We start from the raw sequence: 230,686 nt of genomic DNA, 5'->3' as shown, positions 1-230,686 counted from the left end.
TGGAATGGTGATTAATTAAATAAACCTAACCTTTGTCACCCTCGGACTTGTTCCGAGGGTCTCATAGCTTGGACAAGAGATACTCGGGACAAGCCCGAGTATGACGGTGAGGGGGAATGCTTAAAGCATCTCAACCTGCTCATATTCAGGAATGATCAAATCTTTCGCGTTCCAGCCCAGCTCATCAATAATCGCTTTTCTAAGCGCCGCGCTTGATGATGGTTCACCGTGGGTGATGAATGTTTTTGCGGGGGCTTTACGGAAATTTTTAAGCCAGGTTATAATTTCATCTTTATCGGCATGGGCCGACAGATTTTCCACCAGTTCCACATCGGCACGTACCTTATGCATATGGCCGTGGATTTTAATCATGTCTTCACCGTCCAGCATGGCTTCGCCGCGGGTGCCGCCCGCTTGAAATCCGGTGAATAGGACCGTATTTTTCGGATCACCCATTAAATCTTTTAAATGATGAAGCACACGGCCACCCGTTAACATGCCGCTTGCGGATATGATGACCTTTGGCATTGAATTGGCGTTTAATGCTTTTGAATCCTCACGCGTGCGGGTATAGGCGGCAATGTTACACACATCCGCACAATAACTTTCGGAAAGCCTGTGTTCCGATTTATGGCGGCACATCAAATTGGTGGCGTTTAATGCCATTGGGCTATCCATAAAAATTGGGATGGCGGGAATTTTCTTTGCCTCGGTTAATTTTTTTAAATGATAAAGTATGGTTTGCGCACGCCCCACGGCAAAGGTGGGAATTAACACCGTTCCACCACGGGCCGCGGTTTTGCGGATGACCTCACCGAATTTTTCCGCCGGGTCCGTTTCCGCGTGAAGCCTGTCGCCATATGTGCTTTCGATTAAAAGATAATCCGTATTATTCAGCGCCGCCGGATCATGCATTAACGCGTCGCCCGCGCGCCCAAGATCACCGGAAAATGTAATGGTTTTATTGCCCGCCTTTAATGAAATAAAACTGGCGCCCAATATATGCCCGGCGCGGGACAGGGTAAAATGTAAATCGTCCTGAATATAAACGGGACTGCCAAAATCTACGGGTTTGAAATTTTCAAGCGAAATTTCCGCGTCTTCCTGTGTGTATAATGGCATGGCGGGGCTGTGGCGGGTGTATCCGTATCGGTTTGCGCGTCTCGCGTCTTCCTCCTGCAGGTAGCCGCTATCGGGCAGCAATATTTTACACAGGTCCATGGTTGCCGCACTGGCGTAAATGGGGCCGGTAAAGCCGTTTTTAACAAGTAATGGCACATAACCCGAATGATCAATATGGGCATGGGTCAGTATCACAGCGTCAATATCCGCCGGATCAATCGGCAACCCCGCACGGTTGCGCAGGCGCAGTTCCTTGAACCCCTGAAAAAGCCCGCAATCAATCAGCAGCTTTTTACCACCATATTCCAGTAAATATTTCGACCCAGTAACCGTGCCCGTCGCACCAAGAAAGGTAAGCTTCATCGTCATTCTTTTTATTGTTTGTTTTGATTAGTTTAAACAGAAAAGAACGGGGATGTCACGCGGGTATTTTAAACAAATTCTGGAACAACCATACCAACACACGGTCATTCCGGACTTGATCCGGAATCCATTTCTAATCAAAATAGATTTTTCAGTTATCAAGATGGATTCCGGATCAATTCCTTCGCTGCGCTACGGGTCCGGAATGACGGGTAAGAGTTGGTATAACCCACCCTCCCACAAATGTTGTCATTACCCGACTTGATCGGGTAATCCATTTCAAAACAAAATAAATCTATCCATTGATAGGATTCCGTGGATTCCGGATCAAGTCCGGAATGACGACTGTGGAGGAAACTACTGTCCGCTACCAAGTTCCGCGAACTGTACGGCTTCTTCAGCTGCTCTCACGAGTGCTCTCGCTTTATGTTGGCATTCTTGGTATTCGCTTTCCCAGTTGCTATCGGCGACGACGCCGGCGCCGGCTTGGACGTACATGGTGCCGTCTTTAACGATGGCGGTTCTTAGGACGATACAGGTGTCCATGCTGCCGTCGGCGGAAAAATAGCCCACGGCGCCCGCGTAAATGCCACGCTTTTCTTTTTCCAGTTCATCGATGATTTCCATGGCGCGGACCTTTGGTGCGCCGGACACGGTTCCGGCGGGGAACCCAGCGGCGAGGGCCTTAAGCGCATCATATTCGGGTGCAATTTCACCCGTGACGTTTGAAACGATATGCATCACATGGGAATAATATTCGATGATCATTTTATCGGTGACATTCACCGTGCCAACTTTACTGACGCGCCCCACATCATTACGGCCAAGGTCCAGCAGCATTAAATGTTCTGCGATTTCCTTTGGATCGGCAAGCAGGTCTTTTGCATTGGCGCGGTCACCGGCGGCGTCCTTACCACGGGGGCGGGTTCCGGCAATTGGTCTGATGGTCACTTCGTCATCACGCAAGCGCACAAGGATTTCCGGGCTTGAGCCGACAATGGAAAAATCACCGAATTTTAGATAATATAAAAATGGTGACGGGTTGGTGCGGCGTAACGCGCGGTATAATGAAAAGGGCGGCAAATCAAACGGCATGCTGAAACGCTGGCTTAACACCACCTGGAAAATATCCCCTGCGGCGATATATTCTTTGGCGCGTGCCACCATTTTTTCAAATTCAGCGTGGCTTGTGTTTGATGTTGGCTCTTCAAAATGAATGTCTTGATTATCTGTTCGCTGTCCGGCCAGTGGTTGGCCCAGTCTCGCGATAATGTCGTTCAGGCGTTCTTCCGCACGCATATAGGCGGTCTCACCGTCAACGCTATCATCCGGGCGAACTGGCGTCACAATGGTGATCAGGTCCGTCACGCTATCAAACACGACCATAATGGTCGGGCGCATAAACATGCTGTCGGGTGTGCCGATCACGTCTGGTTTGCTTTCCGGTAATGATTCCATCAGACGCACACAATCATAACCCATATAACCGATCAGACCAGCGGCACTTGGTGGCATTCCTTCGGGTAAGTCAATCAGGCTTTCCGCGAACAGGTCACGCAGGCTATCCAGCGCCCCTTTTTCACAAGGGGTAAAATCCTCATCCCGAACACCGGAAAGGGCACGGCGGTTAATTTCGGCCTTATTGGCTTCTGCGCGCCACATAATGTCCGGCTTAAGGCCGATAAAGGTATAACGGCCACGAATGGCGCCGCCTTCAACCGATTCAAGCAGGCTTGCGTATTCTTCGCCTTCCGCGAGTTTTAAATACGCGCTGACCGATGTTTCAAGATCGGCGACCATGGTTGTCCATACCACGGCCGCTTTTCCCGCGTTATAGGATTTCAGGAAATCGGACTTTTCGGGAAAAGTGGTCATGACGTTTATATTTACTGCGCTGTTTGTGAAACAAGTTGATCAAGGATCAATTGTAAATTGTTCTCATACGTTGTGACGGGAAGCTCTTCATATAAATGAAGGGTATATGCCGCCATCAAATCATTAAGCATTGTATTTTTGATCTGTTCTTTTGTGCCTTCAAGGGCCGCTTCTTCCACATCGGCGGAAAGCATTCTGTCCTTCACACGCACAATCACGAAACCGTCGCCATTTGCGGCTGCGATTTTTTGAATGCCGCCAATGTCCTGGCCGAAAATGCTTGAATGAATGTCTGCAGCAACGGTGTTTTCCGCATTCGGTCTGTCAACGGTCACGCTGCTTAGGTCAAATTCACCGCTATCAACATTTTGATATTCGGCCAGTTCTTTTGCTTCTGCACCTTCCGCGCTTAATTCTTCAATGATACGGTCGGATAGCTCCGTTGCCAGTGTCACGCGGCGGTTTTGTGCCCAGTCTGCGGTGACCTGGTCTTTTACCTCGTCAAATGGTTTAAGGGTTGAATCAACAATGTTATCAACATCAAGCATATAAAACTTGTTTGAAATTCCTTCGTATAATTCAAGTTCGTCACCAACTTGGCGGCTAAATGCTACATCAAGGAAATCAACAATCAGCGGCAGATCGCTTGATGCGTTGCCGTCTGGCATGATGCCTTCGATAGATACGTTTGTCACTGTTTTAACTTCTGCGTTAATGACGGATGCAATATCGGCTAACGGTGCACCAGCGGCCAGTTCGTCATCAATTGTGTTACGCACATCAAAAAGCTGGTCAATGGCGCGTTCATTTTTAATATCGGCAAGCAGACCGTCTTTTACATCTTCGAATGATGAAACGGCGCCTTCTTTTACTTCACCGAGTTTGAAAATATAAACACCGAACCCTGTTTCAACCGGGCTTGTGTATTCACCGGAATTTAGGGCATAAAGCTCATTTGCGGCATCTTCGCCGTAAAGACCAACAAAATCATCACGTGATTGTGGTTCGAACGTTGCGTCTTCTGCGGTGTCGCCAGTGCGGTCGGATAGAACGTCTTCAAATGATTTGCCGCCCTGAAGTTCCGCAATCGCTGCATTCGCCGCATCCATATCATCCAGAAGCATCTGCATAAAACCACGCTCTTCTTCTGTGGTGTAGCTCATAATACGGCTTTCATACATTTCACGAACCGCTTCATCGGTCACTTCGATGGTTGCGGCAAGATCGGATGCTGAAATTTCGAAATAGCTGATGTCACGATATTCCGGCGCCATATAAAGCGGGTTATTATCGTTATAAAATGTTGTCAGCGTTTCATCGTCTGCTTCGCCGATTGCTGTCATTTTACTTGCCGGGATGGTTAGCACTTCTGCGGTGCGTTCCTCGGTTGTATATTTTGTCAGTGTTTCAGCGGCGATTGCCGGTGTCACAAGGTTGCTTGTTAAGCTATCAACGAATTTACCGCGAACAAGGTCACCGCGCATTAAATCTTCGAACTGGCTTTCTGAATATCCTTGCGAACGGGCAGTTTGCTGGAAAAAGCTGCGGTTGAATGCGCCTGTGCCATCCTGAAATGCAGGAATGGAAAGAATGTAATTACGTAGTTCTTCATCCGTAACACGAATACCAAGCTGTTTTGCCGCCACATCAAATGATTTACGGTCAACCATTTGCGATAGCACCTGATTGCCGAAACCGAATTGTACCGCAAGATCCATGGTAAAGGTTTCACCGAAGCGGGCCTGTGTCTGACGGAAATCCATATCGAAGGTACGCGAAAATTCATTCATTGTGATTTTCTCGTCGCCGACTTCCGCAACGTCAGAACCACCAAGGGTGGATAGCGGGTCACCAATTCCAAATAATGCGAAACTGGCGATCAGGATAGCAAGTAGTGCACCGGCAAAAATAGAGCCCATGCCTTTTCTGAAAAATTCAAACATTCAATTAACCTGTATTCTTTTAATTTTTCTGTCGCGTGATGTTATATTTTAAACGCGTATAAATAATTGCGGCATAATAGTGAGCGTTGCCCCTAATCGCAACCATAAAAGCAGCGTTTTTTCAATAAACCATGTGGAAATCGAAATAAATATCTGCTAGTCAGTGCGTAATGGAAATTAACATAAGGGAAATGACCGATATGACTGCCCCAAAAGCACTGGTTGCCGGCAACTGGAAAATGAACGGCCTTAAGGCCGCAAGCGCAGAAATCAGCAAGTTAAACGATCTTGTGAATGAAAATGGTGCAAAATGCGACGTGCTTATTTGCCCGCCTTATACATTGATCGGCACTTTGGCGGATTTGGGTGCTGAAAATGTTGCGATTGGTGCACAGGATTGCCACATGAACATATCTGGCGCCCATACTGGTGATATTTCAGCTGAAATGATCCGTGAATTTGGTTGCGAACATATCATCGTCGGCCATTCAGAACGCCGCGCAGACCACGGTGAAAGCAATGAAACCGTTAAGGCAAAGGCATCAGCCGCACAAGCAACAGGTGCGACAGCAATTATTTGTGTTGGTGAAACCATTGATGAACGCGAAGCAGGGGACGCGGTAAGCGTTGTAACAAGTCAGGTTAAAGCATCCATTCCGGATGACGCAACAGCGGACAATACAACAATTGCATATGAACCGGTTTGGGCGATTGGAACAGGTAAAGTACCAACAGCAGGTGACGTTGAAGAAATTCACGCTGAAATCCGCGCGGTTCTTGAGACCCGCTTTGGTGCAGATGGCGCCAAAATCCGTATTCTTTATGGTGGTTCCGTTAAGGCATCCAACGCAAATGAACTGATGAGCGTTCCGAATGTAAACGGTGCGCTTGTGGGTGGTGCAAGCCTTAAAGCGGATGACTTTTACGGAATTATTTCTGCATATGATGAAATTGGCTAAAATAACACTAGCCAAGCGGATAAGTTTCAAGTAAAAGCCACTTGTAAAGACCTGTGGGATCATTATATTACCACAAGGTGATAACTATTAATTTAAGAGAGTAAGAAAATGCAAGAAGTCGTTCTTGTTATACATTTGATGCTAGCGGTAGCGCTTGTTGTGACTGTTCTTTTACAACAGTCCGAAGGTGGCGCACTGGGTATCGGTGGTGGACAGGGCAGCATGATGACAGGCCGTTCAGCGGCGAATCTGCTCACGAAACTTACAACTATTTTTGTGGCTTGTTTCTTTGTAACGAGCTTGGTTCTGGCATGGCTTGCCAAACAGGACTCTGCGACATCATCCGTTCTGGATGAAGCGGCACCGGCTGCTGTAACACAGCCAGCGGTTCCTGAGCTGCCTGCACCGACTGAGCCTCAAGTACCACAATCAAACTAATTCGCAGACGGCACCACTGGTGCCGTTTGTTTTTATATAGACTAATATTTAAATTCATTTTCTGGATTGTTAGCAACCAATGACACGTTATATTTTTATTACTGGTGGTGTGGTTTCCTCTTTAGGGAAGGGCCTCCTCTCCGCCGCTCTTGGCGCGTTATTACAATCGCGTGGTTATTCCGTCAGACTTAGAAAACTTGATCCGTATCTTAATGTGGATCCAGGTACAATGTCGCCTTATCAGCATGGTGAAGTGTTTGTAACCGATGACGGTGCCGAAACCGATCTGGATCTTGGACATTATGAACGCTTTACGGGTGTGCCGGCACGTCAATCCGATAACGTGACAACGGGCCGTATTTATTCCGACATCATCGCCAAGGAACGCCGTGGTGATTATCTTGGTGCGACGGTTCAGGTGATCCCGCATGTAACCAACGCCATTAAAGAGTTTGCCACATCCGACGTGGACGAGGGCACAGATTTCGTGCTTTGTGAAGTTGGCGGAACAATCGGTGATATCGAAAGTTTACCGTTCCTTGAATCATTGCGTCAGCTTGGTAATGATCTGCGTGGTCAATGTATTTACGTTCATTTGACGCTTGTGCCATATATCAGCGCGGCGGGTGAACTTAAAACAAAACCGACACAGCATTCCGTGAAAGAATTGCTTTCCATCGGTATTCAGCCGGATGTGCTTGTTTGTCGCTGTGAACATGAAATTCCGGATAATGAACGCCGTAAAATCGGTCTGTTCTGTAATGTGCCGGAAAGCGCGGTTATTCAGGCGCTTGACGCCAACAGCATTTACGAAGTGCCGCTTAATTACCACGCCGAAGGGCTTGATGTTGAAGTGCTGCGTGCCTTTAACATTGATCCAAAGGAACATGAACCTGATCTAACACGCTGGCTTGATGTATCAGAACGCGTGAATGAGCCGGAAGGCAAGGTCACCATCGGTATCGTTGGTAAATATGTGGAATTAAAAGACGCGTATAAATCATTATCAGAAGCACTAACGCACGGCGGTTTCGCCAATAATGTTAAAGTGGAACTGGAATGGATCGACGCAGAAGAATTTGAAAAGAACGAAGACGCGATCAAGGTTCTTGAAACTGTTGACGGTATTCTTGTGCCGGGTGGCTTCGGTGAACGCGGTTCAGAAGGTAAAATCAAGGCGGCGAAATTTGCCCGCGAACGCGGTGTGCCGTATTTTGGTATTTGTTTCGGAATGCAGATGGCCTGTATCGAAGCTGCGCGCAATATGGCGGGTATCAAGGACGCGAGCTCAACCGAATTTGGCGCAACAGAATCACCGATCGTTGGTCTTATGACCGAATGGGAACTTGACGGCGTTATTCACCAACGCGGCGAAGATGATGATAAGGGCGGTACAATGCGCCTTGGTTCATATGAAGCAAGCCTTGTAGAAGGCAGCCATGTTGCCGACATTTACGGCAGCAATACAATTCATGAACGCCATCGTCACCGTTATGAAGTTAACATTAATTACCGCGAAATCCTTGAAAATGCGGGGCTTACATTCTCTGGTCTTTCACCGGATGAGACGCTCCCTGAAATCGTGGAAATTAAAGATCATCCGTGGTACATCGGCGTACAGTTCCACCCGGAACTTAAATCCAAGCCGTTTGATCCACATCCGTTATTTGCTTCCTATATCGAAGCAGCACTTAATCAATCACGCTTAGTTTAAAGATTTAAGAGACAACACATGACAGCAATTATTGATATTAAAGGCCGCGAAATCATTGATAGTCGCGGTAATCCTACCGTTGAAGTTGACGTTACCCTGGAAACAGGTGCCTTTGGCCGTGCGGCCGTGCCAAGTGGCGCATCAACCGGCGCGCATGAAGCCGTTGAGCTTCGTGATGGTGGCAAACGTTACATGGGTAAGGGCGTTGAACAAGCCGTTGAAGCGGTGAACACAGAACTTTATGACGCGCTAACCGGTATGGACGCAGAAGAACAGATCATCCTTGATCAGGCGATGTGTGAACTGGACGGTACGGAAAATAAATCACGTCTGGGTGCCAATGCGATCCTTGGTGTTTCACTTGCAACGGCAAAGGCCGCCGCAGACGAGGCAGCAATGCCACTTTACGCATACCTTGGTGGTCCACACGCACATGTGCTTCCGGTTCCAATGATGAACATCATCAATGGCGGTGAACATGCGGATAACCCGATTGATATTCAGGAATTCATGATTATGCCAGTATCTGCGGGCAACATTCGTGAAAGCATTCAAATGGGTGCGGAAATTTTCCACACGCTAAAGAAAAACCTTTCTGATGCGGGTCATAACACGGGCGTTGGCGACGAGGGCGGCTTCGCACCGAACCTTAACGGAACGACGGATGCCCTTGATTTCATTATGAAATCCATCGAAGATGCTGGCTATAAACCGGAAGAAGACATCATGCTTGCACTGGATGCGGCATCATCAGAATTTTATAAAGACGGCAAATACGTACTGGCTGGCGAGGGCAAGACACTCGACGCGGGCGGTATGGTTGATTACTACGTTGATCTTTGTAACCGTTACCCGATCCTTTCTATTGAAGACGGCATGGACGAAGATGACTGGGAAGGCTGGAAAGCATTAACAGACGCCATCGGCAACAAAGTACAGTTAGTGGGTGACGATTTATTTGTGACAAATCCGAAACGCCTTTCTGACGGTATTGATCAGGGCGTTGGTAACTCAATCCTTGTGAAGGTTAACCAAATCGGCACGCTGACGGAAACATTTGACGCTGTAAACATGGCGCACCGCGCGCAATATACATCCGTTATGTCACACCGTAGCGGTGAAACAGAAGACGCAACAATCGCTGACCTTGCGGTTGCGCTGAACTGTGGCCAAATCAAAACAGGCTCACTTGCCCGTTCCGACAGATTAGCAAAATACAATCAGCTAATCCGCATCGAAGAAATGCTTGGCTCAGCCGCACATTACGCAGGTAAAAGCATCCTGCGTTAATGGCAATATGAATTAAAATGAAAAAGCCTCTATACGAAAGTGTAGAGGCTTTTTTTATTACTACTTTCCGTCATACTCGGGCTTGTCCCGAGTATCTCAAGACCCACGGGACAAGCCCGAGGGTGACGAGTTTATGATTAACGAAAATTTAGAGATTTCATCTATTCTAAAGATGCTGCATGGATACGTTGTGGGTCAATTTTTGACATTGGTATTGCCGCTTCCATGGCGATTTTTGCTGCTAATGAAGGGTCAATAGCATTCTTTCCTTGAAGGATAATCTGTTGAGTAGATATTCCGAGTATAAAAGGCCAGAACATTGGGTCCTGATCATTGACCATCAGTATGTTTCTCGTAATATTCCAATACTTCCATAGCAATTCTTCACTTGGAAAATGAGGTTGATTTTTATCAGCAACTTCAAATTTTGCAAATTCATCGCCGCCGATCGTTGCGCTTGTTCGAGCAAATATTGGTTCCAGTTCAGGTAATGGTTTTTCAAGACTTTGTACAGCACCACCGATGAAGCCCCATACCGAATGCTGTCCTTGTTTATTCGATACAATGCACTCATTTAATAGTGGGCCCATATAAAATTTTTCGTTGCTGTTGGTTTCAACAACGACAAAGGCATCGTCTAGCGAAATTTTACCAGATTTTACGAATGCCTCTCTAATGGCCATCTGACAGGAAAAACCAGATAAAGCCCCTAATGTTGCAAGGGCGGTTTCAATATGTACGCCTTTTTCACTGCTTAGCTCTGCTAAGATCAATTGTGTGATTTTTGCAGAAGCTTCCTGTGGTGTGGAAATTTCATTTTTACTAGATGTATTACTAGCAGCTTCAAGAAGCTTATCGTTAAAAATAGGGTCATCAAGAAATTTTGCACGTTCAGTTTTCCAAAAGCCATCTGCCTTGCGGTCATGGCTAATGATTGCCCGTTCCGCATTTGCGTGATTTACGCCTAACAATAGAATGATTGTTGACGTCAGTAATTTAAAAGATTTTGCAAGATAATTCATTATTGTCCCCCAATGATGGAATGAGTAAAGCTAACTTGAATTATTATTACTGGCAAGCTTGTTTTATATAAAGATCACCGCTCACTCAACGCCAACCGTACCCCAAGGAACCCGAATGTCGCAGCAAAGGACCGTTTTAACCATTTTAATACTCTCGGGCGGCGGACGACATATTCATGGGCGAGGGACGCGCATAATCCATATCCGGTAAACACAATGAACGTCAGCAGCATAAAGACACCCGCAAGCATCACCATTGCTTGTGTGGCCTGTTCGTGACCCGCATCAACAAATTGCGGTAAAAAGGCGAGGAAAAATAACGAAAGCTTCGGATTTAAAATATTGATCAGCGTACCGCGAATGGCAATACGGATCATGCTGTCTTTGTTTTTTTCTTCCTTAATATCCAGCGCGCCGCCATCACGAACGATGTTCCACGCCATATAAAGCATATATAAAACACCCAGATATTTAACCACCTGAAACGCGAGTGCGCTTGTATGGAAAATCGCCGCAAGGCCAATGATACTGGCAATCGCCGCCGGAACAATCCCAAGCGTACAACCAATCGCCGCCATCAGGCTCGCGTTAAACCCGCGCCCAAGACCGATCGCAATACAATATAAAACCCCAATCCCCGGAAGCAATATCACCGCAATGGAGGTGGCCAAAAATTCAATACCCATGTCACATTTTCCTTAATTTTAATTATATGCTTTATTCATTTTCAGGAAGTCTACCGACGGAAATAAAGAAGCGCAAATTAAATCACGCTAAAGACTATGACTTAGCAATATTAAAGCCGAAATTGTTGCCATGCCGAGTGCCCAAGGGCGAATTGCACCGCGTTCAAACCGAATGGCAAGCGGGCGCGATATCCATAAAGCAAGTGGAACCAAAGGGGCGAGGGATGCAGCAAAGGCAAGTTGCGACAATGTAAGAACACCACCAATGCCAAGTGCAGCTATCGCGGTCAATGACCCGAAACTATAAAATGCATTCTGCGTCGCGGCTGACCTTCTGGTTTCAACATTGGAATAAAGGATCGCCATGGGCGGCGCGCCAATCCCGGTAAGCGTACCCATGATGCCACCAATACCACCAGCAATGAATAAAGATTTACGCGTGATTGAAATGTTAAGACCAATCAAATTAAGTGCCACTGCAAATAATACAATGAACCCGACAATGATTGATAATAAATCCGTCCCCACGACGGCGGCGGCGATGTATGCTGCAATGCCTGCGCCCAATATGCGACCGGCGAAACCCGGTGGTAAATCCTTCCACTGAACGGCGTCACGGGCATTTAACATTGAACCTGCCCCAATGAAGAAACCAACCAAAACGATGGTTCCCGGTAACCATTCGGGGGCAACCAATGCCATCATCGGGGCCGCGAGCATTCCGTATCCAGCGCCAGATAATCGTTGAACAAGGGTTCCTATGAATACCGCGATGGCGCAGATCATCCATGGCCCAAATTCAGGTAGTAAACTTAAAGACATAATTTTAGTTTTACTTTAAATACCCATCTAAAAATTCAAGATATTTATTCGATGCTTCGATGCGGTTGTCGCGTTTGCTAAAGCCGTGCCCTTCGTCATCAAAGATCAGATAATCCACATATGTGCCGCCTTCGCGGATGGCAGCGACCATGTCGTCGCTTTCGATTTGCAAGACGCGCGGGTCATTTGATCCTTGCACCACAAGTACAGGTGATTTTACCTGATGACCAAAGAAAACAGGCGAAATGTTATGTAGCCGTTCTTCATCGGTTTCCGGATCGCCAAGTTCGTCATAAAGTCCTTTACGGGCGGCTTCCCAATGGGCAGGGATGCTTTTTAATGTTCTAACCCAGTTGGTTACACCAAAAATATTTACACCAACATTAAATTCATCGGTAAAGGCCATGGCCGCCATAACCATATAACCACCATAACTGCCGCCCATGACGCCGATTTTATCCGCATCAACCCAATCAAGGGATTGAAGGTAATATTTATTATAAACCACGTCTTTTAAATCCACGTCGCCGTGTTTCTTATCATCCATATGATAGAATGTTTTTCCATAACCACTTGAACCACGGTTATTAATACGCATGACCGCGTAACCATTATTCACAAGATGCTGAACCGTTGGGTTATACCCTTTTCGGCTTTGGCCACCGGGGCCACCATGGACATAAACAATCGCCGGAACTTTATTCGTTGCGCTTGCCTGTTTCGGCTTATAAAGAAGCCCCGGAATTTCAAGCCCGTCATAGCTTTTGAATCTGACGACCTCGCTTGGGACAAGGATGTTTTCATCGATATCCGGGTTCCCTGAATTGGTAAGGCGTGTTGCCGTGTCCGTGCCAATTTCATGGACATAAAGGTTCGATGGTGACGTATCCGAATTGATGTAAAACACCATTTTGCGGCTATCGTCAGTGAAATTAACACTACGAAGATCACCCGCCGGAAGCGGGGGCATAATAACGTCAGCACCGCTTTCTGTATCGGTAATGGTTACTTTGGTTGACGCATCCTCGTTTACGCCGGCAACTTGATATTTGCCGTCATCCGAAAAATAAAGGAAGCTCACATCCCAATTATCATTTTTAAAATGAAGTGCGCGTTCGCCACTTTCCAGATCATAGGACCATGCCTGATTATATTCACCGAATTCGTTGGTGGCGTATATCAGTTTGCTATTGTCCGCGGTAAAATCATAGATGGAATGATCAACTTCGCCCTCATGCGCAGTGGCATTGATCGGCGCTTGATCTTCGGATGCGAGATCAATAAGAAAAACATCACTGTCCGTGTTGTTATATTCAAGACGCAGAGCAATCCAACGGCCATCACCGGTTATGCCTTGCGGTGAATATCCATCGTTATTTTCAAAAATCAGTTCACGGGAATAATCGCTCACCTGATATTTATAAATGTCATAATAACGAGGGTCGCGTTCATTGGTCATGATGTAAAAGGATTGGTCATCGTCGCTCCATTCAGCGAAAATTGCTTTCACATTTTCACCGGGGGTAAGATCTTTTGACGATCCATTAAGTTCACGCACATAAACATGATCATTTTCATTACCGCCCTGGTCTGCGAAATAAAGAATGCGGTCATCACCGGGGAACCATGAAATTGCATATGTGCTTTCAACTGTGCTGTTGGTGAGCTGCTCTGCCGGGGATCCATCAAGCGGCATACGGTATGCGTTATAAATCCCCGTTTCATCGGAACTTATGAGAACCGCCGTGCCGTCATGATTAATTGACGATCCGCCGATGCTGATGGTTTTATAAAAATCTTCTGCTGTGTAGGTCTGATGATCAGTATCAGCCGTCATGGGCGCGACATCAGATTGTTCGCTACAGGCTTGAAGCAATAACACGATTGAAATTAGTTTAATGAATTTCATGTTTAATCCCCTGTTATTATGATTGTGCCAAGTGAGGATAACGACAAAATGGTATTGTGTAAATTGATGATTACGCCATTATAAAAAGTTCTCTTATTAGTTTCTAATGCGGCCACCGGGAACAATGAATTCCAGTCTAATACCGCTTGGTTCATTTATCATCATATGTGTGGTTGGCCCATTGCCCATATGTTCTGGTGCAAATTCAATATGGATATTGTCCATATTTTTAATTTTGTCATATAGCGCATGTAATTTTTCAAGGCTTTCAACGGTGATCGCAAGGTGATGTAGGCCGATATTTTTGCGTCTATGAAATGGTGTAGCTGTTGCTGGGTCTTCCACTTGCCACAATGTAATCATCATTTTACCATTTGCAACAAATACAGCGGGGTAATCCGGATCACCGCCCACTTTTTCCCAACCAAGTGTATCAACGAAAAAACTTACGCTTTCATCAAGCTTACTAACCGCTAGGCCAATATGATTAACCGTTTCCGTACCAAAGGGGTTATCCTGCGCGTGGGCAGATCGGTTGATGAATGTGCAGAACATCATAAGCATTAGGGCAAATTTGAAAATATTATTCATTTTTTTAAATCCGTTTAAATTTAAGATAAATTCACTATGAATAATTCTGCATTCAAGTCAAAACACATAACTGTGAAGACGGTGTTAATGGGTATTTACATCACTGGATTGGCAAACCATGCGTCAAACATTTCTGACATCATCGGTGCATAAAAAACCACTTCCGTTTTTTCTTTGATCAAGGCCGCGTTTTTCGCGCTAAAGGCTGTGAATTCTGCTGAAACGTGGCTAGGTTCGCCTAATAATTTTATCATTTTTACTTCCATGTCATCCATAACGCTTTCATCAAGCAATACCCAGACAAGCGCCAGTTTTCCGTCACGAAATACAAATTCAGCCAATCTTTTTTGCCCTTCAAACATAAAGCCCTGACAATCCAGTTGAACATGGCTTTCTTTGGTGCCTGGAATTTCTGGTGGGTTAAATTCTCGTTCATCAATGCTTTCACATATTTGCTTTAATGATAAACGTGATGCATTTAGGTCTTGATCAAAATCTATCGTGGATGGCTTAAAGTCGTTTGCAGTCGCATACGTAATACCGAATAAATTCAAGACCACTATGGCGATTGTGATTTTATATAAATTTTTCATAACGGTTCCTGTTTAATTGTCATTTATTTTTATCAGCAAGTCTTCTGCTTCTTTAAATTCGGGGTCAAGGTCAATGGCTCTTTCTAATAAATTGACGGCTTCATCGTGCATTTGCCCCTCGTATCCCAGCGCTTGAATGAAGAGGGAGTATGCCTCAATATTTTCGGTTGGGAAGATTTTAAGATGTTCTGCGGTACTTCGGTCAAAATCTTGATTTAAAACCAGCGCTATATGAAATGTAATATCCCGTTGAATTTCAAATATATCGGGCATTGATTTTTCGTAAATGCTGGACCAAATTACCTCTTCGCTTTCCCCATCGGTCATTTGAACATTAACTTTTAAATATCCTTCTTGGCGTAAAACGCTTCCTTCAATAATGGCATCGGCATTAAATTCTTTCGCCACATCACGCGCTCTCTTATCTGCATAAAGGCCAGCACTGGTAAGATTGACTGTGGATAAAACGGGCATCGAATTAATTCTGGAAATTAATTCATAGGTTAGCCCTCTGGTAAATAAGAGAGATTGTTGATCAACATCTTCTGTTTCAAAGGGCATCACAACAAGTCTTATTGATTTTTTATCTTCCCAGAAAAAACTTGAAAATATTATGGCGATAACAATAAATGATAAGGCCAGACCCTTGATGAGGATAGGATTACTTGTATTTAATGGCTTAGGGGATATTAAAAGCTTATAACCTTTATGGCGTTCAGCGCCGATTATTTTTGGCGTTTCTCCGTCGTCACCCAATGCCTTTCGTAAAATCCGTACTCTTTGTTTTAAGCCATCGTCCGTGACAGCAATCCCTTGCCAGACTTTTTCTTTTAATAATTCTGATGAAACTGCCTCGCCATCATGCTCAATCAAACACGCAAGAAGTTTAAATGAAAGCGGCGACAGATTGAGGCGGGCGCCGTTTTTTGTGCAAGTTTCGGCTTCAAGGTCAACTTGAATGTCTCCTAATGATATCATCTTGGATTTATCATAACTCATTGAATAACCATCACTTTCACCACTTATTCACCAAATTTCACCAAAAATTTAATGACAGGCTCTATCTCCATTTTATTAAATTACGACCGAGAACCGAATTTAAAAACCATAAGGAATAACCAATTATGAACAAGAGTTTCGTATACTTGTCAATAGTTAGCTTATTTTGCCTGACGTTCATGAATGACGTTATGGCGAATGATGACATTGCGCCCGTGTTTAGTGATGATGGCAATTATATTTACTTTTATTCTTACCGGGGAATAACGCCGGGTAAAGCATATGATGTTCCGGCGCAAAGTTATAAAATGAATGTGGACGGCAGCAATCAAACCAAAATTACAAGTAGCGATCATCGCAATTGGTGGGTGCTGCCGTTTCATCAAGAAGGCCTTATTGTGGTGTCTGATCGGGACGCAACGGAACCATTCGGCGGGGCGAATATTTATCACCATAATTTAAAAGATGGCAGTTACGAACCACTTACAAACGTAAATCCAAAGGCAGGTGAATGGGCGCTTTGGTTCAGCAAAACCGAGGATAACAAATCCTTGGTGTATCTGACACAAAATGCTTTTCGTGATTATAAGGAAACCAAACTTTATAAATATGATTTTGTGACGCGCAAAGCTAAGCAAATATTGAAAGAATTTAAATCAATCAAATTTCCATATATTTCCAGAGACGGCAGCCACATTGCATTTGTATCGGACCATAAAATTTATATCGCCGATGGCGACGGTCAAAACACAATAGAAGTCATTTCAATGAATAAAGAGGAAAACAGTTCATTCTATGGCATATCCCTTACAAATGGCGGCAACAAAATTTCATTCAGTTTCGCGAAGGATGGCATCACAAGTGCCGAGCTTTATACCATAAATTCAGATGGCACAAATTTACGGCAACTGACGGATAATAATGTCAGGGATACAAATCCCAATTGGTCACCAGATAATAAATTTATTGCCTTTAATAGCGTCAGACATAATAACCTTAACCATAATGATATATTCATCATTCCTGCAGCAGGCGGCAGTGAAACCAACCTAACCCAAACATCAATTTATGATAAAAATATTGAGTGACATTACAGGATCAATTTTACTGTAATCTTTTTCGCGAATGTGACAATAATAAAGACACATATAGGGTCTTTATCCATAGCATAATGTCTGCTTTCGACCCGAAGCGGACATTAGAATAATTGTCCTTGTTTAAAAGTAATTATCTAAAACAACATTGAGATTATTTAATCCCTGGGGTGTTAAAAGCCATAAAAAGCTGTGCAGTTTATAATTACGGTTATCCAGAATAAGATTAAAAATGATTGCTTTTTATTTTTGTGTCGAAATTTCTGTTGTGCGAATAATGCACCAGGCCATCCACCTAAACAAGAGAGAAAGTGCAGTGTATTTTCTGGGGTTCGTTGTTGTCCATTTCGTGCAGAAATTTTATCTGAGCGGTATAAAATAAAGGTCAATAACCTCCTTTAATTGCTCTAAAAATTAGATAATTTTCTGGTACATTATATCGAATATTCCGCACCAACCAAGTATTACAAACTATCTACTTATGAATAAGCACATTAAATACAATATGTTAATAATTATTTGACAATAATGTTGTCGAATATTTTGACAAGTATATTGTCGTATTATATATTTAGCCAGTGACTAGCAACTTGAAAGACCATTTATGAGTACTGATACAATTAATATAAAGTTAGTAATAGACGAAATTCGACATTGTTTTAACGTGCTTAAATTTACTGCGGATGAATTACATAGCGATATTGGCGTAAATGCATCGGCACGGGCGGTTATGGAAACTCTTTATCCAGATAACGCAATAACGGTTCCCGACATTGCAAGAAGCAAGAGCGTTTCGCGTCAACACATCCAGGTAATCGTAAATAACCTGTCTCAACATGGTCTGGTCAACAGTGACAACAATCCAAAAGACAAACGTACGTTCCTAATTTCACTTTCTAAATTGGGAAGGTGCAAATTTGAAGTGGTTCTCCGTCGTGAAAAAGATTTCATGAAGGAAATTTCTACTAAATTCACCGAACGGGAAATTGCGACAGCGTCCAGTGTGATCAATAAATTAACCTCACTACTTGAAGGAGTTGAAAATGAATAGTGAAAACGAATTGAGTAAAAATAAAATGGTAAAGTGTGCCTTTTTAGCAGTGATTGCACTCTTAATGTGGAGTGTATTACTACTCTGGTCATGGAACAGTACACTTACAGAATTATTTGGCTTGCAATCCATCCAATTCAAGCATGCTTTTATGTTTGCGACAAACATTGCGTTTTTGGTTTTTGTTCTAAATATTGGGCGACGTAGACCCAATAACCGACCTCATTAATTTGCAAACAGTTTGATTTTAGAATGTCGCTTAGAAAGTACATTGTGGGCCAATTTAGACATCCAACTGGCAGTATTGGTAAACTTGCCGGTTGGATTATGGCTAATCGTGGATCTAACATTAGAAGAAACCTTTTTACAGTGGATGCTTTAAGTATAAATCCAGAAGATTATGTACTGGAAATTGGATGTGGTCCGGGTGTAGCGCTGACCGAGGTTCTTAAGAAAATCAACGGCGGGAAGCTTGTAGGTCTTGATCATTCTAAAGAGATGATAGTCCAATCGAGGAAATCGTGCTTGCCAGCCGTTTCTGATGGAACCCTTGAGTTGTGGATTGAACAATTTGAAACATGCCAGATTGAAGATCAATACTTCGATAAGGTTTTTTGTGTGAACGTTATCCAGTTTTTTAGAGATCAAAAAGAAGCTATTGAAAAAATTTATCGAATACTAGCACGCAACGGAGCGGCAGCTGTTACTTATATGCCACGGACCAAACGACCGAGCCGTTTACAAGCTCTGGAAATGGCAGAGAAAGTACGCAAGTTAATGGTTGATGTCGGGTTTTTAGAAATTGAGATTTTAGAGTATTCCTGTACTCCTGTGCCATCGGTTACGGTAATTGGTAAAAAATTGACACAGCCTCAATGAATTTTGGCAGAAATATTAAAAATAAAATGAGCGAGTGTCCGCTGGGTGGTCACTCAAGAAAACGTGTTTGTTAATGTACTCAGCACTGAGAAACTTAGATATAGGGTTATTTTTGATTGCAATATTGCCGTTTGTGGGGTGTGTAATAGTTTACCGAACCGTTCGAAAATAAAGTCTAAAAGAGTATAGCACAAAAAACTTCAACAATTATTGTAACCGTTAACATTCGAATGTCTGCTAACGGCCAGAAGCGGATGTTAAATTGATCAAAAAAAGGCACGGAAGATAAAATCTACCGTGCCTTTAGGAAACATCTTATTAAGAGCTACTTATGCAGTTTCTTGTAAATTATAAGCAGATTTTTTACCATCTTTATCCTGAATTTCAAATCTGATTGATTGACCTTCATTTAAAGTCGATAGGTCTGATTGTTCTACAGCACTGATATGTACAAAAACATCAGAACCTCTATCTTCTGTTTCGATAAATCCATACCCTTTAGTATGGTTAAACCATTTTACTTTTCCTGTTGCCACAATATTTCTCCTTGTGCACTTAATTATTAAATTGCTTATCCACGATATCGCGGACAAGCTTGTCCGCCTGATTTAGACTTACGTCAATCGACCGAGACTAAATCAAATAATTTGGAAAAAGAAATGGAAGCGTTAGTAAATGTATAATTCAAACTTGTTTCGCTTAGATACTATATTGGATGTTATGTCAACCAAATTAATGTTTTTCTTAAAATAGCTTAATATTATGAATACATAGGTTGCGTAAAGATGAATACCAACAAAGATCATTAAAAAATAAAGCGTGGACAATTACTCATCAAGGTCTACTATCATCATGAACAGAATTTGTTTTTCCACATGTCTAAGTTTTTATTCGATTTAGGTCACCTTTTATCTTACTAGGAAATATTATGAATATCAGTCCTCTTAGGCATCTATTGTTTAACTTTATTTTGCTATTTATATATTCCTGCAGTGTTCATGTAGATAAACAATCAGAGTTACCGGGTACAGTAACATTGATTAAAAATGCATTTATTTATAATGGTACTGGCGACAAAAGTTACTTTGCGGATGTAAGAATAGAAGGCGGTTTGATTAAGAAAATTGGGGATATTACTGCCAATGAAAATGACATTATATGGGATGCGAACGGCTTAGCACTTGCACCTGGGTTTATTGATCCGCATAGCCACCATGATACTAAACTTATGAATAAACCAGCACCTGAAAGCGCACTTGCGCAAGGCATTACAACTATTGTAAGTGGTCTGGACGGTGGTGCATCAACATTTGGAAGTCCTTTTATATCAATTGACCACAGTTTTTCAGTATTTGAAAAAACACCTGCAGCGATAAATTTAGCCTATTTTGCCCCTCATGATACCTACCGTGAAATTGTTATGGGAAATGATTTTAAACGTTTAGCGACAGCGGATGAGCTTGACCAGATGAAAATAATGTTGCGGCGCGATATGGAAGCGGGTGCACTGGGCTTGTCAACAGGACTTGAATATGAGCCTTCTTTATATTCAAATAGCCATGAAGTAATCGAACTCGCTAAAGTAGCGGCAGAATATGGTGGCAAATATTCAAGCCATATCAGAAGCGAAGATATTAAAGTCACAGAGGCCATAGACGAAGTCATTACAATTGCCCGAGAGGCCGATATTTCCGCGAATATTAGTCATATTAAACTTGCTATGTACGAAATACATGGAAACGCACCAACTGTAATCGATAAACTGGATAATGCTCGCAAATCAGGATTGAACATCACAGCGGATATATACCCGTATGATGGCTGGAAGGCCCCCATGGCCATATTAATGCCTGCTCGAAATTATGAGGACCGAGAAGCAGCGGAATATGCTTTAAACTCAATCGCGTCTCCCTCCAGCATTACAATTTCAGATTATGAGGGTGAACCAACATATATCGGCAAGACATTATCAGAACTTGCAATTGAAAAGAACAAAGATCCTGTTGATCTAATGATGGAGCTGCTTCAACGCGCAGAGCGAGAAAACCTTCATGAACGCGTTATTGGCCGCAACATTGGCGACGCGGACATTGAAGCATTTATGAAATGGCCCTTCACAGCTATCACCACTGATGGCGGCATTGATGATAGCCATCCACGGGGTCAAGGGGCATTTGCTCGTGTTCTAGCACGGTATGTCAGGGATAAAAAAGTTATTTCTTTAAGTGAAGCGATTAGAAAAATGACAAGTTTACCCGCAAGTAATCTTGGAATTACGGATCGAGGTTTAATTAAAAAAGGCTATGCGGCAGATTTGGTCCTTTTTAATCCAGCTACTATTCAGGACAATGCCTCTTTTGAAAATTCATTACAATATTCAAGCGGTATTGCTGCTGTGTGGGTCAATGGGGAACTTGTCTGGAATAAGGATGTTGTAACTGATGCGAGGCCAGGAAAAATTATTCGCAGACAAAATATAAATAATTAGCAGTTCATGCAGTTATTAATATGCCTTCCCTTGTATTAATAATAACTAGCCCCATATATAGCATAGCTGCATATTCCTGTAGCTTTTATGAAAGGCATTATAATGTCCTACAAAGATCTCTTCAGAACAAAAATACCTCAAAGCAACGATAATACAAAAGACCATAACAACGATCTCAAAAAAAATGGTCCCATACAGCCTAAAGCTAAACCCAAAGAAGATACTAAAACAGATTAAAGTTTAATTGTTAGAAGTGAAATACGGCAGCAATTAGCTTTCGACATTAGCACCTCTTTTTAAAAATCTATTTGTCGTTCGGTGTAACATTTTCTTATTACATCGGGCGACGATTGTTGCACAAAAGGTAATCATATGAATATAGAAATAATTACGAATATAAATAATAATTTAAAAGAAACTGGATTTGGTCCATTCCATGCCTGTAATAATGTCAAACACTCTTTATTAAGAATGAATCATTCTGCAATTGTTACAGTTTGCTATGGTCCGTCCGACCTTGAAGCTGTTGTTAAAAGAAAACCAGACATTGTCGTTCTTGCGGTAAAATATTTGATAATTCAGGGCGGGGAATTTATTTGGCTCAGCGATTTTTTTGATAAACACGGGATTAGTTACACAGGATCGGCTAGGAATACCTTGCAATATGATTCAAATAAGATTCTTGGAAAAGAAAGAGTTTCTGCAGAGGAAATACCAACGGGCAAATATTTTACATCCCTGCCTGATCAATATAAAAACGCTGAAGACCTGCCACTTCCTTTCCCGTTATTCTTAAAACCATCGGGTTCAGCAAATGGTAATGGCGTTGATAGACAATCTCTAGTCTATAATTTTAGTGAATTTAAAGCAAAAGTAGAGGCTTTATACGAAGAATATATGGAGCCAATATTGGTCGAGGAGTATCTCGATGGATTGGAGTTTACCGTTTCTATAATTGCATCCGGTGGCCGATTAATGGCAATTCCCATTGAAATAACTCCTCCAAAAGAAGGTGGTATAAGAATTTTAGGCTCGAAAGTTAAAACAGAAAATTCAGAAATACTTTCAAGGATTATTGATGGCAGAACCCTGAAAATGGTTAAGGAAATTGCCAAAAACTCATTTAAAGCCCTAGGTATAAGGGATTTTGGTCGTATCGATATAAAAATGGATAAACATGGTAATTGTCATTTTATGGAAGCAAACCTTGTTCCCGGTCTAAAACAGGCATCAAGTTATTTCCCTCGTGCCTGTAAAATTGCAGCGGATTTAGAATATGATGATCTCATTTGCCTCATGATCCAAGGCGCGATTGAAAGATCGCATAACATTGATATAAATATTATTGGAAAAAATCATGAAGATAAAATCAAACTTAGCTAGCTTGCAGCTAGAAACAAATGCTTATGCTAGAATTTTTCATGCATTAGTTTTTATGACTTTAATTGCTATAAGCAACACTACTTTTGCTCAATCTGCCTTAGATGTCGTTCCCGAAAATTCTGAGAAATTAAGCTATGGCGATGGCTGGCGTTGCAATCCGGGTTTCATTAAAAAAGATAATGCATGTGCAGAAATAATAGCGCCAGATAACGCCTATCTAACAGGTTCATCTTTTAGATTAGGGTGGGCTTGTAACCATGGATATAGAGAAATGAACGGTAGTTGCAATGCAATAGTTCTTCCTAACAATGCTTACCTTACTGCTTCAGAATACGGTTCAGGATGGGAATGTAGTCGTGGTTATTTGGAAAACAATGGCACTTGTGAAAAAATAGAATTACCGGAAAATGCTTATCTTGATAATAACTCTTTTGGGGGGAAATGGAGTTGTGAGCATGGATATAAGTCCGTTGATAACGAATGCAGGAAGATCATTGTTCCTGAAAATGGCTATTATCAAAAATCCGCTTTTGGTCAAGGTTGGGAATGTAAACATGGTTATAGGCAAATTAGCGAACGATGTATCGCAATAGAAGTACCTGAAAACGCATACCTTGAAGATGATGGCAGGGGAAATGGTTGGAAGTGTAAGAGAGGTTATTCTGAAGTAGGAAAAACCTGTGAAGTGATTAATTTACCTGAAAATTCTCATATTGATTATAGTGGGAATGATTGGGAATGTAATAAGCCATTTAGAAAAGTAAAAGACCTATGTTCGATAATGTGATTTATAAATTCTGATTTAAAGAGTTTTATTGCAATCAAGAACTTTAACTAAATTCCTACTCACAATGTTTATTAATGAGTGCCTATCAAATTCACGGATATATCAAAGAAAATATATTAAATTTCCGTGTCGCAAACCCCTTTAATAGAAAAGCGCCCAATGTCAGAAAAACAAATACCAAATTCAAAAGATTTAACAGGTAATAATCCAACATCAAGTTTAAGTTTTACAACTAAAGAATTAAATTCCTATAAGGAAATGGAAAAATACGGTATTAACCGTGTTCTCGTTACTACATATCAGTACAAAACTTTACGTTTCACAAATCTCGAGGATGCTATTTCACAAGCTAAACGAGATGAAAAGTTGAATGAAATATTTTAAAATTAGAGTTTGAATAATAACCCATTTTGTTAAGACGATTGAAGTTAAACATTTTTAAAGGTGACAGGTTATGTTCTAAGGGGGGACTTAAGCTGCCGAAACAACGAGATTACCGTCTCATTATAAAAAGTAATCCATCAGCAACAAAAAGGCGCGACAAATTTAAAATCAAACAATTGACCATAAACTGAATGTCCGCTTTGGGTCGAAAGCCGTTATTTGAAATCAGCTATCTAATGCTCCTCGCTTCCTTGTAATTCATTCAGTAAGTTTTTCGCCAATTCTGATTCCGGGTAATAATGAAGTACGACGCGAAGTGCTGTTATTCCCGCCTCAACATCTCCCATTCGCCTGCTAACGAATTGTGCAAATCCCGCCATATGCCTTTCGCGTGGCTTGATTGGGTAATTCAATCGGTTCGATAGGGCAGTATAATGGGCGATATAATCTTCGTAACTATAGCTTCGGGCTATTTCTGATTGGATCGTATAATCTGCATAAAGCCACGCAAGTGCATTATAGGTTCCTTGAAACGCAGCAAGCAGATGATCTGTATGTTCAATAAATCCAATATAATACTGCACATCTTGTGAGGCATTATCAGCAAATACCTGACGAATTTGATTATATCCTTCTTGGATTCCTTCGTGCTCTAGCTTTCCTAAAGCCATATAAATCTGGCTCGAAACTTTTTCGTTTTTATTGAAGAAATTTTGGAAATGCTCTGCCATCTGAGGCGCATGTTGGAAGGAAGGACTTAACGCAACGAAGGTTGAAAATGAGTCAGGATATTCTGTATATAAGTGGGAAACAAATAAACCTGCTAATGAATGGCCAATAATTACTCTGCCCTGATTTACATTATAATTACTTTCGATATATGGAATTACCTCTTCTCTGATATAAGATGAATGTTTCGCTGCGCTTGGGCTGGAAATTAAACTGTCTTCTTCTGCGAACGGGTAATGGTCATCGTAATAATTACCTATATGCGGCAATCCTACTATCACCATATCTTTTATTGCATTTTTAGAAGCTTGCAATTCAACGATATAGGAAGACCAGTCAAAATTGTCCTTACTGTTTAAAACATAAAGCGTTGGATATTTTTCATCAGAATCTTTGTCATAGCCATCTGGCAAGCGGACATAAATTGGCCGAACTTCCTCTAAATTACTCGAAGAAAAATCAATCTTTATTTCGTTGTTCGCACTAGCAGCCGCAATTAAAAGAAATGAAAAATAAATAGTAATTACTGTTTTTCTAATCAACTGTTCTAACCTTTATGTAATTAATGAAGTTATTCCAATATGATACGAAATAAAATCAGAATGCCTGCGATATGCCGTAGTTATTTATTGCTATATTGCTTAATAATTATGCGAGCATCATCCGCGAATGGGTAATTGGGGTCTATCTCCAAGGCTTTTTTATAGGCAATTAACCCTTCTTGTATTCTGTTCATCTTGATCAACGTTTCACCGTAACTATCAAATACGTTCGCAGAATTTGGATGCAATTGGGTGTTGAGCTCAAAGACCTTCAACGCTTCATCCGTTTTATCTTGACGTATAAGGCGATAACCCAAGCGATTAATTGACCTTTCATCAATAATAAAATCGGAAGGAACATTTAACGATTTTTCTGATTTGATAAAATCTATAATTCGCTCAATAGACCAATCTGTTTCCAGTAGTTCAGATAAAAATTTATATCCATGCTTTTCATCAGGTTGAAAGGAAGGGTCAAAGATAATGCCTGCCAGCTGCTTTGCCATTTTAAGGGCATATTGATCATAGTTATTTGAGAAAATAATAATCGTCACCCCCTTTTCAATATAACGGTGAAAGTCCGCAAATATGATCCCATTACCGCCATTATGATTAATTAATTGACCTCCAAGTGGGGTTTGCTCAATAAACCAACCATAGGCGTAATGGATAGGTGAATTTTCTCCCTCGGCAAACACATGGGGGTGGTAAAATTTTGCTTTTGCTTTCTTTGATAATATTGCCTCTTCATTTAATGCTTTGTGCCATTTATACATATCTTCAGCGGTTGAGAGTAAACCACCATTCCCTTTTAGATGCCAATAAGGTGCGTCTTTATCCCAGCCCATTTCATTTGGCTTACCCCATATTTCATTGCCCCTATATCCGACTGCCATGTTTTGAGGGTCAAAGTCAGGCTTAGTGTATCCAGTATTAAGCATACCAGCAGGCTTAAATATATTTTCAGCTAAATAGTTCTCATAAGATGTCCCGGAAACCTGTTCAATGATTATGGCTAGCAAGCTATAGCCCACATTGGAGTATTCAAATGTTGAACCAGGTTTAAAAAGCAATTTTTCGTTAAAGGCTATGTTGATAAATTCTTCTTCAGTCACTGCTTCAAAATCATCTCCTGAATATAGTGCGAGACCTGCTGAATGGGTAAGTAATTGGTGTAGATTAATGTTTTTCTTATCGTCAGGTACTGTTGAAAAATATTTCGACAATGTGTCTGTTGTTGAAAGTTTACCCTGCATTTCCAACTTTAAAATTGCCGCGGCTGTAAAATGTTTGGTTATAGAACCCATATCCGAAATAGTATCGGGAGTATAATTAATTTTTTGCTCTCTGTTACTAAGCCCATATCCTTGCGATAATATTTTTTCTCCGTCATATTCAACCAAGACCGAACCCGAAAAACGCTTTTTTTCAAGGCCATTAAGATAAGTTTTTAATTTCTGTTCAGTCATCTGGGCTTGCATAGAAGCTTCGGCTTGACCGGCGCGAACAATGTTTGGAATAAGCAATGCACACAAAATGGTGAATAAAAAGGCACTTAACTTTATTTGATATTTGCTTCTGCGTTTCGTTGTTGAAGCCATTACATTATTCCTTCGTTGATGACATAATTATTGAGCATTATATACTTTTTTCGGATAGACACCGTCATTAAATCCTTAAACTTAATCGCAGCGCAGGACAATGGCGGGATGGGTTCGTGCGGTTTTTAGGACGTGATAACAGGATGTCACCGCAACCAATGACACCGTTGTAATTGCCGTCATGCCAAGTAGCGTACCGCCAAGTTCAATGCGGGATGGGAATAGTTCCAGATATTTTGTGGTAAGCAGATACCAACTGATCGGTAAACCCGCGATTAATGACAAGATAACCGGTCGCGTGAATTGCCATAATAATAAGCGAACGATTTGTGCGCTGCTCGCCCCTAATACCTTACGGACGCCAATTTCACGGCGACGAGAGGCAGATAAAAATGCCGTCAGTGAATATAGCCCCGCGAGTGCCAGTATGATCGCAACAAGTGCGACACCGAATATGGCGGATGTTGTGCGGCTTAATGTTTCAAAGGCTTGCTCGCGTACAATATCCAACGCCAACACGCCCACACGGCGCCCCGGAAATATTTGGCCCGCGATATTTTCCACAGATTTTAAATCCATCGCTTCCGCGGAATTAAAGGCAATAACCAATGCTTCGAAATTCCGTGGTGATATATAGAATACAGAAGGCATCACCGCCTGCATTGGGCCACCCAGTCTTAAATCCGGAACCACGCCCGCCACTGTCATCACGATATTGCGGTTTTGCCCTTGGTAAAAGCTTTTGCCAATGGCGTCCTCTACGGACCCTAACCCCAATAGGGCGACGGCGCTTTCATTGATGACCACATTAACGTTAATTTCAGTATCACTTTCGAAATTCGCTGGCATAACGAGCTCGTCACCGCTCTGGGTTTTCGAAAGATATCGCCCCGCCAGCAAATCAATGCCGATTTGTTTCATATAATTGCCATCAACAATAATCCTCTGCATTTGAAGATCATCATCGGCAACCTGATTTCGGAAGATGCTGATGCTGAGTTCAGTGGAGAAGGGCGGTAAATTAGTGCGGGAAACGCTTTTAACCCCATCCAGCCGTTCAATTTGTTCTGCGATCAGGTTCGATCTTTCCACATCGATTCCTTCGACCACAGCAAGATGCGATGTTTCCGGTTCAAAACTTGTTTCAAGAAGGTGCCTGTTTTGAAAAATAACCACGACAACCGCCAGCAATAGGGCGGAAACAACAGTAAATTGAAGCGTGACCAAACTTTTACGCAGCCACGTGGCAGAATGGCTTAGCTCAATTGACCTATGAAGCGTAATGCCACGAATTAAGCCATTAAACAGGAACACGGGATAGGCGCTGGATAATAACCCTACAAAAAGCGCGACCATAATTAATTCAATAACCAGTGAAAGACTTATTAAATCATTAAAGATAAAATTTTTCCCCAATAAATCAGCAACCCACGGCGTTAAATCAATCAGCAGCATCATCGCAAACATAAGCGCCAGCAATGCATAAAGGATGTTTTCCATAATAAATTGTGTTGAAAGCTGGGTTGGTGTTGCACCAAAAATGCGGCGCAGGCCGATTTCGCGGCTACGGTCCAACATGCGTGCGCTTGATAAACTGATGCTGTTTAAAACGGCGATGCCAAGGATCAAAATACCGACTGATTTTGCGATTAATAACGCCGGAACACCGGTTCGTTCCCATGCCAAGATATTCATATCCTGTAATGGCCTAAGGATCACATTGGTGAATATTTCCCTTTTTTCCTGATCAAGGTTTGCGCTAAGAACATCATTCATTTTATTTTGAAGCAATGTTTTGGAAACGCCGGGTACTAATTGAATATAAGTCTGGATAGAATTGGAAAGATTATCCCATTCGCCTTTGGCGCGCCTGTTGGTTAGGGGCTCATAAAGGTCAATTGGTAATATGGCATCTAGCCCGTTATTTTTAAAATGGCTATTGTCCGGTAAATCTTGGAATATGGCGACGATTTTGACCATTCTGTCATCGCTAAGGCGTAAATCTTGTCCGATCGCGGCATCGACCGAACCAAACCAACGCGTTGCCTCGCTTTTGGAAAGGGCCACTATATTTTGATCTGCCCCATAACGTGACACATCACCCGCCAGAATGTTCAAATCAAACATATCAAAAAATGATGCGTCAACAAATCTGTAATCAACGGGTAAATGTTTGTCCAAATGGTGCGTGGCCAATGTATAGGTCGCGACGCGTGTTGCGGCACTTATTTCCGGAATGCTGTCCTGGATCATATCCACCATGCCGGGGAAGGTGGTGTAAACGACCGTGAGGCCAAAATAATTTCCGGGTTTTAATTCCGTGTTCACGACCTCGATATTGTCGGCATTTTTGAAGAAACCATCATAATTTGCTTCATAAGATGAAAAGGCAGTGGCAAATGCAAAAAGAGTAAACCCGGTCACCAACCCGATAACATTCACAAGGAAAGATATCTTGTCCTTTAACACGCCGCGCCATGCAAATATAAAATAATTCTTCAGCATTCTTACTTTTCCTATGTGTAGCTCTTTGTCCTAATTTATTAGGATTTTAACTCCTAATAAATTAGTAGTTAGCATGTGTCAAGTGTGGATTTTGTTGTTTGTGGGGAAGATGAAGGAAGGGGGCGAGAACTAATGTGTATTAACACCAGTTGAAAACTCTGGATCTATATTTGAGTATTTTTTGGCAAGTGAAGTCAATTTTGCTCTTGTATCTTCATCAAAAAAGAGTGATGTATCATCTGAATTAAATTTTTTTCCGTCTTCAAATTCTAATACTAGACTTGGAATTTCAATAATGTTTCCGTTAGGCGCATATGCTTTAGAATATAAGGTTATTTTGTTCACTGTCGATAGATCAAAGACTTGATAATTGAAACTTAGGTAAGGAAGGTAATAAAGTATATTATCAATTATTCTTACATGAATTAACGAGCCTAGCAGTAAAAAAGTTAATGAAAGTAATTGCAGCGGACGGAGCAGCCTTTTTTGGAGTTTTATTGGATCGATTTTATATTGAATTGCTTTGTAAGCGGCATATTTTTTATAACTCATTCCCCCTTTAGATAAGCCAATTAATCTCAATAATCTTAAACCGGTGTATGTAGATAGCCCTAATATAGGAAATATCACTGGTACCACAGACATCCAGATTAATTTGATTTCATTATCATTAATCATTGAGCCTATCAGGATGTTGTTGCCCCACCAAAATCCAAAAACAAGAAGCACAAACAGTCCAATAAAGGTACCGATAATTATTAAAAATCCTAGTATATCCCAATTAACTGTGTTTAAGGTTTGTTTGTTTCCAATTAACTTGGAAAGTGTAGGTCTATTAAATCTACAAGTATATGCGACCGCGGCTGTCGCGGGTGCTGCTAATAGTCCCCCGACTACGCCAGAGTTGATGTCGCTAAAGTACTGCCAAAAAAACTCCAAAAAACAGCCCCATGTATGCAAAAATATTGTTTAATTAAAATAACTAACAAAGAATATCGCGGATAGATAATTGTTCAACTATTATTTCATACGCATATAATCATATATGATAACGTGCTTTAAACTTTGGTCATTTATGTGCATAATGTTTATAAATAGGATAATGTTTTTTGGGGGTGTTTTTTAAATGAAATATATTCTGATCATTGCAATTTCTTATTTTTATACGATAGGTGCGCACGCGTTATCTTTAGCGACCCCGGATTTTAAAAAGATAGCGGCAAGCGCGGAAAAAATTGCAATAGTCAATATCTTGAAACGTACGTCATTTGAAAATGAACAAGGTGAGTTTTGCGGTTGGTTGCTTGATTTAGAAGTCGATGTAGAAATCAGGGGTGGTAAAGAAAACATAAGCATATTTATATCAGGTTTTGAAAATTTGATGAAAAACACAGATCGTTTATTTGTGATGTTAGATGAACGCGACAGCAGAAAACCTAAGTTCAATCAAAGCTGTATAGAACGACATGTTAATGCAAAAGTAGCGGATTATTTTGTAGGACAAAATGACTTGTCTGTTAGTCCAATTGATAAATATCTTCAAGAGCAAACGGGGGGTGATTGGTTGATGTATTATAGGAACCCTATGCATAATGAATATACCTATTTTGTCGATTATTATTCCCATTTTGTCGATTATAACGAAAACCCATATTATCCACATGCATCTATGGGTGTTTATTTATTGGATATCTTAAAGGATAATTGGGAACTCTTTAAAGCGCCAAAGATAGTAGGAAATGAATAAAAAAAATTATGATCCAGTAGGATTATTTACTTCATACTTAGTAATCTTTTTTATATTTAAAATATGGATAGGTTTATACGCAAATAATATTTGTTTGTTCAAAAGTATTAATCAACAGTGCAACACATTGGGGTTACAATGAAATTCATCATAAAAATCGTCTTTTTTTACTTTATCTTGAATAGTTTTGTATTCTCACAGGACGAACGTGTGGTTGCATCAAATGATTTTTCTTTATCTGGTTCAATCACTCAAGTCATTAATGCCGAAGATGTCAGAAATGTAATAATTAGATGTTATTGCCCTAACCAAACAATTAAAAAGAATAATGATGATAAGAGCTTAAAGCTTATCATTCAAGCAACCCATGACAGCGTCGGTTATAATAGCTATCAAGATATACCAAGTGAGATAAATTCAAATATGTTGCGTTTTCACGAACGTATAATCGAAGACAAAATCGTGCTTGAAAGCCAGGAATTTACATATATTCATCATGCTTTTAAAATCGATGATCTTATTATTAATGCACCTTCTGATTTGATAATCAAAATAGAACCTATTTCAGAATTAGAACTGGAAGGGCGAAAAATTAACGAGTAAAAATACGCCTGAACACCCTAACGTTGAACTCTCTACAATTATGGGTTACACTTTGCCCATGGGGAATTCAATTTTTGATATAGATATATTTTCAATATATTCTGTCTGGGAACTCATGGGCTTATTTGTCGGGGTTCCTTTCGCGCTTTTCGGATTATATCATTTTCTGAAAATGGAATTTAAAACTTATAGTGCACTGAACCTATTTACGGTTATTTCGGTGATATCGGCGGTGTTGCTCGTCAATGAAGTACGCGTTCGCCATTTCCTGGGCACATCAAGTGCCGACCAAATGGTGAAACAGGCCGATGATTTATGGCAGGTGAGTAAGGTACGCCAGTCATATGAAACCCTTGAAAATGCCATCGAAGTCGCCAATTTTCAGCGTGATGAAAAAGCATTGATCGACGGGTATATGCGCATCACCGACCGATATTTCGTTCAGGAAAATTATAAAAGGCCCGTGCGGTTCAGCGCGTTAGAGCGCGAATATTTAAAGCGCACCCATGAACATTTAAGTCGTTATAAAAAGGGCGTTTTTTCCGACGAGGCCGTTTATTACCGCGATATTGATTTTGACGTGTTTGACGAAGAACGTGATGAAACAGAAAGACTTTTCTATCAAAATCTGCATGCGTTAAACCGTGACCGCAATAACCGTTTTCGCGATAACCTGTTTTATTCAACGGTGCCGATTACCGGATCGATAAAAGAAGACATGGACGCCACCCGCGAGGCATATATGCGCGCGGTCAATGTCATCACCCTCGCGATGCAGGTGGAAGACAACATCATCCCAAGTTCCCTGCTTGGAAAATATTACCATGCCATGTCCACGTTAGAGGAAAACATGGGTAACGACAGGCGTGCCTTTGATTATATTCAGAAATCAAAATATTACTGGAATGATTTTAGGCCAAAAATACAAGCCGTGCGCCTTGCGTTTAAAGTCGGGTATGATGACGATGCACACGCCATGGTGAATGAAATCGTCACCGCGCACCTTGACAGCGGCATCGCGGAAAACGAGATTTTCGTGCTTGAGGCCGCAGCCCTGGAATACGCCCATGATCATCTGCATCATGCACGCGGTGTTTATGAAAGCCTGCAAAGCCATCTTGCGGGGGATCTGCGCGGGTTTGATAATGAACTGCATCAGGTTAATCAGGACCTTGGCCGCGCGCAGCAATCCCGCGCGTATCTTTATCCATTTTTAAATGATGTCAAAAGCATCCGGAACCGCATGGTGAATGTTGACAAAGAACTTGATCATATCAATTACCGATTTGCCGAACTTTCTACCGCAAAGGAAATCGAAAGTAAAACGGTGGAAATGCGTGGACGCATGGACCTTGCCATTGATTATATGTTCGAAGCCGTGGGCCATGCCGAGGACGCAGGGCACAAAGTGTTACAATTTAAACATCATTTAAGGCTCGCAAAACTTTATAATAAATTGGGTTTATTTAGTGAAGCGAGAGACCACGCGTTACTGGCGCGCGGTATTCATAACGGCGATAATTTCTTGCTTGTCAGGGATGAGCCGGAAAATGACCTCGCCCGTCATTACCCCGTGTTGCTTGAGGCGCAGTTAGGGTTAGGGGACCTTGAGGGCGCAGAAGAAACATTGATGATCTTACAAGACCTTGGCCGCAGCCGCGTATATGAATTACGCCAGCCCAACACCGAAATGATCGAATATTTAAAGGGTAAAGTGTATTACCACGTTAAAACCGGGGAAATGATGCGTGCGCAGCTTTATCATGATGACGCGGTAAAATATTTGCTCGATTTCACCGCCGCCAACGGTATCCCGTTAAAGGCGGACATATACCCGGACCTTATGTTCGCGAGCAATAAATACGAACGCCACCTGATTGAATTGATCCTGCTTGGGGATCAATTATTCAAGAACGGCGACGTTCCCGGTTTTCTAATAACAAAAACGCAGCGACATTAAAGACGAGAATACACCCGAGCGGGATAAAAATTTGTTTCCCGTTCGGGGTCGTCATAAAGCCGGTGATGATGGATGCGTGGATTAACAAGACGATAATGCGAAAATGGGCGCGGTAATCATGTTGTGATCTGGCATCATTTTTAAACATATAAAATGCGATCAACTGCACGGGCAGGTAAAATGATTTTATATACCAAATAAAAAACACCGACCCCGTCGCCGACATTAACGTCATAAAATCCGGCATAATGCGATGCGCCATATCATATTCAAACGGATAATAATTATACCCGTAAATCATCAAGCCCACGAAAAGCCCCAAATAATCCGCCGTCGTGAAATAAACCCAATACCGCGTCCAGAAATTTTTCTGTACGGTAATGCCGCGTTTATAAGAATAACCCTGTGATACCGATTGCCCCATATTCATCATAAAACCCCCTTGAATTGAATGGATGGCACAAATGATCGCTTAAAAGGGGGGATGTGTCAAGTTTGGGGGAAATCATAGAAAATTTTAGCATTTGATGAATCGTAGATATTGGGAACATTGAATTTATTGATAAGGATAAAATTGAAATTCTTAAAATAGGCGTTTTCAGAAGTCTTAAGTCTAGTGGTTCTGGGGTTTCTTTTGAAATTTAAAAATTGGCTTGCGTATAAGTTATTCTTATGTAAGAAATAATGCGTATTTTTAACATAACTAATTGGGGGATAACGATGAAAACTCGTCTCAAAATTTTTTCTACTATTATAATGTTAGCAGCTTTGTCTGCTTGTGGTCCTAAGGATATTCAGCCTATTCAATCTCTTTCAGGTGTTGATACACAGCAATTCAATTTGGTCAATGTCAACGTTGGTCTTAGCCCTGAATTTGTAGCCAGAGTTGAAAATGATATTGCAGAAGAAGAAGAGTATATCGCTACTCAACAAAAGCGTATTGATACCCCAACAGGTAGTACAAGTTTTAGAAAAAGAGAAAACGCTAAAGTGGCTCAAAAAAATATCGAAAAGTCACAAAAGAAAATTGTATCTTTGAAAGAAGAAATGACAGCTGTCGAAGTTGATATTAGAGCCGGAATTAAAGAAGAATTAGCGGGTAAATTTTCTGGCAATAGAGACATCGATCTTGATGTGTCGATTAATTCATTTGCTTTAACAAATGGTGCGTCGGTTGTCTTAATCGGCGGTAGTGACAGCATGACAGGCCTTGTTAAAATCAAAGATAATCAATCAGGCGATTTATTGGGACAATATCATATTACTGATATGGATACGAATGCGGCTGGTGGCCTTCTTGGTTTAATGGTTCGTGGCAGTGATCCTCGAGGCGATATGATCAAGCAATTCTCTGAAAAAATCGTTGATGTTCTTTCTGGAAAATATAGTGACTAATAAAAGTAAACTGGTTTTCCGTGCAACATCAATCATTGGCATATTAGCAGCTCTTAGTGGCTGTTCATATAACCAAAGCACAGAAGAAGTGAGAAGTTATCTTAACTATCAATCACTGGCAGAACAGAACAAACAGGGCGATTATAAAGCTTTAATTCATAAAGAAGCAAAACTATCTGGTGATGCGCAAATAATTGGCCAGTTTTGTAGTGCCCATAGTTATCCTTATGATATTGAAACATTCTTTGATGAAGCCGTTTCTACCGTTCTTGATAAAGCATATCAAAATGTTGACCTGGAAACTGTGGAAAATTCAATTGAAAATGTCGGAGATAACAATAATCAAGTTGCTATCAACGTTGATCCTGCTTCGGTACGCATAATGTGTTACGCGGCAAAAGAATATAGTTGGGAATGTATTGCAACAACAAAATTATCCGCTACCGTTGTTAAAAATGTGAATGAAAAGTTTGACATTGATATTGAAACAAGAGAAATGCGATCCGCAGGTGGCGGCTGTGGCGGCGGCGCTGATGCTGTTTCAGTATCAATTGGTAAAACGGTTAATAGCTTTAGCACGCAGCTCTATGATATTTTAAAAAACGGTAATAGCGTTGGGGATTAATATATTTTCTTAATCCTCTAATGCCCTCGTTTGATCAGGGTTTTATGGAATAAATTAAAGGGCGGTGCAGTGCATCGCCCTTTTGTTTTTACGGTAACGTTGCCGTAAAAAAAACAGAACCACACCCCTCATACTCTGGCTCGTCCCGAGTATCTCTTTAAAAGCATGAGACCCACGGGTGGGGCCCGAGGGTGACGAGGCGAGGGATAAAAAACATATCCCATATCCGTCATTACCCGACTTGATCGGGTAATCCAGTGAAACAAAAAAGCACGCGCCCTCGCGTTCCATTTTCTATAAGGTGTGACTACGTCACGCTTTGTTTGCTGGTACTGGATACCCGCCTTCGCGGGTATGACGGTGAGGAGCTTGTAAGGTTTCTTTGTTTGATGGGGGCGTTGCCCCCGCGCTCGCGCGCTTCCCCCTACGCGAAAACGTTCGCGCGGGCCACTATAATTATTATTAATGGCGGCCCGTTCTCAGACCTCAAAGGAATGAGGTCTTCGGGGATCATAATTGGATGGTGCGGTGTAACAAAAAAGGGCGATGCAATGCACCGCCCTTTGTTTTTTTTGTTGTGACGTTACCGTCTATTCTCTCTCATACACCACTTTACCGCCAAGGATGGTTTTCATTACTTTGGTGTCCATCAGTGCGTTATCTGGGACCGCGGTAATATCCTGTGACAGGATTGCGATGTCGGCTAGTTTGCCCACTTTGATCGATCCTTTGATGTCTTCTTCGAACGCGGCGATGGCGTTGCCCATGGTGTAGCTGTAAAGGGCCACATCGCGGGTATAGACCTCGCCACCTTGGAAGATGGTACCGTCCGACAGTTCGCGTGTAACAGAACATTTGAAACTTGCGATCGGGTCGATCTCGTCTACGGGTGGATCAGTGCCGTTTGTTGGTGTCAGGCCTGCTTCATAAAGCGTGTTAAACAGGTAACTGCGCTCTAATGTGCGGTCTTTACCAAGGCGGTCTTCGACCCAGCCACCATCGGAACAGGCGAAAATGCCCTGCGCCGCGGGGATCACGTCATATTTCGCGAAACGCGGAATGTCATCCGGGTGGATCACTTGCGGGTGTTCGATACGCCATCTTAAGTCCGCATCCGGGTTGGCTTCTTTAATCGCGCCGTAAATATCCAATAGTTCACGCGTGGCGCGGTCACCGATCCCCTGAATGGCCATTTGATAACCATATTCAAGGGCAAGATCAGCGGATTTCTTAATGTCATCCACCGGAACCACGTTAAGGCCGTAACTTTCCGGCATGTCTGTATATGGCTCCAAGAGCCAGCCGCCATGGGTACCAAGGGCACCGTCAAGCACCTTTTCACCAATGCCGCGCACGGTCAGGAAGTTATTACCATAACCAACCATGCGGTATTCTTCGAGCTTTCCGGGCAGGGCGAGCTCTTCATACGGAATGTCAAACGCCATCCAGAGACGTACTGGAATGGTGCCTTCGTCGGCCATTTTCTTTAATAAATCAACCTCGGCATATGTGGTGCCAAGGTCCTGAAACGATGTAATGCCGTATTTAAGGCTTTCTTCACCGGCGGTAATGATGGCGCGGCGTAATTCTGCCTCTGCCTGTTCCGGTGTGCGTAGGGCTTCATAATCCGCAAGCGCCGCGCGGATGGCGTCCTGTGCCGCTTCGCGCATCATGCCGGATGGTGTGCCGTCCGCCTTAAGAACGATTTCGCCGCCCTCTGGTGGAACGGTGCTGCCGTCGGTGTTGGCTGCATCCATGGCCGCCTGATTGGCGAAAACCGCATGACCGGATGTGTGAATTAACATCACCGGGTTATTCGGGCTTACCGCGGAAAGTTTATCATGAACGGGAATACCGTCCACAAGGATGTCTTCCTTAACGGTCCATTTGTCCTGATGCCAGCCACGACCGACAATCCATTCGCCGGGTTCTGCGCCCGCTACTGCGCGTTCGACCTTATCAACGATGGCTTGCCAGCTTGTATCATAACGAAGTTCTAGGCGGTAAAAGCTGTCACCATAACTGGTGTAATGGCCGTGCCCTTCGATGAAGCCGGGAATGGCGGTTTGACCGGACAGGTCGATGACTTCTGTATCGTCACCAATCCATGCGGCGATTTCGGCGCTTGTGCCAACGGCGGCGATTTTATCCCCGACAATGGCGATGGCTTCTGCCTTGGGCATGTCTTCTTCAACGGTTAAGACATTACCATTGGTTAAAACCATATCGGCCTTGGGTTCAGTGTCGTTTGCTGCTGGCGGGGCAGAGGTTTGCTCCGACCCACAGGCGGCAAGCACCATGGCACCCATTAGAATGATCAGTTTTTTCATATTTCCTCCCTTCGAATATGAATTTAAATATCAAGATCGGCTGCCTTGGCGGCGTTCTCCTGAATGAATTGGAACCTAAGTTCCGGTTTTTTACCCATCAGACGGTCCACTTGTTCCGCGGTTTCCAGTCTGGTGCCTTCTTCGATGACCACTTTCAACAATGTGCGCTTGCCCATTGTCATTGTGGTTTCCTTAAGCTGTGCGGCCGGCATTTCACCAAGACCTTTAAAGCGGCTGACCTCAATCTTACCGCGGCCGGTAAACTCGGATGCCATTAATTCGTCCTTATGGTCATCATCACGGGCGTAACGCACGTGGCCCCCTTGGGCGATACGGTAAAGTGGCGGTTGCGCCAGATATAAATGACCGTTTTTAATCAGTTCCGGCATTTCCTGATAGAACATGGTAATCAGCAGCGTGGCGATATGGGCACCGTCCACGTCCGCATCGGTCATGATGATGACTTTTTCGTATCTTAAATCATCATCTTTATATTTATCGCCGTTGCCGCATCCAAGCGCCTGATTAATATCGGAAATTTCTTGATTGGCGCGAATTTTATCGCGGGTGGCCGATGCCACATTCAGGATTTTACCACGGATCGGCAGAATGGCCTGCGTTTTACGGTCGCGTGCTTGCTTGGCACTGCCGCCCGCACTGTCACCCTCCACGATGTAAATTTCTGTGCCTTCTGCGTCACCGTTACTACAATCGGCGAGCTTTCCTGGCAGGCGTAATTTACGTTTTGATGTGGCGGTTTTACGTTTGACGTCCTTTTCCGCGCGGCGGCGCAGACGTTCTTCAAGACGTTCTAACGCCCAGCCCAGCAAATCATTGGCCATGGCGGGTGAACCGGATAACCAATGGTCAAAATGATCACGCAGCGCATTTTCCGTTAGACGCTGTGCTTCCGGATTGGTCAGCTTGTCCTTGGTTTGGCCCTGGAATTGCGGGTTTTTAATGAATAATGAAATTAATACGCAGGCGCCGTTGAAAATGTCTTCGCCAGTTAGGCTGGCTGCTTTTTTATTACCGACCAGTTCGCCATATGCCTTGATGCCCTTAAGAAGGGCGGAACGTACACCGCTTTCGTGGGTGCCGCCTTGTGGGGTTGGGACGGTGTTGGTGTATGATGAAATGCTGCCTTCGCCGTACTCGGGCCATGTGATGGCCCATTCGATTTGGCCTGCTTCTTCGGCCAGTGGCACTTTACCGTGGAAATTTTCCTCGGTCACGGTGCTGCGTTTTTCGGTCAGCACATTCAGATAATCATTAAGACCACCCGGGAAATGAAGTGTTTCTTTTTCCGGAATGGTTTCTTTATCTTTTTCCGCGATCAGGCTTGGGTCACAGGACCAGCGAATTTCAACACCCTTAAACAGATATGCTTTTGACCTGGCCATTTTGAAAAGCGTGGCGGGTTTAAACTTGGTTTTTCCCTCGCCAAAGATTTCATGGTCAGGCAGGAATGTGACCTTTGTGCCACGGCGGTTTGGCGTCGGACCCTGATTTGCAATCGGGCCAAGGGCTTTACCGCGGGCGAATTCCTGCGTCCAGATTTGTTTATCACGGGCGACTTCGACTTTCGTCCATTCGGAAAGGGCGTTTACAACCGAAATACCCACACCATGAAGACCGCCGGATGTTTCATAAACCTTGCTGTTAAATTTACCACCGGAATGGAGGGTCGTGAAAATCACCTCTAGCGCGGATTTATCCTTATGTTTTGGATGGGGGTCGGTTGGAATACCGCGGCCATTATCGGTGATGGTTACCGAACCGTCGGCGTTTAATGTGATGCCGATGCGGCTGGCGTGTCCGGCGACGGCCTCATCCATACTGTTATCAAGGACTTCTGCAACCAAATGATGGAGAGCGCGTTCATCGGTACCACCGATATACATCCCCGGGCGCATACGAACAGGTTCAAGGCCCTCTAATACTTCAATGTCTTTAGCGGAATAATCGGCGGTCGCGGCCGATGTTTCAAATAAGTCAGTCATGTGTTGTTTTGTGAACTCGGATAAAAATTATTTAATCTGTTTTGTTACCCTATAGAGTATGATAAAAAATCTCAACACCCAGATATTGAAATTGGATGTTTTTTTGGCATATTGATCGGAATTACAGTTTCAGGATATAATAATACAACATGGACGAGATAGAGCCCATAAAACCGAAACGCAGAAAACCAACGCTCAAATATGCGATGGGGGCCTTTTATTTCCTTTTTATCGGCTTTTGTGCCGTGGGGATTTTATTAAAATGGAACGAATTGACGCGTAAAGAACAATATCGTTACGCATACCACGAGGGCACCATTTCAACGGCAACCCTGCCGTATGAGGGGCCAAGCTTTCTTGAACGCCTAACCAACCGTTATACCCGTAAAGCACCACCGATAAAATTACCAGAACGTAATGATCGCGCCGGACAGCGATGGCAAAAATTTGCCGCAGCCCCTGTACCCGTGCCAGCGGGGCATGATACGGTGGTTATCGTGATTGATGATCTGGGTATTGTAAAGGACATGACCGCGGAAATGATCGACATGGATGTGCCAATGACGCTGGCGTTTTTACCATACGCAAGCGACGTCAGCCCACAAGCAAACCGTGCTTATAATAAAGGGCATGATATTTTGGTGCATATTCCAATGGAACCTAAAAGCCGCCTTGATCCCGGGCCAAATGCACTTCTTTCATCGACGCCCGTTAATGTGCAGATGGACAGCATTCATTATAACTTAAGCCAGTTTGAAAATTACATCGGTATCAATAACCATATGGGCAGCCGTTTCACCGAAGATAGTAGCGCGGTCAATAGGTTACTGGGCGTTGTTAAAGATAGTGAACTTTTGGTTTTAGACAGTAAAACGACCCCAAACAGCGTTCTTGAAAGCCTTGCGGATCAAAATGAAATTCCGGTGATCAACCGTGATGTGTTTCTGGATAACACAGAAGACGAGCAATATATCATGGGCCAGCTGGCGCGACTGGAACGTATCGCAAAACAAACCGGAAATGGGGTTGCCATCGGCCATCCATATCCGGAAACCGTGGCGGCACTTAAAAAATGGTTACCAACCCTTGCGGATAAGGGCATTACGGTTGTGCCGATTTCACAAAAGGTAAGGGAAAAATACGCAGCCACACTGCTCGCGAAGAATCAATAAAAACAAGAAGTTATTAAAACAATCAAGGAATAAAACATGAATCCAATCGAAGCCATAACAAGTGTTTTTTCAAATTATACGAATTTTAGGGACCGTGCCTCAAGATCAGAATTTTGGTGGTGGTGGCTTGCCAATATAATTTTTTGTTCTATCGCGTACACAATAGCAGGTGATATTGGAAGCGGAATTTATGTGCTTGCGATCTTTATACCTAATTTGGCCGTTACCGTACGCCGTCATCATGACGGAAACCGCAGTGGATGGTGGATTTTATTAGGTATTATACCGTTTATCGGGCCACTTGTACTATTGTTCTGGTACGTTTCAAAAGGAACAGAGGGACCAAATCAATATGGGCCGGACCCGCTTCGTCCGGAATATGGTGACGAATACCGTTATTAAAATGTGATCACCCATTTGACAGTTTAGATTTTCTCGCATAGGGTTTCGTCACAAAAACTTATAGAGGGAGATTTTTAATGGAACTGGTATCACTGGTTATTTTAATTGCATTACTCGAATATATTTATTTCGCTGTTCTTGTGGGTAAGGCGCGCGGCACATATGGCGTTGACGCACCGGCAACCACAGGCGATGAAACATTTGAACGTTATTACCGCGTGCAAATGAACACAATGGAACTGCTTGTCGCGATGATTCCAGCGATGTGGGTGTTTGCGACACATGTACGTGCCGATGTGGCCGCTTACGCTGGTATTGTGTTTATCGTTGGCCGCTTTATTTATTTAAAAACATATGTGGCAGATCCGAAAAAACGCAGCCTTGGTTTCGCGTTAAGCATCCTGCCGCTGCTTGTTCTGATCATCTGGGGCCTTGTTTCCCTTGGTATGGGTATGGCGTAAGTTTTTATTCAATAAATATATTGTCATATCCCAGTGATGGGGTATGACAAATCAAATCATTTTGCCTCATTCATTACCGCTCGGGGAGGGCGGCATACGCAAGATCAAGATAATGACCAATCAAATTCGGTAACGGATGTTAAGCAGCTTGGGTTGTGGGCATCGATTGCCAGCCTTTCTTATGTTTTCTGGATATGCGGTGGCATGGAAATGGTTGAGCGGCTTGCCTATTATGGGGCGCGGATGGTCAGCGGGCTTTATGCGACCGATGCCGCATCAAACGGTGGCGTTGGCATGACCGAAACCGAACTGGGGACAATATTTCTCGTTTGGGCGGTGATACAAACCTGGACACCGGTTTTTACCGGCGGGTTATCGGATCGTTACGGATATAAAGAAACGATTTTCTTTTCCACTGTGTTTAAAATTCTTGGTTATTTGCTGATGGCGATGCTGCCCACATATTGGGGTTTTATGGCGGGGGCGGCGACGGTTGCATTTGGTACCGGTATATTCAAACCCGGCATTCAAGGCACCATCGTTAAGGCCACATCACGTAAAAACAGTTCAATGGCGTGGGGCATATTCTATCAAACGGTGAATATTGGTGGCTGGATCGGCCCGCTTATCGCCGTCCGGCTTCAGGTTTTAGCATGGGATCAGGTATTTTATGCCTGCGCAGGGATTATCAGTTTAAATTTCTTGTTGCTTCTTACTTATAAAGAACCGGATAAGCAAGCCCGTCTTGAACGACTTGCACAGGCAAAGGACGAAAAACCGTTATGGCGGGAAAGCCTTGATGAACTTAAAAATCCGGTACTGATTTGGTATATCGTACTATTCAGTGGCTTTTGGGCGATGCTGATGTTTTTCTGGGACATTGCGCCGCTTTATTTCCGTGATTGGGTTGATACCGTGCCGTTGGTGACCGCATGGTTTGGTGCGGATGGTACAAGCAATGAAACGGCGATTTTTCTGCTTGGAATGAGTGAAGATGGCAAGGTGATCACGCCCGTGGGGCTTGTCAGTTTTAATTCAATGTTGATTATGACATGCTGTTTTATTGTTGCTGGCCTTTCCGGAAGACTAAAGGCCGCAAACAGCATGGCCATTGGTACATTCCTCGCGAGCAGCGCTTTTATCATCATGGGATCGTTAAATGCGGCCTGGATTATCGTGCTTGCGATATTCTGTTTTTCCATTGGGGAAATGCTGTCATCCCCGAAATCAAGCGAATTTATGGGCAATATCGCCCCACCAGATAAAAAAGCAATGTATCTTGGCTTTTCACAAATGCCGATTGGCATCGGCTGGACGGCGGAAAGCTTTTTTGGCCCTTATCTATACGGCAAATGGTCATCCAAGGAACAAATCAGCCGCGAAGTATTATCGGAGCATGGCTTAAGCATATCCGACATTGACGCTATCCCCGTCGGTGAAGCCTTTGATCATTTGGTGATGGTCAGCGGTGAAAGCGCCCGTGTCATCACAGAACAGCTTTACATGACCCATAACGTCGGCGGGATTTGGTACCTCATGGCCGCCATCGGCATCATATCCGCACTGGGTATGTATCAATACGGCCGCTGGATGTACCGGATTGCCATAGTTGATGCATAAAAGCGTAACGTCATACTCGGGCTTGTCCCGAGTATCTCAAGACCCTCGGATCAAGTCCGAGGGTGATGGAAGAGGGGGTTACTCATACCTTAATGCCTTAATCGGGTTTTCTTTGGCGACTGAATATGAATTGCCGGCAACCGTTGCCCATGCGATCAGTAGGGCGGTGAGGCCGGCGAATAGGCATAGTGCGATGATGATCATATCATCGATGCGGTATACGAAGCTCTCAAGCCATCTGGACATGGCAAGATAGGCAACCGGCCACGCGATGATGTTTGCAATGATCACTGGTTTTGAAAATTGGAAGATCAGCATTTTGACAATTTGAATGTCACTTGCGCCCATGACTTTACGGATGCCGATTTCTTTTGTGCGGCGTTCTGCGGTGAATGAAGCCAAGCCAAACAAGCCAAGACAGGCAATGAAGATAGCAAGGCCACTGAATGTGGCGAACATGGTCATTTCGCCTTCTTCTTTTTCGTATTGCCCCGCAAGGCTATCGATCACATGTTCATATTCAAATTCAACCGTTTGTAACTCTTGGTTCCAGATGTTGCGAACATCATCAACGATTGAAACAGGATCGCCTGTAAAACGAATGGAAAAGGTGCCAAATCGTTCCACGCTTAATTGGAATACTTCGGGTTTGATTTCATATTTAAGGCTATCAAAATAAACATTTGGAATGACGCCGATGATTTCAAATTCTCTTTGGAAATTTCCGTCGTCGCCAATGTCTTGGTATAGATATTCGCCCACTGCCTCTTCAGGGGAACTAAAACCATAACGTCCAAGCCCGGCTTCGTTGATCATGACCGCGCCATGTGCGCTTGCGCCATTTTTGATGTCATCGTCATCTGCGATGGCGTCCGGCCTGTCTTGGTTATATTCGCGCCCCGCCAGAAGTTTTACGCCATATGTTTCAAAAAAACCGTATCCTATCATCGTGTTGTTGATTACGGTGCTGTCGTTAACATCCATATCAGCGGTTCTGTATCCGGTGATGTTTGCGCCCTCTCTGCCGGGTCTAAGGAAAGACGTTGTGACGGATGTCACATTGGGTAAGCGTTCAAATTCAGTGATCAGTAGCTCTCTTTTTTGGCTAACCTCATCACGCCATCCGCCATATACCATCAACATGTTTTCTTCATCGTAGCCGAATTCAATGTTTTTGGCATATTGCATCTGTCCGTAAACAACGGCGGTTGAAACAAAGAGAGTGATTGAAATGGTGAACTGGAATATGACCAGTATCGACCTTAATGAACTGGATGCCTTGCTTTCTGATGATTTATTGGCCCTAAGAATGTGTGCGGGTCTAAAATTGGATAAGAAGAAAGCAGGGTAAACACCCGCCGTTAATCCAATTAAAACGGCAAATCCCAATAATTCCAGAATATCCACAGAGATATAATTAATATCAAGGGATTTGTTAATGATTTCATTGTAAGTGGGTAATGAAACTTCGACGACCAAAAGCGCAATGAATAACGCAATAAAGGTGATCATCAGGGATTCACCAAGAAACTGAATGATCAGGTTTTTTCGTGATGCACCCAGAACTTTACGCAAACTAACTTCTTTTGCACGAAGGCTCGCGCGTGCGGTCGACAGGTTCATAAAATTAATCGCAGCAATGATTAAGATTAGAACGGAAACAGACGCAAATATGATCACCATCGTCATATTGCCTTTTGGTTTCCACTCGCCAACGCCGGTGGCTTTTAAATGAATGTCCTTAATATTCACTGCTTCTAAGAATATCATTTCCGAAATCTTTTTGTCTTTTACGTTTTGCAGGGCAATGAAATTTCGTTCGACAAAGGCAGGTAATTGATCATTAATAACGGAAATATCCGTTCCGTCTGTCACAGAAAAATAAAATTGGTTGGATAAAGAAATCCAATTTGTAAAGGTTTGCGTCTCGGTCCAGTCGTCTGGATTGACTAAGCCGATCATTTGAAAATCAACCATGCTGTTTTCTGGTGTGTCTTCGATGACGGCGACGACCTCGTAATCGCGTTCATAAAGTTCAAAATCCGCCGGGATGATTTTGCCAATTGGGTTGTCGTTGCCGAAATATTTTTCGGCAAGGGTCTCATTAATGATGACATCAGTCGTTTTGGTGAGCGCATTATCAAGGCTTCCTGCGACTACATTAAAGTCAAAAATATCAATAATTTCTTTATCAGTAAGAATAAAATTATCCTGAAAATAAGTGTTTCCAAACTTGATGTTAGGGGTGCGGCGCATAAGTCTGGCGGCATGGGTGACTTGCGGGAAATCTTTCATGAAACTATCGCGCATAATGGCGGGCATCATGACAAAATTTACCGTTTCCATACCAGGGACGGTGGCTTCGAATTGCGGGCGGTAGATATTATCTGCGTTTGCCCAGAATGTGTCATAGGATAGCTCATCCCGAACGAACAGGGTAATAAGCATCACCGCCGCAAGCCCGATGGCAAGCCCCATAATGTTGATTAAACTGAATAATTTATGGCCAAGTAGATTTCTATATGCAGATTTGAAATAATTCGTAAGTAACATGTTTCCCCCATACCCCATTATTTATGACTGATGATAATGATGAATAGTAAATTGCTGTGTGGTTTATATTTACTCATACCGTAACGCCTTGATTGGGTTTTCTTTGGCGACCGCATATGAATTGCCCGCAACCGTTGCCCATGCAATCAGTAGGGCGGTAAGCCCTGCGATTAGGCATAGTGCAATAATGATCATACCATCAATGCGGTAAACGAAGCTGTCCAGCCACTTACTCATCGCGAGATAGGCAACAGGCCATGCAATGATGTTGGCTACGATGACGGGTTTTGAAAATTCGAAAACCAGCAATTTAATGATTTTCCATATGCTTGCGCCCATGACTTTGCGGATGCCGATTTCTTTTGTGCGGCGTTCAGCGGTAAAGCTAGCCAGTCCAAATAACCCAAGACAGGCAATGAAGATCGCAAGAGTAGAAAAGGCAGCAAACATGGTCATTTCGCCGCGTTCACGGGCATATTGTTCTGCCAGTGCATCTTTGGAAAAACGATATTCAAATGATGCCCCTGGAAGTTCCGAATTCCACACATTGCGCACTCTATCAAGAACTGCCATCGGATCCCCGGCCCAGCGGATAATGACGAAATAAGCACGTTTGTGAAACAATTGGTAAAATTCCGGTTGTACTTCGGTTTTAAGGTCATTGAAATGCACGTCATCAATGACGCCGATGACTTCAAATTCGGCTTCAAGGATTTCTTGTGACCCTTCGTTATCGATGCGGCCAACATTCATATACATCAAACGGCCCAATGCCTCTTCTGGTGTGCCAAAGCCTAATTTCCGTACGGCAGATTTGTTTAAAACAAGGCTGGCTGTGTATCCTTCACCAGCGGCGAGCATGTCATTGGTTGGCCGTTCATCATTGGTGCCGCGTTCATAATCACGCCCTGCGATAAGCGGTATATCGTGGGTTTTCATGAAATCATAGCCAACTTGTCTAAAGCTAAGCATGATGGGTTCATAATCACTGGTTTTTTCAATGCGGATCGGGTCAAGAAATTCAAAATTTGTGCCCGGAAACCCACTATCGGAATAGGTAACACCGAGGACACCTTCTTGTCTGTAAAGGCGTTCTACGATGATATCGATATTTTCAATCAAGTTTCGTCGGTCATTACCAAACACCGTCAAAAGATGTTCGCGGTCATACCCAAGGTCTTTTGACTGTGCATATTTCATTTGGGCGTATATGACGCCCGTGGAAACAAATAATGCAATTGAAATGGAAAATTGCACCACCACCAGAATAGAACGAAATCTTATGGATGCCTTGCTTTCGTTTGATTTGTTGGCTTTCAAGGTCATGGCAGGATGGAAGCGTGATAATACGAATGACGGGTAAAGACCGCCTAATAAGCCGATAAATACAGTAAACAGAAAGATATAAATTAAATCAGCGGACATATAATTAATGTCCATCTCTTTGGATATTACATCGTTATAAAAGGGTAACGTGCCCTCAACGATAATCAAGGCAATAGCGAGGGCGAAAATGGTCAGTAATATACTTTCGCCAAGAAACTGAAATATCAGGTTTTTGCGTGTGGCGCCCATGACCTTGCGAATGGCGACTTCCTTGGCGCGGATGCTTGATCTGGCGGTGGAAAGGTTCATGAAATTAATGCTGGCGATCACCAAAATTAAAAACGCGATCACGGAAAATATCATCACGGTTGTTTTGTCGCCCTTGGGGCCAAATTCGAACGATTCACCCTGAATATTTAAATGCAAGTCTTTGATATTCATCGCGGTGATTTTTACCACGTCTTCCGGTTTTGTGTCGGGGCCGGCGAAAGGAACGCGTGGATAATGCCTGCTGATGAAGTCAGGCATTTTTGCTTCGACATTTTCAATGGATGCACCGGGTCTTAAATGGATGAAGGTCATCGTGAAATTGCGGTACCAAGCTTTTAACATATTGCCGCCAAAAAGATCTTCGTTAAACAATGTGATCCCTTGCAATGGAACCATTGTGTTTGTTGGCGTGTCTTCAAATACCCCGGTGACTTTATATTCCAGTGGTTCGCGGCCCAGCTCGATGGTCAAGGTTTCACCAATGGGGTTTTTATCACCAAATAATTTTGTGGCCTGTGTTTGGTCCACTATGATGCTGTTTCTATCGGGCAGGGCGGTTTCGGCACTACCGTGAATGAAATTTAACTCAAACATATCGATGGCGTCGGGATCGACCAGATCAACCCAAATTTGGCGTCGTTCATTTCCAAAGTGAGCAACAGTGTTTGCTTTTAAAAAACGGGCGACATGTTCAATTTCCGGGAAATCTTCTTTTAAGGCGGCGGCCATGGGTGGCGGGGCGCTGTTATAATATTCAGGGTCCTTTCCGGGTACATCGAATTGAACATGGATGCGGTAAAGACTGTCTGATTTTTCCCAAAATGCATCAAATGATAGTTCATCCTTAACGAATAAGGTAATCAGCATCACAGCAGCTAGTCCAATTGCAAGGCCCATGATATTTATGAAAGTGAATAATTTATGCCCCAATAGATTACGGTAGGCCGACTTGAAATAATTCCCGATTAACATTTTATCCCCCCTGAATACATGGTTGTATGATCTTTATTATAGCAAGTGTCGGTAGTACATAATAGAAATGTGTCTCAATTATGACGTAAATAAGGCACCCCTCTATAACCGGTAAAATGTTTGCACTCTGTGGGGGATAAAGTCTGTCCCATTGGTTAAGTGGTAATGAAATCACAAGCGGTGAATCTGGTCATTCAACCATGTTCATTCACATTGTCGCTCCACTTACCGGGACATGTCATATCCATATTCCACAGAGTGCAAATCCTGTCGCCAGATGCGCAGCACACCAGTGGTCGCGACAATTGGGCCGCCGTATGTACAGATGGAGTTCGCATCACAATTGTTGGTGACAGAAGAAACTGTTTTTTTACGTACTTTATTTTTGAACTTAATAAGTAAGGGGGCGCGACGCGCAGAATTGACTATTGCTTTAAATTTCATAATGCCCCCTTATGTTTTCGTGTTTTGGTTTATAAGTCCTAATTAATTAGGATGTAAACGATTACGCATCGATTGTAAATAGCTTTTATAAAAATATTTCAATTATTAGATGCGGGGAGTGGGGTGTTTGGATGCAAGAAAAGAATTTTTTAGTCTAACGCAGCAAAAGTCACCCTCCGACTTGATCGGAGGGTCCAGGCGTATTGATAAGATGCGTAAGACTACTGGATACCCCGATCAAGTCGGGGTATGACAGTTTATACAATAGCGTTTAAACCTGTGCGACGCGTTTGTCGAATTCGGTCATCATGTGCCATGCGGCTTCGATGGCGCCGGTCATCCATGCGGCGTGGAATGGTGCCATACCACCACCGGAGAAAATCACACGCTTTTCGCCCTTAAGAACGATTGGAACGTTCTTGCGGCGTTGACGGGCACTGCGGAAGCTTGATGAACCACCAAGGGCAAATCTGTCTCTATGCCATGATTTTGAAATCGCTTGACCGTTATAATGTTTACGGAATTGGCCCGGATGGAATTTTTCACCGCACATCAGTGAATGTTCAATACGTTCCGCGATTGACATGTTGGATAGCTCAACACTGCCGCCACCATATTTATAGTTGGTCAACATCACATCACCGTTTTTACCGAACAGGTTCGATGACGGGTATGATGTTTGATAATGGTTTTCGATGTCGGAAAATGTTGCGCCGCCATAAATCGTGTCATCTTCTTCCCAGAAACGGCGGGTAAATTGAAGACCGATTTTAAAAGCAGGGGCACTGGTCGCCCCCTTAAGTGCGTCTTTGATATCTGCGCTGAAGTTATTTTCAATGTTTGAAAGCACAGAAAACGGGATAGTGGAAATAACGAAGTCCGCTTTTTCTTCGCGGATTTTACCGTTCTTCATATCTTTTGTGGTTACGGTCACGTCATCTTCGCTATGTTGAATGTTGATGACTTCTTTATTGTATTTGATCGTGCCACGTTTCAGTGTTTTTTCCATGGCGAATGGGATTTGGTCCATACCGCCTTTTGCTTGATACATCACTGCTGGATGGTCGGCCGTTAACCAACGTGCGCCTGATTTAACCTTTAACAGTTCCGCTAGGGCGAATGGCTCGGAAAGCTTACCGCCATCCATAAGAACGCCTGGGTATGCTTCTTTTTCATGGCCGCGTGCGCGGTTTGCGCGGTAATTTAATTCCTTACGGTCAAGAAGGCCAGTACGGCTCATATATTCCAGAAGTCTTTCTTTATCTTCTTCCGTTAGGTTTTCATCAAGGGCGCCACTATTTACCGCTTTCGCAAGCAGTTCCTGAATGTTTCCGGCACGGTCCACGTCAACCTCTACCTGACGGACGCATTTTCCTTTAAGCGGGCCATCAATATTTTCTGAATAATAATAGGCGTGTACCGATTTGTTGATCATTGGTTCCAGTTCAACACCCAGTTCACGACAATAATAAATCACGGCCTTATGTTCCGCAGGGATACGCCATGGGCCAATATTCAGATAATGATTATGTTCAAAACCGCAAACCTGACGTTCGCCGCCAACTTCATGAATGACTTTGCCTTTACGTGCTGACTGACAGCGGCCACCGGAATGGTCACGGGCTTCGATAATCTGGCATTTATAACCCTTTTTACGAAGTTCCATCGCGGTGACAAGCCCCGCAAGACCGGCGCCAAGGATGATAACCTTTTTGCCTTTACCTTCTGTTGATAGCTCGGGTGGTGTTTCATATTCTGACGCTTGCACCATTTCAAGGCCGGACATGGCCGTATAAAGCGCAGCCGAACCACCGATCATTCCGATTTTTTGAAGAAAATCACGCTTGCTGATGCCAGCAAATTCATTTAATTGGTCACTCATATTGTAATCCCTGATATTGTCCCATACTTCGTTTGGATGTGTGATAGCACATATGATATAACGTAACAATAAAAAAATGGGACTTTTCAGCGAAATTATACCACAAATGGGGTATGTTTGTCATTTTTTGGGGGAGTTTGCAACTATCATCAGTCGTCACCCTCCGACTTGATCGGAGGGTCCAGGCGTATTGATTGGATGTGTAAGACTACTGGATACCCCGATCAAGTCAGGGTATGACAGAAATATTGTGTACCCTAAACCCGAATTTCCATATGAACCTGATGCATGCCCGGACCCCAACCGTTTTCAACTTCACTAACAATCGTGGCACCATGTTTTTCAAAGAATTTAAAGGCAACATGACTGGTGGCGATTTGTATGGTTTTTACACCGAATTCACCAGCCTGTTTCAACACATCATCCATGATCATGGTACCAAGGCCAATACCTTGCGCATCCGGATCAAGCAATATCCACTGCAGGCGGCTGTCTTTATTATCTTTTTCATAAAGGCCGAATGCGCCAACGATCTTGTCATCATGAACACAAACGCGATACCCATCCGCATATTCATCAAGAAATTCCAAATAATCATCCCGTTCGTTAGGGGCAAAAAAATCGGGACAGTTTTTATCGAAAATCGATAATACTGCATCACGGTCTTTTGATTGATATTGGGTGATGTTCATAAAAACTCCTAATTAGTCATACCCCGACTTGATCGGGGTATCCATACCATTATAAATCTTTTTTTGTATTGGATTGCCCGATCAAGTCGGGCAATGACATAAGCTATTAATTAAATCTGTGCGGCGCGTTTGTCCAGTTCGGCGATGGTGACCCATGCGCCTTCGATTGCGCCGGCGAGCCATCCGGACAGGCGCGGTGAAATGCAATCACCGGAAAATAGCATTCTATTTTGTCCTTTAAGCAGCGCCGGAAGCTTATTCACGCTATCGCCGCGCCAGCTTGACCAGCCGGATTTATTGTATTTTTCGTCTTGCCAGATAACACCAGCGGCTTTTCCGTTAAAGTTTTCACGGAACTGTCCTGGATGTAATTTTTCACCGACGCTTAACATAAATTCTGTGCGTTCTGCCATTGTCATGTCGCTGAAGCTATCGGCACGTGGGCCAAACAGATATCCGGCAAGAAGCACACCGCCGTTGGTGCCGTGCAGGTCTGCGGATGGATAGGCAAGAGTGCCTGCCATGCTGCTGGTGGATACACCGCCGTAAATCATGTCTTCCGTTTCCCAGAATCGATTTTTCATTTGAACGCCGAATTTGGCCACGTGGCTAGGTGTTGGGGCGTTCATGGCTTCGATGATGTCAGCGCTGAAATCATTGTCGATACCGGTCACAACCGCAAACGGGATGGTGGAAATACAGAAATCACCGCTGATGCTCATGGCTTCGCCGCTATTTGTGTCTTTATATTCAATGTTTACCGCATCACCATTTTGGCTGATTTTCGTGACTTCTTTATTCAGGTGCAAGACACCATTTGGCAGCGCATCACGAATGGCGAATGCGATTTGGTCCATACCGCCGACCGCTTGGAACATACAGGTTGGATGGTCAGATGTTAACTCACGCGCCGCCATGTTCAGGTTCAAAAGATCACTTAACGGGTAAGGATCAGATAGCGTGCCGAAATTATCGCCGCCACCCTTATATGATGAATAGCCACGGATGATATTTGCCTGATATTCAAAGGTTTCATTGTTGATCAGGCCCATGCCCTTAAGATAGGTCAGTAACTTTTCAATATCTTCTGCGGAAAGCATGTCATCAAGGGCGCCGCCCTTGGCACATTTGGCAAGCAGTTCCGCCACATATCCCTTACGGTCGGATTCCATATGGATGCGGCGCACGCGTTTTCCTTTTAACGGGCCGTCGATGGTTTCTGAATAAAGATAGGATTGCGTGCTGTGGTTTAACATCACCTCAAGCGGGACATTCAAACTTCTGGCGTAATGTAGGGTTGAATGATGTTGTCCGGGAATGCGCCATGCACCTTGGTTTAAATATTGGCCGTGATCGAAATCACATGTGTGGGTGCTTCCGTCCTTGAAGGTGGTCTTGGTACCTTTACGTTGGCAGCTGTTACGGCCACCGGCGAAATCGCGGGCCTCTAATATGGTGCAATCATATCCTTTTTTCGACAGTTCAAGCGCGCTTACAAGTCCGGCCATTCCGGCCCCTAAAATGATGACTTTTTTGCCGTTGCCGCTTGTATGAAGCATTGGTGGGGCCTTCATATCTGATGCCAGTGAATGGTCAAGGCCACCCAGTGCCGCCATCACAGCAGCCGATCCGCCGATCATCCCGAGTTTGGTTAAAAAGTCACGTTTTGTGAATTGTATATTGCTTGTTTCGGTCATTAAGTCCTCCATTATCTGTAAGACCCCAAAGCCCTGCCGCCCTTCTTCAGGAGGGGTATTTTTGTTATGTGAATTTAGTATAGCCACAACTATAGGTGCTGTGTCAAATTAGCTTAACTTAACGATGATGAATTATAGATGAAATTTTTCACTTTCCCCTTGTTAAATAAAGCTTTTCGCTGTTATGATCACAAAAAACTTACACATAAAATATATATTGGGAGAATATAATGGATAGACGCGGATTTTTGGCTGGCGCGGCTGCGTTGCCACTTATGGCGGGATTGCCGAATATTTCATTTGCGGATGCACAAGGAAAACCATGGAACGGTAAATCACTGATTTTTGATGCCATGGGAGAACTTCGTGATGTTTATGACAATAGCCTGGTTGAAGAAATGCTGGAAAGCGGCATTCGTTCGATTTGTATTACTCTTTGTGATCCAAAGGTACAGGAACAGGAAGCATATGACCTGACCATGGAATGGATTTTGAAATATAATGAATTCCTTGACCGTAAATCACAATATTACATGCGTACAACCACCGTTAAGGATATCGCAAAGGCCCGTGAAGAGGGCAAAATGGCTGTCTTTTACCTGACGCAGAACTCAACCCATTTCCGTCGTAATCTGGATAATGTGGATATTTTCTATAATCTTGGTCTGCGTTCCAGCCAGATTACATATAACCATCAAAACTGGGCCGGTGCAGGTTGCGAAGAAACAAATGGTTCCGGCTTAACGATTTTTGGTCATGAACTTGTGGAAAAAATGAATGACATCGGCATGCTTGTGGATATCAGCCATTCCAACGAGGCCACAATGATGGATACGGTGATGGCATCCAAAGAACCGATCATCATTTCGCATTCCTGCTGTAAGGATCTATATGATCATCCACGCAATGTGCCGGACCGTATCATGAAGGCCTGCGCCGACCGTGGTGGTGTTATGGGTGTGACGCAAATGCGCCCGTTTATGACAACCGATCAAAACACGCAGATTTATATCGATCATATCATGCACGCGATTAACGTGATGGGGATTGATCATGTGTGTATCGGTTCCGACCGTGATCATCGCCGCCTTACCATGTCTGAAGAATATATCGCCGAACTGATCGCGGAAGAAGGCCACATTGACCCGGCGGAATACCCACTTTATTTCGAAGACCTAAACGGCCCACGCCGCATGGAATGGATCTGGGATAACCTAAAAGCACGCGGTCTTTCCGATGGCCAGATGGATAAGGTCATGGGGATCAATGTTTATAATCTTTATGAACAGGTTATTGGGTAAGATACCAGAGACCCTCGGAACAAGTCCGAGGGTGACATTTACATAACTGATTTATCTGGGTTACTCTAGGTATTCAAAAATGATTCAAATAAGAGCTCCACGAGGGGGGAAGCGCGCGAGCGCTGGGGGGAGCTCAAGTAGTGAGCGGGTAGCGAACGGTAGTTCCCCCCGTCACATATAATGGGAGAGAAAAATGGATAGACGACAATTTTTAGCGGGGGCATCGGCGGTTTCGTTAATGGGAACAATGCCGGCGGCATTTGCAATGGGGCAGGCATCAGATCCGAACTTTACCCCGGCATTGGTTGGTAAACCGTGGGATCCGAAACGTAATGCGATGGTATTTGATGCCATGGGTGAAATTCGTGATACTTATACGGATGAACTGATTGAAGAAATGCTCGCCGCCGGAATGCGGGCAATTGCGGTAACATGCGGTAATCCACGCCAACAAAATCAATCTGTTGAACAGAATTACCAGTCAGCACTGGAAGAAATGCTTTGGTTTGACCGCCATATCGAGGAAAAATCAAAATATTATCTTAAGGCGACAACAACCGCGGATATTGACCGCGCCCGTAAAGAGGGCAAACTTGCGATATTTTATCTGACGCAGAATTCAGAACATTTTATGCATGATCTGGATAATGTTGATGCCTTTTACGGTATTGGTCAGCGTATTTGTCAACTAACCTATAATTATCAGAATATGGTTGGTTCCGGCTGTATGGAACGTCACGGTTCCGGTATCACGCGTTTTGGTGGTTTGCTTATTGAAAAACTGAATGACATAGAAATGATGATTGATTTAAGTCATTCAAATGTTCAAACCGCCCTTGATGCCATTGAAATATCGGAAAAACCGATCCAGATTTCACATACAACCTGTTATGATGTTAATCCGAACCCGCGCGCCATGCCGGATGAAGTGTTAAGAAAACTTGCGGATAAAGGCGGTGTGGCAGGGATCACACAAATGAGAACCTTTATGACGCTTGAACGTTATGGTATGGTTCATCTATATTTTGATCATATTATGCATGCGATTAATGTGATGGGCATTGATCATGTGGGTATTGGATCGGACCGTGATCATCGCCGGCTTGTTGTGACGCCGGAATATCTGGAAGAAATGCAACGCGAACAAGGGCCGCTTTTTGATGTGCGCCGTGTACCGCTTTATTTCGAAGAATTAAACAGCCCGCGCCGCATGGAAGTGATCTGGGATAAACTGCTTGAACGCGGCCTATCTGAAGATGACGCGGAAAAGGTAACGGGACTTAATTTCTATAATCATTACAAAAAGTTAGTGGGGTAACTTAAAGTCAAGGTTTGTGTATGAACAGTAGCTTTTATAAATTTGAAGAAGGAAACAAGCATTCTGATTATCATGTCAGTAATCTTGAACTTAATGACGTTCAAGGTGTCAAAGATTTAAAATCAGATGCGCAGAAAATCATATATGAATATTTCCAAGGCAAGACACAAGGAATGCGTCTTGCCAGACGAGATGACATCGATCCATCGGAAATAAAGTCATATTTACCCAGTTCTGTTATTGCGGACATTGTAAGAAATGAGCAGGGCGAAGTGATCGATCTTGAATTACGTTTGATGGGAACGCTTGTTACCGAATTTTATGGTGAATTGACGGGTAAGAACCTTTCAAATTATGGTGATCCAGATGCAGTAAGCCGGGTGATGACGGCGGTTCGTGCCTTTAACGAAACGCGCCGACCGCTTATTTATACATCCGATCATGAAAAAGGATTTAAGTCCATGGTCGTCAGCATTTTCTTTTTCCCGCTATCAACAGACGGGGAAAATATTGATCAGCTTTTCTGCACATTCGAGATCGGCTGATCAATCCGTAAACCATTAATGCGGACCTTTTTCGGTATAAAGGTCCGCCCATTCAATCAGACGTCTTGCGGCCGCATCGGCGTCTGTTTCATCTTTTTCCCGTCGTTCATTAATCAGTTGCTGTAATGGTGTGATTTCCGTTAGGTTTTCATTCATCATGTCGCGGCGGTTAAGTCCCCGTGATTTAACAAGTTCAAAACGGCTTTGTTCCATGCGGCTTGGGAAATGGTTGTTATTCCTGTCTGCGTCGGCGGTTTCATATTTTGGGTCCAGTTCCACTGATTTGATCGCTTTTTCTGTCACGATCATTTTTGTGACCTGATCATAATTCAATTTCCAGATTTCAGCGGGGAAACGCATTTCTTCGCGGCTGCCGTCCACATATTCAATTTCAAGGTAAATCGGCATCACAAGACCACCTTTATTGGTGAAATCAAGCATATAAATATTACTGTCATCATTTAACAGCTGGATTTGCCAATCTTCGAGGCCCGCGATTAGTTTATTATATTCATCGCGCATTTTGTTGGTGACGGTGAATTCATCATTTTCGTTATAAAAATCCAGAATATCCGGGAATTCATCAACCCTTTTGGGCAGATGGTCATTACTGAAATAGCTTGGGTGTTTGCGTTTTGCTTGTTCCTGCCTGCGTTTAAAGGCTTCTTCGATTTCTGGGTTCTTGGTATCGATTGTGAAATGACGAACATTATCCAATGAAATATCAACATGGTCGGTGGTATAAAACCAACCGCGCCAGAACCAATCAAGATCAATGCCTGATGCATCCTCCATGGTGCGGAAGAAGTCAGCCGGTGTTGGACGTTTAAATTTCCAGCGCTGGGCAAATTCACGGAAAGCGAAATCAAATAGTTCCGGCCCCATAATGCTTTCGCGCAGGATATTTAACGCTGTTGATGGCTTGGCATAGGCATTGTTGCCATTTTGAATGGTTTGTTCCGCGTTTGTCATGATCGGGCGTTGATTTGTGCTTGTCATGTAATTGACGATGTTTCTTGGGTCGATGCGCTGTAATGGGTATGTCTCGCTCCATTCTTGCTGTGCAACATTTTGCAAGAAACTGTTTAGCCCTTCGTCCATCCATGTCCATTGACGTTCATCGGAATTGACGATCATTGGGAAATAGTTGTGCCCCACTTCATGAATGATCACCATAATAAGCGCCAGTTTCGAAAGTCTGCCATATGTGCGGCTGCCATCTGGATGCACGGTTGGGCGGGTCGGGTTAAAGCTGATCATCGGGTATTCCATGCCGGAAACAGGGCCATTCACGGAAATGGCCGTGGGGTAAGGATAGGTCAGCGAATATTTATTATAAACATTCAAGGTATGGGCAACCGCGTGTGTGGATACTTTCGGCCACGTGGGGATGCCCGCCATTGGGTAAAATGACATGGCCATGACGGTTTCACCATTTTCCTTCATTCGGTGGCCCATGGCATCCCAGATGAATTTACGGCTTGAGGCAAAAGCAAAATCACGCACATTTTCCGCGGTGAAATGCCACGTTTTTGTGTCAGTTGCTTTTTCCTTTTCATTTTCAAGCGCTTCGTTCGGGGTAATGATAAACATGGGCGCAGATGCTGTGCGGGCCTCGATTAATCTATCGCGCTGCGTCATGGTTAAAACATCGGCGGCATTTTGTAATGTTCCGGTAGATGCAACCACATGGTCGGATGGTACGGTGATGGATACATCATAATTGCCGAATTCCAGTGTAAATTCGCCTTTGCCCTGGAATTCCTTGTTATGCCAACCTTCGTAATCGGAATAAACGGTCAGGCGGGGGTACCACTGGGCAATTTGAAACAGATAATTATCATCACGCTCAAAATATTCCATACCTTGTCGGCCAACATCGTAATCAAGGATATTATACCACCAATCGATAGAAAAACTGAATGTATCGCCAGGCGCCATGACGGCGGGCAAATCAACACGCATCATCGTACCGACGATTGTCATTTTAAGGTCATTACCGATTTCGTCTTTAAGTGACGTGATTTTAAAACCACCATCAAATTCGCGGGCATCTTTATATTGGCTAAAGCGTTTGAATGACATTCCTTTGGTTGATTTGGATACGGTTTCGGCGCCCAGTTCCATCGATGTTTTTGAATTGAATTTATCCTGATCGAGTTGCATCCAGATATATTTTAATTCATCCGGCGAATTATTGTGATAGGTGACATCAGCCGTACCAGTGATTGTTTTGGCATTTTCGTCCAGTGTTACGTCGATTTTATAATCGGCCTGTTGCTGCCAATATTCATGACCGGGCGCACCCGAGGCGGTTCTATAGGCATTGGCTGTTGGCAGATATTCATCAAGCTGGCGGAACTTGTCATTTAATTGTTCCGGTGTTTGTGCATTTGAAATATTGATTAATAACGCAGTACTTAAAAACAAAATAAATGATTTAATAGGCATCTTTAGTTCCTGATTTAGGGTTAGTTCCTTAATTTCGCGGATGCTTCATTGACCCGTTCCCAAAGGGCGAGTGTATTGGCGCTCCATAATTTTTCGATTTCTTCTTCAGTGTATCCACGGTTCAGCAATTCTTTAGTCACATTGACGGACTGGCTTGCATTGTCCCAACCGTCAATGCCGCCGCCGCCATCGAAATCCGAACTGATGGCAACCTGATCAATGCCCATTAAACGGACGGCATAATCAATATGGTCAACAAGGTCATTTACATTGGCGCGGGGAAAACGCGACAAATGTTCGCCGTATATTTCTTCAAATTCCGGTGTGCCGAAATGTTTGTTATAAATAAATTCCGGATCGCCATGTGCGTCAGCCACCTTTTGTAAGGCGATGGCCTGCGATGTTTTATAGGTAGGATCGAATTTCAAAAATTGATTAAAGGCAACAACCTGCATCACACCGCCCGCATCCCGCAGCGCAAGCATTTGTTCATTGGTCAGGTTCCTGACATGACCGGATAGGGCATAAACGGCGGAATGTGATGCGATCGGCGGTACTTTGGAATGTTTGACCGATTGCATCATACAGTCATGTGATGTGTGCGATACATCAACCATCATCCCCAAACGGTTCATTTCATCAATGGCCGCACGTCCAAGGTCGGTTAGGCCGCCATGTTCGGTTTCACCGTCGCCATTTTTTGCCAAGGGCTGCGCACTGTCGCATAAGTCATTATGCCCATTATGAGTAAGGGACATATATCTTGCGCCGCGGTTATAATATTCTTCGATTAATGAAATATCCTGACCAATAGCGAAACCATTTTCAATGCCCATCATCGCGACTTTTTTGCCCGATGCGTAAATTTCACGGGCCTGTTCGGGGGTATAGGCAATGGCAATCCGGTCAGCATATTTTTCCGCCATCCAGTGGATGCTATCAAAACGAAGCTTTGCGATGCGTTTTGCTTCAAGATAATTTTCTGCGGTGCGTTCTGTTTGCGATGTATAGATGCTAAAGAAAACACCATCAAGGCCACCTTGTTCCATTTTAACAAGGTCAACTTGCTGATCCGTCAGCGTTCCCGGATCAAGGGCCGGATTGGTCATCATATCTTCCTGAATATCCACATGGGTATCAATGGTGAATATGCGTTCATGCACGGCTTCGGCGCTCATGTCTTTATGCGCATCAGTGCCACACCCAATAAGAAGCAGGGGAAGAATAAATTTAATAGGCTTCATATTAATGAAGGCCGCTGCGCTTTAAGAAAAATTCAATCTGATCATCATGGTAACTTAATAGTTTGCCGAATCTTGTCGCGATTTCGCGTCTTGCAGCAAGATCGTATTTACCGTCATCAATGATTTTTTGTTTATAGGCTTTAACCGCCATATAATCTTTTAACACTTGGTCATCTTTATACATGATCAATAGAATTTTACCGTTTGTACGTTCTTCGGGGAACATATCGGTGACCAGGAAATCATCTTCGCGGTAATATTTAATGCCTTGGCGTTCGATGGCATGTTTGAAAATTGGTTCATAGGTATCAATGGTTTCTTTATCCATCGGTGCGCTAAGGCCGATTTTTTTAAGATCATATTTTATGGTTTCACCAAGCCCGGAAACCGCACCAACATGGTAATAAATATTCGCCGTTGTATAGTTTTCAGGATCAAGATCCTGCGCGGCTGAATACTGAAAAGAAATTACACACATACCAAACAATAAAACAAATTTTTTTAACATTTGCTTATCCCTCCAAAGATTTTTTATAAATATGGCTTGTCACTAGATTGGAATAAATATAGTTTACATGCAAGATATTTTTTTTAAGGGTTTATAAAGGGGTATATTATGAGAACAATCATTACATTTATTATGGGGATTATGATCGCCATTACTGCGAATGCGCAGACGATAAAAGGGCCGGTTTTTGATTTTGTGGAAACGGCACGCGTTGATGCGGACATGGTCGTTCCAAAAGATAAAGTGCTTAAGGTTGTCTATGACACATATCAGGGCGCGGAAAGTGGAAAGGTCAATTCAACGTTCACAAGCGCCGCACGTTTTATCAATATGCACGTGGATGCGGGGCACCCACAGGAAAATATCAAGGTTGCGATTGTTGTTCACGGTACGACTTCTATTGACGTGACAAAGGACGAATATTATGCTGAACATCACGGCGGCGCAAAAAATGCAAACGCGGATGTGATTGCAGCATTGGTCGCTGAAGGGGTAGATATCTATATATGTGGGCAGTCGGCTGTGTTTCGCGGCGTGACACGGGAAAACATCCTTCCGGGTGTAAAATTCTCTCTATCGGCCATGACGGCACATGCGATGCTCCAATCAGAAGGATATTCTATCATTCCATGGTAATTGATAGCAGCTTGGGGGTTGAGATGAACTTAAAATACGAAACAGATACTAATAAACCCGAATTCGAGTTTATGACGGTACATGACAACCTGGATGTCCTGACAACTGGGCAAAAGGAAATCTGGGATCATTTTTATGCGGGCAAAGAAAAAATTGGCCCGCTTGATAAAGATGATATTGATCCGATAAAGATCGCAAAATATCTGTCGTGTGTCTGGATGGCGGATTTATACCTTGATGACGAAGGCAAGCTTAAAGATTATAAATACCGTCTGATCGGCACGCGATTAACACCGATATACGGGGAAAGAACCGGCGAAAAAATAATCAGCGATGATGGGCCACTCTCGCTTAAAAACCAAATGCCGGCGGCATATTACCGCATCACCAATGTTTTATCGTTGCTCGCGGAAACGAATATGCCGGTCTTTAGCCGCAGTTATTATACGGAACGCGCAAGACAGCATTTAAATGTTTCCGGGATCACCATTCCCGTTTGTCATGATAGCGATGACGTTAATATGATTTTTGGGTTTGTAGATTTAAGCAGAACGGTAGTTTGATTATTTAGTAAGCATAATTTTGAGTAAATAAGGGAATAAAGGGAAGTAGAACGAAAATAAATAATTGGGGTACAAAACGAGGGAATAAATAATGAAATTATCACGCCGTAAATTTATGGGCACAACCGCCGCGGGGGTTGCGAGTGCACCACTTTTATTAAATACGGAGGCGGCCGCGGAACTGGCCCCGGATGATATTGACTGGAGCATGGGTTTCCCAGATGGTTCAACACTTTTAAACCGTAATGAAAACCCGATTGGCCCATCACCAAAGGCCGTCCAGGCCGCAAAAAAAGGCGTTGAAAAATCATTTAGATATGCCGACCGCATATTAATCAGAAAATTACTCGCTGAAGAACACGGTGTTCCGGAAGATCACGTGATAGTTGGCGTTGGTTCCGGTGAAATTTTAAATATTATGCCGCTTGTTTATATGCGCGAAGCAAATAAAAATATGGTCGCCGTATGGGAAAGTTACCGCCCTGTACCGGGGCGCGCCACGCTTCTTGGGGGTGAGGTAAAATGGGTGAACCTGTTACCGGAAGAAGATTACCAGTTTAATGTGGACCGTTTGCTTGCGGCGGTGGATGCGGACACGCGTTTATTGTTCCTTGTGACACCAAATAACCCGACCGGCGCGGTGATGGGTTATGATGATGTTAAGCGCCTTGCGGATAATCTGCCGGATCATGTGAAGCTGATCATTGACGGCGCATACCGTGATTTCCAAAATGATGGTCGCGATGAAATTGAACTGATTAAAGGCGGCAATAAAAACATCCTTGTCACCCGTACATTTTCAAAAATTTATGCGATGGCGGGTCTTCGTGCAGGATACGGCATTGCCCATCCTGATATCATCAAGGAATTATCGAAATTTGGCGGCAGCCCGACCAGCGTGAACATGGCCGGTTTCGGCGCAATGGCAGCAAGCCTTGGTGATGATGAATTTATCGCGAAATCACGCGGCTTTGTGAAAAATGCCCGTTCATATTTTGAACGTGAACTTGGTGCGCTTGGTATCAACACAATGGCAGGGCCACCAATTTTTATATTGGCAGAATTCGGTGAACGCACGCAGGAAATCGTTGATGCCTTAAAAGCACGCAAGATTTTCATCCGTGCAGGTGGCGAATGGGGTATGCCAAATCACGCGCGTATTTCATATGGTCTTGATCATGAAAATGCGACATTGATTGCGGCATTAAAAGAAATTCTCTAAGGAAATATCATGCGTGTACTTGTTTATGGTGGCACCGGGTCGCAATCTGGCCCGGTTGTGGATGAATTATTGAATAAGGGCCACACCCCCGTCGTTGTGACGCGGACTATGCCGGATAATCCAAAAGAAAATATCGAATATGTCACGGCCAATCTGTCGGACCGTGACCGTTTGATGGAAATCAACAAAGATATTGATGCGGTATCATTTTTATTGCCCGCTTTCCTTGGGGATGATGATGATGCGGCGGCATACGGTAAAAACGCCATTTACGCGGCCGTATATGGCAAGGTCAGCCGTTTTATTTGGAATGCCAGCGGTCCGATATATGATGACCCGCTTGAGCCAAAATGGGAAATCTTTGATTATTTAAAAAACAGTGGTCTTGAATATGTGGTGTTTGAGCCAACGACCTATATGGAAAACTGGCTTGGGCCGTGGACGGCACCATCGGTTTTAAATGATGATGAAGTATCATATCCGGTGCTTGATCCCGTGAAAATGGGATGGCTCGCAAGCCGCGATGTGGGCAAATTGGTGGTTGCCGCGATTGAGGACGGCACCGTTAAAAATAAACGTTTCGACATCAGCGGCATTGAAACACCAATCGGCGTGGAACTGGCGGAAAAATTTAGTGCTGCCCTTGGCCGTGATATTAAATACCGTGCCATGACGCCGGCTGAGATGGGCGCGGCGATTGATGCGGCCTTTGGTCCCGGATCAGGGGATAGAATTGCCGAAATGTACCGCCATGAACAGGAAAACCCCGATGAAGAACCAAAATTCCACGACATGACGGACGTGTTAAAAACATTCCCCGTGGAAATGAGCACCATTGAAGACTGGGTGAGGGATCACCGCGCCGCATTTGAAAAGGAATAAATAATGGAAAAAATTTCAAGACGAGAATTAATGGGCGCGGGTGCAGCCGTTGCCGCCACAGCGGCCCTTGGTACCGCAAAAACATTTGCCGCAACCTTACCCGAAGGGATACGCGGCGCAAACGTCAGCCTGATCGCCAGTGCCATGGGTAAGGTGGGCATGGATGCGGCCACATATTCCATGACACCGGATATCAAGCCACTTGTGGAACATGGCGAAACCATCATAGGACCAGCGATTACCTGTAAATGGGAAATTGCCCCGCTTGATGACGTGGAAGATATCAATAAATATGTCTATGACCCGCTTGATCAGGCACCCGCAGGATCCGTCTGGGTCATTGAAAGTGGCACTGATGAAATATTCAGCATGTTTGGTGACATCATCACCCAAAGCTGCACGCAGCGTGGTATGCTTGGCGCCGTAACCGATAGCGGCTGTCGCGATATTCAGGAAATGAAAAAACAGGGTTTTTCCGTATTCGCCAAGGCCACTATTCCATACGGCCCGACCGGATTAAAACCAACCGGTGCGAATGTGCCGATTAAGTGCGGCGGTGTCGACGTAAAACCCGGCGACCTAATCGCCGCCGACGTCGACGGCGTCATCGTTATCCCGTCAGAACATATCGAACAAGTGGCCGAAGGCGTCGCAAAACACCTTGCATATGAACAGGATGTCAGACGTAAAGTCGAAGCCGGGCAAACGTTAAGAGAGGCTTATCCTTATTGAGGAAAATTGTGTCATTCCCGCGAAAGCGGGAATCCATTTCTACACAAAATAAATCTTTCGTGCTTATACATGGATCCCCGGGGCTGGGCCCGAGGATGACAGCAATTTGTAGTTTTTTAAATCGCCCCCGGGTAACGACCCGCAATACTGGATGCAAAGGCGGAAAGGTCGGCGCGGGCGGCTTCCAGTTCGGCTTGCATTTGTGGCAGGCTTTGTTGCAATGCGCCACGTTCTTCTGCCATTTCCTTAATGGTTAGGGCGTAATCGATGCGTTGTTGCGTCGTCATATCCGTCATCGCAAGGGCGATGGCATCTTCGGTTAATTGATTTTCAAGCGCGTTAATGGCGTTAATGGTGTCGTTAATCGCGTGATCAAGGCTGCTGACGTGGTTTTCACGTTCCCTTAAGCCACGACCGTCCTGATACGCGGCAAGGAATTGTCCTTCGGATTGCTGGGCGCAGACGTTATTATAAGTGCCGCCACGACGGCCGATTTCAAACCCACGGCGTGGTTGACAGTAGTTCGCAAGTCCCTGATCACGGCCCATCAGATATTGATCCATGTCCGGTCTGACACCGAATTCGGCACATGCCTCACCACGGCGTTCAAGCCAGCTCATATCACGGCCGGCGCTGCCATCCTGAAAACCAATTGTGCGCCAATCGGCGACAAGACATTGATTTTCATCCATCATTTTTCCACATCCGGTTAAAATAAGTACCAGTGGGATCGCAGCAATAAGGTTTTTTTTCATTTTTATCTCCTATTGAACGCAGTCTCGCAAAACAAGATTAACAAGTCCTGAACATAAAATTTATTTTCTATACATTTTCAGTAAATTTTATAAAATAATAAAAAAATGAGGTCACATTGAAACGTTTTCTTATTCTTGCATTCGGTTTTGTATTAATGACCGCGGCGACCCCAGTGACGGCGCAGCAGGTCAGATACCATGTAAAAATTGATGAAGCCACACCGACCATCGCCAAAGTCACCATGACATTACCCACAAGACGTGACGGGCGGGCTCTTTATTCCCGTGCGGGCGATAATCAAACAAAAACGCAAGTCGCGAATGTGAATTGCGCGGGAAAAACCATTGAACCCGACGCCCGCGGAAGATGGCGGCTTCCCGGCGCATGCAGAACCATTAATTGGGATGTGAACTTGATTGTTGAGGGGGACGAGGGCATCGCCGGATTTGATCAAAAATCCGTATTGATGAAATCGCGCCGCTGGTGGGTATTTGCAAGCCCCAGTGCGTTATTACGCCTGACCCGTGAACCCAGAAGCTTGAAAATTACATTTGATGTGCCACATCAAGAACCGTTTGATGCGCGCCTTCCATCCGCGAGCAGGCCGCCGGCTTATTTCGCGCTTGGGGATTATAAACAAGAAAGCGTCAGGCGAAATGGCGTTATTTTAAATTATATTTCCGATGATCCGGAATACACGTCACAATTTGTGAAGCCGGATGACCATGCGGCGGCGCTTTCCTATATGTCAAAAGTGCTCGGTGTGTCGCAAGCGGGCAGCACACAGGAAATCACCATGATTATGATGGGGATTATTCGCGACCGTGGCGTGCTTGGTGGGGCGGCGGGATCAAACGCCATGATCGTGAATTATATTTATGAAAATGAAAAATCCCGTGAAATGGAACGCTATCTTCCCATACTGGTGGCACTTCATGAACAGTTTCACCAACTTTATAGCGGCACGTCGCATCCGGTATGGGTCACGGAAAGCCTCGCGCATTATTATGCGACCAAGGCAATATTGAAAATATATCCAGATAACAAAGTGGTAGAGGGCATTGTTAATGAATTATATCAAGCGGATCGCGGTGATGTTCCCGGCCTTCTTGAAATTAACAGACAAGTGGACGAAGAAAGAAAATTTGATCATTATAATCAATTCTATAGCCTCGGTTCCGCATATTGGAAAAAGATTGACGACCTGATCGCGAGCGGTTCCGGCGGTAGCAATAGCCTTGATGATTATCTTGCGGACATCATGCGCATGACATTTCGTAAAGGGGTCGGTATTCCATTACGGTTCCGCGATCAAATCCGTTATGTGGGTGATGATGATCTTGAAAAAATAGAGGCGGACTATCTTTTTTAATTTCTTATTTGTATTTGTAATATTTATTTTATAAGGTGCTAATATATATTGAAAAACAATAAGTTATAAGAGGCATGGGATGGAAACGATTACCTGTGATGTGGGGATTACATATGTTGCGGATAGTGCGATATCCGACAGCTTTGATGTTTCTGAACTTGACCAAATGAAGTCGAAAATACAAACAAATTCAACTCGAGAATTATTAGAAACGTGGATCACGCTTTACCATGAGAAAAACATTCCATTACGAAAAGATTTTACCCTGAATTTGGTTAAAAAATATATTAAAGACCTCGCCTTTGGTGAATGTGAATTGGATACAGGGCGTTTCATCGTTTTAAATCATGGTGAGGGAATTACCTCGCTTCATAATCAAAACTTTTTAAGAACTTATATCGATGAAATGCCGCATTCACAGGATGTAAAAGATTTCTGGACTAGAAATTTTCGACGCTGCGTTAAAGGGCACCCTTACCTTGAGCATTTTAGAGTGGATATTAAGGGGCGCTGGAAGGTCGCCGCTGAATCTATCGTCTTGCCAATCAAATCTGGTAAAAGTGATGACATTGATATGTTTGTCACCACTTTTGTTGAATTCTAAGGGATTAAAAATAGGTGTCATTACCCGACTTGATCGGGTAATCCATGTTTAATTCTGATAAATTTATCCATATTGAAATGGATCCCCGGGCGGGGCCCGAGGATGACGATGATTTTGTGTTACTCATACCTAAGCGCCTTAATCGGGTTTCTACGCGCGACGGCATATGAATTCCCCGCAACCGTCGCCCATGCAATCAGCAGCGCGGTAAGTCCGGCGAGTAGGCATAATGCAATGATTACCATGTCATCAATGCGAACGACAAAACTTTCTAACCAGCGGTTCATGACAAAATAAGATATTGGCCATGCAATGATATTTGCGATCAGGACGGGCTTACTGAATTGCAAGAGTAACATTTTAATGATTTGAATGTCACTTGCGCCCATGACCTTGCGAATACCGATTTCCTTTGTGCGGCGCTCCGCTGTAAAGCTCGCCAGACCATAAAGCCCCAGACAGGCTATGAAGATCGCGAGGCCTGAGAAGGCCGCGAACATGGTCATTTGATTTTGTTCTGATTTATATTCATTTAGCATTCGCTCTGTGGCGAATTCATATTTAAGGGTAATGGTTGGAAGTTCTTGTCTCCAAAGTGCTTCAATATTTGAGATTAATTCTTGTGGGTCGCCCGTAAACTTGACGCTAAAAACATCCGTTTTACTTGGGTCAAGAAAGAAAATTTCTGCTCTGACAGGGGTTTTATAATTTTCGAGACGTACGTCGGGAATAACGCCGACAATTTCAAAATCCCGATAATAAAGCTCATCGTTATGACCGCCATGTTGATAAATAAATTTACCGATGGCTTCTTCTGGCGTGCCTAGATCAAATTGCCTTAGGGCCGATTCATTGACGACTAATGGCAAGATATTAGGTTTTCCTTCGCTAATTTCTTTAAAGCTTGGCCATTCGGTTCGATCATTTCGATTATATGTACGACCATTTAGTGTTTTGATTTTATAGGTTTCAAAATAATTAAAACCTACGCGACTGGAGTTTATTTTGATCTGAGGTGCGGTCATGCCTCGCTCATTCCACATGGACCTGACAATTTCTGTTTCTGGCGCAGGCATAAAATTCGATGTCGTTGTTGAAATTACATTAGGTATGCGGTCAAGCTCACTGAGCAGTACTTCTGATTTTTCATTTACCTCGGTTTGGCCGAAGTTCGAGATAACAAGAAGGTTTTCTTTTTCAAAGCCAGGATCGCTAGTCATTGCAAAGTTAATTTGCTGATAGACAACAGCCGTAGAAATAAAAAGGATAATCGAAATAGAAAATTGCAACACAACAAGAAAATTTCTTAACCTGAGTGATGCCCTATTCTCGTTAGATTGGTTTGACTTTAAAATATCCGCGGGCCGGAACTCAGAAAGGATAAAGGCTGGATATATGCCACCCAAGAAACCAACTAAAATTGAAACGAATAAAATTAAAACTGTTTCGAAGGAATTCAGTTTCAGTATTATTTCGGTACCAAGCCAATTATTGATAAAGGGTATGGTAACCTCTGTGAAGAAAATGGCAATTACCATCGCAATAAGTGACAGAATGACAGATTCACCAAGAAATTGATGAATAAGATTTTTGCGAGTGGCGCCGACGGTTTTTCTAAGGCTTACTTCTTTGGCACGTTTACTGGCGCGTGCAGTTGACAGGTTCATGTAATTAGTCGCTGCAATGAATAATATCATAAAACTGACAATCGTTAATATCGTCAGATTTTTTTGATTAGCGAGCTGCTTTTCACCCGCGGATGCAGTTGATTTTAAATGTATGTCGCTAATATTAAGTGTTTTAAGATTAATGATATCTGACGTTTTAAAGCCTTCAATATTTTTGAATGCGTCGAAATGACGTTCAACAAACGCAGGTAACGCGGAATTGATGCTTTCGATATTGGCATTTTGTTTTAATGTAAAAAAGAGAGGGCCACCCCAAGCAACCCACCTGGGGCTCAAATAAACAGAATCTTCCCAATCTTCAATTAAATAAGGCACAATGATTTCTGCATCAATCATGCTATTGACTGGTAAGTCCTCAATAACAGCGGCAACCGTATAATCACGAGTAAAATGTGAATATTTTATCGTTACTATTTTGCCCAGCGGTGCAACGTCCCCAAAAATTTTTGTTGCTGTTGTTTGGTTGATTATCAGATTGCTTGGTTCATTCAATACATTATCAAGGCTTCCTGATAACACCTTGAAGTCAAAAATAGAGGTTAGGGCAGGATCAGCAAGCTTTATCGTATTCTGGATATGTTTGTTACCGAAACTGGTTGTTACACCTTGGCTAAAATAGCGTGAAGTATGTTCAACTTGCTGAAAATCTTGTTCAAATACCGTTTTTGCAAGTGGTGTAACGGTTGCATATTCAAGTCTTTCGATACCGGGTTGATTATAAATAGTATGCATGCGGTAAATATTATCCGCATTTTTCCAAAAACTGTCATAGTTATTCTCATATCTGACATAAAGCGTGATCAGCATGACGGCGGCAAGCCCAATGGCTAACCCCATAATATTGATCAGGCTAAATAATTTATGTCTGATGAGATTGCGGTAAGCGAATTTTATATAATTTGTAAGCAGCATATTTCCCCCCTGAGTGTCTATTCAACCGAGAAACAGTATCACAAACTATTACAATCGGCAAATCGTCCTTCTTACTCATACCTCAATGCCTTGATAGGATTCTTACGCGCGACAGCATATGAATTACCCGCAACCGTCGCCCATGCGATGAGTAAGGCCGTTAGCCCGGCGAGTAGGCACAGTGCGATGATGACCATGTCATCAATTCTATACACAAAGCTCTCCAGCCACCTCGACATCGCCAGATAAGCAATCGGCCACGCGATGATGTTGGCGATCAGTACGGGTTTACTGAATTGGAACACAAGCATTCTGACAATCTGGAAAACCTCCGCACCGAAAACTTTACGGATACCGATTTCCTTGGTGCGGCGTTCGGCGGTGAATGATGCAAGGCCGAATAGGCCGAGACAGGCAATGAAAATCGCAAGGCCAGAGAAGGCCGCGAACATTGTCATTTGCCCTTTTTCAGCGAGGTATTGGTTGATTAATTTATCAATGACATGGTCATATTTAAACGGCACACCCGGTATGACATTTTCCCAAACCTTTTGAACATCACTTGTGATGTTAAAGGGGGAATCTGTAAAACGAATGGTGATTGATTCAATATATGATTGATTGAGATCGTATGTTTCCGGCTGACTTTCCAGTTTTAATGTATTTAAGTTTAAATCATCAATAACGCCGATAATTTCCCGTTGAAAGGTAAGCCCTTCATCAGCTTCGCCGAATGGTTCATAAATGACTGTACCGATTGCATCTTCGGGTGAGCCGAGATTTAGATTTCTTAATGCAGATCGGTTCACAATAATTGATGATACATAACCATCACCATTTCGGATTGCTTCGCGTGTTGGACGCATATCCTTACGCGCTGGATCATATGTTCTGCCGGCGATGATGGGAATGTCGTAAGTTTTAAAAAAATCATATCCAACGTTTTTATAACTTATGACCTTTGCGTTTTCCGCGTCCATTTGTTCGGTGTAATAAGGTGCTGCGCCGCTTCCTTCTGATGCGAGCGTGAAGCCTGCTGTTGTCACACTTTCAACATTTGGTAATGCTTTTAAGGTGTTGATAAGGCTATCTTTATTCGCGGTGATGGTGTCGCGGTTATTTACCGGAAGGATAAGAAGGTTTTCTTTATTAAACCCTAAGTCTTTTGAATATAGATGTTCCAATTGATAATAAATGACAGCTGTGGAAACGAATAAAACGGTCGATATTGTGAACTGGATAATAACCAGTATGTTTCGAAATTTATTTGAGGAACGATCAGTGGTTGATTGATTGGATTTTAACATACTGGCCGGTCTTAATCCGGAAAGGATAAAGGCGGGATAAATTCCAGCAAGTAAACCAACGATAAGCGGCAGAATTAGTAAGCCTAGTAATTCATAGCTGTCATATTCAAGGGTAAGCGGTAATTTTATGATATCGGCATAAAAGGGAATTGAAACTTCAACCAATACAAGGCCGATTAGTAAAGCGGTAAACGCATAAACCACGGATTCAGACAGAAATTGAACGACAAGTTTTCTTTTCGCGGCACCCACCAATTTTCTTAAACCAATTTCCTTTGCGCGAAGGGTGGCGCGGGCCGTGCTTAAATTCATAAAATTAATGCTGGCGATTAGTAATATTAAAAATGAAACTGCGATATAGATATAAATGGTGTTTATGTCATTGCGGGGCTTGGTTTCAAATTCGCCGTATGATTTGAAATGCAAATCCTTAAGCGGGAGTGCTTCAATAGTGATGACGTCTGATTTTTTATTGTCAGAAACGCCCAGCCTAATGGTAAAATTGCGGTCAATATATTCGGGTAATTTGCTGTTAAATTCATCAATGTCGAAAGATGGACCAGTCATGAAATAGGTAAATGAACTCGGCCACAGGTCATTGGTAAGTATTGGATGGTCGCCAAAATCATTTTCATCAAGCAATGCCATGGCCGTAAAATCGAGCATGCTATTTTGTGGTACATCATCAATAACCGCGCCGACAATGTAATCACGGGAAAAGATATTAAAATCCATTGATAAGGTTTTCCCGATGGGATCATCGTCACCGAAATGCTTTTTGGCGAGTGTCGTTGACAGAATAATATGATTATTTTGTTTTAATGAGTTTTCAATGTTCCCTGCGATAACGGTGAAATCAAAAATATCAATAATTTCCGGGTCGACGAGCACGACGTTTTCTTCATAAACTTCGTTGTTTAGGCTTAATGTCGGGGTTGGAAAGGGGGGCATAATTCTTGTGACTTTTTCAATTTCTGGGAAATCTTTCAAAAGAAAACTTCTTTGAATGGAAGCCATGCGGGCAAAGGATACCGTATCCATGCCTTCCAAATCATATGATGTATGTGGCCGATAAATATTATCCGCATTTTTCCAGAAACTGTCGTAGCTTGTCTCATACCTAACATATAACGCGATGAGCATCACGGCGGCGAGGCCGATGGCTAGGCCCATTATGTTGATGATGGAAAACAATTTATGACGCAGGATGTTACGCCATGCGGATTTTATGTAGTTTGTTACAAGCATTTATTCGCTCCCCAAAGAAAAACAGTCGTCATACTCGGACTTGTTCCGAGTATCTCGAGACCCACGGAATAAGTCCGTGGGTGACGTTCTTTATCGTTTTAAGGAAAGGAGCCACTCCCATAGCTTCTTTCACTATTAACATTATGTAATTTCCTGTATTTCTCTACTGCAAGTGGTGTGCCAATTATTTTGTTGTTTATTTTTAATGGGTTATAGATTTAAAGATAATAATTGATGTTCGCTTTCGTACAAAAGTGTTCATTTTCGAACAGTCATTTTGCTTTGTTTTCTTCATCATCCTTTGGCGGTTCGGGGAATTTTGTGACCCAGGCTTCGGCGAGGGCTTCTGCCTTGGCGACGTCGTCTTCTGATATGATTGTGCGCATGTCGAATTTATTGACGTTGCCTTCTAGGCTGCCGCGGCGGTCGGCGACATCAAACCACATATAGGCCATGATGTAATCTTTAGGTACGCCTTCGCCGTTAAAATACATGGTGCCAAGGTTAATGTACGGTTTTTTAATGCCGGCTTCGGCCGCGCGTTCATAATATTCACGGGCCAGTTTATAATCCTGATCCACGCCGTAACCCCGATGATACAGTTCACCAAGGCTCGCGAGAGAAAGCATGTTGCCTTGCTCTGCTGATTTTTTGAACCAATATGCGGCCTCGCTAAAGTTTTGAACGATGCCGTGTCCTGTCATATAAATATTGGCGAGGTTGTTTTGCGATTTCATATGTCCCGTGTTTGCGGCCAATGAATAATAATTGACGGCTTCACGCATGTCTCTTTTGACCCCTTCGCCGCGGGCGTACATTTGCGCGACGATATATTGGGCGAAAATGTTGCCGCGTTGTGCCTCGGTCTTGTATTCTTTAAAGGCTGCCTCGTAATCTTTTTTCATCATGAATTCCCGCGCGGTGACCATATCGGCGTGCGCGGATGATGTGATGACCATCAATAGTAAACTTAATAAAATACGCATATCATACCCCCTTTGATGAATGTTGGATTATTAAGCAAGCCCAATGTGGCGGAATTTGGGCGAAAATGTGGCATTATAGTTAGGCCTCAGGCGCCAACACTAATTTGCAGGAACCGTACTGTTCTTGCGGTAAAATAATGGGCTGTGGCCAAGCATTTCTTTAAACAGGCGTCTTAATGAACTGCCGGATGCATAGCCGCAGGCCTCGGCAACGATATCAATGGGAAGGTCGGTTTCAAGAAGCAATGATTTTGCGCGCTCGAGTTTTTGAATTTTAATCCATTCACCGTATGATGTGCCGGTAATTTTCTGAAACTGTCTTGTGAATGTTCTGGGGCTAAGCCCAGCGTTACTGGCGGCTTGTTCAATGGTCATGGTTTCTGAAATGTTGGCGCGGATGTCATTTAAAATTTGAGGTAATTTCTGATGTTTATTTTGCGGCAGGATCGGTTGGGTGATTTCCTGTTTTTGCGCGCCGGCGCGGACCGGGGAAACAACCAGGCGTTTTGCGACGATGTTCGCTTTTTCAAGGCCGTAATCCTGCTGTACCACATGTAGGCATAAATCAATGCCCGCGGCGCTTCCGGCGGATGTGTATAAATTGCTTTCTTCGCAGTAAAGCGGCGCGTTATCCACATTGATATCAGGGAAGTTTCCAACAAAATCATTAATAAACCGCCAATGGGTTGTGGCGCTTTTACCCGTTAAAAGTCCCGTTGCCGCTAGCACATATGCACCGCCGCATATGGCGACAATGCGCGCGCCATTTTCGTATGCGTCCTTAAGTGCGGTGATCAAGGATTGCGGCACATCCGTATATGGTTCCCGCCAACCGGGCAGGATAATGATATCGGCATTTTTTAATGCATCAAGACCGCGTTCAACATGATAGGTGACACCACCAACGGCGCTAAGGGTTTCGCCTTCTGCGCTGATCACTTCGAAATTATACCAGTCATTACCAAATTCCGGTCGGGAAAGGCCGAATACCTCGGCCGCGATGCCGAATTCGAAATGGCATAATCGGTCATAAGCGATAACAGCGACCCGCGGGCCATTTAGTGTTTTTGTATCAATATTGGTCATAATTTTGCAATTTTACACAATTTTGACCATATTTGCATGTTATTTGTCGCTATGGTGTGTGGAAAATAATTATTGAATTACGCATTTTATTCATGAAAGGAATTTATCATGAAAAAAAATGACTGTGTTTTTGATGCCGCCTATCAAGCGAGCTATGAATATTTAAAAGAATTGAATGAACGGGACATTATGCCGACGGATGCGGCGATTGCATCGTTAAAATCGTTACACATCCCCATGCCGGATGACGGGCAAAATGACGTTGATGTGATTAATGAATTGCATGAGATCGGATCGCCAAACACGGTTGCGTCCACCGGTGGGCGATATTTCGGTTTTGTGGTTGGTGGCGCGCTTCCGGTAACGATGGCGGCACATTGGCTTTCGACCGTATGGGATCAAAATGCAGGTACATGGATTTTATCACCGATCGCCGGGGAATTAGAAGACGTCGCCGGGAAATGGATGCTTGATTTGCTGGATTTGCCGCGGGATGCGGTTTTCGGGTTTGTTACCGGGGCAACCATGGCGACATTTTCATCAATCGCGGCGGCGCGTTCGGCGCTTTTAAAACGAAAAGGGTTTGATGTTAAAAAATCGGGTCTTTTTAACGCGCCAAAAATTCGCATTATCATGAGCGAGGAAATCCACCCGACCAACATTGCCGCATTCGGATATGCGGGTTTTGGTTTGGATCAAATTGAATATGTCCCGGTTGATGAAGAGGGCAGAATAATTGTGGACGAGATGCCGGAACTGGATGATCTTTCGATTGTTATATTACAAGCGGGCAATATCAATTCCGGTTCGTTTGATGATTTTGATGCTGTGACCAGAATTGCGAATGATGCCGGGGCATGGGTGCATGTTGATGGTGCATTCGGGCTTTGGGCGCGGGCAAGCGCGGAAAAGAAACATTTAACCCACGGCATTGAAAAGGCCGATTCATGGAGTGTCGATGGCCATAAATGGTTAAACCTGCCACAGGATTCCGCGATTTATTTTTGCCGTGACGGTGATGCGGTGAATGATGTGTTTGGTGTCACAGCCACATATTTAATGCGCGATCAAAATCGCCAAGGCAATAATTATACCCCGGAATTAAGCAGACGCGCCCGTGGTGTGGAATTTTGGGCGGCGTTAAAATCGCTTGGTGCCAAGGGGGTCGCGGAAATTGTCGACCGGTCATGTTATCACGCGGTCACATTTACCATTGGGTTAAAAGAAATGGGCTTTACAGTGATGAATGATGTGGTGTTAAATCAGGTTGTTTTTGCCGTGGATGATCAGGAAAAAACAAAAGCCATTCTTGAACATGTGCAAAATTCGGGCGTGGTGTGGCTGGGGCCAACAACATGGAAAGATAAATACGCCATGCGCATCAGCGTTTCATCCGCAGCAACAACGGATATAGACGTAAGAAAAAGCCTTAAAGTGTTTGAACGTGCCTATCAAAAGGTCATGAATGGAAATGAATAATGAAGGTTGAAAAAATAATCCTCTATCCGGTTAAATCAATGGCCGGGTACGAGGTGGACAGCGCAGAATGTGATGAAAACGGCCTTATGGGTGACAGGCGATTTGTCGTCACCCGCCCGGACGGGAAATTTTTAACATCAAGACAAGTGCCCGCCATCATGATGTTAAAACCAATATGGCTCGCGGATTATAGCGGTATTGTGATTAAAGGGAAAAGTGGCCAGATCAAGGTACCAGTCCCCGCATCAGACACGAACGAAAGCATTAAAGTCTGGAATGATAGTGTTGAAAGCGCCGATTGCGGTGATGATGTGGCGAAATTTTTAAGCCGTGAACTGGGCCGCGATGCACGGTTAAAAGCCATCGGTAATAAGGGCAGGCGGCATTCAGAAAATAATGAACATGCACCGGACAGTTATGCGGATGCAATGCCGCTTTTGGTTATGACGCAGGAAAGCATTGATCATATGAATGATCATCTTGATGATGGCGTGACATGGAAAAACTTTAGACCCAATGTGCTGTTAACAGGTGCGGATAAACCATTCGCAGAGGATTTCTGGCAAGAGATTAACATCAGTAAGGGTCGCATGACGTTAGAGTATGGCTGCGCCAGATGCGTGATGACAACGGTTGACCCGGAAACGGGCGAATTCCGTAAAGACAAAGAACCTATGCGCCATTTAAGAACATACCGTAAAGAAAGCGATAAACAGATTTACGTAGGCCAAAACGCCGTATCCCATGGGAGCATTACTGTGAATATGGGAGATGCTGTTACCATTCACAAAACACGTGAAAAGAATGTGTTACAGGGCGAGTGATTGTTAGGATTGTGGAGGCGCGGACCGGAATCGAACCGGTATACACGGATTTGCAATCCGCTGCGTAGCCATTCCGCCACCGCGCCGAAATGGAAATGAGTGTTTCGCACAATCCGCATATGAATTCAAGTGATAAAATCACCATCATTGAAAAAAGCGAACTATCACAGTAAAGTTTGGTTATGAAACAGTTATTATTCATATTGGCCGCAATCACTTTGTCGGCCTGCGCATCAAAACCGGATCGTTTTATGGGCTTTTATCAATCCGTTGACGGCACATTGCCGGATAGTCAGGCATATTTGCTTGAGCGTGGTGTTAAGCCGCGCCTGATCACCACAGAGTATTTTGATGATGATCTTAAAATATTCACAGATCAGAATTTCGCGGTTGTCGGCAAAAGCGAGTTTGCCGCGCCACTTCAGGAATATGATGACGCCATAAAATTAGGGCAGGATTTAAAAGTTACCCATATTTTACTGGAACAAAAATACGCTTATAGCGGCACCAAAAAAGCATATAAATTCAAAAGTTTTTACCGTTATTATCCATCCGGATACGGCGTAAACTATTACGGCATACCCACAATGACATACGACCGCATGCCCGATGTGATGTCGATCCCGTATAATAAAGAAATCCCCATTTTCAAACAACGCGCCGTGTATCTCGTAAAACGGAAATAGTTGTTCCTTAACGGCTTATTCAGTTTCCATTCAGGTGTATCTTCCTATAATCATAGGGTAAAAAGAGAAGAGGTGCATGATGAGATTATTATTGGTTCTTTTATCCGCTGTGTTGCTTTCGGCGTGTGGCGCGGGGCAATTTGGGTCCAGTTATCAAGGATATATGGATCCGCGAATGACGCCGGATGTGGTGCCATTAAAGGAAGAAGAAGAACCGATACTCGTGCGTTCAACGGATCTCGCAAAAGATATTCAGCTTTACCGTGAACATAATTATATTGTGGTTGGGGAAAGTGCCTTTAACGGAATGATGGAAAGCGAAGGGCGCGCCCAGAAACAAGCCGAAGAAGTGGGCGCAACCCACGTGATCGTGTCATCGGAATATACCGATACAAGATCATATATTGCCTATGATTATCAGGATTTCTACCGCACAGTTTATGTGAACAGGGTTAAAAATATCGATGGGAAACCTGTAAGATATACCGAAGCCGTAACCGTTCGTGACACGGTAACGGTTCCATATCAACGTCAATATGACAATTATGACCAGTGGGCGGTTTATATGGTGAAATCAAACCGTATTCATAAATTGGGCCTTGTAATGCGGGACTTTAACCCAAATGAACGCGCGAGCCTTGGCCGTAATACTGGAGCCTACATTGATGTGGTGATGAGCAATTCACCAGCCTTTTTCGCGGACATCATCGCCGGTGACGCCCTTGTTGCCATTAACGGTGAAAAAGTAAACGGCGCGGGACATGCGAAACAAATGATTGATGGCTTAAGCCTAGAAGGTCAGGAAATCACCGTCACTGTGTTAAAGCAAGGCCAACCAAAGGACATTGTGTTCGAATTTAATGAGTGATTGGTTGTAGAAACACTCCTCAAGCATTTGTCATACTCGGGCCCCGCCCGAGTATCACGAGACCCACGGGACTAGACCGAGAGTGACGGAGTGGGGGGGGAATTGAATTCTTGCACCTATTCGTCATGCTCGACTACGATCGGGCATCCATGTTTCATTAACATAAATTTATCAGCTATTGAAATGGATCCCCGTTTTCACGGGGATGACTGCTTAGGCGTTCAAAAAAGAATATTTATGATAGTGGGGGATAAGACTTGAAGTTAAATGTGTTTTTGAATAAAATTATTATTACATTTTTATTTCAATAACTTAATTGAGGTTTATTTAAGTGGCATTACAAAGCAAAAGAGCGCGTAAACCGGTCATATTCGGCAGAAAGAAAAAAGCCGTATCAAAACCGGGACCCGACGATGATACGCTTGATATGCTTTACCATTATGCGCAGGCCGGCATGGAATATGCCCAGCGTTCAATGGAAGAAACGCCACATATATTCACCCAGGAAGAAAAAGAAGCCTTTCAGCATAATAAAAACATGCTGGAACAGGCGCCTTTTTTAATCGAAAATTATAAATCGAAAGTTGCTGAATATGATGCCCTGCATAAAAAAATGCTGGGCATCCTTCATAAATGCGAAGAAATTGTCGCCGCCGGTGACACCAAATCAAAAGATCAAATCAAAGGCGTGCTTAAGGAAGCAAAGGTATTTACCTATAACGCGGATGGTGATCTGGTGTTAAAGAAGGGGGCGGAATAATTGGCTACTGATGCGCGCATTAAATATAAAAAACAGCCAATTGTTTTTAGAGAAATTCCACAAGGGGAACTTGCGGAAGGCGAGCAAATGATGGATTTGCTGCTTCATTATGCCCAAAGCGGCATTCACGAAGTGGAAAAAATCATGCGCGAAGAGCCGGCATTCTTTTCTGATGAAGAAGTGAATGATTTCGCCGCCAGTAAAACAATACTGGGTAAAGCACCGGACATTATCAACGAATATAAGGAAAAATTACGCCAATTCGTTGAGTTAGGCGACAGCATTCATAAAGTGCTTCATCAATGCGAAGACATTGTCGCCGATTTTGAAGAGCGCCAGGCACATTATAAGCCAGGCGCCAAAGTTAAGAAATCACCACGGCTTGAAGCCGGAATGATCCGCTATACTGCCGATGGTGAAATGATCGTTAAAAAAGAGAAAACGGTCAAAATCGAATTAAACGATAAGTAATTTTCTTAATTTCTGACAACCATTGGCGTTGTCCATTTGTTTATTTTCTAAGTTAATAAAATGTAAATAAAATGCATGTATTCATAAAAATGTAACAAATTTTACATAAATGTCATTTGTTTCATAAAACTGTAACATACCTGTAACATAGTAAGATCAGTCAGTTACATGAGTTATCGAAAGGTAATTAATACATACAGAATTTTTCATTTAATTTTTAACACCTTGGGGGGGCATTGGCATGGAGAAATGGGAAATGTACTTAGTAACGAAGTTTAACAATTTTAAAGTATCCGTAAAAATTTGGATGTTGGCGGGCATTGCCGTACTTGGTTTTGGTGCAATTTTTATCACCACCATGATCACAGGGGCCATTGAAAATAGCGCCCGTGATGACGCCGCAAGCGGCAGCATGCTTGAATTCGCACAAGCGCGTATGGAAGCAAGCTCGCTTATGGTCAGGCGCCGGGAAAAGGATTTTTTCTTAAGGCTTGAGGCACGTTATATCGATAGCTATAACGCGGATATGGATGAAACCATTCGTTGGCTTGATGAAGCGGCCGGATATACCGAGGAAGGCGCGGTCGACAGCGCAATCACGCAGCTTAAATCCATTCTTGAACGACATCGCGTGCAATTTAACAAGGTTGCCGACATGTGGGTCCGTGCGGGATTAACCACCGATGACGGGCTTTATAACGATATGCAGGACAGCGTCCATTATATTGAAGAGGCATTAGGCGAGCTTAATGATGACGAGCTTATGGTCAAAATGTTGATGATGCGCCGCCACGAAAAAGATCTGATGCTACGTGTACATCTTAGGGACGATAATGGTGAATATACCAATGGTGCCCGTTACGCAGGCCGTGTTTATGACCGTCAGGCAGAATTTATGGAAATTCTGGATGGCGGGAATTATTCGGGTGATGTTAAAGCGGATCTGACGGAAAAATTAAATGCATATGTGGATGCTTTCCGTGAATATGCAAATATCCGGTCCCAGCTTGTTGTGGAAACCGCCGTTCTTTCCGATATTTACGCGGAAACGGGTGATCATTTCGAAGTGCTTAAAAATTCCGCCGCCCGTATTAATGCGGACGGTATGGCCGCAGCGGATAATGCCGCATCGGTCGCGAATTTCATCCTTATTACCGTGATCCTTGTGCTTGGTGGTGTTAGTGCGGTTGTTGCAATTTTCGCCATTAAAACAATCGTGAAGCCGGTTGTGGATTTGGAACATGCACTTGCGGATATTGCCGAGGGTGATTACGAAACCGAGGTTCCAGGAACAGAGGCAAAAGACGAAATCGGTTCCATGGCCCGGGTTGTCGTAACATTACGTGACGGGGCAAAAGAACGCATCGCGTTAGAACGACAAGCAGCCGAGGCGGAAAAAGCAAGACTTGCCGCCGAAGAAGAGAAAATCCGACAAGAACAGGAACAAGAACGCGCCAGAATGGAAAGTGAAGCCGCCGCCATTGCCGCCCGTGAAAAACGCGCGCAAGAGGTAGAGGCACTGATCCTTTCGTTTGATGAAAGCATCAAAGCCGCGCTTTCCAATTTACAGATGTCATCAACGCAAATGCGCGAAACCGCAGGTGGCATGGTGCGCGTTGCCGATAGCACAGGACAACAGGCCGCGTCGGTAAGTCAGGAATCTGATAAGATGCAGGAAAGTGTTGCCACCATGGCATCCGCAGTCGAAGAATTTTCCGCTTCCATCCGTGAGGCAAACGCACAAGTGCAGGCGGCAACGGGCCTTTCCCGCGAAGCCGTAGAGGCCACGGAAAAAGGATCGCAATCCATTGAACAGCTTTCCGATGCATCATCGGCGATTGAAGAAGTGGTCAACATGATCAATGACATTGCGGAACAGACCAATTTGCTGGCACTGAACGCGACCATTGAATCCGCCCGTGCCGGTGAAGCCGGTAAAGGGTTTGCGGTTGTTGCGAATGAGGTTAAATCGCTTGCTACACAGACGGGCAGTGCGACTGAGGACATCAAACGTAAAATCGATGAAATGCAAAGCGTTTCCGGACTTGCGGTTGAGGCAATCGGCAGTATTTCCGCCGCCAATGTGCGTCTTAACGATGTGATGCTTGGCATATCCGCCGCGATTGAAGAACAAGAGGCCACCACAAATGAAATCAGCCGTGGTGTTCAATTGGCATCGGAAGGCACCGTAAAGGTAAACGATGAAATCGCCCAAGTGTCGATTAACGCCGGTGAAACCGGTGCATCATCAAACGAAGTGATGCAAGCGGCCAGCGAACTTGAAAATATTTCAAGCCTGATTTCAGCGGAAGTTGAAAGTTTCCTTAATGATGTTAGGGATATTCAGAGCAGGGGTTAGTTCTTTTCTAATCCTAGTCTCAATACTCGGACGCAACATAATCGTCACCCTCGGACACAACATAATCGTCACCCTCGGACTTGTTCCGAGGGTCTCGAGATACTCGGAACAAGTCCGAGTATGACAGTATAAGAAAATCGTCCTATGAAAACGGCCTCCCTGGTACTCACAGGGGGGCCTCATTTCTATGGAGGAAATGAAGAAGCCCATTTGATAATTCGTCGGGTGAAGAACGGGGATAGTTAAAACGAAATCACCATCCGGGCCTCTCATGAATTAAGATAGGGCCAGTTTCGATGACATTCAAAACACATCAAATCAAGTGAATGTGATCGGTTGTGAAGTGATTGATTTAATTCGTGATTTTGCAAGAATCCGTTGCGCCGGCGGGTAGGAAGGGTAGTTCGAAATCATCGATGTTATCCACGCCGTTTTCAAGCTTTACTTTTAAACGGTGCAGGTCTTCTGATAATGCCTCAAGCACGCGTTCATCGGAACGGTTCATGGTTTTTTCCGCCAGTGTTGCGGTCATTTTTTCAATGTCGGCTTCCATTTTTGGCTTATGAACTGTGTCAAAATCAGCGGCATATTTTTCGTAGGCCTCTGCACGGTGTTCCACATTAACACGGGCGACGCAATTACAATCAAATGTCGTGTTACCGATGTTGCAGCGGTTATAGGCAGTATTAAAAAAGTTATGATCGCGCGCGTCAATTCCTGATAAATCCGGCCCCGTAGTGGTGCTTTCTCCACATGCAGAAAGTAATGATACGCTTAAAAGCGCGAGCATCATGTTTTTATTCATTTTTATACCCTGTTCGTTTTTTTGATCATTGTAATGAAAAGGGTGGGGCATTTCAATATGCACAGATGGATTTTAAAAAATCTATTGACATAATAAAAAATTATCGTAAAACATTAATTAATTAACTTATATTTTGATTCTAACGGGGTGTTATTATGACCAATAATATTGAAAAAGTGAAACATATCAGTTCACGCATGGAAAAATTTTGTTTTGTTTTAATGCTTATTATTCCTGCGGTACTGGTCTGGAGCTGGTTTAATTATGATGCGGCGAGGGGGCTTGGATTATTTCAGCGCATTCCACATCCGTTAGAGGCACCAACAACAATGGCGATGATATTGGGTGGTATTTTAAGTGTGGGGCTTGGTGCATTTGTCATTGGTGCGGTTTATCATTTAAAACAATTTTTTAAATTCAGCAGCGACGGAGACTTATTTAGCAGCAGTGGTGCAGAAAGTTTTCATAAAGCCACCAAATATATGGTGTTTTATACGGTTATGAGCATTCCTTATGAAAGTATTCTTGGTGTTATCATGACATGGAGCAATCCGGCAGGTGAGCGTGAATTGATGATTACATTTATGCCATATGATTTGGCGCTTATATTTACAAGCCTCGTGCTTTTTGCGGTTTCACGGGTTCTTAAAGAAAGTGTGCGGGTCGCCGAAGAAAACGCGCAGATCGTATAAGGGGAGTAAGGACATGCCAATTATCGTTAATCTTGATGTGATGCTCGCCAAGCGTAAGGTAAAGTCAAAGGACCTCGCCGAAGCTGTCGGCATCACAGTTCAGAATATATCCCTTCTAAAAAGTGGCAAGGTCAAGGGTATTAGGTTTAACACCCTAGAGGCGATTTGTGATTATCTGGATTGCCAACCCGGCGACATTATTGAGTATCGCCGGGATGGGGAATGATTGTTATCCAAATAAGTAATCAATTTCAGCAATGTCGGCCGCAGTGTAATCAACAAATGTAATCCTGTTGCCAATATTGTTTGAAATTTGTGTGTCAGACACAAATAAATCGGCCTGAGCATTATCATCTTCGAAATGAAGTATGTCTTCAAGCACTGGCCTTTCCGATGATTGGATTGCACTTGAAACTGGATCAATAAGAGTCAGGGTGGCTGTGTCGTCTTCTATAGTTGCGTTTGTTGCGTCGCGAAGCCATAGGATATGGACCCAGTCACTGCCAAGATCGCCGTCACGCCAATCATAGGTAATAATTTTTTCTGTTTCACCACTTGCGAAGGTTAGGGTTCCACTAACGCCCGGTGCAGTATAATCAACTGTAACAGTATTTTCTGTTGCCTCATCAAGTTTTACCACGAATTCGACGTTATAATTATCTTTATTGGCGATTACATCATCGACTTTAATGGCTGGTGTATTATCATTATCAATGATTGTTAAAGTAGCCGACCCCTTTCCAAGAGTGGCATTGGATGGATTGCTTAATGTTGCGGTAAGGGTTTCAGTGCCTTCGTCAATTGCATCATCAACCCATGTGGATGTAAATGATTTCGATTTTTCACCGGGGTTAAATGTGATTGTTCCGGTCGTGCCATCTGGTGCCGTATAATCAACCGTCACGGTTTTATTGCTAATCGTGTTCATATAGACAAGAAACGTTACATTTTCCTGTGATTCAAACCTTTCAGCATCATTGATGTAAATCATAGGTGGATTGTCATCATCCGTGATCGTCAAGATGCCCGTATCATCCGTTAGTGTGGCGTTCGTCGGGTTGGATAGCGTGATTGTGACGTTTGCGTCTTCATTATCTCGTGTATCATCGGTCCAATTGTAATTAACGAATTTTTCCGTCTCGCCCGGGTTAAAGGTTACCGTTCCACTACCAGCACCGCCACTTTCAGAATCAAAGAGTTGGTAATCTACGGTAATGGTCGTGTCCCATGGTTTAGATAGTGTAATCGTGAAGTTATCTTTTTTGTCAGCTTCAAATGCGCTGATGTCATTTACGCTGATTTCTGGCGGTAATTCATCATCGTCCTTAATTGTTAATTGTCCAATACCGTCGCCAATCGTTGCATTCGTTGGGTTAGAAAGGGTGGCGTTAACTATTTCGTCTGCCTCGATGACGCTGTCATCAACCCATGTTGTTGTGAATGTTTTAACTGTTTCACCGGGTTCAAATACCAGCGCGCTATTTGTTCCGTCCGGCGCTGCATAACTCACGATAACTCTTTCTTCGCTAGCGGCGGATAATGTTACCGTGAATGTTGCCGTTTGATCGGCTTCGTCCGCGGTTACATCGGCAATGGAAATGGTTGGCATATCATCATTTTGGATCGTCAGCTGTCCTGTGTCATCGGCGATTGTTGCATTTGTCGGGTTTGATAATGTGGCGTTTACCGTTTCGTCTGTCTCGACATCGTTATCATCGACCCATGTGGTCGTGAATGTTTTAACTGTTTCACCAGCCGCGAATGTCAGTGTGCCAGTTGACCCGTCCGGTGCGGTATAATCTACGGTAACAGTGTCCTCGCTAATGGGGGATAATGTCACCGTGAAGGTCGCCGTTTGATCGGCTTCGTCCGCGGCAACATCGGATATAGATAGTGCCGGAAATGGTACAGGATCATCATTTTTGATCGTGAGCTGCGCAGTTCCATCATCAATAATTAAGTTGATCTGATTAAATAGGGTTAGAGTGATTATTTCGTCTGCTTCATGAATGTCATCATCAACCCAATTGATGGTGAATGTTTTTTCTGTTTCACCTGGTGCAAAAGTTATAGTGTCGGATGCCCCGTTTGTTGCTTGATAACCAATTTTACTGGTGTATATACCTGCTTTTGAAAGTGTAAGGGTAAAGGTGGCCGTTTCGTCGGCTTCGTTTACGGTTACGTCATTGATTGAAACCAATGGGTGATCATCATCGCGTATGTGTAACCAGCCACGTTCATCATCAATGGTTGCGTTTGATGGATTGCTCAAAACGACATTACTGCTGTAATTTGGCCCTTCTGTATCATTATCAATCCACGTTACGTCGAATGTTTTTTCCGTTTCACCGGGGTTAAAGGTGAGGGTACCTGTATCCCCATATAGTGGAGTATAATCAACGGTTACGGTTACAGTGGTTGCTTCGGAAAGGCTAACGGTAAAGGTGGCGCTTTCTTCTGCTTCGTCAGCTGAAACATCATTGATCGAAATTGACGGGACGACGGGTGGTGGCGGCGGTGTTTGAATATCAATTGTAATATCATCCGCGACCAAAATGGTTGCATCGCCATTTGTATATGTTGTGTAAGAAACATCATCAATGATTGAGGATGCCCCGGTTACCCATTCATCGGTGCTGATTAATGTGTCGCCGGTTTCGCCCTTAATGCGTAGCGTATCATTAATACCGATTGCTTTAAGAACGGCATTCGCACTTAATTTAAGGGTTGCGTTTTCACCGTCCATATCGATCACTTCGAAATTAGTGATTTTACCGGTTTCCGGGTTTGTGAGATCAAGCAAGATGCCATCGGGTAACATGACAAGCGTATCATCATTGGCACCACCATCAAGCTGCTTAAAATCAAGATGTTCCATGATAATGAAATCATCACCGTAACTTCCTGAAATAATATCTTCGCCGCCAAGGCCGGTGGTAATAAAGTCATTGTCCATACCACCATCAATATAATCAGCCTTAAGTCCGCCAAAGGCGATGTCATTACCGCTAAGTAAGCTAACGGTTCCTAATATTTCACCATTGATATTATTAACGGTGTCGCTCGCGCTGGATAAAGAAAGCGATCCGTTGATCAAGCCATGGTTATTAATGGACGCAGAATAAGATGTGGCTTTAACGTCGCCGTGAATTTCACCGCTATTGAATAGATCAAGTGAATAGTTCGCTTTTATCGCTGTTTGTCCGCTGATGTATCCGCTGTTGGTGACTGTTGCGATTGACGTTTCAAAATTAATAGCGACTGAATCTTTATAATCAACGTTATTCTTGGCAATAATTGTACCTTGATTGTTTATTGTTGATGTATAAGAGGCGGCACCAACCGCCAATGCGTCTACTTCCCCTTGGGCGACGATGACGCCTGTATTTAACAATGAAAGACCATTATCGCTTATGACGCCTTGTGCTCTTTGTCCGGATATATGAATGTTTCCATTGTTCGTAACGTCTTTTGAAACAACACCAGCAGACATAATGGTTGATGTCGTACCATCATAAATCGAATTGATTGTCCCATTATTAATGAATGAACCGTCACCGGTCATGACGACGGCGGCACCGTTGCCAGTTGATGCGGTGACTTTAATCTGACCATTATTGGTTATGGTATTTGCGTCTTCAGAAATTACGGGGGTAATAAGGCCGGGGCCTTCGGCTTCGATATTTCCGTTATTGGTAAATATTGCCGTGGTATCATTGGTCGCCATAAATTGATCGGCCCCGTAAAGATCATATTTATCGTTTAGATTAATGGTAAACGGGTTATCGACTAACCCGCCTTGGTTCACGTGATAAATGCTGTTTACATCAAAAACCAACACCTCAACATCAACTGAATTGCCCCAGTTTGTTTGATCATTCGAAAATGACAGGGTCAATGTTGGCTTTGATGTGGAACCATCATGTTCAAATTCAATAGCGCCATTTTCAAGATCAGAATATGTAAAGATTGTAACGTCATGGGCGTATCTGGCTATAGTGCCGCCCGTCACACTGTCAACGCGGATGTAGATTTCACCATTACTGCTATCAACGTCTTGCAGGTTGATAAATGCTCCGCTTTTATGGCCGGATAGATATTCATTACCGTCGAGGGATAATTCCGTGTCTTGTCCGCGTACCACCGTTGCTGTTGATCCCCAGCCGGTTGGTAAATCATCAACGGCAATGATTTCAATATCACCGGTATGTGCTTTTTTAACGTTACTTTCATCAGCAAGATCATAGGAAATTTTTATAACGCCGTTATAGTTTTCATTGGGGGTAATGGTGATGGTGCGCAGCGTAATATTTACTGATATTTCGGCATTGTCGTCACTTTCGCTTGTTAATTCAATGTTGCTAACGACTTCGCCAAATTCTTTTGCGTCAAATCCGTCCGGTATCAGATCATCAAAACCAATTGTGATTGTGGTGTCTTCTTCTGTGCTGGCGAAGAACGTAATATTAACGTCAACGTTATTATCCAATGCGCTATCAGCGTCACTGTTGCCGTTTGTGTCAACTTTACCGTAACCGGTGATGCTTGATAGGTCTAAATCCGATATATCATCCGCATCATCAACGATTAATGTTACATCTTTTTGCAGAATAATATTATTTACACTACTGATAGCATCAGCAATATCACCAAGATTTACACTTGTTTCGCTGCTGCCGTTGTTTTTGACCTCAACGGCGACATCGTAAGAACTGGATGTATTGATGTTATCAATGCCTGTTAAATCATCCGCATCCTCAATAATAAAGGTCACGTTACCGGTAATGTTAAGGCTTGCGATATCCTCAAATGACATATCGCTAAGATCAAGAACAAGTGTTTGACCGGATGGCACATTGATACTGATGATTGATGTACCGTCACCATTAATGGTTTTAAAGCTTTCAATTTGTTCTTTTGTAAGAAAGACCCTTGAATGCACCTCTAGGATGGTGAAATTGGTTACTGTAACGCCAGATAAATTGACGGTTCCATATATGAAAAGAGTATTCGTGCCCGTTCCACCATCAATAACTTCACCTGGGGTTACTTCTGAAACAGTGCGCCCGTTTAATTCAGCAAGCGAAATGACGGAAGACAAATCATACCCGTTACCAGCATTGGTTATGTCTGATTGATCATATTGGTTAGGGATCGTTGTGCCGATCACAATAATCGCATCATTGCCACTGCCTGCATTAATGTTGTCTCTTCCATCGCCACCGTGGATAATATCATTACCTGTTTCAGTGGAAATATAATCATTGCCACTGCCACCAATGACGATGTCGTTGCCGCTTCCGGATGTAACCCTATCATCACCGCCGCTGACATTGATAACGTCATCGCCGTTGCCAGTATCGACTGTGTCATCACCATTTTTACCTGTAACGGTTAAGTCGTTGGTGGCGTCTCCGACTAAAAGCTCACTATCGCTATTGTCACGGGCAATAAATACGGTCGTCGGATTTTGAATGAAATCCGGTTCCGGGACTGGATCCGGATCTGGATCTGGAATTGGGGTTGGGTCCGGAACAGGGAGAGGGGCCTCGTCTTCAGGGCCACCACCACCACCACCGCCACCGCCGCCACAGGCAGATAGTGGTAAAAGCGTCATCAGAATTGATGCTTTTTTCTTTTTGTTTAAAGCGTGTTTAGATGAGTTTTTTTCGTGATCAATGGATTGTGTCATTCCATAGCCCCCAATTAAAATTTTACAAATACGAAGGGCAGTAAACAATATGTTTACTGCCCTGTAAAGTAAAAACTAGGAGCAATTACTTTATGTTATTGTCTGGCTGATATCTTCGTCAATCAGAAGCGTTGCACCGCCTGATGTATAGACATTATAGACTTCATTTTCGATATAGGTATCAGCACCTTGAACCCATCCTTCGCCAGTTGATGTCACCGCATCACCGCTGTCGCCGCTGATGATTAATTTGTTATCGGCGTCGGTTAAATCAAGCACATCTTGCACTGCTAAGGTCACTGTCTGATTGCCGCCGCCACTGACGTCGACTTCTTCAAGAGTTAGCAATGTTTCAGTGCTAAGGTCCAAGTCATCTTGCAGAATAAGATAATCATACCCATCACCACCACGGATGGTATCACCCGCGCCGTAATGGATCATATCGTTACCTTCGCCGCCATCAAGTGTATCAGTTCCTGTTCCACCGATCAGCGTATCATCGCCCTTAAGACCATGAAGTGATGCATTGTCGGTTCCTGCTTTAAGTGTATCATCCTTGGATGAGCCATAAACGGTCACGTCCGTAATGCCGGAATTGTCAAATGTGTCACCCTCGGCATAGCCACCTGTTGCGGTGCCGTTTGCAAGGTCCACATTTACACCCGCATCAGAATTTGCGTAACTGATCGTTGAAATATTGGTAAGCGCATCCGCACCACCGCCATCGATATAAAAATCACCGCCATTGGTACTTGTCACTGTGTCATCACCGCTACCGGTCATGATGTTGTTAAAACCAATCGATGTCACGGTCAGATCTTCTGATGAACTGCGCATGGCAAGTGTTGCTGTGCCTGTAATTGTTCCGTCACCGCCGGCGTAGCTGGTTGATGTGATTTCATTGAATGTTTCAAAGCTAAAGGCAGGGAAGTTTGAAAGCGTTCCGATTTCAACATCCATGTAAATGGTCGCGCTGCCGCTTGTGTAGGTGACATAGAATGTACCGTCCGTCTTGGCATGTACGTTTGTCACAGTACCATTGGTTAACCAGGTGCTTGCGGTGTTAATGGTGTCTGTTGCATCACCCTTGATGAATAGGGTGTTTGCACCACTGGTTTTGGCAACAACATCGGATGCATCAATGGTGAATGTTTGTGCATGATTGCCAACCGCAATATTAAACATTTCCACATTCAGGATCGTAAGGTTGTTGGCATCAAAATTAGTAACGCCGGAAACCTGAACCGTATCACGGTCATTGCCACCGTTAATGCTGTCAGATGAGAAATTAGAATTCCCATCAATGATAAAGGTATCATCACCATCATCACCAACCATGGTGTCGTTACCCGCGCCACCAGTAATCACGTTGTCTTTAATGTTACCGGAAAGAATATCATTGCCGGAACCGCCGACAACATTTTCGATAAAGGTATCAGGGGCAATGTGTAATGTTTGATTGAATGCGTCACCGCTATTTGTGGTTACATCAATAACAATACCGACATTGGACCATGAGCCGGGATCAAGGTTGATATTAACGCCGGCGGTAAAGTTGCTCGCGTCCAGTGTATCAACACCGCTGTAATCCCAAAGTGTATGGTAATTCCATTGTTCTGGCATAATGTGATAAACATCATCACCCGCACTGAATGTGTAGTTGGCACCATAAACATATTGAAGCGCAAGAATATCAATCCACATTAGGTCAGTCGGTGCGCTGTTTTCTGTAAAGCCAGCGGCATTGGTCGCCACAATGTCATACGCCATCATGGTGTAATCTTTGCCGTCAAATTGGTTTGGCATTTCATTGAATAGGCCATCTTCTTCAAAAGTATGCTTAAGACCCAGTGCGTGACCAATTTCATGGATGATTGTATTTTTAAACAGCGTATTTGTTACGTCAAGATTCATTTCCGGCAGAATTGTTTCTTCGGAAAACCATACATCGCCTGCTGTTGCGTGGCTGAATGGGTAATATGCCCATGCAAATGCGTTGTTCGGTGTTTCAAAGCCGTTCTCTGTCCATGTGAAGCGCATGTTACCTGCTTCGTTTCCGTCATCTGGAACCTCAACAAAGATGATGTTCACGTCTTCGGAAATCTGGGAAAGCATTTCACGCACGATGGCTTGTTGTTCGCCTGTGAATTGATCGATTTTAGACGCGGCTTCGTAATTATTATCGGAATAATTTGATCTAAACTCACTATTATCCGGATGACCGAAACTATAGGTGATAATAAGCGGTGAACCATCGGCATTTGTTTGATAACCATAACCGGAAAGGACACCATCCACATAATCAATACCACTTGGGTTATATAAATCCCAAGGCAGGAAGGAATCTTTTGTGCTGGTTGGTACTGTGAAATCGATGCTTTCGGTGTTTGTAAGCGTAAATGTGCTTTCAGATGCGCCAAACAATGTATCAATCTGGCTTTTGTTATATACAACCGAATTACCGGAATGATCGAATACTTCAACGGAATAAAGCGTGTATGTTCCGCTTTCGGCTATTTGCTCATCAAACATAAGTGCCGTTTCGCCAGAAGAGCCGCTAAAGAATGTTGAATGCAATACGCCATTGGCATCTTCAAATTTCACCATAACACCATCAACAAGACCGCTGTTAATGGTCGTATCAAATGTGATGATTTGCGGTGTTTCACCATCACCCAGTGTGATCGCTGATGAACCGAGCGAGAATGATGAAAGAGACATAGATACAGTCGGGCTGCTGACTGTTCCGGATGAAACGCTTACGGTTTTATTGAAACTATAATCAGTAAAGTTTTGATTATCAAGATAGCTGATGTTGCCATTGCTGTCTTCGAAATAAACACTGCTTACCTGATAACTGGACACATTGGTCATACCGTGTGCGGATGTCTGATTTTCTCTGCCATCCATTTCAAGGGCCATTGTGCCGCTTGTACCGGTAAAGCTGTAAAGGTCGGTGTTACCGAATTGGTCGGTCACTTCCACATGGATTGTGGCGGCGTTTCCGTTAAGGTCAAATGTTAATTCAATGCCATCTTCGCCGCGTGTCACACTGTTGCTGGATAGTGATAAATCCATAAGACGCGTACCATCGGAAAAAGCAACCGTATGGTCGTCATCCTGAATGGTTAGCTGGCCAGAACCGTCTGCGATGGTTGCATTTGTCGGGTTGCTAAGGGTCGCGTTAACGACTTCATCGTCCTCGCGGTTGAAATCATCGGACCATGCGGTCGTGAATGTTTTCTGTGTATCACCCGGGTTAAAAGTGAGCGTCCCGGTGCTGCCATCCGGCGCGGTGTAATCCACGGTGATGGTTCTGATGCTTGAATTGGATAGAGTAACGGTAAAGGTTGCCGTTTCATCAATTTCATCCGCAGAAATATCATTAATGCTGATGGTCGGGGAGGGATCATCATCAAGGATTGTTAACTGGCCGCTGCCGTCGGCAATGCTTGCGTTTGACGGGTTTGATAATGTGGCGTTCGCCGTTTCATTATCCTCGTCTGTGCTGTCATCGGACCATGTGGTCGTGAATGTTTTTTGGGTTTCACCAGCATTGAACGTTAATGTTCCTGTGCCGCCATCAGGGGCTGTGTAATCAACAGTGACTGTTTTGCCGGATGCCTCGGACAGGGTAACGGTGAATGTTGCGATTTCGTCGGCCTCATCAGCGGATGTGTTATTAATGCTGATGGTTGGTGGGTTGTCATCATCCTGAATATTCAGTTGCCCGGTGCCATCGGCAATCGTTGCATTCGTCGGATTGCTTAGGGTCGCATTGACGATTTCATCGTTTTCGTCGGTGGTGTCATCCGTCCAAGCGGTTGAAAATGTTTTCTGTGTATCACCCGGGTTAAAGGTCAGCGTACCTGTGCTGCCATCTGGGGCTGTGTAATCAACAGTTACCGTTTTTCCAGAAGCCTGCGATAACGTAACTGTGAATGTGCCAGTTTCATCTACTTCATCCACTGCAATATTATTAATGCTTAGGCTAGGTGGATTATCATCATCAAGGATGGTTAAAACACCCGTAGCATCGGCGATATCCGCATTTGACGGGTTGCTTAATGTTGCGGTGATGGTTTCATTGTTTTCATCTGTGCTGTCATCTGTCCAATTGGCGGTGATGGTTTGCACTGTTTCACCAGGATTAAAGGTAAGGGTGCCATTTTGACCATTGCTAAGGTTATAATCCACAGTCACTGTAGCGCTGGACGCAAATGACAGGGTAACGGTAAATGGTTCTGTGGCCTCTACTTCATCTTCGGATGGATCATTGATCGATAATTCAGGTAAAGCAATACTAACCGTGCCACCAAGAGTGACGTTGGTATCAAGGGTATTTTGTGTTGTGCTGTTGCCGTTTGTATTAACTTCGCCACTGCCGCCGATGTCAGTTAGGCCAAGACCAGTGATATCTGTGCCATCAAGAATATCCAATGTTACCTGATCATCCAGTGTGATTTCATCAATGACATTGAATGTATCCGCGATCTCGCCAAGGTCAACAACAGTATCAGAACCGGCATCAACCACATCAAGGGTGATGGTGCCGCTTGTTGAATTAACATCGGTAATGCCATCAAGCTGTGATGTATCGGAAATGCGGAATGTCAGGTTTCCTGTGACGTTGATTTCTGCGATCTCATCGACGCTCATTCCCGTAAGGTCAAGGACATATGTATCACCGGATGGTACATCAATGTTTATAACTGATGTCCCGTCACCGTTTACTGTTGTGAACATGGCAAGTTGATCTGGTGTAATTGTAACCGTTGAATGAATTTCAAGCACAGTTACGTTACTGACTGTAACGCCTGTCAGATCGACATTTCCGTATATAAACAGTGTGTTTGTGCCGGCGCCGCCATTGATGCTTTCACCGGCGACGACCTCTGACACAGTGCGGCCATTTAAATCCGCAAGAGTAATAATGTTAGAAAGGTTATAACCGTTTCCGGCATTGTTGATGTCGGCTTGATCATATTGTCCGGCTGTTGTTGTGCCGATTAATACGATGGCATCATTGCCGTTGCCGGCGTCAACCGTATCGGCACCTTCGCCCGCACGAATGATATCATTTCCGGCAGCACCCATGATATTATCAGCACCACTTCCGGTATGGATAGTGTCATTACCACTTTTACCGGTGACGGTTAGGTCGGTTGTTGCGTCCGCCTGATCCAGTGTTGTGTTACGGTTATCACGTGCAATCCATGTGTCCGTCGGACTTTCAATAAATTCAGCAGGTTCCGCAGGCGCAGGAGGAGTGGGCGTTCCGCCACCACCACCACCAGCAGTACCACCCCCGCCACAGGCAGACAATGGTAATAATGTCATGAGGATTGATGCTTTTTTCTTTTTGCTGAATTTATATTTTGAGCTTGATTGTTCTTTGTTGTTGTCTTGCACTTTAAGTACCCACTTTTTAGTGATTCATGTTTATATGCAATAAATTACATATTAGTTGCTACTAAAACGTTACTAAGAAAAAATAATTTACATAAAAACTTAACTGATTTGCTGTGACCCATTAATCACTGCCATTTTTCAATACTAGATACTTTCAAAAAATACGAATTGATAATTTTAAGCAGGGAAAAAATCGACAGAATTAACCATTCCATCGCCCCCAAAAATCATGTCGGGCAGTAAACATTAAGTCACTATATCTGTAAAGAAAAAAATAATCGGCGGTACCCCAAAAGAACACCGCCATTTATTGATTAGGAAATATTCATTGTGATGTCATCATCAATCAACAGATTGTAAAGTCCTGTTTCATATTTCGTATAAAATTGTCCATCGATCGCTTCTGGGCCAGTATTAATCCAAGATTGTCCTAGTGAATTAACAACATCAGACCCGCCGCCCTTAATGATAAGGGTGTATTCAAAGTCATCACCTTGTTCCGTCATATTCTGCATATCAAATATTGTGAACGAGATTGTGTTTCCTTTATCAGCAAGGTCGATGATTTCTATGTCATCAACATTATAAATGTTGAAATCGATGTTTAGGCCGAAGTCATCAAATAATAATGTGTCTGTACCGCTACCGCCATCAAAGAAACTGATTAAATCATTGTTAAAGACGATGGTATCATCACCCGCTTCACCATTGATATCATCCTCGCCGGTGTCGCCGTCAATATAATCATTACCCGCGCCGCCTCTAATGAAGTCGTTTCCACTGCTTGTAACAATATGATCGTTACCACCACCACTGTCGATATTTAACGGGGCAGAGCCAGAACCGAATAAATTGATGGCACTGTCGAAATCATTGATGGATGTATATATTCCGGAGGTGGTGTATCCGTGAATCTCACCCGGGCTATAAACACCATCCACATCTGGGGAATATTTAATGGAACCAATATTCTGGCTTATGTGTATTGTTGTACCTGTAAATGTATAGGTGTCATACATTACGCCATCATAAAATGTTGTGGTCACTTTTGACCATGCTTCGTCTAAGTAAAGTGTGTCATCGGCCCCGCCATTAACATAAAGAATATTTCCGCCACCTGTCGTTGTAAAGATTGATGCCTGATCGGCGATAAGGCTGTTTGCGTGGTTACCGTCAATGTTTATTAATTCAAGGGTTCTATAGATTTCATCACCAAGGTTGATGTTTGTGTCTACAGTTGACATTAAAATTGCCTTGTCGAAATTACCCTCACCATAGAGACGATCACCATAATGGAAATAAATCGTGTCATTTCCGCTACCGCCATAAAGTTCATCAAGAATGTTGTCATTGGTCGTGGCGTTACTACCGTAAATGATATCATTACCCCCTTCGCCCTTAATGATATCAAGGCCCATTCCACCCATTAAGGTGTCATTTCCGTTACCGCCAAGGAAGTTTTCATTATGATTTTCGCCGTAAATAACGTCATTAAAATTTGAACCAGTGATCCATTCCACATTATCGATTTTGTCACTTGGGCTAGAGCCATTGGTGTGGGTATCGGTTAACAGGTTAATGTTAACGCCAGATCCTCGTTGTGAATAATTCAGATAATCCGTGCCGGCGCCGCCGTCCCATGTGATAAAGCCGGTTTTATTCCAGACACTATCTGTACCGGAACCTGTGGCATAAAAACCACCATCGGATTCATTAAAAATAAGGTAACTACTGCCGCTATCCGGTTTATAGAAAATCGCCGGTTTATCGCTCGCGCCTAAGAACTGGTTCGAGGTTTGTTTGGTAATGTTGCTGATAATTTCATTATAATTGCCGGATTTATTAATGTTCACATAAACAGGTGCTGCTGCATCGTTTGATGTAAAGCGGACAATACTTGCATCTTCGTAATCAAGAGACCAGCTTCCGGTAAAATTGATGCCATTGGTAGACGCATTTGATGTGATATTCAGCGAATTTGATGCATTGATGCCGTAAATATTACTTGCGCTAATATTCAATGTGATACCAACACCGTTAAGGGTCAGATTTTCAATGTTTGAATAACTACCATACATTGATGTAGAAATACTTTGGCCATTGAAAATAAGCGTATCATTACCACTACCACCATTATAGGTTCCATAGATGACATCCGTATGGATAGTGTCATTACCGCTTCCGGTTTCAATGGAATTTTCGCCACGTCTATTATAAACAGTCAGATTATTTGAATCGTTACTTAAATTCATGGCGCTATCAAAATCATTGATCGCGGCATAGGTATTAACACCTGTGCTTTCAAAACCGACTAATTCACCAGCAGTGTATGATCCATCGACATCCGCGTTATAGAATGCATCCATTCCCGATTGGACGCTAAGGGTCATGGTGTCACCGGATGTGGCCGTTGCCGTATAATGGTAATAAACAGTTCCATCAATATTACTGAAGTTTTGAACAGTCCAATCATCGGTGGAATAAACCGTGCCCGAGCCACGAACCTTTAGGGTGTCTTTACCGGCTTCTGTGACCAGGTCAACATCGTCGGCCGTTATGTTATCCGGAACTGCATAAGTGGAAATGCTAATGGCTTCGATATTGGTGAATTGCGTAGTGGATAGATCAAATGTCGTACCCGCTGTTCTAATATCAACCGTATCAAGACCACTGTCGGTACCGCCGTCAAACGAGCCTAACCCCTTATAAATGAGGGTATCGCTGCCATTTTCACCGTAAATGGTATGGGCCGATGTAGTATCCCAGATTTGGATGAAATCATCGCCGTCACCGGCATAAACCAAATCGGCACCGGTATTCAGGTTAATTCGGTCGTCACCACCACCGGCATAAACGGTATCGTTGCCGCCTTGGGTGTAAATGGTGTCATCACGGTCACCCGCAGTAAAATGATCATCACCGGCACCACCCTGAATATTTATATGTGGGCCGCTATAGGTTGATTTTTCATAATAAACGGAACCGGTTGGGTCATTTGATGTGATCGAGGTTGTTGTAATCGCGCTAAAGCCGTGCGCGTAGCCAACGGAATATGCATCTTCCTCAAGATAAATCGTTACCGTATCACCGGATGTTGCCGTGCGGGTATATTCACGGAATTGATTTGACCCGATAGGGTGGGTGACAAGGCCGCCTTGAACCCAGTCTTCGTTTAAGATCACCGTATTGGCAAGGCCAGTTGTTGAAATCCATAAATCATTGTCGGCGTCTGTTATTGCCTCAACATCATCAGCGGTTAAAATGACGACATTGTTGTTACCGTTCATGAAAATTTGTTCGACATTGGAAACTTTGGTCACGTCCGGTGTTAAGTCAAGGTTATCTGATTGTAAAATAATCGTATCGAACCCTGTGTCGCCATCAATGGTGTCTTCAAGTGCATATTCAATGCTGTCATTACCAGCGCCAAGATTAATGATGTCTGCGCCATTGTTTGGCGTTACGAAATCATTACCAGATCCGCTTATAAACGTATCTGCGCCACCGCCAAGGTTAATTGTGAGATTGGCTGTCCGGTCGCTCCAATCAATGTTATGGGCTACGTTGCTTGCGGCTGTATAAATATCACCCCCCATATCACGCATGAATACCGGAGTTGGTCCAGTAGACGTATGTAAATGGATCGTAACTGTGTCGCCGGATGTGGCGGTTGCGGTATAAACCGTATATTGGCCACTTGTACCGCCAGGTGTCCATGCGTCATTGGAAAATACATTGCTGCCACCTGATAATTTTAACAGGTTATTGGCATCCGTTGCGGCCTCGACACTATCAGCGGAAATGGTGATATTGGTATTATTAAGAAGGTATTCTTCAACATTCACCACCTGCATGTTGGCAAGGTCAATTGTCTGACCACTGACGGTAAATGAAATATAATCGCTATCCGCACCGCCATCAATGATGTCTGTACCATTGAACTTAATGGCGTCATTGCCTGCGCCTGTGCTTATTTTGTTTATACCACCTGCAAGGTCGACATAATCATTACCGGAACCGGTTATGAAATAATCGCTTCCATTTCCGTTACCACCGTGAAGGATTTGAAGATCTGCAGTTGCTGCCGATTGATCAAGATATGATGAATTATTACCAACAGGATACCATGTACCAGATAGGAAAAAGGCAGCATCATAACCTATTGCGCCTGTATCATCGGATGTTGTGCTTTCGGCTTGGCCGTAAGCATCGGTGTAGCTTACTACTACAGAAATGACTTTACCCGCGTCGTCATGGGTTGTGCGGTATGTGCTTTCGGTTGCGCCGGCGATATCAACACCGTCTGCTTTCCATTGGTAATTAAGTACGCCAATGCCGTCTTCGTCGGAAACGCTGCTCATGTCAATGCCGCGAACGGAACCAACATAATTATTGCCGGTGATGACCGGCTTGCCAATAACAGGATCATTAACATTGACCACATCGACGGTTTCACTTGATGTAACGCTTTCCGGTGTGCCGTGTGCGTCCGTGTAACTAACGGTGACGGTGATGTTTTTGCCTACATGTTCTTGTGATAGGGCGATATGTCCGATGTTGCTACCGAAATTAACGCCGTCGGCTTTCCATTGATAACTTAACGTGCCAAGACCGTCATCATCAGCGAGGGTGTTTGTGATCGCCTGTAAAATTTCGCCTTCGCGTGCCGTGCCGGAAATGGTGACGCCGCCTGCTGGGTCATCATTGATGTTTTGAATATCATCGATGGAATTTGACGAAACGGTTTCGTTATACCCATGCCCGTCAGTATATTTTCCGACAATTGTGATGTCTTTGCCGACATGGTCATCGGTCAGTGTCAGTGAAAGACCCGTTTCACCAACAATATCAACACCATCTGCCTGCCATTGATAACTAAAGGAACCAAGGCCGTCGATATCGGCGACATCATTTGAGATCAGGTTAAGTGTTTGATCCTCGGTGCCTGTACCGGAAATTGTGATGTTGCCCGTTGGGTTGTCATTAACGTTGCCGATCCCTAAAGCCACATTGGAAATAACTGTTTCCGGTGTGCCTTCTTGGTCGGTGTACGTTAAGACCAAACGGATATCATCGCCCACATCATCCTGCGTTAGAAGATGTGTTGATTGGGTCGCGCCATTGATATCAACACCATTGCGTTGCCATTGGTAATTAAAGGCGCCAAGACCGTCGATATCCACAAGGTTTGAAGTGTTGATACCAAGTGTGAAGCCCTGATCCCACGAACCAGTAAGGAAAATGCCACCAGTCGGTAAATCGTTGACGTTCACCACATCAATTGTTTCTGCTGATGTAACGGACTCGTCGTTTGTTTCATCATCGGTATATGAATATTTGACGGTGATGTTTTTGCCGACTTCGGCCTGTGTCAATGTGTATGATGTTCCGGTGGCACCAGAAATTGCCACACCATCCGCATACCATTGGTATGCTTCTGGGCCGGTTGTTATGCCATCGATATCCGTTACGGTATTGACTACAGACAGTTCCTGACCCTGTGCCACGGTGCCGCTGATGGTGATGTCACCTTCAGGGTCATTGTTATAATTCAGGATCGGTGATGTGCCTGCTGATGTTACGGTTTCCGATGCACCAAATCCATCGGTATATGTCACTGTAACCGTGATCACCTCACCAACATCGGATTGGCTTAATGTATATTGATTGCTGTCTGTACCAACGTTTGATCCGCCAGCCTTCCATTGATAATGCAGTGTGCCCAGGCCGTCCAGATCAGCCAGATTACTGACATTGGCGGTGAGGGTGCTTAATTCCATAAGCGTGCCGTCAATGGTAACATCACCCGTTGGTAAGTCATTGCTGTTGCCAATGTTTGTGAATTCGTTTGATGTCACGCTTTCCGGATTGCCGAATGCGTCGGTGTAACTGACGATCACTTGAATGTCGTGGGTTACATCATCTTGGGTTAATTCATATGTGGCTTCGGTTGCGCCATTAATATCTGCGCCATTTCGTTGCCATTGATATCAAATGGAACCCGCGACCCTTTATGATTTATATGAGAATTTCTTGAAATTTAGACCCGAGACAAAAGCCCTGATGGATAAATATCAGGCACCGGGCTTAAGCTTAAAAGAAAATCTGACGATGAATCTGGCATTCGCGACAGCCGCTGCACGTCTACAGTATTTCCGTGTCCGCGAACCTATTCCAGAAACACTGGACGGGCAGGCGGCATATTGGAAGAAATACTGGAACACCAAACACGGCAAAGGCACCACAGACCAATATAGCGAACATTATAAGAAATATGTTCTTTAAACCCTACCAAACCCCGCGAGCGCCCCTCGCGGGGTTATTATTTTAACTACAAAATTACGAAAGGATGTTGCGATGCAATATTTTAAAAGCGGCGATAACGCCAATAAAACTGAACTTGAAAAACTAAAACAGAAGAAACAAAACTATTTGAATAGTGGCTATATCGACTCCGGTGTTGAGCAGCTACTTGATACCAAAATTGAAGAATTAGAAAGGCGAATTGATCCTTGGGATTTAAACACGTCAAAATCATCAACAAAAGTAGAATATGATCCTAGTTTGGCAGGTATTCCGACTGAATTTGCAAATAGTAACACTCTAAAAAATCAAAATACTTTTGATGACAATCAGCAAGAATTAGGTGGTAATCCTGCTCAGAGGATTATTAATGCAGGCGTAAATCAGTTTAATGAAACGGATTTAAGCCTTCCACGCGATTTTGGAAGTACATTTACAAACACTGGAATTGATACTCTAAATTTTGTAAATCAATCATTGTTTGTCAATCCGGTGAAAGCAGGATACACAGCCTTACAATCCATTGGTGCTGCTACAGAAGGCGTGGCTTCATCAGTTGCACAAACAGCGCGAGAATTCGGTATGCCACCAAATTCGGCTAATAGGCTTGAACGTGATTTACTAGCGGTGACATCGGCACCTGTAACATTACCAACAGTTGGATCATTGGGCGCTTTAAATAATTCAAAGAAACTTAGCAATAATCGTACGTCGTACCTTGCTGAAGAAGAACTGAACTTGTATAATCCACCAAATAAACCACTACGTGATTTTAATGAGGATTATCCATATGGGGCAAAAATCGAAAGTCAATACCCAGGAAATCAAGGACGATTGGCTCAGGACATTGATGGAAACCCGCTCACCGCAAGATTTGTCGCTGGTCGAACGACACAAGGCGGAATTGATCGAGGAATATCGCCAGAAGTTTATGACGAAATCTCAACGGGAATCATGGGAAATAAGGCGGAAGGAGTTTCTGCAGAATATCTCGGACCCAACACTGAAGGTGCGACGTACTTTGACCCGTTAACCAAGAAACCAATAGAGATTGGCATTTTAAACACACTTGACGATGATTATTATAAGCAAGTCTATGGCCACGAAATTGGTCATGTGATTGATCAAGCGGCTGGTGAAATTCCCACGGCTGGTATCGAAAACAACCTACGAAGCGTTTATCATACTATGAATACCGGTAGGGAAAACTCGACCAATCAATTTGGTCCTCAACATTTTGGTTATGGTGATGAAGATATTCCTCGTGAATTAATGGCGGAATCAATTCGTGCATATATGGCTGATCCCAATTATATAAAAACGGTTGCTCCCGAAGTTGCCAAGCGTATTAGAAAACATGTTAACCAAAACCCCGATATCAATAAAACTATACAGTTTAACAGTACAGGGGCAGGTATAGGACTTGGCGCAACAGGGTTATCAGATCATCAAAGTAAATCGCCTGAAACCTTGAATTACAATAATTATGATTATGAAATGCGCCAAAAATATCTGTATGAATATTAATCAATTAAACCCCGCCGGATTATGTCGGCGGGTTTTTTTCTTGTTTTATAAATGGTTGCAAGGTAGCGTACATGAAATTTTATAAAAGGGTTCACCATGAAGTATTTATTGATCGTTTTCGCGTTTATCACCACCGTAATTTCATCTGCGGCAGCGCAGGAAAGAGAAGGGGTTAACCCGAATGATGTGGATAGTATCGATAGTGTCATGCGCGCCTATTATGAGGCCGTGTCCGGCCCGCCGGGGATTAGGGATTATAAACGTATTCTGACGCTATATTTACCGAATGCGAAACTGAATATCAGCACACCGGACGGTGAACTGGTTCATGGTATCGTTGAAGAAGTGGTGATGACGAAGAAATTCCAAACCATTTCAACGGATTTTTACGAACGCGAAATTTCACGTGATGAACAGCGTTTTGGCGATATGGCCAACGTGATCAGCACATATGGCATATCGGATGCGTGGGAAAATGAAAATTACACCGCCCGTGGTGTCACGGTTTTTCAAATGCGTAAATATAATGGTCGTTGGTGGATCATGTCCAGCATGTGGCAGCGCGAAAGCGATGATTTGCCATTGCCCGCGCATTTACTGGATTAATGTTGATGGCCCAAGATGATGATAACGCCAAAAATAAACCGCCTACCTTTATAATTGCATTTGTGGTTGCAAAGGTGGCGGTTCTTATCTTGGTCGGGTATCTTGTATATGCTTATATATAATTGACCTTTTGAAAATAATTTTTCGCGGCAGAAATCCTTTTGGACAGGTCATGTTCCGCCGGCAATGAAAACTGGCTCATCACGCCGTTCAGCATACCCATGATCAATTCAACACGAACGATCAGGTTTTTTTCTTCATTGCATTGTTCATCAAAATCCATCCATTCGGGATGGGTGTGATGAAGCTTCACTTCTTCTTCGATTTCGACGACAAATTTTTCAATACCCGGTATCACGTCTTCTAACGTGAGGTTAGCGGGCATTTCCATTTCTTCACTCATTCTAACTTCCCTTCAATAACTTTACATTACCATTACGGGCATTCCGGTGAAATAAGGGTGCGCGAACACAAGGACCGCATAAACCGCAATCGCCACCACCACACGGATGATGTCTTTTTTTAATGGAACGGGTGCCGGTCTTTCGTATTCACGGTCACGCATATTCAACATAATAATTTCAAGTGCCGCCCAACAGGCCAAGCCACCAAATAAAATTATGCTTCTGTTTTCGCCATTTGAAATTAAATGGCCCGCGCCCCATAAAATCATTCCCATTAACATGGGGTGGCGGATATGACGTTTGACGTTGCTGTCACCATTGGCAGCACCAAACAGGAATATGGAAATAATCATAAACAGGCTGGTTGTACTGACCGCGCCATCCGGGACATCATACATGATGGCGGGTATGGTAGAACGCCATCCCATGACGATCATCACGAGCGACAAAAGGATCAATAGCGCGAATAACCCGCGGTAGCCATTCCCCATTTTTTGGGCAAGTGAATTTCTAAAATTCGGCAGTGCGGCGGGCATTAAATGAACAACGGACCATAGCAAAACACCAGCAATCAATAGTCCCATTTATATACCCTTTTCTGTTATTATTATTCTATCCCATTGAAATAGCGTAACAAAATTTTGGCCATTTTGCAAATAAATGCAGTATCGCTATGGTTGTGTCACTAAATTGTAATTTCTTGTAACTATAATTGTTAAAGTTGTGAATTGTGAGTACACTATAAAATATGAAAAAATTACATTTAATAAGACACGCGAAATCAAGCTGGAACAGCGGGGATTTAAGCGATATTGAACGCCCCCTTAACGCCCGCGGGCATAAGGCTTGTGAATTGATGGCAGGCATTATTCATGATGCCGGATGCACATTTGAAAATACATTCGCAAGCCCCGCATTACGCGCCAGAACCACCATCGAAAACATCGCTCATCATTTGACGGATCAAGATATCAAATGGGAAATTGATGAGGATTTATACACATTTAGCGCCCTTGATTTAATGTTATGGTGCCGCAGGATAGACGAGGGATTATCGGACGTCGTCATCGTCGGCCATAACCCCGCCATCACCGAATTCACCAACCGCATGACCGGTTCCGACATCCTCAATGTGCCAACATGTGGTTACATCCAAATGGAATTCCTAAGCACATGGAAAGACCTCGATTTCGGTATCGCCACCCTAAACGAATTCATCACCCCCAAAATGGTGAAGGGTGAATAGAATCTCAAACCGTCATACCCCGACTTGATCGGGGTATCCATTATAGAAATAAATCTATACTTCAATAGATTGCCCGATCAAGTCGGGCAATGACAAATTTTGACTACTTGATAATGGTTGAAATTTTTGTGTAATGGTACAACGTATCACACATTTTGCAGCTATTAAATTATTGACTTTACCCGGCGCCCGACTGACGCTTGGTAAACAATTATATGAGACAGAACTGACAATGAAAATTGTCGGGCCTGTCTCTTTTTTTATCTCAAACTTAAATTTTAAACGAAAGGAAAAATACCATGAGTAAAAAATACATTTGGGATAGCACTGACTATCCATGGGGCGATGACCCCGGGCTTGACATGTTAAAAGTTGAATATGACAAGCAAAAGAAAATCGAAAATCGATTTAACAGTAATGGAATAGGGCTAACGTCATATCATCAGCCTTCTTCAGAACTTGCAAAAAAAATGAAGATACGTGCGACGAAAACAGGAATACCAATTCATTTGGCGTCTGTACAAAATTCGTTGAATTCAAATAATCCTGCTGTTAAGGTCTCTGGAAACGGTTCAACTGAAAAATCAGTAACAAATTCAGACGGTTCGGTTACTATCACCAGAGAACGTCAGATCAATAACGGGGGCACAATGCAGACACAATCCGGTTCTATAAGATTAATGCCGGAATTTGAAACTGCTAATGGTGCCCCGGCAGCGATTGATAATACTGTCAAAAATCAATTGTTTGACCTTAGTGAAAGTAAAGGTGGCATGGTTGTAGATGTACATAGTGGCACAAGAACAAAAGCACAAAACGACATTTTAGTGAGAAAAGGAACAGGCGCGAGAAATAGTGCTCATTTATCTTCTGACGCAGCAGACATTAGTATTGGAAATAATAGTTCGAGCCAGACTGCGACTGATGCTTATAATTCTGGCCTTTTCAATAGAGTTAACATTTATAGCAATGGTGGCGTACACGTAGATAATAAGCCAAGGCCTAATGGTTCAATGGGGTATTATCGTGACTGGCAAAGAGTTGGTGATGTAACACCACGTACAAAGCCGACACCACCAAAAAGGAATAAATAAAAAATGAAATCCATTACAATGCTTTGCAGTTTAATTTTTTTGGTATTTTTCCAAATTAATGTTTCAGCACAAACATCAAATACAGTTCAATTGTCGAAAGGGCAGGTATGCGACGTTAAGGTTGGTCGTGAAATTAATGAATTATTGCATGATGGTGAACGAGTTACTGTTGAAAAATATAGTGGCGAAGATGAAGCCGTTTTGGTTTTTCATGTGCCAATATCAAACTGCGGCATTGTAAAGGTATATGCTAGTGGCGAAAGGTTGAAAATTTTTCAGGTAGAAACAGATAATAACAAATTTTCAACATCCCTAGGCGGTAGAGTGGGTATGACGCTCGAAGAATTAAAATCGTTATATCCGAAAGTTAAACTAAATTATCCACAGATTAATTCTAAGAATTTTAGCTTTGGATTTTACCTGCCGAATGAAGAAGGCCATTTTGATTTTGATGCAAATCATATAAGAGTAAAATGTGAACAAGATTATGACACGTGTAAACGTGAATTTGACAATCTTCGTGCTGTATCCTTTGTAACGTATTAGTTTGAATTAGTCATACCTCAGCATCCTAAACCGTCATACCCCGACTTGATCGGGGTATCCATTTCAGAAATAAATCTATACTTCAATAGATTGCCCGATCAAGTCGGGCAATGACAATCTTGAGTACTTGAAATCTTATCAAACCTATACTCGGATATCCCAAAACCGTCATACTCGGACTTGTTCCGAGTATCTATTTTTGATTATGAGTGATTGTTCAATGTAATGAGACTCTCGGAACAAGTCCGAGAGTGACGGAGTGAGGGTAATCTTGAAAATTAAAACTCACGCTTTTCCATTGATAAGATTCTGTGGATCCCAAATCAAGTTTGGGATGACGGTTGTTTTGTGGTGATGTCGCAGCCTCTCTAGCTTCATTCCGAACTTGATCCGGGAACCTTAGGTGAAGGAGCGAAGCGATGACAATCCATGAAATCCTCGAAGTGGATAAATGTGGATTGTTTTTGATACTTGAATTTCAAGCAACCACGCTTATCTATTGATATATAACATCAATAACCTTGGGGGCTTTGTGGCGAATTTTACTCAAAATTGGAAACTGATCATATTTGCTGCGGTACTATTCACTATTGGTGCTGTGATGATGGTTGATGCGCCGGTGAATGTGGGCACGGTTGACGCGGAAATATCAACCGCGGTCGCAAATGGCCCGACACAGGAACTGGCCGTATTCGCAAAATTCCCAAATGGTGTACAGGTAAAAATCCAAAACTTCCCAATAGATCAAATCAAAGAAGGTCGCAAAATCCGCCTTGATCATTTCAAAACAAATATCCTGGGATATAACACATATAAATTTATAGGATTCATAGAGGAGGGGTAAGTGAAAGAAGAAAATAAATTTGATAAATTACCGTTTGTTGTTTGTCTGGTGCTTTTTGCAATTGTCATATTGGCTTATTTAATAAATTTCGCTACAGGAACAAATATATCACCTGCAAATGATGATTGGGGAACGTTCGGAGATTTTGTGGGCGGTATCACAAACCCGATCATCGCCTTAGCGGTGCTTTGGTACGTTTGGAAATCATTTCAAACAAACAGAAAAGCTATTGATGAGCTTGTAAAACAGACATCAATACAAAAAACTGAAAGCCAGATTAATTCTTTGCATTCTAACAACTCATATTTACTTGCTTCACAAACTAAACATGAAAAACAATTATCTGACATATTGGATGTAATTAATACAAAGAAACAGGAAATAATTAAGGCAGTTGAAAATAATAATCGAGAAAAATTTGAAAAGTTAAATAAAGAAAAAATAAAATTCGAAGAAGAATTTGCATTAAGTAAGGAAAGGTATTTGAAAATTAGTGAAAATTTAGATGCGAATCTTAATAAGATCAACAAATTAGAGAAAGCACTAAACGAAATAACATAACATCTTACTCTTGCCCCGGGATTTTTCCTGTGATAGCCTGATTTTTATCAAGGTTAGGGACTAAAAAAAGGGATAATCCATGAAGAATATGAACAAGTTGCTGCTGTCGGCGGCGATGATGGTGCTTCCGGTTGCAGCACCTCAAGTGGCTGTATCTGCAGGTGTTAATGTTGGCGGGAAATACGAAAGTTATGAATTCAGAAACGTGGGGCCAACACGTGGTGGTCGTGTGACCGCGGTTGCGGGTACGGTTGATGAAATCGCGACGTTTTACCTGGGCGCGTCCGGTGGTGGCGTTTGGAAAACCGATGATTATGGCACAACATGGATGAATGTTTCCGATGGTTATTTCGCGACACCATCAATCGGTGATATCGCGGTCGCGCAGAATGACGCCAATATTGTTTATGTGGGCACAGGGTCAGATGGCCTGCGTTCCAATGTGATTGTCGGTAAAGGGGTTTACCGATCCATTGATGGCGGCACGTCATGGAAACATATGGGCCTTGAAAACACAGGGCAAATCGGCGCAGTTGAAATTGACCCAAGATCAAACGACACCGTTTATGTGGCGGCGATTGGTTCGGCCTTTGGCCCAAATGAGGACCGCGGATTATATAAAACAACCGACGGCGGTGAAACATGGGACAAGGTTCTTTATATTTCCGATGACGTTGGCATTGTTGATGTTGAATTCCATCCATCAAACCCGAACATCGTTTATGCATCCGCATGGAAAGCGGAACGTAAACCATGGACGATTGATTCTGGTGGTGAAATGGCCGATGGCGACGGCGGTATTTATAAATCCATCGACGCCGGTAAAACATGGAAAAAAATCAATAACGGTCTGCCAACCGGGCTTGTTGGTAAAATCGACCTTGCGACTACGCCTGCCAATTCAAGTGTTCTTGGCGCGCTCGTTGAGGCACCAGCCCCCGATGGCGGATTATACTGGTCAGAGGATCAAGGCGAAACATGGAAACATGTATCCAATGATAAAGGCATTCAAAACCGCCCGTTTTATTACACCAACCTTGATATCGACCCGACCAATGAGAACATCATTTATTCAAACGCAAACCCGTTAAGAAAATCGGTCGATGGCGGTAAAACATGGACAACAATGTCCGTGCCTCATGGTGATAACCATGACATGTGGATTAACCCGAATAACCCGGATTTATTCATTCAAGCGAACGATGGTGGTGCAAATGTCACCCATAATGGCGGTAAATCGTGGTCAACACAGTTTAACCAACCAACCACAGAAGTGTATCAGGTTGAGGTCGACGACCAGCATCCATACTGGTTATATGCGGGAATGCAGGACAACGGCAGCACGATTATGGTGCCAAGCAACGCACCATGGGGCGCACAGCACACAAATGCATTCATTCAATATGCGGGCGGCTGTGAAACGGGCCCAGCGGTTCCAAAACCGGGTAATCACAATATCGTTTATTCCGATTGTAAGGGGCGTTTTGGCACATATGATAAACGCACGGGAACAGAACGCGCCTATTACGTGGGGGCGACCAATATTTATGGCCATAATCCGGCCGATCTTAAATACCGTTTCCAACGTGTTGCGCCAATTCACGTGTCTCCACATGATGCGGACACGGTTTATCATGGTTCACAATATCTTCACCGCACACGTGATGACGGTGTGACATGGGAACAAATTTCACCTGACCTAACGGCCAATGAACCGGATAAACAAGTGATTTCCGGCACGCCGATCACCCGTGACATTACCGGTGAAGAATATTATTCAACCATTTATTCCATTCAGGAAAGCACCGTTGAAAAGGGTGTGATCTGGGTCGGTGCCAATGATGGCCCGGTTTCGGTCACCCGTGATGACGGTGCAACATGGCAAACAGTAACCCCACGCATGCCAAGCGGCGGCCGTGTGGATAGCGTCGCACCAAGCCGCCATGTGGCGGGGAAGGCTTATGTCACGGTGCTGCGTTATATGTTTGATGACTGGAAACCATATATTTATAAAACCGAAAATTACGGTGAAAGCTGGCAGCTTATTACCGATGGTATTCCGGATAATTTCCCGGTGCGCGTTGTTCGCGAAAGCCCGGATCATCCGGGGCTTCTGATTGCGGGCACGGAATTTGGTATGTTTATGTCATCCGATGACGGTGAAAATTGGGAAGAATTCCAACAAAATTTACCCGTAACACCGATCACCGACATTAAATTCATCCGTGGCGATCTTGCCATTTCAACAATGGGGCGTGGTTTCTGGGTGATGGATAACGTTCAATCGGTTGCATCCGCGTCGATTGCGTCTGGTGACACACTTAAGGTTATGGCACCGGGTGACCGTTTCCGTTACCGCCATCCGCGCGGTGTGCCGCGTGACGGCACCAGTGACGGTGTGCCGGAATTGCCGCGCCCAACGGTTGCCATTGATTATTATGTGCCGGCGGGTGAACATAATGACATTAAGCTTGAAATCCTTGATGCCGCGGGTGACGTTGTCACCACATATGTCAATGACGGTACAGAACAGGATGACGATGATGTAAATGCACCGGCGCACATTAATACGGACGCCCTTGAAATGGACGAGGGGCTTAACCGTTTCCGCTGGAATATGCAGCATCTTGGCCCATGGCATTCAAATGCATCACGCCGTTATTCTGATGGTGCGATTGCAACACCGGGGCAATATGCTGTGCGCATCACGGTTGGTGGCCAAACGGCGGAAAGCACGTTTAACCTGCTTGTTGATCCGCGAGTAACGGAACAGGGATTAAATGTTGTTGATCTTGAACGTCAGACACAAATGCAGCTTCGTATTGCTGAACTTTTCTCAAACGCGCGTAAACTTGATGTGATTTCAAACGAAGAGCATCGCGCGCTTCACCGCCAGTACCGCGGCCAAAGTAACGAAGAACGCGGTGATGTGGCCAATGCGCAATTTGACCGTGTCCACGCGACTATCCGTACACTGGGTACACCAAACGTGATTTACCCGAAAGCGGGTCTTGTTGGGATGATCAGTTATCTTTACAACATCAACTCAGACGCCGATCAGGTGCCAGGCAAAGACAGTGTCGACCGTTTCGCAGAACTTTCCGCCGAATTTAACGCGGTTGAGGCAGCGTATCGGGATAAGTGATAAAAAATAATGTCATAGCTCGACTTGATCGGGCTATCCATTAAAGAAAAAGACCTGTCCTTGTATGGATTACCCGATAAAGTCGGGTAATGACAAAATATTATATAAAGCCTCGTAGGTTTATCCAGCGTGGCTTTTTTATTACCCACACCGTTGTCATTCCGGACTTGATCCGGAATCCACGGAATCCTATCACTAAGATGGATTTATCAATATTTGACGTTTTCATGGATTCCAAATCAAGTTTGGAATGACGGTTATGTACGAAATGACATATCCCCAATTTAATGGTACACTCCAAATATAAAAACAAACATTGGGAGAATATCATGAAAATATCAAAGGTGGTGATTGGTGTTGCGGGGGCCGTGGTGCTTTGCACGGGGGCGATGGCCCAAGAAATGTCAGAGGATACATCGCTTAGTTTCTTTATCACGTCGATGGGTTCTGGTGACGGCGGTAATCTTGATGGCCTTGCGGGCGCGGATGCGATTTGTAAAAACCTTGCGTCCAATGTCGGGCAGGGGGATAAGGACTGGAAAGCCTATCTTTCAACCAATGGTGACCGCACCGTAAATGCCCGTGACAGAATTGGCGCGGGGCCATGGTATAATGCAAACGGCGTTATGGTGGCCATGAATGTTGATGACCTTCATTCAGATAATAATAAGCTTTCCAAGGAAAATTCACTGGATGAAGCGGGTAATATGATCAAGGGGCGCGGCGACAGCCCAAACCAACATGACATTTTAACCGGAAGCGACCTTATGGGTATGTCAACCGAGAATACCTGCAGCAATTGGACATCATCCGCCGAAGATGGCAGTGGCAATGTCGGTCATCATGACCGCACAGGTGGAGGCGCAAATCCGACATCATGGAATTTCGCCCATCCATCAAGGGGTTGCAGTCAAACAAACCTCGTCGCAACTGGCGGAAATGGATATTTTTATTGCTTTGCGGCGAAGTAAAGGGCTAATGTCCTTTTATGACAAGAGTACTTATAGTCGGTGTGGGGCGCATGGGGTTTGCCCATGCGGTTGCGGCCAGTAAAATACAGGGCGTGGAAATCTGCGGCCTTGTGGCGCGTAATTTTAAAAAATATGAAAAAGAGGTCGCCACATTCCCTGGCGCCCAGCTTTATCATGATTTTAAGACGGCCTTAAAAAAATCAAAACCCGATGCGGTGATCATCAGTACCTATACAGACACCCATGCGTTATATGCGACCCTCGCGATGGAGGCAGGGGCCCATGTTTTCGTTGAAAAGCCGCTTGGATTAACCAGACGCGAGGCGGGCTATTCCATCGCCATGGCGCGGAAAACGGGCAAAAAGCTAGTGGTTGGGTATATTTTACGTCATCACGCCATCTGGAAGAAATTCGTTGAATGTGCCAAGAAATTAACCGGTCCATATCAGGTAAAAATCACCAGCAATCAATATAGCACCGGCGCGGAATGGGAACTGCATAAAAACATATTAAAAGCGGGGCTTTCCCCGCTAACTGATTGCGGAATTCATTATGTGGATATCATGAACCAGATTGCCCGTGGTGATGTGATTGATATTAAGGCCAAAGGCCATAAAGATGACCCCGAATTTCCCGTTGTTAATGATGCACGCATGACCGTCAGTTACGAAGACGGTAGCGAGCTTTATTTCGAAAGCGGGTTTGGGCCCAAGATTTACCCCGGTGAAATCCCAATCAGACAAGTCATCACCAAAGATGGCGAGGTCACGATTACGCCACATAATCAGATTATTTTTAACGGTGAAGAAATCCATTTTGATAAGGACGCATATGATAAAAGCCTTGATGCGCAGCAAAGATTTTTCTTTAATGCGATTGAAAAGGATATTAATCTTGAGCAGCACTGGATTTCCGTGGCTATGAGCCACGCCATCTGTTTCGTCGCCGAAGAAGAAATGGAAATTTATTAGGTTAAGAAGATTTGATAAGATTATGAAAATAAGTCGTTTTATTGCAATATTGTCCCTTATGTCTGCCGTGTGTTTTTCATATACACAAAGCGTCTTTGCACAAAATAAAACATATAACCGCATGATCAATGGTGCGGCAAAGGTGGTGCGTGCGAAATTCACCGGATCAGAAGAAGTGCGCTATAATTACGACGAAGACAATCAAAATATCGTCTGTGGTTACATCATGGATGTGGAAGTGATCAAAAGTTATAAAGGCGGCACGGATAATTTTAAAGTTTTTGTGTCCAATGAAGATATTTTGTTGGGCGAGGATTTAGAATATTTCATCATCGCGCGCCGTAATCAAAAATTCGGCGAAACCCGGGCAATTGATTTTTTAAACTGTCTTGAAGGGCGTTCAACACGTACGGATGTTTCAAAACTGCCGTATCTCGCGACCAATATCACACAACAGATTTTCCCGCTTGTTTCCTATAAACGTGAAGACAACATCGTTGACCCAGATACACGGGTTGTGAAAAAGGGCGAATGGATGATGCTTGTTAACCGTATCGCCAATAATGCGCTTCCATACACAATCGCGCGTAGGCGTCTTAATAACGGTAATGACGATATTATCGAAGAAATGCGCCTTAACGACTTCATTCGTGATTTTGAGCTAGAATAACGAATAATCCTGTTTTCCTGTAATTTTACACGTATTTGTGGTACGATAAGGTTCACATCTGAGCAATCCTAGGGGGGAAGATTCCTCACCTCGTGGCATCTTAATTAGTTTAACTCTAAGTAAAGGAAGGCCAATGATTGTATACCGAATAGTTTTAATTTTAATCGCCAGCGCATTCGCGTTCACCTTTGCACATGCGCAAAAAGTTCCACAGAATTACGAAGCTTACGCAAAGCATGCCGATAAAGTCGTTCACGGCAAAGTGGTCGCATCACAGCCAATAATGGCATACCGTGGCGCAAAGGAATTATCATGCGGCATATTTATGGAAATTGAAGTGACAAAATCAATCCGTGGTGGAACGGATAATTTCCTGCTTTATAGCACGAATAAAGATGTCATCAGCAATAGCGCTGATCAGGAATATTTCATTTTTGCATTTAAAAATGAAAAATACGCGCCGGGCGAAAGCAACGAAGATTTCGTTCTTTGCGAAGGCACAAATTCAGTGATGAAAAACATTGCGCCATTTGAATATATCAGCAACAGTCATGTTCAACGTATCTTCCCATTGCGTAAGGAAGAAAGAACATTAACCGACTGGATGCAAATTGCTGACCGTCTATCAAACGCGGAATTACCAGAGGGTATTGAAAAGCAACGTGTGTCATCAAGTAACATCAATATAATCGAAGAAATGTCACTGACCCAGTTTATGGCGGCATTTATGCCGGAAGAAAACCAATAGGTAGAAGAAACGAAAAAATACTAAACCTATTAAATAAGTTGTATTTTTTGACGCAGGTCAAATACTGAATATATGCGATTTGATACAAAGTTCCCTCATTGTTATTACTTGAGGGAACTTGTCACATGAACATCGCAGAAAGCAGTTTGAAAGCCGAAAAATCTTATACTCCATACAGAAGTGGGCACGGGACATTTACACCGCTTTATCTAGCCGGGATCACGACAAAGAGATTTCCGTCACCGCCAATTGATCTTGCATCGCAAAAGATCAATGAAAACCTTGGCGCGCTTGATGAGCAGGCAAAAGAAAAGTTTGAAAAACTTGCTGGTAAACGTATATTGATGATGCCTGATGATGTTTCAAAATCATTTGTAATTACATTTACGAAGGATGGCTCAACAACAGAATATGTTTCGGAAGAAGATGTGTTTGCTGATCTGACCTTAAGTGGCCCTTTATTTGCGCTGATTAATCTGCTGAATGATAATAATGATATGGATGCACTTTTATTCTTTAGACAAGTGAATACCTGCGGTGATAAGGGATTATTATCCGCGCTTAATCAAGCACTTGCTGCCTGATAAGTTTCTTTTAATTTTTCTCGAGCAATAATTTCAACATTTCTAACTTTTGATCGAGTGATGCAGAAATGCTCGTGTATTCTGTGCCGATTGACGCGGTATAGAGAATTTTTGCACGGATCATGCTGTCTTTATCAGAAAAGCCCATTTCTTTGAATAATCCGGCCGCAACATCAAGTCTGGTACGGTCAACACGGTCGAGCGCATTACAGGCTTCCGGACAACGAAGCGCCAAATTGCGGATGGCGATTTCGTCTTGCTTGTCAATGTCATGGGTGATTTTTGCCATTGTATAAAGCGCGGTTTCCGCGTCACCGCCAATTTCATCCATCATATCAATATATTTCAGGGTTTCTTTCTCGTACCAATAATCAAAAATTGCTGAATAAAAGCTATCAATGTCTTCGAACGTTTGATTGAATTCCTGCTCATTTTTTTTTGTAAGGGTGCAGATTTCATCAATGGATAGTACGTGTGGCCCATGTTCACGAAGCAGCTTTATGCCAGCCTCGATCCAATCACGGTTTGGAAAATTTTTAATGTTATCGGATTCTTCAAAATCTGAACTACGAAGCGGTGTGACATTCTGGGTCATTTTTATTAATACCTGATGCAATTAATTATTATCTAATTGATATAGGATGATATCATAAAATGACAAGTGTGTAGCGATAAAAGCATGTTTTTTTGAGGTGTGCGGAAACTACCTACAAAAAAGATCAAGCAGCGGCAAAATCAAATTGATGTTTTTTAAGCCATTTATCGTTTAAGAACGTACCAAAAGGAACACTTGAAGCAATGAATGTGCGCAGAAAGCCAAAAAATGAATAACGGCGACGGATTAATACTTCAAGTGATAAGATGACATAAATTACGAATAGGCCGCCATGAATTGCACCCACATAAAAACTGAATGTTGCAAAACCAAGATAATATTTCATCGGCATTGATACGAATAATAGGAATATAAGTGAAAATCCTTCGAGTACAGCAAGCATTCTTAGGCGATAAACAGGGTCTTTAATCAATAATTTAATCATACGGCACTCCTTAACTTAATGCCGTTTACGATAATTCTTAGGTGCTGTAAATGAAAAACGCTATGCGATGGCTTTTAATTTGGGGGAATCCTGTTCAAGCATGACCATTGCACCGATCGCATGGGTGACATTATCGTCACCAGACGAAAGTGGTAAGTCAATCCAAAGGATGCGTTGTTCTTGCCCTTCTTCGTCAATGACATTTCCCACACCGATGCAATAATTGTAATCATAGATCACTTGTAAATATTCATAATATTTTTCAACAATGTCCGGTGGGGGTGGGTTTTCGGAATTGATTTTGGAATACATGCTTTCCTTGCCCCAAAGACGGGCGAATTTTTCCCCCATAATCTTGATGGTTTTGGGGCCTTTGATATCCTCGCCATATTCAACAAGGCGGACGGACGAATGCCAACCTTTCAAGGTTTCAAATGTAATATCCTGAACATTGGGAAGTCTTCTGTTGCCACGAATGTCGTTCCAAAGATCGTAAAAGCTTTTCAACTCTTCATATTCATGGCACACGTCGATACCGATTGGAAAAATGTGACAATTATATTCACGTCTTTCCTCGTCAAAAGTGATTGTTTTTAATGGCTCCCGACCCATTTTTCCCCTACGATCAATTTTTATTTTCATAAAAAATAATCAATAAATTTGAATTGTCAACAAATAGTAACATTAGTGAAAACTAAACTTTAAGTTTAATTGTACGCTTGTTTAATAATTTTGTTGGCTCTGAATAAAGGATCCGTTTCCTGTAATATTTTTAAACGCAGTTGTTTATTGTAGGCTGGGCGCTGATTCAGAAACCCCCTAACTGTATTTACGGCACTGTCGGATTGATAATATTTGAAATTTGCAGCAAGCCAACGACCCGGAAAAAAGATGTCACCGGTTATCTGAATTTCTTGTAAAATTTCCAATGACCGTTGCAAATATTTCTCTGAATTTTTTGCTCTTAACGGGTGATGAAGATATTCAAGCGCCGTTAACACCCATCTTTCCGTATGTCGGTTATTCACATTCATCAGGGCATCATAAAATTTATCGCGTACGTCCTGATCGGGTGATAGTGCAAAACGAATAAATTCGAAACGGCGCTGATTATCAAGGCCGTTTATGCGTGGTATTTGATCCTTGATGATGTCTTCTGCCTGATCCGGTAATTTAATCGCGAGGTTCGCCGCCAGATTGGTGTAATCACGGGTCGCAAGGTTAAGTTCGCTTGCAATTGATTGCTCTTGCCATATTTCTTTTACATTCTGGATTGCCTGTTCCGTTAATGCGATGTTGGCATAGCTTCTGAATAACGATCTGCGCAGGCTGGTTTCTTTGTTTTTATCAATAACCATTTGCCAAAGTTTTGTTTCAAGACGAGGGGCAATGGCCATTCTGCCTTCTGCGCTAAACAGTGACCAATATATTGAGATCGTTTGGCGCATAATATGATTGATGATTAACGTGTTATCTTCTTTGTCCAAAGTCCAAATAATCAAATCGATATATTCTTCGGGACTTATGGTGCCGTTTCCTTCGAGCAATTGTTCATAAAGACTGACAAAGAATGCAGCACGTTCCAATTCATCAGAACTATCCCAGTTTTCACGTAAATAATTTTTATCAACTGGAAACAATCCATAACCCATGCCATCCGCATTTAATAAAATATCATCATTAATATTATTGCCCAGATTGCTTAGGTTAATTGCACTATTTTCATAAGATATCGGATATGCTGCCGCCTTGTTATTCACAACAAAGCTTTGCGGCCAATCACGTTCCATTAATAGTGGGTCATCTTGTGAAAGTATAATCTGACCATTATTTTCTGCGACCTTGAAATGTGGTCTGCCTGGTGTGTTGACCCAAACCTCGCTCCAGGTTTTAAGGTCTTTTGTTGTGCGGCGATCAAGAATATCGATCAGGTCGGGCCAGGTTGCATTGGCATAGGCAAATGTTTTTAAATACTCCTGAATACCTTCGCGGAATTTTTCCTCGCCAATCATGGCTTCTAACTGTTGCATCATGATAGGGGCTTTATTGTAAATAATGTCGCCATACATGGTACCGGCTTCATTTAAGTTCGGTAATTCCTGTCTAATCGGGTTTGGTCCTTCGGAACGGTCAACGCTATAAGCACCAGGATGTAATCCAAGATGGGTTCTTAATTTATGATTGATTTTAGGAAAGCTCGGGTTCACGGCTTTCGCCGCAAAAAAGTTTGCGAAGACTTCCTTTGTCCAGACATCATTGAACCAATCCATCGTAACCATATCACCAAACCACATATGGGCCGTTTCATGGGCGATAAGGGCCGCGCGGGATAATAATTCATTGGGTGACGGGTTTTCATCAAGCATCAATGTGGATGATTTATATTGAATGGCACCCACATGTTCCATGCCGCCAAATTGAAAGCTTGGGATTAATGCAAAGCCAAACTTTTTAAACGGATGTTTTATGCCCGTATATTCTTCCATATAATCAAGTGACGCTTTATGAAGTTTGAATATTTCCTCTTCATTGCGTTTTGCTTTTTCCTCGTCTGGTTCACGGTGCAGCATGGTCATTTCCACGCCGTCTATTGTTTTCTTAACCTTGTTAAAACGCCCTGCGACAAATGAAAATAAATATGTGCTCATCACGTCGGATGTTTCAAACTTGATTTCTTTTTTACCGCGTCTGGTTCGCTCGCTTACGATGGGTGCGCTTGAAATCGCTTCCCATTTATCGGAAATATTCAAGAATAAATCATATGTTGCTTTTAAGTTCGGCTGATCAAAGCTTGGGAAACTTGTGCGCATACGGTCCGGCACAAACAAAGTATACATAAAATTCGGGGAACGGTTTAATGCACCGTCGCCCGCGAAATATTCTATCTTGATACGGTTGCTACCGACACCAAGATGTTCTTGGTCAATAATAATATGTTCATTTTGATGATTGATCTTGCGTTTTACGCCATTGACCCAAATGCGGCGTAGGTTGGATTTTTTCTCTTTGAAATCAAGCTGCAGGTCTTTTGAATTATCACTTAATTTAAATGTAATTTCCGATGTGGCCTTAATCGGCACATCCGGACGTTCCGGAATATTTAAAACCAGATCATAGTTAAGCTCGCTAATCGCGGCCTTTCGGTATGATGCAAGTTCCCATGAAACGCCATCCACAACCGGGATATCCTGGGCAAAGGCGATAGTATTAAAACTTAATAAAAGACACACAAAAACAGCACGTAGTTTATTCATAATCGGATCAATCCTTACAAAATTCGTTATGGATGATTTTTAACGAAAAATAAGCTATCATTAAGAACGTAATGGATCAATAACTAGGGAGCTATCATGACAAATTTCGTTTATCTTGGGTGTTCACTGGATGGTTTTATCGCGCGTAAAGATGGCGCGGTTGATTTCCTTGATGCAGTTGATCCGGCCCCAGATGACGAAGATTACGGCTGGGAAGATTATATTGGCGGTATTGACGGGCTGATCATGGGGCGGAATTCATATGATATGGTTCTTGGTTACGGGCAGTGGATCTACGGCGACCGAAAAGTCATGGTGCTAACCACCCGTGATATTGAAATTCCCGATTTCGTTGAAGGTGAGATCATCCCGTTTGAGGGAAAACCTGAAGAAGCCGTTCAGTGTATGAATGAAATGGGATGCCAGAATTTATATATCGATGGCGGCAAAGTTGTTCAGGATTTTATTAATGACGGGCAGGTTGATGAATTGATCATCACCATGGTACCCATCATCATCGGCGAAGGTATTCCATTATTTGCCAACATCAATGTGGAAAAGCGGCTGGATCTTAAGAATGTCACAAAATACGATAATGGCTTGCTTACAGTGCATTATAATCTTAAGAAATGATTAGTTTGAAGCCTTCCATTCTACTAGCATTTCCTGTGCCTTTTCAACATCGTCAGTGGACATACGTAGATTTAACTTAGCTAGATTAATCGCTGAATTCATAAAATTATTTTCGCTTCCAATAATGGTCCACATATATGCATTGATCAAACTTTCTTTATCTCCTTTAGCTGCATAAGCGATTGCGAGCATTTGATAAGCTTTAACATATTTTTGGGAAGCTGCTTTTTTATAGTATTCAATTGCGGTGTCATAATTTTGCTCAACAAAATAACCATTGAAATAAAATTGCCCCATATTGAATTCTGCTTCTTTTGAACCGCCATTAACTGCTTTTTGAAGATATTGAAATGCTTTTTCATAGTCGCGATGTTCTTGCGCGCCGCTTGTATGGATACTTGCTAAATTATTATAAGCCACTAAATTTTCATCGATATTGATTGCTTTCTTATAAAATTCAATTGCTTTTAATTCATCTTTTTCTACACCAGTTGCATTTTGGTAAATAGCCCCAATATTGAGGGCGGCATCGCTATAATTCAATTCTACAGCTTTTTCATATAAATGAATAATTTCATTTATGTTGTTTATTGGTTCTGAACTTAAATGCTGAATATAGGCTGCCATGTAATAGCCTTGGGCATATCCTTTTGACCCTGATTTCGTGAACCATTTAACCGCATCATCCAAATTGCTTCCTTCAAATTCATTATTGTAATGTATTTGAGCAATATTAAATGCACCTTCTGGCTTGTCATTTTCGTATGCTAATGAATAATACTTGATTGCTTCTTCAATATTTTTTTTAGTGCCTTGGCCGTTTTGATACATGTATCCAAGTGAATATAGTGCATCAACGATGTCATTCTGCGCAGCAAACTTGTATAGTTCAAGAGCTTTGGAAAAATCTTGTTTTAATCCTTTTCCATAATAATATAACTCTGCTAATGCATAGTGGGAATCTTCATTATTTAATTCAATGCCTTTCTCATACCACTTAATGGCTTCTTGAAGGTTTTCTGGTACACTTAAAGCATATTCATACATGTACCCAATATTATAATTTGCAATTGCGTTACCTGCTTGTGCCGCTTTGTTAAACCATTCGAATGCTTTTTCGTAATCTTGTTCAACACCATTGTCATAAAAATACAAATCCCCAAGATTATTCATGGCATTATATGATCCATTTTCAGAAGCAATAGAATACCATTCAAGAGCTTTATTAAAATCCTGATCTACACTCTCTGCATTTTCATACATTATACCCAACGCATTTTGAGCTTCAGAATGGTTTTGATCAGCTGCTTTGCTGTATAGATTAAATGCCAAAGAGAAATCTTGCTCTACTCCAGTTCCGTAGTGATATAGTTCGGCCAAAGCATATTGTCCGTCAGAGTCATTTAAGTATGCGGCTCTTTTGTATAAATCTAATGCATGATTAATATCTGCTTCAAAATATTCACCATGATGATGCATATATCCAAGGCTATAAAGTGAAGGCGGGTTATCTTGATTTGCTGCTTTTGTGTACCAAGATACTGCTTCTTCTAAATTTATACTTGTTCCTCGTCCAAAATAATATAAATCACCAATTTCGTATTGTGATTGAACATGCCCAAATTCTGCGGCTTTTAAAAAATAATTCATCGCTTTTGCATAATCTGTTTTAACGCCTAAAGAACGGCTATATATAAAACCAACACTATACAAAGCTTCTCTATCTCCAAACTCTCCGGCAAGATCAAAATATTTTAAGGCTTTTTTGTAATCTTGATCGGTGCCATGTCCGTAGAAATACAAATCACCAAGCATATAAAGTGCTTCTACATTTTCATTGTTTTTAACTTCTTCTGTTAATAAATGAAAAGCTAGCTCATAATCTTCGTCATTATATGCTGTGGTTGCTTTATCGATGTCTGCAAATGAAAATTTTGTCAAAAACAATAAGGCAATAAGTAATCGAAAGGTGTGAGTAAAAATCAAATGCATGTGTCCCCCTAACAGTATTTCAGTAAGCTAGCATTTATCATTTTTTATGACAACTATCGAATTGATTAAAAAAGAATGTAAGTTTATAGTCCCCATAGACCAAAGAAGCGAATATTGAAAACAGGTTTTAAATGTCAGACATTCAGTTAGAACGCAAGGTGGTTTGGCTTGCGGCACTGATCCAGCTGGCGAACGTCCTTGATTTTATGATTATATTGCCCCTCGGGCCGGATCTTACCACGTCAATTGGTATTCCGTCCTCGCGTATGGGCTTGCTTGGCGGGATTTATACTTTTGCCGCCGCCATATCGGCGATCGTCATGGCGCCTTATCTGGACCGCTTTGACCGTAAACGCGCTGTGCTTTTCTTCCTCGCGGGGCTTGCGGTGTCCACATACCTATGTTCGTTTGCATATGATACCTATAGTATGTTGGCCGCACGAACGCTTGCGGGCATTTTTGGTGGGCCGGTAACCGCATTAAGCCTTTCGATGGTGGTTGATGTGGTTCCCATTTCAAGGCGCGCGCGTTCCATTGCGATTGTGTCCAGTGCATTTACCGTTTCCAGTGTGTTTGGTATTCCATTTGCGCTTAAACTGGCCGGATTAATGGATTGGACCATGCCATTTATTGTTATAGGCATTTTCAGCGGTATTGTATGTATTGCTATTTATTTCTTATTGCCGTCAATGACTGGTCATATTGATGAAAACACGGATAAGACTAAAAAGGTTCCCATTTTGCCGATGGTTAAAAAACCGATCATCAGAACATCATACATTATGGCATCCTTACAAAGCTTTGCCCAATTTATGCTTTTTGCCGGATCGATTAATTATTTTATCTTTAATCTTGGGTTTGACCGCGAAGGTTTAGATGAAATTTATTTCGTTGGTGGATCGCTTAGTTTCATTGCCATGATGTTAACCGGACGGATTGTTGATAAATACGGCAGTCGGTTGCTTTCGTTTATCATTACAGTTTTTTATGTATGCGTGCTTGCAGATGGTTATTTGCATCAACCGTTTATGTCTGTGCCGTTTATATTTTGCTCGTTTATGTTATGTGCGGCGATGATTGGTGTTGTCACCTCCAGTATCGCGTCAGAAGCGCCCGATGAGCAGGAAAGGGCCGCCTATATGTCAGTGCAGTCAACCTGCCGTCATTTGGCCGCGGGCGCTGGTGGAATTGTCGCGACAGCGATCCTAAGCACCAATCCGGACGGTAGCCTAAATAACATTCATATACTCGCGTATCTTACAATTTTATGCATTGCATCGCTTCCTGTGTTAATATTTATGCTCCGAAATATGCTCGATAGGAAATCGTTGGCTTAAATTTATTTTGCATGTAAGATAAATTATCTTATGTGATTCTGGAGTTAGAAAATAAATGAGCGATAAAATTAAAACATCCGTTGATATTACAGGCGAGAAAATCCACTGGAAACAGGATATAAGCTATGGTGATTATCTGGGGCTTGATCAGGTCTTAAATGCACAGACCTTAAGATCCGGCGCCCATGACGAAATGATGTTTATCATTATTCATCAGGCATCGGAATTATGGATGAAATTATGCATTCATGAAATGACCAGTGCAATGGATTGTTTAAAAGACGATAAAATCGGCCCGGCAATGAAAATGGTTGCCCGTATCGCCCGAATACAGGAACAGCTTATTCATTCATGGAATATCTTATCCACAATGACACCAAAAGATTACATGAGCTTTAGAGATTCACTGGGGCAAAGTTCCGGTTTCCAGTCCTTTCAATATCGCATAATCGAATTTTCGCTTGGAAATAAAAATGCCGCGATGGTAAAGGCACACGCCGATCATCCAGACAGGTATGCTGCGGTAAATGATGCGCTTAATGCACCAAGCCTTTATGATCTTACATTACAGTTGCTTGCAAAGCGTGGGTTTGATGTTCCACAAAGTCATATTGACCGTGACTGGAGCAATCCATACGAAGTGAGCGACCAGGTCGAGGCGATCTGGAGCGACATTTATAAAAACGGTGATAAATATTGGGATCTATACGAATGGGCAGAGAAGCTCGTCGATCTTGAACACCGTTTCCAGACATGGCGCTTCAGTCACATGAAGACCGTCGAACGCATCATCGGATATAGAAGAGGGACGGGCGGCACCGCAGGGGTTCATTATCTTAAGAAAGCGCTAGACCTGCGTTTCTTCCCTGAATTATGGAATGTTCGTACGGCAATTTAGAACCTATCATTAAGTGTCACCCTCGGGCTTGTCCCGTGGGTCTCATGCTTATTAAGAGATACTCGGAATAAATCCGAGAATGACGTTTATAAATAAAATAAATTAAAAACAAAAAAAGGCGGCCAATAAAGCCGCCTTTCTTTAATTCTGTGTTTCTTAATCCTAGATCGCTCTGATCTGACGGAAGAAATCTTCGATGTCTTTTTTCAGCGTTTCAGAAATGCGTCCCATTTCTGATGATGCGTTTAGAACATCCTGACCGGCATTTCCGGTTTCGTCGGCCTCACTTGCCACACGTGAAATATTCTGTGAAATATCGGCTGTACCGATCGCAACCTGCTGAATGTTATTTGAGATTTCCATAGTCGCACGTGATTGTTCCTGCACGGCGTTGGCAATCTGCATTGTTGAATCGTTTGATTCATTAATAACGCTTTGGATCGCATCGATGCTATTCACTGTATCATCAGTAAGTGACTGCATTTCAGAAATGTGATTTGAGATTTCTTCTGTTGCATTACCAGTTTGACCGGCGAGGGCTTTAACCTCGTTCGCAACAACCGCAAATCCTTTACCTGCTTCACCGGCACGCGCAGATTCAATCGTTGCGTTAAGGGCCAGTAGGTTGGTTTGTGAAGCGATGTCGTTAATCAGGTCAATCACTTCGTTAATGCGGCTTGCTGATGTTGCAAGCTTGTTAATCGCTTCGCTGCTGTGTTGTGCTTCTTTCATAGAACGTTCTGCGATGGCATTGGCTGTTTCAACCTGACGGTTAATTTCACCAACGGATGCGCTAAGCTCTTCTGCAGATGCTGCAACGGTTTGAACATTGTGTGATGTTTGTTCAGATGCTGATGCCACTTCGGAAGAACGGTTCTTCGTGCTATCTGAAATAACAACCATTTGGTTCGCTGTTGCTTCTAGCTCTGTTGAGGAAGAGGCAAGGGCGTTAAGAACTTCTGAAACCTGATTATCAAAGTGTGATACAAGATCATCAATTTTCTTGGCACGCTCTTCTGCTGCAAGGCGTTGTTGTTCTGCACGCTCGGCTGCTTCGCGTTCGCGTCTTGCTTCTGCTTCGCGTTCTTCTGCTTCGTGGGCAAGGCGCTGTTCTTCAGCCATCTTGTTTTCAGCTGCGAGGCGTTCACTTTCAAGTGCCGCTTTACGAAGGTCTTCGATCGCATTTGAAAACTGACCCAGTTCGTCCTGACGTGTTTTACCGCGTACTTCGTTGGTGTAATCACCACTTGCGATAATCGCAACTGCATTACGCAGGTTTCCAAGAGGAATAGAGATACTTTGTAGAAGTAGGAAAGCAATACCACCAACCACAACAACCATAAAGGCACAGATTGCAAGTAGTAGCATTTCTGCACTTGCACGTGTTTCATCAAGAACACGTGTCGCATCAACCATGGCTTGGTTAGTTGAATTAGTAATGGTTTCAAATTGTGGTGCCATCTGATTATAAACTTCGGTCAGGCGGCGCATAATATCATTCATTTGCGCATTTGTTTCATCTGATGCGCCGTCCATTTCGATGATTGAGTATAAATCGAATACTTCATCGTAAACTTCTTGGTAATTGCCAACCAATGTGGAAATGGCTGCTGCTGCATCGATGATATTTTGTCTGTCTGTGTAATCGACAATTTCTTCTGCGCTGGCTGTAATTAATTCAACATTTTCATCAAAACTATTAATAGACTCTTCTGATTGTGTCAGAAGATAATCTTTACCATAGCGTTCGATTTCTAATGAATATACCTTAATGTCGTTGGCTACGGCAGTAAGATCTGTTGTATTTGTGAAGACGGCTTCGCCTTCTTCTAATTGAACCATGGAAATGTAGCCCGTTCCTGCTACAAGTACCGTGCCAAGTAATGAAATGGCTGAAAGGGCCATAATTTTGACTGAAATACTTACATTTTTGAAGATGTGACTACTTAAGATACTATCCAAGATTCCCGCTGACTTATACGCTCCACTCACAACATAACTCCTTATATAATGTGTGATCAATTTTTTTACTAATTTTTGAGTACTCTGATAGATTTAAAATAAACTAGTTAACTTTTAGTGAATATTTCGTTGCGGAAATGAAATTATTTTCAATTTTATGAAGAATCTTTCATATGTTAAGCTATTGTTAATTAAAATAACTAAATCTATTAAGTAATAGGGATACTCGTCATAGTTATTTAACCAAAATAATATTGCTATCATGCGTGGTTGCGGGTATTACCATTAATATTAATCTTTTGAGGGTGCGATGTTCCGGAAGTTCGCTGTATTATTACATAAGAATTATGCCTTATTGCTTTTGACGTGCGTAATTTCCTATGTGGTATTAGCCCATATCGGTTTTGCCCTTTCCCAACAAAGTGGATTTGCAGCACTTGTCTGGCCGGCGGCGGGGGCCGCATTGGCATTCGTTTATTTTTATGGAAACCGTGTTTGGCCGGGCCTTTTCCTTGGGGCGCTTATCGCGACGACATTAACGTCACCGGAAATTTTCAGCGATCCTTCATTGATACTTACTAAACCACATTATTTCGTGATTTCAGCGGGATCGGTACTGCAGGCTATTTTTGCAAACTGGCTGGTTCGGAAATATGACTGCGCAGAACATGATTTCAGTGAACCCAAAAAAATTGGACTGTTTTACCTGCTTATTGGTCCTGTTGCGTGTTTAACCAATGCAACACTTGCGTTTTTATGTTTTTTCGTCATGGGCATAAACAGCTTTATCGGGCTATTGCAGGAATGGATACTATGGTGGTTTGCGGATAGCACGTCATCGATTATTTTCTTTACGCTTGTCATGTCATTGCTGTCATTTGATAAAAAACGCCGCAATATTATGACGATGATCATCGGTTTTGCCTTTCTTATAACGCTTGGTGTTTTTTATGTTGGCCGTCAATGGGAACAGGAACGCATGACGTTATTGTTTACCCAAGAAGTGATTGCATCCACGGATATTTTTAAACAAATGACCGGCACACAAAATGTGTTAATTAATAATCTGGCCGGATTTAAAAGTTATCGCCCTGAATTGGTCCGTGATGAATTTGCAAGCTTTTCAAATAACAACCTTGTTTTTAATCCAAGCATCAGGTCGATTTCATGGGTTGAATTTATTCAGTCATCCGAACGTGATGACTATGCGGATTATTTAAGCAGTCTTTTTGAAAAAGAGGTTACATTTTGGGAACTTGATGAAAATTTAGAAATTCAATCGTCCCCTGAATATCCGGATGGTTATGCCGTTGTTAAATTTGTTGAACCTTATCAAGAATATGGAAATGTTGTCGGGTTAACGCTTAATAATGATGATGCCAGAATGCAAACCATGCAAAAAGCAATCGAAACCAACGCATCGGCACTGACACCCCCGATTATTTTAACGTCAGAACCAGACGGGCCAAAAGCGGTTACCATTTACCAACCAGCATTCATGGAAAATGGTGAACTTGATGGTGTTTTTGCCGTTCTAATCCATATTGAATCCTTGATTAATGAAATGATCGCCATTTCAAGCCCCGGCCACATGGAAGTTTCAATGCGTGATAAAAATGCACCTGGTGCGCCGATTTTTACATCAATTCGTGTTCTGGATGGCTATATCGACCGCAACCCGATCAGTATTGAAGTTGACGTGTTTGACCGTACATGGGAACTTGTGTTTAGAAGAACCCAGAATTTTATTGATGATAATAAAACCACACAGCCGCTTTTCATCAGTATGGCGGGTATGATCTTTTCAGCGCTTATTACCCTTGGTATTACCATCTTATCTGGTCAACGTTTGTTTCTTGAAAAACAGGTCCGCAAAAGAACGGCCGACCTACATAAAGCCAATGCGACAAGATCAGAATTTATGGCCAATATGAGCCATGATTTAAGAACACCACTTAATGCGATTATCGGTTTTTCTGATATCATGCAAAAACAGCTATATGGTGAACTGGGCAACGATAAATATCTTGAATATACAAAGGATATCAATGATTCCAGTGAATATCTTTTGTCACTGATTAATGATGTTCTTGATTTTTCTGCGATCGAAGCAAACAAAAGAAATATTGAACTTACCGAAGTTTATATCGACGAAGTTGTGGAAGATTGCCTAAGAACGATTACGCCACTTGCGGAACAGAAAAATATATTCCCAACTATAGATTATAGTAAGGGAATGGCCCCAATTCAGGCAGACATCAGATCCATTAAGCAGATATTCTTAAATGTGCTATCAAATGCCGTGAAATTTACGCCCGAAAATGGTTCGATCAATGTGATTATTACTGAATCCAGGAAAGGGCAGATTATTGAGATTATCGACAGCGGTATCGGTATTTCAAAAGAAAACTTTAAAACGATCCTTGAACCATTCGGTCGTGTGGAAAATGATCCTCATAAACCACAAGAAGGGACCGGCCTTGGTCTTTCAATCGTGGTTTCTCTTGTCGAGCTTCATGGTGGTAAGTTCGAAATTGATAGTGAACTTGGAAAAGGCACGATCGTGCGGATATTTTTTCCCTTTAAACATTAACCCACTATTTAACACCCCTGTTAAAGAAATAGTAAGCATTGGCCACTATAATGCCCGCATACTATACAGGGTATAAAATGAATAAGAATAATAATTACGTCAAAACGGCGCTCTTAATTGCCGTGACGGCGGCTGTATATTACCTGCTGACGCAGGTTGGCATTTATTATAAATTGCCATATGAACAGGGGACACTTATCTGGCCTGCTGCCGGTTTTTCTTTCGTCATGGTATTGATATTTGGTTTTCGGGTTATTCCGGGAATTTTTATTGGTGCGTTACTTGGTGGGTTTGATTATTTATTCGGTCTTTCTTTATCGCTAAACGAAATTATTTCCAAATTATTTGAGAATACAACACCATTTTACCTTGGGCTGGGTGCCAGTTTACAAGCGGGTGTTGGTGCATGGCTTGTAAAATCATACCGGTTATATCCACAGAAATTCTATGAACCGTCAAAAATCATCAGATTTTACTTTTATTCGGCCGTTGTCGGTGGATTTATCAGTTCATTTATCGGTAACCTTGCCTTTGGTTTCGGGTTTAGTGTCGAATTTATATTTGCTTACCTTGTGTGGTGGGTTGGTGATGCGATTTCGGTATGTGTCTTTGCAACGATGCTCGTGGCGGCGACACGTTTCCGTATAAGACGCGGTGCGTTTGTTTTCTCGTTTCTTCTGGTCGGACTTGGTATTGTTATAACGATTTATAATCTGACGCTTGCTTGGGATAATGACAGGCTAGATCATCTTCTAGAAATGAAAATTAATGAATTCAAAGGTGATATTGCCGACCAATTTGATGAATATAATACATTGATGGTCGCCATGCAGGGGTTTGTTAGAACACAAAATTCAATCACAAAAGAAGAATTTCATATATTCACGGAACAGTTCCTGCCCATGAACCCGACGGTACAAGCTGTGAATATCAGCGAGGTTGTGAGTAAAGATGAGCTTAATGAATTTAAATCTTTACTGGAAATGGAATATAACGAAGACATTAATCTGATTGACCGGGATGGTTCGCCATTAAAAAATCAGGATCAATATTCCATTATCAAATATGTCGAGCCATTCGAACCATTTTCAAACCTTGTTGGCCGTGATATGAGCTCCAGTTTCGCAACCAATAATGCGATGGATTATGCCGTAAAATATAATACAAGCGCACTTACAATGCCGCTTATTTCACCGATTAATCCAGAGCGTGCCTTAATCGCCATGTATTATCCGATTGTCTCGGATGGTGAAGTTGCCGGCTTTTCCGCGATGGTGATCGAGCTTTCAAAATTTATGAGAATTTTAAGCGAACAACAATATGCGGACGGCATTAATTTCAAAGTGCTGGATTACGGCGATGATACTGATTTTTCACTGCTTTTCCAAAATGCAACTGATGAAGAGTTCGGCATAACTGAACATCATGTATCAATTCCTGTTTTTAACAGAACCTGGGATATTTCAGTTACCCGTGACAATGATTTCAATATGAATAATATGTCAAACCAACCGATGTATGTTGGTCTTGTCAGTGCAATTTTGCTTGGGCTGTTTATCGTTTGGGTGGTCTTTATGACCGGGCAGGGGTCATATCTTGAAAAACTTGTTCGTGAACGTACAAATGATCTTAAACATGCCAATGAGGCAAAATCATCATTTATGGCTAATATGAGCCACGATTTAAGAACACCGCTTAATGCGATTATCGGTTTTTCTGAATTGATGCGTAATGAATTATTTGGCCCTGTGAAAAATGAAAGATATGCTGCTTATATCGATGATATTCATCATTCCAGTTCTTATCTTTTATCGTTGATTAATGATTTATTGGATTATTCAACGCTTGAAGCGGGAAAACGTAAACTCGCTATTGATGAAATAATCGCAGAAGACGTCATTAATGAATGTTTGCGAACCCTTCATCCGTTAAGTGAAGGCAAGAATTTAAAGATGGAAATAACCGCCGTCAAAAAAGAAAAAGCGTTCCAGGTTGATGAGAAGGCATTCAGACAAGTCATTATCAATATTTTATCCAATGCGATAAAATATACTGGTGATAATGGATCTATAAAAATTGATATCTTTGAAAAAGATGGGGCAAATATGATTTCTATCGAGGATACCGGGGAAGGGATTCCGGCAGAAAATATTAAAGTGATCCTTGAACCATTTGGCAGGTCGATTTCTAATCCGCACCTCGCGCAAGAGGGTACAGGACTTGGTTTATCAATTGTTCATTCGTTGATGCAGCTTCATGATGGAAGCCTGTTTATCAGCAGTGAAGTTGGTGTCGGTACCAAGGTGACATTACAATTCCCGATGCGTACAATTGATGCATAAAAATAACTTTTATTTTTTGCGCCCACTTTCATAAAAAATTTCGTACAATATATATTCACAATCAGTTGATTTGATAATATGTTATATTATGTCATAATATAACAATGACGATAAAGAAGTCAGGGTATGGATTTGAAAGATACAAATAAAAAATATGGACCACTTTCCAAGTTATTACATTGGGTTGTTGGTATTGGGGTAATAGGTTTGTTTGGGCTTGGATATTGGATGCGTACGCTTGATTATTATAGCGCATGGTACCAAAAAGCCCCTTATATTCACGAAGGTGTCGGCCTGATTATGCTTGTTCTTGTGCCGATTATGTTAATTTGGCGCCTAAAGAACACAAACCCGGACGATAGCCATCTTTCATCATTTGAAAAATTATCAGCAGGCCTTATGAAAAAGGCGCTCTATTTGTTGATGGCGATTATTTTGGTGACCGGATATCTGATTTCATCGGCTGGGGACACACCGATCAATTTCTTTGATTTGTTTGAGGTTCCGGCGATTTTCACAGTAAACGATAGTAAAGTATTTATCGGCAATCTGCATCAGTATTTCGCATATGCCATCATGGGCTTCGTCGCGCTTCATGCGTTGGCGGCTTTAAAACATCACTTTATCGATAAGGACGACACGCTGAAAAGAATGTTGCCTTTCATAAAAGTAAAATAACAATTTTGGGTATCTTAATCTTTAAGGAAATGAAATGAAAAAACTACTACTTGCAGCAATGATGATGGGCGCCACAATGGGCGCGACAAAGGCTACTGCGGCCGATTATATCTTTGATATCGAAGGAATGCATGCGGCGATTGAATTCCGCGTAAAGCATTTGGGCTATAGCTGGCTGACGGGTCGCTTCGATAAATTTGACGGTAAATTTTCCTATGACGAAGAAAACCCAGCAGCATCAAGCGTAACGGTTGATATTGATGTAAGAAGCGTGAACACAAACCACGCCATTCGCGATAAACATATCAGCGAAGAAAGATTTCTAAACGTTGAAAATCATCCATCGGGCCGCTTTGAAAGCACTCGTATCGAGGTAACAGGAGATAAAACAGGTCTTATCCACGGAAATCTGACCCTTAATGGCGTGACAAAAGAAATTACACTTGATGCAAAGCACATTGGTGGCGGTGATGACCCATGGGGCGGTTTCCGTCATGGTTTTGAAGCAACAACCGTTCTAAAACCAGCGGAGTTCAACTATGAATTCAATTATGGCGATGTAATTGTTGATCTTTATGTAGAAGGCATTCGCCAGTAGAATACATTTAAAATTGGTCATACCCCGACTTGATCGGGGTATCCATACCAATATAAAATTCTCATGTAATGGATTGCCCGTTCAAGTCGGGCAATAACAACTAATTTTCAAACTTACCTGTTCTTCTTCAGATAATGATAGAAAACATCAAGCATTTCATCCATGCCGCTGCGGCCAAAACCGATACGGAAATGATCATGTGGCGTCGGTAATAATTCCGATTTATAAATGCGTGGCGGTAATAGCATCACGCCGGTTTCATTAATCAATTCTTCGCAGAACTCATCCGCTGACTGATCACCAAGGTATTTTGGATATCCTACTGCGCCGCCATCTGGCCTTTTCCACTGGAACGTATCAGGGAATTCTGCAAAAAATTTATCAAGTTTTGTTAAATTTTCAGATAATAAATTTTTATTTCTTTCCAATATTTTATCACGATTTCTTAACGCAATAATGGAAAGAATTTCCGCAGGCCCACTGTTACAAATGGTCAGGAAATGTTTATAACATTCAAATGTCCCAAGAAGCTCTTTATCCTGGCAGGCGATCCAGCCGATCCGTAAACCCGGTAAGCCGTATGCTTTCGACATCACATTAAGGGATATACCACGTTCATAAACATCAGCAAGCTGCGGTAGGCGCTTGCTTTCGTCGAGTTCTATACCGCGGTAAACCTCATCACTGAAGATATAAATGCCAAATTCACGGGCCACTTCAATCATTTTATCTAAATCGGATTTCGGGATGATTTTACCAGTTGGATTATTTGGGAAATTAATGGAAATCAGTTTAGTATTTGATTTAATTGATCCGATAAGCTTATCAATATCAAGATTCCAATCATTATCCGCATCAAGCGGGATGCCAGTGACATCACAAATATCAAGCGGTAAAGTTTCTGCAGCCTGGTAATTCGGTACAACGACGATTGCGTGATCATCCTTGCTTAACATCGTGCGCATCGCGGTATATATGCCTTCTTCCGCGCCAGCAAAACAAAGGATGTTTTCTGGGTTCATTGTGTCATAGGTCTTCGCAATTTCCGTTCTTAAATCCGGATGGCCATATGTTTCTGTATATCCAAGCCACAGATTATTAAATCCTTCGCGTTCTTCCTCTGTTGCCATGGCCATAAGGTCCGCCATAGACATGCTTTCCATGTCCGATGCAGTAAGGTGGTATTTCGCTTTAAATTCCCATTTGGAAAAGAAAACTTCTAATTCGAAATTGCGCATTATTTTCTCTTTATTATTAAGTTATTTTTGATCATTAACACGCATAACAATATTGTCAATCACGTTATTTACTTGACTTTGCACTAAATTAAGCGCATTTAGCGCACGTTACATGGTCGTTAATTAAAGAAACGATCAAATTCCGCCTAGCAGCCGTGACAAGTAACGATCACGTGTATCCCAAGTGTTTATGGGCCAAGTGCATTCGCGGAAAATAAAGCGCCAAAGAGAGGCGCAAACATATTCGCGAAGGACGAGACATGACTGACGAACAAATGTCAGAAGATCATGTTGCTGTTGATGCAGTAACATTTGATAATTTTGGTTTTCATAAATCCATACTTAAATCCCTAAAGAAACAAGGGTTTATCACACCAACTCCAATTCAGAATATGGCCATTTTGCCGGTCATGAGTGGTACTGATTTAATGGGTATTGCGCAAACGGGTTCGGGTAAGACGGCTGCCTTTTCATTGCCGACGATCAATAAATTAATTCCAGATTATGAAAAGCCGGAAAAGCATCGCCCAAAGGCATTGATCCTTGCACCGACACGTGAACTTGTGATGCAAATCGGTAAATTCATTAATGAATTTAGCCGCGGTACACCAATCACGAGCCTCGTGATTGCCGGTGGTCAAAGCTATAAACCACAAATCAGCAAGTTAAAATCCGGTGTTGATATCCTTATCGCAACGCCCGGGCGTCTTATTGATCATATGCAGCAGAAAACAGTTCGCCTTGACAGGTGTGAGACATTCATTCTTGATGAAGCCGACCGTATGCTTGATATGGGCTTTATTGAAGAGGTTAAATCAATTCAGGAATCTTTAAACGAAGATCACCAAACGGTGATGTTCACCGCGACAATGAACGCGAAAGTTCGTAAATTATCATTGGAACTTCTTAAAGACCCGGAATATGTGGAACAAGAACGCAAAACGATGGTGGCTGATACCATTACCCACAAATTGATGAATGTGCGCCGCAAAGATAAAACGCAGCTTCTTATTGATCTATTATCCGATGAATCCATTGATAAGGCACTTGTGTTTGCGCGTACAAAACTTGGTGCGGATAGGCTTTGTGATGAATTAAAAGAAGCATTTCGTGAAACGCCATTACGCATTGACGCCATCCACGGTGATAAAAAGCAGCGTACCCGTGAAAAAATCCTGATGAATTATAGAAAAGGACGCACACGCGTTCTTGTGGCAACCGATGTTGCCGCGCGTGGTATCGATGTCGATGGAATTACTCATGTGATCAATTATGAATTACCCATTGAAGCCGAAAATTACGTTCACCGTGTTGGCAGAACAGGCCGCGCGGGCGAAAGCGGTCTTGCCATATCATTCTGTGATCCAAGCGATTTACGCCTTCTTAAAGGGATTGAAGAGCTTTTGAAGATTAAAGTGGATGTGGATGATAATCACGAATTTCATTTTGAAGCATCCGATGTTCGTTCAAATAAAAAAGGACGCGGTAAAGGACGCGGCAGAGCTGACCGTCCGCGTGCGAAATTTGATAAAAGCCGAGGGCGCGCGAAAAAGAAAGATGATCGCAACGACGATTTCGAAAATAAACCGTCACGTCCACGCAAAACAACCGGCAAAATCAGAACGGAAATGCCTGCACGTGCCGATAGACCTAAATCTGATAAGCCAAAACGCGATCAAAAATCAGATAGCAAAAGATATAATCCATCAAAATTTGATCCGTTAGACAGCATGTTCGGTTTTGATGATGATCCGGTTCTTAAAAAACTTCAGGGCAAATCATCAACCCGCAAGAAAAAAGCGGCAACCAAATCCGGTGATGCAGAGGTTTCAAAGAAAAAGAAAACCACAAAACGCGATCATTTTGATGACGCTGCAAAAGCAAAGCCAAAACGTAAACCTGGTAAGGCAGTAGCAAAGAAAAACAAAACAAAACCATCACGCGCAGACCGTAAAAAAGTCAAGCAAACTGGTGGACATAAAGCTTTTAAACCAAAACGCAGGTAAGGCTTTACGTGCAATTACGTTATGTGTAAGATGCTTCATTCTGGAGCAACATTTTATGCATTTTAAACGTGTCTTTATTATTTGGGGGACTGTTTTTGCGCAAATCGCATACGCCGATATTGATCGGGGTAAAGAAGCCTATTTTATGGGTGAATATGAACGCGCAATTGAGGAATTTACCGAAGACGCGAACAAGGGCAACAGTTACGCCCAAATAAAGCTGGGCTTTATGCACGAAAATGGATGGGGCGCGCCCAAAAATTATGACATGGCGCGTGAATATTATATCGCGGCATCATCCAACGGTAATTCGGATGGCTATATTCATTTGGCAAAGCTTTTTGCCTATGGCCGTGGTGTGGAAAAGGACGCGGAACTGGCCAAGGCCCATTTATTACGTGCAGCGAGCATGGGTGAGCCGCATGCTTTTTATGTTCTCGGGGAAATTTTCAATGATAATTATGCCCTTGGCGAAAATGCAGAAGAGGCACTGAAATATTACCTTATGGCCGCAGAAAATGATGCGGCAGCATCGCTTATTAATGGACGCTATCGTCCCGGGAATGGGCAATGGTTCCGCCTTATCACCGAGGAAGGCGTTAAATTAACGGAAAATTTTGCGGAAACGGGTAATCAATATGCGCAATTTAATGCGGGTCTTCGTTACCATTTTGGTGAAGGGGTAATGAAAGATTATGAAAAAGCAGAAAAATTTTTTCTAATGGCGGCAAACCAAGGAAACGTTGAAGCACAAAAATTTGTCGCCCAAAACCGCGCATTAAACCCGAATGGCAATTCCGATCTTGTGTTTATTGATACATGGCTTACAATCGCGTCAAGAGGCGGCGATCATGAATCCACCCGCAATAAAGAAAAGTTGGAATCAAGCATGACCGCGGATCAAATTATTACCGCAGAAAAACAAGCCGACGAGTGGTTAAGTAAAAACGCAGGATGATTAGATTTTTCATAATTTTCATTATGGTTTTGTCTTCGGCAATCGCAGAAGAGGTCAGGTATGTTGATACAAACCTTGGTTCCCAAAAAATCCATATTGTTCCTGCAAAAGAAACACCAACAGAAATTATTGTTTTCCTTCATGGGGATAGCGCCTTTAGGCCGCCCACATATCAATATGATATCGCGCGGCGTATCACGGATATAAAGAAAACCGCCATTGCCATTGCGATATTAAGACCGGGTTATGAGGATGGCCTTGGCGGTAAATCGGATGGCCGTAAAACCAATAGAATGGGTGATAATTATACGGAAGATGTGCTTGAAAGTATGAATATCATTATTTCTGGTTTAAAGGCGGAATATAATTTACCTGTTGTTTTGTTTGGCCATTCAGGCGGTGCGGCGTTATCGGCACTGATGATGAATAGATATCCTGATTTATCAAAAACAGCACTGCTCGCCGCATGTCCGTGCGATTTGGATAATTGGAGAAAACATCAATTTGAAAGATCGGGTAGGGATCGTTGGATATCCGATATGCCCGGACTTTCGCCCAGTGATGAAGTGGGGGATATTGCTGAGGGCTCCAGAATTCATATGCTTTACGGGTCAAAAGACAATGTGACCCCGTTAAAGGCCATGAATGACTATGTGGAAAATCTAGAAATCCGTAAAATATATCATGAAGTGACGTTGCTGATCGAAAGTTCCAGTAAAGGGACCAATAATTTTGGTCATGATATGATCTTAGATCAAACGATATTGTCGTCTTTTCTGAATAGTTATTGAGACCCTCGGAACAAGTCCGAGGGTGACGAATTAAGGAAAACGGTACACAAAAAACTGTCATACTCGGACTTGTTCCGAGTATCTCAAATCAATACCACATGCGCACACCGGCAACAAAGCTTGCTTCGCTACTGCTGTGACCATGGTGTTCGGCAAATTCTGCGGTCTGGCCGAATTTCTTATGCCAGCTTACGCCAATGTAAGGCGCAATTTCACGGAATATTTCGTATCTTAAGCGAAGTCCGGCTTCCAAATCCGAAAGGCCGGAACCAATACCCATTTCTTCGATGTCTTCGAAATTGATGCTGATCTCTGCTGCTGGTTGTAATATCAATCGCTGGGTTAATAGCAGTTCATATTCAACCTCGAAATTGGCGGATACTTCGCCCTTATTGCTGATGTTAAGTGCACCACCAAGTTCAAACCAATATGGCGCCAGTCCCATAAAGCCGATTTGGCCATATGTTCTGCCGGGACCCATATTGAAATCCTGTTTGATGCCTGCTTGTACATCAAAAAACGGGGAAACCGCGCGGCTATAAAGAATTTCCACGTTTCCTTCTTCAAAGCCGTCTTCTTCGAATGAATATTCGGCTTCTGAATTGATCCATAGCTTTTCTTTATCACCGCCATGCCATCCTTTTGCTTCCCATGCAAGCGCACCGCCATTAGCGGGTCTATATTCAAACTTATCAGCCATGACGAATGTCTGGTTCATGGCGCCGGTGATATGTTTAAGCATGGCGCGGGATGCGGCCATTTCTTCTGGGCTATAATATTGGTCAAGCGGTTCCTGCGCAAATGCGGATGACGTCATGACGGCAAAGGTAAACATTATCTTCTTCATGACATATCCCCCATATTATGGTGTGCGTGCGGGTTTGGCAGATTTTCCCTTACCGAAACAACACGGAACATGCCTGCATGCATATGATACATCAAATGACAATGAAATGCCCAATCGCCGATGGCATCGGCCGTTATATCAACAGATAATTTTTCCCCTGGTTTCACAATGATTGTGTGTTTTCGTGGTTTGAAATGGCTTCCTTCAACGGTGACCACATCAAAAAACATACCGTGCAAATGAATAGGGTGCGGCATCATGGTATCATTGACCATGGTAAGGCGGATACGTTCGTCTTTTTTAAAGAATATATTTTCTTTAATTTCGGAAAATTTAATGCCGTCAAACGACCACATGTACCGTTCCATGTTACTGGTTAAATGTAGTTCCATTTCCCGTTCCGGCGCCCGCATGTCCGGGTTCATTTCAAGTGCTTCAAGGTCCATATACGTCAGCGCCCTATGGGGCACATTTTCAAGACCAATACCTGGTTCATGTAATCTGCTTACCGGGCTCATGGCGGTGTTGACGACACCGTGATCTTTACGGTGATTATGGGCTTGCATTTCCATGCTTTCCATATTTGACATGTCATGCCCCTTGGCCGCGTGATCCATTTGTGAATGATCCATTGTTGAATGATCAACGGTTGGTTCCGGCTCCGGCATCGTGTGGCCCATTGCCGCGTGGTCCATCTGGGAATGATCCATTGTTGAATGATCAACGGTTGGTTCAGGCTCCGGCATTGTGTGGCCCATGGCTGCGTGATCCATTTGCGAATGATCCATTGTTGAATGGTCAACGGTTGGTTCTGGTTCCGGCATCGTGTGGCCCATTGCCGCGTGATCCATTTCTGTCATGCTGCTATGATCCATGCTGCCGTGGTCCATATCGCCATGATCCATACCACCCATGTCTTTCATGGTTAGTTTCGGGCGTTCTCGTAATGGTGGGACCTCGGCTTCCATACCCGCACGTGGGGCGAGGGTGGCGCGCACGAAACCCGCACGTTCAATACTTTCGCACATTAAAGTGTATGCTTGATCCTTTGGTTCAACTATCACATCATAGGTTTCAGCAACACCCATTTGAAATTCGTCTGTTTCAACAGATTTAACATCAAGGCCATCTGCCTGTACCACCGTCATCGGAAGACCTGGTATACGGACATTGAATATGGTCATGGCCGATGAATTGATAAAACGTAGTCTTACACGTTCACCGGGGTTAAAAATACCCGTCCAATTGTCATTTGGCCCATGTCCGTTAATCAAATATGTGTATGATGCACCAGTCACATCGGAAAGATCCGTTGGTGTCATGCGCATGGCGCCCCACATGTTACGATCAGCCATGGTGGCGCCAAGACCGTTTTTACGAACATCACTTAAAAATTCCGCGAGGTCACGTTGCTGGAAATTATAACCGTGGCCCATTTTTTTAAGCTTGGCAAATAATCTGTGCGGGTTTTCAAATGTCCAATCGGATAGCACAACAACATATTCACGGTCGAATTCTTGTGGGTATCCGTTTTTGGGTTCAATGATGATCGGGCCGTAATGGCCGGATTGTTCCTGTAATCCGGAATGGCTGTGGTACCAATATGTTCCCGCCTGTTTTACCGGGAATTTATAAGTGAATGTTTCACCAGGTTTAATCCCCGGGAATGTTACACCCGGAACACCGTCCATTTGAAACGGTAACAAAATACCGTGCCAATGAATGGATGTGTCCACTTTTAAATGATTGGTAACACGTAGGGTAATATCATCCCCTTCTTTCCAACGAAGAAGCGGTGCTGGAAGCTGGTCATTGACGACCACACCATTCCCCGGTTTTCCATCAATCATCACACGTTTTTTACCCACGTGAAGATCGTATTCTGTGCCGGATAACACATTGATCCCTGATAAATCGGCTCTACCATTTGATTGTGCCCAGGCTGGCAAAAGGCCCGGTGTAACACCACTTGCCGCAATAAATGTGCTGGCGGCACCAGTGGATTTTAAAAAATCTCGTCTGTTAAACATGATTGTTCCATCTAAAAAATCTTTGATATTGGATTAAGGATTTTTAGACGGGTATCAAATTAACAGGAGTATTTTTTGTGCAACCAATGTGTTGGTGTTATGGGAAATCTGAATTTCACAGGCACAGGCAAGAACACTACTTGCGGTAAATGCAAGAAGCAAAAATGCGGATATAAATGTTCTAAGTTGCCTGATCATGGGCAAACAATATCAAAAGAAAATCCCAATGCAAGAATTTTTTAAATACACCGGGGTGGTAAACGAGAAATAAAACCACCCCGGCATATCTTTATTCTGCCGCTCTTTCAAGCGGTAGAACTGTGCCGCCCTCGGCCGCGAGTTTATTCACACGCCGTCTTACACGCAGATAGTATAGTGAAGGGACAAATATCAGCGCGAGTAGCGTTGCGCCAACCATGCCGCCGGCAATGGCTGTCGCGAGAGGGGGCCACATTGCGTCACTAAACAGAATTAACGGTAAAAAACCGCCAATCGTCGTGAATGTGGTTGAGACAATATGTCTCGTAGAATTGATAGTAACTTGTACAATGGCGGCTTTATCGGCGTTTCTTGCGTTTTCATTTGCGCGAAGGGCGGCAAGAACAACGATACTATCGTTAATTGCTAGACCAATAAGACCCATTGTACCCATGATACCCATGAAACCCATGGTAAACCCAAAGAGCCATAATGATAGCAGCGCAAGACCCGCACTAAAGAAGGCAACACCACCAATGATTAAGGCCGATGTAAAGCTGTTAAAGGCAAGCACAAGAATACCAACCATAATAACCATCAATGGCAGAACGGTTGAGAAAAGCCCACCTTCGGAACGAGCACGTTTTTCTTCTTCGCCGCCCCATGCCATTTCATAACCGGCGGGCAGTTCAAATCCGGCCGCGTCAAGTCTTGCACGTAAATCAAGAAGCGTTGCACCCGGCAGACTGTATGGATGAACATAGGCTTGCACCACATTCATTCGGCGACTATCGCGGCGAACGATGGTGCTGATGGTTGGAACCACTTCCATACGGCCAAGGGATGATAACGGAATACCCGCACGATCGCCATTTGCCACGGCAACAGCACCATTTGCAGAAACCACACTGTTATTCATGATGAAATCAAGGTCGGTGCGGTTTTCATTGCCGTATCTAACGCGCACGGGTAGTTCTTCTGTGCCCTCAAGCACGCTGCCGCCAACTTGCCCTTCAAGGGCATTGTTTAATTGCTGGGCAACGTCATTAAGTTTTAGCCCCGCAACTTGTGCGGCTTCTTCGTTTGGAATAAACATCAGCTTTTTCTGGCTGAAGTCCGATTTAACTTGCGTATAGCTGACACCTTTTGATGTTGCTAGGATGCGGCGGATTTCTTCGGCCTGATTTGAAAGAACATTTAAATCCTGTCCGTAAATCAAGACTTCAACCGGGGCTTCAAATGGTGGTCCTTGTTCAAACGGAAGTGCCAGAACCATGGCGTCGGGTACTTCGTTGATCAGATCAATCTGTAGCTGCGGTAAAATCGCACGTGTTTCATCAGGGGACCCTGTGGTCACGAACCCGCCCGCGAAGCTGCTGACGCCGTCGTTAGCAAGGAATGTGTTATAATAAACACCCGGTGGGTTTTCACCGATCACCCATACATCGTCGGTAATTTCAGGATATCTTGCGAATACCTCGCGTACTTTTGAAACCTGTCTTGTAGTTTCTTCAAGGCTGGCGGTTGATGGCATTTTAAGCTGTACTTGGAATTGGTCACGATCACCCGGCGGGAAGAATTGCTGAATAAGCGTGGACGCAAGAATAAAACCAAGCAATGGCAATGAAATGGAAATCAGGGCCGCTTTTTTCGGATGATCAAGACACCATGAAAGCGCATTACGGTATCTTTCGCGAAGCGGCACATTGATATAACCATTGGCAAGGATGTCTTTTACATCGGTTACGCCATTTTCCGGCTCTGCTGATCCTTTAAAGAAATCATTCTTATCCAGATAGCCCGCAAGCGCAGGAATAATCGTTAGCGCAAGGAATAACGATGACGCGAGCGAGAATATAACCGCCATACCAATGGTGCCGATAAATTCACCCGTTGGCCCAGGGGCAAGAACAATCGGCATAAAGGTAAGCGATGTTGTCGCCGTCGACGCGAGCAGGGGAATGATCAAATGTTTCGCCATTTTGGAAATGGATGTTGGAACATCAATGCCCTGTGATCTTGAAAACTTATATTTGTCAATGGCAACAATGGCGTTATCAATAAGCAATCCAAGCGCGATAATAATACCACCGATGGACATTTGATGCAGGTTCACATCCATCAAATTAAAGATCGTCATTACCATCAGGATCGTAAGCGGCAAACTTGTCGCCACCAAAATCGCAGAACGCCAGCCCATCATGAAAATCATCACAGAAATAATAATGATACAACTGATGATGATATTACCAAGAAGCGTGGATAGCCTGTCGGTAACGTAGCTGTCCTGTGAAAAGATCACTTCCATGGTGACGCCTTCCGGCATTACATCACGGTATAATTCTGTTGCCGCATACATTTTAGCGGCCCATTGGTCCACACGCACGTTTTGGTCAACCTTTGCACCAACAATCACGGCGCGCTTGCCGTTAATAAGCGCATTGGCGGTTGATGGTTCACGTACCGTTTTCTTTACGGTTGCGATGTCACCAACACGTAAGAATTCACCGCTATCAAGCTGTTTCAGAATAATGCTTCTAACGCGGTCTTCTGATTTTAATTCGCCACTAACCTCAACAAGCAGGTCATTATATCTTGCGCGCACTTGTCCGGCTGGAATTTTACTGTCGGATGTGGCGATGGCGGCGGAAACCTGTGATATGGTCATACCAACGCTTGCAAGGGCATCGGGATCAATATCTACAAGCACTTCTTCAGATGGTTCACCGAATACACCGGTATCTACGGTTCCGGATATGGGGGCGAGGGCGCGTTCAAATTCACGGCCAAAACGGCCAAGAATATCTAACTGTGGGTCCTCTGTTTCATTGTCCCATGTAAAGCCGACCATGAATGTATAAACCGGGCTTTCACGGTCAAGCATGCGTGGCTTGCTTGCTCCCGCTGGTAAGTACGGCACCGCATCATCCAATTTATCACGTACCTTGGACCAGATGTTTTCAAGCTCATCACGCGGGATATCTTCTTCCAGTTCAACGGAAATGTTTGAAACACCCGCGCGTGATGTGCTGTTGACTTCACGGATTTCATCAACCCGGGCGAGGGATGCTTCGATTTTTTCAGTGATCAGTGCATCAACGCGTTCGGCGCTGGCACCCGGGAATGTTGTCACGACCACGTCAAAACGGTGGGCGATCAATGGATCTTCCTGTCTTGGAATGGATGACAGGGCCGATAAGCCCGCCACGAATATGAACCCAAGTACAAGAGCGGTAAGCCGCTTGTTTTTATAAAAAAGATTGCTCCACATGGCTTAGTTCGCTTTCACGATAAAGCCGGAAGAAAGACGATGTGTGCCGCTGGAAACAACCTGGTCACCATCGCTTAATGTTCCGCGAACATATACGCGGTCTGCTTCGGTATATAGAACTTGTAATTCCTGACGCTTAAGCTCGCTAACGTCACTACGTCCTTCAAATGGGGAAAGTGTGTATGCTGTCCAAAGGCCACGGCGGCTTTCCGCGAGTGCCTCTGTCGGAAGCCAGTATCCGGTTTCATTAACATTAACGTTCACGGCAATTTCCGCGAGCGTTCCCGGGATTACATTTTGCCCAGGATCAATATCAAAAATGGCAGATATGGTGCGGGTGTTTTGATCAACCTGTCCGACGATGGACCTTAATGTTGTGTTGATATCACGCCCATTTTGCGCGAATGTGTATTTTGCGCCTTGTTCCATACTTGTGGCGGCATTTTCCGTTAATCCAACGCGTATTTCAAGTTTACCGTCCTCGATCAACCTGATCATCGGGCCACCACCCATACCGAAAGATGCCCCTTCGTCACGGTAGCGTTTAACAACGGTGCCATCGAATTTCGCACTTAAAGTCGCAAGGTCGATATCAGCATTTACCGCAACAAGTGCCGCTTCAATTTTTTGAATATTTGCCATTGCTGATGTTACGCCCGCATTGGCGGATGCAAGGTCTGTTTCTGCTTGATCCAGTCGATGCTGGGAAATATGGCCACTGTCTTTTAAAGCACTATATCTGTCATATGCCGCTTTGGCACGTTGTTGATTTGTTTTGGCCTCAACGGCGAATGCTTTTGCGCTTTCAAGATCAGCTTTAAATTGATTATGTTGTGCATTTAATTTTCTGATGTCTAGTTTCGCGAGGATGTCACCTTTTTTAACGCGGTCACCTTCGTCAACCAGCACTTCCGCGAGGACGCCTGAACGGTCAAAACCATGATCACTTTCGCGGGCGGCCATGACTTGACCGCTTACATATTGAACTGTTTGATAATTTTGGGTTTGTTCTGCTGTTACTGTGCTAACGGTGAGGGCGTTTGCCACATCGACGCTATCAACCGCCGCAGAAGCGCGACCGATAATTTCACCTGTTCGCGTCGCAGCAAGGCCACCAACCACAACAAGAAAGATACTCGCCGCGATTGTTAATTTTGGATTCTTTTTTAAACTATCACCATAAGCGGATATAATTCCGCTGGATTTATTAGTATTTTTTTCTGTCATAACGACACCCTGTTATCAATATAGAATCATGTATGTTTACAGTGATAACATAAAATATAAATTGACAGTGTCAACATTAAATTGTAACCCATTGCGAAAATTGGTAAAACTGGTCATATTTAGAACAGTTGAAAGTAGAAACTGGAGAATAAAATGAGCTTCGATGACAAGCTATTTGAATATACATTAAAAGCAGCACGCGACTTTGAAAACGGGTTTGAAACGAACCCGGTTGTCCCAATGCAGGATGCGATTGATGCAATCGAAGCCTTTGATGAACCAGTGCCAATGGGAAAAACAGATGCGCTTGATGTCATTAAGCTATTAAATGAAATCGGTACCCCCGCAACAACCCTTAGCCGCAGCGGCAGATTTTTTGGATTTGTCGTTGGCGGCACGTTGCCGGTATCTGTTGCGTCAAGCTGGCTTACCAGCACATGGGATCAAAATGCGGCGTTAACTGTGCTTGGATATACGGCGGCGAAACTAGAACAGGTATCCCGCAAATGGATCGTTGAAATGCTTGATCTGCCAGCTGAAACGGCGATGGGTTTTGTATCGGGTGCGACCATGGCTGGCTTTACCGCATTATCATCCGCAAGACATAGAATTTATAAGAACCTTTGTTACGATCTTAAAAAGCAAGGATTACGAAACGCACCGGAAATTAAAATTGTGGTAAGCGCGGATATCCACGCAACCAACATCAGTGCACTTAATTATATGGGCTATGGCCGTGATGAATTAACATTTGTGCCGGTGGATGATCAGGGCCGCATTATTTTATCTGAAATGCCTAAACTGGATGACAGGACGATCGTGCTGGTGCAGGCAGGCAATATCAATAGCGGTGCGTTTGATGATTTCCATGGCATTTGTGACATGGCCGAAAAGGCGGGTGCATGGGTGCATGTTGATGGTGCTTTTGGTGGATGGATGAAATTATCACCAAAAAGGCGCCATTTATGCGATGGCATGGAACGGGCCGACAGCTGGTCCATAGATTGCCATAAATGGTTAAACGTTCCTTATGATAGTGCGATTGCGATTGTTAAGGACCGCGAAGCCATGATGGAAACATTCACCATTTCCGCGAGTTACCTGACCACGGACGGTGAACGCATACCCAATAACTTTACACCGGAACTTAGCCGCCGGGCGAGGGGTGTTGATGTTTGGGCGGCGCTTAAACATCTGGGCCGTGATGGCTTTGGTGAAATGATTGACCGCTGCAGCGATCACGCAGCGTGGTTTGCGCCAGAACTGGAAAAACTTGGCTTTACCATCATGAATGATGTGGTGATTAATCAGATTGTATTCTGTTTAAATGATAATGATGATGAACGCCTTGACCGTATTTTCAAACGTGTTAACGACAGCGGCAAAGCATGGTTTGGTTCAACCAAATGGCAGGACAGAACCGTTTACCGCATGAGCATCATTTCCCATGAAACAACAAAGGACGATTTGATGGTCGCCCTTGATGCCATTAAAGATGCGCTGGATAAGGTTTAATCGCTTTCTTTATTCTCATACGCCTTAAGTGCGGCGGGACTTAAAACAGCTTTTAAATCATCTACCGATCTTTCTCTGTGACTGTTATTATATTTATATTTTCCGAATATAAATCGGAAACTAATGCTTCCAAGAATAATCGTTTTAGCAGGAATGCAGAATATTGCTGAAACAGCATATGAATTATTCAATACACTTTGGACTTTGATATCAAAGCCTGCTATTGGCGTTCGTGATGAGTGATAGGAAATGTCGGAGTACACTGCCCAAATTGTAGGTAAAAGTACAAGTAAAATCATTATTGTAAAATAGGCTATTGCTGCATATTTAACTTCATTTCTATCTTTAATATACCCCATATAACTGGGCACTTTTAAAAATAAAAATACATAGTAAGCTGCAATAATTGCCACTATGGTCAAAGAAAAAATTATATTTTCTGTAAAAACCATGTGGCCGGTAATATTGTAGAGGATATTTTGAAAATAATAAGGAATATCTAAAATAATGTATACTAGCGTCATCTGTAATACACTTGATAGATAACCTTTTCGAGTTAGATATTCTTCAATTTTTTCCATAGTTCCCCCTTAATCAGGTCATTTGTTTTTGTTTATGAATTTAATGATATCGTCGCTGAAATCATCGTCGCCAGTATTAAAATGAAAAACTTCGGATAAATGATTATGATCCATTAATTGTTTAACGGTGGGCATTTCGTCGTCTCTGTTAAACAAAGCAGTGATAATTTTTGAGGCCTGATATTGAAAATTATCCTTATCATATTCTGCGTAACTAACGAAAACGGGCATTTTTCTTCCATCAAGGTCATCCAGTACCAATCGTTCTGCATATTTTGATGGGTCGTTCCCGAAATAATCATAATATTGTGGATCCGCATCACCGTTTAAAATACCCGTATCGTAAACGGAACCGCTGGCAAGGATTGCACCAGAAACACCGTCATTTTCAATTTGGTACTCTTCTTCAAATATATAACTGGCGACATGCTGTGCCCCGGCGGAATGACCGAACAGATATATATTGGATGTGTCGGCGTTGATCTGGTCTTTATGGTCCCTGATCCATTTTAACTGTAATGATAAATCTATGGTGCCTGTCGGCCATTTATATTCCGGCGCAAGACGGTAAGTCATTACGACCGTCGTAATGCCCTTTTTCGCGAAATGATAACCCACATTGGCATACATGGCTTTATCACCGGCAACGAATGATCCACCATGAAGAAAAATGATAATCGGTGAGGGCGCATTCGGAAGGGTCACAGGTTCATATAAATCAAACCCTTGTTTCGCATGGTCGCCGTATTTAATGTTGTGTGTGACTTTAACGGGTGAATTATCGGCAGCATCCCATAATGGCTGCCACCGCAAAAGCGATTTTCCAACATCAATTGATTTTCCTTCGCTGCGAATTTGTTCTGTGATTGTTTGTGCGAATAACGCATTGCTTAACAAAATAAATATCGCGGCAAATCTAATCATTCATCATCCTGTTTTTCTTTATTATACATTTTAAGAACGGATGGATGGACATTGGCCTTTAATTCATCAACAGTTTTTTCTTTTGTTCTGGCTTTAAGGCTTAATGCCTGTTTTGCGTCTTCTTCTGTCGGTTCTTTTTGTTCGGTCACCAGCTTATATAAAATTAAGGCCACGACACAAAAACGCATAACCGAAAGCACACCCAAAAAAGCAGCGCGGAAATTCGGATAAACCACATCTGCGGGCAAGTCGATGAAATCAACGTCACTCCAGACTATATCGCGTCTTATGATGCGTTCTTGATTATTTTCAAAGACTTGTTGGAATGTGTAAGCCATATACCCATCAGCAATAAGCCAGAAACCAACCGCCGCAACAATCAGAATTTTTATATAAATCAGTTCATCAATATAGTTTATCAAGCGTTTATGGAAAAATGCGATAACCCCATAATAAACAAGCGTCACCCCCGCCATCATCATAAACGGGTTCATGAAATGGGCAAGTTCCGTGTATCCTTGTGCGACAATGAAACGCTGTCCAATGAATGTGGGTGCTAGCAATAAAACAAAAAGGGCGATTACCTGTATAAAGCCGAATGTATAACTTTTAAGTTCATCCTGAAATGACGGGTACTGTTCCGGCATAGAATAATAATCCTGTATTATATAAAAAATTGAAATAATGAATTCGTGAAAATGATATTGGCATTTCAAGTGATTACAGTAAAGTCATATTGATAAAAAACATCAGGAATAAAACAATGGAATTTAATCAGGAACTTTATGAACAAGTGCTCGGGGCGGCAAAATCATTTGAAGAAAGCCTTGATAGCAGACCCGTTACACCAAGCGATGAAGCGGTAAAGGCATTATCATATTTCGAAGAACCACTTTCACAAAGGGGCGAGGATGCAAAATCCGTGATTAAAATGTTGACCGATGTGGGTGAACCGGGTGTCGTGTCATCCCGTGGTGGGCGTTATTATGGCTTTGTAACCGGTGGGGCGATGCCGGTATCGGTTGCTGCCAACTGGATGGCGGCCACATGGGATCAAAACGCGGGTCCATATGTCTTAAGCCCCACTGCCGCGAAGATAGAGGTCGTCGCCGGCGGTTGGTTACTCGATGTGCTTGATTTACCGCGTGACGCTGGTTTTGGATTTGTGACGGGAGCAACGATGGCGGGCTTCACGGCGCTTTGTACTGCGCGCAACAAATTATATAAAAATCTGGGTTATAATTTAAAAGAAGACGGCATCAGAAACGCACCGAAAATTAGGTTCGTGATGAGCGAAGAAATTCATCCGACAAATATTATTGCCTTACAATATATGGGATACGGCAAAAATGAATTTGAATATGTGCCCTGTGATGATCAAGGCCGTTTGATCGCAAGCGAGCTTCCGGAACTGGATGATCATACAATTGTTTTATGTCAGGCGGGCAATGTAAATAGCGGTTCATTCGATCCGTTTAATGAAATTTGTGATAAGGCAGATGGCACAGGCGCATGGGTACATGTCGATGCAGCATTTGGCGGATGGGTCAGGGCATCCAAAGAACGAAAATATCTTGCGGATGGTATTGACCGCGCTGATAGCTGGTCATTTGATTGCCATAAATGGTTAAATGTTCCGCATGATAGTGCGGTGTCCATTTGTCGTGACCGCGAAGCCATGCAAGACATGTTCGGTGTTGTGGCGCCATATCTTGTTACTGGTGAAAACCGTGATCCGGATCATTATACACCGGAATTATCAAGACGTGCTCGAGGTATTGAAATCTGGGCGGCGCTTAAGTTCCTGGGTAAAGATGGGCTTGCCGATATGATCGATAGAACGGCCAATTTCGCGAAATATTACGCAAGTGAGCTTGAAAAAATGGGCATTAATGTCGCAAATGATGTCGTCATCAATCAGGTGGTCGCAACTATTGATGACGATGAAAGGCTTGAACAACTGATCACAGATGTTCAAAAAAGTGGTAAAACATGGTTTGGCCCAACCAATTGGAAGGGCAAAAAAGGATTCCGCATCAGTATTTCATCGCATTCAACAACCAAAGAAGATGTCGATATTTCACTTGATGCGGTTCGGACTGCGCTTAAGAAATAATTTCGGTAACGATTTCCGTCTTCACTGAATTTGCAATAAAGCAAACCTCATGCGCCTGATGATGAAGATCTTCTAAATCATCGGGCGTTGGTTTTTTGGCGCCGCTATATGTGCATTTAGGTCTTAACACCACTTTTGTCATGGCCATTTTTCCGCGGGATACGCGTTCAAGGTATCCGACTGCGTTGTCTTCATATTCATCAACGCAAAAGCCTGCTTGTGCTGCCACATGTAAAAATGAAAGCATATGACAACTTGAAAGTGATGCGACATATGCTTGTTCCGGGTCAACATAATTCGGATTGGAATAGGGCAGCGGCACAATATGATGTGATGGACTGGCGGGTATCATGATGCCCCCTTCGAATGTCCAACTGTGCATTCTGCTGTATTTTTCGTCGGTAAATTTTTCTTCTTCGCCCCTCTGCCAGGAGACTGTAGCGTGATATTCAGACATGATCTTCTCCCTAATTGAGGGGATAGTATCATATTTCGTTCATAAACGGTGTTGTTTTTTTGCCTTTCTTGGATATAAATATTCAGGACAAAAAAAACATTAAGGGAAATTCATGAAAAACTACCTTGCCGACAGCGCCAGAACAGCATCAAATACTTATTTCACGGATAAAGTGACAGAAGATGAAGTAAAAAATACTTTTGAAAAATTTGCTGAAACTGGTGAGGTTCTTGATAATCAAAAACGTCGCCTTTTTTATGGTAAGGGGGATGCATTATCAGGCGGCAATGTTGATGGTTTTTCCATTGAAAACCTAAACGGGAATATTGTTCACGCGATTTATGGATTATGTACCGAAGCAGGTGAGATTTCAGAAGCCTTTCTTAAGGCCGCAGAAACCGGATCATTCGATGAGGTTAATTTGAAAGAAGAAGCAGGTGATCTATTGTGGTATCTCGCGATGCTATTCCGTGAACTTGATACGGATTTTGACGAGGTTGCAACAACCAACATCAATAAACTTAAAGCACGTTTTCCGGAAAAATTCACACAGGATCATGCCTATAATCGTGATCTTGGTAAAGAGCGCGAAATTTTGGAAAGTTAACGCTAAAATGTCCCTGATCACGATTTCGTGATAATGCGTTACTTTTGGTTGTGTGAGTATAAAGCTATACAATAATAACAGGAAAGTTGTTGTATTAATTAATTCAACCATGGGGGGACATTATGGTGAACTTTAAGACTATTATCCTAAATTCAATTATTGCCTTAACTTTGTTTATGGGCGTATCCGCATATGCCAAAGATAAAGAGTATGAATTCGAAGTAAGAGGTTACGTTTCAGAAGAAATCAATGACCAAGAAGATTTCGCACTTTATGAAGCCGCAAAATACGCAGCGAAAAAAGGGTTCGAATATTTTACGATCCTTAACGTCAGACGTTACGATAAAACCAAATCAGCCAGGAAAATGGACCGCATTGGTTCAAGAACACCCAAGCGCCCGCGATTAAGAACCAGAATGGTAATTCATTGTTATGATGCGGACCCAGGCGAGGATACTATTCACCAAACGGCGAGCACTATTGGAGAACTTGAAGAAAAGTATTCCAGTTAATTTAGAATATTTCACTAACTGCAATATATTTGACATAATAAATTTAACGACATAACCTGTTATATTAAATAGATAAAGTATAGGGAGTTGTTAAAAATGAAAAAAACATTATTCAAAAATTCCAGTGCGCTATTATCTTTGATGCTTATGTCGTCGGTATCAATACCGGCGATAGCACAAGACGCAGATGACAATACAGATGTTATCTATGTCACGGGATCCTTGATCAAAAGACCTTCACAAGAAAATTCATCATCGCCGCTTAATGTGGTGACAACGGGCGACCTCGATGCGCAGGGGCTTAACAATGTTGGTGATCTGGCGCGGAATATGACCTTTAATGCGGGTGCGGAAATCAACACCGATGCATTTACGCAGAATTTTAGCACCGGGACAAGCAACGTCAACTTAAGAAACCTTGGGCTTGGGTCAACGCTTGTACTTTTAAATGGTAAACGCCAAACATTATCGGCCGCTTATGCGGATGATGGTAGCACATTTGTTGATACTGGGGCGTTGATGCCACTTATTATGGTGGACCGCGTTGAAACATTAAAAGATGGCGGTTCCGCCATTTACGGTACCGATGCGGTATCCGGTGTTGTAAATTATATTACCCGCAAAAATTTCGAAGGATTTGAAATTCGTGGCGGCTTGCAACAAACAACCAGTGACAGTCAATCCGATTATGATATTTCCGCTATCTGGGGAACAGAGGCAGGAAACGGTAATTTCGTTATTGCCGGTAGCTTCCTTCATAGAACTGCGTTATCCGCTGCTGACCGTCCGGAACTGACATCCGGCACGGGTATTTCCGGTTCCGGTCAACCCGGCACAATCATCTTCCGGGATCAAATTCCAGCAACTGACCCTTCACAGGATGCCAATTTAGATGGCCGAATAGATCTACTCCCTATAATGGATCCATATTGTGGTACTGCTGATCTTTCAATTCAAAACCCGCTTGGTGATCCAATTCCAACGGGGCCGACAACATCAATTACGCCAGGATCATGCGGATTCCAGTTTGACGGTTTTTATGACCTGGTACCAGAAGACGAACGTGTTCAATTATTCACGTCCTATGATGCAGATATTGGCAATGATATGCATGTATATCTTGAGGCGGCCTATTCAACCAACAAAGCCGTCAGAAGCAACGCACCAGCATTCCCAATTGCATCACCGCTTCCGGTGGCCGTTGGTGATGGTGCGGGTGCCGTATTGCCGCATGTACCTGTTGAAATTCAACCACTGGTGCAAAGCTTGAATTTATCAAGTGTGTTATTCGTTGGCCGCGCGCTGGGAAGTAATGGTGAACCATTTATTTCCAATCATAATAATGAAACATACCGTTTTGCTGGAACGCTTGACGGAAGGGTTTCTGACACCATGACATGGGAAACGTCGGTCAGTTACAGCAGTAATACATATGACATCAACGTGAATGATGTATCGCGTAATGCATATATCGGTGCATTAACAACGGGGACATTTAACCCGTTTGGAACCGCATGGACAACGCATCCGAATTCACAAGCGGCCCTCGACGCGATTATTTCCGAAAATACACTTTTCGGTGATACGTCGCTGTTTACCGCGGACGCACATATCACAACCGAACTTGCCGAAATCGGCAGCAGTGGTGAAATGGTGCAGTTAGCCGTCGGCGGTCAATACCGTAAATCAGAAATGAATTATAATTGGACCGATGGTTATAATGGTGTCCTTGGTGATGGTAGCAACAGTGTTGAAACCGATATAAACGGTGATCCTGTACCATTTTTCCAAGGGCCGCTTGCACCATTTAATGGTGGTAATTTAATGTTCCTTTATGGTGGGCCTGATTATGGTGGTGAACGTGATGTATTTGCGGGTTTTGCAGAACTTGCGGTGCCGCTTCATGAAACATTGGAACTACAAATCGCTGCGCGATACGAGGATTACGGCGACGGTGTAAACAGTTTTGATCCAAAGTTTTCTGCACTTTGGCGTCCAAATGATTATTTATCGGTTCGCGGTTCATACAGTACCGCATTCCGTGCGCCATCTATTTATAATACGGATGGTGTTCAAACATCACTTGCTGAAATTACGTTAGGACCTAGTTCGAATTTTATTCCTGTGACATCAATAGGAAACCCTGACTTAAATCCAGAAGAAGCTGAAGTGATTAATGTCGGCTTCACATTCCGACCTGATGATAATTTCAGAATGAGCATGGATTATTGGCGTTATGATTTCACTAACCTGATCACACAAGAAAGTCCACAATCTGTTCTCGATAAGGCTCTTGGTGGAAATGTCGTGGCTCAAGGTAAAGTTAAGCTTGCTATAGCAAACGACTTTTCTACGCCATACCAGATCATTACTGAAATTATCAATGCACCATCCGTTGTAACTGATGGATTTGACATGAGTGCGGCATATACATTTGACCTTGATTTGGGTGCGCTTACATTTGGTGCCGAGGCAACATATGTCAATAAATACGAAGGCGTAGATCAGGATAATGTGTCATTCGAAGGTGCCGGAAGCCGGAATTTCAGAACATTTGCCCGTTCAATGCCGGAATGGCGCGCGAACTTTAATGTTAGCTTCTCTGGTGAAAACCATTTTGCGCATCTATTCCTGCGTTATATCGACAGTTATACGGATGATCAGAATGATGTGGTTGTGCCGACTTATACGACCGTTGATTTCCAATATGGTTATATATTCGGCGATCCTGATAATGCACCGTTAACGGCAACCGTTGGCGTGATCAACATGTTTGATAAGGATGTACCAAGGCTTCAAACCAATGGTGGTTTCGATAGTAAGGTGCATGATCCGCGCGGTCGCATGATTTACATGAAATTGTCAAAACAGTTTTAATATAGGTATTAAATAATCATAAATAAAAAGGGTGTTTTTTTTCGCCCTTTTTATTATAGTATTGTGATGCAATAAGGGGGATACCAGTGCGCTATTTACTTACACTTTTCATAATAGTTTTTTCAATTTATACTGTTTCTGCCGCAGAAACGAATTTATCAGTTGGTGATAAAATTCCTGAAAAACTTGGGGTCAACCTTAATGGTGAAAAGGTGAGTGCTAGTGATCATAAAGGAAAAGTGCTTGTCGTTAGTTTTTGGGCTACATGGTGTCCGCCATGCAGAAGAGAATTACCAGTTATTGATAATTTGCAAAAACTTGCAGGAAAAGAAAACTTATCAGTTATAGCAGTTAATTACGGGGAAAAAGGCCGTGTATATCGCAGGTTTACAGAAGCTCTTGGTGAAGTAAACCTTACATTTACACATGATAAGCGTGGCCGCATTGGAAAAAAAGATTTTGGCGTAGGCGGAATACCACATATGGTTATTGCAAATCATGAAGGAATTATTGAACATATTCATATTGGGTATGGTGATGACACAATCAATAATTTAGCAAATGAGATAAATACTTTACTTCAGAAACGCCGTGAAGCGATAGCTTCTGTTCAATCAAGTCTTGATAAAGACGTTGCTGAGTAAATAAGTTTCTTTCTATTTTTTAATCTCTCCCTTAAAGTAAAATCAAACTTTTAGGGAGAGGTTCATGCGCATTGTTATTATCTTTGTTTTAAGTTTCATTGGTTTTTCGGCCACTGCACAGCAATCGGTGCAAATTGATGGGCTTAATGCCCCGGTTGAAATCATCAAGGATAAATGGGGTATTTCCCATATTTACGCGGAAAACCAACAGGATCTTTTTTTCGCACAAGGATATAACGCCGCCCGTGACCGTCTTTTCCAATTTGAAATCTGGCGCCGCAAAGCAACAGGTACACTCGCCGAAATTATGGGGGAAAAGGCATTAGAACATGATAAAGGCGCGAGGCTTTTAAGATTTAGAAATGACCTTGCCGCGGAACTTGCTCATTACCATGAAGACGGCACAGAAATCATTAACGCCTTTGTTGATGGTGTTAATGCCTATATCCGGGAAACGGAAAAGAATCCTGAATTATTACCGTTTGAATTTAAAACACTTGGTATAAAACCGGGGCACTGGACACCAGAAATCGTTATTTCCCGTCATAATGCGTTAACGGGTGGCATTTCCAATGAAATAATGCTTTCCAAGGCAATAACGGCTCTGGGCGCTGATGTCGTGCGTGAATATTACCCGTTTTACCGTGACACCCATTTAAAAGCATTCGATGGCATTGATCTTTCGAAAATTACCAGTGACATTATGGCCGGATACCGCGCATCACGAAGCATGCCAGCGTTTGATGCTAGTGATCTTGCAAACCCCGAAATGGCCGCAACCATCAACAGCAGCATTGATACGTTCGACGAACAATTCTGGAATGACCCGATTGAAGGGATCAACAACATCGGCAGTAACAATTGGGTGATTGACGGGTCAAAAACCGAAAGCGGTAAACCGATCATGGCCAATGACCCGCACCGCACCATTCAAAGCCCGTCATTACGCTATATGGTCCATTTAAACGCACCGGCAAAAGACGGCAAGCGGGGCTGGAACGTGATTGGCGGCGGTGAACCGGTATTACCGGGTGTTTCCATTGGCCATAATGAATTTGGCGCATGGGGTTTAACAATTTTCCGCATTGATCAGGAAGATTTGTATGTTTACGAAACCAATCCGGATAACCCGAACCAGTATAAATACAATGGTCGCTGGGCGGATATGCACACGGAAGAAACGGTTATAAACGTGCGCGGGCAGGGCGATGTCACCGCAACGCTTAAATATTCCATTCATGGCCCCGTTATTCACGAGGATACAGAAAACAATATTGCTTACGGTTTACGGGCAGCGTGGCTTGATATCGGGGCAACACCATATCTTGCGAGCCTCAGGATGGATCAGGCCGAAACATTCGAAGAATTCCGCGATGCCTGCAGTTTTTCCGGCTTACCTGGTGAAAATATGGTCTGGGCTGATAAAATGGGCAACATTGGCTGGCAATCGGTTGGTTTGACGCCGGTTCGTTTTGGCTGGGACGGTAGCTTACCTATACCCGGTAACGGTGAATATGAATGGTCAGGGTATGTTCCCATTAAACAAATGCCCCATGTGACCAACCCGAAATCGGGATGGTACGGTACCGCTAACCATCATAATGTCCCGGATGGTTATCCGAATATCTTTTCTGATTTTTATTCCGATCCGGCGCGTTACGAACGTTTGCTTGAGGTGATGAATGCAGCAGAGAACCACACAATTGAGGATAGCGAACGCCTTCAATATGATAATAAATCCATGAACGCAGAAAAAATCATTCCTATCATCAGTGCCTTAAGTGTTCCTGATGAATTACGCGAAGCACAGAACGCGTTGGGTTCATGGGACGCGAGGCTTGATCTGGAAAGCAGTGCGGCTGCGATATTTGATATCTGGGAACAGGCAATGTTAAATATGCTTTATAATCAAATTATGCCGCGTGATAAACAATCCCAAGTCGGAATGCCAAGCAGACAAAAATTAAAAGATTGGATTTTAACGCCAGATGCATGGGTTTGGGGCGATAGCGCCGAAACGTCACGTGATCATTTAATGGTAACTGCATTACAAATTGCCGTTGAAATATTAACCGAGGATTTCGGTGACGACATAGACACGTGGAATTATGGCCGCATCCATTATTCGGAAATCATTCATCCGTTAAGCCATTTGTTATCAGATGAATTGCAGGATCAGGTCAATATCGCGCCACTACCGCGTGGTGGGGGTGGTAATACACTAAACGCTAATCACGGTAACGAAAGACAACGATCCGGTGCCAGTTTCCGCATGATTGTTGATACCGCAGACTGGGATAAGGCCGTTGGCACCAATTCACCGGGACAATCAGGCGATCCAAGAAGCCCGCATTATGCTGATTTATTTGAAGGATGGAATAAAGGGGATTATTTCCCGATGCTTTATTCTAAAACTCTTATCAAACAGAACGTAAGTGAAGAAATTCATTTAAAACCATAAAGTTAAGATAAAAAGTTAAAGTGAAAATGAACGATATAATTAAAGAAATAGAAGACATCACATTCAAGGATTATGGCGGTAAGGCCGAAACATTCTGGGAACGAACCAAAGACCATGATGTAACACAGAATTATGCGGCGTTCCTTGAGCCATTCGGGGACCGTAAAGGCCTTGATATCCTTGATTTTGGTTGTGGGCCGGGTCGTGATGTCATGTATTTCAAATCACTTGGCCATAATCCAATTGGCCTTGATGGTACGCTTGAATTTTGTGAAATGGCACGTGAAATGACCGGATGCACGGTTTTGCATCAATCATTTAATGATCTGGATTTGCAAGAAAACAGTCTTGATGGTGTATTTGCCAATGCATCCATGTTTCATGTGCCAAGCGTTAATCTGCATAAGGTATTAACTGATTTAAATAAGGCACTACGCGATGGGGGTATTCTATTTACATCAAACCCGCGTGGTGATGAAGAAGGGTGGTCATCACCCGCGAGATACGGTAATTTTATGCAATATGATAAATCGGAAGAATACCTGAATAATGCGGGTTTTGAGGTCATTTCACATTATTACCGGCCACCAAACCTTCCGCGAGAAGAACAAAAATGGCTTGCCATGGTCAGTAAATCTGTTAAATATAAGTAGTACATAATATGTATCTTTAATAAATAATACAGTATAATTACCCACTTAGGGGCAAAACAAGCAAGTGAGTTAATGTTACTAATTGATGTCGCAACATTAAACGCAACAAGCACGAGCCTATATACGATTTTATTTATCCTATTGGGGATATTCTGGTTTCAAAATCGCGATATTGAGGCTGCTTTCTGGTGGGCGCTTTTCCCAGCTTTTCGAATTTTTAATCTTTTGATTTCTTCTGATACCCGTGACTATGTAATGAACTTGCCAATATATATCGGGAATTTTTTCGTGTTACTTTCCGGTGTATTCCTTCTTATTGGATGCATGAAGTTCGTAAAAATGAAAATCAATTATGTGTTGATTTATGCGTTTGTCGCGGTTTTTATAGCCGTCTTTGCTATACAATTTGCAGTGAATGTCGAATTCGAAACACGTGCCACCACCTTATCACTTGCGTCAATCATACTTGTTACGTTCAGCATGGTGGCTATCACAAAACTTGAAAATGAATATTATGTTTTTGAAAAACGGTTTCTGCTTTTCTGGCTCGGCGTTCAATTTTTAATATTTAGTTTCTGGCTGTTTTATGGGTTCCATTTCCCAGAAGGCAACATTGCCGCGATGGGCGTTAATTCATTGGGATTATTAAACCTTTCGCACGTGTTTATAACCGTCGGGCTTGTAATAATGGCGCTTGCGAAACGCTCAGAACAGCTTGAGGCGGAAAATGATCGCTATAAACTGGTTTCAAAATCACTCAATGAAGCACTCGGCGCATCACAGGAAGCAAACGAGGAAAAATCCGTCTTTCTTAAATCCATGAGCCATGAACTCAGAACGCCACTAAATGCGATCATGGGATACGCTGAAACCGTTCAAATGGATAAATTCGGAACGCTCAATGAAAAGCAGCAGGAATATATCGGCCATATTAAAACGGGTGGAGATTATCTATTGAAATTGATCAAAGACCTGCTTGATGTTTCCAACATTGAAATTGGCGCCGTTGATGTTGATATCGAAAAACAAGACCCGGCAAAACTGCTTGGAAAAACCAGACCCTTACTTGATGAACTGATTAGAAAAAATCAAAATGATCTTTCAATCGAAAATGATTTTAAAAATAATGATTGCCCGGATGTTTATGTGGACCCGGTTCGTTTTAAACAGGTTATGATTAATATTGTTTCCAATGCATCAAATTATAGCCCGGAAAAAAGTAAGATTACAATTCGACTTTTTAGAAAAAATGATGATTACGTAAGAATAAGTGTTACTGATCAGGGGCTTGGTGTATCTGCGGATCAGGCAGAAAACATATTTAAACCGTATCACCGGGGTGGTTATGAAAATTCAACAATTGATGGTGTGGGTATTGGACTTGCGGTGTCAAAAACCATGATAGAAGCCATGAAGGGCGATATTGGTTTTGATAGCAAAATGGGTAAGGGGGCAACATTCTGGTTTGATATCCCCATTGCGCATGAGGGGGAAGAGCAATGATGGAATTTGACATCTTCACCATACAATTGATGATCACGTTAACGCATGTTGTTTTATGCGTCGTTATTTACAATTTTTCCCGTAAAAACAGTGATATTGAAGGGCTTAAATGGTGCATATATGCGTCACTTCTGCTTTCGGTTGAAGGGTTCGTTTCAATGTTCCCTGAAATCCGTACTGCTGTTCCGATAAATTATGTGCTTAATTTTATTGGCGTTCTTGCTTATGTCTTGTTGATGAACGGTATATGGCAATTTTGCCATGTAAAAATCCAGGAAATATACATCTGGGCGATACTGTTATCCTATATTTTATTTGAAATAATGGATGCTCTTTTATCATTTAATATTAACATCCGCCTTAATGTCACGGCCGCGTTTATTTCCTTAGTACTTTTAAGCTGTATGTATGCGTTAAATCATTTAAATAAAAAAAGCTATTTCTTGGAAAAGCTGTTTTTACAAATCCTAATCACTGCACATATCCTCGTATATTTAAGCTGGTTCATTGAAATCGAAGGCGTTATTCAAGATAATCTTCAATATAGAATTTTAAGCTTTGCGGCCATTTACGTAATTGATGCGATGATCATTATCGATTTGCTGTTTTTGATTATGGCACGTAGAAGATACCAACTGTTTTTTGAAAATAACCGTTATAAAAAAGCGCAAGAGGGCATTTCTGATGCCTTGTCCAAAGCAAACATGGCCAATAAATCGAAATCAATTTTCCTGACGAATTTAAGCCATGAATTAAGAACGCCGCTTAATAGTATACTTGGTTTTTCCGAGGTGCTGTTAAGCGATATCGCCGGGAAATTAAGCGATAAACAGTCCGAATTCGTTAAAAGCATTAATGACAGTGGTAAAAGCCTGCATAAATTAATCACGGGTCTGTTAAACCTATCCAATATTGAGGCGGGCATTGTTGACATCGATCTGGTTGATGAAAAACCGGATGAAATTATGGGTTGGTTATTTCCCAAAATAAAAGAAGAAATGAAAGAAAAACAAAGACGTTTCTCTATTGATAAACTCGACAGTGATTTTGAATTACGTGAAAAAGATGTGATTAAAGTTGATATAAAAGCCTTTAATCAAATCATGAAATCATTACTGGATAATGCGATTAAATATAGTCAGACAAATAGCCGCATTAGGTTAATTCATGGGAAAACAGACCATGACAAGTATCGTTTTTCTATCATTGACGAAGGAATAGGTATAGACAAACGCCACTTTCATAATGTATTCAAACCATTAAACCGCGCAGGTTTTGAATATCAGGGGGTCGATGGTGCCGGAACGGGCCTTCCAATTACTAAGGGGCTAACGGAGTTAATGGATGGTACAATCGGTTTTAAAAGCGAAAGTTATGTCGGAAGTGAATTTTGGGTTGAATTTCCGCTCTATTAATTAATAATGCAATTGACTAAGGGGTGTGACAATTGGATTTTTTTCTTGATATTGCGACCATTACAAGCATAAGCAGCTTCTTTTACGCAATATTGCTATTCATATTATGTTTTTTCTGGCGACAAAATTCAGATATTGACGCCATTATGTGGTGGTGCGGGTTTCCATTATTTCGTCTTGTGAATAGTTTGATTTCATCGGATTCAATTCAATATGATAATGAATTTATCATTTACGTTGGCAATGTTGCGATTGTCGCATCGGATGTGCTGCTGATGATTGGTTGTTTAACATTTGCTGAAATCAAATATAATTGGAAACATATCGCCGGCTATATGGTGGCATTCATTCTTGTGTGTCTGGTGCAGCTCGGTCTATCCGCGGAACTTGCTGCAAGAACCCAGGCGATCGTCGCATTTGCAATCATCCCATATTGTATTTCGATTTATGCGATGACGCGGCTTACAAGAAAATGTTTTCTTGTGGAAAAATATTTCGCTATGTTTTGGATGTCATTTCAATTGGCGGTTATGGGATTTTGGATTTTAATCGGATTTGATTTTGATAACCCTGCTTTTAATTATGGCGTATTGCTTAGCTTGGCGCTTGCTTACTTAAGTCATATTTTTATCTCACTTGCGCTTATCACACTTGTTATTGCCTGGCGCAGGGGACAGCTTAAATCAGAAAGTGAAATACAAAAAAGCTTGGAACAATCACTTTCTGTTGCGCTAGAGGCTGCAAAAAAAGCCAATGTGGAAAAGGATGTGTTTCTTAAAAATATGAGCCACGAATTAAGAACACCACTAAATGGTATTCTTGGTTATTCAGAAAGCCTTAAGCTTGATTTTTATGGTGATCTTAATGAAAAACAGATGGAATATATCGACCATATTCATAATGGCGGTGAATTCCTTTTAAAATTAATCACCGATCTGTTGCATCTATCAAATATCGAAGAAGGCAAAGTTGAAATTAATTCTGACAATGTAAATTTGATATCGCTTGTGAATAAAACATTGCCTCTTCTAAATGAAATCGTTGGTAAAACGGACGTTCAGATTATTTTGGAAAATAAAATCCCGAGTGAAAAAAGATCATCAGCCGCGATTTTTGTTGATCAAATTCGTGTGTCACAAATTCTGATTAATCTGGTATCTAATTCCGCAAAATATGGTGATAAAAAATCAGACATTATTCTTGCCATGTCAGAAGTGGATGATCGTTTTTACCGAATTTCCGTAACCGATAAAGGGCCAGGGATTTCGCAAAATAATCAGGACCGCGTCTTTAGACCATTTGACCGGGCCGGTAAAGATGACACAAAAATCGAAGGGGTCGGTGTCGGACTTTCTATTGCAAAGCAATTAATCGAAGATATGAATGGGTCAATTGATTTCATCAGTAAAGTTGGCGTTGGATCAACATTCTGGATTGATGTTCCAAAAACAGAACAGCGGGCATTACGGGTTTAGGAATAAATATGAATACTCTTGACGGATATACAATACAGTTTAGCAGTGCAGTGATTATCGCTGTGATTGCCGTATTGATGTTCATATTGTGGATTGTACATAGCCGTCCACGTTCCATTATGTGGTGGGTGATTTTTTCCTGTACGCTTACGGTGGATACTGTTTTATCCACTATGCCGGAAATTCGAAACATGGATACCTATATTTATGTTTTTAATACATCTGCATCATTTTCATATTTTGCGCTTTTGATGGGCTTTATTGAATTTGGTGAAGTCAAAGTGAATAAGAAAATATTCATCGGTGCCATCATACTTTGCGCGCTGATTAATACATATGGCTTATTTAATCCGTTCGAAGATGAAACAAGACGAATGGTCATTATTGGCTTTAATACTTTATTCCTGATTGGGTCAACATATGTGCTTCATAATTATGATGATGAATCATATTCACTTGAAAAAGCGTTAGTGCTGTTTTTATTAATTACGCATTTAACAATTCACGCTTATTGGTTCTATTTGGAATTTGATGTATCGGGTGTTGATAATACATCCTTTGCAAGAAGCGTTTCGCCGATATATCTTGTGCTGATTTTAATTATGATAAGTTTGTTGCTGTTAACACTCGGGCGCACAAGAAACGAACTTGAAAAGAAAATTGAAAAAAGCGTTGCCGTAAAAAATGCATTGTCGCATGCGTTAATGGAAACCAATGTTGCCAATAAATCAAAATCGGTTTTCCTGACGAATATGAGCCATGAATTAAGAACACCCCTTAATATCATTATTGGTTTTTCTGATGCCCTAAAAATGGAAATGTATGGACCGTTAAATGATAAACAGAAAGGGTTCATCGGAAATATTCATTTTTCCGGCTTGCGCTTATTAACGTTGATTAATGATCTATTGAACTTAAGTAGCATTGAAAGCCAAAGTCTACCGAAGAAATTAAGAAAAATCCGTCTTAGCGAGCTTATTGAACCAAACGAAGAAAAAGTAAAAGAGATCGCCGCCAAATACGGTGCCAGTCTTTATATCATCGACGATACGGACCATGTTTCCGGGTTAGCATTTATATATTCCCGTGAAGAATGGATCACACAAATTTTAACGGCACTTATTGGTAACGCGGCAAAATACGGTAACCGTGGCGGAAAAATCTGGCTCAATATTTTTGAATTAAATGACGATGTTCTTAGGATCACTGTAAAGGACGAGGGACACGGTATTGCGAAAAACGAGATCAGCAACGTATTTAAACCTTTTAACCGTGCTGGCGTTGATAACAGGGCGATTGAGGGCACTGGCGCTGGCCTTGCCATCGTTAAAGGGCTGGTCGACGCCATGAGCGGTAAAATAGGGTTTAATACCGTTCACGGCGAGGGGACTACATTCTGGATTGATATCCCGCTTAATAAGGTTTGATGTTATTCGATCTTGGTAAAATCAAGGTCATGGAAATCATAACTAAAATCGGTGAGGGGGGATATCGGCTTCATTTTTAAGCCGTTCACTTTTCCTTCGAAATCGGTACTGAACATGGCGTAAGCATCCGCACTAAAGCTACGGTCTTTCCAGATAACCTCAAACGTATTGAATTTGAAAGGGTTCATTGGGCCATTAAGCTTCTTCGATTTGTGGGCGGTGAAATAAAGAGTACCATTTTCCATTGAAACGGTCACATCACCAAACCACGGGTCACGGTAAAGACCTGTATAATCTGATAATGGTAATAAGGCCTCCGCATTTGCGTCTGCGCGTTCGGCGGCAACCTGTCTTGCGGCACGTTCTTGTGACCTCTTGCGTATTTCGGCGTACCTAGCCGTCCAGTCCACATCGCCTGTTTCAAGGTATGTTTGGCTGATGTTTTCCATAATGGCGCGCATGGCGGATCCATTTTCCGCATTGGTCAATACAACGATCCCAAGGCGTTCCTGTGGGATCATGACTGTATATGTAACCATACCCAATAGACCACCTGTGTGGGATACATGTTTTAAACCATGATAATCTTTAAGCCTAAAACCAAGGCCATATGCTGCGAAATTGGTACCGTGCCAATTTTTGTCGTTTGAACTAACGGGCTGGATGGTTTGTGGTGTCCACATATCATCATGTTGTGTTTTGCTCATTAACCCTGCACCATCATTTAAGTGGGTTTGTACCCATTTTAACATGGCACGGGCACTGCATTGAATACCCCCTGCAGCGGCAATTACCATTGGTTTGCCTTCTTCATTAAGTCTTCCGGCAATTTGTAATTTTCCGTCAACCTCGACATGTGGTTCTGCAACATTGGGGTCTTCGTGAACTGTGGTAATATCCGCACGGCATCTGTCACCAATGGCGAGCTGGTTCATAATGCGCGTTTGCACAAATTCTTCGTATGACATGCCGCTGGCGGCTGCGATAACTTCGCCCGCAACAACATAAAGCGTATTGTCATAGGCATATTCCGATCTAAAGCCACTGACCATTTTTAGGTGCCTTACATTTTCAATGATTTCCTGACGGTTAACCCCGGTTGATGGCCAAAACATTAAATCACCCGCACCAAGGCCCATGCCGCTTCGGTGGGTGAGCAGGTCACGTATGGTGAATTCTGCGGTGATCCATGGATCCATCATTCTGAAATTCGGAAGATAATCAATAACCTTATCATCAAGGGTAAGAACCCCATCATCCACAAGTATCGCAAGGGCGGCTGCGGTAAAGGCCTTACTGTTTGATGCAATGGCATACATAGTATCACCATCCACAGGTTCACCGGTCGTTACATCGCGAACGCCATATCCTTTTAAATGTTTGATATTTCCGTTTTTAATGACGCCGACCGCAATACCGGGTATATTAAATTCAGCCATCGCATACGACACGAATTTATCAAGTTGCTTTTCGGTCATATCAGCCGAATAAGCAATTGAAGACGCACCAATCATCATAGATGCAGCAAGTAGCGTTCGTTTAATCGATGTTTTGATCATATTTCCCTCTTAATTCATCATTTATTATTGTTTTAAGAATATACCGTAACATACCATTTCAAAAGGATTATTTTTAGAATGGTTCCAATAAAAAACAAGCTATTGAAAATTATTTCACTTTTTTTGCTTTTTTTTCACAGGTTTTTTGCTATCTAACACGTAATAACATAACAACTAATAATTATTCTTAAAAAGTCAGTCGGGATACATAATGGGACGTAACAGTAAATTTAAAGTAATATTGCTTTCAACGGTATTTGGTTTTTCGCAAATCACATATGCACAAAAGGTAGAAACCGTTGGTGATGCGTCTGTTGTGACCTATGAAAAAAGTTACTTTGATAGTTATAACGCTGTTACGCTTCTTGATATGTTGAATATCATTCCCGGTGCAAAAGAAATTCTGGATAAAAATAAAAACCAGCGCCGTGGTGGCGGTGGCGGTGGCCGTGGCGGGGGCGACCGTGGTTTTGGTGCTGGCGGCGATCAGATTTTGATTGATGGTAAACGCCTTGCCGGTAAAACAAACAGCGTTGATGACACGCTTGGACGAATTTCTGCAGATCAGATTGAAAAAATAGAACTTATTCGTGGTGCGACGGCGGGACTTGATGTTCAAAGCCAGGGCCTTGTGATTAACATCACACTTGCCGAAGGGGCAAGCTCTTCGACAACATTCTGGAAAGTTCAAAACCGTTATACCATTCATCACAGAAACCAGCCTGGTTTTCTTGTGTCCCATAGTGGTTCAAAAGATGCGCTTGATTATACATTAAGCGTTGAACGAAGACGTGGCGGTTTTAATAATGAGCGCCTAGAAGGGTTCTATGATGATGTTGGCGTTAAAACGGCGGATCAATTTATTGATAATAGTTTTGATTTCAAAACCGTTGAGATCGTATCGAACCTGACGTACGGGTTTGAGGATGGATCAACATTTCGCCTAAATGGCTTATTTGATCCGGGTAGGTGGACTGGCCTTGAAACCCGTGACAAGACATCAGACACGCTGCGTCCCTTAACATGGAATACACAAGGTAAAAATAATAAGTGGGAAATCGGCGGTGATTACACACGCAATTTTGATGCCCTTGGAAATTTCAAATTCTTATTCCTGATTAACGGGGAAGATAAAAAAGAAACCCATAACCGTTTTAACGGTACTGGCCCCGAAGAATTTGAATATAATATTGAAAATACAGCGGAAAATAAAAAAGAACGCATTTTCCGTTCATCACTGACAACGTCACTTACCGAAAAACAGTCCCTTGAATATGGTGCGGAAGTGGCGATTAACACCAGCCACCGTGAATTCAGAAACGAAGAACGCGAAAACGCGGGTGATGCGCTGGACCTTACCAACAGTGATTTTGTTGATATTAAAGAAAACAGATACGAATTATTCGCGATCCACAGCTATAACATTTCATCAAAGCTTGTGATGCAGACGTCCTTAATTACGGAATTTTCAAAAATTATCGCGGATAACGTTTTTGCTGGCGGTACGCCAACAACACGTAATACCAGTTTTACTTATTTTAAACCGCGTGTGAATTTACGTTATGACTTAACCAATAGTGATCAGCTGCGCGCAACAGCAGAAAAGAAAGTCAGTCAGTTAAACTTTAATAATTTCGTGACCCGTTTTGACCGAATGGCAAATGTGCTTCGTGTTGGTAATACCAATATCCGTCCTGAACAGGTTTGGGAATATTCATTGCAATATGAACACCGTTTCCCGAATGATGGCGGTTCATTTGATATTGAACTTTATTATCATGACTTTAATGACCATATCACCCGTGTGGATTTCACCGAATATGTTGATTTTGGCGGTGATGAAATTGGTATTGATGAATTTTTTGCGTTACCGCCAACAACGGCCCTTCGCGATTCAATAGATTTTATTTCAAAATCAGGAAACATTCCTGATGCGACCGCATATGGTCTTAAGGCCAATACAAGTGTAAGGCTAGGCTTTGTTGGGTTAAACAATGCGGTTCTTGGCTTAAGTTATGAATATGACAAAACAGAAGCCATAGACCAGTTTACTGGTGAAAAGCGTATGTTCGACTGGCGCAGCCCGCATACATTTGGTGTAAACTTCCGTCATGACTTAAATGAACTGGGTGTCAGTTACGGATTTACAGGTGAGCTTCAAAGCGACCGTGTAAGCAACGATATTAATTATAGTTGGCCATCTAACCCGTCAGTTAGTTTAGAAGCCTTCGCCGAATATACATTCAACAATGGCATTAAAATGCGACTTGAAGCAGAAAATATTAATACCCAGCGTTGGGACGCTGAATTCAATTATTATACTGACCATAAACGGTTTGATGAATTTGGCGGAACGATTACCCGCCTTGAAAAACAGGCGACGGAAATCACCTTTTCATTACAAGGCACATTCTAGTGATCACAAAATCGTTATGAATAAGTCGTTGTGTAAAAGGAGTTTTTTAAATAGTATAATGTAACATTCTGTAAGAACGAGGGTACATGTACAATAAAAATTCAAAATTAAAGCACTTGTCATATGTATTAATGACTACGGCTATCAGTGCATCTGTTGCAACGGCGCAGGAAGCATCAAATACGGATGACGCAGCAATTGTCACATATGGAAGCGACTTTTTTGTTGAATATGCGCCGGTAACATTACTTGATATGTTGCAACGCGTGCCGGGTGTACAGGAAATTTTGAATAGAAATCGTCAGCAGCGTGGTGGCCGTGGTGGTGGCGCACAAAATCGTGGCGAACGTGGTTTCGGCTCAGGAGGGGACCAAATCCTAATCGATGGGAAGCGTCTTGCCGGTAAATCAAATAATATCGATGACACACTTGGCCGTATCTCTGCGGAACAGGTTGAGCGCGTTGAACTAATCCGTGGGGCGGCAAGCGGCCTTGACGTTCAAAGTCAAGGACTTGTGGTCAATATCGTGCTTAAATCCGGTGCATCAAATTCAAGTACATTCTGGAATTTCAAAAGCGAAACCAAAGAAGGCAATAAACCAGGCTTCGAAGCACTTATTTCCCATAGCGGCACCAAAGGCGCACTGAATTATACGCTTTCCGCTGCACGTACCAGCAATAATGGTTTCTTCACACGTTACGAAAACTTTTATGATGATATGGATGTTCATACGGATAACCGTTTGATTGATAATGAAAACCGTGAACGTGGATACCGCTTTAACGCCAATATTGATTATAACTTTGAAGAAGGGGCGGTATTACGTCTTAATGGTCAATACGAAGGGGAAAATCAGGTCCGTGATGAAGCCCGCATCCGTACAGGTGACAGCCCGCAAAGTATTCGTTGGTTAAATGATGACGAAGAAGAAAACTGGGAAGTTGGTGGTGATTTCTCGACTAAGGTAGGTATTTTTGGTGATTTTAAAGCACTGTTTGTGATTAACCGCCGTGCAGAAGATGAAAATGCCGAAAGATACGCCGATACGGACACCACAGCGTATATTTATACGGACGAAGATGAATATACGGTCAGGAAAGAAAAGATTTTCCGTGGGTCATTCACAAATCCGTTGGGCAGTAAAATGACTCTCGAAGTGGGTGGCGAAGCAGCCATTAACACATTCGATAAATCATTTGAAAGTTATACTCGTGACGAAGCGGTCGACCCATTCGAACTTGCCGCGGAAGACCGGGTGGAAATCAAAGAAAACAGATACGAAATTTTTGCAAACCACACGTTTAATGCGACATCAAAGCTTGTAATTCAAAGCTCATTGATCACTGAATTTTCAAATATCGTTGCGGAAAACCTTTTCCCTGATGGATCATTACTTGATCGTCGTGATACAAGTTTCACGTACTTTAAACCTCGTGTAAACGTGCGTTATGACGTGACAGGCAGTGACCAAATCAGGTTAACCGCAGAAAAGAAAGTCAGCCAACTTGAATTTGATAATTTTGTAACGCGTTACGACCAACGTATTGAACAATATCAATATGGTAACACCAAAATTAGACCAGAACAGCTTTGGGAATTTTTGGTGGCATATGAGCACCGTTTTCCAAATGATGGTGGCTCGTTCGAGGTAGAAGGTTTCTACCGTGATTTTACCGATAAAATCACCCGTGTTGATTTTACCCAGTATTATGATTTTGGTTTTAACCCGATTGATGATGTGGATGCATTCTTTGCGTTAAATCCAAACGATGTTTTGCGCGAATTTGTTGATGATAATGGTGAGGGTTTTGTATCAAAATCCGGTAACGTGGATAGCGCAAATACATATGGCGCTAACGTAAAGGCGAGTGTACGTCTTGGGTTTTTGGGTGTTCCTGATGCGGTGATCAGCGCCAATTATACCTATGAAAAAAGTGATATTGTTGATCAATTCACAACTCTTTCAAGAAGGTTTGATAGACAATCCATTCATCGCGGTAGTGTAAATTTCCGTCATGATATGACCGATATTGGTCTTTCTTATGGTGGGCGTCTTTCATTCACGGCTGACGCGGCAACACAAGACATTAATTATTACTGGCCTTATAGCCCGCAGATGAATGTTTCTGTGTTTGCGGAATATAATATTATGCCACGTGTTAGACTGCGTATTGATGCAAAACAGCTTACCACGCGTCGTGGGTTTTCAACACAAACTATTTACAGCGATCATCGCCGATTTAATGACGTTTCGACGACAATTGACCGTAAAACTTATGTGCCGAGAGAGCTTGAAATTTCACTTTCTGGAACCTTTTAAGAAAATATTCATAACATTATAATATAACATTTGCTTATTGGTCGTAGATGGATTATACCTACGACCAACTTCGTATGGTTAACAATACGAGTAACTGCTGGGGGCACAAAATAAGCAAAGGGAATATAGTTTTTATGGGTACAAAATCGCTTCACAAATTAATTATGATGCCGATTTTAAGTTGTGGTCTTATGACTACAACCATGCTGACGCCAGTATACGCCGCAAGTGGTGGTGATGGTGGCGATGGCGGTGAAGAAGCACTGATTGATGCATCTATTGTTACCTATAAAGCGGACTTTTTCGAACAATATGCACCCGTTTCCTTACGCGATATGCTGCAACGTATTCCTGGTGTTCAGGAAATCCTTAATCGACGCAGAAACCGTAATCAACGCGGCTTTGGTAATGGCGGTGATCAGGTTCTGATCGACGGTAAACGTCTTGCGGGTAAGGCAAATAACATTAACGACACTTTATCCCGAATTTCAGCGGATCAAGTGGTTCAGATTGATTTGATCCGTGGTGCTGCAAGTGGCCTTGATGTTCAAAGTCAGGGGCTAGTGATTAACGTGATCCTTGCCGAGGGCGCATCAAAATCAAGCACGTTCTGGCGTGTGATGGGTGAATATACGGTTGGCTATAAAGTGTTACCGCAATTTCTTGTGTCCCATACAGGTGAAACAGGAAACCTGAATTATTCTGTCAGTCTTGAACGCACCAATGATAACGGTTACCGCCCGATGAGCGAGATTTTCTACGATGAATTTGACGTGGAAACCGGAACACAGGAAATCGATCACGTATTCGGCAGACGCGGTTGGACGGCAACAACGAACCTTGGTTACGATTTTGAGGATGGATCAGAATTACGTTTAAACGGTTTATTTAACCCGAACCAATTTTTCTATACGGAAGAACGTATCGAACTTGGTGATGATCCGGATAATAAATTCTGGGAACGTGATTCCGATAATGACCGCTGGGAAATCGGTGGTGACTTCACGACGTCACTTGGCTTTCTTGGGCGTTCAAAAACACTTTTTGTTGTAAACAGAAACACCGAAGACACAGAAGTATTCCGTGACAGACGACAAGATGATCCGCATTACAGATACAGCGAGGAATACACAGACCTTTACCGCAGTGAGAAAATCCTGCGCTCATCCATCACGCCGACAATTGCCGATGGTCAGACCATTGAAATTGGTGGTGAAATGGCGATTAATGATTTTGATAAAATCTTTAGCAGCTTTTCCCGTGATGAAGCAGGCGATGCATTAGAACAAAAAACAGTCAGTGATGTTGAAATTCAGGAACAACGTTACGAAGTGTTCGCAATCCACAGCTATAACATCACGCCGGAAATCGTGATGCAAAGCTCACTGACAACGGAATTTTCAAATATTGTTGCTGATAATAAACTTGTTGGCGGCGGCATTGATACCCGTGATACGAGCCTGACTTACTTTAAACCACGTGTGAACGTGCGTTATGATTATACGGATAGAGATCAAATCAGACTTACGGTCGAGAAAAAAGTAAGCCAGCTGCGTTTTGATACATTTGTAACATCATATGATGCGCAGAATGATGAAATCAGATACGGTAATACCGACCTGTTACCTACGCAAACCTGGGAATTCGAAATTGGTTATGAACACCGCATTCCAAATGATGCGGGAACCATTGAGGCAAAAGCATACTATCATCACCGCATTGATCACCAAACACGTGTCGATTTCACCGAATATCGTGACGCGATTGGTGGAAACTTGATTACGGTTGATCAATTTTTTGCGCTTCCGCCATCAACGGCGCTGCGTGATGAAACTGATTTTACCCCGGCACAGGGCAATATCGATAGCGCCTATATTTATGGGGCCGATTTTAAAGGGAACATGCGTCTTGGTTTTATTGGTGTACCAGAAGCCACATTAACCCTTGGATATCGTTATGAACGTCGCCGTTCAATGGATCAGTTCCTGCAACAAATGCGTAATTTTGCCCGCCATTCCGATCATGCCTATACGGTGAACTATCGCCATGATGTCACCAAATTAAGGTTTGCATACGGTTTTGAGTTTTTCTTAAGAAGCGACTGGGCAAATTATGATATGCGTTATTATCAACCACAAAGCCCATCCGCATGGGGTAAGGCTTTCGCTGAATATATCCTTGATAATGGTATTAAAGCCCGTGTTGATATCCTCGAGCTTTCTGGTTCACAGGGCTCACAAACAACATACCGTTACTCAGATCACATCCGCTTTGATGAAATTTACGCTCGTGAAGAGCGTGAAAAAGATAAGCCACGTGCCATCCAATTCTCACTTCAAGGTAGTTTCTAGGTTCTAAAAATTCATGTATAAAAAAATTCTTGTCCCGTTTCTGTTAAGCACAACGATGCTATCCACTGCGTTCGCCGCGGAAGAAGCCGTTGATGGTTCAATCGTCACATATGATAAGGATTATTTCGTAAAATTTGCACCAGTAACCCTGATCGATATGATGAGCCGCATACCGGGTGTTCAGGAAATCTTAAATAGAAACCGTCAACAGCGCATGCAGGCACGCCGTGGTGGTGGCGGTGCGGATGCACAAGGTGGTCGTGGTTTTGGTAACGGTGGCGATCAGATTTTGATCAACGGCAAGCGTGTTGCCGGTAAAAATGCAAATATCAATGATATCCTGCAACGTGTATCGGCAGATCAGGTTGAAAAAATTGATCTTATCCGCGGCGCGGCAAGCGGCCTTGATGTTCAAAGTCAGGGGCTGGTGATTAATATCCATTTAAAAGAGGGCGCATCAACATCATCGACATTTTACCGTCTGATGGGCCGTTATTTCCGTGACCGTAAGCAATTCGTTCCAGAAGTCCTTGTTTCCCATAGTGGTGCCGCAGAAAATGGACTTCAGTATACATTTACCGGTGAATTTAAAAATACCCGCCGTAATTATACCCGCGATGAATGGCATTACGATGGCACAGAGTCCTTCACTGGCGAAAGATACATCACAAACGATACGATTTCGCAAAGCATGGAATTAAGTTCCAACCTTTCTTATTCGTTTGAGGATGGTTCCGATCTGCGTTTAAACGGATTGTTTTCCAAAGGGGTTAATGACCGTTACGAAATTCAACAGGAAATCGGATTAACACCGTTCCATCGTTTGTGGGATACCGATAACGATATCACCAAATGGGAAATCGGTGGTGATTACACCAAAAACCTTGGTGATTTCGGCAGTTTAAAAGCATTATTTGTTATCAATAACGAAGACAGCGAACAGCTTGTCTTGCGTGATCTTGATTATGATACAGATAATCAATACCGCAATGCAGAAGAAACAACCCTTCAGGATAAATCAGAAAAGATTTTCCGTGCGTCATTAACCAAGGGGATATTCAGCGATCAAACACTTGAAATCGGTGGTGAAACTGCGATTAACAATTTTAACAAAGATTTCTCGAATTTAAGCAGAGGGTCAGCTGAGGAAATCCTTACGCTTGGTGCTAATGATAAAGTGGAAATACAGGAAAACCGTTACGAGGTTTTCGCGAACCACACATATAATTTTTCATCAAAATTAGTGCTTTCAACGTCACTGGTTACCGAATTTTCAAAGATCGTCGCGGACAGTATCACTACAGGTGATCAACGTGATACGAGCTTTACATATTTTAAGCCACGTATGAACCTGCGTTATGATTTCACAAGCAGCGACCAATTAAGACTGACTGCTGAAAAGAAAGTCAGCCAACTTGATTTTAATAACTTTGTTACACGTTATGACCAACGCGCAGAGCAGCTTGTATTCGGTAACACGGAAATTCGTCCAGAACAGCTTTGGGAATTTTCGGCTGTATTTGAACATCGCTTGCCAAATGACGGTGGTGCACTTGAGGCGGAAATATTCTACCGTGATTATGATGACCGCATCACACTTGTTGATTTTACGGAATATAATGATATTGCAGGTAACCCACTTACGACTGAAGAATTCTTTGCTTTGCCAACCGCTGATCTTGATATGTTACGCGACAGCGAATTTGCCAATGCCGTTTCCTTTATTTCAAAATCCGGAAACATTGATGGCGCAACCGCAAAGGGCGTAAAGCTTAAAGGGAATGTGCGTCTTGGGTTTATCGGATTACCTGAAGCGGTACTTGGCGGCAGTTACGTTTATGAAAAACGCCGTGAAATGGATCAATTCATCTTACAAGAAGTTAACTTCCCAAGAGCATCCGATCACACATACAGCATCAATTACCGTCATGACGTCACCGCGTGGAATTTCTCGTATGGTGCGGAAGTCACGATCAAAAGCGAATTCACAAACCGCGAACGTAATTACACTTGGCCTTGGAAACTCGGCCCGATGTATAAAATTTTCGCGGAAAAAGTACTGCCGGGTGGATATAAATTAATTGGTGAATTATGGCAGATCGATATGGGATCGGGCGATTCAACGCTGACAATTTATAACGATCATCGTCGTTTCAATGATGTCTTTGAAACCATGGTAAAAGATCATACCAGCCAAAATTATTTCCGCTTTATGCTGCAGGGCACGTTTTAAAGTCACTCGTCGCATAAATATGACCGTTCGTCGTATTTTGAACACAATTAGTCGCAATTGTGTTCGCGGTTCAGGTATATGTAATAATATATTATCCGGACCCACAATCATATAGGGGGAATTACAATTTCGATCAGATCGTTACTGTTGCTATCAACAGCCATTATCATTCCAGCGACAAGTGCGCTCGGCGCACAGCAATCATCTGATGGTTCGATTGTTACATATAACCGCGAAGATTTCGAAAGATATAACCCCGTAACACTTACAGATATTATCGACCGCATTCCCGGTGCAGCGGGTGTGCTTGAACAGGAACGCCGCGGCTCAGGCGGCGGTGAACGCGGTTTTGGGTCAAGCGGCGATCAGGTGTTGATCGATGGGAAAAGGTTATCCGCCAAGGGTAATTCAATCCGTGATGTTTTATCCCGTACATCTGCCGATGACGTTGAACGTATTGAATTGATCCGCGGTGCGGCAGATGGTTTAGAGGTTCTAACCGAAGGGTTAGTCGTTAATATCATTATGAAAGAAGGGGTGAGTGCATCATCAACTTTCGTTAAAACGGGTATTATGTATTTTTCCGGACATCAATTATTACCGGAACTCGAAGTATCCTATAAAAGCAAGGCAGGGAACCTTGATTACACAATCACCGCCGAAGCAAGACGCAGAAGCGGAAAATTCGGCCGTGAAGAGATATTTTATGATTTAGACGATAACGTAACGGGCGGCACAATCGTTGACGGAACATGGCGCAACAAGCATATCAAACTTTCCACCAATTTGACCTATGATTTTGGCGATGGGCAGGTTTTAAACCTTAATGGCCTTTATCAACCCAATGATAATAAAAATGTACAGTTCCACGATGATACTGGAACGGATGGCGATAACCTGCATTGGGATATTGGTGATAAATTTACCGAATGGGAAATCGCCGGCGATTATTCCAGAAAAGCAGGTTTCCTTGGTAATTTAAAAGCAAGGTTCGTTTTTGGCCGCGAAGGAAACAGCGATTACGTGGGCAATCGTTTCAGTGGCCTTGGTGATGATAAATATCTTTATGTCGAAGAAAACTTTGATTTCGATACCAAAGAAGACATCATCAGAACATCATTTACTAAAAGCATATTTGGTAATCAATCCCTTGAATATGGTGTTGAGGGGGCCTTTAACAGCTTTAGACAGCTATATTCCAATTATGATCGTGATGCGGCGACCGATCCGCTTGTGCTTAATACTTTGACCAATATTGAGGTGCGTGAAAACCGTTATGAATTTTTCGCCATTCATAACTATACCATTTCACCAAAAGCCACATTACAAAGCTCGCTTACCATGGAAAGTTCGGAAATTATTTCGGACACCATTCTTGAAGATGATATTGTAACCATTGATAACAGTTTCACATTCTGGAAACCGCGCCTTAATTTCAAATATGACTTTACCACAAGTGATCAATTACGCCTTATTGCGGAAAAGAAAGTAGAGCAGCTTGAGTTTTTCCATTACTTCACATTCTTTGATGAAATCGCCAAGGAGTTAAGATACGGCAATAACGACATCAAACCGACAGAAGCATGGGAATTTTCCGCCACTTATGAACATCGTTTCGCAAATGATGGAGGTAATATCGAAGTTAAATTTTATTATAATGACATTAAAAATTATATCACCCGTGCTGATTTCACGGATTTCCGTGATTTCGGTGGCAATCCCATAACGGCGGATCAATATTTTGCATTGCCGCCAAATACGACTCTTCGTGATGATACGGATTTTTCAACCAAGTTCGGCAACATTGATAGTGCCACAAATTACGGTGTTGAATTAAACAGTAATATTCGCCTTGGGTTTTTGGGGCTACCGGAAGCACAATTCGGTGTTGAATATGAATATACCAACAACACATTCATTGATGATTTCACCAAAACCAAAAGACAGGCTAGCTGGACACCAAGGCATCTTGTGACCTTAAGTTACCGTCATGATGTTTCCAAATGGGGCCTTTCTTATGGTGGTGAAATTGAATTTAAATCAGGATTCCACCACGGTGATATTAATTTCTTCTGGGAATTTGACCCCAGAAATCAATATGAGATCTTCATCGAAAAGCAAATGGCCGGTGGTATCAAGGCCCGCTTTGAATTTGATAAGGGGCAAGAGGTCAACACAGAAGCGGTTTATTCCCGTTATAATGACCACAGAAGGTTCAATGATTTAAACAGATATGACCGTCATTTGATCGATCAGCCATTAAGATTTGAATTCACTATTGAAGGTACATTCTAAATCCTCTATTAAATGCAAAATTATGCGTTGTTAATAACGCTTAATTAATGTTTTCCGTGTATAAAAAGCCAACAGTACAGCCAATCATTTTAATTTTTTAAGTGTTATGAATAAAAATATCATTTCTTTTTTACTTTTGGGGACTTCTATTGTGGCCCCATCTGCCTTTGCACATGGGCAGGCCGACGACCCTGTTAAGGAATATTCCGCGATCACCAGATACAATTTCGAACAGTTTGCCGAATATGGTCCGGTGACACTGCTTGATATGCTGGAACGTATACCGGAAGCGCAGCAAATATTAGCGCAAAGCAGTGGCAATCGTCGTGGTGGCGGTAAACGTGGATTTGGTTCTGGTGGCGATCAGATTTTGATAAACGGAAAACGTCTTTCCGGTAAAGCCAATAACATCAGTGACACAATGGCCCGTGTTTCAGCGGGTAATGTTAATGAAATTCAGCTTATCCGCGGCGCTGTTGAAGGGCTTGATGTTCAAAGTGACGGGCTCGTAATTAATGTAATACTCGAGGCTGGCGTGTCATCATCAACCACATTCTGGAAAGTGGGCGGCGTATATTACGAAGGGCACGACGTACATCCGACATTTACCCTTTCCCATAGTGGATCATGGGGCAAGCTTGAATATATGGTTGGTGTTGAAAGAAAACATTGGGAATTCCATTTTGACCGCGATGAAGTTTATGAAAATGCAGACGGTGAAGAAACGGGTACATTGTTCGTGCAAGGCAAATACCCACGCCCAAGTACCGCATTTACCACGAACCTGACGTATGACACGGATGATTACGGTACAATTCGCCTGAACGGGTTATATGAACCACGCACGGCGGACGGTGAAGAAATCCGAATTGAACTGGGTGATAGCCCATTTTACAGAAATACAATCCGTGACGCCGACGGCCACAAATGGGAAGTGGGCGGCGATCATGAAATTAGCATTGATGGTTTCGGCCAGATCAAAACATTGTTCGTTGTGAACCAGGATAATCAGGATGAACTGGAAGAACGTTTCACGGAGCCAGACGCGACATTCAACAGCCAAAGCCTTGCGAAGAAAATTGACCGTTCAGAAAAGATTATCCGCGCATCCATAACGCGCCCGTTTTTCGGTAGCCAGTCGATGGAAGTTGGCGGTGAGGGTGCCTTTAACACCTATGACCAAAAATTTGATCAGCTTGAATATAGTGATGAAAACACCGTAAGCGAAATCATTGCCGCTGATGAGGTGGAGATTTCAGAAAAGCGTTACGAAGTTTTCGCAATCCATAATTATTCATTTAACAGCAAAATCACATTGCAAAGTTCGATCACAACGGAATTTTCAACAATTACAGCAGATACAATCCTGCCAACAGGGGGCATAAGCCGCCAGCAGAACAGTTTCACATTCCCAAAACCACGTTTTAACCTGCGTTATGACGTATCGGAAAATGATCAGGTTCGTGCAATCGTGGAAAAGAAAGTCAGCCAGCTGAATTTCAATAATTTCATTACACGCTGGGATAATGGCGCGCAGCAATTGATCCTTGGTAATACAAATATCAAACCACAGGAACAGTGGGAATTCTCACTCGCGTATGAACGACGCCTGCCGGACAACCTTGGCACGGTCGAGGTTCAATTGTTCCACACCAATTTCAAAGATTACATCGAAAATATTGATTTTAGTGTTTATGAGGACGAGTTAGGAAATCCAATTACCGCTGACGAATATTTCGCATTGCCACCAAGCGATGAACTTCGTGATGCAACGAAATTTAGCGCAAAAGGCGGTAATATTGATAAGGCAACAGCATATGGCGTTAAGCTTAAAAGCAATATTCGCCTTGGCTTTGTCGGTATCAATGGTGGCGTGATTAATGTTGATTATGAATATTCAAGAAAAAATACCCGTGACCAGTTTACCGGTGAATGGCGCCGCATGGATAGACGTTCTGATCATGAATTAAAGCTTGGTTTTCGTCATGATATTACGGATATTCGTTTCTCATATGGCCTTAACAGCGAATTCAAAAGCGAAAATAAGCGACACTTCATTAATTATTTCTGGCAAACAAACCCGGCGATGGAATTAAGTGCCTTTGCTGAAATCATGTTGATCGCAGGGATTAAAGCCCGCGTTGAAGGGCAGCAACTCACCGGTAAAAGACAAAGTGCGCTGCTGACCAATTATTCTGATCATATCAAATTTAATGACATCAGAAGAATTGATACCCGTGAGACACGTACAGCACAAGAAATCAGATTTTCCCTACAGGGCACTTTTTAAGGCAAAATACCCGGAATTTTCAGTTTCAATTCAGGCAATAATTGTTGTCAAAGATATTTTTTACCGATAACATAAACCCTCTTTTAAAACATTAGGATAGGGACATATGTTGTCGCGTTACTTGCTATTTTCATTATTGGTTTTTACCGGTCTTTTCTCATCTGTTGCTTATGCAGATAACAAAAAAGGTGAAGAGGCATATGAAAATGGCAATTACGAAGTTGCGCTGGTTGAATTCACCAAAGCAGCAGAAGCAGGCGATGCAGATGCCCAATATAATTTGGGGGTTATGTATGAACATGGCCATGGTGTCGAACAGGACGAAGTACAAGCAGCCGAATGGTATATTATGGCAGCTGATAACGGTCACCCCGAAGCGTCACTGGCCCTTTCATTATTATACGAAGATTTCTAACCCGGGTAACATTATGAAAAAAATATCAAAAATCATTATTACATCATTCGCTGCTTTCACGATGCTGGCTGGCTCAAATGCATTCGCCAGTTATGAAGATGCCAAAACAGCATATGACGAGCGCCGTTTTGATGAAGCATTCGAAGGCTTCACAAGAGAGGCAGAAGCAGGCCATATGATGGCACAATATTATCTGGGCGTAATGTATGCGACAGGGCGCACAATGCCACGTGATGACGTGACCGCATATAAATGGTTTATGAAAGCAGCACTTCAAGGCCATCCGGTTTCCCAAGGAAACATCGGTACGATGAAATTAAACGCGCGTGGCACTGATTTTGATGTCACTGGTTCTTATTTCTGGTTCATTCTTGCCGAAGATGGGGGATTTGAAAAAGCGCGTAAATTTATGTGGCGTGTGACCAATTATATGGCCCGTGAAGATATCAATAGCATCCGCGCAAAAGCCGACGAATGGATCAAAGAAAATCGCGGCGAAAGACCAGAAGAATAATCAAGTAAATATAATATCTAGGGAAGGGTAAGATATGCGCTTAATTGCCAAGTTCATTTTTGTATTAACTGTTTCATCTGTATGTGTTTTTGCCAATGCGCAGGGCATTTCCCCCGGTGAAAAGCCGGCTGCATCACCAGCAAGCCTTGTTCCCATGTTTGGTGAATATATGATGGGTGATAAAAAAATCATCATCCGCGAAGATGGTGGCCGCTTACAAGCCGTATTTAACCCGACGTATGATGGATCAACACCGGAAGAATTAAAATTTTGGCCATTAAGTTTTATCTCACCAGGCAAATATACCTATAGCTTTAAAGGCGAATTCGCCAATATCATATTCCAGTTTAATGATGATGGCGTCGCAAAATCATTTATGCTTGGCAATGACCTTTATGTGCGCAATTTTATTGAACCGCGTGACGGTAATACGTTTAAAGTAACCCTTGATAAACCGATCGAAGAATATATCGCTGATGCATTAAAGGGAACACCACCTGCCGCAAGTGATGATGCGTTAGAAGCCGACCTCGTGGATGTTTCAAAATACATTGATAATGTTAAACTTGATGTTCGTTATGCGACCAATAACAATTTTTTAAGTGCGCCAACATATTCCGAAGCCAAAAGCTTCATTCAGCGCCCAGCCGCAGAAGCACTTGTTAAGGCCAATGAAAGCTTAAACGAGCTTGGCTATGGTTTACTTATCCATGATGCTTATCGACCATGGTATGTGTCGAAAGTCTTCTGGGACGCGACAGAGGGCGATGAAAGGAATTTCGTTGCCAATCCCGACAGTGGTTCAATCCATAACCGTGGTAGCGCCATTGATTTAACGTTATATGATCTTGCCACAGGTGAAGCGATTAAAATGGTTGGCACGTATGACGAGATGTCAGATCGTTCCTATCCATATTATATGGGCGGCACGTCACTTGAAAGATGGCACCGTGAACTGCTTAAAAATGCCATGGAAAATGTCGGTTTTACCGTTCTTTCTAACGAATGGTGGCATTTTGACTATAAAGACTGGCAAAAATATCCTATATTAAACAAAACGTTCGACGAATTATCAAAATAAGTGAACGTCTATAATTAATAATTCCGGGTGGACGAATGAAAGATCCAATACAATATGATTCAGTGTCGGGCTTGCCTGACCGTGGTCATTTATGGTCGCTACTTGACGACAGTTTAAAAATGGTACGCCGCAGTAAGGGAAGCTCCGGTGTGCTACTTATCCAAATGAATAATGTTAATGGGATAAGAGAACTGGTCGGTGAAGACGGTGTAAATGAATTTATGCGTATGATGGGATCACGCATTAAAAACTGTCTATGGGATCTGGATGGTGCCGCGCATTTTGATGACAATCAATTTGTTGTCGTCGCAAACAGCATCAGTAAAATCGAAGATATCCATGTTGTTATGAAGAAAGTTCATGAATATCTTGCGATTGATTTTGAAATTAATGGTCACATCATCAAACCATCATCCACAATCGGTATTGTACTGCTTCCAAACGATGCAATGGAAATTGATCAGGTTATGGAAGTCGCAGCACAGGCATTAAATAGTGCCACACCACGCGGTGAAAATAACTACGCTTATTATAATCAGGAAATTGGCGCCCGTATCGAAGAACAGGAAGCGGTCAAAAGCTCAATCATGGCAACACTTGCCGAAGAAAGCTTTGTATTAATGCTGCAGCCAAAAATTGACACAACGACAAACGCCATTTGTGGTGTTGAGGCACTCGTAAGGATGCGTGATAGTGATAATCAATTGGTGTCCCCGGACGAATTTATACCTGTTGCGGAAAATAGTAACCTGATACTCAAAATTGGGGATTGGGTGCTTAAAAAAGTGCGCACATTATTAACTGAATGGAAAGAAAAGGGGATCGACATCCCCGTATCCATAAATATTTCTGATGTTGAATTTAAAAACAGTGCTGCCTTAATTTCAGCGCTGCATTCATTAAAAGAAGACGAAGATTTCGATACGAATAAAGTCATTCTTGAAATCAGCGAGAATAGCATCACCAATAACCCTGTTATTTCAGCGGCCATTCTTTCCGAATTCCAAAATTGCGGCTATCAGGTTTCCATTGATGGTTTTGGGGCTGGTTTCTCGAGCCTATCCGTGCTTAAGGATTTAAAGGTCAATGAAATCAAAATCGATCGTCATTTCGTCAATAATGTTCCTGCGGATGAAAAAAGCACCGCCATTCTTCAATCTATCATTATGCTTGGTAAAAGCATGGATTTCAGGGTTGTTTGTATGGGTGTTGAATCACAAGAACAGTTTGAAACGCTGAAAGAACATAATTGTGATGAACTTCAGGGTTATTTGATCAGTAAACCGCTTGAAATTACAGAATTTGAAGAATGGTTGAATAACTATTCCGCGTAACGAACTGATTTCAAAGTGTTCACAAGGTGATCCACATCATCCATATCGTTAAATACTGAAAAGGCAATTCTGAAATGGCCTTTATACAGGCTCGCTTGAATATTTGCCTTTTTTAACGTTGCCCCCAATGTTTTAGTGGCATTTTCACATTCAAAGGCGAGTAGGGGCGTTATCGTCCCTTCGGGCGTTAAGCAATGAAACCCGAGCTTTGTAATTTCTTCGCGTGCCTTTTTTAACAGTGGCTGGCGGTATTCGGTAATGGCCTCAACAGAAGTTTCAAGCAAATAGGAAAGCGAATATTTTAACTGTGCCATGACGATGCGTGGCTCGCTCCAGATTGAAAAATAGCCTTCTGCGGTTTCCGCAAGTTCATATTCATATATATTCTGATCATTCGTTATGTCATCACCCGGGAATACATGGGTGACGAGGTTCTTGACTTGGCGTTTTCCATACCATGGGCGTTTTAATGATTTCAAAAGCCCTTGTTTCACATAAAGAAACCCAAGCCCCTGATCTGCCATCAACCATTTGAATGTGCCCGCGGAACAGAAATCAACATTTGTTTCTTTTACATCAAATGGTGTTGCACCAATGTGATGGATGGCGTCCGCATAAACAAGTGCACCATGTTTATGGGCAATATCACACAATGTTTTTAAATCATGTTGATAGCCATTAAACGTGGACACGCTGGATACGGCTACAAGGTCCGTGTCATCCGTAATCGCACGCTTATAATCATCCAAGTCAATGGCACCGTCTTTATTACGGATTGTTATAACCTCAACCCCTTGTTTTTGAAGCTCACCATAAATTTGATATGATCCAAAATAATGTAGATCATCTGTCACAACACGGCCTTTTTTATTCACAAGGTCTAATGCCTGAATAATCAGGTTTTCCCCAACCGTCGTACTTTGGACATAGGCAATATCAACTGGATCAGCATTGATCAATTCTGCGTATAAGCCGAGCACTTCTTTACGTAGCGCAAATGGGTCGATATTTATGTCCGTGTGAAACCCTTTATATGTCAGATATTCATTTGCAGCTTCAACGCATCCTTTACTAACCGGATGCTGAACGCCTGAGTTTAAATAGGTGCTATTAAATGGAAAGAATTCTGACTTATGGGGTAATGGTTTCATGATAAATATGCCTTAAAGTTATACGCAATTCATCATAATGATTTTCTTCAAAAAATCTAATTTTCTCGAGTCTATTATTTAAGATATTAAGTTTTTAAGAAAAGTGACTTTTTTTTCGCTAGTTTCTAACTTTGTTTTATTTTTGTAACATTTTAATTTTATTATCGATTTTAGTAATTCTTATCTAGTGCCTTGATTAAAAAGAATAAAAACAATAAGCTGTATTTTATATACATATTATATTCTTGATTTTCATTAACATCTTGTTAAGATGTATTGGATATGCATGTATTACAGCTTAATCAAGTTTAAGTACATGTAAGTTCAATATCAATTTAAAGTTAACAGGGGTGTTATAGTGTTATTAAAAAGTCTTAGAGGGACAAATTCGGGTGAAGTCATGAATGAAGCTGCAACATCAGTGCCAGTAGAAAACAATCTAACAAGTCAATTCGAAAGAGTAGTCGAGGGTCTGCCACTTAATGTGATGCTATGTGACCCCGAAACCATGAATATTTTATACGCAAATCAGACATCAGTTGATACGTTGCGTCCACTGGAACAATATTTGCCGATTAAGGCCGATGAACTTGTTGGAACATGTATTGACGTGTTTCATAAAAATCCGGCTCATCAGCGTAATATTCTTGCGGATGCAGGTAATCTGCCGCATAACGCACGCATTAATGTGGGTCCGGAAATTCTGGATCTTCTTATTAATCCGATTTTCGATGATCACGGTGAATATATTTACGCGGCGCTTAGTTGGTCTGTTGTTACCGAGCAAGTTAAGTTGGACGAGGCGTCAACACGTTTAACACAGATGATCGACAAAATGCCGATTAACACGATGATGTGTGATCCGGAAACGTTTGTCATCACATATGCCAATGAAACATGTATTTCCACGTTAAGAAGTATTGAACAATATCTACCAATTCAGGCGGATGAACTTGTTGGTACCTGTATTGACGTATTCCACAAAGACCCATCACATCAACGCCGTATCCTTGGTGACCCAAGCAACCTGCCGTGGAATGCCCGCATTAGCGTGGGACCAGAAACACTAGATCTAAACGTAAGTGCCATTCACGGCCAAGATGGTGAATATCTGGGGCCAATGGTGAACTGGTCAGTGATTACGCAACAGGCGGCCGTTGAACGCGCCGTACAGGATGCTGTTAATTCCGTTCACAACGAAGCAGAACAATTGCAAAGTAATGCTCAGGGTATGGAAACACATTCAGAAAACACAATTCGTCTTTCTGGTTCCATTTCTGCCGCTGCGGAACAAACATCGGTGAATTCACAAACCGTTGCCGCCGCGACAGAGGAACTATCAGCATCCATTGATGAAATTGGCAAACAAGTTGAACATGCATCGAAAATCAGTGACGAAGCAGAATCAAAAACCCAAGAATCCATCAAAATTGTGTCTGGCCTTGCGGAAGCATCCAATGAAATTGGTAATGTCGTGAATTTGATTAATGACATTGCGTCACAAACCAACCTGCTAGCGCTTAATGCGACGATCGAAGCTGCGCGCGCCGGCGAAGCTGGTAAAGGGTTCGCCGTTGTTGCGAGCGAGGTTAAAAACCTTGCCGGGCAAACAGCAACAGCAACTGTTGACATTAAAGAACAGGTTGAAAGCATCCAAAGTGAAACAAAAAGCGTTGTTGATGCCATCGAAATGATCCAGTCAACCGTTCATCAGGTTAGTGAAATTTCGCAAACAATCGCAGATTCCATGGATCAGCAAGGTGCAGCAACCCGTGAGATCAGCATGAATGTGCAGGAAGCCGCCCGCGGTGCACAAGAGGTATCATCGGCGATTACAGACATCCTGTCTGCATCAAATTCAACGGGTGAAATCAGTAAAGACATTGCAACCGCATCACAATTGCTTGTGTCACTTGCGGATGGTCTGACTGAAGAAATTCAGAATATGATTAAGAAGTAGGGAAAATCCTCGCTCCAAACTATAAAGGGCTGCTATAGATGCGGCCCTTTTTTTGTTTAAATGAATAGACTTGCACCACTTGCCGGGGCAAGGGCGCTCATTCTGGAAAGGCCATCCTGATAATTGGCAAGTTGTTTCTGTAATGCCGGTGGCACTGGGCCGTTTGATTGTTGTAAGGCTTGTTTTTTAAGTTGTTCTGCAATCGGATCATAAGTAAGCGATCTATATGCTGATTGAACAACGGTCATGGCATAATCAAGTTCTTTTGCCACAAAGCGGGCATCGCGTTTTTCAATAACATTAAACCGGTCATCAAGCTTAAAGGCAAATACACCACCGATGACGACTTCATCTTCGTCCTTGTCTTCGTCTAACGCGAATAATTCTTCGGTGGAAAGAACGAGTGTCGGCTGTAATCCTAATTTTTTAAGAGCATCCTGATCACCGCGTCCCGCGATTAATTCAACGCGACCGCCTTCTTTGGTGGCAATTTTAAGGCTGTTGCCCGTTACTTCGAGTTCAGCTTTGGTGAATTCTTCGCCCGCAACAATACCTTCGCGTTCGTTTTTAATTTCCTGAAGCTTTTCGGCAATTACTGCTTTTGCGTCGAATTCTTCCTCTTCTTCTTTATCACGGCTTAAACTTGTACCGGAGCTATAGGAAACTTGCGCATTCATATATCTGAATGCAGTGCGGTTAATCCTGTTTGAAAGGGTTCTGTATGTATCACCCGCTTTGATTTCAATTTTCTTTGTGATGCTATCATTCACACGAATATAGAAATAATCACCCGGTCTTGCGGTTGTCTGGGTTTCGATTAATCTTTTTTCGTCATCTTCGAATTCACCGATAGGCAGACCAAGTTTAGTTAAAACAGATGACCCCTGGCTTGCGAAAGTAATGCCACTTGCTTCACGGTTTTCAAAACCGTAACCAAGCTGCTTGGCCCATTCTGTTGCGCCTGTTGTGCCATCAAGTTTCATTGCGAAACTATCGTGGCTTCCTTGTAATCCACTAGCAAGGTCACCTTTCGTGGTACCCGATATGTATAAATCACCATTGAAGACGCTAATGCCACTATTTTCATCAATGCTGCTCGTGCCGATAAACTTGTTCCAATCCGCAGTTGAAGTTGCGCCAGCATCATCAATAGCAATGACGAAATTATCAAAATCACCCTGCGGTGACGCGATTTCTGTACCAGCACCCGTAAGGCTGTTGCTGCTTGTTCCTGCGACATAGATGCGGCTGCCATCAACGGCAATATTACTGATATCACCATTCGCGCCAATGTTGCCGAAATTGTGGGTCCACATGACAGTGTTAAAATCATCTTTGTCCCGTTTTTCAAGAATGAATTCGCCATTTTGATGGCTTGCGATCAGTAAATTACCGTCTGATGCAATGGCAACTGCCTCACCACTATCAGCGACGGAACTATCCATTGTAACGCTGTCTAATTCACCGCCGTGATTGGCATCTAACTTTTTCACATAGACATCATAATCACCGGTTAAAACGGTTGATGATAATAATTTGTTATTCTGTTCACCGGTTACATAAACATTACCGTCTGCGTCTGTGGTAACTGATAGGGCACGGTCCGTTCCATATGTATCACTGGTATACATCCATTTCTGGGTGCCGACCTCGTCATATTTGACAACAAAACTATCAGGCCCGCTGAAAATATTATCGCTCGTTGCAAGAGGGTCGTTGCTTTCCCCTTCGGTTAATCTATCTGCTTGTCCTGCAATGATAATATTATCATTTGCATCAACGGTTACCGCGTATGTTGCAGCATCCCCCATACTACCGACAAGGCGGCTCCATAACAATTTGCCGCTGGCATCATATTTATTTAAATAAGCATCGCCTGTTTCAGCGGCATTCACATGATTGGCAAACCGGCCTTCTGTACTGCCGACCACATACACATTTCCCTTGCTGTCTGATGCGATGGCATTGGTTGTTGTTTTTGCTGCAAGCTCAAGTGGGTCATCACTGCTTAAGGCTTCTTTTTCAGGGGTAAGAAGCGCTTCTTTTGCATCGGCGAATAGTGTTTGATGAAATTCACGTGTCGGATCTGCCTGATCAAGTCCTGTTAATTTAGTGATAAAGCCTGTTACTGGGGTGTCCTCATCGACAAGTTTTGTACCATATTCAATGCGTTCGGACATTCCGCTCATGTAAATGGCGGGTTCAATATCAGCCGCTGAAAAGGTCATTTTTTCACTGAAATCCGTCTTGATCCTAAGGGCGAATTTATCTTTTTCAATCTCTTCAGCAAAAAACCTTGTGTTGAAAAGTGGTATTTCCTCGCCTTCTTCATCTTCTGTTTTTATCGTTTGAATTTGTGCGTTGATACTTGCAATCACGGTTTCAAGTGTTCTGCTTTCCGGATCATTTGAAATGGTGATATTCACATCTTCTGTTGTTTCTGTGGTTATGCCGTTTTTGGTTTCTGAACGGGTGAGGGTGATTGTGAACATTTCCCCACCTTCAAGTGATGATATGGGATCTGTTTTTTTACCCTGATGGATTACGGGGCCTACAAAGTCATATTGCTTTTTACCCAGACCGGCTTGCGCGGTTACACCATTTTTCTTTTCACCGAATAATAGCGTTAAATCTTCGAAATCTTGTTCGTTTAGAAAACCTTTAACTTGCTCTAAGCCAAGCTGGAACTGCTTTTCAAGCTCGGCAAGTTTACGTTCGGATGTTCTTGGGTCACCAGCATATTCAGCGATGGTTTTAAGGTTCTTAAGCGCGTTATAAAGCACAAATAAGCTTTTGCTGTCTTTATCAAGGTCGGAATTACGTACAAGTGGCGCTCTGAAATTAATGAATTCATCCAATGTCTGAATAGATTCATAGTCTTTGGTCAAGAGTTTATAAAGGCTGTTGGAACTTTCGGAAAAGCGTTCGGCGGCGATTTGCTTATCGATGTCCCAGGGTGTCAGCGCGTTATTATTGCCTTTGCTTAAGGAAACATTGGATTGAACGGGTGGTAATGAAAGGATCGACGCCTGGTTTTGCTTGGCCGTATAATAGGACCCGAGCAAATCTGCACCGAAGTTTACCAATTGAAATCCGCTTTGTGGTGCGCCGCCACCAAATAAACTAGACATAATTTTTCCTGTTTTTGAATTCACTTTTAGTGATGCAAAAAACATGCCATCTAACCCAAACACTAAAGATCATGACTTTTTCTCATAAAACAATGACTTATGGTGCTAAAATTTATTGCATAATCGGGCAAATCCAAATTTACAGGGCAATAAATGCCTGATATGTTGCCGAGCAATGAAAATATTGCATCTTTTTAACTTATGGGATTCCGGTTATGGGAGTTTTTGAAAGTCCACCTCCATCATATGATGAAACTGAACTACTTGAAATTGCTGAAAAATATTTTGGTAAGACAGGTAAGGTTAAACCTCTTGTTAGTGAGCGTGACCAAAATGCACGCTTGATCGATGGTGATGACGAATATGTTATCAAAATCGCCAATAGCGCCGAAGACGTTGGTCTTATTGAATTCCAGAATGCGGTTTTAAACCACGTTGAAAAACTGGACCCTGAACTTGCAGTACCAAAAGTCATTAAAGGCAAAGACGGAAACCAGATTTACCGTCATGGTGACAATAATGTTCGCCTGATCACGTTCCTTAAGGGCGATATTTTCGGTGATGCACCGAAATCAATTCCACTTTACGAAGATCTTGGCAAATTCATGGGCCGTTTTTCCAACGCCATGCAAGGGTTCGGTCATCCGTTTGGTCATCAGCCAGATTTCCTTTGGAACCTTGATGGTGCGATGTTTACCAAGCAATATATTGATGACATCGAAGATCCGGAAAATAAGGAACTTATTGAATATTTCTATGAACGTTATGAAACGTTGGTTGCACCACGTCTTCCGAAAATGCGTTCTGCGGTTATTCATAGTGATGCCAATACATATAACCTTGTTTCACAAGGCGATAAAATCAGTGGTCTGATTGATTTCGGTGATATGCTTTTCGCAAAACAGGTTAATGAACTTGCGGTAACGATCGGTTATGCGGTTCTTGATGTTGATGATGTGTTTGGTGTGTCACGCGCCCTTATTGAAAGCTATACGAAAGAATTCCCGCTTTCTGAAGATGAACTTGAAGTTCTAATGGATCTTGCGGCGATGCGTCTTGTCATGAGCGTTTGTATTTCATCAAACCGTGCAAGCAAAGCAACAAGTGACGAGCACCGTGAATATCTAACGGTCACACAAGCACCAGCCTTTAGAACGCTTAAGAAGCTAAGAAAAATCGGTATGGGTCTTCTGACTGCATTCGCCCGTAAAATGGGTGGTTATGATGGTCATGCGAACCTCGCCGGATTAAAAGAATCATTAGAAGGCGTAAAAATCGGTAAATTGTTCGATTTTGATATCTATAGCGAACCACGCGTTCTGTTTAATAATGCGGCAGGTGAGCCGGGAACAGAACATGTTCTAGATCCAAAAGCGCATTCAAAATGGGTAACGGAATTTCTTGATGAAACGGAATCCCGTTACGGCCTTGGTAATTACGGTGAAAACCGTACGTCCTTTACGCTCGGTGACGGTTTCAAAAGCCATGGATCACCGGCTGACCGTACTGTTCATATGGCCGTTGATTTCTGGCTTCGTGGTACAGAAAAAGTTTATGCACCACTTGACGGTGTTGTACAGGCAATCGCAAGCAACGATGATCCGTTTGATTATGGAACAGTGCTTGTTCTGTCGCATCAAGTTGGTGACGGTCCGGAATTTTATACGCTTTACGGTCATCTTGCGAAAGACAGCGTTGCGCATCTTTCTGTTGGCGATAGCGTTTCCAAAGGCGATCATATCGCAACACTTGGTGAACTTACCGAAAATGGTGGTTGGACACCGCATCTGCATTTCCAATTAATGCTGGATATGCTTGATTACGAAGATGGTAATTTCCCTGGCATTTGTGAACCGGAACTTTGGGAAGTATGGCAGGACGTTTGTCCACATCCTAATCTACTACTTGGTTTTATCCCGGAAGCGTTCGAGCATAACCCGCTTACTATCGAAGGCATGATGTCCGACCGTAAAGAGGTTCTCGCCCCATCATTAAGTGTTGCTTACAAAAAACACATTCATATGGTGCGTGGTGTTGGCCCATACCTTTATGACAGCAGCGGCCGTGCATTCCTTGATTGCGTAAACAACATTACACATGTTGGCCATTGTAATCCAAAGGTCGTTGAAGCCATTCAAAAACAGGCAGCAATTCTGAATACCAATTCACGTTACCTATACGAAGGGATTAACAAACTGGCGGCACGGGTGCTTGATACTATGCCTGATCCATTGAATGTTATGTTCTTTGTGAATTCAGGATCAGAGGCCAATGAACTGGCGCTTCGTCTTGCAAGACACTACACAGGTCGTAAAACAACTGTGGCTGTTGACTGGGGTTATCATGGTAACACCAATGCGACTGTTGCAATCAGTGCTTATAAATTTAACCGTAAAGGCGGCAATGGCTGCCCACCGGAAACACGTTTAGCTGAATTCCCGTGTCCTTATCAGGGTCGATTTAACGATTATTCGGAAGAAAGCGGCAAAGCATATGCGGCTGATGTTGATAATCAAATTGCTGACCTGATTGAAAAAACAGGTGAGGGACCAGCAGCATTCATCGCCGAAAGTATCGCCGGTGTTGGTGGTCAGGTTGTTTACCCTGATGGATACCTAAAGGCCGTATATGAGAAAATCCGCGCGGCGGGTGGTCTTTGTATCGCGGATGAGGTTCAAACGGGTGTTGGCCGTACAGGTCACGAATGGTGGGCTTATAGGCTTCAAGGTGTTGTTCCTGATATCGTTAGCTTTGGTAAGCCGTTTGGTAACGGCCATCCAATGGCAGCGGTTGTTACAACCCGCGAAATCGCCGACCGTTTTGCAAATGGTATGGAATATTTCAACAGCTTTGGTGGTAACCCGGTATCATGTGCCATCGGTCAAGCGGTGTTTGATTATGTTGATGGCGAAGGCCTTCGTGAAAAGGCCATTGAAACTGGTGGTTTCATCATGGACGGTATGCGCGATATGATGGATCGTTATCCGTTAATCGGTCAGGTACGCGGTAAAGGTATGTTCTTTGGTGCGGAACTTGTAAAAGACCGCGATACCAAGGAAGTGGCACCAGAAGAAGCAAGCCGTATTGTTCAATTCCTTCGTGAAGATGCGGTGCTCTTTTCCACAGACGGGCCGTTTGATAACGTCCTAAAAGGAAAGCCGCCAATGGTTTTCGGTATGGATGAAGCCAAAATATTCATCACGAAACTCGAAAAAGCATTTAAGCGGCTTTACGCAGAAGGCTTTTAATTAAGATTATTTGCTCAGCGCTTCAGCGGTTGATTTTAATTCATCCAACGTTGCGCTGAGTAATCCACGCTGATTATCATCAGTAAGATTTCCATCATCATCAAATGCGTTAAAGATAAAATTGATAGATGCCTGTGTTGGAATAATATGGCTTCCGAGATTACCCATCAATTGACGAAGCGGTACAAGAACGCGCATACCGCCCATACCGCCCGGTGATGCAGCAGCAAGTCCAATGACCTTTCCTTTATATGGTTCACCGATATCTTCGCCGTCCGGTCTTGAAATCCAGTCGATAGTATTTTTAAATAATGGTGTAAGCGATCCATTATATTCCGGTGTTACAATGAATAAACCGTCATGCTCTACGAATAATTTTTTGAGCTTCTTGGCATTTTCCGGAACGCCTTGCTCATCTTCAAGGTCGCCATCATAAATCGGCATTGGATAATCTTTTAAATCAATGAATGTTGCGTCTATACCTTTTTCAGCGGCCATTTCACTTGCGGTAATTGCAAGCCTTTTCGTGGTTGATTTTTCACGGGCGCTGCCCGCAAAGAATAGAATTTTTGTCATAACTTTATACCCTTTTGTTGGTGTCAGATATAAACCTAAGGATAAAAATCATATGATCAAGTAGGCACTATAAGGTAACCATTTAAAAAAATGAAAAAAATTAGATAATAAAAAAAGGCCGCTTAATTAAGCGACCTCCCTTATTTTGCATTTTGTATTTTTTATGCAAGCTTTAGATCGCCTGCTGCGCTTTTACCGCGACTTTCAACAATCTCATATGATAGTTTTTGACCATCATCAAGCTTGTCGATGCCTGCTGCTTCCACAGCAGAAATATGCACGAAAACGTCCTTGCCGCCGTCTTCTGGTTCAATAAAGCCGTAGCCCTTAGTTGGATTAAACCATTTTACTGTGCCGTTTGCCATTTTTGATAACTTCCTTAAAAATATTAATATTAAAATCCACTAATCAAAGTGAATAAAGATTTTAATCATGCTTGAATTGAAGAAAAGGAAACTTCGAAAGTCTGGAAACTAGGCTTTACGCCAAAAATGGCTCTCAAAATATTCTACAGTCTATCCCTCAAAAAGGTACATAACAAAAAATCAATTTTTACCGTATAGGCCTTTATTTTAAAAAGCAATATTTAATTTTGTGAACTTTTTAAACCTATGGTGTAATAAAATTGTCATTTTAGATCGGAAGCAGCGTTGTTGATTTGATTTTTTTCATTACAAAACTTGTATGTGCGCTCTCTATGGTTGGGTGATCTAAAATACTACTACTCATTAGCTCGTAATAGTCATCCATATCTTTTGCAACCACAGTTAGCATATAGTCCTTACCCCCTGATGTGGCATAGCATTCTAGTACATTGGGCATCTGTAAAATATGGCTTTCGAATTCTTCACGCACGTCATGACTATGGTTGTTTAATGTGATGACGCAACTGGCGCGTAATTTTAATCCGATCTTACGTTCATCAATGGCTGGGGCTTGTAGAATTATGATGCCTGCATCTTCCATATCTTTAACGTGGCGCCAAAATGATGACCGTGACATATTGGCCATTTCCGCGAGTTCCGTTTGTGATAGGGTCGCGTTTTTCTGAATAATACGCAAAATTTTCTTATCTACTTCAGTAATTTTCATCATATGCTTCTCAATTAAGGATAATACAAAACAAATGTTTCATTTATCTGTAAAATATACCTCACATTGAACAGTAATTCCACCTAAATAAGGCATAATGATACATATGAAACTAAATTAAGGGTATCATTATGAATGCAATCAATTTTGGCGTTATGCCAGATGTACCAGCGAATGTCTTTACGGCTGAATTACAAAAACCATCACATTTAAACGATGACTGGCTTGAACCAAAACAGCGTAATTACACGACAGAAGAACATAATATCTGGGACAGACTTTATAAAAGACAAATGGATATATTGCCCGGGCTTGCCTGTGATCAGTTTTTTAAAGGATTAAGCATTCTTGATTTTGATAAGGGCGGTGTGCCGGATTTTAATAAATCGAATGAAATCTTAAAAGCAGAAACAGGTTGGACAATGGTGCCGGTGCCAATGTTAATTCCGGATCATGTGTTCTTTTATCATCTTGCGAACCGTAGGTTTCCAACCGGAAATTTCATCAGAACAGCCAACCAATTCGACTATATTGAAGAGCCAGACGTATTTCATGATGCATTTGGTCATGTGCCGCTTTTAACCGATCCATCATTTGCCGATTATATGGAAGCATACGGCCGCGCGGGATGGAAAGCGCTTCAATATAATCACCTTAAGGCCTTAAGCGCTCTATATTGGTATACGGTTGAATTCGGACTTATTAATACAGATGATGGCATGCGCATTTATGGTGCAGGAATTCTTTCATCACCAGAAGAAAGCCCATATGCACTAAACGCAAAATCACCAAATAGAATTCACCTTAATGTGGACCGCGTTATGCGCACAGATTACAAAATTGATGATTTGCAGGCATCATATTTCGTGATTGATAGCTTTGAAGAGCTTTTCAAGATGACAGTTGAGCGCCCATTTGATTATATTTATGAAAATATCGGCGCATCATTTCAATATGCACCAGGTGCTGTGCTTGACACCGACCATGTATATCAACGTGGCACACAGGAATATTGTTTAAGGGGTGGGCACGCATCCGACGCAGCGCCAGTATAAGGGTATAAAATGAAAAAAGTAATTGTTGTTACAGGCGCCACTGGCGCACTGGGCCTTGATACGGTCAAAAAACTGGCAAGGAAAAACTTCACTGTCGTCGGTATATGTCGCGGAAAAATGCCGGATTTTGAACACGATAATGTTTCCTATATAGAAAATTGCGATTTATCGATTAAGGAACAAGCTGATAACGCCATCGCAGAAGTGGCCAATCAACACGGCCACATTTTCGGATTGATCAATATTGCTGGTGGATTTATTTGGAAAACCATTGCTGACACAACGATGGAAGACATCGAAAATCAATTTTCAATGAATTTTAAAACCATGTTTAATGCCACGAAAGCGGCACTTGATTATATGTATGATGGTCGTATCATTAATATCGGTGCAACAGGCGCAATTAATGCTGATCAGGGCATGGCTGCATATGCAATATCAAAATCTGCGGTTTTAAGATTTACGGAAGCATTATCAAAAGAAACACCAGAAACCATAACGGTTAATGCTATTCTACCATCAATCATCGACACACCACAAAACAGAAAAGACATGCCAGACGCAGATACAAGCGAATGGGTAAAGACTTCAACGCTCGTCAGGGAAATGGTATATTATCTTTCCGATGAAGGGGCCGTTTCAAATGGTGAAATGTCACTGGGTACAGCAGATCAATTAAAAGGACGGGTTAATGTTTAAAAAACTGGATATCACTGATTTACTTTCATCGCTTGATGGGTGGGAAGCCGTAGAGGGCCGAGAAGCAATTTTTAAAAGATACACATTTAAAGATTTTGATGCTTGTTTTAATGCAATGACAAAAATTGCCGCAAAAGCAGAAGAAATGAATCACCATCCCGAATGGTTTAATGTCTATAACCGGCTTGAGGTTACATTAACCACTCATGATGCAAATGGCGTCACCAGCTATGATAAGGAACTTGCTGAATTTATTGATCAGACTTGCGCTTAAGTTTCAATAAGTTATACTCTTTTACTTTATATAAGAGGGTGATTAACAATGAAATACAAAAGGCTGGGTAATTCCGGGATCAAAGTATCCGAACTCTGTCTTGGAACCATGACCTTTGGCGCTGGCGCTGATGAACAGGCATCCGCTGAAATTTATAAAGCATCCCGTGATAAAGGCATTAATTTCTTTGATTGTGCAAATCTTTATGCCGGTGGACAGTCAGAACAAATTCTCGGTAATCTGATTAAAGACCACCGTGAAGAGGTTGTTATTTCATCAAAAGCTTATTTCCCGGTCGACAGTTATGCGGGCGGTGGCGCAGAAACATGGGGAAGGGGACTTAACAGAACCCACCTGACACGCGCCCTTGATGACAGTCTAAAGCGTTTAAACACCGATTACATCGATGTTTATTACATGCACCGCTTTGATGAGGATTGCACACTGGAAGAAAGTCTTTCAACACTGAATGATTTTGTAAGGCAAGGTAAAATCAATTACATCGGCCTAAGCAATTTTGCCGCCTGGCAATATATGAAAGCGGTGGGGATCACCAGACAACACAACTATGCACCTATCGCCTGTATTCAGCCAATGTATAATTTACTAAAACGCCAATGCGAAAGCGAAATTCTGCCGATGGCGGAAAGTGAAAAGCTTGGCGTATTTTCCTATAGCCCGCTTGCTGGTGGTGTTTTAACCGGGAAATACCTTGTTGATAATAAAGATGGCGTTGATGGCCGCCTTAATGAAATGGCCATGTATAAAAAACGCTACGAGGCGACAAGAAACGAATATATTGCTGCGGATTTTGTGAATTATGCCCGTGAAAATGGTCTTGATCCCATTAGCCTTGCTATTCGCTGGGCAGGGACAAATTCCGCCATTACAGCGCCAATTATTGGCGGACGTAGCGCAGAACAGCTAATGCCATCGCTAAATTCAGTAGACATTGAAATGACCGATGAAATGCGCGCGGAAATTTCCGCACTTTCGGTTGCCCCTGAAACCGCAACCGACAGATCAGAAGAACCAAGGACATAGTTTTTGCACATTAATTCAACATTAGTGAATTCAATATGTTGAAATGCTCTATATTTCGAGTTATAAAAGTTGCTGAAGAAATAATAGGATAGACCTTAATGAGTATTACAAGCAAAGCCCTCAACCCAGATGCTAAAAATCAGCATATGATTGATGGGCAACTCCTACCAAATGATGTTACGGATGAAAATGTTGTTGAAGCAATTTCGAAAGTGAACCGTGAAAGTTTTGTACCTGCCGAACGCAAGGGCGTTGCATATATCGACAAAAGCATAAAAGTCGCTGAAAACCGTTATATGTTAGAACCACTGGCTCTTGCTAAACTGCTTAGTTATGCTGATATTCAGTCAGATGAACTTGTTTTGGATATTGCGCCATCAACAGGTTATTCATCAGCCGTACTCAGTAAACTTGTTGATGCGGTTGTCGCAATTGAAGAAAATAAAGAACTTTCTGAAATCGCGACAAAAAATCTTGCCGATGAAGAATGCGATAACGTTGCCGTTATTAATTCCGTTCATAACGAGGGGCTCGCCAAACAAGGGCCGTATGATCTGATTTTAATCAATGGCATGGTTGACGATATTCCAAAAGCATTACTAGAACAGTTAAATGACGGCGGTCGAATTCTGTGTGTTCTTAATCAAGATGGTTATGGACGCGCTTCCCTTGTGACCTATAATGAAGGGATTATGGGTGTAAGGATTCTTTTTGATGCGATAGCCCATAAATTAGAGGGCTTCGTTAAAGAAGAAAAATTTGTCTTTTAACGTATAAAAGTATCCTTTTATCGCAAAGACATAAGAAGATGTTGACAGTGGAAACATATTGAGGCAAATTCTGGCCTCGAAATAAAAAAAACAGCTGTTTTTGTCTGCATTCGGGCGAATACACAAAAAAAGGTATTAAAAATGACCAGAAAAACAATGCTATTGAAACCTGTTCTTTGTACAGCAACGGCGATTGCTGCACTTATGGGGAGTACTTTTTACGCAAGCGCAGCAGATAATCTGAATGATGCACTTGCAACCGCCTATTTGAACAACCCTGATCTCGAAGCAGCACGTGCAAGTCAGCGCGCAGTTGATGAGACAGTAAACCAGGCCATCGCAGGATGGCGTCCAACTATCGTTGGTACGGGGCAATGGTCCAAACAGGAAAACGAGCGTACCGGTGCATTCAGCAACAATGCGACGACAACACCGAAATCCATTGGTATTTCCATTGAACAGCCAGTATTCCGCAGTTTCCAAACTGTTAACGGCACAAAAGAAGCAAGAAGCAACGCCGAAGCTGGTAGAGCGCAACTTGCAAACACAGAACAACAAATTCTTCTAAATGTTGTTGCTGCATATTCAGACGTTATTCGTGACGAAGCATTCCTTGAATTCACGACAAACAACGTAATTGCACTACAAAGACAGCTTCAGGCATCTGAAGACCGCTTTGCCGTTGGTGAAATCACCCGTACTGATGTGGCGCAGTCTCGTGCTCGTCTATCACGTGCACAGTCAGAAAAAATTGCTGCCGAAGCAACACTTACAGCGAGCCGCGCTGCATTCCAGCGTGTTGTCGGTAATGAGCCGGGCACTCTAGAGCGTGAAGTACAGCTTCCGCCGCTTCCTGCATCGGAAGAGGCAGCATATGACATCGCATCAAGAAATCACCCACTTATCGTTGCAGCAAATGCATCGGAAAAAGCGGCTGATTACGCGGTTAAGAAACAGTATGGCGGTCTTGGCCCAACAGTAAACGTTGGTGCAAGCTGGACGAAAAGCTGGGATTCATTCCTTCCGGGTGACCGTTCAACCGCAAAAGCCATCTATGCGAACCTTCGTGTTCCAATTTATCAAGCCGGTATTCAGGCATCTATCGTGCGTCAATCTAAACAGCGCCGCAGCCAGTTCAGAATGGAAGCCATTTCCGCTGAGCGTCAGGTTCAGGAGCTAGTAAGAAACGCATGGGAAAGCTACCGCGAAGCATCAGCACGTATCGTTTCAACACAAGCACAGCTTGATGCCAACGAAATCGCGCTTGAAGGTGTTCGCCAGGAAGCAGATGTGGGCTCACGTACAATTCTTGACGTACTGGATGCTGAACAGGAACTATTGGACGCTCGCGTTAATAACGCACGTGCGGTTCGTGACAGAACTGTTGCTGCATATAACCTGATTGCGAATATTGGTCAGCTTAATGCTACTGATCTTGGTCTTAATGTTCCGTTCTATGACGCAGAACAAAGAAGTAAAGACGTTGAACATAAGATTTACGGCTTTAGCGCAGGCGATAACGATTAAAAATCAAGTATTTCGCCAAAAAAATAGGCGTTCACTTTAAATTTTTATTAAATATTACGGCACTATATTCCTATGGTGCCGTTTTATTTTTGGAAAATATGTTAAAAAACATTGATAATCTTCTGAAATTAAATAAAAATATTATGGTTAACAAATCTGGAAAAAGCAGATATAAATAAAAAACGCCATAAAAAGGCCGGAATTAAATATAAATTTACGGGAAACTGAAAAATGAGCGAACCGGAAAAAGAAGAAGAACCCAGCATGGAGGAAATCCTGGCTTCTATCCGCCGAATTATTTCGGAGGATGACGAGGAGCCTGCAGCTGAGGCCGCACCGGAGCCAGCCCCTGAACCAGAGCCTGAGCCCGAACCGGAACCAGAACCAGAACCCGAAGAGGAAGTATTGGAACTTACAGAAGACGACCTAGAAGAAGAAATGTCAGCAGATGACATCGATAGTCTTTTTGATGACGTGCCAGAAACACCAGACGAGGTAGAAGAACTCGTTATGGAAGAAGAGCCGGAACCTGAACCAGAGCCAGAGCCGGAACCCGAGCCAGAACCTGAGCCTGAACCCGAACCAGTTGCCGCGATGGATGATCTTGGTATTGATGATGTCGATCCGGATTATGCACATGAGCCAATTATGTCTGATGGACCGTCTGGCGATGTAATGGGGCAATTTGATGCATTATCAGCACTCCTTACCACCGGTTATCAAGGATCAGGAAACACACTGGAAGACCTTGTCCGTGAACTTCTTAGACCAATGGTCAAGCAATGGTTAGATGAAAATCTGCCCGATATTGCAGAACGTATGGTCGCTAAGGAAATAGCAAGGCTGGCAAGAACGAAAAAACCATAAATTATTTAAAGACAAACGAATAAATAAGTTATATTTTTACACAGAAGGGCCAGTAGATTGGCTCTTCTGTTTTTATATGGAATAAAGATTAAAGAAATGCTTGAAAAAACTTTTGATTTTGCAAACCGCGAAAAAGATATTTACGACAATTGGGACGACAAAGGTGCCTTTAAATGTGGGCAGCGTCCGGATGCGGATCCATTTACCATTATTCTTCCGCCACCAAATGTGACAGGGAACCTACATATTGGTCATGCGTTAAATCATACGTTACAGGATATCCTTATCCGATTTGAACGTATGCGCGGTAAAGATGTCTTGTGGCAGCCTGGAATGGACCATGCTGGTATTGCAACACAAATGGTTGTTGAACGTAAACTGGATGCAGAGGGCATAAGCCGACATGACCTTGGCCGTGATAAATTTATCGAGCGCGTCTGGGAATGGAAAGAAGAATCCGGTGGCATGATCTTTAATCAAATGCGCCGCCTTGGTCAAAGCTGTGATTGGAGCCGTCAAAAATTCACCATGGATGATGGTTTCGTCGAAGCGGTCCTTAAAAAATTCGTTGATCTTTATCATGATGATCTGATTTTCAAAGCAAAACGACTTGTGAACTGGGATCCCAAGCTTTGCACAGCGATTTCTGATCTTGAGGTGGAACAAAAAGAAGTAAACGGCAATTACTGGCATTTCAAATATCCTGTTGATGGACAGGAAGGTCGCTTTATTACCGTTGCAACAACACGTCCAGAAACAATGCTTGGTGATGTGGCTGTTGCTGTTAATGCCGATGATGAACGTTATAAAGATCTTATTGGTAAAACACTGACACTACCGATCGTTGGCCGTAAACTGATTGTGGTTGCTGATGAACATGCCGATCCGGAAAAGGGATCAGGCGCCGTGAAGATCACACCAGCCCATGACTTTGATGACCACATGGTTGGTAAACGTCATGATCTTGAAAATATCAATATCTTTGATGAATATGCGCACCTTAATGACAATGTTCCTGAAGAATACCGTGGCATGGAACGTTTTGAAGCACGTAAGAAAATTGTCGCTAAAATGGATGAACTTGGATTGCTTGAAAAAATCGAACCAACCGTACACATGGTTCCATATGGCGACCGTAGTGGTGTTCCAATTGAACCGTGGCTAACCGATCAATGGTATGTTGACGCAGAAACGCTTGCGAAAAAAGCAATCAGCGCCGTTGAAGATGGTGATACAAAATTCGTTCCGAAGACGTGGGAAAAAACATATTTCGAATGGATGCGTAACATCGAACCATGGTGTGTGTCACGTCAACTTTGGTGGGGGCATCAAATCCCGGCATGGTACGGACCGGACGGTGAAACATTTGTTGCTGTAACAGAAGAAGAAGCGCAAAAAGAAGCAGACGCCCATTACGGCGAAGTAAAAGAACTTACCCGTGATGAAGACGTACTTGATACGTGGTTCTCATCAGCACTGTGGCCAAATGGCACAATGGGCTGGCCAGAAGATACACCGGAACTTAAGCGTTATTATAAATCAGATGTTCTTGTGACAGGTTTTGACATTATTTTCTTCTGGGTTGCCAGAATGATGATGGACGGCCTTTATTTCATGAAGGACGAAAATGGCGAACCAGAAGTACCATTTGAAACAGTATATGTTCATGCGCTTGTTCGTGATGAACATGGCGCCAAAATGTCAAAATCAAAAGGAAACGTAATCGATCCGCTTGAACTTGCGGATAAATACGGCGCAGATGCGCTTCGTTTCACGCTTGCCGCTATGGAAGCGCAGGGCAGGGACATTAAAATGTCCGACAAACGTGTTGAAGGATACCGTAATTTCGGAACTAAACTTTGGAATGCGGCGAAATTCTGCGAAATGAATGAATGCTTTAACACAGGTGGCGAATTTAATCCGTCAGATGTTAATCTAACACTAAATAAGTGGATCATCGGTGAAGCAGAAAAAGCAGCACTTAAGGTTACGGAATCACTTGAAGCATTCCGTTATAATGACGCGGCCGCAGCAGCATACCATTTCACATGGGGTACTTTCTGTGATTGGTTCATTGAACTGGTAAAACCACAATTTTATGCCGATGATGGCGCAGACAAGGACGAATGCCGCAAGACAGCCGCATGGGTTATGGATCAGATCCTAAAAATGCTGCATCCATTTATGCCATTTGTTACTGAAGAGCTTTGGGGTAAATTATCAGAAAATCGTGATAGTGACCTTATTTTGGCCACATGGCCAACATATAACGCGGCCAACGTTAATGAAGCGGCCAGTGAAGAAATGAACTGGTTAATCACATTGATCACGGATATCCGTGCGGCGCGTTCAGAAATGAACGTCCCTGCGGGCGCCAAAATCGATATGTTGGTTGCAGATGCGGCAGATGGTACCAAAAATGCGTTAAGCGCACAGATGGACGTCTTAAAGCGCCTTGCAAGGCTGGAAAATGTTGATACACTTGATGGGGATGCACCAAATGGAGCCATTTCTGTTGTGGTTGGTGAAGCAACATATTACTTGCCACTTGCAGATGTGATTGACATTGACGCTGAAAAAGCAAGACTTGGAAAATCGCTGGAAAAACTTGAAAAAGAAATCAAGTCTGTATCCGGAAGATTGAACAATGAAAACTTTGTGTCAAAAGCGCCAGCACACGTGATTGCTGAAAATAAAAAAGGCCTTGAAGAAGCAGAAACCAAGGCAGACAAAATAAAGCAAGCGTTAGAAAGACTTAACGCAATGAATTAAGGGTAGCCATGAAAATACTGATTAGGACGATACTGATATTATTCACATTCAGCGCTTACGCGAATGCCCAGATCGGGTCGTCCTATAAAGTAAACCTTAAATATAAGGCATATTGGGGTGGCTTTACCGTCGCGGAAATCACAAGCGATACTATCATCGATAATAATAATTATGAGGTCAGTGCCCATTACAAAGTAAAGGGCATTGCATCCATCGTAGGCAAAATGGAAAATAACACCATGGCCCGCGGTATCATGCACCGCACCGGTGAGTACCGACAGCTTTATTATCAAAGTCAGGGTAACTTCGGAAAGTTTAAATATCTGAATAAAGTATCCTTTAATCCTGATAATTTAATGGTCACTGATCATGTTCAGGAACTCGAATTACGCGAAAACACAGAATATATTCCCATTGATGATTTGGATAAGCACGGATTTGATCCGATGACGTTGTTTCTTAATATGATCATGAATGAAAATTTCAATCGTGATTATAAAAATGGATATCGTGATCGCCAATTTGGTGGTGTATTTGTTTCATCACAAAGTTTCTTATGTGATGAATATGAAACCTTGGAAAAAGAAAGACGTTCCGTGTTCGAGGGCGAAACAACCATTTGTAAAATCGATGGTGAACTTCTTGCCGGCGGCATTCGCAGCACCGATCCAAAGAAAGAACGCAAAAGAGGGCGCGAGGACGACGACCAGGACAGCCGCCTGTGGTTTGGTAAAATGCCGGGTTTTAATGGTATGTTACCTGTATACACAGAATTTAAAATTGGTTGGGGCAAGGTCCGCATTTATCTTTCTGACTTTTCTATTGAGCCAATAGAAGGCAATATTTTAACCGCCGAAAACAATCGCGATTAAACGTCATATTCCTGTCATCTGGATTTGTTAGTCTTTTTATTGTAAGATAATAAAAAGCTTACGAGGTTCTATATGGGAATTACACCGTGAACCATACGAAGTGGTTCAATATATCTTGTGAAAGGCGATCCTCTCGTCGCCTGCGGTGTTTTTTTCTCCCTAAAAACAATATTCATTTTCCATCAGCAACTAACCGAAAGGATAGACTATGACGGCAGGTCGTAAATCATCAATGGTGCGCAGACCAAAAAAACCATGGCGCAGAGGGGCGTTATTCCTTATCCCCAAATCATTGATGAAAGGCTTTTGCTGAAAAATAAAAAGGGAAGCCGCGGACAGGCTTCCCTTTTCGGGCGTACTCGGGATATTACCTAATCTTCGGTTAGGCAATTGATTTTGACATTTCTTCCACTTTGCTTGTCGCATCATTTGCCTGATTGGTTGCAACCGCAATTTCATTGATGTTGACATTAATGGATGAAACGCCACTGGCAGCACTTTGCATGTTACCAGTCATCTCTCTCGCAGCAGCACTCTGCTGTTCAACGGCACTTGAACTATCCACAACATAGGTGCGGACTTCATTAAGTGAATCTCTAATGGCTGTGAAATTATCATCAACCTCTTCAGATACTTTCTGCATTCCGTGAATTTCACTTGAAATCTGGTCTGTTGCATTTGCCGCTTGTGCGGCAAGGTTTTTAACCTCGTTTGCAACAACAGCAAATCCACGACCTGCTTCACCGGCACGGGCAGATTCAATGGTGGCATTTAGCGCAAGCAAATTAATCTGATTGGCAATATCCTGGATCATTTCCACAATATTTGTCATTGCTTTTGCCGTTTGAATTAGTCGCTTTGTTGCTTCACCACCGGATTCTGATCGCTTAAATGCATCATCCGATGTCTCGCGTGATTTACGCATGCTATCAGCGATTGACGTGATTGCTGCATCAAATTCTTCAACACCCGCCGCAACCGCTTGCACGCTTACGTTTGTTTCTTCTGATGAATGGGCGGCACTGTTTGCCTGTTCAGTCGCACTTAGCATTGCATGATTAATACTGGCGAGTTCTTTTGCGATATCTTTTTGAACTTGTTCTTTACGGCGGCGTTCAAGCACAGCGTCAGTGATATTTGACGCGAATTTTACAACCTTAAACGGTTTGCCGTTCACATCCATGATCGGATTATATGTTGCTTGTATCCAAATTTCCTTACCGTTTTTGCCATAGCGTTTATATTCGGCAGCTTGGAATTCACCTTTATTCAATTTTGACCAGAATGCTTCATATTCCTGACTGGTTGCAAATGATGGATCAACAAATAGACGGTGATGTTGTCCTTTGATCTCGCTTAAATCATAACCAACGGCATCAAGGAAGTTTCGGTTTGCATCAATGATTGTGCCATCCATATTAAATGAAATAACCGCTTGTGATTTATCAACGGCTTCTAACTGTCCGTTATAATCAGCAAGTTGCATTTTTTGCGCCGTTATGTCGGTTGCGAACTTTACAACCTTAATTACACGTCCTTTGGCATCGAATATTGGGTTATATGATGCACTGATCCAGATTTCACGACCACCTTTGGCAATACGTTTATATTCTGCGGTTTGGTATTTACCACGGTTTAAGCTTGCCCAAAATTCTTTATATTCATCACTGTCTGCATATTCCGTATCAACAAACATACTGTGATGTTCGCCCTGTATTTCGGATAGGGCATACCCCATCGCACTACAGAAATTTTCGTTGGCTTCAATGATGGTGCCATCAAGATTGAAATGAATGACGGCCTGTGCCTTGTTAAGCGCGGCGATTTGCCCTTCGGTATCGGCGCGTCTTAATTTATTTTCTGTGATGTCTGTTGCAAACTTTACAACACCTGTCACGATACCATCGTTATTAAGGATTGGATTATAGGATGCCTGTATCCAAATCTCGCGTCCACCTTTGGCAAGGCGCATATATTCCGCAACCTGATATTCACCGCGGTTTAGGGCCGCCCAAAAATCTTTATATTCTTGTGATTTTGCATATTCGTGTTCAACAAACATTCGGTGGTGTCGACCCTTTATTTCATCAAGGGTATATCCCATAGCATTCAGGAAGTTTTCATTCGCCGTTTTTATCAAGCCTTCGGCATCAAATTCGATTACCGCTTGCGACCTATTTAGCGCGTCTAATTTTGCTTTTGTGTCAGAATTAACAGCTCTGCTCATTCCTTTTAACTTTTCAAACATTTGTATCACCTATTTATCAAAAATATTCCCAAGTACAATGTAGCCCACCAATATGTAACTTTTGCTGCAGGGTGATGATAATAATAATCAAATATGAATAAAATCTTAAAAGTCGTTATATTTCAACGACTTAATAATATATCTCAGATACATCTTAAGAAAATAGAAGAGGGATTATTGAATATTATTTAACATATTCAATAATTTACGATTTTTGTATACAATATATTCTGGTGAATAATTTTATGAAAAAAAATTACTCTTTATCGAGCTCAACATTAAGAAGTTCGATGTTACCAACAAATGTTGCCGTTTTTAATTCACCGCGTCCTTCGACGTTCACTGTATTGATCTGATCAACCCAAATATCACGAAGCGCATTATGAATAATGGTCAGTCCTTCGATGTTTTCCGGTGCCTTAATTTCCTGATAAACCCAGATGAATTGACGGTCAATTTCATAACCAACCATATCCAGTTTTAATTCAGGACCGTTAAGCGGCTTGATAGCAAATCTGTCAGCGACATACTGTGCGAATTGTTCCTGTGTTTCTTTGGAACTGATGATATCAGCATTCTTATCAAAGATCATTTGAACGGCATGTTCTGTATCATGAACATAGAAACGGTGCATTACTTCCAGGTTGCCTGTGTTCTTATTAAACAGAACCTTTGTAATCGCTGCGCGTTGTTGATGTGCGAAAGCGGACGTAGTAAATACGCCCGCCATCACCAATAAAGTTATAATCTTAAAAAGCTTAGACATTATTTATTTTCGTTCTTTGGCTCTTTAAGTTCTGTCTTAATGTCATGCATAACATTACGACGTTTTAGACCACCACGTGGTGAGCTTTTGTAAGCTTCGATACGGCTTGGGATAATGCGACGAGGGTAGTGGTTATTTTCCACATTCGTGTCCGCAGTGTACCAGTCCGGATCAAGTTCTACGCGCTCGACTTCTTTATCAAAAACGAAAAGCTTTTTCACCTTAAGGTGGTTACGACGCCAGATTTCCGCCGGAATGTTCATGAATTCTGTAGAACCGTCAGTGAATGTAAATTCAATCAGGATCGGCATTACAAGACCGCCTTTGTTAGAGAACTCAAGAACATAGTAATTCTTGTCTTCTTCAACGGCGCGCTCGAATTCTGCACGTTCACGTGGCTCAAGACCATCAAGGAAATCGATATATTCGTTACGTTCTTTATTTGTAACGGTGAATTGATCGTTTTCATTATGGAAGTCACGAACATCTGGGTTACGCTGGATCCATGAACGCATGCCTTCTTCTTCGTTACGTTTAACATAAAGCGATTTTGGCTTTTGGTTAAATTCGTCACGACGACGTGCGAAATCAATATCAGGATCTTTAGTATCCATACGCATTTGGTAAATGTGATCTAGTGAGATATCCACATGATCCGTTGTGTAATACCAACCACGCCAGAACCAATCAAGATCTACGCCTGATGCTTCTTCCATTGTACGGAAGAAATCAGAAGGAGTAGGGCGCTTGAACATCCAACGACGTGAGTATTCTTTAAACGCGAAATCAAACAGTTCACGGCCAAGGATCACTTCACGAAGGATATTAAGCGATGTCGCCGGCTTCGTATACGCGTTAGGTCCAAGACGAAGAACACTGTCTGATTGTGTCATGATCGGAACCTGATTTTGCGACTTCATATAATCAATGATGTCTGATGGTTCTGAATTTGCCCAGTCATAATTCCATTCACGACCAGCAACACCGTCAAGATAACTGTTTAGCCCTTCGTCCATCCATGTCCATTGACGCTCGTCACTGTTAACAATCATTGGGAAATAGAAGTGACCGACTTCGTGGATAACCACGCCGATCAGGAATTCTTTTTCCGCCATTGTATATGTACGTGTACCATCATCATTAAGGATCGTACGCGGACCGTTAAATGTGATCATCGGATATTCCATACCGCCAACAGGTCCATTTACAGAAATAGCAACCGGATATGGATATTCGAATGAAACGCGGCTATAAACTTCCATTGTGTGGATCACAACTTCTGTTGAATATTTTTCCCAAAGCTCGCCACCTTCTTTCGGGAAGAATGACATGGCCATTACGAATGGACGTACTGAACCACCTTGGTTATATCCTTTAGCATCCCATGCAAACTTACGTGAAGATGCCCAAGCGAAGTCACGAACATTCTCGGCTTTGAAATGCCAAGTTTTTGTGTCGTTTGTGCCTTCTTTTTCATTTTCAAGGGCTTCTTCAGGTGTCACGATATAAACAGGACGTTCTGCTGTTTTCGCTTCTTCCCAGCGCTCAAGCTGAGTTGGTGTCATAACATCAGTCATGTTTTGAAGCTCACCTGTTGCCGCAACAACATGGTCGGCTGGAACAGTAAGTGTTACATCAAAATCACCAAATTCCTGTGTAAATTCACCGGAACCAAGGAATTCTTTCGCAGTCCATGCTTCATAGTCAGTATATGCACCCATACGTGGGTACCACTGTGACATTTCGTATAGATAGCCACCACCTTCGATTTCATCATCAGGGAAGTGTTCGTAACCGCCACGGCCACCCATCACATCGCTTTCGATGATGTTAAAGGCATAATCAACGTCAAAGGTTACATTTTCACCTGTTTTAAGTGGTGTTAATAGATCAACACGCATCTTTGTGCCAACAACCGTGAATTTAAGATCACGGCCGGATTGTTTTACGCTGCTGACTTCAAAACCGAACTCGCGGTCTTCCTGAAGCTGCATTCTGCGCAATTGACCAAGGCTAAGACGAGCAGGGTCACCATCAAAGCCTTTTACGCTATCCGGTGCACTGTATGTTGCTGTCTTATGTTGCATGGAATCTTTGTTGAAACGGTTCTGATCAAGTTGAACCCAAAGAAAACGCAGTGTATCAGGTGAATTGTTGTGGTATGTGATTTCAACATTACCATCAATACGGTGGTTCTTTTCATCCATCGTCACGTTGATTTTATAATCAGCGCGCTGCTGCCAATATTCATGGCCAGGCTCACCACCAGCCGTACGGTATGAGTTGGCCGTTGGCCAGATTTCATCCATTTGGCGGAATTTGTCGACATAGTTTCCTTTTGTCTGTTGCACTTGCGCCGTTGAAACCGTCGCAAATGATACACACAAAGTGAGTAATACGAATAATTTACGAAACATAAATTTCGCTCCCATTTATATATTTTTGTAGAAAGGTGACTATACAAACTACATAAGGTTATGCCTAGTAAATTATCGTTTTTTTTCACTTTAATATATGCACCATTTCGGTTAAGCTCGTCACCTTCCATCAAGCAAGAATAAAAAGGGGCTTATTTAATGAGCGAACAATCGAAATTTGACATTGTTATTGTCGGCGGCGGATCAGCAGGGATCGCCACAGCAGCAAGTCTTCTTAAACGTCAATATTGGCTGAATATTGCGATCATCGAACCAAAAGATGAACATTTCTATCAACCGGGCTGGACTATGGTTGGTGCAGGTGTCTTTTCATCAGAAGAAACAATCCGTCCAGAAGCCGACGTTATGCCAGAAGACGTGACATGGATTAAAGATGCAGTTGCAACATTCGATCCTGATAATAATGCAGTGACACTGGAACGTGGTGATAAGGTTGAATATAACTATCTGGTGGTTGCACCGGGCATTAAACTTAATTTCGATGCGGTTGAGGGATTAGAAGAAGCGATCGGTAAAAACGGCGTAACATCAAATTACGTCCGCGAAGGCGCACCATACACATGGCAACTTGTGCAACGTTTCCGTGGCGGAAAGGCGATCTTCACACAGCCGCCATTACCATTTAAATGTGCCGGCGCACCACAAAAAGCAATGTATCTATCCTGTAACGAATGGGAAAAGAAAGGCGTGCTTGATAACACAGACGTTGAATTCTGTAATGCGGGTCCTGCGTTATTTGGTGTTGCGGAATATATCCCACCACTAATGGAATTTGTTGAAAGATATGACGCAAAGCTTTCATTTGGTAAAAACCTGATCAAGGTTGACGGTGAAAATCAAATCGCCACTTTTGCCGTAACGGACGCAGACGGCAAAGTCACCAACGTAGAAGAAAAATTTGATATGCTTCATGTGTGCCCACCACAATGCGCACCTGACTTTATTGCAAATAGCCCACTTGCGGCGGAAACAGGGTTCCTTGCGGTTGATATCAATTCATTACAAAGCACAAAATACGATAACGTGTTTGGTGTGGGTGATGTTGTTGCGACATTAAACGCGAAAACGGCTGCTGCCGCACGTAAGCAAGCAGTTGTTGTTGCAGAAAACCTTCTTGCGCAAAAAGATGGCACAGCCCTTAATTCCGTATACGAAGGATACGGTTCTTGTCCATTAACAGTGACAAAGGACAGAATTATCCTTGCAGAATTCGGATATGGTGGTAAAATTATGCCAACATTCCCGAAATGGATTAACAATACACTTAAGGCCACAAAATTCGCGTGGGTTCTTAAGGCAGATATCCTTCCGTGGGTTTATTGGAACTGCATGCTGAAAGGCCGCGAATGGTTCGCCGGTTCCACCAAGAAGGACAGCGGTCATCATTAATATGACCACATAAAGAATTGTGATGATATATTCATTATATTATCAGGGGTAGGGCTCCATCTTAACAGGTGGGGCCCTTTTTTTGTTTATTTAAAATCACATTAATGCCATCATACAATTGCAATTTATAAAACAATATTGGGGTCATCCATGCGTATTATCCTGTTGATACAATTCATTTTTCTTTTCACTCATATTTCAATTACGTCATATGCACAAAATTATGATCAGATAGAGAATTCCTTAACCTATTATTTGGGTGTTAAGGGGGAAACAGCAGAAAAATTCAATATTACTGAACGCATGAATTATCATGATGTACCCGGCGTTACTGTTGCGATCGTCGAAAATGACGAAATTGCATGGGTAAAATCTTATGGCGTAAAAAGCACTGCGAACGGTGAAGCAGTTACCAAAGATACCGTTTTTCAATCGGCATCGATCTCAAAACCTTTATCTGCAATTGCGGCCTTAAGATTGGTGGAAGAGGGGCTATTAAGTCTCGATGAACCGATTAATAATTATCTAAAACGTTGGAAGATATCCGAGAACGAATTGACAAAAGAAAAGCCCGTTACATTACGCATGATATTAACACATACTGCGGGGTTAACCATTTCGGGTTTCCCTGGATATGGCCATAATGTTGAATTACCAACCCTCGTCCAAATCGTTAGTGGCAAGGACCCCGCCAACACAGACGAAGTATTCGTTGAGAATTTACCAGGATCGAAATGGAACTATTCCGGTGGCGGCTATACCATTGCGCAAATGGCAATGGAGGATGTAACAGGATTAAAATTTCCTGAAATCATGCAGAAATACGTCATAGAACCATTTGGAATGGAACATAGCAGCTATGAAATAAATCTATCAGATGAGAAACTACAAAATATTGCCTTTGCACATGATTATAAAGGACAGCCAATTAACGATAATCCGATTGAAAGCTATCACCTATACCCTGAAATGGCAGCCGCCAGTTTATGGACAAACCCAACTGACCTCGCCAAGGCCTTAAAGCAGGTAAATAAAATTTATCATCAAAAAGATGGCTCTATCTTAAGCAAAGAAATGGCCACAGAGCTGTTTAAAATACATCAGAACAATTGGGGAATTGGGTTTCGGGTATTTCAGCATGATAATAATATAATGGAATTTGGCCATACTGGTTCCAACGAAGGATATAAGGCGAACTTCACCGGCTACACCGATGGCCGTGGCATTTTGATGCTAACGAACGGAGAAAATGGCGGCCGAGTTATGAATGAAATATTTTATGGCGCCTCTAATGTTTTAAATTGGTCAGAGAACCCAGTCGAAATTAAAGAAACAGTCGAAATCACAAACGCAATCAAATCCACTTATCACGGTACATATACATTAAAAGAAGGGACACCTAAACACCCCGCCGCCCTTTTAAATACCAAAACAGTGTCGCTGAATAATACAAGTGACGGTTTATTCATAACATTTGGGGATTTTATTAAATCCATGAAATTATACCGTGACGTTCAAGAGGATAGCAAAAATGTATATTTTGTGCTTTCTGGACATAAATTTACCCTTGATAAAAACGATCAGGGCTTAAACACAGTAACATTTGCAGGGAGAACGTATATAATTTCTGATTAAAGTGCCTCGTGCACAAAATCTGCACAAAATGACCTTTGAATGGTAACAGTTTATCCATTCATCCGCCATATCCCATGATTATCAAGGGGGTATGCGATATTTATATACACATCATTCAAAATTAATTCTGGTCTTTGCTGCGGCCTTACTCGCGTATGAGCCAGTCATTTGGCTTGGGACAAGCTGGTTTGATCCGTCATATGCCAGTTCGGGACTTATCATATTCCTTGTGACGGCCGCATTATTCTTATGGTCGGTTACGTCACCCGTTAAAAACACTGAAAACCAGACAAATAACATCCCCTATATTCTGTTGCTTGGCTCTGCGGTTACCAGATTAATCGGGCAATTGCTGGCGGTGAATATGATTGGGGCACTCACGCTCGTGATTGATGTCTATGCCATTGGTAAAATTCTTAAAATTGACAGACGTGTACGATCATTATCACCATTTTGGCTGTCGATGGCCTTTGCATTCTCATTCCCGCTGGAACGGGTTATTCAACGTGTTCTTGGATATGGACTTCAAAATCTGTCTGCCGATGGTGCCTGCACGATTTTACAGGGCACAATTGAAAATGTTACCTGCGAAGGATTGCGTATTTTAATCAATAACAAGGATGTATTGATTGATTTGCCTTGTTCCGGGGCGAGGGCGGCATTGCTTCTCTTTTTCTTTTATACGTTACTTTCAGCAATCATTAAACCAAACTTTAAGCAAGCCTTAAAAGGTTTTTTTATAACAATATTAAGCGCTTACATCGTTAACTTAATCCGAATTTCTGTGCTTGCCATCTTTATCGGGTTTCCGCATCTTATCTTCGGTATTGATGTCATGTCCCAGCCGACCCATGATGTGATCGGGCTCCTTTTGCTCTTCCTGGGGGTGTTACCGATTGCATTATGGGCGAGGCGGGCTTTATCAGGCAAAAAGCCACAGAAACAGTTACCAAAAAAGCTAATACAAGACGCGTGGTGGATCGATAACGGTAAAAAACAGCCAAAAACACCATATTTCGCGGGCCTTTTCGCCGTAATCGCTATAGCCATCATATTAATCCCCAAAAATGCACCAGACGTGGGCAGGCGGGATATACCGCTTGAATTACCCAGTGTTATCGGGGACGAATTTGCGACCCACATCCCGTTATTAGATAAAGAAAAAGCATATTTCACACAATTTGGCGGCAGCGCCAGAAAAGCAATTTACGGTGATCAGACATTGATGATCGTGAAAACGTCGGCACCACTCAGACATTTACATGCGCCTGATGACTGCCTGCGTGGCCTTGGGATGGATGTTGAGTATCGTGGTATTGAGTATTCATCCATTCCAACGGCAATTTATAAAGCAACGGATAAAAACGGAATAGAATACCGTGTTGCCGTTACCTTTATTTCATCCAAACACAATCACATGACAACCAATGTGTCAGAAGCGGTGTTCAGATGGTTACAAGATCCAGAAGAAGACTGGACGGCCATACAGCGCATTTCACATTGGACTACGCCATCATTTGATAATGATGCCTTTGATCAATCCCTGATCGCGGCACTTGAACTTTCCAAAAAGCACATAAACATTGCACAATTAAATGGAGCACCGAATGAATAGAATATTATATTTGGTGATAACCTTTTGTTTCATAAACATAACTTTATCATCATCACATGCCGCGGACATCAAAATGGGCGGCACAATCGAAGCCGAAATGAACGGCAAACTTACTTATCTGCCGCAACTTAAAACCGATATCGTCACAGATATCAGTGGTGACCTGGCGAGCGTTGAAATCACCCAAAGCTTCGCCAACCCGCATTCCGTTCCCATGAATGCAAGATATCTATTTCCCATGAATAAGGACGCGGCCGTGTACCAAATGACTATGTTAATCGGCGATGAAATCACCCGCGCCATCATCAAAAGAAAAGAAGAGGCAATAAGAACATTCGAGCGTGCAAAAAGCGAAGGTAAGACAGCATCACTGTTAAGCCAGCATCGCCCAAACATGTTTACGCAGAAAATTGCCAACCTTATGCCCGGTAAAACCGTCCACATAAAAATCAAATACACACAAGTGGTGCCAGAAATTGACGGCAGTTATGAGCTCGTTTTACCACTTGTCGTTGGGCCAAGGTATCAACCCGCCAATGCAGGTGAGGCACCAATCAGCCTCGATGACGGCGTAAACATACGGCAAAAAAGCACAAGCAGATCGCCATTCGGCAGATGGGAACTTGAAGAACTTCCGAAATATCCGGGCGTGACAGGTTTAACATTACCAAATGAAATTGATCAGGAACGCGTATCGATTAAGGTCAATCTGGCGGCCGACCTTAATATTCAAAACATTTCAAGTGACACCCATGACATTGAAATTTCAGGAACAACTAAGAACAGAAACGTGAAATTACGCAAAGACCGCATTATCGATAACAGTGATTTTGTCCTTAAATATCAATTGGCTGGCGCATTAACCGATGCTGGTTTTCTATCAACCATGAATGAAACGGGTGACGGGTATTTTAGTTTATTGATTGAACCACCAAAAACACCAACCGCCGATCAGATATCAAATCGTGAAATGGTGTTTGTTATTGATACATCAGGTTCAATGGGTGGTGCACCCATAGAAGCCAGCAAGACATTCATGCGTCATGCCTTAAGAAACCTGCGACAGGGGGATTATTTCCGCATCATCATTTTCAATTCTAGTGCCACTGAATTTTCAAGCACGCCGCTGCTCGCCACAAAGGAAAACATCGAAAAAGGCCTATATTTCGTTGACCATTTATACGGTTCTGGTGGCACAGAAATCGCATCATCCATCACACAAGCCTTTGGCGTACCACCGAAAGATGGTGCAATCCGGCTCGTGACCATGTTAACCGATGGTTATATCGGGAACGAGGCACAAATATTAAACATGATCGCCGCCAATATTGGTGAGGCCCGCATTTTCGCCATGGGCGTTGGTACCGGCGTAAATAGGTATTTACTATCCGAAATGGGGCGTAAGGGAAGGGGTTTTGCCCGCTTTATCGACCCAACCGAGGATGTTGAGGACGCCGCGATCGCCCTTTCCAAGCGCTTAAATGCACCGGTACTTACCGATATATCCCTTGATTTCGGGAATATGGAAGTAAGCGACATTACACCGGACGTTATCCCGGATTTGTTCGCCGGTGACAGCATCCGTATCCAAGGAAAATATAAAGGAACAGGCAATAAAACAATCCGCATCAACGGTAAATCACGTGGTAATAAAGCATCATTACCCTTAAACGTTAACCTCGCATCTGATGCCGTTGAGGGCAGGGAAAGCATCCCCATCATTTGGGCCAGATCACAAGTCGCCGATAGAATGCGCCATATAAATGTTCCGGCACGTTTAAGAAACACACACAAATCCGTGCAACAATTAAAGAAAGAAGTGGTTGATTTAGGCCTAACACATTCACTGGTGACCAAATGGACATCATTCGTCGCGGTATCGGAAAAAATAAGAAATCCAAACCCAAATGCCAATATTGATGGCGATGTACCGCTTCCGATGGTTAAGGGCATAAGTGATAAGGCCTACGGCGATGTAAAGAAACAATCACCCGCAGAGTTACTTGAAATGGCCGCCGCAGCGCCCGTTGCACAGCGCTTTTCCGGTTCATCCGCACCTGAACCCGGCATTATGGGTGGCATGGCCATCCTTGGCATGGTCGGTATTTATATGATCAGACGAAAAAGAAAGGAGAAATAATACATAAATGCCAAAATTTGAACTTAATCATCGCGTAAAAGTGGTGATTAAGTTCTTGATATTTGAGCGGGGAAGTTATTAATGTCAAAGCAAATATTAATCGCGGATCATGACAGTCATATTCGCGGTATTATTTCAAAACAAATAAGTCGTATCGGCCTTAAATCGTTAGAGGCAAGAACAGGCCGTGATGCGTTAAAAATATTCGGTGAACGGTCTATCGATTTGATCCTGCTTGAAACCCATATTCCCGATTATGACGGCCTTGATGTATGCCGGGAAGTACGCAAAATATCTGATGTTCCGATCGTTTTTATATCTGATCACGCCGATGACATTGACCGCATTATCGGTTATGAATTAGGCGCAGATGATTATATAAAAAAACCATTTAACCCACGTGAATTAATTGCCCGAATTAAGGCGATTCTAAAAAGGCTTCATTGGCAGAAAAATGAACGGCAAAAAGAACAAAGACCAATACTGTTAAACGCAAAAGAATTATCGGTAAACATCGCCACACATCAGGTATTTTGGCAAAAGAATGAAATATCACTTACTGCAACTGAATTTTCTATTATTAAGGGTATGATCAGACATCCAGAAATGGTTTATACCCGTAGTCAGATCATTTCCATGGCCTATAACGGCCATATATACGTCAGCAGCCGCACAATCGACAGCCACATACGCCATATCCGCAAGAAATTCGCCTGTTTCGGCTGTCCTGGTATTTTTGTCACTATTCATGGTGTGGGGTATAAATTATTTAAATAACATTCAAAACCCATGTATTTTCTGATATACTAATTACATCATTAAAAGTTGTTTCACCTAGTATCCTGTACTTAAACAACATATTTCAGGATTTAAACACATGTCACATTTAAACTTACAATTCGAAACCAAACATGGTTTTGCCATGGTTGCAAAAGGGGACGTCGTCAGCATCGAAGACATCGATGAACGCACCAGCGCCATAACAGTTCGCCATCCTGGCAATCAAGTCTTCAAACATTACTCAACAGAAAAAGCCATTGATATATACGAACGATTAAACAAATTGCCTGAAGAACAACCACAATTCGTAGAACGCCGCAAAATAGCAAATGCCAATGCAGTTAGGGCTGTGAAGTAAATAGGGACCAGATTAATTTCTTCCTTATAGTCAATCTCTTAAATATATATAATTCGCATAATATATATTATGGAAACTTTTTATAGGGTATGGCGCACCATTAAACGAGCATGGAAAGCATTAATACTTAATTTAGGAAATAACAATATGGTTCCCGTTCGTTAAGTAAAGTAATTGAGGAAAACATGTTAAAAATTTTACAAGAATTGAACAATTTAAATTCAACACAATTAGATAATATTTCAAAAATAATTTCCGATTTTTCAAACTCAATTAGTCGCCTTGCAGATGATGCACGGCGGCGCGAGTTTGTCCAAAAAGAACAGGAAATAATCAAGTTATCAGAGCGCGAAAAAAATAGACTTGAGCAATTAAAATTACAAAGAAATATTATGATCCGGTATCAAAAAGGACAATCTTTTGAGCAAATCGGTGCCGCTACTGGGTACCATCCAAAGACAATTTATAAGAAAATCAAACAATATGAAACTGATATATCCATGCTTAAACAGATGGATAATGACCTATTAAAATACAAATATAATGAAGCCGAAAAAATGGTTGATCATGGATTTCAGAAGGATCAAATTGTCAATAAATTACATATTTCTGCACACTGTATTGAAAGTATAATTCACACAAAATCCGGTCAAAACGGACATTAAAAAAGGGGCCATATGGCCCCTTCTCTATATGCTCAATTCAATAAATTTGATCAATATTCCGAATATAAAACACCAGATAATTGGCTGGTAAAAATCCATTCTATTATCACGATCCGGCCAGTTTGGGGGCCAAAGTGCATCAAGTTTTTTAATTCCGGTAATCCATCCGACTTGTGGTTCTGCACCCAGTACTTCACGCCCGTAATAATACATTATCGGCAATAAAGCTGCATAAACGATTTTCGGCAACTCTGGAATGACAAAATAGAATAATGCCATTACAACAATGCTGATTAATCCGTGAGGCCATGATTTTGGTTTATAGGCCATTAAGAGCCTCAATAATATCCGCTTTTTTAGGACGGTCATTCAATGAACCGGCTGCAATCAGATCCTTTACGCGCGGATCTTTTAACATTTCGTTATATTCAGCAATGCCGCCCTTGCCTGAATATGCCTTACCGTTTGATTTTGCTTTGTGCCGTCTTAATCGTGCCATTATTTAGCCCTTCCATTCAGTTTTTCAATTGTTCGTAATGTGCCAAGGCCAAGAATAGCCATAACCAACTCCGTTAATCCGTCTGCGCTTACTGGATACGCTACTATCTCACCATTAGCCAAAACAGTCTTTGACCATACATATGCTGCCATCGTGTATTGTGGTATATAAAAGAACGCCAATCCGGCACCAGCCACCCAAAGCAAGAAAGGACGCGCCCCCGCAACAAATACTGACCTGTGACCCGCAGCAACTTTATTAATTTCTGCTTGTGCTAGGTCAGGACGTTGAGCAAGTCGCATTTTTACTTCTTCATGCGATAATCGTTCATCGTCACTTGTGAATAAACTATCAACAACATTACCAACGGCGGTTATTGGTTCCGCTACCCCTTGCCCGAATATTTTACTTAAGATCGACATTCTGATCTATCATCCTTCAGGATGCCGCTATTGATTTCAAGGCGCAACAATCTGCGCTCAATTTTAAATAAAAAATACGCAAAGCCGATTATAACAACGTCAGCACCCCCCGATATGATCGCAAGTATATCAGCCATATTAAAGCACCTTTGAAACCAGTTTTTGACCGTTAGGCGTTGCAATAAGGAAATAGGCAATTCCACCAATCACAGCATACTTTACAAGCTTGCTCGTACCGTCAGAAGTGAACCACCCTGCCCCAAAACCAAAAACACCCGCTATCAGCGGAACAACAAATACAGGCATCTTACGCGCTCCTATAAAATCTATGATTATTAATATCTTTGATAAATTCCATTTCATCGGCCCAATACGGACTAATGAAAATAGTATGATAATGATCCGCGCCATCCGTAATGTCGCCAAGTTCACCATTAACTAGCTGCTCTGCAATCCGTAAAGCGTTTCTGAAAACAGGATCGTTATCATTAACTGTAAGCATTTTTTCACGGTTCGGATCGCCAATGTTCCATGCGCTGAATTGATTATCTTTGGTAATCACGCCAACGATTGAAACTCCGTCCCAAACTTTGCCGTTATTGGCTCGGTTCATGATCACATTTCCAACCGCTTGCATTCCGATATTACCCTCAGATCGTGCCTCACCCCACATGGTACGGGCCATAAGATCAATTGCATTTTTCATATAAAAATACCTTCCTAAAAATACACCGCCAAGGGCAATGAACAGCCATTTAAGATTGTTCTTGTTCATCAATGACGTTTCCGTCTAAATCATAATGTGTGATTGTTTCCACTTCTTCCGCATCAATTATGTGCTCAATAATGCGCCCTTCTGGATAAGTAGGATGGCCCGCAGGATAACAAGTTTTATGTTCAAGTAGATTTTCATTCATTATAGTGGCTCCGTTAGAATGTCATACATAATTGTCGCGTATGCTGTTATTCCAGAGGCAACTTGATGTTTTATTGCCTCACCCGCAGGTACAAAGATTTCTTCATAATTTTCTGAAACTTCGCGCAATCCTGTTTTAATAATACAAGTTTTATATGTACCAAGAACAAAATGGTTCACTGATGTAGACGAGCCAGAGGTAATATGCATATACATATGACGCACAATAACGCCATAAACATTATCAACAGCCGCAACAATATCTGCCGTTGTTGTGACAGTAGCTTTAAACTCACAGGCACCCTTCATAATGATATTGCCGCCATAGTCACTTAATGCTTTGCCCGTTACTGGCTGATCATCTGCTAGTACATTGCGCCCTTCCTGAAAGCGTACGCCTTTAGGGGCCGTATATACGGCATATGTCACACTGCTTGCATGTGGGTTTTTAATAATCGCATTGCCATATTTAATGTCAAGCGGCGCACCTTTATAGATACGTTCTTCATACTTCTGATTTGCAACCCCATTGAAGTCAACAAAAGTTACATCAAGATAAAATGCATCGCATTCAAGAATAAAAAATTGCGTATGATCGCCGGAACCAACACGCAATGTTTCCCCTGGTGAAAGTGTGCCTTCTACAAAATTTTTCGGCATGTTATTTGTCCTTATTTAAAAACATTAATAATGCTATTGCCGCCAGTACGACTGCGCCAGATTTAACAAAATCTCTGCCTGCCTCAATTACACCGCCCGCCGTTGAACTGAACGCCTGTGATAATGCCTGACTTGATGTTGTAAGACTTTCATTCGCAATATTTTCAGCAAAATTAAAAGCATCCTCTGCAATTTCAGCATCCATTGACGTTATTGAAACATCGCCCGTTGTGCTTATTGCGCCATTGCCCAGATCGTATGATATGGAATGATCACTTCTATCTTCATAAGAATGATCGCTATTATCTTCATATGAATGATCGCTTCTGTCTTCAAAATCATATTCATTTGTGACTGAATGATCGCTGTTATCCTCGTAATCATATTCATTTGAGACCGAATTATCATTCTGGTCATTATGCAATACGCGATTGTCATACGCTTTATTTGACGTGCTGTTACTGCTCTTTGATGATCCGCCCATTATGCAAGTACCTTTCGCATTGTTACTTCGTCAGGATCGCCGTCATCAATTTCAAAATAACCACGGGAAATCGCAACTTGTACGAGTGGCATACGTACAGTATGAAATCTAATTGATTTTTCCCCAAGGCGCACTGCTTGTTGTTCCAGAAAGCCCAAAATGGTAGGAACTAGGCGCATGCCGTTCCGGCGCACACCACCACCCGCAACAATGACCATTTCCCCGCCGTGAGGTTGTTCTTCATGGCGTAAAGCCACAGAGCCAACGCGCAGGCTGTCAATAATTACAGCATAGATTGAAAGACGACCTGCGCGGATTTCATCACGATAAAAACCATTGGTTCCATCGTGTGAAAAATCCTTGAAATCGTCTCTTGATCGTTTGTCTAATTTGCCAAGATTTCTTAGCTCAATTTTCGCCATAAAAGTAAACCTACAATGATCATTGCACCCACTGGCACAATCTGTTTTATCAATTGATTTCTTGCTGGTTCAGAGCCAAACGCGCCCGTTGAAAAATTAAAGCCCGTCTGACTATCAACCCAAGACGGCCCCGCAGGGCCGCCTGTAATGTTGAATGGATTAGGTGGCAATCCCGCCATTATTTAACAGCTTTCATTAGAGCCACACCCGCAACCACAGCAACCACGGCAAGAACGCCATATTTGATAAGGTTATCGGAACGTGTAGCAGCCAAGTCCTGACGTTCAGCATATCTCTGATCAGAGGTGGCTTGCGCGTATTGTCCCGCAAGGGCCGCCTCTGTATCATATTGATATTTCATCCAGTCAAACTGCAAATACTGGCCACCCAGATCAGTTACGCGATCAAGTATATTCCCGAAAAAGCTAGTGCTTTCATATGAACTTTGATTTGTATTTGTTTCAGGTGGCATGGTCATTACGCCTTTCTTGGCCCAACCTGTTCAGTAATGATATCAAAGTCAACAGCACTTGTATCAAAACCAAACTCAAGGCGCAGCTTGTGAGGTTTGTTCGGATCAATAGCATTCACGCCATTAATCACATCCGTATAACGTGCGGTAAGTTGTTTACCGGACAATACAAAGATATCAGATTGTGGAGCATAGCCCGCAGTTTCACGAAGGAAATCAAGCGTATCTTTTGACGCTTCGAAAATCACTTCCTGACCGACTTTTGCTTTCACTGTCAGGATTTGATCAGTGAAACAATAAACTGCATTCACAACGCGATTTTGTTCGATTTCAAGATCAACAACCTTGGACGAAAGGCCCGCAGCATTTACAGATACGCGATCAGTTGTAATAATATCACCCATTGTAATATTGGCAGGCATCCAGACACGGGAAGCACTCAATAGAGGACTTGTTACCGTATTGAAGTTCACAACAATCTGACATGTTTGAATATCAGCCATGCCCCAGCTCGTAATGTCCTCGCCTTTCGGGGTGAGGCTATCCGGTTGAGAGAAGAAAATTGGCAGAATGCCATCTTTCCATGGGATATTCTTTTCTTCACAAATGTTGATTAATTCAGTCGGTGTATATTCCTGCTGAACGGTTCCGTTCAGATAAATTGAAATATCTTGAATGTTCGTGATGAAATTTGCTTTTGTCGCATCCGCAGGACTTGCACCAAATTGATGATGAAGCAAGATTGCATGATACGTTCCAATAACATCAACATCAAGAACGGCACGCCCACCAGAGACAACCCCGCTAAAAGATTGCATGCATGGTTCTACAATTCTATGTACTTGTGGCATATTAATTCTTTCCAGTTCAGTTAATGATTAATGTTCGATTAGCCGCCAAGGCCGTCTTTTGCGTCTTTGATCAGTGGTAAATCTTCACCGTATTTAAGGATAAGACCTGCAACCAGTACAGCCGCAGCCGTTAGAAGTACGCCTTTAATTTCTTTGTTCATTGTGCATTTCTCCATTGCTTATAACCATGCCACAGAGCAAGCACACTGATGCCAGCCACTACCGAGGTCATAAAGTTCTCTAAATTGATTTTCATAAAAAAAATAATCCGTAAAATTAAATTCACGGATTATTCCATCATGATTTTTGAATGTTGGCAAACGGCTGATTTCCTACGTATGTATGTTAACGTACATAAGAAAATTCATGGTTTTTCATTATTTTGGCTTTGGCACCTTGCCACGGGTAACTTCACCCTGTTCTATCTTGAAATATTCAAAGTTTTTCAGTGCCTTAACGTCATTTGCATGCTCGCGCCCAATTTCACCATAAACGGTGTCACGATCCCGCGCAGATGCAAGACGCAGTATATACATAGTGGAACAATTGCCGCGCCACTTCGTATGTACTTCTGCAATCCGTTGCGTTAAGCCATAAACATTAATGCCGTAATGACGACCACGGGAACAAATATTTCCAAACTGTTTATAGTGAGCCTTCAAGCCAGATACCGGAAAGCAAGTATTCATTTCATCAACGGCAAATGTAATTTGAGGTATTTTCTTGCCTTCAAAATATGGTTTCTGCGCCTGCAATATCAGCAATGATAATTGATCCAGTTCTTCAATTTCGTTGCCTGCTTTTGGCACAAATATAATTTTGAAATTACCTGACCATTTCTTTTTTAGAGTTGCCCTAGTCTCCGCAATTGTATGACAAACCGTCCACCCTCTTTTCTGGCCTAGCTCTTTTGACCAATCCAAAGCAGGATCAAATATTATTAATCGTTTTTCACTCTTGGCAAGATAACGGGCAAGTGTTGACTTGCCCGATCCAGATGCGCCATATATTCCAGTTCTATGTGGTTGCCCCATTAGACAGCCTCTTGCAGTTCATCGTCATTGGCTGCCTCTTGCATCTCCTGTTTACGCGCTGCAATATGCATTTGAACAACATTCATTTTCGTTTTCATGAATATCATTACTGGGACAATGTTTGCAATCCATGTTGTGTCGCGCAATATCGCCCATTGTAAAAAGCGATATTTTGAACAGGTATCATAAAGCAAGTCTGATGTTTCTTTTGATCCGGTTTCCGGACTACCATTTGACATGTCCACAGAAAGCCCCGTCATACCCGTCATGACCTCGGCAAGTTCCAAATTCTGAATGAAAAAATCAGTGAAAAACTCCTCCTTTGAAAGAATGTCATTTTTCGGTAGTCCTGATTGATCATCAATTGTATCTGGATCAATTTCCGGCTCGGGTTCGTTTAAGTGATCCGTTGAGCTGTCCCAATCATCACTTTCAATTCCATCATTAGAATAGGCCAACTCCTGCGCGTTCGTCACTGGCTCGCTCGCTATCGTCGTTTGCTGCTCTTGGTTCAGTTCTTCCGGCAGGTTTTCCGCTTCCGGTGTTTCCGGCTTCTTGTTGTCGTTTGCTGTCTTGTTGACTTTCTTTGACTGGGTTTTCTTCTTTGTCATTTACTACCTCTTTAGGTTTGTTTGATTTGATAGATTTAATTTCCCCAGTGAATATATTTTCAAAGTGTGGTACGTCCTGCCCTGACTTTGCCGCTTGTGCTACAACACGCCTTGAAACAGGCCCGTTATATTTTTCGTGATGATTGCAAGAGCCTTCACTGATTGCCCCATCGCAAAAATAATAAAGCTTCCCCGCTTTGTTCCGTCTCACTTCTACAGGCTGATTGCAGCAATTGCATTTAGTCGAGCCGATCACGTCTTGATTTGCCATTTGGTTAAACCTTCTAATTTATGGTTGCTGATGAATGATTTTCGTTAAATTCGGGCCGTACATATGGCGGCAAGTTATCGGGTTTTCGATATTGCCGCTTTGCAGACATTTTTTTCTTATTTGCTCGGACAGTTGCCGTAGTTGTGTGCCTCATAGAGGCTCTCTCATGCCAGAGCCTTCGCGCCTTCTCAATCAAAGGTCCAATGCCTTCCTGTTCGATTAAACCATCAAGATTGCCGTCAAAGTTATGAACAACTAAGCACGGTTCAAAACGATTGCTGAATTTGGGGCTGGGAGTTGTGATCGCCATTAACACGTTGTCAACGTCCTCTGATGGCCCCTCGCGCTTCTCTCGCTGCTTTGGTGTCGCTTTTGGCATCACACACCATTGCCAGTCGTCTTTGTCGTTTCCTAGCTGCTCTATGGCCTCTATATCGCTATCAGGTGGCACCTTAACCAGTTTGTGCTTGTTGTCTTCTAGATGTTTTCTAAATTCGCGGATTTCGCCAAGAGGATGGAAAAATTTTAATCTGTGAGTTTGGTAGAATAGTGCTGCCAGTTCTTCGTCAGTTAATCGATCAAACTCGGCAGGCTTAAAAACATACTTCACGACCTCTTGCACGTTCTTGATTTTACTATCGTGAATGTATCCTTTTGGAAATTGTGATCTGGCCCATGCCATAAATTCGCCCCACTTTTTCGGACCTAGTCTTTTTGTTGATTTAATCAGCACATGGCTATGAAGGTTTAATCTAGCGGCTCCATTTTCGCGCTTGATAGTGTTTTCCACGTTGTAATAACAAAACTCTATCCCCGCCTCTTTCACGCGCTCATGGGCCGCAAATTTAGATATACGGCGCGTATGTGCTTTATGTGCTTCACGGTAATTTTCAAGATCAACCCACCCGCCAGATATTACCAACATACGTAATGTTTTCTTATTGGTCATATCAGCGAAGAAACGCACATGTTTTGAAATGTCATGTACGTTACGAGATTGCATCACCGGAATGATATTGCTGTTACGATATTGAATAGTCTTTTCAATCACGCCCGTACATACGCCAATAACACTTGTCTGGCCCTCAATATGCATATTCACACCTTGCCCCTCTAGGCGGCGCGCAATTTGCTCTGACTGGGCTTTTAAATGGTTGCTTTGCTCTTCTGATTTGCCCCATGCCTTCGGATCGATTTCAACGCCAATTGTATCATCCCAAAGTCGCGATACGTTAATCGCGCCAACGGCGGCAGGTAAATCCTTGCCGCCGATTGCTATTCTTGCATGTTCACTGGTAAGTGGTCTATTGCCGAAACCTTTGTGTGAATTATGATACCGTTCAATGTGGTTCATGCTGTGCGCTTCTCCTGCTCACATTCAGTGATTACATTATCAAGCGCAGTACGCAGTTCCTTTGCCTGCTTTAATCCGTACATGGATTTATATTTGGTTCCCGCCAGCTTTCCTTTTGGAATAGCTTCCACTTCGCAGATGATCATTCCATCAATAGATGAATATGACAGGGCCAATTTAGGGGTAAAGGAAAAACCCATAATGCGAAATAAAGGAAGGCTGGCGAAATGTTTAATCATGATTGTGCCACCATTTTGTCAAGAGTTTCCTCATCAGAAAAAAGCTCAATTCTTGAAGCAGCAGCATCAATCAAATTTTCAAAGGTTCCGTCAGATGCTATTAAAGTTTCATCAGAAACGCTTTTTATCGCTTCCTCTTTCAACTTCCTTAAATATCGACTTAGAGCCTCATTTGTCATGTTTATGAAAGGATTTTTTTCCATTTGTTTTTCTAAAGACATTATGCAGCCTTCGCTTTTGGACGTGTCCACACGATGTCGAAATTTTCCCCATCTTCACGAACAAAGGCAGAAACATTAATTGCCGCATTGAAAGATGGATCATCCAGAGTTAAAGACAAAAAACTCATGCCTCGATTAGGGCCGTTTTGGGCGGTTCTTTTCCATGCACCACCAAGCTCAACACCACCCTCACCAATAATATTATAATCTGGACTTTCAGAGCTTTGTTTGTTTTGATTTTCATGAAGTTCAAACTTCACGTCAGTTTTTAATGTTTTGATATGGCCTTGACCAAAATTGTTGTGAATATTTAATTCGCCTACTTTTGACATTTTTAAAATCCTTTATGTTTGAGAGTTTGTTTCTAACGATGCTTTTCGCCCGCAGGCGAAACGATTAATTTTAAGAGCGAGTATGTGAAATCGATCAAGCAGGCTAGGCTTGCGCCCGCCTGCTCTCTCGCTCTCAAACTCGTCAAGGTTCGTTACTTCTTGACGAGAAAACTTGATTAATTCTGAAATGATGTTTTTGAAGCCGTACGCGATTATGAAGATCGCCGCTATTTGCCAGATGGTCATAAATGTTTCCATTGCTTCTTTCCCCGATCCCCTCCAAGGCATGATCATTTCTGAACAGAGGCCCTTGGGGAACTTTTGATATTAAAAGTGCTCATTGGCACCTAGCACATATAATTCACATTACGTTAATAGTGTCAAGAATAAAATGCTACTTGCTGCCTAGCAGATAATAAGTATCATTTATTAGATGCTTACATACGTACGTAGAAAGGTTGATCAATGAAACACGATATAAATTGGTATATGAACACAGCAAAAGAATTGAACGGCTTAAAGTCAGATCGCAAATTAGCTATAGAATTGGGCCTAGCGAATATTGCACCTTGGCGGCACCCAGATAGACACAATGTTCCAAGTGTATCATCAATGATCAAGTTAGCTAAACTGGCCAATATGCCTATTGAAACGGCTTTAGTTCATCGGGATATGTGGGAAGCTGAATTTAATGCACCGGAGGCAGTTCCATACTTTAAGAAAACGTTAAAATTGCTCCAAAAAACCGCGGCAGCATTGATTCTTGGTATAGCCCTACTCTTTGCAAATGCTGGTGTTGACGGTGGCGCGCAGGCATCAACTGGGCAGAGCCTAAACAGCGGCGGAATATATATTATGGAAACTTTTTATATATGCAACTTACTTATATTTCAGTGTTTCTGCGAAAATCCTTATTTTCACGAATATTCTTGACGCTGTGACGGCCTTCAGCATTATTTTCCCGTCTACTTACGCATAAGAACGATTTAAGCGTCCTGTTATGCTTTTGATCTTTTATCAATCAAACGCCAAACCTGTACTGCGATGATGCCAGCAAGAATTGCTTTAACAGAAAGATTTAAATAAAACGGATGCATATAATCGAAATAAACTTGTGACCAACTGTTGCCTGTATACTGCTTTCCCCACAAAATTCCGAAAATCTGGATGATGAAGCTTCCGATGAAGGAATAAATTATCGCCTTTATATATAATGGCGATAATTTAACATCACCGACTTTATATTGCACATCACGGCTAATGTGCGCCATAAATCCGGCGGCAATGGGAAATCCAACTAAAAATCCTGCTGTAGGCCCTGTGAAGACGCCAAGACCACTACTTCCACCGGAAAATACCGGCAAACCGATTGCACCGGCCAATAAATAGATAAGAACTGCTAAAACTGCATAAATACGTGATAACGTTAATCCTGCAATAAAGATAAACAGTGTTTGAAGTGTGAATGAAATATAGCCAACATCAAGTGACAAATAAGCCCCAATTGTGATCAAAATGGCAAAAATAAATGAAAAAGAAATCTGTTTTTTATCAATCATTTCAGTGCTTTATAGTAATATTTAAGGGCTTAAACAACACCCTTCTCTAATAAATTTACTATAAACTATTATGCGTCGTCATGTTTGTAAACAGTGGTAATGATTTTAACGTCTTCACTTTTTAAACGCTTAATCTCAAGCGCCCATTTGGTTACTTCATCACGGAATGCCTGAACGGCGGCTTTTGACGCTGTTTCCAGCTTTTCCGGCGTATTATTTTGAAGCATCGTCACCTTATTCGTTAAAACTTCAATCCAGTGATCTGTGTGATCCATGTTGATATAATGATAAAATGGAATGTTATCCGCAAGCTTGTCTGATGGTTTCGCGTCCGCCTCTTTCGGATTGGTTACTAACCGTGGTAAAAAAACAAAACCACCTGGCATGGTATTATCATCTAGCGCTTGCCAGTCAATCTTACTTTCCGCGTCAAGTTCAGGGTAAAATGTAAATACATGGGCAATATATGATTTTGCATCACCGAAGTCAGCGTCATACACGCGCTCGAATTTCTTCGTTAGTCCTAATTTACGAATGTGCCCTTCTACAAGCTTTGCTTTATCATCATCGCAGATATATTCGACATTTGGGCCGTTTCCGGCAGAAATATTGCACATATCGGTGCCACATATCGCATCATGGACCTTAATGGTGCGTGTGTTATCAACATTATATTTCTGGAATATTTTGCGGTAAACGGTGCTCATTTCCGGGTAATGTGGATACCTTCCCCAAAAAAGTTCTTTTCCAAGTTTGATGTCAGCAGGAGTTGCCGCCTCTTCTACTTGAACCGGGATGTCTTGCTGTTTTCTGACAGTTTTTCTGACTTTTCTTTTTGGTTCTGGCTTGGAACCAAACATACTTTTGACTTTTTCAAACATTTTAAATTCGTACTAATTTAAATTGGCAATAACGTGGAAATCGTGAGTACTTTCGCTTAATAATACTAAATTAAGGCTCTAATTTCAAATGTCATTATATTTTCAATAGGTAAAAAACTGGTAAAAAAATCCAGCAATTAAATTAATATGAAAAAAATTTAATTTTTCTATTGGCATTTAAAAAAAGTGTCTGTATAAGATGCGCACCAACGGCGATTACGCCAGTAAAAAAGTGAACAATGTTCCCCGATAGCTCAGTTGGTAGAGCAGTAGACTGTTAATCTATTTGTCGCAGGTTCGAGTCCTGCTCGGGGAGCCACTTTTAAAATCAAAACTCCCCTCAAAATTAAATTTACTTCTTCAAAATAAGTTTTAATTTTATAAAATTAATGTCACTTATTTCGTACATTCTTATTTACTTATATATTTGATATATAAGGATTAATTTACACAACCTCTTTTTATTTTCCCTTTAAAATTAATCGCTTATCTTATTATATTACAAAAATTTAATATAAAAACGCTTGTACAATTTTAATTATGTATATTATATACAAAACCGGAATGGGTAAATTCCACATTGAGTAATTATGAATTAAGAGATGGACATCAACACCGGAATTGGGACGCTGGTCTGATGTAAAAACAAAATTTTGGGAATTTAAAAAAGTGCATAACACGACAATAAAGTTTACGTCGCGCATCATGGATATCAGTGCGTTCCCGTCTAACTTTGCCAGTGCCATCAAAATCCTAACTGAAGACATTGATGCCGATTGGTTAAAGTTTAATGTCATGGAAATGGCAAGACGCAATGTCATTTTAAGCAGATCATTCCCAATTGGTGACAATATCGAGCAGATCGATGAATATGCAAAAACCAATAAAGAAATGTTTACAAAAGCCGTTGAAAACCCATATGACATACAGCGTAATGTGGTCCCCCTTCCCGGTTCAGATGATTT

At 42.6% G+C, this 230,686-nt stretch carries 193 protein-coding genes and 2 tRNA genes (2 of these 195 running past the window's edge); 109 read left to right on the top strand and 86 right to left on the bottom strand.

Annotated elements, in window-relative coordinates; translation table 11 throughout:
- Positions 1 to 15 carry the 3' end of a VPS10 domain-containing protein gene (locus tag KW060_RS08720; protein WP_249034430.1) on the top strand. 3,249 nt of this gene lie to the left of the window's left edge, so 15 of the gene's 3,264 nt are visible here — the last part of the coding sequence; its start codon lies beyond the left edge, outside the window; it ends in the stop codon at positions 13 to 15.
- A 105-nt stretch (positions 16 to 120) separates the two neighbouring features.
- On the opposite strand, the gene KW060_RS08715 is transcribed toward KW060_RS08720, so the two are convergent.
- The 3 genes from KW060_RS08715 to KW060_RS08705 form a co-directional block, all read right to left on the bottom strand.
- Positions 121 to 1,485: an MBL fold metallo-hydrolase gene (locus KW060_RS08715; protein WP_249034429.1), complete on the bottom strand. Its 1,365-nt coding sequence runs from the start codon at positions 1,483 to 1,485 to the stop codon at positions 121 to 123.
- 357 nt (positions 1,486 to 1,842) lie between these two features.
- Complete coding sequence (trpE, locus tag KW060_RS08710; protein WP_249034428.1) at positions 1,843 to 3,360, bottom strand: anthranilate synthase component I; 1,518 nt, start codon at positions 3,358 to 3,360, stop codon at positions 1,843 to 1,845.
- Positions 3,361 to 3,371: 11 nt separating this feature from the next.
- The gene (locus KW060_RS08705) at positions 3,372 to 5,303 is read right to left on the bottom strand and encodes a peptidylprolyl isomerase (RefSeq protein WP_249034427.1); all 1,932 of its coding nucleotides are present in this window, start codon (positions 5,301 to 5,303) and stop codon (positions 3,372 to 3,374) included.
- A gap of 191 nt (positions 5,304 to 5,494) precedes the next feature.
- Between KW060_RS08705 and tpiA the strand changes: the two genes are divergently transcribed.
- The 4 genes from tpiA to eno all read left to right on the top strand — a co-directional run bounded on the left by tpiA (position 5,495) and on the right by eno (position 9,704).
- On the top strand, positions 5,495 to 6,262 hold the full coding sequence (gene tpiA / locus KW060_RS08700; protein WP_249034426.1) for a triose-phosphate isomerase: 768 nt from the start codon (positions 5,495 to 5,497) through the stop codon (positions 6,260 to 6,262).
- 108 nt (positions 6,263 to 6,370) lie between these two features.
- On the top strand, positions 6,371 to 6,700 hold the full coding sequence (gene secG / locus KW060_RS08695; protein WP_249034425.1) for a preprotein translocase subunit SecG: 330 nt from the start codon (positions 6,371 to 6,373) through the stop codon (positions 6,698 to 6,700).
- 79 nt (positions 6,701 to 6,779) lie between these two features.
- Complete coding sequence (locus tag KW060_RS08690; protein WP_249034424.1) at positions 6,780 to 8,414, top strand: CTP synthase; 1,635 nt, start codon at positions 6,780 to 6,782, stop codon at positions 8,412 to 8,414.
- An 18-nt stretch (positions 8,415 to 8,432) separates the two neighbouring features.
- Positions 8,433 to 9,704, top strand: coding sequence for a phosphopyruvate hydratase (gene eno, locus KW060_RS08685; RefSeq protein WP_249034423.1), 1,272 nt, complete (start codon positions 8,433 to 8,435; stop codon positions 9,702 to 9,704).
- 161 nt (positions 9,705 to 9,865) lie between these two features.
- On the opposite strand, the gene KW060_RS08680 is transcribed toward eno, so the two are convergent.
- From KW060_RS08680 to KW060_RS08650, 7 genes are all read right to left on the bottom strand, one after another.
- Positions 9,866 to 10,726 (bottom strand): hypothetical protein, encoded by an 861-nt coding sequence (locus KW060_RS08680; protein ID WP_249034422.1) that lies wholly within the window; start codon positions 10,724 to 10,726, stop codon positions 9,866 to 9,868.
- Between the two features lie 74 nt (positions 10,727 to 10,800).
- Positions 10,801 to 11,412, bottom strand: coding sequence for a LysE family translocator (locus KW060_RS08675; protein WP_249034421.1), 612 nt, complete (start codon positions 11,410 to 11,412; stop codon positions 10,801 to 10,803).
- 87 nt (positions 11,413 to 11,499) lie between these two features.
- Positions 11,500 to 12,234, bottom strand: coding sequence for a TSUP family transporter (locus KW060_RS08670; protein WP_249034420.1), 735 nt, complete (start codon positions 12,232 to 12,234; stop codon positions 11,500 to 11,502).
- A 10-nt stretch (positions 12,235 to 12,244) separates the two neighbouring features.
- Positions 12,245 to 14,143 carry a S9 family peptidase gene (locus KW060_RS08665; RefSeq protein WP_249034419.1) on the bottom strand — a complete coding sequence of 633 codons (1,899 nt, stop codon included), beginning with the start codon at positions 14,141 to 14,143 and terminating at the stop codon, positions 12,245 to 12,247.
- Between the two features lie 96 nt (positions 14,144 to 14,239).
- Positions 14,240 to 14,734 carry a VOC family protein gene (locus KW060_RS08660; protein WP_249034418.1) on the bottom strand — a complete coding sequence of 165 codons (495 nt, stop codon included), beginning with the start codon at positions 14,732 to 14,734 and terminating at the stop codon, positions 14,240 to 14,242.
- A gap of 95 nt (positions 14,735 to 14,829) precedes the next feature.
- Entirely contained in the window at positions 14,830 to 15,327 is a 498-nt protein-coding gene (locus KW060_RS08655) for a hypothetical protein (protein ID WP_249034417.1), read from the bottom strand.
- A gap of 12 nt (positions 15,328 to 15,339) precedes the next feature.
- Entirely contained in the window at positions 15,340 to 16,326 is a 987-nt protein-coding gene (locus KW060_RS08650) for a winged helix-turn-helix domain-containing protein (RefSeq protein ID WP_249034416.1), read from the bottom strand.
- A gap of 191 nt (positions 16,327 to 16,517) precedes the next feature.
- Between KW060_RS08650 and KW060_RS08645 the strand changes: the two genes are divergently transcribed.
- Positions 16,518 to 17,414 carry a TolB family protein gene (locus KW060_RS08645; protein ID WP_249034415.1) on the top strand — a complete coding sequence of 299 codons (897 nt, stop codon included), beginning with the start codon at positions 16,518 to 16,520 and terminating at the stop codon, positions 17,412 to 17,414.
- A 179-nt stretch (positions 17,415 to 17,593) separates the two neighbouring features.
- Here KW060_RS08645 and KW060_RS15935 read toward each other — a convergent pair whose 3' ends face one another.
- A complete protein-coding gene (locus tag KW060_RS15935; RefSeq protein ID WP_420833108.1) occupies positions 17,594 to 17,809 on the bottom strand; it encodes a DUF1294 domain-containing protein in 216 nt (71 codons plus the stop codon).
- A gap of 215 nt (positions 17,810 to 18,024) precedes the next feature.
- Here KW060_RS15935 and KW060_RS08640 point away from each other — a divergent pair, with 215 nt between their 5' ends.
- Genes KW060_RS08640 through KW060_RS08630 form a run of 3 tightly spaced genes read left to right on the top strand, consistent with a single transcriptional unit; the run spans position 18,025 to position 19,350 of the window.
- Positions 18,025 to 18,471, top strand: coding sequence for a MarR family winged helix-turn-helix transcriptional regulator (locus tag KW060_RS08640; protein ID WP_249034414.1), 447 nt, complete (start codon positions 18,025 to 18,027; stop codon positions 18,469 to 18,471).
- Positions 18,464 to 18,700 carry a hypothetical protein gene (locus tag KW060_RS08635; protein WP_249034413.1) on the top strand — a complete coding sequence of 79 codons (237 nt, stop codon included), beginning with the start codon at positions 18,464 to 18,466 and terminating at the stop codon, positions 18,698 to 18,700. Before KW060_RS08640 ends, KW060_RS08635 begins: the two co-directional genes overlap by 8 nt.
- 23 nt (positions 18,701 to 18,723) lie before the next feature.
- Complete coding sequence (locus KW060_RS08630) at positions 18,724 to 19,350, top strand: class I SAM-dependent methyltransferase (protein ID WP_249034412.1); 627 nt, start codon at positions 18,724 to 18,726, stop codon at positions 19,348 to 19,350.
- A 329-nt stretch (positions 19,351 to 19,679) separates the two neighbouring features.
- Here the strand turns inward: KW060_RS08630 and KW060_RS08625 are convergent, their stop codons facing one another.
- On the bottom strand, positions 19,680 to 19,886 hold the full coding sequence (locus KW060_RS08625; RefSeq protein ID WP_249034411.1) for a cold-shock protein: 207 nt from the start codon (positions 19,884 to 19,886) through the stop codon (positions 19,680 to 19,682).
- 392 nt (positions 19,887 to 20,278) lie between these two features.
- Between KW060_RS08625 and KW060_RS08620 the strand changes: the two genes are divergently transcribed.
- From KW060_RS08620 to KW060_RS08605, 4 genes are all read left to right on the top strand, one after another.
- A complete protein-coding gene (locus KW060_RS08620; RefSeq protein WP_249034410.1) occupies positions 20,279 to 21,838 on the top strand; it encodes an N-acyl-D-amino-acid deacylase family protein in 1,560 nt (519 codons plus the stop codon).
- A gap of 372 nt (positions 21,839 to 22,210) precedes the next feature.
- A complete protein-coding gene (locus KW060_RS08615) occupies positions 22,211 to 23,221 on the top strand; it encodes a D-alanine--D-alanine ligase family protein (RefSeq protein WP_249034409.1) in 1,011 nt (336 codons plus the stop codon).
- On the top strand, positions 23,196 to 24,008 hold the full coding sequence (locus tag KW060_RS08610) for a hypothetical protein (RefSeq protein ID WP_249034408.1): 813 nt from the start codon (positions 23,196 to 23,198) through the stop codon (positions 24,006 to 24,008). Before KW060_RS08615 ends, KW060_RS08610 begins: the two co-directional genes overlap by 26 nt.
- A gap of 159 nt (positions 24,009 to 24,167) precedes the next feature.
- On the top strand, positions 24,168 to 24,392 hold the full coding sequence (locus KW060_RS08605) for a hypothetical protein (protein WP_249034407.1): 225 nt from the start codon (positions 24,168 to 24,170) through the stop codon (positions 24,390 to 24,392).
- Between the two features lie 233 nt (positions 24,393 to 24,625).
- On the opposite strand, the gene KW060_RS08600 is transcribed toward KW060_RS08605, so the two are convergent.
- The 4 genes from KW060_RS08600 to KW060_RS08585 form a co-directional block, all read right to left on the bottom strand.
- On the bottom strand, positions 24,626 to 25,663 hold the full coding sequence (locus KW060_RS08600) for an alpha/beta hydrolase (protein WP_249034406.1): 1,038 nt from the start codon (positions 25,661 to 25,663) through the stop codon (positions 24,626 to 24,628).
- Positions 25,664 to 25,743: 80 nt separating this feature from the next.
- Positions 25,744 to 27,264, bottom strand: coding sequence for a serine hydrolase (locus KW060_RS08595; RefSeq protein WP_249034405.1), 1,521 nt, complete (start codon positions 27,262 to 27,264; stop codon positions 25,744 to 25,746).
- An 81-nt stretch (positions 27,265 to 27,345) separates the two neighbouring features.
- On the bottom strand, positions 27,346 to 29,769 hold the full coding sequence (locus tag KW060_RS08590) for an FtsX-like permease family protein (protein WP_249034404.1): 2,424 nt from the start codon (positions 29,767 to 29,769) through the stop codon (positions 27,346 to 27,348).
- 129 nt (positions 29,770 to 29,898) lie between these two features.
- On the bottom strand, positions 29,899 to 30,708 hold the full coding sequence (locus tag KW060_RS08585; RefSeq protein ID WP_249034403.1) for a hypothetical protein: 810 nt from the start codon (positions 30,706 to 30,708) through the stop codon (positions 29,899 to 29,901).
- 187 nt (positions 30,709 to 30,895) lie between these two features.
- Between KW060_RS08585 and KW060_RS08580 the strand changes: the two genes are divergently transcribed.
- From KW060_RS08580 to KW060_RS08570, 3 genes are all read left to right on the top strand, one after another.
- The gene (locus tag KW060_RS08580; protein WP_249034402.1) at positions 30,896 to 31,516 is read left to right on the top strand and encodes a hypothetical protein; all 621 of its coding nucleotides are present in this window, start codon (positions 30,896 to 30,898) and stop codon (positions 31,514 to 31,516) included.
- 138 nt (positions 31,517 to 31,654) lie between these two features.
- The gene (locus KW060_RS08575) at positions 31,655 to 32,119 is read left to right on the top strand and encodes a hypothetical protein (protein WP_249034401.1); all 465 of its coding nucleotides are present in this window, start codon (positions 31,655 to 31,657) and stop codon (positions 32,117 to 32,119) included.
- 115 nt (positions 32,120 to 32,234) lie between these two features.
- Positions 32,235 to 34,079: a hypothetical protein gene (locus tag KW060_RS08570; protein WP_249034400.1), complete on the top strand. Its 1,845-nt coding sequence runs from the start codon at positions 32,235 to 32,237 to the stop codon at positions 34,077 to 34,079.
- Here KW060_RS08570 and KW060_RS08565 read toward each other — a convergent pair.
- On the bottom strand, positions 34,027 to 34,512 hold the full coding sequence (locus KW060_RS08565) for a hypothetical protein (protein WP_249034399.1): 486 nt from the start codon (positions 34,510 to 34,512) through the stop codon (positions 34,027 to 34,029). The genes KW060_RS08570 and KW060_RS08565 overlap by 53 nt on opposite strands.
- A 287-nt stretch (positions 34,513 to 34,799) precedes the next feature.
- Between KW060_RS08565 and KW060_RS08560 the strand changes: the two genes are divergently transcribed.
- On the top strand, positions 34,800 to 35,474 hold the full coding sequence (locus KW060_RS08560) for a hypothetical protein (RefSeq protein ID WP_249034398.1): 675 nt from the start codon (positions 34,800 to 34,802) through the stop codon (positions 35,472 to 35,474).
- A complete protein-coding gene (locus KW060_RS08555) occupies positions 35,467 to 36,099 on the top strand; it encodes a hypothetical protein (protein ID WP_249034397.1) in 633 nt (210 codons plus the stop codon). Before KW060_RS08560 ends, KW060_RS08555 begins: the two co-directional genes overlap by 8 nt.
- 590 nt (positions 36,100 to 36,689) lie before the next feature.
- On the opposite strand, the gene KW060_RS08550 is transcribed toward KW060_RS08555, so the two are convergent.
- Positions 36,690 to 38,429 carry an amidohydrolase gene (locus KW060_RS08550; protein ID WP_249034396.1) on the bottom strand — a complete coding sequence of 580 codons (1,740 nt, stop codon included), beginning with the start codon at positions 38,427 to 38,429 and terminating at the stop codon, positions 36,690 to 36,692.
- A 23-nt stretch (positions 38,430 to 38,452) separates the two neighbouring features.
- Positions 38,453 to 40,432, bottom strand: coding sequence for a DNA topoisomerase IV subunit B (gene parE, locus KW060_RS08545; RefSeq protein WP_249034395.1), 1,980 nt, complete (start codon positions 40,430 to 40,432; stop codon positions 38,453 to 38,455).
- Positions 40,433 to 40,581: 149 nt separating this feature from the next.
- Between parE and KW060_RS08540 the strand changes: the two genes are divergently transcribed.
- From KW060_RS08540 to KW060_RS08525, 4 genes are all read left to right on the top strand, one after another.
- On the top strand, positions 40,582 to 41,604 hold the full coding sequence (locus KW060_RS08540; RefSeq protein ID WP_249034394.1) for a divergent polysaccharide deacetylase family protein: 1,023 nt from the start codon (positions 40,582 to 40,584) through the stop codon (positions 41,602 to 41,604).
- Between the two features lie 36 nt (positions 41,605 to 41,640).
- Complete coding sequence (locus tag KW060_RS08535; protein WP_249034393.1) at positions 41,641 to 42,006, top strand: DUF805 domain-containing protein; 366 nt, start codon at positions 41,641 to 41,643, stop codon at positions 42,004 to 42,006.
- Between the two features lie 77 nt (positions 42,007 to 42,083).
- Positions 42,084 to 42,467 (top strand): MAPEG family protein, encoded by a 384-nt coding sequence (locus KW060_RS08530; protein WP_249034392.1) that lies wholly within the window; start codon positions 42,084 to 42,086, stop codon positions 42,465 to 42,467.
- Between the two features lie 36 nt (positions 42,468 to 42,503).
- Positions 42,504 to 44,087 carry an MFS transporter gene (locus KW060_RS08525; protein ID WP_249034603.1) on the top strand — a complete coding sequence of 528 codons (1,584 nt, stop codon included), beginning with the start codon at positions 42,504 to 42,506 and terminating at the stop codon, positions 44,085 to 44,087.
- Between the two features lie 78 nt (positions 44,088 to 44,165).
- Here the strand turns inward: KW060_RS08525 and KW060_RS08520 are convergent, their stop codons facing one another.
- Both KW060_RS08520 and KW060_RS08515 read right to left on the bottom strand, forming a co-directional pair.
- Positions 44,166 to 46,640 (bottom strand): ABC transporter permease, encoded by a 2,475-nt coding sequence (locus tag KW060_RS08520; RefSeq protein ID WP_249034391.1) that lies wholly within the window; start codon positions 46,638 to 46,640, stop codon positions 44,166 to 44,168.
- Positions 46,641 to 46,709: 69 nt separating this feature from the next.
- Entirely contained in the window at positions 46,710 to 49,208 is a 2,499-nt protein-coding gene (locus KW060_RS08515; RefSeq protein WP_249034390.1) for an ABC transporter permease, read from the bottom strand.
- A gap of 165 nt (positions 49,209 to 49,373) precedes the next feature.
- Here KW060_RS08515 and KW060_RS08510 point away from each other — a divergent pair, with 165 nt between their 5' ends.
- Entirely contained in the window at positions 49,374 to 49,610 is a 237-nt protein-coding gene (locus KW060_RS08510) for a hypothetical protein (protein ID WP_274757236.1), read from the top strand.
- 313 nt (positions 49,611 to 49,923) lie between these two features.
- Here KW060_RS08510 and KW060_RS08505 read toward each other — a convergent pair whose 3' ends face one another.
- The 3 genes from KW060_RS08505 to KW060_RS08495 form a co-directional block, all read right to left on the bottom strand.
- Positions 49,924 to 51,534 (bottom strand): flavin monoamine oxidase family protein, encoded by a 1,611-nt coding sequence (locus KW060_RS08505; RefSeq protein WP_249034388.1) that lies wholly within the window; start codon positions 51,532 to 51,534, stop codon positions 49,924 to 49,926.
- A 257-nt stretch (positions 51,535 to 51,791) separates the two neighbouring features.
- Positions 51,792 to 52,226 carry a GNAT family N-acetyltransferase gene (locus KW060_RS08500; protein WP_249034387.1) on the bottom strand — a complete coding sequence of 145 codons (435 nt, stop codon included), beginning with the start codon at positions 52,224 to 52,226 and terminating at the stop codon, positions 51,792 to 51,794.
- A 110-nt stretch (positions 52,227 to 52,336) separates the two neighbouring features.
- Positions 52,337 to 53,923 carry a flavin monoamine oxidase family protein gene (locus tag KW060_RS08495; RefSeq protein ID WP_249034386.1) on the bottom strand — a complete coding sequence of 529 codons (1,587 nt, stop codon included), beginning with the start codon at positions 53,921 to 53,923 and terminating at the stop codon, positions 52,337 to 52,339.
- 230 nt (positions 53,924 to 54,153) lie between these two features.
- Here KW060_RS08495 and KW060_RS08490 point away from each other — a divergent pair, with 230 nt between their 5' ends.
- From KW060_RS08490 to KW060_RS08480, 3 genes are all read left to right on the top strand, one after another.
- The gene (locus KW060_RS08490; protein WP_249034385.1) at positions 54,154 to 55,224 is read left to right on the top strand and encodes a dipeptidase; all 1,071 of its coding nucleotides are present in this window, start codon (positions 54,154 to 54,156) and stop codon (positions 55,222 to 55,224) included.
- 193 nt (positions 55,225 to 55,417) lie between these two features.
- The gene (locus KW060_RS08485; RefSeq protein WP_249034384.1) at positions 55,418 to 56,542 is read left to right on the top strand and encodes a membrane dipeptidase; all 1,125 of its coding nucleotides are present in this window, start codon (positions 55,418 to 55,420) and stop codon (positions 56,540 to 56,542) included.
- Positions 56,543 to 56,562: 20 nt separating this feature from the next.
- The gene (locus KW060_RS08480) at positions 56,563 to 57,087 is read left to right on the top strand and encodes a PAS domain-containing protein (protein ID WP_249034383.1); all 525 of its coding nucleotides are present in this window, start codon (positions 56,563 to 56,565) and stop codon (positions 57,085 to 57,087) included.
- Between the two features lie 15 nt (positions 57,088 to 57,102).
- Here the strand turns inward: KW060_RS08480 and KW060_RS08475 are convergent, their stop codons facing one another.
- The 3 genes from KW060_RS08475 to KW060_RS08465 are packed head-to-tail and all read right to left on the bottom strand — an operon-like array spanning position 57,103 to position 61,290.
- Entirely contained in the window at positions 57,103 to 59,538 is a 2,436-nt protein-coding gene (locus tag KW060_RS08475) for a M1 family metallopeptidase (RefSeq protein WP_249034382.1), read from the bottom strand.
- 20 nt (positions 59,539 to 59,558) lie between these two features.
- On the bottom strand, positions 59,559 to 60,782 hold the full coding sequence (locus tag KW060_RS08470; RefSeq protein WP_249034381.1) for a dipeptidase: 1,224 nt from the start codon (positions 60,780 to 60,782) through the stop codon (positions 59,559 to 59,561).
- A gap of 1 nt (position 60,783) precedes the next feature.
- The gene (locus KW060_RS08465) at positions 60,784 to 61,290 is read right to left on the bottom strand and encodes a hypothetical protein (protein ID WP_249034380.1); all 507 of its coding nucleotides are present in this window, start codon (positions 61,288 to 61,290) and stop codon (positions 60,784 to 60,786) included.
- 108 nt (positions 61,291 to 61,398) lie between these two features.
- On the opposite strand from KW060_RS08465, the gene KW060_RS08460 reads away from it, so the two are divergent.
- The 5 genes from KW060_RS08460 to KW060_RS08440 all read left to right on the top strand — a co-directional run bounded on the left by KW060_RS08460 (position 61,399) and on the right by KW060_RS08440 (position 65,325).
- Positions 61,399 to 61,926 (top strand): DsrE family protein, encoded by a 528-nt coding sequence (locus tag KW060_RS08460; protein ID WP_249034379.1) that lies wholly within the window; start codon positions 61,399 to 61,401, stop codon positions 61,924 to 61,926.
- Between the two features lie 23 nt (positions 61,927 to 61,949).
- Positions 61,950 to 62,489: a PAS domain-containing protein gene (locus tag KW060_RS08455; protein ID WP_249034378.1), complete on the top strand. Its 540-nt coding sequence runs from the start codon at positions 61,950 to 61,952 to the stop codon at positions 62,487 to 62,489.
- A 91-nt stretch (positions 62,490 to 62,580) separates the two neighbouring features.
- On the top strand, positions 62,581 to 63,711 hold the full coding sequence (locus tag KW060_RS08450) for a pyridoxal phosphate-dependent aminotransferase (RefSeq protein ID WP_249034377.1): 1,131 nt from the start codon (positions 62,581 to 62,583) through the stop codon (positions 63,709 to 63,711).
- Between the two features lie 9 nt (positions 63,712 to 63,720).
- Positions 63,721 to 64,593 (top strand): SDR family oxidoreductase, encoded by an 873-nt coding sequence (locus KW060_RS08445; RefSeq protein ID WP_249034376.1) that lies wholly within the window; start codon positions 63,721 to 63,723, stop codon positions 64,591 to 64,593.
- Between the two features lie 3 nt (positions 64,594 to 64,596).
- Entirely contained in the window at positions 64,597 to 65,325 is a 729-nt protein-coding gene (locus KW060_RS08440; RefSeq protein ID WP_249034375.1) for an RraA family protein, read from the top strand.
- A gap of 116 nt (positions 65,326 to 65,441) precedes the next feature.
- On the opposite strand, the gene KW060_RS08435 is transcribed toward KW060_RS08440, so the two are convergent.
- Entirely contained in the window at positions 65,442 to 66,080 is a 639-nt protein-coding gene (locus tag KW060_RS08435; protein ID WP_249034374.1) for a DUF2799 domain-containing protein, read from the bottom strand.
- 116 nt (positions 66,081 to 66,196) lie between these two features.
- On the opposite strand from KW060_RS08435, the gene KW060_RS08430 reads away from it, so the two are divergent.
- Both KW060_RS08430 and KW060_RS08425 read left to right on the top strand, forming a co-directional pair.
- A complete protein-coding gene (locus KW060_RS08430; RefSeq protein WP_249034373.1) occupies positions 66,197 to 67,453 on the top strand; it encodes a hypothetical protein in 1,257 nt (418 codons plus the stop codon).
- A 79-nt stretch (positions 67,454 to 67,532) separates the two neighbouring features.
- Entirely contained in the window at positions 67,533 to 68,057 is a 525-nt protein-coding gene (locus tag KW060_RS08425; protein WP_249034372.1) for a hypothetical protein, read from the top strand.
- A gap of 119 nt (positions 68,058 to 68,176) precedes the next feature.
- Here the strand turns inward: KW060_RS08425 and KW060_RS08420 are convergent, their stop codons facing one another.
- The 4 genes from KW060_RS08420 to KW060_RS08405 all read right to left on the bottom strand — a co-directional run bounded on the left by KW060_RS08420 (position 68,177) and on the right by KW060_RS08405 (position 75,284).
- Positions 68,177 to 70,657 carry an ABC transporter permease gene (locus KW060_RS08420; protein ID WP_249034371.1) on the bottom strand — a complete coding sequence of 827 codons (2,481 nt, stop codon included), beginning with the start codon at positions 70,655 to 70,657 and terminating at the stop codon, positions 68,177 to 68,179.
- Positions 70,658 to 70,728: 71 nt separating this feature from the next.
- Positions 70,729 to 73,212 (bottom strand): ABC transporter permease, encoded by a 2,484-nt coding sequence (locus tag KW060_RS08415; RefSeq protein ID WP_249034370.1) that lies wholly within the window; start codon positions 73,210 to 73,212, stop codon positions 70,729 to 70,731.
- Positions 73,213 to 73,484: 272 nt separating this feature from the next.
- Positions 73,485 to 74,198 (bottom strand): tetratricopeptide repeat protein, encoded by a 714-nt coding sequence (locus tag KW060_RS08410; RefSeq protein ID WP_249034369.1) that lies wholly within the window; start codon positions 74,196 to 74,198, stop codon positions 73,485 to 73,487.
- Between the two features lie 99 nt (positions 74,199 to 74,297).
- A complete protein-coding gene (locus KW060_RS08405; RefSeq protein ID WP_249034368.1) occupies positions 74,298 to 75,284 on the bottom strand; it encodes a helix-turn-helix domain-containing protein in 987 nt (328 codons plus the stop codon).
- Between the two features lie 108 nt (positions 75,285 to 75,392).
- On the opposite strand from KW060_RS08405, the gene KW060_RS08400 reads away from it, so the two are divergent.
- Together KW060_RS08400 and KW060_RS08395 are read left to right on the top strand one after the other, a co-directional pair.
- Positions 75,393 to 76,763, top strand: a complete 1,371-nt coding sequence (locus tag KW060_RS08400) for a pyridoxal phosphate-dependent decarboxylase family protein (RefSeq protein ID WP_249034367.1) — start codon at positions 75,393 to 75,395, stop codon at positions 76,761 to 76,763.
- On the top strand, positions 76,763 to 77,587 hold the full coding sequence (locus KW060_RS08395; protein ID WP_249034366.1) for an MOSC domain-containing protein: 825 nt from the start codon (positions 76,763 to 76,765) through the stop codon (positions 77,585 to 77,587). Before KW060_RS08400 ends, KW060_RS08395 begins: the two co-directional genes overlap by 1 nt.
- A 12-nt stretch (positions 77,588 to 77,599) precedes the next feature.
- Here the strand turns inward: KW060_RS08395 and KW060_RS08390 are convergent.
- A tRNA-Cys gene (locus KW060_RS08390) sits at positions 77,600 to 77,673 on the bottom strand.
- Between the two features lie 96 nt (positions 77,674 to 77,769).
- Here KW060_RS08390 and KW060_RS08385 point away from each other — a divergent pair.
- From KW060_RS08385 to KW060_RS08365, 5 genes are all read left to right on the top strand, one after another.
- Complete coding sequence (locus KW060_RS08385) at positions 77,770 to 78,273, top strand: hypothetical protein (RefSeq protein ID WP_249034365.1); 504 nt, start codon at positions 77,770 to 77,772, stop codon at positions 78,271 to 78,273.
- A 76-nt stretch (positions 78,274 to 78,349) separates the two neighbouring features.
- Positions 78,350 to 79,141 carry a PDZ domain-containing protein gene (locus KW060_RS08380; RefSeq protein ID WP_249034364.1) on the top strand — a complete coding sequence of 264 codons (792 nt, stop codon included), beginning with the start codon at positions 78,350 to 78,352 and terminating at the stop codon, positions 79,139 to 79,141.
- 331 nt (positions 79,142 to 79,472) lie between these two features.
- Positions 79,473 to 79,901 (top strand): hypothetical protein, encoded by a 429-nt coding sequence (locus tag KW060_RS08375; protein ID WP_249034363.1) that lies wholly within the window; start codon positions 79,473 to 79,475, stop codon positions 79,899 to 79,901.
- On the top strand, positions 79,902 to 80,372 hold the full coding sequence (locus KW060_RS08370; RefSeq protein WP_249034362.1) for a hypothetical protein: 471 nt from the start codon (positions 79,902 to 79,904) through the stop codon (positions 80,370 to 80,372).
- Between the two features lie 256 nt (positions 80,373 to 80,628).
- Complete coding sequence (locus KW060_RS08365; RefSeq protein WP_249034361.1) at positions 80,629 to 82,731, top strand: methyl-accepting chemotaxis protein; 2,103 nt, start codon at positions 80,629 to 80,631, stop codon at positions 82,729 to 82,731.
- A gap of 352 nt (positions 82,732 to 83,083) precedes the next feature.
- Here KW060_RS08365 and KW060_RS08360 read toward each other — a convergent pair whose 3' ends face one another.
- Positions 83,084 to 83,536, bottom strand: coding sequence for a hypothetical protein (locus tag KW060_RS08360; protein WP_249034360.1), 453 nt, complete (start codon positions 83,534 to 83,536; stop codon positions 83,084 to 83,086).
- Between the two features lie 155 nt (positions 83,537 to 83,691).
- On the opposite strand from KW060_RS08360, the gene KW060_RS08355 reads away from it, so the two are divergent.
- Both KW060_RS08355 and KW060_RS08350 read left to right on the top strand, forming a co-directional pair.
- Entirely contained in the window at positions 83,692 to 84,228 is a 537-nt protein-coding gene (locus KW060_RS08355) for a hypothetical protein (RefSeq protein ID WP_249034359.1), read from the top strand.
- A gap of 13 nt (positions 84,229 to 84,241) precedes the next feature.
- Positions 84,242 to 84,454, top strand: a complete 213-nt coding sequence (locus KW060_RS08350; protein ID WP_249034358.1) for a helix-turn-helix domain-containing protein — start codon at positions 84,242 to 84,244, stop codon at positions 84,452 to 84,454.
- Positions 84,455 to 84,457: 3 nt separating this feature from the next.
- Here the strand turns inward: KW060_RS08350 and KW060_RS08345 are convergent, their stop codons facing one another.
- The 3 genes from KW060_RS08345 to KW060_RS08335 all read right to left on the bottom strand — a co-directional run bounded on the left by KW060_RS08345 (position 84,458) and on the right by KW060_RS08335 (position 101,232).
- Complete coding sequence (locus KW060_RS08345) at positions 84,458 to 89,920, bottom strand: beta strand repeat-containing protein (protein WP_249034357.1); 5,463 nt, start codon at positions 89,918 to 89,920, stop codon at positions 84,458 to 84,460.
- Positions 89,921 to 90,010: 90 nt separating this feature from the next.
- Positions 90,011 to 95,332: a Calx-beta domain-containing protein gene (locus KW060_RS08340; protein ID WP_249034356.1), complete on the bottom strand. Its 5,322-nt coding sequence runs from the start codon at positions 95,330 to 95,332 to the stop codon at positions 90,011 to 90,013.
- A gap of 314 nt (positions 95,333 to 95,646) precedes the next feature.
- A complete protein-coding gene (locus tag KW060_RS08335; protein ID WP_249034355.1) occupies positions 95,647 to 101,232 on the bottom strand; it encodes a beta strand repeat-containing protein in 5,586 nt (1,861 codons plus the stop codon).
- A gap of 133 nt (positions 101,233 to 101,365) precedes the next feature.
- Between KW060_RS08335 and KW060_RS08330 the strand changes: the two genes are divergently transcribed.
- From KW060_RS08330 to KW060_RS08320, 3 genes are all read left to right on the top strand, one after another.
- Entirely contained in the window at positions 101,366 to 101,617 is a 252-nt protein-coding gene (locus KW060_RS08330) for a hypothetical protein (RefSeq protein ID WP_249034354.1), read from the top strand.
- A gap of 72 nt (positions 101,618 to 101,689) precedes the next feature.
- Entirely contained in the window at positions 101,690 to 103,162 is a 1,473-nt protein-coding gene (locus KW060_RS08325; RefSeq protein WP_249034353.1) for a hypothetical protein, read from the top strand.
- Between the two features lie 96 nt (positions 103,163 to 103,258).
- Positions 103,259 to 103,768 carry a Cif family virulence factor gene (locus tag KW060_RS08320; protein ID WP_249034352.1) on the top strand — a complete coding sequence of 170 codons (510 nt, stop codon included), beginning with the start codon at positions 103,259 to 103,261 and terminating at the stop codon, positions 103,766 to 103,768.
- Between the two features lie 112 nt (positions 103,769 to 103,880).
- Here KW060_RS08320 and KW060_RS08315 read toward each other — a convergent pair whose 3' ends face one another.
- The gene (locus tag KW060_RS08315; RefSeq protein ID WP_249034351.1) at positions 103,881 to 104,171 is read right to left on the bottom strand and encodes a hypothetical protein; all 291 of its coding nucleotides are present in this window, start codon (positions 104,169 to 104,171) and stop codon (positions 103,881 to 103,883) included.
- Positions 104,172 to 104,192: 21 nt separating this feature from the next.
- Positions 104,193 to 104,756 (bottom strand): NnrU family protein, encoded by a 564-nt coding sequence (locus KW060_RS08310; RefSeq protein WP_249034350.1) that lies wholly within the window; start codon positions 104,754 to 104,756, stop codon positions 104,193 to 104,195.
- A gap of 164 nt (positions 104,757 to 104,920) precedes the next feature.
- Between KW060_RS08310 and KW060_RS08305 the strand changes: the two genes are divergently transcribed.
- The 11 genes from KW060_RS08305 to KW060_RS08255 all read left to right on the top strand — a co-directional run bounded on the left by KW060_RS08305 (position 104,921) and on the right by KW060_RS08255 (position 115,552).
- Positions 104,921 to 105,418, top strand: coding sequence for a SixA phosphatase family protein (locus tag KW060_RS08305; protein ID WP_249034349.1), 498 nt, complete (start codon positions 104,921 to 104,923; stop codon positions 105,416 to 105,418).
- 299 nt (positions 105,419 to 105,717) lie between these two features.
- Positions 105,718 to 106,512 (top strand): D-Ala-D-Ala carboxypeptidase family metallohydrolase, encoded by a 795-nt coding sequence (locus tag KW060_RS08300; protein ID WP_249034348.1) that lies wholly within the window; start codon positions 105,718 to 105,720, stop codon positions 106,510 to 106,512.
- A 3-nt stretch (positions 106,513 to 106,515) separates the two neighbouring features.
- Positions 106,516 to 107,058 carry a hypothetical protein gene (locus KW060_RS08295; RefSeq protein WP_249034347.1) on the top strand — a complete coding sequence of 181 codons (543 nt, stop codon included), beginning with the start codon at positions 106,516 to 106,518 and terminating at the stop codon, positions 107,056 to 107,058.
- A 532-nt stretch (positions 107,059 to 107,590) separates the two neighbouring features.
- Positions 107,591 to 107,902, top strand: coding sequence for a hypothetical protein (locus KW060_RS08290; RefSeq protein WP_249034346.1), 312 nt, complete (start codon positions 107,591 to 107,593; stop codon positions 107,900 to 107,902).
- Positions 107,903 to 108,463 carry a hypothetical protein gene (locus tag KW060_RS08285; protein WP_249034345.1) on the top strand — a complete coding sequence of 187 codons (561 nt, stop codon included), beginning with the start codon at positions 107,903 to 107,905 and terminating at the stop codon, positions 108,461 to 108,463.
- A gap of 79 nt (positions 108,464 to 108,542) precedes the next feature.
- Positions 108,543 to 111,608 carry a WD40/YVTN/BNR-like repeat-containing protein gene (locus tag KW060_RS08280; RefSeq protein WP_249034344.1) on the top strand — a complete coding sequence of 1,022 codons (3,066 nt, stop codon included), beginning with the start codon at positions 108,543 to 108,545 and terminating at the stop codon, positions 111,606 to 111,608.
- Between the two features lie 329 nt (positions 111,609 to 111,937).
- Positions 111,938 to 112,579 (top strand): hypothetical protein, encoded by a 642-nt coding sequence (locus KW060_RS08275; RefSeq protein WP_249034343.1) that lies wholly within the window; start codon positions 111,938 to 111,940, stop codon positions 112,577 to 112,579.
- 17 nt (positions 112,580 to 112,596) lie between these two features.
- On the top strand, positions 112,597 to 113,550 hold the full coding sequence (locus KW060_RS08270; protein WP_249034342.1) for a Gfo/Idh/MocA family protein: 954 nt from the start codon (positions 112,597 to 112,599) through the stop codon (positions 113,548 to 113,550).
- A gap of 22 nt (positions 113,551 to 113,572) precedes the next feature.
- Positions 113,573 to 114,220, top strand: a complete 648-nt coding sequence (locus KW060_RS08265) for a hypothetical protein (RefSeq protein WP_249034341.1) — start codon at positions 113,573 to 113,575, stop codon at positions 114,218 to 114,220.
- Positions 114,221 to 114,353: 133 nt separating this feature from the next.
- Entirely contained in the window at positions 114,354 to 114,968 is a 615-nt protein-coding gene (locus tag KW060_RS08260) for a hypothetical protein (protein WP_249034340.1), read from the top strand.
- Positions 114,969 to 115,093: 125 nt separating this feature from the next.
- Entirely contained in the window at positions 115,094 to 115,552 is a 459-nt protein-coding gene (locus tag KW060_RS08255; RefSeq protein ID WP_249034339.1) for an SCP2 sterol-binding domain-containing protein, read from the top strand.
- A 10-nt stretch (positions 115,553 to 115,562) separates the two neighbouring features.
- On the opposite strand, the gene KW060_RS08250 is transcribed toward KW060_RS08255, so the two are convergent.
- The 4 genes from KW060_RS08250 to KW060_RS08235 form a co-directional block, all read right to left on the bottom strand.
- Positions 115,563 to 116,147 (bottom strand): TetR/AcrR family transcriptional regulator, encoded by a 585-nt coding sequence (locus tag KW060_RS08250; protein ID WP_249034338.1) that lies wholly within the window; start codon positions 116,145 to 116,147, stop codon positions 115,563 to 115,565.
- A gap of 124 nt (positions 116,148 to 116,271) precedes the next feature.
- On the bottom strand, positions 116,272 to 116,592 hold the full coding sequence (locus KW060_RS08245) for a DUF3817 domain-containing protein (protein ID WP_249034337.1): 321 nt from the start codon (positions 116,590 to 116,592) through the stop codon (positions 116,272 to 116,274).
- Positions 116,593 to 116,652: 60 nt separating this feature from the next.
- A complete protein-coding gene (locus KW060_RS08240) occupies positions 116,653 to 117,204 on the bottom strand; it encodes a PAS domain-containing protein (RefSeq protein WP_249034336.1) in 552 nt (183 codons plus the stop codon).
- A 95-nt stretch (positions 117,205 to 117,299) separates the two neighbouring features.
- Positions 117,300 to 119,846, bottom strand: a complete 2,547-nt coding sequence (locus KW060_RS08235; RefSeq protein WP_249034335.1) for a M1 family metallopeptidase — start codon at positions 119,844 to 119,846, stop codon at positions 117,300 to 117,302.
- Between the two features lie 96 nt (positions 119,847 to 119,942).
- Here KW060_RS08235 and KW060_RS08230 point away from each other — a divergent pair, with 96 nt between their 5' ends.
- Positions 119,943 to 120,479: a dihydrofolate reductase family protein gene (locus KW060_RS08230; RefSeq protein ID WP_249034334.1), complete on the top strand. Its 537-nt coding sequence runs from the start codon at positions 119,943 to 119,945 to the stop codon at positions 120,477 to 120,479.
- Here KW060_RS08230 and KW060_RS08225 read toward each other — a convergent pair whose 3' ends face one another.
- Positions 120,480 to 122,471: a tetratricopeptide repeat protein gene (locus tag KW060_RS08225; RefSeq protein WP_249034333.1), complete on the bottom strand. Its 1,992-nt coding sequence runs from the start codon at positions 122,469 to 122,471 to the stop codon at positions 120,480 to 120,482. It lies immediately after the preceding gene.
- A gap of 131 nt (positions 122,472 to 122,602) precedes the next feature.
- Here KW060_RS08225 and KW060_RS08220 point away from each other — a divergent pair, with 131 nt between their 5' ends.
- Together KW060_RS08220 and kynA are read left to right on the top strand one after the other, a co-directional pair.
- Positions 122,603 to 123,808 (top strand): MFS transporter, encoded by a 1,206-nt coding sequence (locus KW060_RS08220; protein ID WP_249034332.1) that lies wholly within the window; start codon positions 122,603 to 122,605, stop codon positions 123,806 to 123,808.
- A gap of 55 nt (positions 123,809 to 123,863) precedes the next feature.
- On the top strand, positions 123,864 to 124,706 hold the full coding sequence (gene kynA, locus KW060_RS08215; protein ID WP_249034331.1) for a tryptophan 2,3-dioxygenase: 843 nt from the start codon (positions 123,864 to 123,866) through the stop codon (positions 124,704 to 124,706).
- A 162-nt stretch (positions 124,707 to 124,868) separates the two neighbouring features.
- Here kynA and KW060_RS08210 read toward each other — a convergent pair whose 3' ends face one another.
- Positions 124,869 to 126,698: a methyl-accepting chemotaxis protein gene (locus KW060_RS08210; protein ID WP_249034330.1), complete on the bottom strand. Its 1,830-nt coding sequence runs from the start codon at positions 126,696 to 126,698 to the stop codon at positions 124,869 to 124,871.
- Between the two features lie 280 nt (positions 126,699 to 126,978).
- Here KW060_RS08210 and KW060_RS08205 point away from each other — a divergent pair, with 280 nt between their 5' ends.
- The 4 genes from KW060_RS08205 to KW060_RS08190 all read left to right on the top strand — a co-directional run bounded on the left by KW060_RS08205 (position 126,979) and on the right by KW060_RS08190 (position 132,879).
- Entirely contained in the window at positions 126,979 to 129,261 is a 2,283-nt protein-coding gene (locus tag KW060_RS08205) for an ATP-binding protein (RefSeq protein WP_249034329.1), read from the top strand.
- Between the two features lie 77 nt (positions 129,262 to 129,338).
- Complete coding sequence (locus KW060_RS08200) at positions 129,339 to 131,603, top strand: ATP-binding protein (protein ID WP_249034328.1); 2,265 nt, start codon at positions 129,339 to 129,341, stop codon at positions 131,601 to 131,603.
- A gap of 132 nt (positions 131,604 to 131,735) precedes the next feature.
- A complete protein-coding gene (locus KW060_RS08195) occupies positions 131,736 to 132,281 on the top strand; it encodes a cytochrome b (protein ID WP_249034327.1) in 546 nt (181 codons plus the stop codon).
- Positions 132,282 to 132,315: 34 nt separating this feature from the next.
- A complete protein-coding gene (locus KW060_RS08190; RefSeq protein WP_249034326.1) occupies positions 132,316 to 132,879 on the top strand; it encodes a YceI family protein in 564 nt (187 codons plus the stop codon).
- Between the two features lie 113 nt (positions 132,880 to 132,992).
- Here KW060_RS08190 and KW060_RS08185 read toward each other — a convergent pair whose 3' ends face one another.
- A complete protein-coding gene (locus tag KW060_RS08185; protein WP_249034325.1) occupies positions 132,993 to 134,117 on the bottom strand; it encodes an aminotransferase class I/II-fold pyridoxal phosphate-dependent enzyme in 1,125 nt (374 codons plus the stop codon).
- Between the two features lie 260 nt (positions 134,118 to 134,377).
- Here KW060_RS08185 and KW060_RS08180 point away from each other — a divergent pair, with 260 nt between their 5' ends.
- The 3 genes from KW060_RS08180 to KW060_RS08170 are packed head-to-tail and all read left to right on the top strand — an operon-like array spanning position 134,378 to position 137,872.
- Positions 134,378 to 136,123, top strand: a complete 1,746-nt coding sequence (locus tag KW060_RS08180) for a DEAD/DEAH box helicase (protein ID WP_249034324.1) — start codon at positions 134,378 to 134,380, stop codon at positions 136,121 to 136,123.
- A gap of 55 nt (positions 136,124 to 136,178) precedes the next feature.
- Positions 136,179 to 137,081, top strand: a complete 903-nt coding sequence (locus KW060_RS08175) for a tetratricopeptide repeat protein (RefSeq protein WP_249034323.1) — start codon at positions 136,179 to 136,181, stop codon at positions 137,079 to 137,081.
- 23 nt (positions 137,082 to 137,104) lie between these two features.
- Complete coding sequence (locus KW060_RS08170) at positions 137,105 to 137,872, top strand: alpha/beta hydrolase (protein ID WP_249034322.1); 768 nt, start codon at positions 137,105 to 137,107, stop codon at positions 137,870 to 137,872.
- A gap of 88 nt (positions 137,873 to 137,960) precedes the next feature.
- Here the strand turns inward: KW060_RS08170 and KW060_RS08165 are convergent, their stop codons facing one another.
- The 4 genes from KW060_RS08165 to KW060_RS08150 all read right to left on the bottom strand — a co-directional run bounded on the left by KW060_RS08165 (position 137,961) and on the right by KW060_RS08150 (position 145,445).
- Entirely contained in the window at positions 137,961 to 138,719 is a 759-nt protein-coding gene (locus KW060_RS08165) for a copper resistance protein B (protein ID WP_249034321.1), read from the bottom strand.
- On the bottom strand, positions 138,716 to 140,749 hold the full coding sequence (locus tag KW060_RS08160) for a copper resistance system multicopper oxidase (RefSeq protein ID WP_274757235.1): 2,034 nt from the start codon (positions 140,747 to 140,749) through the stop codon (positions 138,716 to 138,718). Before KW060_RS08160 ends, KW060_RS08165 begins: the two co-directional genes overlap by 4 nt.
- Before the next feature lie 289 nt (positions 140,750 to 141,038).
- Positions 141,039 to 144,218: an efflux RND transporter permease subunit gene (locus KW060_RS08155; RefSeq protein ID WP_250646636.1), complete on the bottom strand. Its 3,180-nt coding sequence runs from the start codon at positions 144,216 to 144,218 to the stop codon at positions 141,039 to 141,041.
- 3 nt (positions 144,219 to 144,221) lie between these two features.
- The gene (locus KW060_RS08150; protein ID WP_249034319.1) at positions 144,222 to 145,445 is read right to left on the bottom strand and encodes an efflux RND transporter periplasmic adaptor subunit; all 1,224 of its coding nucleotides are present in this window, start codon (positions 145,443 to 145,445) and stop codon (positions 144,222 to 144,224) included.
- A 153-nt stretch (positions 145,446 to 145,598) separates the two neighbouring features.
- Here KW060_RS08150 and KW060_RS08145 point away from each other — a divergent pair, with 153 nt between their 5' ends.
- Positions 145,599 to 146,960 carry a pyridoxal phosphate-dependent decarboxylase family protein gene (locus KW060_RS08145; protein WP_249034318.1) on the top strand — a complete coding sequence of 454 codons (1,362 nt, stop codon included), beginning with the start codon at positions 145,599 to 145,601 and terminating at the stop codon, positions 146,958 to 146,960.
- Here KW060_RS08145 and KW060_RS08140 read toward each other — a convergent pair.
- Genes KW060_RS08140 through KW060_RS08130 form a run of 3 tightly spaced genes read right to left on the bottom strand, consistent with a single transcriptional unit; the run spans position 146,957 to position 149,112 of the window.
- Positions 146,957 to 147,541, bottom strand: a complete 585-nt coding sequence (locus tag KW060_RS08140) for a hypothetical protein (RefSeq protein WP_249034317.1) — start codon at positions 147,539 to 147,541, stop codon at positions 146,957 to 146,959. The genes KW060_RS08145 and KW060_RS08140 overlap by 4 nt on opposite strands.
- Positions 147,542 to 147,559: 18 nt before the next feature.
- Positions 147,560 to 148,465, bottom strand: coding sequence for an alpha/beta hydrolase (locus tag KW060_RS08135; RefSeq protein WP_249034316.1), 906 nt, complete (start codon positions 148,463 to 148,465; stop codon positions 147,560 to 147,562).
- On the bottom strand, positions 148,462 to 149,112 hold the full coding sequence (locus tag KW060_RS08130; protein WP_249034315.1) for a hypothetical protein: 651 nt from the start codon (positions 149,110 to 149,112) through the stop codon (positions 148,462 to 148,464). Before KW060_RS08130 ends, KW060_RS08135 begins: the two co-directional genes overlap by 4 nt.
- A gap of 116 nt (positions 149,113 to 149,228) precedes the next feature.
- On the opposite strand from KW060_RS08130, the gene KW060_RS08125 reads away from it, so the two are divergent.
- Complete coding sequence (locus tag KW060_RS08125; RefSeq protein WP_249034314.1) at positions 149,229 to 150,581, top strand: pyridoxal phosphate-dependent decarboxylase family protein; 1,353 nt, start codon at positions 149,229 to 149,231, stop codon at positions 150,579 to 150,581.
- On the opposite strand, the gene KW060_RS08120 is transcribed toward KW060_RS08125, so the two are convergent.
- Positions 150,571 to 151,038 carry an OsmC family protein gene (locus tag KW060_RS08120; protein WP_249034313.1) on the bottom strand — a complete coding sequence of 156 codons (468 nt, stop codon included), beginning with the start codon at positions 151,036 to 151,038 and terminating at the stop codon, positions 150,571 to 150,573. The two genes, KW060_RS08125 and KW060_RS08120, sit on opposite strands and share 11 nt — an antisense overlap.
- A 112-nt stretch (positions 151,039 to 151,150) precedes the next feature.
- Here KW060_RS08120 and KW060_RS08115 point away from each other — a divergent pair, with 112 nt between their 5' ends.
- From KW060_RS08115 to KW060_RS08070, 10 genes are all read left to right on the top strand, one after another.
- Positions 151,151 to 151,645 (top strand): nucleoside triphosphate pyrophosphohydrolase family protein, encoded by a 495-nt coding sequence (locus tag KW060_RS08115; RefSeq protein WP_249034312.1) that lies wholly within the window; start codon positions 151,151 to 151,153, stop codon positions 151,643 to 151,645.
- Between the two features lie 122 nt (positions 151,646 to 151,767).
- Positions 151,768 to 152,157, top strand: a complete 390-nt coding sequence (locus KW060_RS08110; RefSeq protein ID WP_249034311.1) for a hypothetical protein — start codon at positions 151,768 to 151,770, stop codon at positions 152,155 to 152,157.
- Between the two features lie 96 nt (positions 152,158 to 152,253).
- Positions 152,254 to 155,034 carry a TonB-dependent receptor domain-containing protein gene (locus KW060_RS08105; protein ID WP_249034310.1) on the top strand — a complete coding sequence of 927 codons (2,781 nt, stop codon included), beginning with the start codon at positions 152,254 to 152,256 and terminating at the stop codon, positions 155,032 to 155,034.
- Positions 155,035 to 155,120: 86 nt separating this feature from the next.
- Positions 155,121 to 155,678, top strand: coding sequence for a TlpA family protein disulfide reductase (locus tag KW060_RS08100; RefSeq protein ID WP_249034309.1), 558 nt, complete (start codon positions 155,121 to 155,123; stop codon positions 155,676 to 155,678).
- A 64-nt stretch (positions 155,679 to 155,742) separates the two neighbouring features.
- Complete coding sequence (locus KW060_RS08095) at positions 155,743 to 158,139, top strand: penicillin acylase family protein (protein ID WP_249034308.1); 2,397 nt, start codon at positions 155,743 to 155,745, stop codon at positions 158,137 to 158,139.
- A 26-nt stretch (positions 158,140 to 158,165) separates the two neighbouring features.
- The gene (locus KW060_RS08090) at positions 158,166 to 158,792 is read left to right on the top strand and encodes a class I SAM-dependent methyltransferase (protein WP_249034307.1); all 627 of its coding nucleotides are present in this window, start codon (positions 158,166 to 158,168) and stop codon (positions 158,790 to 158,792) included.
- A gap of 72 nt (positions 158,793 to 158,864) precedes the next feature.
- Positions 158,865 to 160,295, top strand: coding sequence for a sensor histidine kinase (locus KW060_RS08085; protein ID WP_249034306.1), 1,431 nt, complete (start codon positions 158,865 to 158,867; stop codon positions 160,293 to 160,295).
- Complete coding sequence (locus tag KW060_RS08080; protein ID WP_249034305.1) at positions 160,292 to 161,710, top strand: sensor histidine kinase; 1,419 nt, start codon at positions 160,292 to 160,294, stop codon at positions 161,708 to 161,710. Before KW060_RS08085 ends, KW060_RS08080 begins: the two co-directional genes overlap by 4 nt.
- Positions 161,711 to 161,742: 32 nt before the next feature.
- On the top strand, positions 161,743 to 163,185 hold the full coding sequence (locus tag KW060_RS08075) for a sensor histidine kinase (RefSeq protein ID WP_249034304.1): 1,443 nt from the start codon (positions 161,743 to 161,745) through the stop codon (positions 163,183 to 163,185).
- Between the two features lie 8 nt (positions 163,186 to 163,193).
- On the top strand, positions 163,194 to 164,612 hold the full coding sequence (locus KW060_RS08070) for a sensor histidine kinase (RefSeq protein ID WP_249034303.1): 1,419 nt from the start codon (positions 163,194 to 163,196) through the stop codon (positions 164,610 to 164,612).
- Between the two features lie 2 nt (positions 164,613 to 164,614).
- On the opposite strand, the gene KW060_RS08065 is transcribed toward KW060_RS08070, so the two are convergent.
- The gene (locus tag KW060_RS08065) at positions 164,615 to 166,171 is read right to left on the bottom strand and encodes a serine hydrolase (protein WP_249034302.1); all 1,557 of its coding nucleotides are present in this window, start codon (positions 166,169 to 166,171) and stop codon (positions 164,615 to 164,617) included.
- Between the two features lie 211 nt (positions 166,172 to 166,382).
- On the opposite strand from KW060_RS08065, the gene KW060_RS08060 reads away from it, so the two are divergent.
- The 10 genes from KW060_RS08060 (at position 166,383) to KW060_RS08015 (ending at position 183,421) form a co-directional block, all read left to right on the top strand.
- A complete protein-coding gene (locus KW060_RS08060) occupies positions 166,383 to 168,587 on the top strand; it encodes a TonB-dependent receptor plug domain-containing protein (protein WP_249034301.1) in 2,205 nt (734 codons plus the stop codon).
- Between the two features lie 86 nt (positions 168,588 to 168,673).
- On the top strand, positions 168,674 to 170,908 hold the full coding sequence (locus tag KW060_RS08055; RefSeq protein WP_249034300.1) for a TonB-dependent receptor plug domain-containing protein: 2,235 nt from the start codon (positions 168,674 to 168,676) through the stop codon (positions 170,906 to 170,908).
- Between the two features lie 134 nt (positions 170,909 to 171,042).
- Complete coding sequence (locus KW060_RS08050) at positions 171,043 to 173,259, top strand: TonB-dependent receptor plug domain-containing protein (RefSeq protein ID WP_249034299.1); 2,217 nt, start codon at positions 171,043 to 171,045, stop codon at positions 173,257 to 173,259.
- 13 nt (positions 173,260 to 173,272) lie between these two features.
- Complete coding sequence (locus tag KW060_RS08045) at positions 173,273 to 175,492, top strand: TonB-dependent receptor plug domain-containing protein (protein WP_249034298.1); 2,220 nt, start codon at positions 173,273 to 173,275, stop codon at positions 175,490 to 175,492.
- 147 nt (positions 175,493 to 175,639) lie between these two features.
- The gene (locus KW060_RS08040; RefSeq protein WP_249034297.1) at positions 175,640 to 177,787 is read left to right on the top strand and encodes a TonB-dependent receptor plug domain-containing protein; all 2,148 of its coding nucleotides are present in this window, start codon (positions 175,640 to 175,642) and stop codon (positions 177,785 to 177,787) included.
- A 151-nt stretch (positions 177,788 to 177,938) separates the two neighbouring features.
- Positions 177,939 to 180,077, top strand: a complete 2,139-nt coding sequence (locus KW060_RS08035) for a TonB-dependent receptor plug domain-containing protein (RefSeq protein WP_249034296.1) — start codon at positions 177,939 to 177,941, stop codon at positions 180,075 to 180,077.
- Positions 180,078 to 180,186: 109 nt separating this feature from the next.
- Positions 180,187 to 180,492, top strand: a complete 306-nt coding sequence (locus KW060_RS08030; RefSeq protein ID WP_249034295.1) for a tetratricopeptide repeat protein — start codon at positions 180,187 to 180,189, stop codon at positions 180,490 to 180,492.
- A 13-nt stretch (positions 180,493 to 180,505) separates the two neighbouring features.
- On the top strand, positions 180,506 to 181,006 hold the full coding sequence (locus KW060_RS08025) for a tetratricopeptide repeat protein (protein WP_249034294.1): 501 nt from the start codon (positions 180,506 to 180,508) through the stop codon (positions 181,004 to 181,006).
- Between the two features lie 34 nt (positions 181,007 to 181,040).
- Positions 181,041 to 182,087 (top strand): M15 family metallopeptidase, encoded by a 1,047-nt coding sequence (locus KW060_RS08020; protein ID WP_249034293.1) that lies wholly within the window; start codon positions 181,041 to 181,043, stop codon positions 182,085 to 182,087.
- Positions 182,088 to 182,122: 35 nt separating this feature from the next.
- Positions 182,123 to 183,421, top strand: coding sequence for a putative bifunctional diguanylate cyclase/phosphodiesterase (locus KW060_RS08015; protein ID WP_249034292.1), 1,299 nt, complete (start codon positions 182,123 to 182,125; stop codon positions 183,419 to 183,421).
- On the opposite strand, the gene KW060_RS08010 is transcribed toward KW060_RS08015, so the two are convergent.
- Positions 183,409 to 184,572 carry an aminotransferase class V-fold PLP-dependent enzyme gene (locus KW060_RS08010; RefSeq protein WP_249034291.1) on the bottom strand — a complete coding sequence of 388 codons (1,164 nt, stop codon included), beginning with the start codon at positions 184,570 to 184,572 and terminating at the stop codon, positions 183,409 to 183,411. The two genes, KW060_RS08015 and KW060_RS08010, sit on opposite strands and share 13 nt — an antisense overlap.
- A gap of 400 nt (positions 184,573 to 184,972) precedes the next feature.
- Here KW060_RS08010 and KW060_RS08005 point away from each other — a divergent pair, with 400 nt between their 5' ends.
- A complete protein-coding gene (locus tag KW060_RS08005; RefSeq protein WP_249034290.1) occupies positions 184,973 to 186,532 on the top strand; it encodes a methyl-accepting chemotaxis protein in 1,560 nt (519 codons plus the stop codon).
- 56 nt (positions 186,533 to 186,588) lie between these two features.
- Here KW060_RS08005 and KW060_RS08000 read toward each other — a convergent pair whose 3' ends face one another.
- A complete protein-coding gene (locus KW060_RS08000) occupies positions 186,589 to 189,663 on the bottom strand; it encodes an SBBP repeat-containing protein (RefSeq protein WP_249034289.1) in 3,075 nt (1,024 codons plus the stop codon).
- A 215-nt stretch (positions 189,664 to 189,878) separates the two neighbouring features.
- On the opposite strand from KW060_RS08000, the gene KW060_RS07995 reads away from it, so the two are divergent.
- The gene (locus KW060_RS07995) at positions 189,879 to 192,911 is read left to right on the top strand and encodes an aminotransferase class III-fold pyridoxal phosphate-dependent enzyme (RefSeq protein WP_249034288.1); all 3,033 of its coding nucleotides are present in this window, start codon (positions 189,879 to 189,881) and stop codon (positions 192,909 to 192,911) included.
- Between the two features lie 6 nt (positions 192,912 to 192,917).
- Here KW060_RS07995 and KW060_RS07990 read toward each other — a convergent pair whose 3' ends face one another.
- The 3 genes from KW060_RS07990 to KW060_RS07980 form a co-directional block, all read right to left on the bottom strand.
- Positions 192,918 to 193,487, bottom strand: coding sequence for an NADPH-dependent FMN reductase (locus KW060_RS07990; protein ID WP_249034287.1), 570 nt, complete (start codon positions 193,485 to 193,487; stop codon positions 192,918 to 192,920).
- A 161-nt stretch (positions 193,488 to 193,648) separates the two neighbouring features.
- Complete coding sequence (locus tag KW060_RS07985) at positions 193,649 to 193,852, bottom strand: cold-shock protein (RefSeq protein WP_249034286.1); 204 nt, start codon at positions 193,850 to 193,852, stop codon at positions 193,649 to 193,651.
- A 268-nt stretch (positions 193,853 to 194,120) separates the two neighbouring features.
- Positions 194,121 to 194,582 (bottom strand): Lrp/AsnC family transcriptional regulator, encoded by a 462-nt coding sequence (locus tag KW060_RS07980; RefSeq protein WP_249034285.1) that lies wholly within the window; start codon positions 194,580 to 194,582, stop codon positions 194,121 to 194,123.
- A 128-nt stretch (positions 194,583 to 194,710) separates the two neighbouring features.
- Here KW060_RS07980 and phhA point away from each other — a divergent pair, with 128 nt between their 5' ends.
- The 9 genes from phhA (at position 194,711) to KW060_RS07935 (ending at position 204,459) form a co-directional block, all read left to right on the top strand.
- Entirely contained in the window at positions 194,711 to 195,634 is a 924-nt protein-coding gene (phhA, locus tag KW060_RS07975) for a phenylalanine 4-monooxygenase (RefSeq protein WP_249034284.1), read from the top strand.
- A 9-nt stretch (positions 195,635 to 195,643) separates the two neighbouring features.
- Entirely contained in the window at positions 195,644 to 196,333 is a 690-nt protein-coding gene (locus KW060_RS07970; RefSeq protein ID WP_249034283.1) for an SDR family NAD(P)-dependent oxidoreductase, read from the top strand.
- The gene (locus tag KW060_RS07965; RefSeq protein ID WP_249034282.1) at positions 196,326 to 196,607 is read left to right on the top strand and encodes a 4a-hydroxytetrahydrobiopterin dehydratase; all 282 of its coding nucleotides are present in this window, start codon (positions 196,326 to 196,328) and stop codon (positions 196,605 to 196,607) included. The genes KW060_RS07970 and KW060_RS07965 overlap by 8 nt, the downstream gene beginning before the upstream one ends.
- A 48-nt stretch (positions 196,608 to 196,655) precedes the next feature.
- Entirely contained in the window at positions 196,656 to 197,651 is a 996-nt protein-coding gene (locus tag KW060_RS07960) for an aldo/keto reductase (protein ID WP_249034281.1), read from the top strand.
- Positions 197,652 to 197,749: 98 nt separating this feature from the next.
- Positions 197,750 to 198,421: a protein-L-isoaspartate O-methyltransferase family protein gene (locus tag KW060_RS07955; RefSeq protein ID WP_249034280.1), complete on the top strand. Its 672-nt coding sequence runs from the start codon at positions 197,750 to 197,752 to the stop codon at positions 198,419 to 198,421.
- 141 nt (positions 198,422 to 198,562) lie between these two features.
- Positions 198,563 to 199,948 (top strand): TolC family outer membrane protein, encoded by a 1,386-nt coding sequence (locus KW060_RS07950; RefSeq protein ID WP_249034279.1) that lies wholly within the window; start codon positions 198,563 to 198,565, stop codon positions 199,946 to 199,948.
- A gap of 231 nt (positions 199,949 to 200,179) precedes the next feature.
- On the top strand, positions 200,180 to 200,815 hold the full coding sequence (locus tag KW060_RS07945; RefSeq protein WP_274757338.1) for a DUF2497 domain-containing protein: 636 nt from the start codon (positions 200,180 to 200,182) through the stop codon (positions 200,813 to 200,815).
- Between the two features lie 96 nt (positions 200,816 to 200,911).
- Positions 200,912 to 203,587 carry a valine--tRNA ligase gene (locus KW060_RS07940; protein WP_249034278.1) on the top strand — a complete coding sequence of 892 codons (2,676 nt, stop codon included), beginning with the start codon at positions 200,912 to 200,914 and terminating at the stop codon, positions 203,585 to 203,587.
- Between the two features lie 8 nt (positions 203,588 to 203,595).
- The gene (locus KW060_RS07935) at positions 203,596 to 204,459 is read left to right on the top strand and encodes a DUF3108 domain-containing protein (protein WP_249034277.1); all 864 of its coding nucleotides are present in this window, start codon (positions 203,596 to 203,598) and stop codon (positions 204,457 to 204,459) included.
- Between the two features lie 382 nt (positions 204,460 to 204,841).
- Here KW060_RS07935 and KW060_RS07930 read toward each other — a convergent pair whose 3' ends face one another.
- The 3 genes from KW060_RS07930 to KW060_RS07920 form a co-directional block, all read right to left on the bottom strand.
- On the bottom strand, positions 204,842 to 206,707 hold the full coding sequence (locus KW060_RS07930) for a methyl-accepting chemotaxis protein (RefSeq protein WP_249034276.1): 1,866 nt from the start codon (positions 206,705 to 206,707) through the stop codon (positions 204,842 to 204,844).
- Between the two features lie 256 nt (positions 206,708 to 206,963).
- Entirely contained in the window at positions 206,964 to 207,473 is a 510-nt protein-coding gene (locus tag KW060_RS07925) for a DUF6702 family protein (protein ID WP_249034275.1), read from the bottom strand.
- Positions 207,473 to 209,890, bottom strand: coding sequence for a M1 family metallopeptidase (locus tag KW060_RS07920; protein WP_249034274.1), 2,418 nt, complete (start codon positions 209,888 to 209,890; stop codon positions 207,473 to 207,475). The genes KW060_RS07925 and KW060_RS07920 overlap by 1 nt, the downstream gene beginning before the upstream one ends.
- Before the next feature lie 159 nt (positions 209,891 to 210,049).
- On the opposite strand from KW060_RS07920, the gene KW060_RS07915 reads away from it, so the two are divergent.
- The 7 genes from KW060_RS07915 to KW060_RS07885 all read left to right on the top strand — a co-directional run bounded on the left by KW060_RS07915 (position 210,050) and on the right by KW060_RS07885 (position 218,493).
- Complete coding sequence (locus KW060_RS07915) at positions 210,050 to 211,300, top strand: NAD(P)/FAD-dependent oxidoreductase (RefSeq protein WP_249034273.1); 1,251 nt, start codon at positions 210,050 to 210,052, stop codon at positions 211,298 to 211,300.
- Positions 211,301 to 211,450: 150 nt separating this feature from the next.
- On the top strand, positions 211,451 to 212,935 hold the full coding sequence (locus KW060_RS07910; protein ID WP_249034272.1) for a serine hydrolase domain-containing protein: 1,485 nt from the start codon (positions 211,451 to 211,453) through the stop codon (positions 212,933 to 212,935).
- Between the two features lie 91 nt (positions 212,936 to 213,026).
- On the top strand, positions 213,027 to 214,550 hold the full coding sequence (xrtT, locus tag KW060_RS07905; protein ID WP_249034271.1) for an exosortase T: 1,524 nt from the start codon (positions 213,027 to 213,029) through the stop codon (positions 214,548 to 214,550).
- Positions 214,543 to 216,690, top strand: a complete 2,148-nt coding sequence (locus tag KW060_RS07900; protein WP_249034270.1) for a VIT and vWA domain-containing protein — start codon at positions 214,543 to 214,545, stop codon at positions 216,688 to 216,690. Before xrtT ends, KW060_RS07900 begins: the two co-directional genes overlap by 8 nt.
- An 81-nt stretch (positions 216,691 to 216,771) precedes the next feature.
- Positions 216,772 to 217,467 carry a response regulator gene (locus tag KW060_RS07895; protein ID WP_249034269.1) on the top strand — a complete coding sequence of 232 codons (696 nt, stop codon included), beginning with the start codon at positions 216,772 to 216,774 and terminating at the stop codon, positions 217,465 to 217,467.
- 100 nt (positions 217,468 to 217,567) lie between these two features.
- The gene (locus tag KW060_RS07890; protein ID WP_249034268.1) at positions 217,568 to 217,828 is read left to right on the top strand and encodes a DUF4265 domain-containing protein; all 261 of its coding nucleotides are present in this window, start codon (positions 217,568 to 217,570) and stop codon (positions 217,826 to 217,828) included.
- 185 nt (positions 217,829 to 218,013) lie between these two features.
- Positions 218,014 to 218,493 carry a hypothetical protein gene (locus KW060_RS07885; RefSeq protein ID WP_249034267.1) on the top strand — a complete coding sequence of 160 codons (480 nt, stop codon included), beginning with the start codon at positions 218,014 to 218,016 and terminating at the stop codon, positions 218,491 to 218,493.
- Between the two features lie 24 nt (positions 218,494 to 218,517).
- On the opposite strand, the gene KW060_RS07880 is transcribed toward KW060_RS07885, so the two are convergent.
- From KW060_RS07880 to KW060_RS07780, 21 genes are all read right to left on the bottom strand, one after another.
- Complete coding sequence (locus KW060_RS07880; RefSeq protein WP_249034266.1) at positions 218,518 to 218,823, bottom strand: hypothetical protein; 306 nt, start codon at positions 218,821 to 218,823, stop codon at positions 218,518 to 218,520.
- Positions 218,813 to 218,992 carry a hypothetical protein gene (locus KW060_RS07875; RefSeq protein ID WP_249034265.1) on the bottom strand — a complete coding sequence of 60 codons (180 nt, stop codon included), beginning with the start codon at positions 218,990 to 218,992 and terminating at the stop codon, positions 218,813 to 218,815. Before KW060_RS07875 ends, KW060_RS07880 begins: the two co-directional genes overlap by 11 nt.
- Positions 218,992 to 219,414 (bottom strand): 3TM-type holin, encoded by a 423-nt coding sequence (locus KW060_RS07870; RefSeq protein WP_249034264.1) that lies wholly within the window; start codon positions 219,412 to 219,414, stop codon positions 218,992 to 218,994. The genes KW060_RS07875 and KW060_RS07870 overlap by 1 nt, the downstream gene beginning before the upstream one ends.
- Positions 219,402 to 219,551 (bottom strand): hypothetical protein, encoded by a 150-nt coding sequence (locus tag KW060_RS07865; RefSeq protein WP_249034263.1) that lies wholly within the window; start codon positions 219,549 to 219,551, stop codon positions 219,402 to 219,404. The genes KW060_RS07870 and KW060_RS07865 overlap by 13 nt, the downstream gene beginning before the upstream one ends.
- Before the next feature lies 1 nt (position 219,552).
- On the bottom strand, positions 219,553 to 219,720 hold the full coding sequence (locus KW060_RS07860) for a hypothetical protein (protein ID WP_249034262.1): 168 nt from the start codon (positions 219,718 to 219,720) through the stop codon (positions 219,553 to 219,555).
- Between the two features lies 1 nt (position 219,721).
- On the bottom strand, positions 219,722 to 220,189 hold the full coding sequence (locus tag KW060_RS07855; RefSeq protein WP_249034261.1) for a cell wall hydrolase: 468 nt from the start codon (positions 220,187 to 220,189) through the stop codon (positions 219,722 to 219,724).
- Positions 220,170 to 220,331, bottom strand: a complete 162-nt coding sequence (locus tag KW060_RS07850) for a hypothetical protein (RefSeq protein WP_249034260.1) — start codon at positions 220,329 to 220,331, stop codon at positions 220,170 to 220,172. The genes KW060_RS07855 and KW060_RS07850 overlap by 20 nt, the downstream gene beginning before the upstream one ends.
- Complete coding sequence (locus KW060_RS07845) at positions 220,331 to 220,990, bottom strand: hypothetical protein (protein WP_249034259.1); 660 nt, start codon at positions 220,988 to 220,990, stop codon at positions 220,331 to 220,333. Before KW060_RS07845 ends, KW060_RS07850 begins: the two co-directional genes overlap by 1 nt.
- A 1-nt stretch (position 220,991) precedes the next feature.
- The gene (locus KW060_RS07840) at positions 220,992 to 221,474 is read right to left on the bottom strand and encodes a hypothetical protein (protein ID WP_249034258.1); all 483 of its coding nucleotides are present in this window, start codon (positions 221,472 to 221,474) and stop codon (positions 220,992 to 220,994) included.
- The gene (locus KW060_RS07835) at positions 221,474 to 221,896 is read right to left on the bottom strand and encodes a hypothetical protein (protein ID WP_249034257.1); all 423 of its coding nucleotides are present in this window, start codon (positions 221,894 to 221,896) and stop codon (positions 221,474 to 221,476) included. Before KW060_RS07835 ends, KW060_RS07840 begins: the two co-directional genes overlap by 1 nt.
- On the bottom strand, positions 221,878 to 222,075 hold the full coding sequence (locus KW060_RS07830) for a hypothetical protein (protein ID WP_249034256.1): 198 nt from the start codon (positions 222,073 to 222,075) through the stop codon (positions 221,878 to 221,880). The genes KW060_RS07835 and KW060_RS07830 overlap by 19 nt, the downstream gene beginning before the upstream one ends.
- Positions 222,075 to 222,374: a hypothetical protein gene (locus tag KW060_RS07825; protein ID WP_249034255.1), complete on the bottom strand. Its 300-nt coding sequence runs from the start codon at positions 222,372 to 222,374 to the stop codon at positions 222,075 to 222,077. The genes KW060_RS07830 and KW060_RS07825 overlap by 1 nt, the downstream gene beginning before the upstream one ends.
- Complete coding sequence (locus KW060_RS07820) at positions 222,374 to 223,186, bottom strand: major capsid protein P2 (protein WP_249034254.1); 813 nt, start codon at positions 223,184 to 223,186, stop codon at positions 222,374 to 222,376. Before KW060_RS07820 ends, KW060_RS07825 begins: the two co-directional genes overlap by 1 nt.
- Positions 223,187 to 223,257: 71 nt before the next feature.
- Positions 223,258 to 223,380, bottom strand: a complete 123-nt coding sequence (locus KW060_RS07815; protein WP_274757337.1) for a hypothetical protein — start codon at positions 223,378 to 223,380, stop codon at positions 223,258 to 223,260.
- Between the two features lie 216 nt (positions 223,381 to 223,596).
- Positions 223,597 to 224,253, bottom strand: a complete 657-nt coding sequence (locus KW060_RS07810; RefSeq protein ID WP_249034253.1) for an ATP-binding protein — start codon at positions 224,251 to 224,253, stop codon at positions 223,597 to 223,599.
- Entirely contained in the window at positions 224,253 to 224,864 is a 612-nt protein-coding gene (locus tag KW060_RS07805) for a hypothetical protein (RefSeq protein ID WP_249034252.1), read from the bottom strand. Before KW060_RS07805 ends, KW060_RS07810 begins: the two co-directional genes overlap by 1 nt.
- Before the next feature lie 284 nt (positions 224,865 to 225,148).
- Positions 225,149 to 226,489, bottom strand: a complete 1,341-nt coding sequence (locus tag KW060_RS07800; protein WP_249034251.1) for a hypothetical protein — start codon at positions 226,487 to 226,489, stop codon at positions 225,149 to 225,151.
- Entirely contained in the window at positions 226,486 to 226,728 is a 243-nt protein-coding gene (locus tag KW060_RS07795) for a hypothetical protein (protein WP_249034250.1), read from the bottom strand. The genes KW060_RS07800 and KW060_RS07795 overlap by 4 nt, the downstream gene beginning before the upstream one ends.
- The gene (locus tag KW060_RS07790; RefSeq protein WP_249034249.1) at positions 226,725 to 226,949 is read right to left on the bottom strand and encodes a hypothetical protein; all 225 of its coding nucleotides are present in this window, start codon (positions 226,947 to 226,949) and stop codon (positions 226,725 to 226,727) included. The genes KW060_RS07795 and KW060_RS07790 overlap by 4 nt, the downstream gene beginning before the upstream one ends.
- Entirely contained in the window at positions 226,949 to 227,281 is a 333-nt protein-coding gene (locus KW060_RS07785) for a DUF736 domain-containing protein (RefSeq protein ID WP_249034248.1), read from the bottom strand. Before KW060_RS07785 ends, KW060_RS07790 begins: the two co-directional genes overlap by 1 nt.
- A gap of 12 nt (positions 227,282 to 227,293) precedes the next feature.
- Positions 227,294 to 227,569: a hypothetical protein gene (locus KW060_RS07780; RefSeq protein ID WP_274757336.1), complete on the bottom strand. Its 276-nt coding sequence runs from the start codon at positions 227,567 to 227,569 to the stop codon at positions 227,294 to 227,296.
- Between the two features lie 177 nt (positions 227,570 to 227,746).
- Here KW060_RS07780 and KW060_RS07775 point away from each other — a divergent pair, with 177 nt between their 5' ends.
- The gene (locus tag KW060_RS07775) at positions 227,747 to 228,214 is read left to right on the top strand and encodes a hypothetical protein (protein WP_249034246.1); all 468 of its coding nucleotides are present in this window, start codon (positions 227,747 to 227,749) and stop codon (positions 228,212 to 228,214) included.
- 65 nt (positions 228,215 to 228,279) lie between these two features.
- Here the strand turns inward: KW060_RS07775 and KW060_RS07770 are convergent, their stop codons facing one another.
- Entirely contained in the window at positions 228,280 to 228,840 is a 561-nt protein-coding gene (locus tag KW060_RS07770; protein WP_249034245.1) for a biotin transporter BioY, read from the bottom strand.
- Between the two features lie 68 nt (positions 228,841 to 228,908).
- Positions 228,909 to 229,721, bottom strand: a complete 813-nt coding sequence (locus tag KW060_RS07765; protein ID WP_249034244.1) for a hypothetical protein — start codon at positions 229,719 to 229,721, stop codon at positions 228,909 to 228,911.
- A 243-nt stretch (positions 229,722 to 229,964) separates the two neighbouring features.
- On the opposite strand from KW060_RS07765, the gene KW060_RS07760 reads away from it, so the two are divergent.
- Positions 229,965 to 230,040: transfer RNA gene (locus tag KW060_RS07760), tRNA-Asn, on the top strand.
- A 350-nt stretch (positions 230,041 to 230,390) separates the two neighbouring features.
- On the top strand, positions 230,391 to 230,686 hold the 5' end (the start) of the coding sequence (locus KW060_RS07755) for a helix-turn-helix transcriptional regulator (RefSeq protein ID WP_249034243.1). Its footprint extends 811 nt past the window's final position; only the first 296 of its 1,107 coding nucleotides appear in the window; the start codon lies at positions 230,391 to 230,393; its stop codon lies off the right edge, out of view.

This window comes from Pseudemcibacter aquimaris, from assembly GCF_028869115.1.
Taxonomy (GTDB): Bacteria; Pseudomonadota; Alphaproteobacteria; order Sphingomonadales; family Emcibacteraceae; genus Pseudemcibacter; species Pseudemcibacter aquimaris.
Note: the sequence above shows the minus strand (reverse complement) of the source record. Positions and strands in the feature narration are given on the sequence as shown.

What these genes read in the sequence shown, in the direction of transcription:
- KW060_RS08715 (WP_249034429.1), bottom strand. Translation starts at nt 1,485, where the DNA reads ATGAAGCTTACCTTTCTTGGTGCGACGGGCACGGTTACTGGGTCGAAA.
- trpE (WP_249034428.1), bottom strand. Translation starts at nt 3,360, where the DNA reads ATGACCACTTTTCCCGAAAAGTCCGATTTCCTGAAATCCTATAACGCG.
- KW060_RS08705 (WP_249034427.1), bottom strand. Translation starts at nt 5,303, where the DNA reads ATGTTTGAATTTTTCAGAAAAGGCATGGGCTCTATTTTTGCCGGTGCA.
- tpiA (WP_249034426.1), top strand. Translation starts at nt 5,495, where the DNA reads ATGACCGATATGACTGCCCCAAAAGCACTGGTTGCCGGCAACTGGAAA.
- secG (WP_249034425.1), top strand. Translation starts at nt 6,371, where the DNA reads ATGCAAGAAGTCGTTCTTGTTATACATTTGATGCTAGCGGTAGCGCTT.
- KW060_RS08690 (WP_249034424.1), top strand. Translation starts at nt 6,780, where the DNA reads ATGACACGTTATATTTTTATTACTGGTGGTGTGGTTTCCTCTTTAGGG.
- eno (WP_249034423.1), top strand. Translation starts at nt 8,433, where the DNA reads ATGACAGCAATTATTGATATTAAAGGCCGCGAAATCATTGATAGTCGC.
- KW060_RS08680 (WP_249034422.1), bottom strand. Translation starts at nt 10,726, where the DNA reads ATGAATTATCTTGCAAAATCTTTTAAATTACTGACGTCAACAATCATT.
- KW060_RS08675 (WP_249034421.1), bottom strand. Translation starts at nt 11,412, where the DNA reads ATGGGTATTGAATTTTTGGCCACCTCCATTGCGGTGATATTGCTTCCG.
- KW060_RS08670 (WP_249034420.1), bottom strand. Translation starts at nt 12,234, where the DNA reads ATGTCTTTAAGTTTACTACCTGAATTTGGGCCATGGATGATCTGCGCC.
- KW060_RS08665 (WP_249034419.1), bottom strand. Translation starts at nt 14,143, where the DNA reads ATGAAATTCATTAAACTAATTTCAATCGTGTTATTGCTTCAAGCCTGT.
- KW060_RS08660 (WP_249034418.1), bottom strand. Translation starts at nt 14,734, where the DNA reads ATGAATAATATTTTCAAATTTGCCCTAATGCTTATGATGTTCTGCACA.
- KW060_RS08655 (WP_249034417.1), bottom strand. Translation starts at nt 15,327, where the DNA reads ATGAAAAATTTATATAAAATCACAATCGCCATAGTGGTCTTGAATTTA.
- KW060_RS08650 (WP_249034416.1), bottom strand. Translation starts at nt 16,326, where the DNA reads ATGAGTTATGATAAATCCAAGATGATATCATTAGGAGACATTCAAGTT.
- KW060_RS08645 (WP_249034415.1), top strand. Translation starts at nt 16,518, where the DNA reads ATGGCGAATGATGACATTGCGCCCGTGTTTAGTGATGATGGCAATTAT.
- KW060_RS08640 (WP_249034414.1), top strand. Translation starts at nt 18,025, where the DNA reads ATGAGTACTGATACAATTAATATAAAGTTAGTAATAGACGAAATTCGA.
- KW060_RS08635 (WP_249034413.1), top strand. Translation starts at nt 18,464, where the DNA reads ATGAATAGTGAAAACGAATTGAGTAAAAATAAAATGGTAAAGTGTGCC.
- KW060_RS08630 (WP_249034412.1), top strand. Translation starts at nt 18,724, where the DNA reads ATGTCGCTTAGAAAGTACATTGTGGGCCAATTTAGACATCCAACTGGC.
- KW060_RS08620 (WP_249034410.1), top strand. Translation starts at nt 20,279, where the DNA reads ATGAATATCAGTCCTCTTAGGCATCTATTGTTTAACTTTATTTTGCTA.
- KW060_RS08615 (WP_249034409.1), top strand. Translation starts at nt 22,211, where the DNA reads ATGAATATAGAAATAATTACGAATATAAATAATAATTTAAAAGAAACT.
- KW060_RS08610 (WP_249034408.1), top strand. Translation starts at nt 23,196, where the DNA reads ATGAAGATAAAATCAAACTTAGCTAGCTTGCAGCTAGAAACAAATGCT.
- KW060_RS08605 (WP_249034407.1), top strand. Translation starts at nt 24,168, where the DNA reads ATGTCAGAAAAACAAATACCAAATTCAAAAGATTTAACAGGTAATAAT.
- KW060_RS08595 (WP_249034405.1), bottom strand. Translation starts at nt 27,264, where the DNA reads ATGGCTTCAACAACGAAACGCAGAAGCAAATATCAAATAAAGTTAAGT.
- KW060_RS08590 (WP_249034404.1), bottom strand. Translation starts at nt 29,769, where the DNA reads ATGCTGAAGAATTATTTTATATTTGCATGGCGCGGCGTGTTAAAGGAC.
- KW060_RS08580 (WP_249034402.1), top strand. Translation starts at nt 30,896, where the DNA reads ATGAAATATATTCTGATCATTGCAATTTCTTATTTTTATACGATAGGT.
- KW060_RS08575 (WP_249034401.1), top strand. Translation starts at nt 31,655, where the DNA reads ATGAAATTCATCATAAAAATCGTCTTTTTTTACTTTATCTTGAATAGT.
- KW060_RS08570 (WP_249034400.1), top strand. Translation starts at nt 32,235, where the DNA reads ATGGGCTTATTTGTCGGGGTTCCTTTCGCGCTTTTCGGATTATATCAT.
- KW060_RS08565 (WP_249034399.1), bottom strand. Translation starts at nt 34,512, where the DNA reads ATGATGAATATGGGGCAATCGGTATCACAGGGTTATTCTTATAAACGC.
- KW060_RS08560 (WP_249034398.1), top strand. Translation starts at nt 34,800, where the DNA reads ATGAAAACTCGTCTCAAAATTTTTTCTACTATTATAATGTTAGCAGCT.
- KW060_RS08550 (WP_249034396.1), bottom strand. Translation starts at nt 38,429, where the DNA reads ATGAAAAAACTGATCATTCTAATGGGTGCCATGGTGCTTGCCGCCTGT.
- parE (WP_249034395.1), bottom strand. Translation starts at nt 40,432, where the DNA reads ATGACTGACTTATTTGAAACATCGGCCGCGACCGCCGATTATTCCGCT.
- KW060_RS08540 (WP_249034394.1), top strand. Translation starts at nt 40,582, where the DNA reads ATGGACGAGATAGAGCCCATAAAACCGAAACGCAGAAAACCAACGCTC.
- KW060_RS08535 (WP_249034393.1), top strand. Translation starts at nt 41,641, where the DNA reads ATGAATCCAATCGAAGCCATAACAAGTGTTTTTTCAAATTATACGAAT.
- KW060_RS08530 (WP_249034392.1), top strand. Translation starts at nt 42,084, where the DNA reads ATGGAACTGGTATCACTGGTTATTTTAATTGCATTACTCGAATATATT.
- KW060_RS08525 (WP_249034603.1), top strand. Translation starts at nt 42,504, where the DNA reads ATGGGGTATGACAAATCAAATCATTTTGCCTCATTCATTACCGCTCGG.
- KW060_RS08520 (WP_249034391.1), bottom strand. Translation starts at nt 46,640, where the DNA reads ATGTTACTTACGAATTATTTCAAATCTGCATATAGAAATCTACTTGGC.
- KW060_RS08515 (WP_249034390.1), bottom strand. Translation starts at nt 49,208, where the DNA reads ATGTTAATCGGGAATTATTTCAAGTCGGCCTACCGTAATCTATTGGGG.
- KW060_RS08510 (WP_274757236.1), top strand. Translation starts at nt 49,374, where the DNA reads ATGAAATCACAAGCGGTGAATCTGGTCATTCAACCATGTTCATTCACA.
- KW060_RS08505 (WP_249034388.1), bottom strand. Translation starts at nt 51,534, where the DNA reads ATGAGTGACCAATTAAATGAATTTGCTGGCATCAGCAAGCGTGATTTT.
- KW060_RS08500 (WP_249034387.1), bottom strand. Translation starts at nt 52,226, where the DNA reads ATGAACATCACCCAATATCAATCAAAAGACCGTGATGCAGTATTATCG.
- KW060_RS08495 (WP_249034386.1), bottom strand. Translation starts at nt 53,923, where the DNA reads ATGACCGAAACAAGCAATATACAATTCACAAAACGTGACTTTTTAACC.
- KW060_RS08490 (WP_249034385.1), top strand. Translation starts at nt 54,154, where the DNA reads ATGGATAGACGCGGATTTTTGGCTGGCGCGGCTGCGTTGCCACTTATG.
- KW060_RS08485 (WP_249034384.1), top strand. Translation starts at nt 55,418, where the DNA reads ATGGATAGACGACAATTTTTAGCGGGGGCATCGGCGGTTTCGTTAATG.
- KW060_RS08480 (WP_249034383.1), top strand. Translation starts at nt 56,563, where the DNA reads ATGAACAGTAGCTTTTATAAATTTGAAGAAGGAAACAAGCATTCTGAT.
- KW060_RS08475 (WP_249034382.1), bottom strand. Translation starts at nt 59,538, where the DNA reads ATGCCTATTAAATCATTTATTTTGTTTTTAAGTACTGCGTTATTAATC.
- KW060_RS08470 (WP_249034381.1), bottom strand. Translation starts at nt 60,782, where the DNA reads ATGAAGCCTATTAAATTTATTCTTCCCCTGCTTCTTATTGGGTGTGGC.
- KW060_RS08465 (WP_249034380.1), bottom strand. Translation starts at nt 61,290, where the DNA reads ATGTTAAAAAAATTTGTTTTATTGTTTGGTATGTGTGTAATTTCTTTT.
- KW060_RS08460 (WP_249034379.1), top strand. Translation starts at nt 61,399, where the DNA reads ATGAGAACAATCATTACATTTATTATGGGGATTATGATCGCCATTACT.
- KW060_RS08455 (WP_249034378.1), top strand. Translation starts at nt 61,950, where the DNA reads ATGAACTTAAAATACGAAACAGATACTAATAAACCCGAATTCGAGTTT.
- KW060_RS08450 (WP_249034377.1), top strand. Translation starts at nt 62,581, where the DNA reads ATGAAATTATCACGCCGTAAATTTATGGGCACAACCGCCGCGGGGGTT.
- KW060_RS08445 (WP_249034376.1), top strand. Translation starts at nt 63,721, where the DNA reads ATGCGTGTACTTGTTTATGGTGGCACCGGGTCGCAATCTGGCCCGGTT.
- KW060_RS08440 (WP_249034375.1), top strand. Translation starts at nt 64,597, where the DNA reads ATGGAAAAAATTTCAAGACGAGAATTAATGGGCGCGGGTGCAGCCGTT.
- KW060_RS08435 (WP_249034374.1), bottom strand. Translation starts at nt 66,080, where the DNA reads ATGAAAAAAAACCTTATTGCTGCGATCCCACTGGTACTTATTTTAACC.
- KW060_RS08425 (WP_249034372.1), top strand. Translation starts at nt 67,533, where the DNA reads ATGGAAACGATTACCTGTGATGTGGGGATTACATATGTTGCGGATAGT.
- KW060_RS08420 (WP_249034371.1), bottom strand. Translation starts at nt 70,657, where the DNA reads ATGCTGCTTACAAATTATATAAAATTCGCTTACCGCAATCTCATCAGA.
- KW060_RS08415 (WP_249034370.1), bottom strand. Translation starts at nt 73,212, where the DNA reads ATGCTTGTAACAAACTACATAAAATCCGCATGGCGTAACATCCTGCGT.
- KW060_RS08410 (WP_249034369.1), bottom strand. Translation starts at nt 74,198, where the DNA reads ATGCGTATTTTATTAAGTTTACTATTGATGGTCATCACATCATCCGCG.
- KW060_RS08405 (WP_249034368.1), bottom strand. Translation starts at nt 75,284, where the DNA reads ATGACCAATATTGATACAAAAACACTAAATGGCCCGCGGGTCGCTGTT.
- KW060_RS08400 (WP_249034367.1), top strand. Translation starts at nt 75,393, where the DNA reads ATGAAAAAAAATGACTGTGTTTTTGATGCCGCCTATCAAGCGAGCTAT.
- KW060_RS08395 (WP_249034366.1), top strand. Translation starts at nt 76,763, where the DNA reads ATGAAGGTTGAAAAAATAATCCTCTATCCGGTTAAATCAATGGCCGGG.
- KW060_RS08385 (WP_249034365.1), top strand. Translation starts at nt 77,770, where the DNA reads ATGAAACAGTTATTATTCATATTGGCCGCAATCACTTTGTCGGCCTGC.
- KW060_RS08380 (WP_249034364.1), top strand. Translation starts at nt 78,350, where the DNA reads ATGATGAGATTATTATTGGTTCTTTTATCCGCTGTGTTGCTTTCGGCG.
- KW060_RS08365 (WP_249034361.1), top strand. Translation starts at nt 80,629, where the DNA reads ATGTACTTAGTAACGAAGTTTAACAATTTTAAAGTATCCGTAAAAATT.
- KW060_RS08360 (WP_249034360.1), bottom strand. Translation starts at nt 83,536, where the DNA reads ATGAATAAAAACATGATGCTCGCGCTTTTAAGCGTATCATTACTTTCT.
- KW060_RS08355 (WP_249034359.1), top strand. Translation starts at nt 83,692, where the DNA reads ATGACCAATAATATTGAAAAAGTGAAACATATCAGTTCACGCATGGAA.
- KW060_RS08350 (WP_249034358.1), top strand. Translation starts at nt 84,242, where the DNA reads ATGCCAATTATCGTTAATCTTGATGTGATGCTCGCCAAGCGTAAGGTA.
- KW060_RS08345 (WP_249034357.1), bottom strand. Translation starts at nt 89,920, where the DNA reads ATGACACAATCCATTGATCACGAAAAAAACTCATCTAAACACGCTTTA.
- KW060_RS08325 (WP_249034353.1), top strand. Translation starts at nt 101,690, where the DNA reads ATGCAATATTTTAAAAGCGGCGATAACGCCAATAAAACTGAACTTGAA.
- KW060_RS08320 (WP_249034352.1), top strand. Translation starts at nt 103,259, where the DNA reads ATGAAGTATTTATTGATCGTTTTCGCGTTTATCACCACCGTAATTTCA.
- KW060_RS08315 (WP_249034351.1), bottom strand. Translation starts at nt 104,171, where the DNA reads ATGAGTGAAGAAATGGAAATGCCCGCTAACCTCACGTTAGAAGACGTG.
- KW060_RS08310 (WP_249034350.1), bottom strand. Translation starts at nt 104,756, where the DNA reads ATGGGACTATTGATTGCTGGTGTTTTGCTATGGTCCGTTGTTCATTTA.
- KW060_RS08305 (WP_249034349.1), top strand. Translation starts at nt 104,921, where the DNA reads ATGAAAAAATTACATTTAATAAGACACGCGAAATCAAGCTGGAACAGC.
- KW060_RS08300 (WP_249034348.1), top strand. Translation starts at nt 105,718, where the DNA reads ATGAGTAAAAAATACATTTGGGATAGCACTGACTATCCATGGGGCGAT.
- KW060_RS08295 (WP_249034347.1), top strand. Translation starts at nt 106,516, where the DNA reads ATGAAATCCATTACAATGCTTTGCAGTTTAATTTTTTTGGTATTTTTC.
- KW060_RS08280 (WP_249034344.1), top strand. Translation starts at nt 108,543, where the DNA reads ATGAAGAATATGAACAAGTTGCTGCTGTCGGCGGCGATGATGGTGCTT.
- KW060_RS08275 (WP_249034343.1), top strand. Translation starts at nt 111,938, where the DNA reads ATGAAAATATCAAAGGTGGTGATTGGTGTTGCGGGGGCCGTGGTGCTT.
- KW060_RS08270 (WP_249034342.1), top strand. Translation starts at nt 112,597, where the DNA reads ATGACAAGAGTACTTATAGTCGGTGTGGGGCGCATGGGGTTTGCCCAT.
- KW060_RS08265 (WP_249034341.1), top strand. Translation starts at nt 113,573, where the DNA reads ATGAAAATAAGTCGTTTTATTGCAATATTGTCCCTTATGTCTGCCGTG.
- KW060_RS08260 (WP_249034340.1), top strand. Translation starts at nt 114,354, where the DNA reads ATGATTGTATACCGAATAGTTTTAATTTTAATCGCCAGCGCATTCGCG.
- KW060_RS08255 (WP_249034339.1), top strand. Translation starts at nt 115,094, where the DNA reads ATGAACATCGCAGAAAGCAGTTTGAAAGCCGAAAAATCTTATACTCCA.
- KW060_RS08250 (WP_249034338.1), bottom strand. Translation starts at nt 116,147, where the DNA reads ATGACCCAGAATGTCACACCGCTTCGTAGTTCAGATTTTGAAGAATCC.
- KW060_RS08245 (WP_249034337.1), bottom strand. Translation starts at nt 116,592, where the DNA reads ATGATTAAATTATTGATTAAAGACCCTGTTTATCGCCTAAGAATGCTT.
- KW060_RS08240 (WP_249034336.1), bottom strand. Translation starts at nt 117,204, where the DNA reads ATGGGTCGGGAGCCATTAAAAACAATCACTTTTGACGAGGAAAGACGT.
- KW060_RS08235 (WP_249034335.1), bottom strand. Translation starts at nt 119,846, where the DNA reads ATGAATAAACTACGTGCTGTTTTTGTGTGTCTTTTATTAAGTTTTAAT.
- KW060_RS08230 (WP_249034334.1), top strand. Translation starts at nt 119,943, where the DNA reads ATGACAAATTTCGTTTATCTTGGGTGTTCACTGGATGGTTTTATCGCG.
- KW060_RS08225 (WP_249034333.1), bottom strand. Translation starts at nt 122,471, where the DNA reads ATGCATTTGATTTTTACTCACACCTTTCGATTACTTATTGCCTTATTG.
- KW060_RS08220 (WP_249034332.1), top strand. Translation starts at nt 122,603, where the DNA reads ATGTCAGACATTCAGTTAGAACGCAAGGTGGTTTGGCTTGCGGCACTG.
- kynA (WP_249034331.1), top strand. Translation starts at nt 123,864, where the DNA reads ATGAGCGATAAAATTAAAACATCCGTTGATATTACAGGCGAGAAAATC.
- KW060_RS08205 (WP_249034329.1), top strand. Translation starts at nt 126,979, where the DNA reads ATGTTCCGGAAGTTCGCTGTATTATTACATAAGAATTATGCCTTATTG.
- KW060_RS08200 (WP_249034328.1), top strand. Translation starts at nt 129,339, where the DNA reads ATGAATAAGAATAATAATTACGTCAAAACGGCGCTCTTAATTGCCGTG.
- KW060_RS08190 (WP_249034326.1), top strand. Translation starts at nt 132,316, where the DNA reads ATGAAAAAACTACTACTTGCAGCAATGATGATGGGCGCCACAATGGGC.
- KW060_RS08185 (WP_249034325.1), bottom strand. Translation starts at nt 134,117, where the DNA reads ATGCGCAATTTCGAATTAGAAGTTTTCTTTTCCAAATGGGAATTTAAA.
- KW060_RS08180 (WP_249034324.1), top strand. Translation starts at nt 134,378, where the DNA reads ATGACTGACGAACAAATGTCAGAAGATCATGTTGCTGTTGATGCAGTA.
- KW060_RS08175 (WP_249034323.1), top strand. Translation starts at nt 136,179, where the DNA reads ATGCATTTTAAACGTGTCTTTATTATTTGGGGGACTGTTTTTGCGCAA.
- KW060_RS08170 (WP_249034322.1), top strand. Translation starts at nt 137,105, where the DNA reads ATGGTTTTGTCTTCGGCAATCGCAGAAGAGGTCAGGTATGTTGATACA.
- KW060_RS08165 (WP_249034321.1), bottom strand. Translation starts at nt 138,719, where the DNA reads ATGAAGAAGATAATGTTTACCTTTGCCGTCATGACGTCATCCGCATTT.
- KW060_RS08160 (WP_274757235.1), bottom strand. Translation starts at nt 140,749, where the DNA reads ATGTTTAACAGACGAGATTTTTTAAAATCCACTGGTGCCGCCAGCACA.
- KW060_RS08155 (WP_250646636.1), bottom strand. Translation starts at nt 144,218, where the DNA reads ATGTGGAGCAATCTTTTTTATAAAAACAAGCGGCTTACCGCTCTTGTA.
- KW060_RS08150 (WP_249034319.1), bottom strand. Translation starts at nt 145,445, where the DNA reads ATGACAGAAAAAAATACTAATAAATCCAGCGGAATTATATCCGCTTAT.
- KW060_RS08145 (WP_249034318.1), top strand. Translation starts at nt 145,599, where the DNA reads ATGAGCTTCGATGACAAGCTATTTGAATATACATTAAAAGCAGCACGC.
- KW060_RS08140 (WP_249034317.1), bottom strand. Translation starts at nt 147,541, where the DNA reads ATGGAAAAAATTGAAGAATATCTAACTCGAAAAGGTTATCTATCAAGT.
- KW060_RS08135 (WP_249034316.1), bottom strand. Translation starts at nt 148,465, where the DNA reads ATGATTAGATTTGCCGCGATATTTATTTTGTTAAGCAATGCGTTATTC.
- KW060_RS08130 (WP_249034315.1), bottom strand. Translation starts at nt 149,112, where the DNA reads ATGCCGGAACAGTACCCGTCATTTCAGGATGAACTTAAAAGTTATACA.
- KW060_RS08125 (WP_249034314.1), top strand. Translation starts at nt 149,229, where the DNA reads ATGGAATTTAATCAGGAACTTTATGAACAAGTGCTCGGGGCGGCAAAA.
- KW060_RS08120 (WP_249034313.1), bottom strand. Translation starts at nt 151,038, where the DNA reads ATGTCTGAATATCACGCTACAGTCTCCTGGCAGAGGGGCGAAGAAGAA.
- KW060_RS08115 (WP_249034312.1), top strand. Translation starts at nt 151,151, where the DNA reads ATGAAAAACTACCTTGCCGACAGCGCCAGAACAGCATCAAATACTTAT.
- KW060_RS08110 (WP_249034311.1), top strand. Translation starts at nt 151,768, where the DNA reads ATGGTGAACTTTAAGACTATTATCCTAAATTCAATTATTGCCTTAACT.
- KW060_RS08105 (WP_249034310.1), top strand. Translation starts at nt 152,254, where the DNA reads ATGAAAAAAACATTATTCAAAAATTCCAGTGCGCTATTATCTTTGATG.
- KW060_RS08095 (WP_249034308.1), top strand. Translation starts at nt 155,743, where the DNA reads ATGCGCATTGTTATTATCTTTGTTTTAAGTTTCATTGGTTTTTCGGCC.
- KW060_RS08090 (WP_249034307.1), top strand. Translation starts at nt 158,166, where the DNA reads ATGAACGATATAATTAAAGAAATAGAAGACATCACATTCAAGGATTAT.
- KW060_RS08085 (WP_249034306.1), top strand. Translation starts at nt 158,865, where the DNA reads ATGTTACTAATTGATGTCGCAACATTAAACGCAACAAGCACGAGCCTA.
- KW060_RS08080 (WP_249034305.1), top strand. Translation starts at nt 160,292, where the DNA reads ATGATGGAATTTGACATCTTCACCATACAATTGATGATCACGTTAACG.
- KW060_RS08070 (WP_249034303.1), top strand. Translation starts at nt 163,194, where the DNA reads ATGAATACTCTTGACGGATATACAATACAGTTTAGCAGTGCAGTGATT.
- KW060_RS08065 (WP_249034302.1), bottom strand. Translation starts at nt 166,171, where the DNA reads ATGATCAAAACATCGATTAAACGAACGCTACTTGCTGCATCTATGATG.
- KW060_RS08060 (WP_249034301.1), top strand. Translation starts at nt 166,383, where the DNA reads ATGGGACGTAACAGTAAATTTAAAGTAATATTGCTTTCAACGGTATTT.
- KW060_RS08055 (WP_249034300.1), top strand. Translation starts at nt 168,674, where the DNA reads ATGTACAATAAAAATTCAAAATTAAAGCACTTGTCATATGTATTAATG.
- KW060_RS08050 (WP_249034299.1), top strand. Translation starts at nt 171,043, where the DNA reads ATGGGTACAAAATCGCTTCACAAATTAATTATGATGCCGATTTTAAGT.
- KW060_RS08045 (WP_249034298.1), top strand. Translation starts at nt 173,273, where the DNA reads ATGTATAAAAAAATTCTTGTCCCGTTTCTGTTAAGCACAACGATGCTA.
- KW060_RS08025 (WP_249034294.1), top strand. Translation starts at nt 180,506, where the DNA reads ATGAAAAAAATATCAAAAATCATTATTACATCATTCGCTGCTTTCACG.
- KW060_RS08020 (WP_249034293.1), top strand. Translation starts at nt 181,041, where the DNA reads ATGCGCTTAATTGCCAAGTTCATTTTTGTATTAACTGTTTCATCTGTA.
- KW060_RS08015 (WP_249034292.1), top strand. Translation starts at nt 182,123, where the DNA reads ATGAAAGATCCAATACAATATGATTCAGTGTCGGGCTTGCCTGACCGT.
- KW060_RS08010 (WP_249034291.1), bottom strand. Translation starts at nt 184,572, where the DNA reads ATGAAACCATTACCCCATAAGTCAGAATTCTTTCCATTTAATAGCACC.
- KW060_RS08005 (WP_249034290.1), top strand. Translation starts at nt 184,973, where the DNA reads ATGAATGAAGCTGCAACATCAGTGCCAGTAGAAAACAATCTAACAAGT.
- KW060_RS08000 (WP_249034289.1), bottom strand. Translation starts at nt 189,663, where the DNA reads ATGTCTAGTTTATTTGGTGGCGGCGCACCACAAAGCGGATTTCAATTG.
- KW060_RS07995 (WP_249034288.1), top strand. Translation starts at nt 189,879, where the DNA reads ATGGGAGTTTTTGAAAGTCCACCTCCATCATATGATGAAACTGAACTA.
- KW060_RS07990 (WP_249034287.1), bottom strand. Translation starts at nt 193,487, where the DNA reads ATGACAAAAATTCTATTCTTTGCGGGCAGCGCCCGTGAAAAATCAACC.
- KW060_RS07985 (WP_249034286.1), bottom strand. Translation starts at nt 193,852, where the DNA reads ATGGCAAACGGCACAGTAAAATGGTTTAATCCAACTAAGGGCTACGGC.
- KW060_RS07980 (WP_249034285.1), bottom strand. Translation starts at nt 194,582, where the DNA reads ATGATGAAAATTACTGAAGTAGATAAGAAAATTTTGCGTATTATTCAG.
- phhA (WP_249034284.1), top strand. Translation starts at nt 194,711, where the DNA reads ATGAATGCAATCAATTTTGGCGTTATGCCAGATGTACCAGCGAATGTC.
- KW060_RS07970 (WP_249034283.1), top strand. Translation starts at nt 195,644, where the DNA reads ATGAAAAAAGTAATTGTTGTTACAGGCGCCACTGGCGCACTGGGCCTT.
- KW060_RS07965 (WP_249034282.1), top strand. Translation starts at nt 196,326, where the DNA reads ATGTTTAAAAAACTGGATATCACTGATTTACTTTCATCGCTTGATGGG.
- KW060_RS07960 (WP_249034281.1), top strand. Translation starts at nt 196,656, where the DNA reads ATGAAATACAAAAGGCTGGGTAATTCCGGGATCAAAGTATCCGAACTC.
- KW060_RS07955 (WP_249034280.1), top strand. Translation starts at nt 197,750, where the DNA reads ATGAGTATTACAAGCAAAGCCCTCAACCCAGATGCTAAAAATCAGCAT.
- KW060_RS07950 (WP_249034279.1), top strand. Translation starts at nt 198,563, where the DNA reads ATGACCAGAAAAACAATGCTATTGAAACCTGTTCTTTGTACAGCAACG.
- KW060_RS07945 (WP_274757338.1), top strand. Translation starts at nt 200,180, where the DNA reads ATGAGCGAACCGGAAAAAGAAGAAGAACCCAGCATGGAGGAAATCCTG.
- KW060_RS07940 (WP_249034278.1), top strand. Translation starts at nt 200,912, where the DNA reads ATGCTTGAAAAAACTTTTGATTTTGCAAACCGCGAAAAAGATATTTAC.
- KW060_RS07935 (WP_249034277.1), top strand. Translation starts at nt 203,596, where the DNA reads ATGAAAATACTGATTAGGACGATACTGATATTATTCACATTCAGCGCT.
- KW060_RS07930 (WP_249034276.1), bottom strand. Translation starts at nt 206,707, where the DNA reads ATGTTTGAAAAGTTAAAAGGAATGAGCAGAGCTGTTAATTCTGACACA.
- KW060_RS07925 (WP_249034275.1), bottom strand. Translation starts at nt 207,473, where the DNA reads ATGTCTAAGCTTTTTAAGATTATAACTTTATTGGTGATGGCGGGCGTA.
- KW060_RS07920 (WP_249034274.1), bottom strand. Translation starts at nt 209,890, where the DNA reads ATGTTTCGTAAATTATTCGTATTACTCACTTTGTGTGTATCATTTGCG.
- KW060_RS07915 (WP_249034273.1), top strand. Translation starts at nt 210,050, where the DNA reads ATGAGCGAACAATCGAAATTTGACATTGTTATTGTCGGCGGCGGATCA.
- KW060_RS07910 (WP_249034272.1), top strand. Translation starts at nt 211,451, where the DNA reads ATGCGTATTATCCTGTTGATACAATTCATTTTTCTTTTCACTCATATT.
- xrtT (WP_249034271.1), top strand. Translation starts at nt 213,027, where the DNA reads ATGCGATATTTATATACACATCATTCAAAATTAATTCTGGTCTTTGCT.
- KW060_RS07900 (WP_249034270.1), top strand. Translation starts at nt 214,543, where the DNA reads ATGAATAGAATATTATATTTGGTGATAACCTTTTGTTTCATAAACATA.
- KW060_RS07895 (WP_249034269.1), top strand. Translation starts at nt 216,772, where the DNA reads ATGTCAAAGCAAATATTAATCGCGGATCATGACAGTCATATTCGCGGT.
- KW060_RS07890 (WP_249034268.1), top strand. Translation starts at nt 217,568, where the DNA reads ATGTCACATTTAAACTTACAATTCGAAACCAAACATGGTTTTGCCATG.
- KW060_RS07885 (WP_249034267.1), top strand. Translation starts at nt 218,014, where the DNA reads ATGTTAAAAATTTTACAAGAATTGAACAATTTAAATTCAACACAATTA.
- KW060_RS07880 (WP_249034266.1), bottom strand. Translation starts at nt 218,823, where the DNA reads ATGGCCTATAAACCAAAATCATGGCCTCACGGATTAATCAGCATTGTT.
- KW060_RS07875 (WP_249034265.1), bottom strand. Translation starts at nt 218,992, where the DNA reads ATGGCACGATTAAGACGGCACAAAGCAAAATCAAACGGTAAGGCATAT.
- KW060_RS07870 (WP_249034264.1), bottom strand. Translation starts at nt 219,414, where the DNA reads ATGTCGATCTTAAGTAAAATATTCGGGCAAGGGGTAGCGGAACCAATA.
- KW060_RS07865 (WP_249034263.1), bottom strand. Translation starts at nt 219,551, where the DNA reads ATGGCTGATATACTTGCGATCATATCGGGGGGTGCTGACGTTGTTATA.
- KW060_RS07860 (WP_249034262.1), bottom strand. Translation starts at nt 219,720, where the DNA reads ATGCCTGTATTTGTTGTTCCGCTGATAGCGGGTGTTTTTGGTTTTGGG.
- KW060_RS07855 (WP_249034261.1), bottom strand. Translation starts at nt 220,189, where the DNA reads ATGAACAAGAACAATCTTAAATGGCTGTTCATTGCCCTTGGCGGTGTA.
- KW060_RS07850 (WP_249034260.1), bottom strand. Translation starts at nt 220,331, where the DNA reads ATGAATGAAAATCTACTTGAACATAAAACTTGTTATCCTGCGGGCCAT.
- KW060_RS07845 (WP_249034259.1), bottom strand. Translation starts at nt 220,990, where the DNA reads ATGCCGAAAAATTTTGTAGAAGGCACACTTTCACCAGGGGAAACATTG.
- KW060_RS07840 (WP_249034258.1), bottom strand. Translation starts at nt 221,474, where the DNA reads ATGGGCGGATCATCAAAGAGCAGTAACAGCACGTCAAATAAAGCGTAT.
- KW060_RS07835 (WP_249034257.1), bottom strand. Translation starts at nt 221,896, where the DNA reads ATGGCGAAAATTGAGCTAAGAAATCTTGGCAAATTAGACAAACGATCA.
- KW060_RS07830 (WP_249034256.1), bottom strand. Translation starts at nt 222,075, where the DNA reads ATGGCGGGATTGCCACCTAATCCATTCAACATTACAGGCGGCCCTGCG.
- KW060_RS07825 (WP_249034255.1), bottom strand. Translation starts at nt 222,374, where the DNA reads ATGACCATGCCACCTGAAACAAATACAAATCAAAGTTCATATGAAAGC.
- KW060_RS07820 (WP_249034254.1), bottom strand. Translation starts at nt 223,186, where the DNA reads ATGCAATCTTTTAGCGGGGTTGTCTCTGGTGGGCGTGCCGTTCTTGAT.
- KW060_RS07815 (WP_274757337.1), bottom strand. Translation starts at nt 223,380, where the DNA reads ATGAACAAAGAAATTAAAGGCGTACTTCTAACGGCTGCGGCTGTACTG.
- KW060_RS07810 (WP_249034253.1), bottom strand. Translation starts at nt 224,253, where the DNA reads ATGGGGCAACCACATAGAACTGGAATATATGGCGCATCTGGATCGGGC.
- KW060_RS07805 (WP_249034252.1), bottom strand. Translation starts at nt 224,864, where the DNA reads ATGACAAAGAAGAAAACCCAGTCAAAGAAAGTCAACAAGACAGCAAAC.
- KW060_RS07800 (WP_249034251.1), bottom strand. Translation starts at nt 226,489, where the DNA reads ATGAACCACATTGAACGGTATCATAATTCACACAAAGGTTTCGGCAAT.
- KW060_RS07795 (WP_249034250.1), bottom strand. Translation starts at nt 226,728, where the DNA reads ATGATTAAACATTTCGCCAGCCTTCCTTTATTTCGCATTATGGGTTTT.
- KW060_RS07790 (WP_249034249.1), bottom strand. Translation starts at nt 226,949, where the DNA reads ATGTCTTTAGAAAAACAAATGGAAAAAAATCCTTTCATAAACATGACA.
- KW060_RS07785 (WP_249034248.1), bottom strand. Translation starts at nt 227,281, where the DNA reads ATGTCAAAAGTAGGCGAATTAAATATTCACAACAATTTTGGTCAAGGC.
- KW060_RS07780 (WP_274757336.1), bottom strand. Translation starts at nt 227,569, where the DNA reads ATGCCTTGGAGGGGATCGGGGAAAGAAGCAATGGAAACATTTATGACC.
- KW060_RS07775 (WP_249034246.1), top strand. Translation starts at nt 227,747, where the DNA reads ATGAAACACGATATAAATTGGTATATGAACACAGCAAAAGAATTGAAC.
- KW060_RS07770 (WP_249034245.1), bottom strand. Translation starts at nt 228,840, where the DNA reads ATGATTGATAAAAAACAGATTTCTTTTTCATTTATTTTTGCCATTTTG.
- KW060_RS07765 (WP_249034244.1), bottom strand. Translation starts at nt 229,721, where the DNA reads ATGTTTGAAAAAGTCAAAAGTATGTTTGGTTCCAAGCCAGAACCAAAA.